General features: G+C 67.4%; 189 protein-coding genes, 2 tRNA genes, 1 other RNA gene and 2 pseudogenes (1 of these 194 cut by a window edge). 77 read left to right on the forward strand and 117 right to left on the reverse strand.

What is annotated here, in order from left to right; genetic code table 11:
* Positions 1 to 469: 469 nt before the first annotated feature.
* From ACYVII_RS08905 to ACYVII_RS08935, 7 genes are all read right to left on the reverse strand, one after another.
* Positions 470 to 1,027 carry a TetR/AcrR family transcriptional regulator gene (locus tag ACYVII_RS08905; protein WP_460534063.1) on the reverse strand — a complete coding sequence of 186 codons (558 nt, stop codon included), beginning with the start codon at positions 1,025 to 1,027 and terminating at the stop codon, positions 470 to 472.
* Positions 1,028 to 1,031: 4 nt separating this feature from the next.
* Entirely contained in the window at positions 1,032 to 1,667 is a 636-nt protein-coding gene (locus ACYVII_RS08910; protein ID WP_460534065.1) for a hypothetical protein, read from the reverse strand.
* Between the two features lie 156 nt (positions 1,668 to 1,823).
* Positions 1,824 to 3,347: an L-arabinose isomerase gene (gene araA / locus ACYVII_RS08915; protein WP_460534067.1), complete on the reverse strand. Its 1,524-nt coding sequence runs from the start codon at positions 3,345 to 3,347 to the stop codon at positions 1,824 to 1,826.
* Positions 3,348 to 3,505: 158 nt separating this feature from the next.
* Complete coding sequence (locus ACYVII_RS08920; RefSeq protein ID WP_460534414.1) at positions 3,506 to 5,098, reverse strand: xylulokinase; 1,593 nt, start codon at positions 5,096 to 5,098, stop codon at positions 3,506 to 3,508.
* Positions 5,099 to 5,139: 41 nt separating this feature from the next.
* A complete protein-coding gene (locus ACYVII_RS08925) occupies positions 5,140 to 5,856 on the reverse strand; it encodes an L-ribulose-5-phosphate 4-epimerase (RefSeq protein WP_460534069.1) in 717 nt (238 codons plus the stop codon).
* Between the two features lie 119 nt (positions 5,857 to 5,975).
* A complete protein-coding gene (locus ACYVII_RS08930) occupies positions 5,976 to 6,974 on the reverse strand; it encodes a LacI family DNA-binding transcriptional regulator (protein WP_460534071.1) in 999 nt (332 codons plus the stop codon).
* Between the two features lie 35 nt (positions 6,975 to 7,009).
* Complete coding sequence (locus tag ACYVII_RS08935) at positions 7,010 to 8,026, reverse strand: LacI family DNA-binding transcriptional regulator (RefSeq protein WP_460534073.1); 1,017 nt, start codon at positions 8,024 to 8,026, stop codon at positions 7,010 to 7,012.
* Between the two features lie 209 nt (positions 8,027 to 8,235).
* On the opposite strand from ACYVII_RS08935, the gene ACYVII_RS08940 reads away from it, so the two are divergent.
* The 7 genes from ACYVII_RS08940 (at position 8,236) to ACYVII_RS08970 (ending at position 19,971) form a co-directional block, all read left to right on the forward strand.
* Positions 8,236 to 10,107 (forward strand): glycoside hydrolase family 127 protein, encoded by a 1,872-nt coding sequence (locus ACYVII_RS08940; RefSeq protein ID WP_460534074.1) that lies wholly within the window; start codon positions 8,236 to 8,238, stop codon positions 10,105 to 10,107.
* Positions 10,108 to 10,580: 473 nt separating this feature from the next.
* A complete protein-coding gene (locus ACYVII_RS08945; protein WP_460534075.1) occupies positions 10,581 to 12,818 on the forward strand; it encodes a glycoside hydrolase family 36 protein in 2,238 nt (745 codons plus the stop codon).
* A 35-nt stretch (positions 12,819 to 12,853) separates the two neighbouring features.
* On the forward strand, positions 12,854 to 14,173 hold the full coding sequence (locus ACYVII_RS08950) for an ABC transporter substrate-binding protein (protein WP_460534076.1): 1,320 nt from the start codon (positions 12,854 to 12,856) through the stop codon (positions 14,171 to 14,173).
* A gap of 62 nt (positions 14,174 to 14,235) precedes the next feature.
* Positions 14,236 to 15,177: a carbohydrate ABC transporter permease gene (locus ACYVII_RS08955; RefSeq protein ID WP_460534077.1), complete on the forward strand. Its 942-nt coding sequence runs from the start codon at positions 14,236 to 14,238 to the stop codon at positions 15,175 to 15,177.
* A complete protein-coding gene (locus tag ACYVII_RS08960; RefSeq protein ID WP_460534078.1) occupies positions 15,174 to 16,010 on the forward strand; it encodes a carbohydrate ABC transporter permease in 837 nt (278 codons plus the stop codon). Before ACYVII_RS08955 ends, ACYVII_RS08960 begins: the two co-directional genes overlap by 4 nt.
* Before the next feature lie 19 nt (positions 16,011 to 16,029).
* On the forward strand, positions 16,030 to 17,061 hold the full coding sequence (locus ACYVII_RS08965) for a LacI family DNA-binding transcriptional regulator (RefSeq protein WP_460534079.1): 1,032 nt from the start codon (positions 16,030 to 16,032) through the stop codon (positions 17,059 to 17,061).
* A 246-nt stretch (positions 17,062 to 17,307) separates the two neighbouring features.
* Positions 17,308 to 19,971 carry a carbohydrate-binding protein gene (locus tag ACYVII_RS08970; protein WP_460534080.1) on the forward strand — a complete coding sequence of 888 codons (2,664 nt, stop codon included), beginning with the start codon at positions 17,308 to 17,310 and terminating at the stop codon, positions 19,969 to 19,971.
* A 136-nt stretch (positions 19,972 to 20,107) separates the two neighbouring features.
* On the opposite strand, the gene ACYVII_RS08975 is transcribed toward ACYVII_RS08970, so the two are convergent.
* The 5 genes from ACYVII_RS08975 to ACYVII_RS08995 all read right to left on the reverse strand — a co-directional run bounded on the left by ACYVII_RS08975 (position 20,108) and on the right by ACYVII_RS08995 (position 27,989).
* The gene (locus ACYVII_RS08975; protein WP_460534082.1) at positions 20,108 to 21,646 is read right to left on the reverse strand and encodes a carboxylesterase/lipase family protein; all 1,539 of its coding nucleotides are present in this window, start codon (positions 21,644 to 21,646) and stop codon (positions 20,108 to 20,110) included.
* Between the two features lie 20 nt (positions 21,647 to 21,666).
* Positions 21,667 to 23,031 (reverse strand): MFS transporter, encoded by a 1,365-nt coding sequence (locus tag ACYVII_RS08980; protein ID WP_460534084.1) that lies wholly within the window; start codon positions 23,029 to 23,031, stop codon positions 21,667 to 21,669.
* A gap of 142 nt (positions 23,032 to 23,173) precedes the next feature.
* The gene (locus ACYVII_RS08985) at positions 23,174 to 24,403 is read right to left on the reverse strand and encodes an ROK family protein (RefSeq protein WP_460534086.1); all 1,230 of its coding nucleotides are present in this window, start codon (positions 24,401 to 24,403) and stop codon (positions 23,174 to 23,176) included.
* A 31-nt stretch (positions 24,404 to 24,434) separates the two neighbouring features.
* Complete coding sequence (gene recR, locus ACYVII_RS08990) at positions 24,435 to 25,031, reverse strand: recombination mediator RecR (protein WP_460534088.1); 597 nt, start codon at positions 25,029 to 25,031, stop codon at positions 24,435 to 24,437.
* 3 nt (positions 25,032 to 25,034) lie between these two features.
* Complete coding sequence (locus ACYVII_RS08995) at positions 25,035 to 27,989, reverse strand: DNA polymerase III subunit gamma and tau (RefSeq protein WP_460534090.1); 2,955 nt, start codon at positions 27,987 to 27,989, stop codon at positions 25,035 to 25,037.
* A 582-nt stretch (positions 27,990 to 28,571) separates the two neighbouring features.
* On the opposite strand from ACYVII_RS08995, the gene ACYVII_RS09000 reads away from it, so the two are divergent.
* The 7 genes from ACYVII_RS09000 (at position 28,572) to wecB (ending at position 35,859) form a co-directional block, all read left to right on the forward strand.
* Entirely contained in the window at positions 28,572 to 29,873 is a 1,302-nt protein-coding gene (locus ACYVII_RS09000; protein ID WP_460534092.1) for a PVV-CTERM domain-containing choice-of-anchor G protein, read from the forward strand.
* Between the two features lie 14 nt (positions 29,874 to 29,887).
* On the forward strand, positions 29,888 to 30,073 hold the full coding sequence (locus ACYVII_RS09005) for a hypothetical protein (protein ID WP_460534094.1): 186 nt from the start codon (positions 29,888 to 29,890) through the stop codon (positions 30,071 to 30,073).
* A 153-nt stretch (positions 30,074 to 30,226) separates the two neighbouring features.
* The gene (locus ACYVII_RS09010) at positions 30,227 to 31,582 is read left to right on the forward strand and encodes a glycosyltransferase family 2 protein (RefSeq protein WP_460534096.1); all 1,356 of its coding nucleotides are present in this window, start codon (positions 30,227 to 30,229) and stop codon (positions 31,580 to 31,582) included.
* Positions 31,583 to 31,589: 7 nt separating this feature from the next.
* Positions 31,590 to 32,159, forward strand: a complete 570-nt coding sequence (xrtS, locus tag ACYVII_RS09015; protein WP_460534098.1) for an exosortase S — start codon at positions 31,590 to 31,592, stop codon at positions 32,157 to 32,159.
* Positions 32,156 to 32,998 (forward strand): septum formation family protein, encoded by an 843-nt coding sequence (locus ACYVII_RS09020; RefSeq protein WP_460534100.1) that lies wholly within the window; start codon positions 32,156 to 32,158, stop codon positions 32,996 to 32,998. The genes xrtS and ACYVII_RS09020 overlap by 4 nt, the downstream gene beginning before the upstream one ends.
* Complete coding sequence (gene wsfD, locus ACYVII_RS09025) at positions 32,964 to 34,700, forward strand: glycan biosynthesis hexose transferase WsfD (RefSeq protein WP_460534102.1); 1,737 nt, start codon at positions 32,964 to 32,966, stop codon at positions 34,698 to 34,700. Before ACYVII_RS09020 ends, wsfD begins: the two co-directional genes overlap by 35 nt.
* On the forward strand, positions 34,690 to 35,859 hold the full coding sequence (gene wecB, locus ACYVII_RS09030) for a UDP-N-acetyl glucosamine 2-epimerase (RefSeq protein WP_460534104.1): 1,170 nt from the start codon (positions 34,690 to 34,692) through the stop codon (positions 35,857 to 35,859). The genes wsfD and wecB overlap by 11 nt, the downstream gene beginning before the upstream one ends.
* Positions 35,860 to 35,874: 15 nt before the next feature.
* On the opposite strand, the gene ACYVII_RS09035 is transcribed toward wecB, so the two are convergent.
* From ACYVII_RS09035 to ffs, 4 genes are all read right to left on the reverse strand, one after another.
* A complete protein-coding gene (locus ACYVII_RS09035) occupies positions 35,875 to 37,062 on the reverse strand; it encodes an acetate/propionate family kinase (protein WP_460534106.1) in 1,188 nt (395 codons plus the stop codon).
* Positions 37,063 to 37,069: 7 nt separating this feature from the next.
* Complete coding sequence (gene pta, locus ACYVII_RS09040) at positions 37,070 to 39,241, reverse strand: phosphate acetyltransferase (protein WP_460534108.1); 2,172 nt, start codon at positions 39,239 to 39,241, stop codon at positions 37,070 to 37,072.
* Positions 39,184 to 41,829 carry a phosphoketolase family protein gene (locus ACYVII_RS09045; protein WP_460534110.1) on the reverse strand — a complete coding sequence of 882 codons (2,646 nt, stop codon included), beginning with the start codon at positions 41,827 to 41,829 and terminating at the stop codon, positions 39,184 to 39,186. Before ACYVII_RS09045 ends, pta begins: the two co-directional genes overlap by 58 nt.
* Before the next feature lie 99 nt (positions 41,830 to 41,928).
* Positions 41,929 to 42,025, reverse strand: an RNA gene (ffs, locus tag ACYVII_RS09050) — signal recognition particle sRNA small type.
* A 234-nt stretch (positions 42,026 to 42,259) separates the two neighbouring features.
* On the opposite strand from ffs, the gene ACYVII_RS09055 reads away from it, so the two are divergent.
* From ACYVII_RS09055 to ACYVII_RS09065, 3 genes are all read left to right on the forward strand, one after another.
* Positions 42,260 to 42,709, forward strand: coding sequence for a hotdog family protein (locus tag ACYVII_RS09055; protein ID WP_460534112.1), 450 nt, complete (start codon positions 42,260 to 42,262; stop codon positions 42,707 to 42,709).
* Between the two features lie 86 nt (positions 42,710 to 42,795).
* Positions 42,796 to 42,883, forward strand: a tRNA-Ser gene (locus tag ACYVII_RS09060).
* Positions 42,884 to 43,030: 147 nt separating this feature from the next.
* Positions 43,031 to 44,545, forward strand: coding sequence for a plasmid pRiA4b ORF-3 family protein (locus ACYVII_RS09065; protein WP_460534114.1), 1,515 nt, complete (start codon positions 43,031 to 43,033; stop codon positions 44,543 to 44,545).
* 16 nt (positions 44,546 to 44,561) lie between these two features.
* On the opposite strand, the gene ACYVII_RS09070 is transcribed toward ACYVII_RS09065, so the two are convergent.
* The gene (locus ACYVII_RS09070) at positions 44,562 to 44,885 is read right to left on the reverse strand and encodes an ArsR/SmtB family transcription factor (RefSeq protein ID WP_460534116.1); all 324 of its coding nucleotides are present in this window, start codon (positions 44,883 to 44,885) and stop codon (positions 44,562 to 44,564) included.
* 16 nt (positions 44,886 to 44,901) lie between these two features.
* Here ACYVII_RS09070 and ACYVII_RS09075 point away from each other — a divergent pair, with 16 nt between their 5' ends.
* Positions 44,902 to 45,378, forward strand: coding sequence for an SRPBCC family protein (locus ACYVII_RS09075; RefSeq protein ID WP_460534118.1), 477 nt, complete (start codon positions 44,902 to 44,904; stop codon positions 45,376 to 45,378).
* A 15-nt stretch (positions 45,379 to 45,393) separates the two neighbouring features.
* Here the strand turns inward: ACYVII_RS09075 and ACYVII_RS09080 are convergent, their stop codons facing one another.
* The 8 genes from ACYVII_RS09080 to ACYVII_RS09115 form a co-directional block, all read right to left on the reverse strand.
* The gene (locus tag ACYVII_RS09080) at positions 45,394 to 46,719 is read right to left on the reverse strand and encodes a serine/threonine-protein kinase (RefSeq protein WP_460534120.1); all 1,326 of its coding nucleotides are present in this window, start codon (positions 46,717 to 46,719) and stop codon (positions 45,394 to 45,396) included.
* 171 nt (positions 46,720 to 46,890) lie between these two features.
* Positions 46,891 to 47,805 (reverse strand): hypothetical protein, encoded by a 915-nt coding sequence (locus tag ACYVII_RS09085; protein ID WP_460534122.1) that lies wholly within the window; start codon positions 47,803 to 47,805, stop codon positions 46,891 to 46,893.
* On the reverse strand, positions 47,802 to 50,828 hold the full coding sequence (locus ACYVII_RS09090; protein ID WP_460534124.1) for a DUF5107 domain-containing protein: 3,027 nt from the start codon (positions 50,826 to 50,828) through the stop codon (positions 47,802 to 47,804). The genes ACYVII_RS09085 and ACYVII_RS09090 overlap by 4 nt, the downstream gene beginning before the upstream one ends.
* Before the next feature lie 131 nt (positions 50,829 to 50,959).
* Positions 50,960 to 53,128 (reverse strand): alpha-galactosidase, encoded by a 2,169-nt coding sequence (locus ACYVII_RS09095; RefSeq protein ID WP_460534125.1) that lies wholly within the window; start codon positions 53,126 to 53,128, stop codon positions 50,960 to 50,962.
* 32 nt (positions 53,129 to 53,160) lie between these two features.
* Positions 53,161 to 54,027 carry a carbohydrate ABC transporter permease gene (locus ACYVII_RS09100; RefSeq protein ID WP_460534127.1) on the reverse strand — a complete coding sequence of 289 codons (867 nt, stop codon included), beginning with the start codon at positions 54,025 to 54,027 and terminating at the stop codon, positions 53,161 to 53,163.
* A 1-nt stretch (position 54,028) separates the two neighbouring features.
* Positions 54,029 to 54,964: a carbohydrate ABC transporter permease gene (locus ACYVII_RS09105; RefSeq protein ID WP_460534129.1), complete on the reverse strand. Its 936-nt coding sequence runs from the start codon at positions 54,962 to 54,964 to the stop codon at positions 54,029 to 54,031.
* Positions 54,961 to 56,262, reverse strand: a complete 1,302-nt coding sequence (locus ACYVII_RS09110) for an ABC transporter substrate-binding protein (RefSeq protein ID WP_460534131.1) — start codon at positions 56,260 to 56,262, stop codon at positions 54,961 to 54,963. The genes ACYVII_RS09105 and ACYVII_RS09110 overlap by 4 nt, the downstream gene beginning before the upstream one ends.
* 33 nt (positions 56,263 to 56,295) lie before the next feature.
* Positions 56,296 to 57,669 carry a cellulase-like family protein gene (locus ACYVII_RS09115; protein WP_460534133.1) on the reverse strand — a complete coding sequence of 458 codons (1,374 nt, stop codon included), beginning with the start codon at positions 57,667 to 57,669 and terminating at the stop codon, positions 56,296 to 56,298.
* Positions 57,670 to 57,759: 90 nt separating this feature from the next.
* Between ACYVII_RS09115 and ACYVII_RS09120 the strand changes: the two genes are divergently transcribed.
* A complete protein-coding gene (locus ACYVII_RS09120) occupies positions 57,760 to 58,638 on the forward strand; it encodes an AraC family transcriptional regulator (RefSeq protein WP_460534135.1) in 879 nt (292 codons plus the stop codon).
* A gap of 42 nt (positions 58,639 to 58,680) precedes the next feature.
* Here the strand turns inward: ACYVII_RS09120 and ACYVII_RS09125 are convergent, their stop codons facing one another.
* The 6 genes from ACYVII_RS09125 to ACYVII_RS09150 are packed head-to-tail and all read right to left on the reverse strand — an operon-like array spanning position 58,681 to position 65,417.
* A complete protein-coding gene (locus tag ACYVII_RS09125; RefSeq protein WP_460534137.1) occupies positions 58,681 to 60,222 on the reverse strand; it encodes an inositol monophosphatase family protein in 1,542 nt (513 codons plus the stop codon).
* Entirely contained in the window at positions 60,219 to 61,391 is a 1,173-nt protein-coding gene (locus ACYVII_RS09130; RefSeq protein ID WP_460534139.1) for an ABC transporter ATP-binding protein, read from the reverse strand. The genes ACYVII_RS09125 and ACYVII_RS09130 overlap by 4 nt, the downstream gene beginning before the upstream one ends.
* A gap of 12 nt (positions 61,392 to 61,403) precedes the next feature.
* The gene (locus tag ACYVII_RS09135) at positions 61,404 to 62,297 is read right to left on the reverse strand and encodes an ABC transporter permease (RefSeq protein WP_460534141.1); all 894 of its coding nucleotides are present in this window, start codon (positions 62,295 to 62,297) and stop codon (positions 61,404 to 61,406) included.
* Positions 62,297 to 63,247 carry an ABC transporter permease gene (locus ACYVII_RS09140; protein WP_460534143.1) on the reverse strand — a complete coding sequence of 317 codons (951 nt, stop codon included), beginning with the start codon at positions 63,245 to 63,247 and terminating at the stop codon, positions 62,297 to 62,299. Before ACYVII_RS09140 ends, ACYVII_RS09135 begins: the two co-directional genes overlap by 1 nt.
* Positions 63,244 to 64,401: an extracellular solute-binding protein gene (locus ACYVII_RS09145; RefSeq protein WP_460534145.1), complete on the reverse strand. Its 1,158-nt coding sequence runs from the start codon at positions 64,399 to 64,401 to the stop codon at positions 63,244 to 63,246. The genes ACYVII_RS09140 and ACYVII_RS09145 overlap by 4 nt, the downstream gene beginning before the upstream one ends.
* On the reverse strand, positions 64,398 to 65,417 hold the full coding sequence (locus ACYVII_RS09150; protein ID WP_460534147.1) for a carbohydrate kinase family protein: 1,020 nt from the start codon (positions 65,415 to 65,417) through the stop codon (positions 64,398 to 64,400). Before ACYVII_RS09150 ends, ACYVII_RS09145 begins: the two co-directional genes overlap by 4 nt.
* Before the next feature lie 253 nt (positions 65,418 to 65,670).
* Here ACYVII_RS09150 and ACYVII_RS09155 point away from each other — a divergent pair, with 253 nt between their 5' ends.
* Both ACYVII_RS09155 and ACYVII_RS09160 read left to right on the forward strand, forming a co-directional pair.
* Complete coding sequence (locus ACYVII_RS09155; protein ID WP_460534149.1) at positions 65,671 to 66,456, forward strand: DeoR/GlpR family DNA-binding transcription regulator; 786 nt, start codon at positions 65,671 to 65,673, stop codon at positions 66,454 to 66,456.
* Positions 66,453 to 67,826 (forward strand): 6-phospho-beta-glucosidase, encoded by a 1,374-nt coding sequence (locus ACYVII_RS09160; RefSeq protein WP_460534151.1) that lies wholly within the window; start codon positions 66,453 to 66,455, stop codon positions 67,824 to 67,826. The genes ACYVII_RS09155 and ACYVII_RS09160 overlap by 4 nt, the downstream gene beginning before the upstream one ends.
* 27 nt (positions 67,827 to 67,853) lie before the next feature.
* Here the strand turns inward: ACYVII_RS09160 and ACYVII_RS09165 are convergent, their stop codons facing one another.
* On the reverse strand, positions 67,854 to 68,207 hold the full coding sequence (locus tag ACYVII_RS09165; RefSeq protein ID WP_460534152.1) for a YciI family protein: 354 nt from the start codon (positions 68,205 to 68,207) through the stop codon (positions 67,854 to 67,856).
* A gap of 128 nt (positions 68,208 to 68,335) precedes the next feature.
* Complete coding sequence (locus ACYVII_RS09170; protein ID WP_460534154.1) at positions 68,336 to 68,506, reverse strand: hypothetical protein; 171 nt, start codon at positions 68,504 to 68,506, stop codon at positions 68,336 to 68,338.
* Positions 68,507 to 68,863: 357 nt separating this feature from the next.
* Between ACYVII_RS09170 and ACYVII_RS09175 the strand changes: the two genes are divergently transcribed.
* A complete protein-coding gene (locus ACYVII_RS09175) occupies positions 68,864 to 69,421 on the forward strand; it encodes a YdbT family protein (RefSeq protein WP_460534156.1) in 558 nt (185 codons plus the stop codon).
* Between the two features lie 39 nt (positions 69,422 to 69,460).
* On the opposite strand, the gene ACYVII_RS09180 is transcribed toward ACYVII_RS09175, so the two are convergent.
* The 9 genes from ACYVII_RS09180 to ACYVII_RS09220 all read right to left on the reverse strand — a co-directional run bounded on the left by ACYVII_RS09180 (position 69,461) and on the right by ACYVII_RS09220 (position 80,100).
* On the reverse strand, positions 69,461 to 70,063 hold the full coding sequence (locus tag ACYVII_RS09180; protein ID WP_460534158.1) for a GNAT family N-acetyltransferase: 603 nt from the start codon (positions 70,061 to 70,063) through the stop codon (positions 69,461 to 69,463).
* A gap of 65 nt (positions 70,064 to 70,128) precedes the next feature.
* On the reverse strand, positions 70,129 to 71,364 hold the full coding sequence (locus ACYVII_RS09185; protein WP_460534416.1) for a multidrug effflux MFS transporter: 1,236 nt from the start codon (positions 71,362 to 71,364) through the stop codon (positions 70,129 to 70,131).
* A 373-nt stretch (positions 71,365 to 71,737) separates the two neighbouring features.
* A complete protein-coding gene (locus tag ACYVII_RS09190; protein WP_460534160.1) occupies positions 71,738 to 72,634 on the reverse strand; it encodes a 1-phosphofructokinase family hexose kinase in 897 nt (298 codons plus the stop codon).
* Positions 72,635 to 72,765: 131 nt separating this feature from the next.
* Positions 72,766 to 73,974, reverse strand: coding sequence for an ROK family transcriptional regulator (locus ACYVII_RS09195; RefSeq protein ID WP_460534162.1), 1,209 nt, complete (start codon positions 73,972 to 73,974; stop codon positions 72,766 to 72,768).
* 177 nt (positions 73,975 to 74,151) lie between these two features.
* Positions 74,152 to 75,588 carry a glycoside hydrolase family 1 protein gene (locus ACYVII_RS09200; RefSeq protein WP_460534164.1) on the reverse strand — a complete coding sequence of 479 codons (1,437 nt, stop codon included), beginning with the start codon at positions 75,586 to 75,588 and terminating at the stop codon, positions 74,152 to 74,154.
* 316 nt (positions 75,589 to 75,904) lie between these two features.
* Positions 75,905 to 77,011, reverse strand: coding sequence for a Gfo/Idh/MocA family protein (locus ACYVII_RS09205; protein ID WP_460534166.1), 1,107 nt, complete (start codon positions 77,009 to 77,011; stop codon positions 75,905 to 75,907).
* Positions 77,004 to 77,798: a ThuA domain-containing protein gene (locus ACYVII_RS09210; RefSeq protein WP_460534168.1), complete on the reverse strand. Its 795-nt coding sequence runs from the start codon at positions 77,796 to 77,798 to the stop codon at positions 77,004 to 77,006. The genes ACYVII_RS09205 and ACYVII_RS09210 overlap by 8 nt, the downstream gene beginning before the upstream one ends.
* 20 nt (positions 77,799 to 77,818) lie before the next feature.
* Entirely contained in the window at positions 77,819 to 78,826 is a 1,008-nt protein-coding gene (locus ACYVII_RS09215) for a sugar phosphate isomerase/epimerase family protein (protein ID WP_460534170.1), read from the reverse strand.
* 95 nt (positions 78,827 to 78,921) lie between these two features.
* Entirely contained in the window at positions 78,922 to 80,100 is a 1,179-nt protein-coding gene (locus ACYVII_RS09220) for a Gfo/Idh/MocA family protein (RefSeq protein WP_460534172.1), read from the reverse strand.
* A gap of 203 nt (positions 80,101 to 80,303) precedes the next feature.
* Here ACYVII_RS09220 and ACYVII_RS09225 point away from each other — a divergent pair, with 203 nt between their 5' ends.
* The 7 genes and pseudogenes from ACYVII_RS09225 (at position 80,304) to ACYVII_RS09255 (ending at position 89,596) form a co-directional block, all read left to right on the forward strand.
* A complete protein-coding gene (locus tag ACYVII_RS09225) occupies positions 80,304 to 81,392 on the forward strand; it encodes a LacI family DNA-binding transcriptional regulator (RefSeq protein ID WP_460534174.1) in 1,089 nt (362 codons plus the stop codon).
* A 255-nt stretch (positions 81,393 to 81,647) separates the two neighbouring features.
* Positions 81,648 to 82,973: an ABC transporter substrate-binding protein gene (locus ACYVII_RS09230; protein ID WP_460534176.1), complete on the forward strand. Its 1,326-nt coding sequence runs from the start codon at positions 81,648 to 81,650 to the stop codon at positions 82,971 to 82,973.
* 82 nt (positions 82,974 to 83,055) lie between these two features.
* Positions 83,056 to 84,018 carry a carbohydrate ABC transporter permease gene (locus ACYVII_RS09235; RefSeq protein ID WP_460534178.1) on the forward strand — a complete coding sequence of 321 codons (963 nt, stop codon included), beginning with the start codon at positions 83,056 to 83,058 and terminating at the stop codon, positions 84,016 to 84,018.
* Positions 84,015 to 84,902 (forward strand): carbohydrate ABC transporter permease, encoded by an 888-nt coding sequence (locus ACYVII_RS09240; RefSeq protein ID WP_460534180.1) that lies wholly within the window; start codon positions 84,015 to 84,017, stop codon positions 84,900 to 84,902. Before ACYVII_RS09235 ends, ACYVII_RS09240 begins: the two co-directional genes overlap by 4 nt.
* Positions 84,889 to 86,343, forward strand: a pseudogene (locus ACYVII_RS09245) (GMC family oxidoreductase N-terminal domain-containing protein); the annotation flags it as partial. The gene ACYVII_RS09240 and the pseudogene ACYVII_RS09245, both read left to right, overlap by 14 nt.
* A 288-nt stretch (positions 86,344 to 86,631) precedes the next feature.
* A pseudogene (locus ACYVII_RS09250) lies at positions 86,632 to 87,024 on the forward strand (GMC oxidoreductase); the annotation flags it as partial.
* A 181-nt stretch (positions 87,025 to 87,205) separates the two neighbouring features.
* The gene (locus ACYVII_RS09255; RefSeq protein ID WP_460534182.1) at positions 87,206 to 89,596 is read left to right on the forward strand and encodes a glycoside hydrolase family 3 protein; all 2,391 of its coding nucleotides are present in this window, start codon (positions 87,206 to 87,208) and stop codon (positions 89,594 to 89,596) included.
* Between the two features lie 9 nt (positions 89,597 to 89,605).
* Here the strand turns inward: ACYVII_RS09255 and ACYVII_RS09260 are convergent, their stop codons facing one another.
* The 4 genes from ACYVII_RS09260 to ACYVII_RS09275 form a co-directional block, all read right to left on the reverse strand.
* Positions 89,606 to 90,988, reverse strand: a complete 1,383-nt coding sequence (locus tag ACYVII_RS09260) for an MFS transporter (protein ID WP_460534184.1) — start codon at positions 90,986 to 90,988, stop codon at positions 89,606 to 89,608.
* A 75-nt stretch (positions 90,989 to 91,063) separates the two neighbouring features.
* Positions 91,064 to 93,577: a glycoside hydrolase family 3 C-terminal domain-containing protein gene (locus tag ACYVII_RS09265; RefSeq protein ID WP_460534186.1), complete on the reverse strand. Its 2,514-nt coding sequence runs from the start codon at positions 93,575 to 93,577 to the stop codon at positions 91,064 to 91,066.
* Positions 93,574 to 95,901: an alpha-xylosidase gene (gene yicI, locus ACYVII_RS09270; RefSeq protein WP_460534188.1), complete on the reverse strand. Its 2,328-nt coding sequence runs from the start codon at positions 95,899 to 95,901 to the stop codon at positions 93,574 to 93,576. Before yicI ends, ACYVII_RS09265 begins: the two co-directional genes overlap by 4 nt.
* Positions 95,898 to 98,003 (reverse strand): beta-galactosidase, encoded by a 2,106-nt coding sequence (locus ACYVII_RS09275; protein WP_460534190.1) that lies wholly within the window; start codon positions 98,001 to 98,003, stop codon positions 95,898 to 95,900. The genes yicI and ACYVII_RS09275 overlap by 4 nt, the downstream gene beginning before the upstream one ends.
* Positions 98,004 to 98,105: 102 nt before the next feature.
* Here ACYVII_RS09275 and ACYVII_RS09280 point away from each other — a divergent pair, with 102 nt between their 5' ends.
* Positions 98,106 to 99,128: a LacI family DNA-binding transcriptional regulator gene (locus tag ACYVII_RS09280; protein WP_460534192.1), complete on the forward strand. Its 1,023-nt coding sequence runs from the start codon at positions 98,106 to 98,108 to the stop codon at positions 99,126 to 99,128.
* Positions 99,125 to 99,736 carry a YesL family protein gene (locus ACYVII_RS09285; protein WP_460534194.1) on the forward strand — a complete coding sequence of 204 codons (612 nt, stop codon included), beginning with the start codon at positions 99,125 to 99,127 and terminating at the stop codon, positions 99,734 to 99,736. Before ACYVII_RS09280 ends, ACYVII_RS09285 begins: the two co-directional genes overlap by 4 nt.
* A gap of 52 nt (positions 99,737 to 99,788) precedes the next feature.
* Here the strand turns inward: ACYVII_RS09285 and ACYVII_RS09290 are convergent, their stop codons facing one another.
* The 8 genes from ACYVII_RS09290 to ACYVII_RS09325 all read right to left on the reverse strand — a co-directional run bounded on the left by ACYVII_RS09290 (position 99,789) and on the right by ACYVII_RS09325 (position 109,027).
* The gene (locus tag ACYVII_RS09290) at positions 99,789 to 101,552 is read right to left on the reverse strand and encodes a type 2 periplasmic-binding domain-containing protein (RefSeq protein WP_460534196.1); all 1,764 of its coding nucleotides are present in this window, start codon (positions 101,550 to 101,552) and stop codon (positions 99,789 to 99,791) included.
* Positions 101,553 to 101,587: 35 nt separating this feature from the next.
* Entirely contained in the window at positions 101,588 to 102,562 is a 975-nt protein-coding gene (locus ACYVII_RS09295; RefSeq protein ID WP_460534198.1) for a carbohydrate ABC transporter permease, read from the reverse strand.
* 10 nt (positions 102,563 to 102,572) lie between these two features.
* Positions 102,573 to 103,565: an ABC transporter permease gene (locus tag ACYVII_RS09300; RefSeq protein WP_460534200.1), complete on the reverse strand. Its 993-nt coding sequence runs from the start codon at positions 103,563 to 103,565 to the stop codon at positions 102,573 to 102,575.
* Positions 103,566 to 103,906: 341 nt separating this feature from the next.
* Positions 103,907 to 105,016 carry a Gfo/Idh/MocA family protein gene (locus tag ACYVII_RS09305; protein WP_460534202.1) on the reverse strand — a complete coding sequence of 370 codons (1,110 nt, stop codon included), beginning with the start codon at positions 105,014 to 105,016 and terminating at the stop codon, positions 103,907 to 103,909.
* Complete coding sequence (locus ACYVII_RS09310; protein ID WP_460534204.1) at positions 105,013 to 105,816, reverse strand: ThuA domain-containing protein; 804 nt, start codon at positions 105,814 to 105,816, stop codon at positions 105,013 to 105,015. Before ACYVII_RS09310 ends, ACYVII_RS09305 begins: the two co-directional genes overlap by 4 nt.
* 103 nt (positions 105,817 to 105,919) lie before the next feature.
* Positions 105,920 to 106,780, reverse strand: a complete 861-nt coding sequence (locus ACYVII_RS09315; RefSeq protein WP_460534206.1) for a carbohydrate ABC transporter permease — start codon at positions 106,778 to 106,780, stop codon at positions 105,920 to 105,922.
* Positions 106,777 to 107,730, reverse strand: coding sequence for a carbohydrate ABC transporter permease (locus tag ACYVII_RS09320; protein WP_460534208.1), 954 nt, complete (start codon positions 107,728 to 107,730; stop codon positions 106,777 to 106,779). Before ACYVII_RS09320 ends, ACYVII_RS09315 begins: the two co-directional genes overlap by 4 nt.
* A 67-nt stretch (positions 107,731 to 107,797) precedes the next feature.
* Positions 107,798 to 109,027: a sugar ABC transporter substrate-binding protein gene (locus ACYVII_RS09325; RefSeq protein ID WP_460534210.1), complete on the reverse strand. Its 1,230-nt coding sequence runs from the start codon at positions 109,025 to 109,027 to the stop codon at positions 107,798 to 107,800.
* 240 nt (positions 109,028 to 109,267) lie between these two features.
* On the opposite strand from ACYVII_RS09325, the gene ACYVII_RS09330 reads away from it, so the two are divergent.
* The 3 genes from ACYVII_RS09330 to ACYVII_RS09340 all read left to right on the forward strand — a co-directional run bounded on the left by ACYVII_RS09330 (position 109,268) and on the right by ACYVII_RS09340 (position 113,297).
* Positions 109,268 to 110,320 carry a LacI family DNA-binding transcriptional regulator gene (locus ACYVII_RS09330; protein WP_460534212.1) on the forward strand — a complete coding sequence of 351 codons (1,053 nt, stop codon included), beginning with the start codon at positions 109,268 to 109,270 and terminating at the stop codon, positions 110,318 to 110,320.
* A 49-nt stretch (positions 110,321 to 110,369) separates the two neighbouring features.
* A complete protein-coding gene (xylA, locus tag ACYVII_RS09335; protein WP_460534214.1) occupies positions 110,370 to 111,560 on the forward strand; it encodes an apurinic/apyrimidinic endonuclease family protein in 1,191 nt (396 codons plus the stop codon).
* A gap of 186 nt (positions 111,561 to 111,746) precedes the next feature.
* Positions 111,747 to 113,297, forward strand: coding sequence for a xylulokinase (locus ACYVII_RS09340; protein WP_460534216.1), 1,551 nt, complete (start codon positions 111,747 to 111,749; stop codon positions 113,295 to 113,297).
* Here the strand turns inward: ACYVII_RS09340 and ACYVII_RS09345 are convergent.
* The 7 genes from ACYVII_RS09345 to ACYVII_RS09375 all read right to left on the reverse strand — a co-directional run bounded on the left by ACYVII_RS09345 (position 113,294) and on the right by ACYVII_RS09375 (position 126,273).
* Complete coding sequence (locus ACYVII_RS09345) at positions 113,294 to 116,947, reverse strand: ABC transporter ATP-binding protein (protein ID WP_460534218.1); 3,654 nt, start codon at positions 116,945 to 116,947, stop codon at positions 113,294 to 113,296. The two genes, ACYVII_RS09340 and ACYVII_RS09345, sit on opposite strands and share 4 nt — an antisense overlap.
* 508 nt (positions 116,948 to 117,455) lie before the next feature.
* Positions 117,456 to 118,607: a glycerate kinase gene (locus ACYVII_RS09350; protein WP_460534220.1), complete on the reverse strand. Its 1,152-nt coding sequence runs from the start codon at positions 118,605 to 118,607 to the stop codon at positions 117,456 to 117,458.
* 45 nt (positions 118,608 to 118,652) lie between these two features.
* Entirely contained in the window at positions 118,653 to 119,522 is an 870-nt protein-coding gene (locus ACYVII_RS09355) for a sugar phosphate isomerase/epimerase family protein (RefSeq protein WP_460534221.1), read from the reverse strand.
* The gene (locus tag ACYVII_RS09360; protein WP_460534223.1) at positions 119,519 to 120,850 is read right to left on the reverse strand and encodes a dihydrodipicolinate synthase family protein; all 1,332 of its coding nucleotides are present in this window, start codon (positions 120,848 to 120,850) and stop codon (positions 119,519 to 119,521) included. Before ACYVII_RS09360 ends, ACYVII_RS09355 begins: the two co-directional genes overlap by 4 nt.
* Complete coding sequence (locus tag ACYVII_RS09365; protein WP_460534418.1) at positions 120,847 to 122,004, reverse strand: Gfo/Idh/MocA family protein; 1,158 nt, start codon at positions 122,002 to 122,004, stop codon at positions 120,847 to 120,849. The genes ACYVII_RS09360 and ACYVII_RS09365 overlap by 4 nt, the downstream gene beginning before the upstream one ends.
* Before the next feature lie 360 nt (positions 122,005 to 122,364).
* Positions 122,365 to 124,863: an ATP-binding cassette domain-containing protein gene (locus ACYVII_RS09370; RefSeq protein WP_460534225.1), complete on the reverse strand. Its 2,499-nt coding sequence runs from the start codon at positions 124,861 to 124,863 to the stop codon at positions 122,365 to 122,367.
* Between the two features lie 114 nt (positions 124,864 to 124,977).
* Entirely contained in the window at positions 124,978 to 126,273 is a 1,296-nt protein-coding gene (locus tag ACYVII_RS09375) for an MFS transporter (protein ID WP_460534227.1), read from the reverse strand.
* 317 nt (positions 126,274 to 126,590) lie between these two features.
* Between ACYVII_RS09375 and ACYVII_RS09380 the strand changes: the two genes are divergently transcribed.
* Positions 126,591 to 127,304: a ThuA domain-containing protein gene (locus ACYVII_RS09380; RefSeq protein WP_460534229.1), complete on the forward strand. Its 714-nt coding sequence runs from the start codon at positions 126,591 to 126,593 to the stop codon at positions 127,302 to 127,304.
* A gap of 128 nt (positions 127,305 to 127,432) precedes the next feature.
* Here ACYVII_RS09380 and ACYVII_RS09385 read toward each other — a convergent pair whose 3' ends face one another.
* Positions 127,433 to 128,302 carry an SDR family oxidoreductase gene (locus ACYVII_RS09385; RefSeq protein WP_460534231.1) on the reverse strand — a complete coding sequence of 290 codons (870 nt, stop codon included), beginning with the start codon at positions 128,300 to 128,302 and terminating at the stop codon, positions 127,433 to 127,435.
* Between the two features lie 83 nt (positions 128,303 to 128,385).
* On the opposite strand from ACYVII_RS09385, the gene ACYVII_RS09390 reads away from it, so the two are divergent.
* Positions 128,386 to 129,114, forward strand: a complete 729-nt coding sequence (locus ACYVII_RS09390; protein ID WP_460534233.1) for a TetR/AcrR family transcriptional regulator — start codon at positions 128,386 to 128,388, stop codon at positions 129,112 to 129,114.
* Between the two features lie 181 nt (positions 129,115 to 129,295).
* Here ACYVII_RS09390 and ACYVII_RS09395 read toward each other — a convergent pair whose 3' ends face one another.
* The 5 genes from ACYVII_RS09395 to ACYVII_RS09415 all read right to left on the reverse strand — a co-directional run bounded on the left by ACYVII_RS09395 (position 129,296) and on the right by ACYVII_RS09415 (position 134,362).
* Positions 129,296 to 130,024: a hypothetical protein gene (locus tag ACYVII_RS09395; protein ID WP_460534235.1), complete on the reverse strand. Its 729-nt coding sequence runs from the start codon at positions 130,022 to 130,024 to the stop codon at positions 129,296 to 129,298.
* Positions 130,021 to 130,932, reverse strand: coding sequence for a carbohydrate ABC transporter permease (locus tag ACYVII_RS09400; protein ID WP_460534237.1), 912 nt, complete (start codon positions 130,930 to 130,932; stop codon positions 130,021 to 130,023). Before ACYVII_RS09400 ends, ACYVII_RS09395 begins: the two co-directional genes overlap by 4 nt.
* On the reverse strand, positions 130,932 to 131,882 hold the full coding sequence (locus ACYVII_RS09405) for a carbohydrate ABC transporter permease (protein ID WP_460534238.1): 951 nt from the start codon (positions 131,880 to 131,882) through the stop codon (positions 130,932 to 130,934). Before ACYVII_RS09405 ends, ACYVII_RS09400 begins: the two co-directional genes overlap by 1 nt.
* A gap of 112 nt (positions 131,883 to 131,994) precedes the next feature.
* On the reverse strand, positions 131,995 to 133,281 hold the full coding sequence (locus ACYVII_RS09410) for an ABC transporter substrate-binding protein (protein ID WP_460534240.1): 1,287 nt from the start codon (positions 133,279 to 133,281) through the stop codon (positions 131,995 to 131,997).
* Positions 133,282 to 133,342: 61 nt separating this feature from the next.
* Positions 133,343 to 134,362: a hydroxyacid dehydrogenase gene (locus ACYVII_RS09415; protein WP_460534242.1), complete on the reverse strand. Its 1,020-nt coding sequence runs from the start codon at positions 134,360 to 134,362 to the stop codon at positions 133,343 to 133,345.
* Between the two features lie 178 nt (positions 134,363 to 134,540).
* On the opposite strand from ACYVII_RS09415, the gene ACYVII_RS09420 reads away from it, so the two are divergent.
* From ACYVII_RS09420 to ACYVII_RS09430, 3 genes are read left to right on the forward strand one after another with little or no spacing between them, the layout of a single operon-like run.
* Positions 134,541 to 136,565 carry a heparinase II/III family protein gene (locus tag ACYVII_RS09420; protein WP_460534244.1) on the forward strand — a complete coding sequence of 675 codons (2,025 nt, stop codon included), beginning with the start codon at positions 134,541 to 134,543 and terminating at the stop codon, positions 136,563 to 136,565.
* Entirely contained in the window at positions 136,562 to 137,755 is a 1,194-nt protein-coding gene (locus ACYVII_RS09425) for a LacI family DNA-binding transcriptional regulator (protein ID WP_460534246.1), read from the forward strand. The genes ACYVII_RS09420 and ACYVII_RS09425 overlap by 4 nt, the downstream gene beginning before the upstream one ends.
* Positions 137,752 to 139,836 (forward strand): DUF2264 domain-containing protein, encoded by a 2,085-nt coding sequence (locus ACYVII_RS09430; RefSeq protein ID WP_460534248.1) that lies wholly within the window; start codon positions 137,752 to 137,754, stop codon positions 139,834 to 139,836. Before ACYVII_RS09425 ends, ACYVII_RS09430 begins: the two co-directional genes overlap by 4 nt.
* 210 nt (positions 139,837 to 140,046) lie before the next feature.
* Here the strand turns inward: ACYVII_RS09430 and ACYVII_RS09435 are convergent, their stop codons facing one another.
* The 8 genes from ACYVII_RS09435 to ACYVII_RS09470 all read right to left on the reverse strand — a co-directional run bounded on the left by ACYVII_RS09435 (position 140,047) and on the right by ACYVII_RS09470 (position 148,835).
* Positions 140,047 to 141,102 carry a LacI family DNA-binding transcriptional regulator gene (locus ACYVII_RS09435; RefSeq protein WP_460534250.1) on the reverse strand — a complete coding sequence of 352 codons (1,056 nt, stop codon included), beginning with the start codon at positions 141,100 to 141,102 and terminating at the stop codon, positions 140,047 to 140,049.
* A 58-nt stretch (positions 141,103 to 141,160) separates the two neighbouring features.
* Complete coding sequence (locus tag ACYVII_RS09440) at positions 141,161 to 142,063, reverse strand: carbohydrate ABC transporter permease (RefSeq protein ID WP_460534252.1); 903 nt, start codon at positions 142,061 to 142,063, stop codon at positions 141,161 to 141,163.
* Positions 142,053 to 142,976, reverse strand: a complete 924-nt coding sequence (locus ACYVII_RS09445) for a carbohydrate ABC transporter permease (RefSeq protein WP_460534254.1) — start codon at positions 142,974 to 142,976, stop codon at positions 142,053 to 142,055. Before ACYVII_RS09445 ends, ACYVII_RS09440 begins: the two co-directional genes overlap by 11 nt.
* A 247-nt stretch (positions 142,977 to 143,223) precedes the next feature.
* Entirely contained in the window at positions 143,224 to 143,985 is a 762-nt protein-coding gene (locus ACYVII_RS09450; RefSeq protein WP_460534256.1) for a cupin domain-containing protein, read from the reverse strand.
* A complete protein-coding gene (locus ACYVII_RS09455; protein ID WP_460534258.1) occupies positions 143,982 to 145,163 on the reverse strand; it encodes a Gfo/Idh/MocA family protein in 1,182 nt (393 codons plus the stop codon). The genes ACYVII_RS09450 and ACYVII_RS09455 overlap by 4 nt, the downstream gene beginning before the upstream one ends.
* Entirely contained in the window at positions 145,160 to 146,164 is a 1,005-nt protein-coding gene (locus ACYVII_RS09460; RefSeq protein ID WP_460534260.1) for a DUF6807 domain-containing protein, read from the reverse strand. Before ACYVII_RS09460 ends, ACYVII_RS09455 begins: the two co-directional genes overlap by 4 nt.
* On the reverse strand, positions 146,161 to 147,483 hold the full coding sequence (locus ACYVII_RS09465) for a BNR-4 repeat-containing protein (protein ID WP_460534262.1): 1,323 nt from the start codon (positions 147,481 to 147,483) through the stop codon (positions 146,161 to 146,163). Before ACYVII_RS09465 ends, ACYVII_RS09460 begins: the two co-directional genes overlap by 4 nt.
* An 11-nt stretch (positions 147,484 to 147,494) precedes the next feature.
* Positions 147,495 to 148,835: an ABC transporter substrate-binding protein gene (locus ACYVII_RS09470; RefSeq protein ID WP_460534264.1), complete on the reverse strand. Its 1,341-nt coding sequence runs from the start codon at positions 148,833 to 148,835 to the stop codon at positions 147,495 to 147,497.
* A gap of 142 nt (positions 148,836 to 148,977) precedes the next feature.
* On the opposite strand from ACYVII_RS09470, the gene ACYVII_RS09475 reads away from it, so the two are divergent.
* The 4 genes from ACYVII_RS09475 (at position 148,978) to ACYVII_RS09490 (ending at position 156,251) form a co-directional block, all read left to right on the forward strand.
* Positions 148,978 to 150,006 (forward strand): LacI family DNA-binding transcriptional regulator, encoded by a 1,029-nt coding sequence (locus tag ACYVII_RS09475; protein WP_460534266.1) that lies wholly within the window; start codon positions 148,978 to 148,980, stop codon positions 150,004 to 150,006.
* A 59-nt stretch (positions 150,007 to 150,065) separates the two neighbouring features.
* Complete coding sequence (locus ACYVII_RS09480; RefSeq protein ID WP_460534268.1) at positions 150,066 to 153,449, forward strand: carboxypeptidase regulatory-like domain-containing protein; 3,384 nt, start codon at positions 150,066 to 150,068, stop codon at positions 153,447 to 153,449.
* 251 nt (positions 153,450 to 153,700) lie between these two features.
* Entirely contained in the window at positions 153,701 to 155,044 is a 1,344-nt protein-coding gene (locus ACYVII_RS09485) for an ABC transporter substrate-binding protein (protein WP_460534270.1), read from the forward strand.
* A gap of 94 nt (positions 155,045 to 155,138) precedes the next feature.
* Positions 155,139 to 156,251, forward strand: coding sequence for a dienelactone hydrolase family protein (locus ACYVII_RS09490; RefSeq protein ID WP_460534272.1), 1,113 nt, complete (start codon positions 155,139 to 155,141; stop codon positions 156,249 to 156,251).
* A 4-nt stretch (positions 156,252 to 156,255) separates the two neighbouring features.
* On the opposite strand, the gene ACYVII_RS09495 is transcribed toward ACYVII_RS09490, so the two are convergent.
* From ACYVII_RS09495 to ACYVII_RS09505, 3 genes are all read right to left on the reverse strand, one after another.
* A complete protein-coding gene (locus ACYVII_RS09495) occupies positions 156,256 to 156,765 on the reverse strand; it encodes a DinB family protein (protein WP_460534273.1) in 510 nt (169 codons plus the stop codon).
* A 109-nt stretch (positions 156,766 to 156,874) separates the two neighbouring features.
* Positions 156,875 to 158,041 (reverse strand): cystathionine gamma-synthase, encoded by a 1,167-nt coding sequence (locus tag ACYVII_RS09500; RefSeq protein WP_460534275.1) that lies wholly within the window; start codon positions 158,039 to 158,041, stop codon positions 156,875 to 156,877.
* A 186-nt stretch (positions 158,042 to 158,227) separates the two neighbouring features.
* Positions 158,228 to 159,592, reverse strand: coding sequence for a cystathionine beta-synthase (locus ACYVII_RS09505; protein ID WP_460534420.1), 1,365 nt, complete (start codon positions 159,590 to 159,592; stop codon positions 158,228 to 158,230).
* A gap of 193 nt (positions 159,593 to 159,785) precedes the next feature.
* Between ACYVII_RS09505 and ACYVII_RS09510 the strand changes: the two genes are divergently transcribed.
* Positions 159,786 to 160,457 carry a metal-dependent transcriptional regulator gene (locus ACYVII_RS09510; protein WP_460534277.1) on the forward strand — a complete coding sequence of 224 codons (672 nt, stop codon included), beginning with the start codon at positions 159,786 to 159,788 and terminating at the stop codon, positions 160,455 to 160,457.
* Between the two features lie 103 nt (positions 160,458 to 160,560).
* Here the strand turns inward: ACYVII_RS09510 and ACYVII_RS09515 are convergent, their stop codons facing one another.
* A complete protein-coding gene (locus tag ACYVII_RS09515; protein WP_460534279.1) occupies positions 160,561 to 161,799 on the reverse strand; it encodes an MFS transporter in 1,239 nt (412 codons plus the stop codon).
* Positions 161,800 to 161,971: 172 nt separating this feature from the next.
* Between ACYVII_RS09515 and ACYVII_RS09520 the strand changes: the two genes are divergently transcribed.
* Both ACYVII_RS09520 and ACYVII_RS09525 read left to right on the forward strand, forming a co-directional pair.
* Positions 161,972 to 162,649, forward strand: a complete 678-nt coding sequence (locus ACYVII_RS09520; protein WP_460534281.1) for a GntR family transcriptional regulator — start codon at positions 161,972 to 161,974, stop codon at positions 162,647 to 162,649.
* Positions 162,650 to 162,674: 25 nt separating this feature from the next.
* The gene (locus ACYVII_RS09525; protein WP_460534283.1) at positions 162,675 to 163,556 is read left to right on the forward strand and encodes a LysR family transcriptional regulator; all 882 of its coding nucleotides are present in this window, start codon (positions 162,675 to 162,677) and stop codon (positions 163,554 to 163,556) included.
* A 34-nt stretch (positions 163,557 to 163,590) separates the two neighbouring features.
* On the opposite strand, the gene ACYVII_RS09530 is transcribed toward ACYVII_RS09525, so the two are convergent.
* Positions 163,591 to 164,565 carry an aldo/keto reductase gene (locus ACYVII_RS09530; protein ID WP_460534285.1) on the reverse strand — a complete coding sequence of 325 codons (975 nt, stop codon included), beginning with the start codon at positions 164,563 to 164,565 and terminating at the stop codon, positions 163,591 to 163,593.
* Positions 164,566 to 164,808: 243 nt separating this feature from the next.
* Between ACYVII_RS09530 and ACYVII_RS09535 the strand changes: the two genes are divergently transcribed.
* The 5 genes from ACYVII_RS09535 to ACYVII_RS09555 are packed head-to-tail and all read left to right on the forward strand — an operon-like array spanning position 164,809 to position 169,345.
* A complete protein-coding gene (locus ACYVII_RS09535) occupies positions 164,809 to 166,107 on the forward strand; it encodes an ABC transporter substrate-binding protein (protein WP_460534287.1) in 1,299 nt (432 codons plus the stop codon).
* A gap of 2 nt (positions 166,108 to 166,109) precedes the next feature.
* Positions 166,110 to 167,120, forward strand: coding sequence for a carbohydrate ABC transporter permease (locus ACYVII_RS09540; RefSeq protein ID WP_460534289.1), 1,011 nt, complete (start codon positions 166,110 to 166,112; stop codon positions 167,118 to 167,120).
* Positions 167,117 to 168,040 (forward strand): carbohydrate ABC transporter permease, encoded by a 924-nt coding sequence (locus ACYVII_RS09545; RefSeq protein WP_460534291.1) that lies wholly within the window; start codon positions 167,117 to 167,119, stop codon positions 168,038 to 168,040. The genes ACYVII_RS09540 and ACYVII_RS09545 overlap by 4 nt, the downstream gene beginning before the upstream one ends.
* 4 nt (positions 168,041 to 168,044) lie before the next feature.
* Positions 168,045 to 168,317: a hypothetical protein gene (locus ACYVII_RS09550; RefSeq protein ID WP_460534293.1), complete on the forward strand. Its 273-nt coding sequence runs from the start codon at positions 168,045 to 168,047 to the stop codon at positions 168,315 to 168,317.
* An 8-nt stretch (positions 168,318 to 168,325) separates the two neighbouring features.
* Positions 168,326 to 169,345 carry a LacI family DNA-binding transcriptional regulator gene (locus ACYVII_RS09555; protein WP_460534295.1) on the forward strand — a complete coding sequence of 340 codons (1,020 nt, stop codon included), beginning with the start codon at positions 168,326 to 168,328 and terminating at the stop codon, positions 169,343 to 169,345.
* 125 nt (positions 169,346 to 169,470) lie between these two features.
* Here ACYVII_RS09555 and ACYVII_RS09560 read toward each other — a convergent pair whose 3' ends face one another.
* Positions 169,471 to 170,253: an SDR family NAD(P)-dependent oxidoreductase gene (locus ACYVII_RS09560; protein ID WP_460534297.1), complete on the reverse strand. Its 783-nt coding sequence runs from the start codon at positions 170,251 to 170,253 to the stop codon at positions 169,471 to 169,473.
* Positions 170,254 to 170,679: 426 nt separating this feature from the next.
* On the opposite strand from ACYVII_RS09560, the gene ACYVII_RS09565 reads away from it, so the two are divergent.
* From ACYVII_RS09565 to ACYVII_RS09580, 4 genes are all read left to right on the forward strand, one after another.
* A complete protein-coding gene (locus tag ACYVII_RS09565) occupies positions 170,680 to 172,029 on the forward strand; it encodes an ABC transporter substrate-binding protein (protein WP_460534299.1) in 1,350 nt (449 codons plus the stop codon).
* 96 nt (positions 172,030 to 172,125) lie between these two features.
* Positions 172,126 to 173,082 (forward strand): carbohydrate ABC transporter permease, encoded by a 957-nt coding sequence (locus ACYVII_RS09570; protein WP_460534301.1) that lies wholly within the window; start codon positions 172,126 to 172,128, stop codon positions 173,080 to 173,082.
* Between the two features lies 1 nt (position 173,083).
* Entirely contained in the window at positions 173,084 to 173,917 is an 834-nt protein-coding gene (locus ACYVII_RS09575; protein WP_460534303.1) for a carbohydrate ABC transporter permease, read from the forward strand.
* A gap of 4 nt (positions 173,918 to 173,921) precedes the next feature.
* A complete protein-coding gene (locus tag ACYVII_RS09580) occupies positions 173,922 to 175,037 on the forward strand; it encodes a LacI family DNA-binding transcriptional regulator (protein ID WP_460534305.1) in 1,116 nt (371 codons plus the stop codon).
* 137 nt (positions 175,038 to 175,174) lie between these two features.
* Here the strand turns inward: ACYVII_RS09580 and ACYVII_RS09585 are convergent, their stop codons facing one another.
* The 4 genes from ACYVII_RS09585 to rplJ form a co-directional block, all read right to left on the reverse strand.
* Positions 175,175 to 176,377, reverse strand: coding sequence for an MFS transporter (locus tag ACYVII_RS09585; RefSeq protein WP_460534422.1), 1,203 nt, complete (start codon positions 176,375 to 176,377; stop codon positions 175,175 to 175,177).
* Positions 176,378 to 176,499: 122 nt separating this feature from the next.
* On the reverse strand, positions 176,500 to 177,009 hold the full coding sequence (locus ACYVII_RS09590) for a MarR family winged helix-turn-helix transcriptional regulator (protein WP_460534307.1): 510 nt from the start codon (positions 177,007 to 177,009) through the stop codon (positions 176,500 to 176,502).
* A gap of 216 nt (positions 177,010 to 177,225) precedes the next feature.
* Positions 177,226 to 177,618, reverse strand: a complete 393-nt coding sequence (rplL, locus tag ACYVII_RS09595) for a 50S ribosomal protein L7/L12 (RefSeq protein WP_440294071.1) — start codon at positions 177,616 to 177,618, stop codon at positions 177,226 to 177,228.
* A 71-nt stretch (positions 177,619 to 177,689) separates the two neighbouring features.
* On the reverse strand, positions 177,690 to 178,205 hold the full coding sequence (gene rplJ, locus ACYVII_RS09600; protein ID WP_460534309.1) for a 50S ribosomal protein L10: 516 nt from the start codon (positions 178,203 to 178,205) through the stop codon (positions 177,690 to 177,692).
* 343 nt (positions 178,206 to 178,548) lie between these two features.
* Between rplJ and ACYVII_RS09605 the strand changes: the two genes are divergently transcribed.
* Together ACYVII_RS09605 and ACYVII_RS09610 are read left to right on the forward strand one after the other, a co-directional pair.
* On the forward strand, positions 178,549 to 180,330 hold the full coding sequence (locus tag ACYVII_RS09605; protein ID WP_460534311.1) for an MDR family MFS transporter: 1,782 nt from the start codon (positions 178,549 to 178,551) through the stop codon (positions 180,328 to 180,330).
* 29 nt (positions 180,331 to 180,359) lie between these two features.
* Positions 180,360 to 180,842, forward strand: a complete 483-nt coding sequence (locus ACYVII_RS09610) for a MarR family winged helix-turn-helix transcriptional regulator (RefSeq protein WP_460534313.1) — start codon at positions 180,360 to 180,362, stop codon at positions 180,840 to 180,842.
* A 99-nt stretch (positions 180,843 to 180,941) separates the two neighbouring features.
* On the opposite strand, the gene ACYVII_RS09615 is transcribed toward ACYVII_RS09610, so the two are convergent.
* Genes ACYVII_RS09615 through pdhA form a run of 3 tightly spaced genes read right to left on the reverse strand, consistent with a single transcriptional unit; the run spans position 180,942 to position 184,559 of the window.
* Positions 180,942 to 182,372 carry a dihydrolipoamide acetyltransferase family protein gene (locus ACYVII_RS09615; protein ID WP_460534315.1) on the reverse strand — a complete coding sequence of 477 codons (1,431 nt, stop codon included), beginning with the start codon at positions 182,370 to 182,372 and terminating at the stop codon, positions 180,942 to 180,944.
* Between the two features lie 25 nt (positions 182,373 to 182,397).
* Positions 182,398 to 183,393: an alpha-ketoacid dehydrogenase subunit beta gene (locus ACYVII_RS09620; protein ID WP_460534317.1), complete on the reverse strand. Its 996-nt coding sequence runs from the start codon at positions 183,391 to 183,393 to the stop codon at positions 182,398 to 182,400.
* Complete coding sequence (pdhA, locus tag ACYVII_RS09625) at positions 183,390 to 184,559, reverse strand: thiamine pyrophosphate-dependent enzyme (RefSeq protein WP_460534319.1); 1,170 nt, start codon at positions 184,557 to 184,559, stop codon at positions 183,390 to 183,392. Before pdhA ends, ACYVII_RS09620 begins: the two co-directional genes overlap by 4 nt.
* Positions 184,560 to 184,664: 105 nt before the next feature.
* Here pdhA and ACYVII_RS09630 point away from each other — a divergent pair, with 105 nt between their 5' ends.
* Both ACYVII_RS09630 and ACYVII_RS09635 read left to right on the forward strand, forming a co-directional pair.
* Positions 184,665 to 185,282 carry a TetR/AcrR family transcriptional regulator gene (locus ACYVII_RS09630; RefSeq protein WP_460534321.1) on the forward strand — a complete coding sequence of 206 codons (618 nt, stop codon included), beginning with the start codon at positions 184,665 to 184,667 and terminating at the stop codon, positions 185,280 to 185,282.
* Between the two features lie 92 nt (positions 185,283 to 185,374).
* Entirely contained in the window at positions 185,375 to 185,578 is a 204-nt protein-coding gene (locus ACYVII_RS09635) for a hypothetical protein (RefSeq protein WP_460534323.1), read from the forward strand.
* Here the strand turns inward: ACYVII_RS09635 and ACYVII_RS09640 are convergent.
* The 4 genes from ACYVII_RS09640 to ACYVII_RS09655 form a co-directional block, all read right to left on the reverse strand.
* Entirely contained in the window at positions 185,575 to 185,802 is a 228-nt protein-coding gene (locus tag ACYVII_RS09640) for a response regulator transcription factor (RefSeq protein ID WP_460534325.1), read from the reverse strand. The two genes, ACYVII_RS09635 and ACYVII_RS09640, sit on opposite strands and share 4 nt — an antisense overlap.
* Before the next feature lie 80 nt (positions 185,803 to 185,882).
* Positions 185,883 to 186,125, reverse strand: coding sequence for a hypothetical protein (locus ACYVII_RS09645; RefSeq protein ID WP_460534327.1), 243 nt, complete (start codon positions 186,123 to 186,125; stop codon positions 185,883 to 185,885).
* Positions 186,126 to 186,410: 285 nt separating this feature from the next.
* On the reverse strand, positions 186,411 to 186,740 hold the full coding sequence (locus ACYVII_RS09650; protein ID WP_460534329.1) for a metal-sulfur cluster assembly factor: 330 nt from the start codon (positions 186,738 to 186,740) through the stop codon (positions 186,411 to 186,413).
* Positions 186,737 to 187,063, reverse strand: a complete 327-nt coding sequence (locus ACYVII_RS09655; protein ID WP_460534331.1) for a non-heme iron oxygenase ferredoxin subunit — start codon at positions 187,061 to 187,063, stop codon at positions 186,737 to 186,739. Before ACYVII_RS09655 ends, ACYVII_RS09650 begins: the two co-directional genes overlap by 4 nt.
* A 71-nt stretch (positions 187,064 to 187,134) precedes the next feature.
* Here ACYVII_RS09655 and fdxA point away from each other — a divergent pair, with 71 nt between their 5' ends.
* The 3 genes from fdxA (at position 187,135) to ACYVII_RS09670 (ending at position 189,211) form a co-directional block, all read left to right on the forward strand.
* Entirely contained in the window at positions 187,135 to 187,518 is a 384-nt protein-coding gene (fdxA, locus tag ACYVII_RS09660; protein ID WP_460534333.1) for a 4Fe-4S dicluster domain-containing protein, read from the forward strand.
* On the forward strand, positions 187,515 to 188,003 hold the full coding sequence (locus ACYVII_RS09665; RefSeq protein ID WP_460534335.1) for a hemerythrin domain-containing protein: 489 nt from the start codon (positions 187,515 to 187,517) through the stop codon (positions 188,001 to 188,003). Before fdxA ends, ACYVII_RS09665 begins: the two co-directional genes overlap by 4 nt.
* 110 nt (positions 188,004 to 188,113) lie before the next feature.
* Positions 188,114 to 189,211 (forward strand): tellurite resistance/C4-dicarboxylate transporter family protein, encoded by a 1,098-nt coding sequence (locus ACYVII_RS09670; protein ID WP_460534337.1) that lies wholly within the window; start codon positions 188,114 to 188,116, stop codon positions 189,209 to 189,211.
* A 4-nt stretch (positions 189,212 to 189,215) separates the two neighbouring features.
* Here the strand turns inward: ACYVII_RS09670 and narI are convergent, their stop codons facing one another.
* The 4 genes from narI to ACYVII_RS09690 are packed head-to-tail and all read right to left on the reverse strand — an operon-like array spanning position 189,216 to position 196,110.
* Positions 189,216 to 189,986, reverse strand: a complete 771-nt coding sequence (narI, locus tag ACYVII_RS09675; protein WP_460534339.1) for a respiratory nitrate reductase subunit gamma — start codon at positions 189,984 to 189,986, stop codon at positions 189,216 to 189,218.
* A gap of 6 nt (positions 189,987 to 189,992) precedes the next feature.
* Positions 189,993 to 190,688, reverse strand: a complete 696-nt coding sequence (gene narJ, locus ACYVII_RS09680) for a nitrate reductase molybdenum cofactor assembly chaperone (RefSeq protein ID WP_460534341.1) — start codon at positions 190,686 to 190,688, stop codon at positions 189,993 to 189,995.
* On the reverse strand, positions 190,685 to 192,394 hold the full coding sequence (gene narH / locus ACYVII_RS09685; RefSeq protein WP_460534343.1) for a nitrate reductase subunit beta: 1,710 nt from the start codon (positions 192,392 to 192,394) through the stop codon (positions 190,685 to 190,687). The genes narJ and narH overlap by 4 nt, the downstream gene beginning before the upstream one ends.
* Positions 192,394 to 196,110 (reverse strand): nitrate reductase subunit alpha, encoded by a 3,717-nt coding sequence (locus ACYVII_RS09690; RefSeq protein WP_460534344.1) that lies wholly within the window; start codon positions 196,108 to 196,110, stop codon positions 192,394 to 192,396. The genes narH and ACYVII_RS09690 overlap by 1 nt, the downstream gene beginning before the upstream one ends.
* A gap of 150 nt (positions 196,111 to 196,260) precedes the next feature.
* Between ACYVII_RS09690 and ACYVII_RS09695 the strand changes: the two genes are divergently transcribed.
* Positions 196,261 to 196,638 (forward strand): SANT/Myb-like DNA-binding domain-containing protein, encoded by a 378-nt coding sequence (locus tag ACYVII_RS09695; RefSeq protein WP_460534346.1) that lies wholly within the window; start codon positions 196,261 to 196,263, stop codon positions 196,636 to 196,638.
* Positions 196,639 to 196,644: 6 nt separating this feature from the next.
* Here the strand turns inward: ACYVII_RS09695 and ACYVII_RS09700 are convergent, their stop codons facing one another.
* The gene (locus ACYVII_RS09700) at positions 196,645 to 197,496 is read right to left on the reverse strand and encodes an NAD-dependent epimerase/dehydratase family protein (RefSeq protein ID WP_460534348.1); all 852 of its coding nucleotides are present in this window, start codon (positions 197,494 to 197,496) and stop codon (positions 196,645 to 196,647) included.
* Between the two features lie 252 nt (positions 197,497 to 197,748).
* Between ACYVII_RS09700 and ACYVII_RS09705 the strand changes: the two genes are divergently transcribed.
* Positions 197,749 to 199,407, forward strand: coding sequence for an HNH endonuclease signature motif containing protein (locus ACYVII_RS09705; RefSeq protein ID WP_460534350.1), 1,659 nt, complete (start codon positions 197,749 to 197,751; stop codon positions 199,405 to 199,407).
* Positions 199,408 to 199,460: 53 nt separating this feature from the next.
* Here the strand turns inward: ACYVII_RS09705 and ACYVII_RS09710 are convergent, their stop codons facing one another.
* Both ACYVII_RS09710 and ACYVII_RS09715 read right to left on the reverse strand, forming a co-directional pair.
* On the reverse strand, positions 199,461 to 201,263 hold the full coding sequence (locus tag ACYVII_RS09710; protein ID WP_460534352.1) for a sensor histidine kinase: 1,803 nt from the start codon (positions 201,261 to 201,263) through the stop codon (positions 199,461 to 199,463).
* Positions 201,264 to 201,298: 35 nt separating this feature from the next.
* Positions 201,299 to 202,063: a response regulator transcription factor gene (locus ACYVII_RS09715; RefSeq protein ID WP_460534354.1), complete on the reverse strand. Its 765-nt coding sequence runs from the start codon at positions 202,061 to 202,063 to the stop codon at positions 201,299 to 201,301.
* Between the two features lie 228 nt (positions 202,064 to 202,291).
* Between ACYVII_RS09715 and ACYVII_RS09720 the strand changes: the two genes are divergently transcribed.
* The 3 genes from ACYVII_RS09720 to ACYVII_RS09730 are packed head-to-tail and all read left to right on the forward strand — an operon-like array spanning position 202,292 to position 204,891.
* The gene (locus tag ACYVII_RS09720) at positions 202,292 to 203,851 is read left to right on the forward strand and encodes an ABC transporter permease (protein ID WP_460534356.1); all 1,560 of its coding nucleotides are present in this window, start codon (positions 202,292 to 202,294) and stop codon (positions 203,849 to 203,851) included.
* Between the two features lie 58 nt (positions 203,852 to 203,909).
* Complete coding sequence (locus tag ACYVII_RS09725) at positions 203,910 to 204,581, forward strand: ABC transporter ATP-binding protein (protein ID WP_460534358.1); 672 nt, start codon at positions 203,910 to 203,912, stop codon at positions 204,579 to 204,581.
* A 55-nt stretch (positions 204,582 to 204,636) separates the two neighbouring features.
* Positions 204,637 to 204,891 (forward strand): Smr/MutS family protein, encoded by a 255-nt coding sequence (locus ACYVII_RS09730; RefSeq protein WP_460534360.1) that lies wholly within the window; start codon positions 204,637 to 204,639, stop codon positions 204,889 to 204,891.
* Positions 204,892 to 204,894: 3 nt separating this feature from the next.
* On the opposite strand, the gene ACYVII_RS09735 is transcribed toward ACYVII_RS09730, so the two are convergent.
* From ACYVII_RS09735 to ACYVII_RS09750, 4 genes are all read right to left on the reverse strand, one after another.
* Entirely contained in the window at positions 204,895 to 205,707 is an 813-nt protein-coding gene (locus ACYVII_RS09735) for a polysaccharide deacetylase family protein (RefSeq protein ID WP_460534362.1), read from the reverse strand.
* Positions 205,708 to 205,808: 101 nt separating this feature from the next.
* The gene (locus ACYVII_RS09740; RefSeq protein WP_460534364.1) at positions 205,809 to 206,915 is read right to left on the reverse strand and encodes a Gfo/Idh/MocA family protein; all 1,107 of its coding nucleotides are present in this window, start codon (positions 206,913 to 206,915) and stop codon (positions 205,809 to 205,811) included.
* Positions 206,915 to 208,054, reverse strand: coding sequence for a Gfo/Idh/MocA family protein (locus tag ACYVII_RS09745; protein WP_460534366.1), 1,140 nt, complete (start codon positions 208,052 to 208,054; stop codon positions 206,915 to 206,917). Before ACYVII_RS09745 ends, ACYVII_RS09740 begins: the two co-directional genes overlap by 1 nt.
* The gene (locus tag ACYVII_RS09750; protein ID WP_460534368.1) at positions 208,051 to 208,800 is read right to left on the reverse strand and encodes a sugar phosphate isomerase/epimerase family protein; all 750 of its coding nucleotides are present in this window, start codon (positions 208,798 to 208,800) and stop codon (positions 208,051 to 208,053) included. The genes ACYVII_RS09745 and ACYVII_RS09750 overlap by 4 nt, the downstream gene beginning before the upstream one ends.
* Positions 208,801 to 208,961: 161 nt before the next feature.
* Between ACYVII_RS09750 and ACYVII_RS09755 the strand changes: the two genes are divergently transcribed.
* Positions 208,962 to 210,149: an ROK family protein gene (locus ACYVII_RS09755; protein ID WP_460534370.1), complete on the forward strand. Its 1,188-nt coding sequence runs from the start codon at positions 208,962 to 208,964 to the stop codon at positions 210,147 to 210,149.
* Between the two features lie 116 nt (positions 210,150 to 210,265).
* Positions 210,266 to 210,937 carry a YqaJ viral recombinase family protein gene (locus ACYVII_RS09760; protein WP_460534372.1) on the forward strand — a complete coding sequence of 224 codons (672 nt, stop codon included), beginning with the start codon at positions 210,266 to 210,268 and terminating at the stop codon, positions 210,935 to 210,937.
* A gap of 25 nt (positions 210,938 to 210,962) precedes the next feature.
* Here ACYVII_RS09760 and ACYVII_RS09765 read toward each other — a convergent pair whose 3' ends face one another.
* The gene (locus ACYVII_RS09765) at positions 210,963 to 211,844 is read right to left on the reverse strand and encodes an alpha/beta fold hydrolase (RefSeq protein WP_460534374.1); all 882 of its coding nucleotides are present in this window, start codon (positions 211,842 to 211,844) and stop codon (positions 210,963 to 210,965) included.
* Positions 211,845 to 211,960: 116 nt separating this feature from the next.
* Between ACYVII_RS09765 and ACYVII_RS09770 the strand changes: the two genes are divergently transcribed.
* Positions 211,961 to 212,416 carry a MarR family winged helix-turn-helix transcriptional regulator gene (locus ACYVII_RS09770; RefSeq protein ID WP_460534376.1) on the forward strand — a complete coding sequence of 152 codons (456 nt, stop codon included), beginning with the start codon at positions 211,961 to 211,963 and terminating at the stop codon, positions 212,414 to 212,416.
* A gap of 28 nt (positions 212,417 to 212,444) precedes the next feature.
* Here the strand turns inward: ACYVII_RS09770 and ACYVII_RS09775 are convergent, their stop codons facing one another.
* The 3 genes from ACYVII_RS09775 to aceA all read right to left on the reverse strand — a co-directional run bounded on the left by ACYVII_RS09775 (position 212,445) and on the right by aceA (position 216,219).
* Positions 212,445 to 212,996, reverse strand: coding sequence for a GNAT family N-acetyltransferase (locus ACYVII_RS09775; RefSeq protein ID WP_460534378.1), 552 nt, complete (start codon positions 212,994 to 212,996; stop codon positions 212,445 to 212,447).
* A gap of 162 nt (positions 212,997 to 213,158) precedes the next feature.
* A complete protein-coding gene (aceB, locus tag ACYVII_RS09780) occupies positions 213,159 to 214,832 on the reverse strand; it encodes a malate synthase (protein ID WP_460534380.1) in 1,674 nt (557 codons plus the stop codon).
* A gap of 19 nt (positions 214,833 to 214,851) precedes the next feature.
* On the reverse strand, positions 214,852 to 216,219 hold the full coding sequence (gene aceA, locus ACYVII_RS09785; RefSeq protein WP_460534382.1) for an isocitrate lyase family protein: 1,368 nt from the start codon (positions 216,217 to 216,219) through the stop codon (positions 214,852 to 214,854).
* A 235-nt stretch (positions 216,220 to 216,454) separates the two neighbouring features.
* Between aceA and ACYVII_RS09790 the strand changes: the two genes are divergently transcribed.
* Positions 216,455 to 217,984 carry a helix-turn-helix domain-containing protein gene (locus ACYVII_RS09790; protein WP_460534384.1) on the forward strand — a complete coding sequence of 510 codons (1,530 nt, stop codon included), beginning with the start codon at positions 216,455 to 216,457 and terminating at the stop codon, positions 217,982 to 217,984.
* A 120-nt stretch (positions 217,985 to 218,104) separates the two neighbouring features.
* Positions 218,105 to 219,472 (forward strand): NAD-dependent succinate-semialdehyde dehydrogenase, encoded by a 1,368-nt coding sequence (locus tag ACYVII_RS09795; protein WP_460534386.1) that lies wholly within the window; start codon positions 218,105 to 218,107, stop codon positions 219,470 to 219,472.
* 48 nt (positions 219,473 to 219,520) lie between these two features.
* Here ACYVII_RS09795 and ACYVII_RS09800 read toward each other — a convergent pair whose 3' ends face one another.
* Positions 219,521 to 220,267: a class I SAM-dependent methyltransferase gene (locus tag ACYVII_RS09800; RefSeq protein WP_460534424.1), complete on the reverse strand. Its 747-nt coding sequence runs from the start codon at positions 220,265 to 220,267 to the stop codon at positions 219,521 to 219,523.
* 134 nt (positions 220,268 to 220,401) lie between these two features.
* Between ACYVII_RS09800 and ACYVII_RS09805 the strand changes: the two genes are divergently transcribed.
* Genes ACYVII_RS09805 through ACYVII_RS09815 form a run of 3 tightly spaced genes read left to right on the forward strand, consistent with a single transcriptional unit; the run spans position 220,402 to position 221,371 of the window.
* Positions 220,402 to 220,668 carry a type II toxin-antitoxin system Phd/YefM family antitoxin gene (locus ACYVII_RS09805; protein WP_460534388.1) on the forward strand — a complete coding sequence of 89 codons (267 nt, stop codon included), beginning with the start codon at positions 220,402 to 220,404 and terminating at the stop codon, positions 220,666 to 220,668.
* Complete coding sequence (locus ACYVII_RS09810; protein WP_460534390.1) at positions 220,665 to 221,051, forward strand: type II toxin-antitoxin system VapC family toxin; 387 nt, start codon at positions 220,665 to 220,667, stop codon at positions 221,049 to 221,051. Before ACYVII_RS09805 ends, ACYVII_RS09810 begins: the two co-directional genes overlap by 4 nt.
* Before the next feature lie 23 nt (positions 221,052 to 221,074).
* Positions 221,075 to 221,371 carry a DUF503 domain-containing protein gene (locus ACYVII_RS09815; RefSeq protein ID WP_460534392.1) on the forward strand — a complete coding sequence of 99 codons (297 nt, stop codon included), beginning with the start codon at positions 221,075 to 221,077 and terminating at the stop codon, positions 221,369 to 221,371.
* Positions 221,372 to 221,373: 2 nt separating this feature from the next.
* On the opposite strand, the gene ACYVII_RS09820 is transcribed toward ACYVII_RS09815, so the two are convergent.
* Complete coding sequence (locus ACYVII_RS09820; RefSeq protein WP_460534394.1) at positions 221,374 to 221,811, reverse strand: MarR family winged helix-turn-helix transcriptional regulator; 438 nt, start codon at positions 221,809 to 221,811, stop codon at positions 221,374 to 221,376.
* A gap of 49 nt (positions 221,812 to 221,860) precedes the next feature.
* Here ACYVII_RS09820 and ACYVII_RS09825 point away from each other — a divergent pair, with 49 nt between their 5' ends.
* Entirely contained in the window at positions 221,861 to 222,664 is an 804-nt protein-coding gene (locus ACYVII_RS09825; protein WP_460534396.1) for an alpha/beta fold hydrolase, read from the forward strand.
* A 79-nt stretch (positions 222,665 to 222,743) separates the two neighbouring features.
* Here ACYVII_RS09825 and ACYVII_RS09830 read toward each other — a convergent pair whose 3' ends face one another.
* The 8 genes from ACYVII_RS09830 to ACYVII_RS09865 form a co-directional block, all read right to left on the reverse strand.
* On the reverse strand, positions 222,744 to 224,750 hold the full coding sequence (locus tag ACYVII_RS09830; RefSeq protein WP_460534398.1) for a S53 family peptidase: 2,007 nt from the start codon (positions 224,748 to 224,750) through the stop codon (positions 222,744 to 222,746).
* A gap of 138 nt (positions 224,751 to 224,888) precedes the next feature.
* Positions 224,889 to 225,578 carry a 50S ribosomal protein L1 gene (gene rplA / locus ACYVII_RS09835; protein WP_460534400.1) on the reverse strand — a complete coding sequence of 230 codons (690 nt, stop codon included), beginning with the start codon at positions 225,576 to 225,578 and terminating at the stop codon, positions 224,889 to 224,891.
* Positions 225,579 to 225,596: 18 nt separating this feature from the next.
* Positions 225,597 to 226,025 (reverse strand): 50S ribosomal protein L11, encoded by a 429-nt coding sequence (gene rplK / locus ACYVII_RS09840; RefSeq protein WP_440296397.1) that lies wholly within the window; start codon positions 226,023 to 226,025, stop codon positions 225,597 to 225,599.
* 140 nt (positions 226,026 to 226,165) lie between these two features.
* Entirely contained in the window at positions 226,166 to 227,179 is a 1,014-nt protein-coding gene (gene nusG, locus ACYVII_RS09845) for a transcription termination/antitermination protein NusG (RefSeq protein WP_460534402.1), read from the reverse strand.
* 93 nt (positions 227,180 to 227,272) lie between these two features.
* On the reverse strand, positions 227,273 to 227,548 hold the full coding sequence (secE, locus tag ACYVII_RS09850) for a preprotein translocase subunit SecE (protein ID WP_440294999.1): 276 nt from the start codon (positions 227,546 to 227,548) through the stop codon (positions 227,273 to 227,275).
* 39 nt (positions 227,549 to 227,587) lie between these two features.
* A tRNA-Trp gene (locus ACYVII_RS09855) sits at positions 227,588 to 227,660 on the reverse strand.
* Positions 227,661 to 227,785: 125 nt separating this feature from the next.
* Positions 227,786 to 228,469 (reverse strand): transcriptional regulator, encoded by a 684-nt coding sequence (locus tag ACYVII_RS09860; protein WP_460534404.1) that lies wholly within the window; start codon positions 228,467 to 228,469, stop codon positions 227,786 to 227,788.
* Positions 228,466 to 229,689 carry a PspC domain-containing protein gene (locus ACYVII_RS09865; protein ID WP_460534406.1) on the reverse strand — a complete coding sequence of 408 codons (1,224 nt, stop codon included), beginning with the start codon at positions 229,687 to 229,689 and terminating at the stop codon, positions 228,466 to 228,468. The genes ACYVII_RS09860 and ACYVII_RS09865 overlap by 4 nt, the downstream gene beginning before the upstream one ends.
* A 114-nt stretch (positions 229,690 to 229,803) precedes the next feature.
* Here ACYVII_RS09865 and ACYVII_RS09870 point away from each other — a divergent pair, with 114 nt between their 5' ends.
* Positions 229,804 to 230,686, forward strand: partial view of a PspC domain-containing protein gene (locus ACYVII_RS09870; protein ID WP_460534408.1) — the 5' portion only. 830 nt of this gene lie beyond the right edge of the window; only the first 883 of its 1,713 coding nucleotides appear in the window; the start codon lies at positions 229,804 to 229,806; its stop codon lies beyond the right edge, outside the window.

Consider the following 230,686-nt stretch of genomic DNA (forward strand, 5'->3'; position numbering starts at 1 on the left):
ACATTCAAAAATATCTAATCCAAAGGAATCCCAACACCAACACCAACCAAAAAGGCCGATGCCAGTGACGAGGTTAATTGGCATATGACATTGTGCACGCTGTTGAGTTCTCAAGGATCGGACACTCCTGACCATCGGTCTCGCGACCTACTTGTCAGGGTTGACTTCACCGATCATCCACGGGTCACTGCTCGAGACGAACTCGAGTACGCGCCGATGGAAGTTGTTCGTTCCGTCCAGCCAGTGGTTCTCTCCTGCAACAGGAGTAGCTCTTCGGCTGAGGATCGGTCCCGCTTGAGGCCGGAAGCTCTGCGAGCTTTCCGCACCTTTGGGGCGACAAGTGAATACTTTACGTGGCCTGACGCACGTGTGCAATTCGGGACTGCAGCCCGGGCGTGGCGCGCTCCAGGCATGCGATCACGGATGGGTCGGCGCCGGCGCCACCGGCCGCATGGCCACCCGACCCGCGCTACCGGCGCAGCGAGCGGTCCAGCGCGTCGATGAGCCGCCGGTAGGTCTCGTCGAGTGACTCGTCCATGCCGAATCCTCCGGCACGTTCGAGTACGGCGAATCCGTGCATGATCACCCGCATTTCGCGCACGGCGTGCACCAAGTCGGGCTCGGCCAGGTCGTAGGCGGCGAACACCTGACGCATCACGTCGAGCGCGGCGATTGCTGCATTTTCGTGCTCCCCGTCACCGGGATCGGGCGCCCTGAGAACGACGTTCACCATGCCCGGGCGTCGCTCCGCATAGGCCCGGTATGACTCAGCGGCCGCCAGCAGCGCATCTCGTCCGGATCGGCCGACCGTCGCCGACCGCATCTGCGCAGTGAGCTCGGTGAGCCCCAGCACGGTAAGGTCCCGCCTCAGCCCACTCAATCCGTCCACATGCTTGTACAGCGCAGGAGCCGAGATTCCGAGCCGCTTCGCCAGTCCGGCGAACGTCACCTCCTCGAGTCCCGCCTCGTCGGCGAGCGCCGCCGCCTCGTCCACGACGCGCGCACGTGTCAGACCCTGTCTCGGCATGGCGTCAACGTACCCGAAGCCCGAGCAGGACGCCCCAGCCTGTCATCCAGACGAGCAACAGCGGCAGGGAGGCGTAGGCCGCTGCCGCAAGCGGAGTGAGCGCGAACAGGTATCCGAGCCCCGAGATGACGATCGCGACGGCCAGCAGCGCACTCGTGACGCTCAGCCAGATCGGCCGCGCCCGCTGCGCGATGATCAGGTAGACCACCGTGGCGACGGCCATGCCACCGAAGAAGAACATCTTCACTCCATCAAGGCGAGTGACGGCATCCGAAAGCCCGGCCGACGCCGTTGCGTCGTTCGAAGGCACTGCTCCGATCACCAACGTGACACCCAAGACGAATTGTGCGAACGAGATGATGCAGGCGGCCAGGGCCATGATCCAGGTGGCTCGAGCCAGACGCGAATGACCGGAAGTACGCATCGAGCGGCAGAGCGCCCTCACCACGACCAGAATCGCGATCGGCGGGAGGCCCTCCGTGAACAGGAACTGGGCGAGAGCCGCGAGCGCCTGACCGCGGTAGGAAGCGATGACTTCTGCGCCGGTTGAGACGACCGTCGTCGAATCCGCGAAGACGCAGAGGCCGATGATCCACGACAGGCTGAACCCGAGCCCGGCGAGGGTAGTGCTGCGCCCCATCCACCGCACGGAATGTGGAAGGCGCGAAATCTGTGACGAATCGGCGGACATGGTCGCCCCCTTCTTGTTAATGCTCATAACTTTATGGTTATGAGCATTAACAAGTCAAGAGGCCGTCGCGGTTCCGTTTAGATGTCGAGCCCGGATGCCGTGCGATCAGATGCCGCGCTGGAGGCGCCAGTAGGCGGCGCTCCACCGCAGCTGCTGCTCGAACTCACGCGGCCTCGTGTCGTTGTCGATGATGACGAGCTCGGTGGCGGACATCCGCGCGAAGTCCTCCCATGCCTCGATGCCCACGGCGTTCGTCATGACCGTGTGGTGTGCGGCGCCGGCCTGCAGCCAGGCCCAGGCCGAGGTGCGGAAGTCCGGCTGCGGAACCCACACGGCACGACCGACGGGAAGCTTCGGCAGCTGCTCGGTGGGCGGAACAACCTCGACCACGTTCGCCGTGAGGCGGAAGCGGTCGCGCATGTCCGAGAGCGCCACGACCACCGCGGGGCCGGCATCCGCGTTGAAGACCAGACGCACCGGGTCGTCCTTGCCGCCGATGCCCAGCGGGTGGATCTCCAGCGTCGGCTTGGCCGTGGTCAGCGACGGGCTCACCTCGAGCATGTGCGCGCCGAGAATGCGCTCCTGCCCAGGCGTGAGGTCATAGGTGTAGTCCTCCATGAGGGATGCTCCGCCCGGCAGACCCGCGCCCATCACGTTGGCGATGCGCACGAGCACGGCCGTCTTCCAGTCGCCCTCGGCGCCGAAGCCGTATCCCTCGGCCATCAGACGCTGCACCGCGAGGCCGGGCAGCTGCTTGAGCGCGCCGAGGTCCTCGAAGTTCGTCGTGAACGCGCCGAATCCGCCCTCCTCGAGGAACGAGCGCAACCCCAGCTCGATGGCCGCCCCGTCGCGCAGCGATTGGTGCCGCTCGCCGCCACGCCGCAGCTCGGGCACCACGTCGTACAGGTCTTCGTACTCGGCCACGAGCGCGTCGATGTCCGTCTCGGATGCCTGGCTCACGGCATCCGCGAGCTCATTCACGCCCCAGGTGTTGACCTGCACGCCGAAGACGTGCTCGGCCTCGGTCTTGTCGCCCTCGGTGACGGCGACGAAGCGCATGTTGTCGCCGAACCGGGCGAGTTTGAGGGAGCGGGATGCCGCGTAGCCGGCTGCGGCGCGGGTCCAGGTGCCGATGCGGCCGCTCACCGAGCGATCGCTGACGTGTCCGACGACGGTGGTGCGTGCCACGCCGAGCCGGGACTGGATGTAGCCGAACTCGCGGTCGCCGTGCGCCGCCTGGTTGAGGTTCATGAAGTCGAAGTCGATCTCGCTCCAGGGCAGCTCGACGTTGGCCTGCGTGTGCAGGTGCAGCAGAGGCTTCTGCAGCGCGTCGAGACCGGCGATCCACATCTTCGCGGGGCTGAAGGTGTGCATCCAGGCGATCACGCCGATCACCGTGTCGGCGGCGTTGGCCTCGAGCATGACGCGCCGGATCTCGTCCGATCCGGTGAGCACGGGCTTCCACACGACGCGTACCGGCACGTCGGCGGATGCCCCGAGCTGCTCCGCGATCGCGCGAGATTGGTCGGCGACCTGCGCCAGCGTCTCTGGGCCGTAGAGGTGCTGGCTGCCGGTGAGGAACCAGACCTCGTATCCGTCGAGCGAGGTGGTGAGCGGGGTGCGGGTCATCGGACTGTCCTATCTGTGGTCATTCGTGCAGTGAAGCGATGGGGCGAACGGTGTCGCACCCTCGAGCGGAGTAATACGCACCCTCCGGGAGACGAACGTGCACCCTCGGGGGGAGGGACTCGCACTCTCGGGGGAAGGAGGGGCACGGGCGGCATGGTCTACAGGGCGGCGATCGCGGCGCGCTCGACGGCGAGGCCGGCGCTGTAGCGCTCGAGGTAGGCGGCGAAGCCGGCGACGTCGGCCGGGTCTGGGTCGGTGACCTGCGTTGCGGCATCGGCGAACACGGTGTCGTTCAGATATTCGGCGAGCGACAGCCCGGTGGATGCCTCGCGCAGGTACGCGGCGAGCACCGCGGCGCCCCACGCACCGCCCTCCGCCGCGGTCTCGCCCACGGCCACCGGAGCGTTCAGCGCCGCCGCGAGGAAGCGCTGCGCGACACCGGCGGTGCGGAAGATGCCGCCGTGGGCGAGCATCCGCTCGAGCGCGACTCCTTCGGCGGAGAGCACGCGCATGCCCAGGCTCAGCGTGCCGAAAACCCCATAGAGCTGGGCGCGCGCGACGTTCGCGAGCGTGAAGCGACTGTCGGGCGTGCGCACGAACAGCGGACGCCCCTCGGCGGTGCCGGTGACCGGCTCGCCAGCGAGGTAGTTGTACGCGAGCAGGCCGCCGGCATCCGCATCGCCGTTCAGCGCCTCGCGGAACAGCAGCTCGAACACGGCATCCGCATCGACGGATGCGCCCGCCAACTCGCCGAATCGACGGAACAGGCCCGCCCACTCGGCCAGCTCGCTGGCGCCGTTGTTGCAGTGCACCATCGCGACCGGGTCGCCCGCCGGGGTGGTGACGAGGTCGAGCTCCTCGTGTGACTCGGCGAGCGGGTGCTCGAGCACCACCATCGCGAAGATGCTCGTGCCCGCGCTGACGTTGCCGGTGCGCGGGGCGACCGCGTTCGTCGCGACCATGCCCGTACCTGCATCCCCCTCCGGCGGGCACAGCGGGATGCCCGGCTGCAGCGCGCCGGTCGGGTCGAGGAGCGCGGCGCCCTCGGGAGTCAACTCGCCCGCCGGCGCGCCGGCGGAGAGAACCGCCGGGAGAATCCTCCGCAGATCCGGCTGCGTGACGATGGTCTCAAACCGTGAGAGCAGGTCGGCGTCATAGTCTCCGGTGGCGGAGTCGATCGGGAACATGCCAGAGGCATCTCCGACGCCCAGGACTTTGCGGCCGGTCAGCTTCCAGTGCACGTAGCCGGCGAGCGTGGTGAGGAACGCCACGCTCGGCACGTGCGGCTCCTCGTCGAGCACGGCCTGGTACAGGTGGGCAACGGACCAGCGCAGCGGGATGTTCACTCCGAACAGCTCGCTGAGCTCGGCCGCAGCAGGCCCGGTCGTCGTGTTGCGCCAGGTGCGGAACGGCACGAGCAACTCGCCCTCCGCATCGAACGGCAGATAGCCGTGCATCATGGCCGAGATGCCGATCGCACCGAGCGAGGCGAGCTGCACGCCGTATCGGCGCTGCACGTCGGCGACGAGGTCGGCGTACGCGCTCTGGATGCCTGCCCAGACATCCTCGAGCGAGTACGTCCACCTGCGGGCGACGAATTGGTTCTCCCAGGCGTGGCTGCCAGCGGCGATGGCCACGGAGGGGTCGTCGCCGATCAGGCACGCCTTGATGCGTGTGGAGCCGAGCTCGATGCCGAGCACGGCACGCCCGGAGCGGATGGCGTCGGCGGCGACGGTCTCGGCCGCGTCGATCGCGCTTTCGGTCGGGGATGCGGCCCCTTCGCCGGCGGCGCTCACGACTGGCTCCTGCGGGCATCCGTCGCCTGACCGTACACATTCTGGTAACGGTCGTAGAGGCGGTCGATCGCCTCCTGCGGAATCGGGATGAGATCGCCGCCCTGGCGTGCGATGTGCACGGTGCGGGCGACGTCTTCGACCATGACGGCGGCCTTGACGGCATCTTTCGCGCTCACGCCGATCGTGAACGGGCCGTGGTTCTGCATCAGCACCGCACGGCTGCGGTGCTCGCGCAACGTCTCGACGACGCCGCGGCCGATGGAGTCGTCGCCGATGATCGCGAACGGGCCGACCGGAATAGGGCCCCCGAACTCGTCGGCCATCGCCGTGATCACGCACGGGATCTCCTCGCCGCGCGCCGCCCACGCGACCGCGTACGTCGAGTGCGTGTGCACCACGCCGCCCACCTCGGGCATATGCCGGTACACGTAGGCGTGCGCCGCCGTGTCGCTCGACGGGGCGCGCTCGCTGCCCGACGTGCCAGGGACGACCTGCCCCTCGAGGTCGCAGAGGATCATGTTCTCGGGCGCCAGGTCGTCGTATGACACTCCGGACGGTTTGATCACGAACAGGTCGGTGCCGGGCACGCGCCCGGAAACGTTGCCGCCGGTCCACACCACCAGTCCGTAGCGCACCAGCTCGGCGTGCAGTGCGGCGACCTCCTCGCGCGTGCGCGCTACGGCTGCCTCCTGCGTCGCATCCAGAATCGTCACTGACTCCTCCATCGTCTTCGTCTCGTCCGCTCCGGCGTCGCATCCGCCCCTCTGGATCGAACAGGCGGCGCTTCGGCCATGTTACCGGTCACATGCGGGCAGAGCCAGTCGGATACCCGCTATCCAACAGGAGCCGTCGACTCGCGTGCAATCAGGCGCGGCGACTTCACGGATGCCTGCACGTCGAGACCCAGCACCTCCGACACGCACCGCCGCGCGTCGCCCTCCAGGTCGACGCGCACCGTGGTGAGAGCGGGCCGATAGAACGCGGAATCCGTGTTGTCGTCGAAGCCGACGATCGAGACGTCGCGCGGAATCGACAAACCGACCGAGACCAGCCCGGACATGAGGCCGAGGGCCATCTGGTCGTTCGTCACCATGACCGCCGTGGCCGTGCCCGACCGCACAACCTCGGCGACCTGGGGCGCAAGTGCTGCCCCCGATGCCGCTGACCAGTCCCCCGACCATCGTGCGACCGCGTCGAGCCCGGCGCGTCGCATCGTCTCGTCGAAACCGCGCACCCTAGCGGCTTCCTCGAGCCAATCGCCTGGACCGCCCAGCCGGGCTATGCGGCGGTGTCCGAGATCGAGCAGGTGCGTCACCGCGAGACCCGCGGCCTCGGCCTGGTCGTCGATGCCTCGATCAGAAGGCAGCGCAGCGATGCGCAAACCGGCATCCTGTTTGCGCAGCACCGAAACGGTCGACACGCGCGGAGCGACCACCACGATGCCGTCGACGCCCTGCGAGAGCAGATGCTCGAGGGATGTCAGTGTCGATGACCCGTCTGAGGCGTCGGCATACGCCGTGGTCACCCAGCGCCCTTCCGTACGGGCCGCCGCTTCCAGCGCCACGACCGCGGACGATGGTCCGAACAGCGCCGCGTTCGACGCGATCACTCCGAGAGTGCGCGTGCGCCGGGTGCCGAGGGTTCGCGCCGCGTTGTTGACGCGGTAGCCGAGCTGGAGCATGGCATCCTGCACGCGGCGTCGCGTCTCATCCCGCACGCTCGGGTGCTCGTTGATCACGCGCGACACGGTCTGCGTCGATACTCCGGCGAGCGCGGCCACGTCGCGCACGCCGGCGCGGCGCACATCACGCGCGGAGTCGACGGTTTCCATGAGCCTTCACGATAGCCGCGGGCATCCGTCACGGCTCAGAGCACGCCGAGGGTGGACCCGCGCGCGATCAGCTCGGGCTGCACGCGTTCGATACCCGGCAGGCGGGTGCCTCCAATGGCGTCGAGCAGAAGCTCCGCGGCACGGCGTCCGATCTCTCCGAGCCTGCGGTTGACCGTCGTGAGCGGCGGACGTGCGCCCTCGACGATCACGTCCCAGTCGTCGAACCCCGTGATCGCGATGCCGTCGGGGATGCCCACCCCACGTTCGCGAAGGCGCTCACACGCCCCGCGCGCGATCTGGTCGTTGCCGCAGGTGATCGCATCCGGTGCACCGTCACCGTGGTCGAGCAGGATGTCGACGGCCGCACGGCCCCATGCTTCGCTCCACGCTCCGTAAAGGGGCTCGTGCATGAGGGACAGCCCGCTCTCGCCCGCCCGCGCGAGCATCGCCTCGGCGCGCACCTGAGCACTTCGCTGGTCGACGGGTCCCGTGATGTGCGCGAGCCGGCGTCGGCCCAGGTTCACGAGGTGGTCGACGACGAGCGCCACGCCCGCCGCGTCATCGGACACCACGGACGTGTCGTTCGGATCGCTCGATGGCGTGTGCGCGTACACGATGGGAATGTCGGCGCGAAGCGGCCGGCGCGGGTCGGTGAATCCGCCGGTCACGATGACGCCGTCCACGCGCTGTTCGCGCAGGCGCTCGAGGTAGTACTGCTCACGAACCGGGTCGTCGCGTGTGTCGCAGAGCAGCACCATGATCTGCCCGAGACTCAGCGCGTTCTCCGCGCCGAGCAGGATCGGCAGGCTGAAGCGACCGACCGAGTCGCCGGTCAGCAGCGCGACAGTGACGGTGCGAGACGAGTCCCGCTCACGCTCACGCTCGGTGAACCCTAGTCGCTGCGCGGCTTCGCGCACTCGGCGCCGGGTGCGTTCGCTCAGCTGTCCCGTGTTGTTCAGCGCCTTGGATGCCGTTGCCGGTGAAACGCCGGCGGCCGCGGCGACGTCGACCACGCGCACCGACGAGCCCGAAGGCGCCGACTTCATTGCCATACGAGCCTGCCTCTGCGATTCGAGCGACACGTGGCGCCCGTGCGACGGAAATGTTCCGTGACGCTCACGATATCAAGAGCAGTGGTATTGACGAGGTCGGTCAGCGCGGTTACGGTCGACGTAGTTCGGAAATTTCCGGAACGTTCTGGCGCCGGCGGCCTTTCGGCTGCTTCCTGAACCAACCACTCTTCGAGAAGGACCTCTACGTCGTGACCGTCTCCTCTCCCGCCGCCGCACGCCCGGTTGCCTCTGGGCACGTCTCGGGCCCCGCCAGCCCTCGCGCCGACACGGTGCTGCGTCCGCTTGCGCTCTCCGACGTGGTCGTTCGCGAGGGATTCTGGCTCGATCGGCAGCTCGCCAACCGCGACGTGTCCATCCCGGATGGCCTTCGCCAACTGCGCGATGCCGGCAACCTGGGCAACTTCGAGATCGCAGCGGGCCGCGCCGAGGGTGAGGCGGTCGGCCCGATCTTCGCCGATTCGGATGTCTACAAATGGCTCGAGGCCGCCGCCTGGGAATACGCGCGCGAGGCCGACGAAGAGCTTCTGGCCGACCAGCTGAAGATCACCGAGCTTGTCGCGGCAGCGCAGGAACCGGATGGATACCTCAACACGGTGGTGCGGCTGCGCGAGGGCGAGCGATACGCGCATCCGGAGCGCAACCACGAGCACTACTGCGCCGGCCACCTCATCCAAGCGGCGGTCGCGCAGAAACGGGCGACCGGACGCGACGACCTGCTGAACGTCGCGGTGCGGGTCGCGGACCACCTGGTGCGCGAGTTCGGTCCACGCTCCGCAACCGGGTCCGCAGGCGACGTGGACGGTCATCCGGTTATCGAGACCGCTCTCGTGGAGCTCTACCGCGAGACCGGCGAGCACGCCTACCTCGACCTGGCCGAGTGGTTCGTGGACGCACGCGGGCACGCCACGTTGGAGCGGTTCGGCGGCAACTCCACCTACCTCTCGGACCGCGTCCCGGTGCGCGAGGCGACGACCGTCGAGGGGCACGCGGTGCGCGCCGTGTACCTCACGACGGGAGCCGCGGACGTGGCGATCGAGACATCCGACGCCGAACTGCTCGCCGCACTCGGCCGGCAGTACGACCAGATGGCGGCGACCAAGCAGTACGTCACCGGTGGACTGGGATCGCGCTGGGAGGGCGAGGCATTCGGCGACCCGTACGAGCTGCCGTCCGACCGGGCGTACGCCGAGACGTGCGCCGCGATCGGTGCGGTGCAGTGGGCGTGGCGGATGCTGCTGGCGACGGGCGAGGCGTTCTACGCGGACCAGATCGAGCGACTTCTCTTCAACGGGTTCCTGGCGGGTGTCTCACTGCGCGGCGGCGACTACTTCTACGTGAACCCGCTGCACGTGCGGCACGATGCGCACGCGGACGACGAGCGCACGCCCAAGAACGGCCGACTGCGCTGGTTCGGCTGCGCGTGCTGCCCGCCGAACATCATGCGCACGCTGTCGAGCCTGGGCGGCTACCTCGCGACCTCGACGACCGACGGCGTGCAGCTGCACCAATACGTCGCAGGCGATGTCGCCGCGACGACGGATGCCGGTGACGTCGCGCTCGCCGTCGACACGGCGTATCCGTGGGACGGCCGCGTCAGCGTCACCGTGACGGCGGCACCCGAGAGGCCCATCTCGCTGAGCCTGCGTGTGCCTTCCTGGGCCCACGGCGCCATACTCGACGGAGCGAATGCCGTACCCGGCAGCTACGCCACCGTGACGCGGTCGTTCACGGCAGGCGACACGATCGAGCTCCTGCTCCCCGTGCAGCCGCGGGTCACCCGCCCGCACCCGCGAGTGGATGCCGTACGCGGCTCGATCGCGATCGAGCGTGGACCGCTCGTCTACGTCTTCGAACGCACTGACCAGCCCGGCGGCGTCGTGCTCGACGATGTTGCCGTGCAGCCCGAGTCGGTCGCCGAGGCAGACGGCCCGGGCCTCGTACCAGGGCTCGTCGGGGTCTCGGTTCAGACGCGAGATGGCCAGACGCTGACCGGCATCCCCTACTTCGCGTGGGCGAACCGCGGCGCCGACGACATGCGGGTCTGGCTGCCCGAGGGCTGAGCGCTCCTGGTTCGTTGGCGGACCACTGACCGCCCCTGGTTCGTTAGCGGAACGCTGGCCGCCCCGCTTCGTTGGCGGACCGCTGGCCGCCCCGCTACGTTGCTGACCGCCCTGGTTCGCTGCGGTACCGGGTCGCGGGTTCCCTCTGCCGCCGATGCTCGGGTCTGCTCTGGCTGCCCTGCTCCTGAACTCTGATCGACGGCTGAACGTCGGCAACACCACGGGCCGGCGCACGGCGCGGAGCGCGGCAGGCGCGCACATCGCTGTGCCTCGTACGCGGGCAGGAGCTTTGATAGCGGTTTCAGAAATCTCGGTGTATATTGCTGAAAGCGCTATCAAAGTACGCGCCGCCAACCAAGGCGCCATCACCCACGGCGCTTCCAGCACAGCACCCGACGCCAGTCCCTCGAGCCGTTATCGCCACCCGTTCCGGGGTTCGCGCGGCTCGAGGCATCCCGAACCTGAGGACGACGATGACCGAGACCACCCTGCGACTCGACGACCCGGCTGCACCGGTTCGCCACAGCTCGACGGAGCAGGGCTCACCGGAACAGGAATCGCCCGATCAGGACCTCGCTCCTCGCGACTCGGCACCGGGCGTCACCGTCCTGCGCTGGGGCGACGAGCAGCTGTCGCTCGAGATCGGCTGGTCGGATGCCAGTGCACCCGCACTCGTCGGTGTGCACTCCGCGGGCGTCGACGTCGAGCTTCCCCGCTCGGTTCCGCTCATGGAGATCGTCACGGCCTCGCAAGGCCACCTGCCTGCAGGTGACCGGCTCGCGCGCACCCTCATCGGCGCGGAGGCGAGGTACGGCTCCCACTCCTCACGCGAGACCGAGACGGCATCCGTGCTCACGATCACGGTGCGGCACAATTTCATCGGCATAGAAGCCGAGCTGTCGCTTGAGCGCCCGCACGGGGTCGCGGCAGTGCAGGCGTCCGTCGTGGTGAAGAACCGAGGCTCGAAGCCCGTCACCCTGAGGTCGGTGCCGTCGCTGACCATCCCGCTGGGCGCGAACGACGACGGGAACCCCTGGCTGCTCCGGCAGGGACGCAGCGACTGGCTCGGCGAAGGACGGTGGTCGATACGCGAGCTGAACTCCGTGCTTCCGGATGTCGGCGAGGAGTTCGCCGGACGCCTCCAGCGCGGCGAGCTGTCAGTCGTATCCACCGGCACGTGGTCGACGGGCAAGCACCTGCCCGCCGGCGTCGCCGAGCGCGACGGCCTCGCATGGATGTGGCAGATCGAGCACAACGGATCGTGGCGCTGGGAGCTCGGCAGGGACTCCACCGGGCCGTACCTCTCGCTGTCCGGGCCGACGCACCCCGACCACAACTGGCTCAAACGCCTCCAACCCGGCGAGGAGTTCGGCTCGGTGCCGGTGTCGCTCGCTGTCGGCCGGGACTTCGAGAGCGCCGTCTCGGCCATGACCGCCTATCGCAGGGCAACCAGGCGCCGTCACCCGGACGCCGAGGCGCTGCCCATCCTGTTCAACGACTACATGAACACCCTCGCTGGCGACCCGACGGAGGAGAAGCTGCTTCCGCTCATCGAGGCCGCCGCCTCGGTCGGTGCCGAGGTGTTCTGCATCGATGCCGGCTGGTACGACGACTCCGGCGCCTGGTGGGACAGCGTCGGTGCCTGGCAGCCGTCGCACACCCGCTTCCCGCACGGGCTGGGCAACGTTATCGACCACATCAGGCGGCACGGGATGACCCCCGGTCTGTGGCTGGAGCCCGAGGTCATCGGGGTCAACAGCCCGCTCGCCGCGGAACTCCCCGACGAGGCGTTCTTCACCCTGGGCGGAGAGCGCATCGTCGAACACAGCAGGTATCACCTCGACCTGAGGAACGGTGCCGCGCGAGCCCACGTCGACTCGGTCATCGACCGGCTCATCGCCGACTACGGCATCGGCTACTTCAAGCTCGACTACAACATCGACCCGGGAACGGGCAGCGACCGGGCGGCCGACAGTGCGGGTGCCGCGCTCCTCGACCACAACCGCGCGCATCTGGCGTGGCTCGACTCCGTGCTCGACAGACATCCGCAGCTCGTGCTGGAGAACTGCGGATCGGGCGCGATGCGTTCGGACTGGAGCATGCTGTCCCGGCTGCAGCTGCAGTCGACATCCGACCAGCAGGATGCCGTGATGTATGCGCCGATCGCGGCCGCGGCACCCATGCTCATGCTGCCGGAGCAGGCGGCCAACTGGGCGTACCCGCAGCCGACGATGACCGACGAGGAGATCGCCTTCACCCTCACCACAGGTCTGGCCGGGCGCTTCTTCCTCTCCGGGCACCTCGACCAAATGCCGGCCGAACAGCGTGCCATCGTCACGGATGCCGTCGACACGGCTCGCTCTCTCGGGCCGCACCTGAGCGCGGCACGCCCGTTCTGGCCGCTAGGCCTTCCCGGCTGGGAGGACGCCTGGGTGTGTCTCGGCCTGGCCTCGCCGCACGACACCACGCTGCTGCTCTGGAACCGCGACCCCTCGGTCGCGACGGTCACCGTGCCGACAGAACGTTGGGCGACCTCGGCGGGCGTCGCATCCCTCCACACAGTCTTCCCCCGCGCATTGGCCGCATGGCCGGCTGACCACGCGGGGGAAAGCGGAACGATCCGGATCCACAACCCCACCGGCTCAGTCGGCGCCCGATTGTTCCGCCTCTCCGCCGAAGGCGGATCCCCGCAACCCACCCAGCACATGTGACGACGCCGTTCGCCACCTCACCAAGGAGCAATTCAATGAAGAAGACTCTCGTCGGGCTCGCCGCCGTGGCGGCGGCCGCAGCCCTCGCCCTGAGCGGATGCAGTGATCCCGGCTCGGGCGGGAACTCCGGCGGCAGCGCCGAGTGGCCCGCACAGAACACCAGCCTCAAGGGCACCACACTGACGATCTGGGCGGCTCAGAACTCGAACAAGACCGCCGATTCGGTCATCAAGGGATTCGAGAAACTCACCGGCGCCGACGTGAAAGTCGTGACGATTCCCGACCCCTACGAGCAAGGCGTGGAGACCAAGGTCGCGACCGGAGACAAGCCGGACCTGGCGTTCTGGCAGCCCACGGCATCCATGCTCACCACCATCAACGCCAAGACGAACCTGCAGTCGCTCGAGGGCGCGCCCTGGGCGAAGGACTACACGGGCAACCTCGGCAAGATGACAGGCATCCTCGACGGCACGCGCTACGCAGCCCTCGTCACGACGCCCGCCGTGATCGGCGTCTACTACAACAAGGACGTCTTTGCGAAGGCCGGTCTCTCGAGCACGCCGAAGAACTGGAAGGAACTCATCTCCGACGCCCAGACGCTGAAGGGCAAGGGAGTCGACCCGTTCTACGACTTCGGCGGAGGCGGAAGCCCGTGGGCCACGCAGTGGTGGGTGCAGGCTCAACTGGCGGATGCCGCCAAGAACGGCCTCTGGGACCGCGTGAACCAGAACAAGGAGAAGTTCACCGACCCCACGATCCTGAACGCCATCAAGGAGTACAAGTCGCTCATCGACGACGGCTACTTCAACTCCGACATCAAGACCGCCACGTTCCAAGACCAGGGAACCGCCCTGTTGGACGGCAAGGCCGCCATGGCGCTCCAGGTGAACTCGTTCTTCGGTGAGCTGCAGGCGACCGCGTCCACGAAGGAGCTGGATGCCAAGATCGGCTTCTTCCCCATCTCGCCCTCCGGCAACATCGGCACGTACATTCCCGATCAGAGCAATGCGCTCGTCGCGTTCAAGACCGGTGACAGCAAGCGAGAGGCCGCAGCACGCCAGTTCCTGTCGTACTGGCTGGGTCAGGGTTACGGCACGTTCGTGAAGGCGCAGAGCACGGTCTCCCTGCTCAAGGGCACGCAGACCCCGTCCAGCGTTCCCACCGCGCTGAAGGATGTCGCCGCCTCGCTCGACGACTCCGTGGGATCGATGCAGGCTCTCGCCGTGGCCAACCCGGATCTGTACCTCAACCTCGGTGACATGATCCAGGGCACGAAGACGCCGGAGCAGGTGGCGCAGACCACCCAGAACCAGTTCGCGCAGTTGGCGAAGGCGCAAGGCGCCAAGGGCTTCTGATCCCTACTTGACAGTCGGGTGCCGGCGGCTCGCCCGCCGGCACCCGAACGAAAGGCCAGAGCATGTCCATTCTCGACATCACGAAGCCGGCGGCCAAGACCGCCGAGCCTGCGGGATACCCGACCGCTGGCAGGCGAGGACGTCGCAGTGACCACCCGTACTGGTTTCTGGTTCCGGCGATCGTCGTGCTCTTCGTTTTCTTCTTCCTGCCCACTCTGTACAACTTCATCTACGCCTTCACTGACTGGTCGAGCTTCAAGTCGGCCATCAATGTCGTGGGGCTCGCCAACTTCGGACAACTTCTGAGTAACGGCAGCCTGCTTGCCGATCTCCGCATCACCCTCGTGTACGCGGTGCTCGTGGCGCTGTTCCAGAACCTGTTCGGGCTTCTGCTCGCTCTTCTGCTCGAGCGGGACACGAGGATCAACCGCTTCCTGCGCGCTGCGTTCTTCGTGCCCGTCGTGATGTCCGCGCTCGCGGTCGGCTACATCTTCCAGGCCATGCTGAAGCCGAACGGGGTGATCAACGGCCTCCTCGGCTTCCTCACGGGGCAGCACATCAGCATTCCCTGGCTCGGTTCGACCGTCTGGACCATCGTCGTCGTGGCCGTCATCCACGCGTGGAAGTGGATGGGACTGTCGATGCTCATCTACCTGGCCGGCCTGAAGACGATCAACGAAGACCTGGTCGAGGCGTCCCGCATCGATGGGGCGGGCCGGTGGCGCGCGTTCTGGTCCATCAGATGGCCGCTGCTCGCGCCCGCCATCACGTTCAACGTGGCCACCGCCCTGCTCGGGTCCATGAACGGATTCGACATCGTGCAGGCGACGACGGCGGGCGGCCCCGGCGGTACGACCGAGCTTCTGAACATCTTCGTGTTCCGCACCTTCGGTCAGGGTCTCTTCGCCCAGGCGACCACCATGAGCCTGATGCTGTTCCTCATGGTCGCCATCCTGGCCTTCCCCGTCATCTGGTTCCTCCGCAAGAGAGAGGAAGTGCTGTGACCACAGCAAGCGTGCGTCGCCGCCGCTTCCCGCTTCAGCCCACGATCGCCGTGCTCGTCGCCGCGCTGCTGTTGGGTATCCCGTTCACAGTCGTCGTGCTCCCCGCAGGAAAGGACCAGGCCCAGGCTCTGAATCCGAACCTCTCACTGCCGACCCATTGGCAACTACTGCAGAACCTCGGCACGGTGCTCGATGAGGGGCGCATGATCCCCGCGTTCTTCGGCAGCCTTCTGATCATGGTGCCTTCGGTTGTGCTCGTGCTCGCACTGGGGGCGATGGCATCGTGGGTGCTCGCCAGGCGCAAGTCCCGTCTGGCGGCGCTCTTTTATGCGCTTGCGATCAGCGGCATCGTGCTTCCGCCCGCGGTCGTGACGATCGTGCTCTTGCTGCGCCAGCTCGGCCTGGCCGGCACCGCGATCGGCATGATCTGCGTCTACACCGGCATGTACTTGTCGACCGTGGTGTTCTTCGTCACGGGCTTCATCCGCACGATCCCGCCCGAACTGGAGGAGGCCGCGCGCATGGACGGCGCCTCGCCGTTCGTGGTGTTCGCGCGCGTCATCCTGCCCTTGCTGACGCCGACACTGGCCACCGCGACGATCCTGATCTGCCTCTACATCTGGAACGACGTGTTCTATGCGCTCTTCGTCGTCGGCGGACGCCTCGACACGCTCCCCCTGAACCTGTACCAAGTCGCGAGCTCCGGGCTCTATCTTCAGAACTGGCACTTGATATTCGCGTACATCATCCTGATGAGCCTTCCGCTGCTGATCACGTTCGTCGCTCTGCAGCGCAAGATCATCGCGGGCATCACGAGCGGAGCAGTCAAGTGACATCCGTGAAGGCAGGTACATGAGCACAGCGGGCGCGGCGCGCACTCCGACCATGGCGGACGTGGCGAAGCTGGCCGACGTATCCGTTCCCACCGTCTCGCGCGTCCTCACAGGTGCCGCTAACGTGCGTCAGGACAAGCGCGAGCGTGTCGAGGCAGCCATCGCGCGCTTGGGCTTCCGGCCGAGTGCTGCCGCGCGAGCGCTGGCATCCGGCAAATCCGACGTGATCGCCGTCATAGCGGGCAACACGTCCAATTACGGGTATGCCGAAGCGATCAGGGGCGTCGAGGAAGCGGCCCGCGCCGAGGGCTACACCGTGATGATCACGGTCGTCGAAAGCGCCGGCGACGCAGACGTCGAGCACGCCGTGACCATGGCGCTCAACCAGGCGATAGCCGGCGTTGTCGTGCTCAAGTTCGACAAACCGGGTGTAGCAGCCCTGCATCGGATGCCTGAGGGCCTGCCCGTCGTCGCGCTGTCCGGTCTACGGGAGCGCGGAGTCGCTCAGGCCGTCATCGACGAGACGCGCGGCGCACAGGAGCTGACCGAGTACCTGCTCGAGCTGGGACACGCGACGGTGCACCACGTACGCGTGCCTCCCTCGCGTCGCGAGGACGGCCGCACCACGGGCTGGAAGCGGGCGCTGCGGAAAGCGGGCGCAGCCATCCCTCCCCCGCTGGACGCGACGTGGGAACCGCGCAGCGGCCGCGAAGTGGGCCACATGCTCGCGAACGACCCCGACGTCACCGCGGTGTTCTGCGGCAACGACGAGATCGCGATGGGTGTGATCAGGGGGCTGTCCGACCGGGGCGTGCGTGTGCCCGATGACATCAGCGTCGTGGGATTCGACGACCACCCACTGGCCGAGCTGTGGGCGCCCGCTCTCACGACCGTGAATCAGGACTTCGCCGGGCTCGGGCGCAGGGGCTTCGCATTGCTGCAGAACACGATCACCGGGTCGAGCGGCGTGCGCTTCTCGTCGGAACGCCCGCTCGTCGTGCGCAGGGACAGCGCGGCTCCGCCGAGTCCGGCGCCCCGGTCGCGCGTCTGACTGCGACAGAGCGCAGGTCCGCGCCGCGCTCGAGCCGTGCGCGCCTCGTCCGATTTTCGCGGCGCACGCCGGCCTCACGCTTTGCGCTCTTCGGTGCCCTTGCGCGCCGGCAGCGCGTGCGTGGTCGGCGATTGCAGAAGAACCTGCTCGCCTCTTGAAACCGCTATCAAAACCGGTCTACAGTCTCTGATAGCGCTTTCAACAGTCGAGAGCGCATCGCATCCTTACGAGTACGAAGGAGTACGCATGCCTATGACACGATGGCGAACCGCTGTCGGATGTGCGATGGCGGCAGCCCTGGCGGTCGGTGCAGCACTCGCCGGCGCGATGCCGGCGACAGCCGCATCCGGCCAGACCCTGTCGGTGGACTTCGGCAAGACCACCGGCGACTTCCGCGGAGGTGCCTCGGGCAGCCTCTACGGTCTCGGCGATCCGGGCGTGCCCAGCCAGCCGGTGATCGACGGCGCACACGTGACCAACATCTCGCAGAAGCCGCCGTCCGGCGCACAGCATCCCAGCGGCGATGCTCTGCAGGTCGAGAAGGGCTTCTTCGCGGGAGCCGGTAAGGACCTGTACGTGTACGTGCAGGACATGTACCCCGACTGGCCGTACAACGGCGGCAAGCGCCCGGGCGACGCGAACGGCGACGGGGTATGGGACTACCTGCCCATTCTCAAGAAGGTCGTCGAGGATATAGCGACGAAGTCGGCGCATCCGAAGAACTACGTCTTCATACCGTTCAACGAGCCCGACGGCATCAACTGGTACCCGGACTGGACGAACCAGAAGGATCAGTTCCTGGCCGACTGGTCTGCCGCGTACGACGTCATCGAGGGCGTCTATGCCGAGCACGGGCTCGGACACGCGCGCATCGGCGGCGACGGCGAAGCCGTGTGGCGCGCCGGCCGCGAGAGCGACTTCCTCAGCTATGCGAAGGCGCACGACGAGCTGCCCGACATCATGATCTGGCATGAGCTCGGAACGCAGAATCTGGCGACCTTCCGCTCCCACATGGACGAGTACCGATCGGTGCTCGAGCAGGTAGGACTTCCCTCGATCCCGGTTGACATCACCGAATACGGAATGCCGCGCGACATGGGCGTTCCCGGGCAGATGGTGCAGTGGCTGGCCATGTTCGAAGACGAGAAGGTCGACGCGCAGGCGGCGTTCTGGAACTACGCGGGCAACCTCTCCGACAACTCGTCGCGCGTGAACGGCGCGAACGGGGGGTGGTGGATGCTGAAGTGGTACGGCGATCTCACGGGCTCCAAGACCGTCACAGTCACTCCCCCGCAGCTCAACGCCGTCGACACGCTGCAGGGCATCGGGGCCATCGATGCCGCCAAGCGCAAGGCCACCGTGCTGCTCGGCGGCGGCAGCAGTGACGTCACCCTCAACCTGAGCGGTCTGGACACCAAGATATTCGGCAGCAGCGTCGACGTGGTGGTGCGGCGCGACAGGCTCAACGGTGTGGAGGGCGACTCGCTTCAGCCGTCAGTGGTGCTCGCAACCCAGGCGACCGTCAGCGGAGGGAAGGCGACCGTCACCATCCCGAACGACGACCGCTACTCCGGCTATCAGGTGGAGATCACGCCTCATCTGGCACTCCAGCAGACCGTGAGCACCGATCTCGTCGACTCGACCGAAGCCGAGAACTCGACGGTTGTGGACGCGTGCGTCGCATACCAGGACCCGAGCGCCGAATGGTCGCATATGGCATCCGGCAGCAAAGACGTCGGCTGCATGACCAAGCCCGACTCGTCGCTCACCTGGCAGGTGGATGCCCCGCGCGACGGCACCTACCGGCTCGAGATCCTGGGCGGGGCCAATCAGACGCCCGGCAAGCAGGCGCTCTTCGTCGACGGCAAGCTCAACCAGCTCGTCTCCAAGTCGGCGGACCTCGGCTGGAACTACCGCGGGACGGCTACGGCCATAGTGAAGCTCGGCAAGGGTTCGCACACCTTCTCGCTGCGCTCCAGCGCCGACGGCACCACCGTGCTTCCCGGGTCGGACATCACCGCTGATCGGTTCGACCTGTACGACGTGACCGACGGCGAGCGCGCCACCTACCCGGCGATCGATGCTCGGCTGTCGGGCGGGGCATCCGTCGACTACTCCAGGGCGTCCACCGCGGGCGACGTGAGTCTGAACGGCAACGCCACTGCGACGGTGTTCACCGCCGTCGCCGACACGGGGTACTACGACGTCTCGGTCGCGTATCGCGCGGTCGGCAGCACTACGGTGCAGCTGTCGGTGAACGGCCGGAGTGTTGCACTGCCCGCCTCGCACGGCACCGGGTACTGGAACGCGACAGCGCAGGTGTTCCTGCCGGAGGGCGTGAACGAGTTGACGCTGTCGTCGCCGCGCGGAGCGGACGTGTCTGCCGTCACCACCCTGCGCGGCGCCGACCAGATCGCCAGCGACCACGACTCGAGGTATGCCAAGACGTACGCGCCGCAGGACCTCACGCTTGCGGGAACGGCATCGTTGCAGGCGCTGCCCGCGAGTTCGAACGGAGTGGACGGGCAGGATGTCGAGCACCTGGGCAACGGAGCGGGCAACACGGCGACGCTGAGTCGGCCGGCGGGCTTCGGCCCGGGCGACTATCAGCTGGTGCTCGCCGCGGCCAATGCCGACAGGTCTTCGGCCATCAACTACAACCCGCAGGTGATCAGTCGCTTCGTGGATGTGTCGGAGGCCGGCGGGGCGACCGTGCAGGCGACGATGCGCAACAACTACGCCTGGCAGAGCTTCTGGAACCTGACCAGTCCGCTCACGCTGCAGACGGCCGGTGGCGCGATCACCCTGGGCAACCCGAACGGCTGGGCGCCGAACATCAACACGGTGACCCTGGCGAAGTTCGTCGCCGGGACGCCCGTTGTGGAGCGGTCGTCGAAGGCTCCATGGTGAGGCCCATCGGATCCTGACCGCGGACGATGATGGCCGGCATCGCAATGGACGCGGTGCCGGCCATCGCTGCTGCCGGCGATACGACTCGGCGGTCGAGCTTGTCGAAACCGTGCTCGCCGGATGGCTTCCGGCGAGCTCAACCGGCGGAGTCGGAGGACGGCCCGGGAACGGCCATCGCGTCGCCGAAGCCGTCCTGCACGACGCGGGACGGGGTGCAGTACGCCATCACGGCACGCTCCGGCAGCCGGTACTCGGCCCAACCGGGGTCACCGGTGGCGATGAACGAAACGGCCGCCGCGTGCACCTCGTCGGCGAGCGCCTGTGGCGGAGTCGTCCCGGCGATGACGTCGACGCGCTCGGCGCCGAGGCAGTCGAAGAAGAACGGAACGTCGAGACAGTGCACGGCGCCGGCCATCGTGGGCGACTGCCACGAGAAGCGGAACAGCCAGGTCGGGGCATCCGCCCGCGCTCGCGCGTCGCCGACACGACGCGTCGGCGCCCGGAACAATGCGTCGGTGACGAACTGGCCGAGCACGGCGACCGCCGGTTCGCCCGGATGCGCGGAGGCGTAGGCATCCGCTTCGTCTCCGCTCAGGCCCGCCCGCTGCAGCGCCTCCCGTGCATCGACGCCGGCCAGCAGCTCGCCGAGCGACGCGACGCCCATGTTGAACTCCTGGTCGGTCGTGCCCAGCAGCAGCGGCTTGCCGGCGGCGGCTCTGGATGCGATCCCCTGCGCCACATGGGTGGGCAGCAGGTCTCCGTCGACGACCGGGCACCACGGCATGGCCCGCGTGGCGAGCCGGCCGACGCCGGCGAGCGGGTCGGCTGACGTCCCGCCCGAGCCCGCGATCGGGTCGGCCTCGTTCTGCAGCTGCAGCACGCGAGTCTCGTCCAGCGACGAGAACCCCGCTACTGTCGGCTCCACCCCGGCCGCTTTGGCGAGCCGGCGGGCGTTCGCCTCGGCCGCTTCGAGCGAGCTGTCGGCGACCGGCCCGGAGAGCGAGATCGCGGAGCGGAACAGGTGCGCCGCCTTCGGGCTGGCCAGCAGGGCGAACACCGACGCACCACCCGCGGACTGCCCGGCGATCGTCACCTTGCCAGGATCCCCGCCGAAGGACCGGATGTTGTCGCGCACCCATTCGAGTGCGAGCATCCAATCGAGCATGCCGCGGTTGAGCGGAGCGTCTTCAACCCAGCCGAAGCCCTCGAACCCGAGCCGGTACGACACGCTCACCGTGACGACGCCGTCGCGGTTGAACGCCGCGCCGTCGTACCACGGGCTCGCCGGGGACCCCGCGACGAAGCCGCCGCCGTGGATGTACACAAGCACAGGCAACGCCGCCTCGGTGTCGCCTGGAGCCGGCGTGAAGACGTTCACGTTCAGCGTCGAGTCGCCTGGGATCGACGGCTCAGGGATGAGCGTGATCTCCGCAAGCGCCTTGCGCTGCGGGGTGGCGCCGTACTGAGTCGCATCGCGGATGCCATCCCACCCCTCGTGCGGAACGGGCGCGGCGAATCGCAGCTCCCCCACCGGAGGCTTGGCGAACGGGATGCCCAAGAATGCCGCCGACCCTCCTCGCCGCACGCCGCGCACGGCGCCCGCTCGAGTCTGCACGACCGGGCCCGCGGAACCGTCGGCTCCCGCTTTCGCCATATCCGTCAGCTGATCGGTCATCGATGATCTCCTTCGTCTCTCTAACGTACGGACTTGATCGGGAACACGAGCAACGACGACAGCACGAGCGCGACGATCGCGTAGATGAAGATCGCGACGTAGCTTCCCGCGAACAGACCGAGGAGTAGCGCGGCGATCGGGGGCGTGAGTGCCTGAGGCACATTCGCAGCGACGTTGAGCACGCCGAGGTCTTTGCCGACGTCGCCCTGCGACGGGAGCACATCGATCATGAGCGCGAGATCCACCGCCATGTACGCGCCGTAGCCGAAGCCGGCGATCGCGGTGAAAACGAACATGGCACCGACGGTCGGCGACACCATCGGCGCGAGCACGCCCGCCGCGATCACGATCGTTGCGACGAAGACGAACATCTTGCGCCGGCCGGTCTTGTCGGAGATGCGCCCGAACACGAGTGTGCTGACGATCATGCACGCCATCGAGACCACGGACAGCATGCCCGCCGTGGAGCCCGCCTGCACCGGGGTGAGGTGGATGTAGTCCTCCAGGATGTACAGCTGGTAGGCCGCGATCGCCTGGTAGCCGAGGATCATGAAGAACCGGCCGCCGAACGCCCACGCGTAGTCCGGATGCTTGCGGGGCGACACCCAGAACGACTTCGCGAACGCCAGCCAGCTGAATGTCGTGCGCTCCAGCTGCTTCGAGCTGCGGTCAGGGTTGATCACCACGAACAGCACCGAGACGACGATCACGCCGAGGCCGAAGATGAGGTAGGCGAGGCCGAGGTGCATCAGCAGCTGACCGGCGAGGATGACACCGGCCGCGGCTCCGACGGACATCCCGACACCCGCGAACGCGGACGACGTGGCCCGGCCGCTGACCTCGATGCGGTCGGCGATGATCGACGACATCGGGCCCTGCCACGCGTTGAGCAGCACCTGCGCGAGCACCCAGATCACGGTCAGCGCGAAGATGCCCGGCGAGAACTGCAGCGCGATCACGCAGAGGCCACCGCCGATGCCGCCGAAGACGATCCACGGCGACCGCCGGCCGAGGCGAGACCTGGTGCGATCGGAGAGCGCGCCCACGATCGGCTGCACGAAGATGGTGACGATCGAGCTGAGCGCTGTCACGATCGCGAAGTTGCCGACCTTGTTCTCCGGCGTGAGGTCGGCGACCTGCTGCGGCAGCAGGATCGCAATGACGCCGGCGTAAGTGGCGAAGAGCATGAGGTTGCCGACGAGGAGCGATCCCATCAGGGTGCGCCGGCGTGCCGGCGACAGGGTCTGCGCGACCGCGCTCGGGTCGTCCGAGCGGACCGGCGGATTCACCAGGGCAGGCTGCCCGATGAGCACGGGCTGCGCGGGAACGGCCGGAGCGACGGGCTCGGATGTGTCGAGTCCGTCGCGCTGAGGCGTAGTGGTCATGAATGTCTCCTCATCGTCGAGTAGGCACAGCTGTGGGGGTAAGACGCGTCGGAGCGAGTATGCGCTTGTTCCCAGTTTATTTCAAGCGTTGAACTAAAGATCTTTAGGGCTCCCCTCGACAAACACCAGCGGCAGCTGGCATTCAGTCGGCCAGCAGCGGCTGCAGCGCGAGCGGGTCCTCGAGAAGGCGCTCGCGAGCATCCCGAAGCGCACCGAGGACGGCGGCGTCATCACCGAGTCCGCTCGGCACGACAGCCGGCAACACGGACCCGGCGCCCATCAGGAGGTCGCCCTCCGCGAATGCATCCGCGATCGTCTCGGTCAGCTGCGGTTCTGCCCAGAAGCCGCCAATCACGACGAGCTGCGGGTCGAGCGCCATCGTGACAATGCGCACGGTGCGCGCGATCCAGGGAACGGCATCCGTCCATGCCGCGGCCGCCTCGAGGTCACGGGCTTTCAACCGGGAGACGAACTCGGCCAGCGCGGCCGTGAGGCCCTGCTCGGCGAGCACGTGCTGCAGGCGGGCACGCTCGAGGAGCAGGTCAGGGCCGGCGACCGTGACCAGGCATCCGCGCTGGCCGCACACGCACAGTGCGCCGTCGTGGTCGATGGCGACGTGCCCGAGTGCTCCGGCATAGCCGTGCGAGCCGACGATCACTGCACCGTCGACGACGAGCGCACCGCCGATTCCCGAGTTGCTCTTGAGATACACGAGATCGCGGATGCCCGGATGAGCGGCCAGTTCTTCGCGGGCGGCCGCCGTGGTGTCGCCCACGAGCCGCGCTTCGGGCAGGCGTGGCGCGCGGCTGCGGAGTCCCTCCACAAGGTCGACCGGCCCCCACAGCAGGTCGGTGTCGGCGAGCACGATCGCCGGTTCACCGCCGACCGGTGCGAAGGCGATCACGGTGACGTCAGCAACGGTTCTGCCGAGCTGAGCTGCTGCATCCAGTGCCTCGTTCGTGACGCTCGCGAGCACATCGAGCACGGCATCCGGATCGCCGAGCGGGCGACCGTGGTGCCTGGATGCCCGTGCGAGCGTCTCCCCCGCGAGGGTCGCGAGCAGCGCGGTTGCCGTGTCGGCATCCAGTTGCACAACGAGCAACGCGAGATGGTCGGCGGAGAGAGACAAACGGGTCTTCGGACGACCGCGGCGGGTCGGTTCGGACTCCGCACTCTCGGCGATGACGCCCGCGTCGAGGAGACTGCTGGTCAGGAGCGTCACTGCACCGGCGGTGAGCCCCGTAGCGGCCGCGATCTCGCTGCGGGAGAGCGGCCCCCGCTCGGCGAGCGCCGTCGCGACGATCGAGAGGTTGCGCCTGCGCACATCGCTGCTGACCAGCGTGCCGCGGGCATCCAGTGCCTGCTCACTCACCGTTCGGACCCGCCTCTTCGTCGCGCGCTCGTCACCCGACGAGCCGGCGCCCCTCGAAGGCTCGCCCGAGTGTCACCTCGTCGGCGTACTCGAGGTCGCCGCCGACGGGCAGACCGGATGCCAGCCGGGTCACCCGCATCTCCATCGCCTGGAGCATGCGGCTGAGGTAGGCGGCAGTCGCCTCGCCCTCCACGTTGGGGTTCGTGGCGATGATGACCTCGCGCACCGAGGCGTCAGCGAGCCGCGACATCAGCTGGCGGATGCGCAGCTGGTCGGGGCCCACTCCCTGGATCGGGCTGATCGCGCCTCCGAGCACGTGGTACAGGCCACGGAACTCGCGGGTGCGCTCGATCGCGACCACATCTTTCGCCTCTTCGACGACGCAGATCAGGCTCTGGTCACGCCGTGGGTCACGACAGATCGAGCAGGTCGTCTGCTCGCTGACGTTGCCGCAGATCTCGCAGAACCGCACCTTGTCGCGCACCGTGGTGAGCACGTCCGCCAGTCGCGACGGGTCGTAGGTCTCCGTCTGCAGGATGTAGAACGCGATGCGCTGCGCAGACTTCGGCCCGACTCCGGGCAGCCGGCCGAGCTCGTCGATCAGGTCTTGGACGACGCCTTCGTACACGGCTTACCTCTGCCATCCGGCGGGGCCACCGGTGCCGCCAGAGCTGGAGGGCGGCGTGATCTGCTGCTCCTCGATGAACTTGGCGCCGAGCAGCTCGCGCACGACGGCCTCGCCGTAGCGCACGGGCGCACCGAAACCGACGGATGCTTTCGGCCGGGCGGATGCGCTCCGCGCGTCGTTCCTGCGGTTCGGGTTCTGGCTGGTCGGGGACGGCCCGTCCTGTTCCGTGCGAATGCCCTGCGAGGGCGAACCGGCCGTCGTGCCGGCGGCCGGCATGGGCGTCGCGGCGCCGGGCGCCGGGGCGCCGTCGGTCACGGATCCGTCGTCAGGAAACGGCGGCTCCATGTCGTCGGGGGCTGCGGCGTCGTCGGGGACTGCGTCGTCGGGGACTGCGGCATCGTCCGGGCCCACGTACCAGCCTTCGTCGTCGGACGCGGATGTCGCGGATCGAGAACCCGCGGCGGAGTCGATCTGCGTCGTCGCCGCCTCGTTGCGCGCGGGCTCGTTGCGCTGTGCGGCTCCACCGCGCGCGTCCTCGGCAGATGCGGTTCGCTCCGCCGAGCGGGGGACGTCAGCTGCTTCGTCCGGCGCTGGATGGTCGAGCGGTCGCTCGAGCACCGCGGTCGTCGAACCGGGAATGGCGACCGTCTCCCAGCCGACGGAGGAACTCGAACCGGCGGAGGAACTCGAACCGGCGGACGAACTCGGGCCGGAAGATGCGCTCGGCCCGGCGGCCGCGCTCGGCCTGACGGAGGCGGTGGACGCACGGACTCCGGCGCTGGAGGGCCGGCTCTCCCGGTTCTGCTCCACTGGTGCCGACGCGATGCTGCCGTTCCCGGAGGGCTGCGCACTCTGGCTTGATCCTGCTCGTCCTGGTCCGGGTGGTACCGGTTGTCCGGGGCCTGACCCAGCGCTGCCCGGTCCACCGTTGCCCGGGCCGCCGCGTTCCGGCCCGCCGGGTGCGCCCCCGTCGAGCCCGGCGGCCTTCGCGACGAACTTCACCCGGATGCCGAGCAGGTCGACGATCGACTGCCTCAGCACCTCGCTCGCGGCATCGTTGGCGCCCGGCGTACCGCGGAAGCTCTCCACGTCGTTCGCGCTCGGGAACGACAACGACAGCACATCCCCGTCGAGCGCGCGCACGGTCGCCGTGTAGATGACGGCCCAGGCGTTGCGGCTCGCCTCGGCGACGGATTCGAGGATCTCAGGCCAGGCATCCCTGACCTGCTGCGTCGTCACCGCACCGACTTGCACCGTAGGTGCATCGTCGGTCACACCGGGCGTTGCCCATGCGGATGCCGCATCGCCACCGCTTGCCGCACCATCGGCGGACGCCCCGAGCGCACCGCCGGCGTTGCTGCCCTTCTTCGCTGCGGCGGCCGCAGCGAACGCCGCGGCCTGCGCGACCGCTGGATCGACGACTGCCGGTTCGTTCGGTTCCGGCTTCCCCGTAGCGGTTTCGTCCGGTTCTGGCGTAGTAGCAGACTCGGCCGGAGTACCCGGGGACTCCGCCTCACCCACTACCCCGGCACCGCTCTCGGAGGCATGCGCTTGCGCCGACTCGGCAGGTCGCGACCGCGCAGAGCCTGCGACGCGCCCTGGCGTGGTCTCGGCCGCAGCCGTGCTCGTGGACCAGGCGGATGTCGCGGACTTCGCGGCCGCTCCCGGTTCGGCATCCTGTGCGGCCGCCTGCTGCACCGACGGTGCGACCGGCATGCGCGAGCCCACAGCTGTCCGAGCCGCCGCCGGTTGACCCGGTGGCGCAGCTCCGCCGGCCCCCCCCGCAGTGTTCTGTACACCGACGCGGCGTTCGAGCCGCTCGACCCGGGCGAGCGCACCACGATCCGTCGAGTCGGAGGCGGGCACGAGCATCCGGGCGATCATCAGCTCGAGGTGCAGCCGCGGCGAGGTGGCACCGGTCATCTCGGTGAGCGCGCTGTTCACGATGTCGGCGCACCGCGAGAGCTCTGCGGTACCGAAGACGGATGCCTGCACCGACATACGGTCCAGCTCCTCTTGCGGGGTGCCGCGCAGCACTGCGGCGGCGGCATCCGGAGACGTGGCGGCGACGATGATGAGGTCGCGCAGGCGCTCCAGCAGGTCTTCGACGAATCGCCGCGGGTCCTGCCCGGTCTGGATCACCCGGTCGACGGCAGCGAAGGCGGATGCGGCATCCACAGCACCGATCGCATCCACGACCTCGTCGAGCAACGCGGCGTGCGTGTAGCCGAGCAGGGCGACCGCACGCTCGTACTCGATGGTCGCGCCCTCGGAGCCGGCGATGAGCTGGTCGAGGAGGGAGAGCGTGTCACGTGGCGAGCCTCCGCCGGCGCGGACGACGAGCGGCAGAACGCCGGGGGCCACGGACATCCCCTCGCTCTCGCACATGTGCTGCACGTAGTCGAGCATCTGGGCGGGAGGCACCAGCCGGAACGGATAGTGATGCGTGCGCGAGCGTATGGTGCCGATCACCTTGTCGGGCTCGGTCGTCGCGAAGATGAACTTCACGTGCTCCGGCGGTTCCTCCACGATCTTCAGCAGTGCGTTGAAGCCCTGCGGCGTGACCATGTGCGCCTCGTCGAGGATGAAGATCTTGTACCGGTCGCGAGCGGGAGCGAAGATGGCGCGCTCACGAATGTCGCGGGCGTCGTCGACGCCGTTGTGGCTCGCCGCGTCGATCTCGACGACGTCGAGCGAACCCTGCCCTCCCCTGCCGAGCTCGATGCAGCTCTGGCACTGGCCGCACGGGGTGTCGGTGGGGCCCTCCGCACAGTTCAGGCAACGGGCGAGGATGCGCGCACTCGTGGTCTTGCCGCACCCCCTCGGCCCGCTGAAGAGATAGGCGTGATTCACGCGATTCGTGCGCAGCGCCGTCATCAGCGGCTCGGTCACCTGAGACTGGCCGATCATCTCGGCGAACGTCTCTGGCCGGTAGCGGCGATACAGGGCGGTGACCACGCGTCAATGGTAGTCGGGACCCCCGACACACGATTGAGGTCGCAAACGGTGCCCGTGAACTCCGGAAGTCGGGTCGACCTGTGGCCGGAAAGCCCCCAGTGGCGCGGAGCCGTCCACCCCCTGGACGGTCCCCTCCGCGCCCTCGAGGTCGTGCCCCGACACGACCTCGAACCGCCTGTAACCGTAGCGGCTCTGTGGCGGCTGAGGTCAAGCGCCCGAAGGAGGTTCACCCCCTAACAGGGGCGAGCAACGTGGACCGTGGTGCACCGAAGCCCCCGTGTTGAGGAAGCCTTCCACGTCATATTCAGACGTCTGAATATCGCACAACCTGGTTGTCCCGCCAGCCCCTCAAGGGGGGGTACGTGAGGTCTCCCCACACCGTGATGTGGCCGCTAACGTGAGCACGGGCCCCTCGGGGGCCGTATCGGGATTTTCGGGAATTGCGGCATCGGTCCGCGGTCGCACTGTCTCTGAGAGAGTGCTGCGGCGATCGCTGTCGCCTACGGATGGTTCAGCGCTGCTGTCTCGAGTGCTGCCTGTCTGGCTATGCGTCGGCGTGCCGCCGCAGTTTGGGGAAAGTTGATGTCACATCAAGTCGAGGCGTTCCGGCGGCGCCGCAAGCACAGGACGGTCGCGGGCGTCGCGGGTTCGGCTGTCGCACTGGGATTGGCCGTTGCCCTGGTCATCCCCGGCGTGGCGAACGCAGCAGGCGTCGTGTCGCAGTCGAACGGGCAATTCCTCAGTTCGACGTTGTTCACCCAGGCGAATCTGGCCGGCGTCGCCGGTCTTGCCGGTGTCACCGCCTCGAACACGACGGCCACCGGTGACGTGATCGTCGACAGCCCTGCGCTGGATGCGACGGCTCTTCAGGCATTGAACGTGACCGTCGGCGGCACGGACCTGCTCGCCGGCAACGGCATCATCCAGCTCGGGGCCGTCGGGCAGTTCGCCCGGGCGAACGACGACGGGTCATCCTTCGCCTTCTCGGGCGCGGTCAGCCAGGCGCCGAGCCTCGTGGGCGTCTCGACGGCGATCCCCGAGTCCAACCCGATCGGCACGCCGACCGGTACGGCGCAGATCGCCGTCGGCTCCGCCACCTCACCGGTCGGACTGAACGTCTCGCTCGGTGCACTCGCGGCCGGGGCGAACGAAACCACGACGGGAACGCAGACCGGCAACTACACGCTGGGCTCAGCGGACATCACGGTCAACGGCACCGTGGTTACCCCGATCGTGCAGAGCCTGTACACGCCGCTGCAGACGCTGATCACAGCGCTGGGTGTCGCGGGTGTCACCGTGCCGAATCCGCTCAACGCGGACGGCAGCGTCAAGATCTCGCTCGCCGATCTGCTCGCCGCGGCTGGAGTGACCAGCGTCAACGACCTGCCGGAGGGCACGAACCTGCTCTCCTACGTGCCGGCCGCCGTCGCAACAGTGCTCACCAACGACGTCAACGGCATCCTTACGCAGGCGCAGAACCAGGTGACGTCACTTGGGGCGCTCAACCCTGTCGGCGTGATACTGAACACCGCACTCACCACGGCCAAGGGCCTACTCAACCCGATCCTCTCGGGCCTCAACAACAACCTCGTCACGCCGCTGGGAACCGCCATCAGCGGGCTTGCGGCGCTGAACGTCAACGTGCAGACGACGAGCAATGGCTCCTTCACCGAGACGGCCGCGCAGCTCGAACTGCTCGGCGGAACCGTCTCCACCATCAACCTCGCGAACGCGACGGTCGGGCCGAACGCCGGACCCAACGCTGTTCCGATCGTGAACCCGGCCAGCGCCGGACTCGCGGGAGGAATCGCGCTCCTCATCGGTGGCGCCTGGTTCATCGCCTACCGCGCACGCCGCCGCACCGCGGCCCTGCCGGTGGCCTGAAAGGAACTCGAACGATGTACGGAGGAAAGATCGGCGGCGGAATCGCCGGAGGCGCGGGCCTTGCGGGCCTCGCGAGCACCGGGTCATCGATTCCCGTCGGATTCATCATTCTCGCGAGCATCGCCATCGCCGTCGGAGCGCTGATCATCGTGCGCACCGTGTACCGCAACCGTCGGCACAACGTGGCGAACGGGCGCTAGCCGCACGTCATCCATCGGGGGAAGGCAGACGTCACCGAAAGGGTGTCTGCCTTTCCCCATTGGCGTCGTTCACGACGAAGCGATCCGCGCAATCACTCGTGAATGACAAGACGCGCCTGCAGGCGTCCGCCTCTCCAGGAAGCATCACTACCCATGACAGCGAGTGAATCGACCCAGGCTCTCGCCTTCGTCTTTCTCGTGATCTTTCTCGCCTACGTGCTGATGATCATGATCCCGTTCCTGCGCCGCAAACCGGACCCCGAGGGCGACCCGGAGTCGTTCTCGTGGCACGTCTTCGTTCCGTGCCGCGACGAGGAGGCCGTGATCGGACAGACCGTCGGTCGCCTTCGCGGACAGTTCCCGAACGCGCACGTGTGGGTCATCGACGATGACAGCGATGATGCGACAGCGTCGATCGTCGACGGCCTGATGGCCGGGGATCGCCTCGTACACCTCGTGCGACGTGCCCGGCCCGACGCCCGCCAGGGCAAAGGCGCTGCACTGAATGCCGCCTACCGCGCTCTCGGGGCATGGTTGCCACGCGAGGCCGACCGCGATCGCACCATTGTCGTCGTGGTCGATGCGGACGGGCGGCTCGCGTCGAACGCGCTACGCCAGGCATCCGGCACCCTCGCCTTCGGCGATCCGGCCACCGGTGCGGCCCAAGCTGCGGTGTGGATGTCGAACCGCGACGCCGATCAGCCTGCCAAGGGCGGAAAGGCCCGGCAGTGGTGGGGCCGCTACCTGGTGCGGATGCAAGACATCGAGTTCCGTACCACGATCGCCGCCATGCAGTGCCTGCGTGGGCGCACCCTGTCGGTCGGACTGGGCGGCAACGGCCAATTCACGCGATTCAACGTGCTCGAGCGCATCGCCGCTTCAGCGGGAGCGCCCTGGCACGGTTCGCTGCTGGAGGACTACGAGCTCGGGATCCACGTCATGCTCGCCGGCTATCACAACGTGTACATGCACGACACGCACGTCGAGCAGGAGGGGCTGCCCTCCCTGCGCCGGCTTCTGACCCAGCGCACCCGCTGGTGCCAAGGCGGCATGCAGTGCGCCCGCTATCTGCCGGGAATCTTCGGATCGCAGTACATCACGAATTCCGGGGCTCTCGAGGCCGGTTACTTCCTGATCATGCCGTACGTGCAACTCATCGGAACGGTGCTCTGGCCGACCGTGTTCATCACGATGATCGCCGAAGGCGCCCTGAGCGCCGACGGGCTCGCAGCATGGCTCGCAGCGTCATGGTGGCTCGTGCCCCTCATCGTGCTCACAGGCATCCTTCCCTTCGCCATCTGGCCGCTGCTATACCGCCGTGCCGGTGCCGCGCCGGGGCGTTCCATCGGCACCGCGCTGGCCTGGGGGTTCGGCTACTGGCTGTACATGTACCAGAGCTACGTCTGCGTGCTGCGCGCCTTCGCACGGCTGATCACCGGACGCAATGGCTGGGCGAAGACCCGGCGGAACGACGAAAGCGACGGGCAGCTGCTCGCGCGAGAGGCATGAGGCGACGATGACCACCACCCCACCGCCTTTGGCGCTGCGCACCCGCGCCGGTGGCGCGAGCCCCCTCAGCGTCGTCCTCGGAATCCTGCTGATCCTGCTCGCGGCCTTCTTGATGATCCAGCAGGCCGCCTTCCGCACGATCGAGGCCACGGTGACGGCCGGGGTCGTCGGGCTGTTCACGCACGGCCACGTGCAGAGTGCAGGCGACGTGGTGTACTTCGGTCTGGGCACGGGCAACGTGCACGGCATCCTGATCACGACGCTCTGCTCGAGCGTGATCCTCGTCACGCCGCTCCTCGCCCTGGCAGGCATACTCCTTTTCCTGCCCGGTTTCAGGATGCTCCGCATCGCCTCCGGCCTGCTTCTCGCGTTGGCCATCGCGGTCACGTGCAACATGCTCAGGTACGCCGGATCGGCATTCGCGTTGCAGACGTGGGGCACGAGCGGATTCGACGTGGTACACGAGTACGCGGGATCGCTGCTGGTCATCTTCGGCTTCGCCGGGTCTTTCATTCTGCTGATCCGCATCGCCTCACGCTCGCGTCGTCGCCATCGCCATGCCAGGCACGGCGGATGAACGGCACAGGCAAACGGACTTTCATCCGGGCCCTCACTCTCATCGCCGTAGCGCTCGTGGTCGGCACATCGTTGACCGCGTGCGATAGCGCACTGCCCGGTGTCTCCACTTCGCACCCCGTGGTGGGCAGGTGCACCGACCTGACACTGTCACCCGAGATCGATTCGACGAGCAACGCCAACCCTTCGGTGCTCTGCTCGAAACCGCACACCATGCAGACGTTCGGAGTCAACACCATCGGGACGCCGCTTTCGACGTGGAAGGCGAGGCCGGGTCAGCAGCAGCTTCAGAGGCTGCAGTCGTCACTGTGCTCGCTGTCGGCGCTGCGCATCTTCGTCGGTGCCGTGGCGGGCGACTCGTTGACGAACGTCTCGATACACGGCTATTTCCCCACCAGGGCCGATTGGGCCGACGGCGCACGGGCGGTGAGTTGCGACGTCTCCGTGAACGACCCGGACGGCGGCCCACGCAGCATCACGCACAGCCTTGCCCAGGTGATGTCGAAGCCGGAATCCTCCGCCATCCGCACGTGCTACCGGCAGAAGGCGGAGCCCGGCGGCGGGTGGAGCCTCACCGGAGCGGTGACCACCTGCGACAAGAAGCACAGCAGCCAGGACATCGATTACTGGGTCACCATCGATACCGCTACGCCCACTCCAGCCGCGATCTCGGCGATCTGCGGGCCGCCGGCGCAAGGGTACGTCGGCCCTTCACGCATTCGATCGATCCTAGTGTCCGGAGTCGTCGTACTCCAGGCCAATAAGACCGCCCAGCTTCGATGCACGATCGGAGGTGAGAGCGCACATGGCTACGTCACCGGAGCAATCCTCGCGGGCTGAGGAACAGCTCCGATCAGGGTCCGAAGTACTGACCGAGGAGCGGCCCGGCGATGGCGGGGACGGCCGGCCGTCGACCACCGTCGGCGACTCACCCCAGCCTCCGGTCTGGCGTAACGCGTGGTGGCGGCACCCGTTGCTGGTGCGCATCGTCGGCTGGGGCAGCGCGCACCTGATGCCCGGCCCTGCGTCGCGCCGACATCGGCATTTCTGGCTCGTCGCCGCGCTCTGCGGCGTGGTCGCAGCCGCCGTGCTGCTCCTTCGCCTCTTCGTGCCGACCGTGGTCGGAATGGGCGATCAAGGCGACGGGAACAGGCTGCTCTGCGAGCTCGGCGTCGGCAATGACGAGCCGTACGACTATGTGAAGCAGACCCAGTACGTGTTCCCGCACTGGAGCCCACATCAGTGGTACGGCGAGTCCTGCGGGGCTGACGGCTCCGGCGAACCGTATTACTCCACGCAGTCGCTCTTGCTCTGGCCGGCCAAGTTGCTCACGCCGATGTTCGGCTGGGGAAACGGGCTCGACACCCGCGTGGTCGGGATTCTGTGCGCGATCGCCTTCGGTCTGCTCGTTATGCTCTTCGTCACCCAGCTGCCCGGTCGGCCCGGCTTCCGCATCCTCATCGCGGCCGGTGTGACCGCGGTGATGGCCGATGGTGTGTTCGCCGATTTCTTCATCTCGCCCTACAGCGAAGCGGCGTGCTTTCTCGGTGTCTTCGGAACGATGATCGCGCTGATGTTCCTGTGGCGCAGGGAGAGCACCGATCTGCTCGGCCTCCTGCTCGTCGCCGTCGCCTGCGCGTTCACCATAGGCGCCAAGACGCAGATGGTCTCGATGCTTCCTGTGGTGGCGGTCGCACTTCTCTGGCGGCCCTACCGAAGCCGTCACGCGAATCTCGACCACGGAGGCGCCTCGGCACGACGGGGTTTCGTACGCAAGCTGGCACTTCGCATCCCCGCCCTGCTCATCGTGCTCGTGCTGGCCGGAGGGACCGCGGCTTACCTGGCCGGCCAGCCGAAGCGATTCACCGAGCTGAACACCTACAACGCGATTTTCGTCGAACTGCTCCCGCACAGTCCGAATCCCGTGAAAGACCTCGAGTGGTTCGGACTCGACAGCAGCTTCGCAACGAGCACGGGAACCACGGTCGCATCAGCCGATTCCGCGGTGTACAACCCGCACTACGCGGAGTTCCTTCACAACGTGACGGAGACGAAGATCGTTCTCTTCTACCTGGAGCACCCCGAACGCCTCATCTCCATGGCCGACCGCGGCCTCGACGCGATCGCGCATCCCGAGCTCGGATACATCGGCTCGTACATGGCGAACAGCGGCGAACCGCCGTGGGCGAAGGAACACCGCTTTTCGCCGATCCTCGGCATCTCGGCCTTCTATTCGACGGTGCCGCTTCTGATCGTCGTCGTGCAGTTGCTCACGGTCGTGCTCGCCACAGCGGTCGCCGCACGGCGTCGACTCGGCGCGCGTGCACGCGCGTTCGGGCTCGCGGTCGTCTTCGTCGTCTTCGCGCTGTGGACGCAGTTCTGGGCGGTGATGCTCAGCGAGGGCGCGTCCGAGATCTACAAGCACATGATCGTCGCGACCTTCATGACAGGTCTCTGCCTTCCCGCGATCGCGGCCCTGATCATGCTGCTTCGCCGCAATACCCGTACGCGAGACAGAACGGAAACGACGGATGCCGTTTGACCCGTCGGTGACGTTCGTCTACGGCACTCGGCCGGAGGCCGTCAAGATGGCGCCGCTGATCCGGGAACTCCGCGCGCGCGGCACGGTGCGAACGCGCATCCTCGTGACGGGACAGCACCGCGGGATGGTGCACGAGGTGAACGATCTGTTCAGGATCGCCCCGGACGCCGATCTCGACATCGCGCGCCCCGGCCAGTCCCTCACCGGAATCGCTGCCGCGGTTCTCACCGGCGTCGCCGCGGACCTCGAGGCGCACCGCACGGATGCCGTCGTGGTGCACGGTGACACCTCGACATCGTCCGCGGCGGCGCTTGCCTCCTATTACTCGAAGGTGCCGGTCGTGCACCTCGAGGCGGGGCTGCGTTCCGGCGACATGCTCTCGCCGTTCCCGGAGGAGGGCAATCGGCGTATCACCGGCCAGCTGGCGTCGCTCCACCTGGCACCGACGCCTGATGCGAGAAACAACCTGCTCGCCGAGAACGTCGCGGCGGATGCGATCGCGGTCACCGGGAACACGGTGATCGACGCGCTGCTGCACACTGCCGCTCGCTCGGTGCCCCTCGAGGAGCCGCGCATCGAGAATGCCGTGCGAGCCGGCCAACGCATCGTTCTGGTCACCGGGCATCGCAGGGAATCGTGGGATGGCGGACTCCGACGAACGGCCATCGCGCTCGAACGCGTCATCGTCGGCCACCCGGATGTCACCGTTGTGCTGCCACTGCACCCGAATCCGATCGTCCGGAGTGAAATCGAGCCGGTGCTTCGCCACCACGACCGGGCCATCATCACCGAGCCATTCGGGTACTCGCGATTCTGCACGCTGCTCGCCGCCAGCCACTGCGTGGTGACGGACTCCGGCGGGATTCAAGAGGAAGCGCCGAGCCTGGGCAAGCCGGTGCTCGTCACCCGCGACGTCACGGAACGGGCGGAGGCCGTGCGAGCGGGAGTGGCGCGGGTCATCGGCACCCGTACCGACGACATTGAGCGCGAGCTGAGCCTGCTGCTCGACGACCCTGGCCTCTACGCCCGGATGAGCCGCGCCGTCAACCCGTATGGAGACGGGATGGCCGCTCCCCGGGCGGCGAGCGCGATCGAGAGCTTCCTCGGCTTCGGAGAGCGCATGCCCGATTTCGCTGTTGAGCGGCCGGTGGGAATCTAGCTGCTCGACGGCCTTCTACCCGGCCGCCTGCAGCGTCTGCCGTGCGATCTCGAGCTCCTCATTCGTCGGCACGACGAGCACCGTGACGCGCGAGGCATCCGTGGAGATCACGCGCGGCCCCGTATTCGGCGCCTCGTTGCGGTCCGCGTCGACCTCGATGCCGATGCTCTCCAGCCCCGACAGGGACCGTGAACGCACGACCGCGGAGTTCTCCCCCACGCCGGCGGTGAACGAGATGACATCGACCCCGCCGAGCTCCGCGAGATACGCCCCGACGTAGCGCTTGATGCGCCGCACGTAGACGCCGAGGGCGAGGCGCGCCGTCTCGTCGCCGGCATCCGCCGCCCTGGTCAGATCGCGCATGTCTCTGTGGCCCGACAACCCGAGCACCCCGGACTTCCTGTTCACGAGCTCGTCGAGCTTGTCGGCGTCCATTCGGGTCTTGCGCTGCAGATAGAGCAGTACGGCTGGGTCCATGTCGCCGGTACGGGTGCCCATGACGAGCCCCTCGAGCGGCGTGAAGCCCATGCTCGTATCGACCGAGCGTCCGCGGTCGACGGCGCACTCGGATGCCCCGTTCCCCAGGTGCAGCACGATCTGTTTCAGTTCCGTAAGGGGCCGCTGCAAGAACTCTGCTGCGGCCTCCGACACGTACTTGTGGCTCGTGCCGTGGAATCCGTACCGACGGATGCGCAGGCGCTCGGCGAGGGATGCCTCAAGCGCGTAGGTGTAGGCATCCGGCGGCATCGTCTGGTGGAAGGCGGTGTCGAAAACGGCCACCTGCGGCAGGTCGGGGAACGCGTGCTGCGCCGCCTTGATGCCCTCGACGTTCGCCGGGTTGTGCAGCGGGGCGAGGTCGGAGAGATCCTCGATGTTGATCAGCACGAGCGGCGTGATGAGCGTGGGCTCGAAGAACCTCGCCCCGCCGTGCACGACCCGGTGGCCGACGGCGACCGGTGGATGCTCGTCGAGGCTCGGCCCGTGCTCCCGGAAGCCGGCGAGCATCACGTCGAAGCCGGCCGTGTGATCGGGGATCTCCACCGAGCGCTCCCAGTGGCCCTCCGGCGTGTCGTGGCTCACGTGACCGGTGGCCTCGCCGATCCGCTCCACCAGGCCGGACGCCAAGCGCTCCTCGGACTCCGCGTCGATCAGCTGGTATTTGAACGACGACGACCCGCTGTTGATGACCAGTACCGATGCCATAGCCCCTCTAGCTCTGCGCCTGGATCGCGGTGATCGCGATCGTGTTCACGATGTCGTCGACGAGCGCCCCGCGCGAGAGATCGTTGATCGGCTTGCGCAGTCCTTGCAGCACCGGTCCGATCGCGACAGCACCCGCGGAGCGCTGCACCGCCTTGTACGTGTTGTTGCCCGTGTTCAGGTCGGGGAAGATGAACACGGTCGCCCGGCCGGCCACGCTGGAACCGGGCAGTTTCGCGGCGGCGACGGCGGCATCCGCTGCCGCGTCGTACTGGATCGGGCCCTCCACGAGCAGCTCAGGCGCCCTGGAACGAACGAGGGATGTCGCCTCCCGCACCTTCTCCACATCGGCGCCGCTGCCCGACTCCCCGGTCGAGTACGAGAGCATCGCCACACGTGGTTCGATGCCGAACTGCTCGGCAGTGGCCGACGAGGAGATCGCGATGTCGGCCAGCTGGTCGGCCGTCGGGTCCGGGATGACCGCGCAGTCCCCGTACACCAGCACCCGGTCGGCGAGCGCCATCAGGAAGACGCTGGAGACGACCGAGACGCCCGGTTTCGTCTTGATGATCTCGAACGCCGGACGGATGGTGTGAGCGGTCGTATGCTTCGCGCCTGAGACCATGCCGTCGGCGAGGCCCAGCTGCACCATGAGGGTGCCGAAGTACGAGACGTCGGTGACGACATCCGCCGCCTGCACCCGCGTGATGCCCTTGTGCGAGCGCAGCCTGAAGTACTCGTCGGTGAAGCTCTCGTGCAGCTCGGGATCGAAGGGCGACAGGATGCTCGCCTCACCGAGCTCCACGCCGAGTTCCCGCGCCCGTCCGAGCACCGTCGCCTCATCGCCGAGGATCGTCAGGTCGGCGATCCCGCGCGAGAGCACCACACCCGCCGCCTTGAGAATGCGATCGTCGTCACCCTCAGGGAGCACGATGCGCTTGCGGTCAGCACGCGCCCGCTCGATCAGCCGGTACGCGAACGCGAGCGGCGTGACCACCGGGGCGCGCTCGACGTCGAGCATGCGCAGCATCACGTCGGGAGCGATGCTGCGGTAGAACAACGCGAGAGCTCGCTCACGCTTGCGCTCGGAGTCCGCGGCCAGCCGGCCCCTGGTGTGCGTGACGCGCACCGTCGTCTCGTAACTGCCGTACCCGGTCGCGATGAGCGGCACCTTGGTGTGGATGCCGTCCAGCAGCCGCTCGATCGGCTCACTGAGCTCGAATCCTCCGTTGAGCACGACGCCGGCGATCGACGGGAAGGTGCCCGACGCGTTCGCCATCAGCACGGCCAGAAGCACCTCGGTGCGGTCGGCCGGCAGCACCACGACGGATCCCTCGATCAGCCGGGTGAGCACGTTCTCCATCGACATCGCCGCGACCACGACCCCGAGCGCCTCGCGCTCCAGGAGCTGCGGGTCGCCGGAGACGAGCTCGCCGTCGACGGATGCCATGATCGACGCGACCGACGGCGCCACCAGCACCGGATCCTCCGGAATGGCCCATACCCCGGGCTGCGATTCCGCGGTCCCATCCGGCATGGCCGATGTCACGGCCCGCACGATGTCGTCGAGACAGTCGGGGTCCGCGCGATTCACCACGACCGCGATCAGCTCGGCGTGCTCAGCGTGCAGCGACGCCACGGCCACCTCGGTGAGCTGGCGGACGTCGGAGGGAGTGCGGGCATCCGCTTGTCCGAGGCGTTCGTCGGCACCTCGGGCGACGCGTCCGCCCAGCACGAGCAGCACAGGCGAGCCGAGGTTCGCAGCGATACGCGCGTTGTAACCCAGCTCGGTCGGGGTGCCGACGTCGGTGTAGTCGCTGCCGACGATGACGACGACGTCGCTGGATGCCTCCACCGCTTTGTATCTGTCGATGATGCGGGAGAGCGCCGCGTCCGGATCGGCGTGCACGTCGTCGTACGTGACACCGAGCGCCTGCTCGTAGCCGGTCTGCACACCGTCGAGCTTCAGCAGCAGATCGAGCACGTAGTCGCGCTCCGTCGTCGACCTCGCGATCGGGCGGAAGACACCGACCCGGCGTCCCTGCCGCAGCAGCAGGTCGACCACGCCGAGCGCGACCGTCGACTTGCCACTGTGCCCTTCCGCCGAGGTGATGTAGACGGAGCTCACGCGTTGTCCCCTCCGGTGTCGGTCGAGCGATTCACGGCGTCCGAGTGCCCCCATGCCCAGTTCGCGACTTCGGGGATGTCCTCACCGTACTCGCGGGTGTACTGACGGGCGGCGAGGCGGGCATCCTGCATGCGCTGCCGCAGCTGAGCGTAGCGTTCGGCCAGTCCCGGCACCCGGTCGATCACGTCGATCACCAGGTGATACCTGTCGAGGTCGTTCAGCATCACCATGTCGAACGGCGTCGTGGTGGTGCCGTTCTCCTTGTACCCACGGGCGTGGATGTTGTCGTGCCCGTGCCTGCGATACGTGAGCCGGTGAATCAGCCACGGATACCCGTGATACGCGAAGATGATCGGCCGGTCGCTGGTGAAGATCGCGTCGAACTCCCGGTCGGAGAGTCCGTGCGGATGCTCCGACTCCGATTGCAGGCGCATCAGGTCGACGACGTTGACGACGCGCACCTTCAGATCGGGGATCTCTTCGCGCAGCAGGTGCGCCGCCGCGAGCACCTCGAGGGTCGGGATGTCTCCCGCCGCAGCGAGCACGACATCCGGGGCCTCTCCCTCGACCTCGGTGCCCGCCCAGTCGAAGATGCCGAGGCCGCGCGTGCAGTGGGCGATCGCGCGGTCCATGCTGAGCCAGTTCGCGGCCGGCTGCTTTCCGGCGACGACGACGTTCACGTAGTCGACGGAGCGCAGGCAGTGATCGTACGTAGACAGCAGCGTGTTGGCGTCGAACGGCAGGTACACCCGCACGACGTCGGCGCTCTTGTTGACGACGTGGTCGATGAACCCCGGATCCTGGTGGCTGAACCCGTTGTGATCCTGCCGCCAGACGTGGCTGGAGAGCAGGTAGTTCAGGCTCGAGATGGGCCTGCGCCACGGGATCTCGCGGGTCACCTTCAGCCACTTGGCGTGCTGGTTGAACATGGAGTCGATGATGTGGATGAACGCCTCGTAGCAGTTGAACAGCCCGTGCCGTCCGGTGAGCAGGTAGCCCTCCAGCCAGCCCTCGCACTGGTGCTCGCTGAGCATCTCCATCACGCGGCCAGCCCTGGCGAGATGGTCGTCGGTCTCCCAGAGCTCGGCGTTCCACTGCTTCTCGGTGTGCGCGTACACGGCGGGGGCGAGGCGGTTGGATGCCGTCTCATCGGGCCCGAAGATGCGGAACGTCGTCGGGTTGTCCTCGATCACCGTGGCCAGCCACTGCCCGAGCACCTTGGTGGCTTCGTCGACCGTGGCGCCCGGCTCGGGAACGTCGACCGCGAAGTCACGGAAGTCGCGCAGCGTCAGCTCCTTGCGCAGCAGACCGCCGTTGGCGATCGGGTTGGCGCTCATCCTCCGGTCGCCCTCCGGCGCCAGCTCCGTGGCGAGCGGGACCGGCGCACCTGCTTCGTCGAAGAGCTCGTCTGGACGGTACTTCTTCAGCCAGTCTTCGAGGATCTTCGTGTGCTCCTCGCTGTCGCGCGCGTTCGCCAGCGGCACCTGGTGAGCCCGGTAGGTGCCCTCGATCTGCACACCGTCTACAGCGTGCGGACAGGTCCAGCCCTTCGGTGTGCGCAGGATGATCATCGGCCAGGCGGGAACGGCGCCGTCCTCCTCGTCACCGGGAGATGCGTCGTAGCGGCCGGCGCGGGCATCCGCCTTGATCGTCGCGATGTCGTTCAGCACCTCGTCCAACGAGGCCGCGAATCGCTTGTGCACCTCGATCGGATCTTCGTCGTCGAACCCGCCGCTGACGAGGTAGGGCTTGTACCCGTAGCCACGAAACAGCTCGAACAGCTCGTCTTCCGGGATGCGGGCGAGCACCGAGGGATTCGCGATCTTGTAGCCGTTGAGGTGCAGGATCGGCAGCACGACGCCGTCCTGCTTCGGGTCGAGGAACTTGTTCGAGTGCCAGCTCGTGGCCAACGGCCCGGTCTCCGCCTCGCCGTCGCCGATGACGCACGCGACGAGCAGGTTCGGGTTGTCGAACGCGGCGCCGTACGCGTGGCTCAGCGAGTAGCCGAGCTCGCCGCCCTCGTGGATGGAGCCCGGCGTCTCAGGCGCGACGTGGCTCGGGATGCCGCCGGGGAAGGAGAACTGGCGGAACAGTTTGCGCAGTCCCTCCTCGTCTTGCTTGATGTGCGCGTACACCTCGGAGTACGTGCCGTCGAGGTATGCGTTCGCGACCATGCCGGGGCCACCGTGCCCCGGGCCGGTGATGTAGATCGCGTCGAGGTCGCGCTCCCGGATGGCTCGGTTCAGGTGCGCGTAGACGAGGTTGAGGCCGGGCACAGTGCCGAAGTGGCCGAGGAGCCGGGGCTTGATGTCGTCGCGCGTGAGCGGCCGTCGCAGCAGCGGGTTGTCGAGCAGGTAGATCTGCCCGACGCTGAGGTAGTTGGCGGCGCGCCACCAGGCATCCAGTGCCGCGAGCGTCTCCGGGGCGAGTTCGCGGAGGGGGCGATGCGGGAAAGCGGGATCGTAGTCGGCCGCGGTGCGTCTGCCCTCGTGGGTCAGGCGGGTCGCTGTGGTGGATGCCACGACCTGCGGCGGCTGCGCGGGCCTCCCCCGCCTGGTGGTCCCGTTCGTCTCGGTGGTTTTCGCTGCGCCTTTGGCAGAGCTCTTCGCGCTGCGTTTCGTCGATGCCGACACGGGAGCCACGAGGATTCCTCCAGACCGGTCGCGATCGCGGCCGTCCGTTCCATCCTTGTCAGGCGGCCACGTGCCGCGCCACCCCTTCGTGGCATCCCGCGACAAATGAAAAAGGACCCCCCGCGCACCCGCCAGAGCCCGGTTACCCTTGCTGCGTTTCCGCCCTGGGGGAGTTGGCCTGGATGGCGCCACGCGAGGAGCCGTCACCAAGTGTACCGGGTAGCGGATGCGGCTTGCTCCGTCCGTCTGCACGAGACGAGCGAGCACGAAACCGACGAGCCACCACGCTACGGACATCCATTGCGTGCTCGCTCGTCAACACCGTGCTCGCTCGTCCGCACGGTGCTCGTCCGCCCACGCCGTGCTCGCTCGCCAGGAACTGGTGGTCCCGCGCGGCGAGATACGCTCGTGGAGCATCCGTCGACCGAAGGGAATGGGCATGACGCTGTACCTGGATGATCTGCACGCCGGACAGGTGTTCGTCACGCCCGGGCGCACGATCACCGAAGCGGATGTCATGTCCTTCGCCTCCTGGACGAACGACAACAACCAGGTGCACACCGATGCCGAGTTCGCCAAGCACACCCGCTTCGGCCAGCGGATCGTGCACGGCATGCTCGGGGCATCCCTCTGTCTCGGGCTGATCGCGCGCACCGGCGTGTTCGAGGGCAGCGCCGTCGCGCTGCTCGGCATCGACGAGTGGAAGTTCGCCGCACCGATCTTCATCGGCGACACCGTGACGTGCACGGTCGAGATCCTCTCGGCGCGTCCGACCAGTTCCGGCCGGTACGGCATCGTCGAGCGGATGCTCACCCTGCGCAATCAGCGCGACGAGGTCGTGCAGAGCGGGCGCATGGACGTCATGGTGGCAACGGCGCCGGTCGCCTGAACGCGTGCAGCTGCCGGTGCTTTCGGCGTGACCGAGCGGCTCCGGGCGTCGGGTAGGATTCTCTGAGGTCGTTCCGGCGGCCGCCCGGAGGATTCGCCTAGTGGCCTATGGCGCACGCTTGGAAAGCGTGTTGGGTGCAAGCCCTCGGGGGTTCGAATCCCCCATCCTCCGCCATGTGATGAGTCGCGTTGCGGTCGGAGCGTCGACGCGCCCGTTGAGCCGGCTCCGACTCGTCCCTCACAGGCAGAAGGTCGAGCGCGTCACTCACATTCGGTCGCCGCCGAGCATTCTCGAGCGGTCGTTCCCCCTACCGTCCAGGGCATGAAACGACTCCCCGATGACAACGCACTCCTGCTCAACGTAACGCTCCGAGGTACCGCCCCTCGGGCCGAGCGCACCCTCGCCATGGGCTCGGGACTCACGCTGGCGGATCTGCATGCCGCCATCCAGCTCGTCTTCGAGGGCGACCGAGCGGCCCGACACATCTTCTGCGATCAGGATCCCTTCCCCCAGGGATTCCCCGAGACCGTGGCGGAGATCTACGACGACTGCTCCTGGTACTCCCGTCGCGACCACTACGGTTGGCAGCCACGAAGACGCTGGGGCGATATCTGGACGACGATCGACTGGCGGGACCCAGGGGTCATCGACGAGCGCAGCACTTCGTTGACCTCGGTCTTCGGCCAGGAGCGCGACTTGCATTATCGGTGCGACGATCCTTCGATAACGGCCGAATCGGCGTGGTTCGAAATCCAATGCATAGGCAACGAGCCAACCGTGTCACCGAGCGGATCGGTACGAGTCATCGACGGACGACAACGCGGACCGTTCATGCTGTTCGCCGCCGCGGAACACGCCGCGCAACTGGCTGCCTTCCTGGATGCGGACAGCGCTGACCACATTGCGGCAGCCATGACGCTCGACCGCGCATGCGGTCCGTGGGCGAGCTTCGACCCGTCGGAGGTGCCTCTTCAGCACCTTCAGGCAGTGCTCGATGAGCGCTGGCGCATCGAGCAGAATCGCCGAGGCCCGCACAAGGCCTCGCGGACCGCGCTCGATGATCTCGTCCGTGCGCTGCCGTCGTCCAACGCGATCGGCCTACAGCGCCACATTGACAACCTGGGTCTGCGCTCCGCGCCTGAGGTCGCCGAGGATGATGCAGCGCGATTCGCGCGGCCGTTCGTCTGGCTCGTGGACCGCTGCCGTGAAGGCGCTCCGTTCCCCGATAGGCAGCTGCCCGCCGACATCGGGCAGGAGTGGGCGGAGGCCGTTCAGTGCGACGAATCCCACATTCCGGAGCTGCTCACAGCTGCTCGCACCTTTCGTCTTGTGCGTCCTCTGCAAGGTCGTCTTCTCTCCCTGAAGGGTCCGCTGCGCCTGATCGATGACCCGCTCGGTCTGTGGGAGCATCTCGCGCGGTCACTCGTGGGCGGCAACGGCCGGGCGCGGGCCTGGTCCAACGTATTGTTCGTGCTCGCTATGGCAGACGGCTCGATCGGCGAGGGAGGACCCGATGGTGGTATCAGCCGCCTCGCGTTCGCTCACACCGTTCTCGAAGACGCGATGGCGACTCAATACTGGACCCCATGTCCGCGGCGATGGCAAGACGGGCCGACACCCATCTCGATCGAGGCCACGCGCCAACTCATCGCTCCCTTAGCCGCGCAACTCGCTCCGCTCGGACTGGCACGAACTTCGGACGAGACGTGGCAGGTCGATCCCCTTCTGCGCTCGTTCGCCCGGTGGGCGCTGACGGTACCGACATCTGTTTACACGCCGCCGCTTGCCGCGACGAGCCCCGTTGATCGGTTCACGCTCTCCACCGCAGCGGGATAGCGCGAACCGGCCTCCATTATTCGTCGAGCGCGTCGAGCAGCTCGACGGCGGCACGGGCGTACTCGCTGATCCAGCGGTCGTATATCCGCTTGATCGGCAACGGGGCGAGAGTCAGCAGTCGCTCTCGCCCCCTGCTGCGACCGACAACCAGTTGCGCACGCTCGAGCACGCGCAGGTGCTGCAACACGGTCGTGCGATCGACGCTCGGAAACGAGCTGCACAGCTCTCCCGTCGTGCACGTGCCCGCCCTGAGCACGTCGAGCATCTGCCGCCGCATAGGGGATGCCAGCGCCTTGAAGACGAGGTCGTCATCCGGCACGCTTTCGCCCTCTCGCGACATGTGATAAAACTATCACATGAATGAGACCGACTCGCTGTCCGAACTGCGCTTCACCGTCTCCGGCCGTGTCTCGCGACCGTGTGCCGAGGTCTATGAGGCTGTCGCCGACCCGGAGCAGCTCTCGCACTACTTCACCACCGGAGGAGCGCGAGGGCGCCTCGAGCCCGGCGAGGACGTGACGTGGGACTTCCACGACTTTCCAGGTCGTTTTCCGGTGACCGTTCTCGAAGCCGACCCGCCGCGTCGAATCGTCATCGAGTGGGATGCTCGGTCCGCGGCCCGCGATGATGGCAAGACCCGGACGACCTTCGAGTTCGAACCGCTCGACGACGATACGCGAACGCTCGTCACCATCACCGAAGAGACCTGGCGGGCCACGCCGGACGGGGCGAAAGCAGCGTTCGGGAACTGCGAAGGCTGGACCGGGATGCTCGCCGCGCTCAAGGCGTGGGTGGAGCACGGCATCAACCTGCGCGAGGGGCTTTACCGCTGAGAAGAGCGGCGTATCTCAGCCGCCGTTGCCCTTCTTGCCGCCGTTGCCATGGCCGCCGCCATTTCCGTGGCCGTTCCCTTGACCAGTCCCGTGTCCGTTGCTGTTCCCGCTCGCCGGCGGATTGGTGACCGACCCGGGACCTTGGCTGCTGCCCGGCTGGGGCGTGGGAGTCGCCGTTCGTACAGTTGTGACGACAATGGTCGGAACAGGTGTGTGCGCACCGTGATGCGGTTGGCTGCTCAAGGATGTCCACGCCACCGCGGCGCCCGTTATGCAGAGTGCGACGAGCCCTGCGGCGAGCGCGACCGCAAAGCTGCGCTTGCGCGACGGTGCCTCCGCGCGAGGTGCGGGCGCGTCGCGCGACTCAGTCGGCTCGGGGGCCACCGCGTTCGCTGTGGGGCTCTCTCCCGATCCGTCGCCGTCGACCGGCATTGACCCAGCGAGCATCGGCACCGTAGAGACCGCGCACAGAACGGCCGTGGCCTGATCGTCAACGGTGGGCAACTCGCCGCGCTCGACCAGCGAGCCGACGGAATCACCGACCAGCGCTGCAGCTGGGCGAGCGGAGGCATCCCGCTCCGTCATGGCGATGAGCAGTGCGCGCCACGCCTCTGACAGCCCGGCGGGTATCACTGGACTTCGCGCAAGACGAGCTACTGCGGCTTCCGGGGCAGATCCCGGGTATTCGCGTCGCCCCGTCAGACACTCCAGAACCACAAGGCCGAGCGAGTAGATATCGCTGGGCGCACCGACCTCGCCGCCTGAGACCTGTTCCGGACTGAGGTACGCGGCGGTGCCGAGCACCATGCCGGCGACGGTGATACGCTCGGATCCGCCAAGCCGCGCGATGCCGAAATCGACGAGCTTGACCGAGCCGTCGGCAGCATCGATGAGGATGTTCTCCGGCTTGACGTCGCGATGCACGATGCCGCGGTCGTGCAGGTGAGCCAATGCACCGGCGAGATCGCCGCAGACCCGCGCCGCAAGATCGGGATCCGCGCCGTCACGATCGATCCGGCGCCGCAGTGACTCTCCCTCGACGAGCTCCATGACGAGGAACGCCGGCTGGCCGACGTCCGGCGAGGACGGCCACTCCGCATCGAACAGGGTGACGAGGTTCGGATGACTCGCGGACGCCAGCACGTGCGCCTCACGCAGCCTCCGCTCCCGGTCGGCGGCGATGGGCTCGTCCGAGGCGAACACCTTCACCGCCACCGCACGCTCGAGCTTCTCGTCCCACGCACGGTAAACGGTCGACATCCCGCCGCGACCCACGACTTCGCCCAGACGGTACCGCGCCGCGAGCACCGCGGCCGGCGGAATATCGCCGCCTTCGCGCATGCGTCACCTCCGGGTCAGCAACCCACGGTACGAGGCGGCACAAGAGAATCCCACGGGTTGACGTGGGCCGCCGACGCGTCCATGGAAGTACGCGGTCACGGCCACCTACACCGAAGGAACTAACGAGACCGGTCAGCTCGGACTCCCAACTGGTCGTTCTCCTCTGGACAGTCAGGCGCTAGGCAACACTGTCCAGTCGCAGTCCAGGGCTACGCTCGCACCCGGCTCCAGCCGCCGCAGGGGCGAAGTCGCCTCTATTTCGACAACTGCTGCCGTGGACGTGAACCCTCGGAGCGCCTCCAGTGGCTCGTCGAGCGGAGTCTGCATCCACACCTGAGCTGGACTGTCGTCCGGGTAGGCCTCGTACCGATTCACGTGAAAGGTCATGCGAAGTCCTGGTGCCTCAGCACGACGGACCTCAATCTCCCCACAGGCGCTCGGAAAGCCGAGTTTCCCGATGGCCCGGGCGAAAGGCATCCGCATGACTCCGTCGTCGGCGTACGCCTTGAGCGTTCCGTGCAGGCTGAAGAGCGGAATCGCGCCGCTGCCCTGATGACACCTCACGTAAACGCCCGCGTGCGGCGACGCGAGATCGGCCTCGTGCACGGGCAGTTGGGCGACCTCCCACGCCGCCCAGCGCCGCGCGCGCTCCGACTCGTTGCGGAGCGACGTCTTCACATGCATGCCGAGCGACGTGACCGTCACAGTCCGTGTCATCCGAAGACCCGTCCGCGGGTCGAACGCGCTGCGCATTCCGATGCCGTTCCCCGAGCGTGCGATCACGTCGAATGCACCGGCGTCGAAGACCCGATCTGGAGGCCCGTGCCACTCGTCATCACCGTCCCAGCCCTGCGGTGCGACCCATGATTTGTCGCCGCCCCAGTTCTGCCAACTGGAGAAGTCGCCGAGAGACAGCGGGTCCGCCTGCTCCACGAGCAGGTTCAGGTTTCCGTCGATCAGGTCGGGATTGCGCCAGAACAGGTTGACGCCGCGATGGGAGAACGAGAGCACTCTGCCGCCAAGCGCCGGCACGACAACCGCCCGCACTTCACCCGCCCCGAGCGCTATCGCCTCCACCGTCGTCACGATGGACCGGCACCTTGACGGCGCCCGGCATCGCTCGCGCGTCCGGGTTCGCCTGGCGCGCCAACACCGTCCTCCGGATCCGGCTTGTTGAAGAGCAGGAGTTCGGGAAGGCTGGTGGCGAAGTAGTCCGTGCTACCGTCCGCACGAACTGCCCTCGGCGGCATCACTTCCGGCCGTCCTTCGCCGAGGTTCTCAGGCGGTACACCAGGCGGCAAGCCGAGTGCCGAGCGCGCTGCATCCCAGGCCGCGAGCGTCTTGCCCTCTCCGCCCTCCCACGGCTGGAAGCTCCTCGACTCGAGCAGATGCAATGCTTCGGATGCTCTTCCTTGCCGCGTCAGCAGCTCGGCGAACTGCACGACCAGGTCATCTCGCTGGATGACGAGCTCCCGCTCGCCTTCCAGTCGTTCGAGCCGTTCGGAATCCGAATGGCCGAGTCGAGCGGCGAGCTGGTCCTGTTCGAACAAGAGCCGCGCGTCGTTCCGGTCGAGCTCCCGTGCGCGCTCGTAGTGCGCCCAGGCTGCGTCACCGTCGCCGAGCACGTTGAAGGATGCGAGGCCGGCGTTCCGGCGAACGCGCGCTCGATCCCCGCCCGACTGGATGGCGCGCAACCAGAGTTCCAGCGCCTCCTCACGACGACCGGCGTCGTACAGCAGCATCCCGAGCAATTCCGCCGCGACGTCGTCAGTCGGGTCGTCGTCCAACGCCGCGACGAGTGCGTCGTGCATGTCCAATCCGCAGGGGAAGCACCAGGTCGTATCGGTCGCGCGCGCCGATTCGCGGGCTGCGGTCGCCCCCCGGATGTCGCCAACGCCTTCCAGAAGCCGCGCGCGCACATAATGCGCCATGGGTGCGAGGTTGCCCGCAGGGGTCGGCTCGAAGTCGGCAGTCAGCTCTAGCGCGGCGATGGCGTCATCGAGGTCGCCGAGTCGCTCTAGCTCCAGTGCGAGGTCGAAGACGAGACCGGCGTCCTCAGGCAGAGAGCGGTCCGCTAAATATCGGAAGAGGTCATCCAATGGGCTGCTCGCCATGGCCGCGGCCAGCACGGTTGCCGCCTCCGCGTCGCGGCCCAGGCGGCGCAGCGCGACGACCCGAACCACCTGCAATCGTGAGTCCTCGGCGCCGGATTCAATCAAACGCGCGGCATCGCGCTCGGCGAGTTCGGCGTCGCCGTCGAGCAGCGCGTTCCGAACGGCGAGTACTCCGGCCGGGACCACCCAGTTGCGATCCCAGGACGACTTGGCGAACCAGCGCACCGCCTCGTCGCGGCGGCCCAGCCGCTGCAGGATCAGCCCCAGCAGATAGTAGGGCTCGGCGTCTTGCGGGTTCTCATTCCGGACTGTCACCCGTGCGACCGCTGCTTCCGCACATCGAAGCGCCGTCTCGTAGTCGCCCATGCGGTACGCGCGGTCCGCCAATGCGAGATTCGTGCGCGAGTGGCCCGCATCTCGCCGCAGCGCTTCGCGCCAGTACGGCATCGGAGACCGCGTCGGATGCCTGTACTGCTGCAGGTGCAGCCCGGTCAGGTAAAGCTCCTCCACACTCCCCACGTCTTCCGGCTGCGGCGGTTCCGTCGCGACCCACGGCTCGACGTCGTCGACGTCGTCGAGCCTCCAGGTGAGGATGCGCTCGTCGCCGTCGAGGAGTTCGACCCGGATGTTCGCCAGGGGCACCGCTCGTGCGGTCCTGGCCTCCAGACTGAGCACGGATCCGGGCACGGCGGATTCGCTGTGTTCGGCGATCACGATGTGCTCAGCAGTCACTCGAATGGTTGTATTCATGGGACGCGTGACGGCGCCAGCCACGGCGATCCGCAGGCCACCCTCGAGCGCCTCTGGATCAGCTTTCAGGTCGACGTGCAGAGCCGCATCCCGGTTCGCTGCGTGCGCCACGCCGATCGCAGGGATCGGATACCAGAGCTGCGAGAACCTGCGCACCTCACCGGACATGAGCCATGAGAAGTCGGGCTGGTTGTCGGTGAAAACCCCGGCCATGAGCTCGACATACGGGCCGTCCGAGTCGGTGAGTTGCCTGTCCCAGGCGTGACCGAACGGGGAGTTGCCCCAGGTCCATTGCTTCTTGCCGGGCGAGATACGACGGTCGGCCCAGTGCACCACTCCGGCTCCGGCCTCGTGGTCGTAGCCCCCGAAGAATGCCTCATCCGAGTCGACGACCATGTACGAGGTGGGAACCGGGATATTCCGGTAGAAGTCGATGCGATCGGCGCCCGGGTGCATCCGAGCGCGTGCCGGGTAGTCGACCTCGTAGTAGGGACGGTCGGCGGCGGGAAAGGCTGTGATGGCGCGTCGCGCGTGGTCCGCGACGTATCGCACGTCCTGCGGAAAGAAGGATTGATAGTGATCGTGCACCCGCACCGCGGCGTTCGCCCACCACAGGAACGTCTGCCGCTGATCGGTGCGATTGTGCAGGCGAACAACGACCTCGACATAAGCCCGATCCGGATACAGCCGGATGCCGTGGGTCTCGGCCATACGGGTGAAGGGATCATGGTCGGAGCACCACACGGTCACGCTTCCGTCGTCTCCGTGCTCAATCTCCGCTTCCATCGGCAGGTAGGTCGCCGGCCGATGATGCTGCGGCCAGTTGAACTCCACGCCCCCGCTGATCCAGGGTCCGGTCAGGCCAACGAGCGCCGGCTTGATCACGTCGTTGCGGTAGAAGAAGTCGTAGCCCGTCGTCTTGTCGCGCCCGGTGTGGATGCGTCCCCCGAGTTCCGGAAGCACCGTGAGCCGGAGGTAGCGGTTCTCGAGGTGGATTGCGTGCCACGATCGTTCGACCGCCTGCTGATCGACGCTTTCGATGAACGGCAGCGGATACACCCGTCCGCTCGAGCCCTGGTACACCCGATGGTCGAGATACATCGGCAAACGAGACGGCGCGCGCGGCTCGTACGTAGGGATGACGACATCTTCAGCCCATGCAATGGCATCGCCGGCGGCGAGCCTGTCGAGCAGGTCGAGCGGAGGCGTCTGGCTGCGGGAATCCGTGTTGAGCTGGGACGTCATGGTCTCACCATAGAAACGACCACCAGGGGCCCTGAATGGTCGAACGGATGAACCTTCATGGACTTTTCTCTGATCCTGGTTGCGACCAAGGTCCCAGAAAGACTGGCTATCCACCGCATCTACCTGGACGTCTAGTACTCGTCGAGCGGAGTCAGGACGAGCACTTCGGCGTCTTGCGCCCACGAGAACCGAACGGGTAGGCCGACGGTGGAGACAGACTCCGCCGTCACTACGTCCCCGCCGAATCGGCCGAACCCGTCCCGCACTTCATATCGACAGCCCAGCCTGAGAGCGGTGGGAAAGACCCGCGAAAGCTCACGATCACGCGTCCGATCGCGGTCACTGTCATACACGAGGATGACGACCCGCGGGTCGTCAGGTGGCCCCGCGAACTCGATCGCGTACAGATTCTCCCCCGGCAGACCATGCGTGCGTACGTCTCCGTGGTGTACGACCTTACGGATCTCCTTGTATGCCTGCACCATCGACGTGGCGTCAGTCTTCTCCACCTCGGACCACGAAGACAGATCGCTACCGATCCCGAGCACGCCTGCCATCGCGACGGCGAACCGGTACCCGAGCGAGACCGGCTGCCGGTCGCGGTGCCCAGCGTCATCGGACACCCAGGAACTCATCGTCCATGCGGGATACGCACTGAGAAAGCCGTGCTGGATGACCAGGCGGTCCCGCGCGCCGACCTGGTCACTTGGCCACACGACATCCGCACGTGCCAGAACGGCGTTGTCGATGCGTGCGCCGCCGGACGCGCACGCTTCGACCACCAGATCAGGATGCTCCGATCGCAGCATCTCGAGCACGCGGTAGAAATTGCGCGTGTGCTGCACGCTCCACTCCCGGCCGTGCAGGCTACCCGGTCTGCCTCCGTCCGTGATCGGCCTGTTCATGTCCCACTTCAGGTAGCCGATCGACGCGGATGACAGCAGTGTGCGGAGCATATCCATCACCCACTCGACGACATCGTTTCTGCCGAGATCGAGCACGTACTGGTTGCGTATGGTCTCCAGCGGTCGGCCGTCCGCACGATAGACCCAGTCGGGGTGCAGTCGATACAACTCGGAGTCGGGATTCACGCACTCGGGCTCTACCCAGATGCCGAACCGCATTCCCAGCCCTTCGACCACCGTCGCGAGTTCGGCGAGGCCATTCGGGAACTTCACCGGGTCCGGTTGCCAATCTCCAAGGCCGGCCCTGTCCGAGGTGCGACCGGCGAACCAGCCGTCGTCGAGCACGAACGTCTCGACGCCGAGAGCGGCAGCCTCGCGAGCAAGAGTCTTCTGCTGCTCGACGGCGACGTCGAACGCGGTCGCCATCCACGAGTTGTAGACGATCGGACGGGCGCGCGGCGAGAGGTCTCTGGCGAGCTCGGCTCTCTGGAACTCATGCCATCCGCGGCTGACGCCAGCGGCCGACTCGGCGGAGAAGATGCCGAGGCTGTCAGGCGTGCTGAATTCCTCCCCCGGTGCAAGCACGACCGTCGTTACGTCCTCGTGCACTCCGCACGACACCCTGGCGTGCTGGCCTACCGCCGCCGTCTCCACCTGCAGCCGCCATGACCCGCTCCACTCGAGCGCGACGCCGTAGGCGTTCCCGTGCTGGCGTTGGAAGGATTCCGCATCGTTGAGGGCGGACACAGTCACGACGGGGCTGAACGAGAGACTGGTCACGCCTTGTCTGCTGCCGAGGGAGAAGGTGCCCCAGTGCAGGTCGATCGACCGGCGCTGGAACTCGTGTGCCCAGCTGCCGCCCAGGTAGTCGACGTGCACGTCCTGGCCGAGCGGCAGGTTCCACGCCGCGGAGAACATTCTGGGCAGCTCGATCCGGTCCGCACCGCGGTTGACCAGGCGCGCACTCCGACGGATCACGTCGTGCTCCCGGGAGGTGCGCGCTCGCAACTCGAGTCTCAGCGTTCCCGTCTCTTCGTCGAACGGCACGACGAGCTCGTCGCCGCCATCGCTTCGACGACTCAGCACCTCGTCGCGTACGACCGACCATCGTGCTCCGGTACGGCCGCTTCCTCGATCGATGAGCAGTTCACTGAAGGATGCATGCCGCTGGCCGTCGCTTGCATACTCGAGCGGCTGCACGTCGGCCGCAGATGAGAACGACACGAACCGCTCTGGTTCATTCCACTGCGGGATGTCGTCGAGGGCATCCTCGGAAATGCTTGGTCCCCAGTAGTCGAGCACGAGCCCGGATCCGTCCGGCGTCACGCTGACGATGTACGACGTGCCTCTCGTTCTCAGATGCCAGCGAAGGCGCGCTGAATCGTTGGCGGACATCCGACGGTTCGATTCTTCCGTTGTCGCTTCTGTCACTTGCCGGCGCCGAGCGTGAGGCCGGAGACGAATTGCTTCTGGAAGATGAAGAAGACGATCGCGGTAGGAATCGCAGCAATGATCGCGCCGGATGCGACAACATTCCACTGGCTGACATAGCCGCCCTGAATGTTGAGCAGTTCCGCGTTGATCGGGAACTTCGACTCCGTGCGGAGCACGGTGAGCGCCCAGAGCAGGTCGTTCCAGACCCATGTCGTCGCGAGTGCCGCGAGTGCTGCCAGGGACGGTCTGGTCAGCGGGAGCACCAGCCTGAGATAGACGCGGAGTTCACCGGCGCCGTCCACGCGGGCCGCTTCGAAGATCTCCGCCGGAATGGAGCGCATGAAGCCGTGCAGCACGAATGTATAGAAGCCGAGGCCGAACGCGACCTGCACCAGGATGAGCGCGAACAGGGTGTCGGGAATACCGAGGCTGTCGGTGATGCGCGCCACCGGGATGAGCAGGATCTGCGCCGGCAGGAGGTTGCCGGCAAGCATGAGCAGGAGGATCGCATGCCGGAACGGGATCTCGTAGCGGCTCAAGGCGAACGCCGCCCAAGACGCGAGCAGGAGCGAGAAGAACACGGTGAAGGCCGTGACGATGGCGCTGTTCGCCAGCGCGTGGTTCACGAGCCCGCTCGTGAACACGGTCGCAAAGCCCTCCCACGAGAACGAGTGCGGAAGCGCGCCGAGGCCGTTCTGCGTGATGTCAGTGAATGATCGGAACGCGACGACGACCACGAACACCATTGGAGCGATCCAGATGAGCGAGATCGGTGCCATGTAGAGATGGAAGAGCCAGGAGCGCTTCTTACGCGGCTTCGCGGGGAGCTCGGCCGGGTAGGGCAGCGGAGTGGTCGTCATGTCAGTCCTCCGACTTCGACGCGCGCGTCAGGTATCCGATGATGAACACGATCGCGAGCAGGAAGATCACGACGGCGATCGCTGAGCCATAGCCGAGGTTCACGGTGGTGAAGGCGGTCTGGTACATGTACGTCGAAAGCAGTTGGGTGGAGTTGTAGGGTCCGCCCTGCGTCATCGCCCAGACGATGTCGAAGGTGCGCAGCGAATCGATCACGGTCACGGCGAACACCACGGCGTTCACACCGCGCAGCTGCGGCATGACGATGCGCCAGAACCGCTGCCACTTATTCGCGCCGTCGACCGCGGCTGCTTCTTCGAGTGTCGGGTCCACGCCCTTGAGACCCGCCAGATAGAGCACCATGATGTAGCCGCACTGGCGCCAGACGGCGGCCACCAGCACCGCGGTGAGAGCCGTGGCCGGATCAGCGAGCCACTGCTTCTCCCAGGAATGCAGACCGATCATGCCGAGCAGTGCGTTCACGGATCCACCCGGGGCGTACAGCAGACGCCAGAACAGCCCCGTCACCGTGAGCGAGAACACCATCGGCAGATAGATCGCGCTGCGGTAGAAGCCCACGCCGCGCCTCGGCTTGTTCAGCGCGAGCGCCAGCAGAAGGCCGATGACGACGGATGCTCCACCGAACCCGATCACCCAGTACACGTTGTTGACGAGGGCCTGCAAGAAGATCGGATCGGTGGCCAGGTTCTGGAAGTTCTTCAGGCCGACGAACTCGGGTGCTCCGACACCGTTCCACCTCGTGAGGGAGATGTAGAAGCTGTTGATCGCGGGCCAGAACACGAGCGCTAGCTCTATCGCCAGCGGAACGAGCAAGAACGCCCAGATGAGCGGTGGAACGCGCCGCACGGATCCCCGACGGGAGCGCTTGCGCTGAGGTGCCCCGTCGAGATGCGCGGCAACGTCCACCGTCGCCGTCACGAGTTCCACACCTTCTTCGCTGCCGTCTGCCAATCGGCGAGGATCTGGTCTACGTCCTTGGGCGTGGCCAGGAACTTCACGAGCGCCGTGTCGGCCGTCGTCTGCAGCGCATCGGAGGAGTCGCGATTGAAGAACTGCGTGATCTCCTTCGTCTCATTGAGCATTTTGAGGCCCTTCTGCACCAGGGGCGAGAAGTTCGATGTGCTCACGGCCGGTGACGTCGGAAGGTTCGACGACTTGGACTTCTGAATGAACTCCTCCTGCTGTTTGGGGCCGGCCATGTAGGTCAGGAAGTCCATGACGGACTGCTTGTTCTTGGAGTTCGCGCTGGCGAAGAAGCCGTCGGTCGGGGCTTCCTCCGCCGACGGGACGGACTTGTCGATGACGGGGACTCTGAAGAAGTCGAGATCGTCGGGATTCTGCGTGACGTTCTCACTGATGAAGGCGCCGGCGAGATACATCGCGTCCTTGCCCTGTACGAGCGGGGTGACGGCATCCTGCCAGGCATACGAGCCCATGTTGGGGTCGAAGTACGGCACGAGCTGCGCGTAGTACTTCATGACCTTCTTGACCTCGGCGCTGTCGAACGAGTGCTTTCCCGCAAGCAGCTCGCGGTGGAACTGCGCCCCATTCACCCGTAGGTCGAGGATGTCGAACCATCCGGATGCCATCCACGGCGTCGTGCTGAGACCTTGCGCCAGCGGGTTGATCCCCTGCGCCTTGAGCTTGTCGCACAGCGAGATGAATTCGTCCCACGTGGTCGGAACCTCGACCCCCCACTTCTTGAAGTTGGACTTGAAGTAGAAGATCCCCCACCAGTAGTAGTCGGTGGGCATGAAGATCTGGCGTCCCTTGTCGTCGCTCGAAAGCTGTTTGAGCGCCGGGCTGAACTTGGACGCGACTCCCTTGCCCTCCCACAGCTCGGAGAGATCGAGCAGAAGCCCTTTGCTCGCGTAGTCCCTGGCGACCGATCCCGCGTACCACGACAGCACATCGGGGGGATTGCTCGAGGTGAGATAGGTGGAGAGCTGGGCGCGGAACTGCTCCGTGGCGACCGTGTTCATCGTCACTTTCCCGCCGACCGGATGAGCGTTGTACTCCTTCACGAGGGCGGTAAGCGCACCTTTCGGCGCGGGATCCGACTCTGAGTTCTGAAACACGATCGCGCCCGTGCCCGAGCCGCTGCTGGACCCGCCTGATGGACCGCCTGTGACGCAGCCGGCAAGGGCCGCGACCCCGCCTATGGCGACCGCACCCGCGAGGAACGTGCGACGTGTGACCTCTGTCTTCGTAGCCATGTTGTGTCCTCCTTGACTGCCTGTGCGCTTCGGCTACAGGCCCTGTGATTGCATTGACGTGAACAGCCGGTTGCATTCGACCTGGAGCCGGACGTCGCTCCACATCGGGTGGTGGGGCGCGGCGTTGGAGCACACGATGGTGCCCCATGCACCGACACGTGCTGATTCGCTCACCGCTCGCCGACAGAACTCCGCCCCGACCGGGCCCTCCTCGAAGTTGCCGTGAAGCGGGGTATAACCGATCCATCCCTCGCCGAAGACCAGGGGGATGCCGCGCTCGCTCGCGCGATCCGCTGCGACATCGAGCCAGATGCGCAGCACCCTGTCCATCTCCACGCGGTGCACCTGGTAGCGCTCGTACAGGAACCGGTCGAAGGCTTGCGCATCTGCCCAGTCGTGCAGGAAGATTTCCGGTTTTCCCACGATCGTGGCGTCCATCTTCCATGCGGAGGCGTCCGGAAGCACCCAGGTTGTCGCATCGGGAGCGTCCGGACGCAGGATGCCGGCAGCATCCACCGCAGCCCGTGGGAAGTCGGCGAGGTCCCCCCGGAGGTCGAACGCCGCCGTCGTCTCATTGAGAACGCCGTAGATGTACGGGTGCACGACCAGAACATCGATCTCGACGGGTACGGCGCGCATCGCCGCGACGGGCACGTGCGCGTAGTTCACCGTGACCGGGCGATCGGGCTGCAGCTCGTGGAAGCGCGCGAGTCCGCGCGACAATCGCGGTTCGAGCTCGATGAGACAACGCACCTCGTCCGCGCGTCCCGAGGTGATCCCGTCGGTGAGATGTCCGCCCTGAACCTCGTTATGGAGCTCGGTGAAGGCGATTCGATCGTCGAGGCCGTGCTCGGCGAGAAAGTCGATGAGCGCTGACTGCGACTCTGCGAGCGCGACCACCCGGTCATCGGGGTCGATCGCCCGAAGCGAATCCCACCACGACGAGTCGGCACCGAACGAGGATGATTGCTGGTACTCCCAGGAGGAGAGGATGACGAAGAGGTCATGCCTTTTGCAGACCTCGAACAGTTCGAGCAGCTTGGCGCGGCCGTCAATCCGCGTCGGCGTCTTGACGTCATACCAGCGCACGTTCTGGGCGTAGTCCCCGCCAAGGCGGTCGAGCTCGATCGCGCTCGTGTCGAGCCCTGAGCCAAACAGGAGAAACGGCATCGCGCAGATGCGAATGGTGTTGTAGCCGCGCTCGACAGCTTCGGCAGCTGCGCGGTCCAGATCTTCGAACGGCTCCCCGTCGCCGCTGCGGACGTACCAGGAGAAGTCCCACAGCGTGATCGTCAGGCGCTTGGGCAGGTGTACCGGGACCTGGACGGGAATGTAGTTGCTGCGGTAAGTCGCGCCGCGGTGTTCGGCGACGACGTCAGGGGGATTTCCGTTCTCACCGTTGAGCATGTGGTCAGCCTAGGAAAGCTCTCGACCGGCCCGGAATGATGGTTCCTACGGGATTCCTGGATGATTCTCTGATTTGCTACGCTCTTCGCCATGCTGCTTCGAGATGGATTCCCCGGTCAGCGGTTACGCGTGCTCCCAGCGCCGTTGGTCCGCGGTGCATTGGAAGAACCCGTCACGAGACGCCTCCTGGTAACCGATGCAGGGTACTTCCCGCACGCGGCGGCCCATGGACGGATACGTACCGACGGTGCACGCGAGGCGATAGTCATGGTGTGTACTGGCGGGTGCGGCGTCCTTACACTCGACGGCCGGGACCACAGAATCGAGACAGGCGACGCCGCCGTCATTCCGCCCGGATCGCCACACAGGTATATCGCAGATCAGCTCGACCCATGGAGCATCTGGTGGCTCCATGCCACAGGGTCGGATGTCGACGAGTTAGTCGCGGGCATCCTCGGCACTGACGCCGATCCGGTTCTCCATCTCCGGGATGTCTACACGGCGGTCGCCCTCGTGGAGCAGGTCGTCTCGTTGCTCGAGAACGACGAGACGATGGCGACGCTGTACAAGGCAGCGGGGTCGGCCTGGAACCTGTTCGGACTGCTCTGCGCGGATCGCTTGCGCGGGGAGCCGCAGACCAGCGACCGCATCCATGTCGTGCAGGAGTATCTGCGCGCGAACCTCGCATCATCGGTGTCGGTCTCCGACCTGGCTCGGCTCGCCGGCCTCAGCACGTCCCACTTCTCGGCCCTGTTCAAGGCGTCTACCGGATCAGGTGTCGTCGAGTACGTGAAACGCCTACGCAGCGCGCGGGCGCGCGAATTGCTCTTGACGACGGCCCTGTCGATCAGTGAGATCGCGGCCCAGACCGGATGCACGGATGCGTTCTACTTCTCACGGCAGTTCCGTGCGGTCAATGGAACCTCGCCGAGCGCTTTCCGTGCAGCGGCCGCGAGCACATACGTTTAGGTGCGAACGCGTCTCTCCCCGCACGTCGCATTCGGCAGCTGTTCAGCCGGCGAGATACTCCTCCTCCCCGATCGCCGCCTTCCACTCCGCGTAGAGCGCGTCTGCGGCCCACGGTGCGGCCGCGAGCACGCCTCCGGATGTCGGGAACGACGTCGGCGACCCATCCTCACCGAGCACCAGGCCGCCGGCCTCCTGCACGATCAGGATCGCAGCGAGGTGATCGACCGCGCCGAACGAGCCGATCACGGCACCGACACCGCGGCCGGCCGCGACCCCGGTCAGCGTCAGCGTTCCCGATCCCATGATGCGCATCGTGCAGTAGCGGTCGCCCAGCCGGCGGAGCAAGGAGACCATTCCGGGCCACGGATGCTGGTTCGCCAGCTCCGTGCTCACGATGCGGCCGCGGAGCGGGTCACCATCGAAGGGTGCGGCATCCGTCAACCGGAGCGGATGCCCGTTCAACCGCGCCCCAGCACCTCGCCTCCCATCGAAGACATCACCGCGCCACGGGTCGGCGACCACGGAGACGACCGGCTCGTGGTCCACCACGAGTGCGAGCGAGAACGCGTTCCAGGGCACGCCGTTCGCGAGATTGGCCGTGCCGTCGACCGGGTCGAGGTACCAGCAAGGCACCCCCGCGCGCTCCGATCCGCCGAATTCCTCGCCAACGAAGTCGTGATCGGGGAACTGTGCTCCGATGACCTCGCGCACCTGCCGTTCGACCGCGGTGTCCACCTCGGTGACGAGGTCGGCGGCATCGCGCTTCGTCGAGATCGTTCCGAGGTCAGCGGCGCTCGTGAACTCCACCGCCCATTCGGCCAAGGAACGAGCGACCAGGTGCGCGCGGTCCAGCTCCTCCGCAGGATCAGCTCCAGACCCCTCCTCCGCATCCGTCGCGATGCTCTGGAATCGGCCCAGCCGGTTGGTCGTCACGGTGTCCACTCCTGTTCTGATCGCCCAGCGCATGACCGCATCGTCATCGACGGTCCACACCGTGACGTCGAGTCCGAGCCGATGGATGTCATCGACGAGCCCAGGAGACATCACGGCGAACGGCGTGTTGATGCACTCCGGCCGCAGGTCGCCGAGGTCGTCGTCGGTCGGCGGCGTCGTTCGGCTCCACGGCATCCAGATGCGTGCGTCGGGGTCGAGAGCCCTGATCGTGCGCATGCCATCCAGGTCGCCGCACCAGGCAATGGATGCGCCGGCACTCTCCGGCGCGATGACGGCGTGGGCGGGAGCCGCGAACGACGCGTCGTCCATGTCGATGAGCAACGTCGAGTGGACGCCGTCGAAGAGCTCGAGCACCTCGCCGAGCGACGGCGGACGGTGATCGGCGTCACCGAGTGCGAGCACCTCGTCCCAAGTCGTCTCGGCCACCGGTTGCGGAAGGTTCCACAACCGTTCGAACGTCGGGTCGTGCACGACGACCACCTGCCCGTCACGGGTGACGCGCACGTCGATCTCCACGAAACCGGCACCGGACGCGATCGCCGAGCGGATCGCGGGCAGCGTGTTCTCCCGGTACCGGCTGGAGTCGCCGCGGTGCGCGCACGCACGAACGCGCAGCCCGGTCGCCGTCATCGGGCGGATGCCCCGTCGTCCGACGTCACTCCGACTCGCGGCCGATCGGCGGACCCGGCCATCGGCCCGGCGGCGGCACCCGCGACCGTCACGCGCTCGCGGGCTCGCTCGGTGGTGCTGCCCTGCAGCACGCCGTCCTCGTACCGCAGCGCGCGCACGATGCGCGCGAAGCCGCTGTCCCCGATCACGGGCGCCTCGCCGGAGACGTACGCGCGCAACGTGGCATCCGTTCGGCGCAGCACGAGCTCGTTGAAGTGCCCACGCGGGATGACCCGCTCGACCACGGCCTCGACGGCACCGGGCGCCGGCTCGCGGTGGAACGCGACATCCTCGGGCCGAACGGCGGTCGTCTCCTCGCCCGGCACGATCACGCCGTCGCGCAGCGATCCCTCCAGCATGTTGATCGCGCCGATGAACGTAGCGACGAACGTGGTGCGCGGCTGCGCGTAGAGCTCAGCCGGGGTGCTGTACTGCTCGATGCGGCCGGCGTTCATCACGGCGATCCGGTCGGAGACCGACATCGCCTCATCCTGGTCGTGCGTCACGATCACAGTTGTGATGCCGAGCCGCTGCTGCAGCTCGCGGATGTCTTCCCGCACCTTCACCCTCAGCTTGGCGTCGAGGTTGCTGAGCGGCTCGTCGAGCAGGAGCAGCTGCGGCTCCTGCACCAGCGCCCTGGCCAAGGCGACGCGCTGCTGCTCCCCACCGGAGATGCGTCCTGGCCGTGAGTCCCTGTGGTGCAGGAGGTTCACGAGCTCCAGCGCGTGCTCGACCCGGCTGGTGACCTCCGCGCGCGGGAGCTTGCGCAGGCGCAGGGGGAACGCCACGTTCTTGAACACCGTCATGTGCGGCCAGAGCGCGTAGTTCTGGAACACCATCGCGCTCGGCCGGCGCTCCGGCCCCAGCCGTGTCACGTCGCGACCCGCGACCCTGATCGATCCGCTGTCCGGATTCAGGAACCCGGCGATCATGCGCAACGTCGTGGTCTTGCCGCATCCGGACGGGCCGAGAAGCGACACCAGCTCTCCCTGTCGGACGGAGAGGTTGAGGTCGTCGATGATCGTGCGCCCGCCGAGCACCTTGTTCAGGCCCTCGATGGTCAGGCCCTGCTCGTCACGTGCGGTCTCGCGGTTCTGTTCTGCGGTGGCGCCGTGGTCACGCTCGCCCATGGTGCACCCCTTCTATCTGATCTGGAAGCCCTCGGCCAGCTGTCCACCCATGATGTGCTTACGGGCGACGAGCAGGAGGACGACGGACGGAATGGACAGCAGAATCGAGAACACGGCCGCGACCTGCTTCGGGTAGTTCAAAACGAGCGTGTACATCTCGGTCGGCATCGTGAAGTAGTCGGGTGCGCCGACGAGGTACGTGCCCTGCGCCTCGTCGAACGAGGCCAGGAACGACATGACGATGGCGACGAGGATGCCCGGCAGCGCCATGGGCAGCGTGATGCGGAAGAAGACCCGCAGCTTCGATGCGCCCGCGTCGCGCGCCGCCTCCTCGAGGCTCCGCGGAACCGCCGAGAATGCCGCGGCCGGGATCCACGTCATGAACACGATCGTGCCCAGCAGCTGCACGATCACGATGCCGACCACGGTGTTCATCAGGTTCAGTGCGTAGAACAACGACGCGAGCGTGGCGAACAGGCCCATCTTCGGGAATGCGTTCGTCGCGAAGAGCCCCACGAGGAACGTGCGCCTTGCGAAGAACTCGTGCCGGGCGAACGCGTACGCGGCCGGCAGGCAGATCACGGCGGAGCACAGCACCACGATCGGCGAGATCACGAGCGAGTTCTGCACGGCCGCGCCGAGACCGGGGTCGCTGAAGACGGTGCCGAACCAGTGCAGCGTCCAGCCGTTGGGCCAGAGGTTCGGGAACGTCCAGCTGGTGGCGAAGGCGTGCACGGCAAGCCACGCCAGAGGCCCGAGGATGAACAGGATCATGAACGCCGAGAACAGCACGATGAGCGCCCTGCCGGCGATCCGGCTCACGAGCGGGCTGCGCTCCTCAAGCCGCGGCTCCGGCCGGTCGCGTTCGACTGCCGGCGGCGGCGTGCGATCGGTGACCGCGCTCATCACGCCCTCCCCTGTTCCTTGGCGCTCCGAAAGTTCGCCCATACATAGAACGCGCCGATCGCGGCCGCGACGATGAAGATCGTGAACGCCATCACGATCGACTGCTGGGGCCGGTTGAATGCCGTGAAGTAGCTCGTCAGCATCACGCCGAGCATGGTCGGCGCGTTCGGACCGGTGAAGTACGGAACCGTGAACGACCCGATCACGCCGATCGCGGTGAACGTGGAGGCGATCACGATCGGCACAGACGACATCGGGATCAGGATGCTGAACGCTATGCGCGCGCGGGACGCGCCGGCATCCTGCGCGGCCTCGATCATGGCATCCGGGATGGACTGGAACCCGGACGAGATCATCAACACCGCGAACGGCAGCGACGTCCACACCGAGCCGATGACGATCGCAACCACGGTGTAGCCCCAGGTCGGACCGACGAGGCCGACGGAGGCGAAGACGCTGCGGATGAATCCGTCGCCGGCATAGAACGTGAGGATCGCCCACGACGCGATGACCACGGGGATGAACAGCGGGACGACGGCGAGTCCGGACAGGAGCGTGGCGAACCAGCCGCCGCGCATGCGCAGATAGAGGCCGATGCCGATCGACATGCCGAGCACGACCACGGCGCTCACGACGGTGACGACGACCGTGACGGCGAGGTTCGTGAGGAACTGGGTGTCGCCGAAGACGTCCACCCAGGCCGCCAACGTTCCCCACCAGTCCGTCGCCTTGTGCACCTGCTGTCCCACCAACGAGACCACGGTGTTGAGCCCGCCGGTGAAGCCGAGGCTGAACCCGAGCGCGAGGATGACGGGCAGACCGACGAAGAGCAGCACGAGCACGATCGGCGGCAGGGCCATGAGGAACCCGGCCACCGAGAGCCTCGGGGTGCGCTTGACCCCGAGGCTCTTCGTGCCGCTTCTCGAGCGACGCGCGGTGGAGACCGTCACTTGCCGGGCACCTGCTGAGACCACTGCTGGTTCATGTCGTTGTTCATCTGCGCCTGGTACGTCGGGCGCAGCTTGTCGATCTGCGCGTTGGCGAACTCGGTCTGGATCGACTGCGGCAGCTCCTTCAGCGGGATCACCGGGTAGCCGGCGACCGACTGGGAGATGGATGCCTGCGCCGACGGCGTCAGCAGCCAGTTCAGCAGCTTGTAGGCATCCTTCGCCCGCGGCGACGCCTTGAGAACGCCAAGGTACGAGGCACCACCGGTCAGAGACGGCGTGGTCTGCGTCGCCTTGATGTTCTTCGGGATCTGTCCGCTCTGCACACCGGAGGTGAACTGGTCGGACCAGACCGGCGCCATCAGGATCTGGCCACTGGAGAGCAGGTCGAGCACCTGGTTGTTGCCGTTCGGGTACACGCCCTGCTGGTACACGTAGGGGTTCAGGCTGCGCAGCGTCGCCCAGCCGGCGTTCCAATCGGTCTCGAGGTTCGGCTCGTACTCGGTGACCATCTTGGCGCGATCGGCCGACGGAATCGTCTTGTCGAGCACCGTGGTCACGAACGCACCGCCGCTACCGCCGGATGCCGGTGAGCAGTACGTGAACTTGCCCGGGTTCGCCTTGATCCAGGCGAGCAGGTCGTCGACGGTCTTCGGCGGCGAGCTGATCTTGTCGCTGTTGTAGGCGAGCAGCACGGATGACGCCCGGTACGGCACCGAGTTCGCCCCGCCCGGCTTGCGGATCGCCTCCGCCACCTTGGAGAGGTTGGGGATCTGCTTCGGCGTCGCGGTCGCGAGCAGTCCACTGGTGGAGAGCTGCTGCACGAATCCGGCGTCGACGATGTCGTAGCCCGGGTCGCGCTTCTGCACGGTGGCGGCGGTGATCTTCGCCACCGTCTGCTGGTCGTGCACACCATGCAGGTCGAAGTCGACCTTGACGGAGTACGACGGGTTCGCCTTCTCGAAGGCGGGGATCAGAGTCTTCTGCCACAGGTCCTGGATGTTCGTGTCTGCGCTGACGAAGACCGTGAGCGAGTGCTTGCCTCCCGAAGTGCTGCCGCCCTGCGACTGATTCGCGCTCTGCACGCATCCCGCGAGAGCGAGCGCGACGGCGGTCGCCAAAGCACCCGCCATCACTCTCCGTCGTGTTGTTCTCATCGTTGTCCTCCTGTCGTTATCCGTTTTCTCGCCCATTCGGCGATCGGTTCCCAGTGCTCGTCCGGAAGTTCCTCGGGCAATGCGGCCGCCAGCTGTTCGCGTCGGGGTGCGCTGGATGCCCCGCCGAGCGACTGTACGGATGCCGACGCCGCGAGCGTGGCGAACCGCAGCGCGGTCTGCAGCGGCCAGGCCTCGCGCTCGGCGGTCATGAAGGCCGCCGTGAACACATCGCCGGCGCCCGTGGGGTCGACGGCCCTGACGCGCGGCGCGTAGACGCGCTCCACCTGGCCACGCGCGGAGTCGACGGCGAGCGCTCCGGCCGCGCCCAGGGTCACGACCACGAGGCCGGCCCGCTCCGCCAGCACCCGTGCGGCACCCTCGACGTTGTCGCTGCGCGTGTACGCGAGCGCCTCGTCCTCGTTCAGGATGAACGCATCCACATTCGTCAGCCGCTCCAGGTCGCTGCCGTCCCACGCGCCCGTCACGTCCCAGCCGACTCCGCCGTAGACGCGAGTGCCGCCGGCACGCATGCGCACGACCCAGTCGGCCTCCGCATCGGCCAGGTCGGTCTGGCAGTACCCGGCGTCCGGCGTCCCCCCGGCAGGCAGCGTCGAGGGCATCGCGGACGCCTCGTCCTCGTACGTGACGAAGCTCCGGTCGCTCCCCTCGGTCATGACGGCCGTCACGGCGACACGGGCAGACGGATGCTCGGCGATCCAGTGGGCGCGCAACCGCGGTTCGTCCTCGAGGAGCGAGCGCACCAGACGGCTGACCGGGTCTGTGCCGAGCACCGCGACGATGCCGGAATCCATTCCCAATCGTGCCGCGGCGATCGCCCGGGTGGCGACGCCACCGGCGGTGAGAACGAAGTCCGAGGCGTGCACCTCCTGCCCCGGACCGGGCACGGGAACGTCGGCGAAGACCAGATCGCAGTAGAGCCGGCCGCCGAAGACCGCATCGATCCCCGCCGGGGAGGCCTCGATGCCTGCGCTCGGTGCGAACCTCTGCTCTTCCACCTGGTGCTTCTCCACTCGCGGTGCGTGATCACGGGAACTCGGGCTACGACGGGCGCGTCGCCATTGATCGCGCGAATTGTGACATTGTTTGACTGGCTTTGAGCATAGGCGCGCGACGTGCCCCCCGGTCAAGGGATGTCAGGACATTTTCTCAAACCGTTACCGCTCGTTCAGCCGGGTTCGGCGTCGCCTTCCTCCTTCCTTCTTGCGCGATTCACGCAAACTCCGTCACCCGACGGATAAACTCGTGCCCATGATTTCGAAGGCCCGGCGCACCCGGATCCTCGACGCCCTGGCCGTCGACGGATCGGCTTCGGTGCGAGAACTGGCCGAACGCCTCGAGGTGAGCGAGTCCACGATCCGCCGTGACCTCCAGCGGCTCGACGAGAACGGCGAGCTCGTGCGCACGTACGGCGGCGCCGTCGTCCAGCCGCGGGCCACGTCGGGTCAGCCGGGTGACCCGGAGCGCCTCGAAGACCCGTGGACGGTCGGCGACGACCTGGAGGCATCCCTCAAGGCGGCGATGGGCAAGGCGGCGGCCGATCTCGTCACCGACGGTCAGGTCGTGCTGCTCGACATCGGCACCACGACCTCGTTCGTCGCCCGTGCGCTGCGCGGACGCCCGGTCACGGTCATCACCGGAAACGTCGCAGCGTTCGACGAGCTGCGCGACGACGAGGCCGTGCGGCTCGTTCTCCTCGGCGGCGTCTTCCGCCGCAATTACCGCAGCCTCGTGGGATCGCTGGCGCAGAGTTCACTCGACCAGGTGAGCGCCGACATCGCGTTCCTCAGTTGCACCGGCGTTCGTGAGAACGGCTCGGTGGTCGACGACATGGCCGTCGAGGCTCCAATCAAACAGCGGATGCTCGCGGTCGCCGATCGCAGTGTGCTGATGGCATCCGATCGCAAGTTTCCCGGCACGGGTTCGTTGCGGCTGTGCTCGCTGGCCGACGTGGACACGCTCGTGACCACCGAGGGAGCGAATCCGAACACGACAAGGCTCTGCACCGAGGCAGGCGGAACGGTGATCGTCGCATGAAGCTCGCCATCCTCGGCGGCGGAGGATTCCGCACGCCGTTCGTGTATCAAGCGCTGCTCGGCGACATCGGCCCACGACGGGTCACCGAGGTGGCCCTCCTCGACAGCGATCGGAGCAAGCTCGACGGTATCCGTCGCATCCTCGACGAACTCGCCCAGGGACAAACGGCACAGGGGCGCACGGATGCTCCGCGCGTCGTCACGACGACCCACGAGCGCGAGGCGATCGAGGACGCGGACTTCGTGTTCGCCGCCATCCGGGTCGGCGGGATCGCCGGTCGCCGGCACGACGAGCACGTTGCACTCGACCTCGGAGTGCTAGGGCAGGAGACCACGGGGCCGGGCGGTCTGTCGTACGCGTTGCGCACCATCCCGGTAATGCGTCACTACGCCGAAGTGATCCGCGAGCACGCCCCGGGCGCCTACCTTCTGAACTTCACGAATCCGGCGGGCATCATCACCGAGTCACTGCAGCCCATTCTCGGTGACCGCGTGCTGGGCATCTGCGACACCCCGTCCGGTCTCATTCGCCGGGCGGCGACGCTGCTCGGGCTCGAGTTCGACCGCCTGCAACCCGACTACATCGGCCTCAATCACCTCGGCTGGATGCGCCGGCTGCTCTACGACGGGGTCGACGTGCTGCCCGCGCTGCTCGCCGACGACGAGCGGCTGGCAGCGCTCGAAGAGGGCGAGGTGTTCGGCACGCAGTGGATCAGGGCACTGAGGACGATCCCCAACGAGTACCTGTACTACTACTACTTCAATCGCGACGCGGTTCGGAACGTGCTCTCATCGGGCCTCACCAGGGGCGACTTCCTCGCGCAGACCCAGGACGAGTTCTTCCACGGGCTGGCCACCGAGGCAGGGTCGGCCGTCGAGCGCTGGCGCGCCGCCGTGGCGCGCCGAGATGCGAGCTACATGGCGGAGGCGAAGGGCGGCACGCAGGATGCCCCGGCTCGCGCACCGCTCTCGGACCTCGACCCGGTGATGCAGGGCTACGCCGGCGTCGCGCTCGAGGTGATGCACGCGATCAGCCGCAACGAGCGCTCCACGATGATCCTCAACGTGCGCAATCGGGGCGCGATCCCCGGCATGCCCGACGACGCCGTCGTCGAGGTGCCGTCGCTCGTGGATGCCGGCGGCACGCATCCGCTGGTGACCGCAGCCCCGGATGCGCACCAGCTTGGCCTCATGCTGCAGCTCAAGGACGTCGAGCGGCACATCATCCGCGCGGCCACCACAGGCGACCGCAACGAAGCGCTGCTCGCGTTCGCACTGCATCCGCTCGTCGACTCGGTGACGACCGCGGAACGACTTCTCGACGGATACATCGCCGCCATCCCGGAGGTCGCGGCGGTCTTCCGCGGTTGACCCCTGCCTCCCCTGACGAGGCCTCCGCTAACGAACAACGAGCGGGATGACCTCGACGGCGCTGTGGTCGGCCCGCGTCTCCGCGAGCAGGCTTGCCAGTGCGACGGCATCCGCCTTCTCCGGCACGTCGATGAGGTAGAAGCCGCCGAGCATCTCCTTGGTCTCGGCGAAGGGCCCGTCTGCTGCGGTGGGCTCGCCGGCGCTGGAGGCACGCACTGTCGTCCAGACGCTGCGACCCTCGAGTTGCCCAGAGGCCAGGATCGCCGTGGCCGCCTGCTCGCGGAAGCGGCGGTGTCCCTCGTCGATGGCTGCCCAGTCGTCGGCGGTCATCGCATCCCACCGCTGCTCGTTCCCGCTGATCGCGATGAAGTACTCGGCCATGTGTCGTCCCTCTGTGCGTCGGTGACGAGCGTTCACGCATCGTCACGGAGACGTCGAACAGCCGGCGCCGGATTCGACACGACCGGCTCACGCGATGGTGAAATCGGCAGAGTGCCGAACGACGACGGTCAGTCGAACTTCGGCAGCACGTACATCGGGAGCGCGAACGAGAGCGCCATGGCGATGATGCCGCCGAAGAACGTGAGGCCTTCCCAGTTGGCGACTTCGGGCGCATAACCCATCAGCGCCATACCGCCGAGGAACAGCACTCCCGAGACGACCAACGCGACCACTTTCATGCGGAACACTCCCACTCTGCCGGCACCCCGAGCGGTCGGTGCCTCGCCTTCAAACCTAGCCGGTCGGGTGCGCGGGCGTCAGCGGGGAGCATCCATTTCTGGATGTTCGGGCGCCGGGTTCACGGATGTTCGCGCTCAGGCGCGCACTGGGGCGGAATGGGGGTTCTATCTGTGAGGGATTCTCGCTAGTGTGGCCCTGGGAGACGCTCTTCCGTTGTTGTCGGTTCGAGCGGCGATGACGCGATCGGGCACCGGAGCGATGCCTAGGGCCGCGGGCGAGAGAGCCGCGGTCAGGGCCGCCCGAAGGACGGCCCCTCCAATCTGAATGCAAATCCCCAGAGAGGCTTCAGGAGCTCTGTGCTTTCCGAGCAGATGATGACGACCGAGACGCACGTGTTGCGTCCGCATCGTCACCTGCTTGCCAGCGGGATGATCGCCGCGCTCGCCCTCACCACTCCCCTGTTCGCCGTGGCGTACTGGCTGACCATCAGCAGCGGAGGATGGCAGATCACGCTCGCGGTGCACGTGTTCGTGGCCTTGATCGCGATTCTCGCCGTACTGCAGTACCGCCGCACGAAAGTGCTGGTCTCGCCCGAGGGGGTGCTGGAGCGTGGCTTCCTTGGCCGCGTCTCCGAGATGTCGAAGCAGGAGATAGGCATGCTGTGTCTCATCGAGATCTACAGCGACAACGCGCTCGACACGCAGCCGAATCTCTTCATTCTCGACAAGGGCGGTGCGCCGCGCATCCGGCTGCGCGGGCAGTACTGGTCGCGCGCCGACATGGAAGACCTCGCGGACGTGCTCGACCGTCCGCTCGTCAGCCCGCAGGAGTCTGTGACGCTGTCGGAGATGCGGTCCACGCAACCAGGATGGTTGTACTGGTTCGAACGGATCCCGCTGCTCACCTGGTTGTAAACGCTCGCCGACGAGAACTCGCTCGGCGGGAGCGACGGGTCAGACTTCCGCGTCCGTGCGCAGGCCCACCCGTGTGCCTGCTGCGCTGGACGGAAGCGGCGTGAAGCCGAGGCGACGGTAGAACGCGCCGGCGTTCACGTTGTCGGCTCCATACTCCAGCCACACGCCGGGAACACCGCGCGACCGCAGCTCCGTCGTCAGCGTGCGCACGAGCATCCGCCCGAAGCCCTGTCCTTGGAGGTCGGGCAGCAGGTCGATGTGCAGGTGAGCCGGGTAGTCGTCGAGCTCGGGGATGAGCATCCGTTCCGGGCGACGAGCGTCGCGAACGAAGCGCTGGGTCGGAGTGTCGTCGCCGGTCAGCGGATACTTGGCCTCGAATCCGGGCAGCCACTGCGTGCGCAGGCGTTCGACGAACGCGGCGGTGTCGGCGACGCCGAGAATGTAGCCGTGCGCGCGCCCGTCGACGTCGACGACGAATGCCGTCTCGGGTGCAAGGTCCACGTACGGCAGCGCGTAGATGTCGGGAAGCACGTCGTCGTTATCGAGCCAACCGGTGGCATCTTCGCCCGACTTGCCGGTCTTGAGGCAGATCTCGTAGACCGCGTCGCGGTCGCCTGAACGGTACGGACGGATGTCTGTCACAGTTCTCTCTTTCGTCGAACCTCGAGCGTCGGCCCGGCCGCGCTAGCCCGCCGTGTCGCCGCGCGTCAGCGTGCGAGCGGCGGCACGGTGCGCGGCCGCACCACGAACCACAGTGAACCGACCGACACGAGCGAACAGGCGAGCATCACGATACCCATCGGCGCGGCGCTGGCCACGCCGAGCAGACCGACGAGCGGGGAGATGAGTCCCGCGATCGCGAAGTTGGACGCGCCCTGCAGCGACGCCGCCGTACCGGCCTCTGCGCCGTGTCCGTTGAGGGCCAGCACCTGCACGCAGGGAAAGCCGAAGCCGCACGAGGCGATGAAGAACCACAGCGGAACGATGACACCCCAGATGCCGCCGGTGCCCGTGCTGCCGAGAACGACGATCAGCGCAGCGGCGATCGTCATGGTCGCCGTCGACACGGAGAGCACCCACTGCGGGCCGAACCGCTTGGCCAGCCGCGCGGCCGTCTGCACGCCGATGATGATGCCGACGGAGTTCGCGGCGAACAGTGCGCCGTATTGCTGCGCGTCGAACGAGTAGACCATCTGGAAGACGAACGAGCTCGACGACAGGTAGGCGAACAGACCGGAGAAGTTCATCGCGCTGACGATGACGATGCCGACGTAGATGCGGTCGCTGAGCACGGACTTGAACCGCTGCCCCACACTGGAATGGCCCGAGGCGATGCGCGCTTCCTTGGGCCGGGTCTCCACGATCCACAGCACGAGGCAGGCGAGCATCACGGCGCTGTATGACGCGATCACCCAGAAGATGCCGCGCCACGGCATGATCAGCAGCAACTGCGAGCCGAGCACTGGCGCGATCACGGGCGCGAGGCCGTTCACGAGCGCGAGACGCGAGAGCATCGTGACCAGACGATGCCCGCTGAAGAGGTCGCGCACCATGGCCATTGCGACCACACTGCTGGCGGCGGCGCCGAGGCCCTGCAGCAGACGGAACAGGCTGAGCAGCTCGACGTTCGGTGCGAGCGCCACCCCGAGCGACGCCAGGATGTGCACGGCCGTCGCGAGGATGAGCGGCATCCGCCGTCCCACCTTGTCGCTCCATGGGCCGACGATGAGCTGACCGAGCCCGAAGCCGACGGTCGTCGCAGTGAGCGTGAGCTGGATGATCGCGGTCGAGACGTGGAAGTCGCTCTCGAGCTTCGGCATCGACGGCAGGTAGGTGTCCATCGTGAACGGGCCGAGCGCGGTGAGCGCACCGAGGATCAGGATGTAGGTGACCCGCTTGCGCGTCGGCAGCGCGTCGCCGGGGTGCACGACTGATGCCGGCATGGTGATCGGCGAACGGCGCCCCCGGCCGCGCGTGCCCGGCTCGATCGTCGGGATGCCGCCGGTGGGCATACCCGCCGTGATGCCCACGACCGGGATGCCCGACGTCTGCGTCTGGACGAAGTCGGCGTCTTCGGCGACCGACGGGCACGCGACATCGCCGCGACGGGGAGGACGCGGGGTGGCTCCGGCTGTGGCGGGAACGACGGGGATCGGTTTGGTGGCGGTAGACATAGTTCTTCTGCAGGAATTCGCTTACGAGTTGCGTCAGAGGTCGAGACGCGAATCGACGCCGCTCAGTGCTGATGAGGAGCGGCGTCGAATCGATTCGAGACAACTCTATCGGATGTCGGCTGGGGATCGCCAGAGTGCGGTTCTAGCCCGCGGCGAGGCGGCCCTGCCCGGCGACGAGTGCGTTGCGCTCCCCCGCGCTCGCTGCGGCGGCGAGCGCTTCCGCCGCCGAATCACCGCGCTCGAACGCCGCGAGCAGTCCGCCGAGGAACGAGTCGCCGCTTCCTGCCGGAAACCGGCCGCGCCGGGTCGACGCCGGAACCGAGGTCTGGATGTCGCCCAGCAGCGCAGCTGACCCCGCGACGCCGTCGGTGACCACGGCGTCGCATCCGTACTGTGCACGCAACCGATGGCAGGCATCCGTCGCGGTCTCCAGCTCCGTGTCGAGCAGCTCGGATGCCTCGCGCCGGTTGACCTTGATGAGCTCGGCTGCCGGCGCGGTCGCGCGCAGTCCGTCTCCCGACCCGTCGACGACGATGCGACACCCGTTCCTGCGCAGTTCGGCCAGGAGCGATCCGAGCTCGTCGAGCGGTACGCCCGGCGGGACGGATCCACTCAGCGCGACCCATGGCATTGGACCAGAAGTGCTTGCTGTGGCGACTGCGCCGCGGGTGGCGGCGGCGTAGGCATCCCACTCGTCGGCGTCGAGCTCGGTGGCCGGTTCGTACAGGTCGGTGCTCGTCGCAGACCCCGCTCGCTCGACCACAGCGATGCAGGTGCGCGTCACGCGTCGCAGCGGCACGACCGTGGCCGCAACGCCGTCTTCCGCGAGCATGTATGCGACCCACTCTCCCGTCGCGCCGCCCAGCGCGGCCAGCGTGCTCACCTCGGCGCCGAGCGCGGATGCCGCCCTCGCCACGTTCAGTGCCTTGCCACCCGCGACCCTGGTGACGGCGAACGGCCGCGTGATGTCGCCGACGTTCAGCTCGTCGACCTCATACGTCACGTCGAGGCTGGCCGAGAGCGCGAGCGTGATGATCATGTGCGGCAGCCTATGGGCGCTCTCTCGGCTCGGCCACTCGGGGACCGCTTCGATCACGGCAGTGAGTGAAGCGGTCCCGTCAGGCTGGGTTGCGATACGCGGCTTCGCCGCTGCTCAAGCGGCGATGAATATCAGCGACGCAGCGCCGTCGGGTCGGCCATCAGTCTCGTGAACGCGAGCTCCGCGGCACCCACCGTGAGCACCTCGGTGCCGAGCTCGGCACGCACGATGTCGACCTGCTCCGCGGATGCCGTCAGCGACTGCTCGCGCACGGCGGCGTCGAGCACGTGCGGCGCGGCATCCAGAAGCACGCCGAGGAATCCGCCGAGCACCACCCGCCTCGGGTTGAGGATGTTCACGGCGTTGCGGATCGCCACCGCGAGGTAGCGCAACTGGCGCTCCACCTCGTCGCGCCCCTTCTCGTCGAGGCTCTGCATCGCCTCGTCGAGTCCATCCGCGTCGTCGAGACCGAGCGCGTCGAGAAGGCGAGCCTGCGAGACCTCCGTCTCCAGGCATCCGATGGCGCCGCAGTGGCAGCGGGATCCCTCGGAGTTCACCAGGGTGTGCCCGAGCTCTCCGGCGTAGCCGGAGCTTCCGGCGAGCGGCAGCGCGCGTGTGATGACTCCGCCGCCGACGCCGCCGGGGCCGCCGTTCAGATAGATGAGGTCGCCGATGCCGCGCCCTGCCCCGAACAGGTGCTCGGCGTTCGCGCCGAGGCTGGCGTCGTTGGCCACCAGCGCGGGGAGCCCGGTTGCCTCTTCGAGCAGCGCGGCGAACGGCTCGTCGACCCACTCGAGGTGCGGTGCCATGCGCACGACGCCGTCCGCCTCCCGCACGCTGCCGGGCACGGCGGCGCCGATGCCGGTGGCCCGCAGACCGGTGTCGAACAGGGCCTTGAAACCCTCCAGCACGTTCGCGACGATGCGCGCGGCCTCCTCTGCGGTCGGCGGCTCGGCGGTGGCGTGCCGCACGCGACGGTGCACCGTGCCGTCCAGCCCGACCAGCCCGACATTGACGCCGTCGACCTCCGGATTCACCGTGACGACGACCACCTTCGGGTTCGCGACCACCACCGGACTCGGCCGGCCGACGCCCGTCGACTCCCGCGGCTCCTGCTCCGAGACGAGACCGAGCGCGGCGAGTTCGGCGACCAGTGCGCCGATCGTGGAGCGACTGAGCCCGGTCGCCCTGGTGAGCTCCGACCTCGAACGCCCGGAGATGCCGTGCACGAGCCGCAGCACCGCACCGAGGTTGTGCTGCCGCACTCCGTCGAGATTGCTCCCGAGCGAGGGGCGCACTGGCGTGGTATCCGGCGTCGGCGCCGACAAGGCTTCGGTCACTTGAGGCAGCCTACTGGTATTCACGTTCGGCAACCGAACTTATCGGCCACCGGTCCACCCGGCCGGGCCTGGGCAGCCCGGTGAGACTAGGCCTATGGGATGACACTAGGTGCACGGCAGCTAGTGGCATCGCAAGCAGCTAGTCTCGCTGCATCTGCTGACCGGCCGGGCCCAGGACTACTGCGGGATCGTCCGCGTCGCCGCCAACTCGGCGTACCAGGCGGAGCTCTCCTTGGGCAGACGCTCCAGGGTGTCGTAGTCGACGCGCACTATGCCGAACCGCTTGGAGTAGCCGAAGCCCCACTCGAAGTTGTCCATCAGAGACCACACGAAGTAGCCGCGCAGGTCGACGCCGTCCTGCAGGGCACGGTGCGCGGCCGTGAGGTGGCGCCGCAGGTAGTCGATGCGGTCCGCGTCATGCACCGCGGGTCCGCTCTCTTCGTGCGAGACGACATCCGGGAAGGCTGCGCCGTTCTCGGTGATCATGAGCGGCTGCTGCGGGAACTCGTCGCGCAGCGAGGTGAGCAGGTCGTAGAGGCCGGCCGGCTCGATGTTCCAGCCCATCTCGGTGTAGGGGCCGGGCTGCTCCAGGAACTCCACCCGGTCGGCGCCCGGCCACGGCGATGCGCCGACATCCTTGTGGCCGTCGGCGTGCTGTCGCTCGCTCCTGCCATCCCACAACCGCACGCGGTTCGTCGAGTAGTAGTTGACGCCCAGGATGTCGATTCCCTGGTTGATCGTCTCCAGGTCGCCCGGCTGCACGAACGACCAGTCGGTCAGCGCCTTAGTGTCCTCGAGCAGGTCGGCCGGATACTCGCCCTTCAGCATCGGATGCGTGAACGCCCGGTTGCCGAGCGCGTCGATCTGGCGCGCAGCCTCGGCTCCCGTGTCGCCTTCCGGCCGGATCACGTGCAGGTTCAGCGTCACCGAGTACTGCGCGTCGTCGTTCGCGACGGTCGCGCGCAGAGCCTGCAAGCCCAGGCCGTGCGCGAGGTTCAGGTGATGCACCGCTCGCAGGGCAGCCGCTCCGTTCGTGCGACCCGGCGCGTGCGCACCGGATGCGTAGCCCAGGTAGGCGGAGCACCAGGGCTCGTTGAGCGTTGTCCACACCGCGACGCGGTCGCCGAGTCGCTCGCCGATGGCGGCCGCGTAGTCCGCGAACGCGTACGCGGTCTCGCGGTTCGGCCAGCCGCCCTCGTCTTCGAGCACCTGCGGCAGGTCCCAGTGGTAGAGCGTGGCCACGGGCGTGATGTCGCGTTCCAGCAGGCCGTCGACGAGTCGCGAGTAGAAGTCGACACCCTTCGGGTTCACCTGGCCACGGCCGGTCGGGATGATCCTCGGCCATGCGATCGAGAACCGGTAGGCGTGCAGCCCGAGACGCTTCATCAGGTCGAGGTCGGCCTCGAGGCGGTGGTAGTGATCGTCCGCGACGTCGCCGTTGTCGCCGTTCCACACCTTGCCCGGCGTGTGGCTGAACGTGTCCCAGATCGACGGCAGCCGGCCGTCATCCTTCACGGCGCCCTCGACCTGGTACGACGCCGTCGCTGAGCCGAACACGAACGAGTCGGGGAACCGCAGACCGCTGTCGCGGAAGTCGTCACTGCCTTGAGCCATGTCATTCCTGCCTGTGTGCACGGGGTGCGCGAGGTGCGCATGACGCGCGGATGCCGCGCCGAACGGATGTCGGGTGTCACGCTCTCGAGAGAGCGCTCTTCCCGACACGATAGCGTGCATCCATTGCGACCCGTCGCGCCGGTCGAAACGATTCGGCCGACTGACCGGGCCTTCGTGTTCGTAACTCCTGCTCGGATGGCCGTCGCCTGGCGGCTGCCCGTGTGTTTCCGCACTCGCGCCGGTCGGCGGTTGCGTCCTGCAGGAGTTATGAACGTCGGGGGTCGGACCAACGAGACGTCGACAGGACGCGGGTCGCCTACCAGGTCGCCGGAGTGGATCCCAGCGGCACGGGTGCCGGGCGCTCGACGGTGCTCGCGATCTCGACCACGCTGTGGTCGGCGGCGGCGCGCAGGATGCCGTCCATCACCTCGAGCACGTGGAACGCGAGCTCCCCGCTCGCCCGGTGCGGCCGGTCGGTCTCGATCGCACGGGCCATGTCGGCCAGTCCGAAGCCGCGACCGGAGTCGGCCCAGCCTGCAGAGACCGGCACCGTCTCCCACTCGCGGGTCGCGGCGGGAGCGATCTCCGTGTCGCCATCGAACCGGTTGGGGTCGGGCACGGCCATAGTGCCCTCTGTGCCGAACACCTCGAACAGCGGTGCACGCGACTTCCACACGTCGAAGCTCACCGTGATGGTCGTGGTGAGACCGTTCTCGTGCTCGAGCAGCGCGCTCACGTGCGTGGCGACATCCACCGGGATCGCAGTGCTTGCGAGCGGCCCGGCGGCGACCGAGCGCTGCCGCGACGACGTCGTGGCGACGCCGGAGACCCGGGCGATGGGGCCGAACAGGGTCACGATGCTCGTCAGGTAATAGGGACCCATGTCGAACAGCGGACCGCCGCCGGGCTGGTAATAGAACGCCGGGGCGGGATGCCACAGCTCGTGACCCGGCGCGCTCCAGTGGATGGCTGCGGCGATCGGCTCCCCGATCGCGCCATCGTCGAGGGTCTTCCGCGCAGTCTGGATGCCCGTGCCGAGCACCGTGTCGGGCGCGCTTCCCACTCGCAGCCCCTTCTCTGCGGCGAGCGCGAGCAACGGCTCCGCCTCCGCCGGCGTCAGTGCAAGCGGCTTCTCGCCGTACACGTGCTTGCCGGACTCGACCGCACGGATGCCGATGGCTGCGTGCGCCTGCGGAATGGTCAGGTTGAGCACAGCGTCGACACCGGCATCCGCGAGCAGTCCGTCGACGCTGAGCGCGCGTACGCCCTGTTCGGCCGCGACCTCGCGCGCCCGCTCTTCGTTCACGTCGGCGACGGCGACGAGCTGGAGATTCGGCAGGTTCGGGATGTGCGCGAAGTACTGCGAGCTGATGTTGCCGACGCCGATGACGCCGAGCCGTAGAATCCCGGATGCCTCACTCATCGCCCGCGCCCGTTCCCTGAGCGTTCGCCGGCGTGAACGCCCCGGACTCGACGTCGGCAGCACTCGGCGCCGGCTGGCCGGAGCCGCGTGCGGCCCACAGCAGTCCGCGCTCGATGATGCCGCGCACGTTCGGATCGTTCACGACCTCGAGCTTGTGCCCGGGGGCCGAGACGAAGATGCGCCCCTCTCCCCACAGCCGCGTCCAGATGGCGGGCGCCGTGACCGGCCGGTGCCAGGCATCCCATGGGCGCACGGCCTGCGTCGTCGTGGCCAGAACGTCGTTCAGCTCGTCGCTGAGCACCCAGTACTGCTCGGTGACGAGGTCGAAGTCCTCGACGCCGGCCGTGATCGGGTGCACCTTGCCGAGCTCCGTCAGGTGGACCGTGTACGGAATGTAGTTGTCGTCCTGCTCGCCGGACAGCTGCTCCTTCGGCGCCCGGTTCGCGTGGTGCGCGAACTGGCCGCCGATCATGTGCAGGTAGTCGGCCGTGTTGCGGTAGGAGTCCGCGATGCCGCCGTGCCAGCCGGCCATGCCCATGCCGCCCCGCACAGCACGGTCGAGGCCGGCCATCTCCTCGTTCTCGATGGAGTTCATCGTGTTGATCTGCACCAGCAGGTCGACGGTGTCCATATAGGCCTCGTCGGTGTAGATCGCCGGCGACTCCTCCACGCGCACCTCGAAGCCGTTCTCTTCGAGGAACGGGATGAACGAGTCGGTGGTCTGAACGGGCTCGTGCCCGTCCCAGCCGCCGCGCACGATGAGGGCGCGACGTGTTGCGTCAGTCATGTTCTGCTTTCGGTTGTGTATCAGCGACTTTGTGAGAATGCTGCGTCGAACGCTGCTTCAGGCGGGGTGATCGTGGCGAGCTTGCGCACGAACTGCAGCGCCTCGGGGCCGCCGACCAGGCGGTCCATGCCCGCGTCTTCCCACTCCACGCTGGTCGGACCCTCGTAGCCAATCCAGTTCAGCGTGCGGAAGATCGGCTCCCACGGAACCTCGCCGTGCCCGGTCGAGACGAAGTCCCAGCCACGCCGCGGGTCGCCCCACGGCAGGTGGGATGCCAGACGCCCGTTGCGGCCGTTGAGCTGCGTCACCGACTCCTTGCAGTGCACGTGGTAGATCTTGTCGGCGAAGTCCTGCAGGAACGTGACAGGGTCGATCTGCTGCCAGACGAAGTGCGATGGGTCGAAGTTGAAGCCGAAGGCATCCCGGTTGCCGATCGCCTCCAGCGTGCGCTTGCTCGACCAGTAGTCGAACGCGACCTCGCTCGGGTGCGGCTCCAGCGCGAAGCGCACGCCGACCTCGTCGAAGACGTCGAGGATCGGGTTCCATCGATCCGCGAAGTCCTGGTAGCCGTCATCGATCATCGACTCGGGCACCGGCGGGAACCCGGCGATGGTCTTCCAGATCTTCGATCCGGTGAAGCCCGTCACGGTCTTCACGCCGAGCGCTGCCGCGGCTCGCGCGGTGGTCTTCAGCTCCTCGGCCGCGCGCTGCCGCACGCCTTCCGGATCGCCGTCACCCCACACGTGCGGCGGCACGATGTCCTGATGCCGCTGGTCGATCGGGTCGTCGCAGACCGCCTGGCCCACGAGGTGGTTGGAGATCGTGAAGACCTTCAGCCCGTTGCGCTCCAGGATGTCCAGCCGGTTCTGCACGTATGCGGGGTCGTTCGCCGCCTTGTTCACGTCGAGGTGGTCGCCCCAGCTGGCGATCTCCAGCCCGTCGTATCCCCACTCTCCGGCGAGCCGTGCGACCTCCTCGAAGGGCAGGTCGGCCCACTGACCGGTGAACAGTGTGATCGGACGCGTCATCGTCCGTCCTCCTTCTCTCGTTCTCCTCATTCAGGTCGCAGTTTTCGTCGCAATGCCGTGGTTATGCCGACGAAAACTGCGACCTGAACGATGGACTACTGAATCGTCTGCCAGGCGGAACGGGCATCCGCCGATTGCTCCACAGCGGCCAGAACGCGCTGCACCTGGAGCGCGTCGTCGAACGACGGCCGGGGTTGCACGCCGGCCCCGATGTCGCGCACGAGATCGACGACCTGGTGCGTGAACCCGTGCTCGTAGCCGAGGCCATGACCCGCCGGCCACCAGTTGGCCACGTACGGATGCACCGGATCGGTCACGATGATGCGCCGGAAACCCTGCGTCTCCGCGTCGTCGGTGCCGTCGTAGTACTCGAGCTCGTTCATGTCTTCGAAGTCGAACGCGATCGACCCCTTCGAGCCGTTCACCTCGAGGCGGATCGTGTTCTTGCGTCCTAACGCAAACCTCGTCGCCTCGAACACGCCGATCGATCCGTTGTCGAAGCGTGCAGTGAACGCCGCGGCATCGTCGACCGTGACCGGCCCCTTCTCGGCATCGCTCGAGCCGGTGCCGCCGAGGCCGACCATGTCGCCGCCGACCGGTCGCTCGGTGACGAACGTGTTCACGATCGCGGAAAGCCCCACGATGTCGGATCCGGTGACCCACTGCGCGAGATCGATGACATGAGCGCCGATGTCGCCGAGGGCGCCGCTGCCGGCCTTCGACTTGTCCAGGCGCCAGGTGAGCGGTGCGTTCTCGTCGCTCAGCCAGTCCTGCAGGTACTGCGCACGCACGTGCCGGATCTCGCCCAGCCTGCCCTCCTCGACGAAGCGGCGCGCCAGAGACAGCGCGGGCACGCGGCGGTACGTGAAACCGCACATCGCGAACACACCGTTCGCCGCCGAGCGAGCGGCATCCGCCATCCGCTCCGCCTCGGCCACCGAGTTCGCCAGAGGCTTCTCGCACAGCACGTGCTTACCGGCCTCGAGGGCGGCGATCGCGATCTGAGGATGCGTGTCGCCGGGCGTGCAGATGTCGATCAGATCGATGTCATCGCGTTCCAGCAGCCGGCGCCAGTCCGTCTCGACGCTGTGCCAGCCGAGGCGCTCGGCCGCTGCGGACACCGCGGCCTCGTTGCGGCCGGCGACTGCCGTGAGCTCGGGCGTCAACGGAAGATCGAAGAACCGGTGCGCATTGCGCCAGGCGTGAGAGTGGGCCGCGCCCATGAAGGCGTAGCCCACCATGCCGACACGCAGCCGGGGTGTGCCGTCTGCCATCGCGACTCCTTTGTGGGATGTGGACCGTGTGATGAGGGCTGTGAACGTACGAGCGAAACGCGCAACCGGGCCTGTGACAGCCTACTTGCGCAAGTCGCGCCGACACTTCGGCGCGCCCGCTCCGATCTTTGCATCGCGAACCCCGGAGAATCAAGCGCAGCGGGGCCTTCATAAGTTGCGCAACTCGGGCCTACCATGACCCCATGAGCGAACAGGGCGGTGACGGGCGCGCGGCGAGCACGGGATCCGCCGGCACGGCCGCGGCCGGTAGCCGTCCTCGGGATCCGGTCACGATGGCCGAACTCGCGCAGCTGGCCGGAACGACGGTCCCGACGGTGTCCAAGGTGCTCAACGGCCGATCGGATGTCTCGGCCGCCACCCGGGAACGCGTGATGCGACTGGTGGAGCAGACGGGGTACCGGCGCCGGCGACGCGCGGCGGGCATCCGCGACCGCGAGACGGGCGGTCTCGTCGACCTGGTCATCAGCAAGGTGAGTGGCTCGTGGGCGAACCTTGTGCTGAGCGGCGCCGAGCGTGCGGCCGCCGACGCGGGACTCGATGTCGTGGTCACGGTCGCGCGCCAGCAGCAGGGTGCCGGTGAGGACTGGGTCGCGCGGCTCCTGGCCCGCAGGTCCCTCGGCGCGACGGTCGCCCTTCTCACGCCGAACCGGGCACAGGTGGAGATGCTCGCCGCCGCGGGCATCCCGCTCGTGCTGCTCGACCCGTCTTCGGATTCCGCGTCGGGCATCCCGAGCATCGGCACGACCGACTGGGCCGGCGGATACGCGGCCGCGGCGCACCTGGCCGCACTCGGCCATCGCGACATCGCCGTGCTCACCGGCGCCGGCGACTATCGGTACGGCCGCGCCAGAGTCGACGGGTTCCGCGCGGGCCTCGAGCAGGCGGGCATCCCTCTGCCGGAGCGCCACGTGCAGCAGGCCGACTGGAATCGCGACGCCGCTGCGGCGGTTGCGGAGCGGATGCTCCGCTCGGGCGCGCCGCCCACCGCAGTGTTCGCGTGTGCCGACGAGCTGGCACTCGGCGTCTATCGAGCCGCTGCGGAGATGGGAATCGCGATCCCTGGCGACCTCAGCGTCGTGGGCTTCGACGACCTGCCCGAGTCGGCCTGGGTGACGCCGGCGCTCACCACCGTGCGCCAGCCGATCGAGGAGATGGCGGCCGCCGCGATGCGCATGCTCCTGCGTCTGCGTGGCGGCGCAACAGCCGGTTCCGCCCGCGAGGAGCTGGCCACGGAGCTCGTCGTCCGCGGCTCGACGACAACGGCTCGGTAACGTTTTGGCCGCGTGAGGATCTGTCGTATAGCCTCTCCGTGAGAGCGCTCCCACGACTTTCATCACAGGTTGATTTCAGTTCGCGACGACACGCGTGGGAGGCTCCCGGTAAATGTTGACACGTCCAACAAAAGACTGAATGATGACAGGACGGCCGTGGAAGACGTGGCCGCGACCGCCGCACCAAACCTGACATTCAACGACGAATCTCCGCATCGATGCGCGGCATCCATGCGGACCGGAAGGGATCTGACGATGGCATCGGAATCCACAGGCGCAGCATTCACCCGACGGGGCTTCCTCGGCCTCGCCGGTGGTGTCGCGGCCACGACCCTCCTCGCAGCCTGCTCCAGCGGCGGAGGAGGAAGCACAGGCGGAAGCGGCAAGCCGCTGAAGTTCTGGAACATGCCCTGGGGTGGAACGGCGTTCAACCCGCTCGACAAGAAGATCACCCTGGCGTACAAGCCGGCGAGCGGTCTTCCCTCGGCTACGTACCAGGAGATCCAGTGGGCGAACTTCACGCAGACGTTCTCGTCTGCGGTCGCTTCGAACACCGGACCCGCGGTCAGTTCGGGCGGCGGTACCCAGGCGTTCCAGTTCGCACACCAGGGCAAGATCGCCTATGCGGACAACCTGCTCGACAGCTGGAAGAGCAACGGTCTGTACGACGACTTCCTGCCGGGCCTGCTCGACACGATGAAGACCGACCAGGGCTACGCAGCTGTTCCGTACAACCTCGACGTGCGCTGCTCCTGGTACAACAAGACGCTGCTCTCGCAGGCGGGCGTCGACGTTCCCACCACGTGGGACGAGTACAAGCAGGTGTGCGCCGCCCTCAAGAAGAACGGCGTCTACGGCTTTGGACTCGGCTCGGGCGCAGGCAATTTCACCGGCGGCCACATCCTCACCGCATTCATGATCAACAACGGCGGCGGACTCTTCAACGCGAAGAAGGAGCCTGACTGCGTCACCTCTGAGAACGAGGAGGCGATGGAATACGTGCTCGAGCTCGTGCAGAACGGCTACTCCGACCCGGCAGCCGCGACGTACACGAGCGCCAACGTGCAGTCGCAGTGGAACGCCAAGAAGTTCGGCTTCGGCTGGGACGGCGCCGGGCTGGCTGCTTCACTGAACGCGGCCACGGCGGCGGACATGGTGGTCGGTGACCCGTTGACGAGCCCGTCGGGCAAGAAGGGCGGCCTGTACTTCCCGAACAACATCATGATGTACAAGAACACCCCCAGCCAGAAGGGCTCGGAGGGTTTCCTCACGTACTACTACAAGAACATGTCCAAGCTGTGGACGGAGAAGACCGGCATCGGCCTTCCGCCGCTGAAGTCGATCGCCGACACGTCGGTGCTCAAGGCCGACCCGGTGACGGTGAAGATCTTGAAGGACTGGAACCCGATCTACGGCACGTGGGCCGCGCCCGGCGGAAAGGGCCTGTTCTACAACATCGCCAACACCGTCGACGGCACCCAGCCGATGATCACCTTCGCGCAGTCGATCCTTGGTGGTAAGACGGATGCCAAGACCGCGTTGACGACGCTGCAGAACGCCATCGAAGGCCTGATGAAGTAAGGACGCATGGCGGGTGGGCCTCACGCGGTGAGCGTCGGGCCCACCCGTTTTCATTCTGGTAGCTGTCGAAGGAGAGGCTGACATGTCGACCGAGTCCGTGGCCGGCGCGTTGAAGAAGGCGCGTAACGGTGTGGGTGTGGCGGGTCCGGGGCGTGCCCCGAGCAAGGGCAAACGGGGTCGTGCGATCTCGCACGTGTGGACGTTCTTGCTGTTCGCGATCCCGTCCCTGTTGTTCCTGCTGCTGTTGAACCTGTACCCGGTGATCTATGCGGGCTGGCAGTCGCTGCGCAACGGTGATCTGATCGATTCCGGCGCGTTCGTCGGGTTCACGAACTACATCAGCGTGGTACAGCAGCCCGGGTTCTGGCATGCCGCACTGTTCACCTTGGTGTTCACGATCGTGGGTGTGTTCGGGTCGTGGGCGGCAGGGCTGGGGTTGGCGTTGCTGCTGCGCACCCGGATCCCGTTGGCCGGTCTGTGGAAGGTGCTGCTGCTGCTGCCCTGGGTGGTTCCCGTGGTCGTCTCCGCGACGTCGTGGAACTGGCTGGTCGCCACCCCGCAGTCCCCGTTCCCGTTACTGGCTCACGCGCTCGGGCTGGGGAACGTGCTCTTCCTGGCTGACCCGCTGCTGGCTCAGATCACGGTGTGCGTGTTCAAGGTGTGGATCAGCTTCCCGTTCATGATGATGATGATGTCCTCGGCGCTCGCGTCGGTGGACACCACCGTGTACGAGGCATCCAAGGTCGACGGTGCCAGCACGTGGCAGACGTTCACGCAGATCACGCTGCCGATGATCTCCCGCACCACCTACGTGTCGTGGATCCTGATGACGATCTTCTGCGTCAACGACTTCCCGACGATCTTCCTGCTCACCGGCGGCGGCCCGGTCAACGCCACCCAGTCCCTGGTCGTGCTCGCGTACCAGACCGTGTTCCAGAACTACCAGGTCGGTCCCGGTGTCGCCATCGCGTTCCTGATGACCATCGTTCTCGTGATCATCTCCGTGCTGCTGTACCGCCAGATCAGAAAGGCGAACGTCGCATGAGCACCGAAGCATCCGCCGACCTCATCGGCCAGCTCCAGGTCGGAGTCACCGGCGGCAAACGCCGCACCCTGGGCGAACTGGGCGAACGTGGCAAATGGTGGCGCCTACTGGGCATCGTGATCATCACCGCGATCGTGCTCGTCCCGATCGTGGCCGTGGTCATCCTCTCCCTCACCCCGTCTCTGGGGTCCACCGCGACCGGGCTCACGTTCGAGAACTACGGCGCCGTGTTCGCCCAGACCTCTGTCGGCACCTGGCTGGGCAACAGCCTCCTGGTCGCCGCGGTCACCGTCGTCGCCGCGGTCGTGATCGCCGCCCCGGCCGGATACGTCCTCTCCCGCGGACGCAACCGGCTCGTGTCCTCTTACGCGCTGATCCTGTTCATCGTGCAGTCGCTGCCGGTGGTGACCGCCGTCATCCCGTTGTTCTTCCTGTTCTCCAAGCTCGGACTGGTCGACAACCTGATCGGCGTCATGATCATCTACACCGGCTCCACCATGAGCGTCGCGTGCTGGATGATGGCCGCCTACTTCGACTCCATCCCGATCACCCTGGAAGAAGCAGCATGGATCGACGGGGCATCCGTGTTCGGATCCTTCACCCGCGTGGTGCTCCGCAACTCGCTGCCCGGCATTCTCTCCACCGCGATCTTCTCGTTCCTGCTGGCCTGGAACGACTACCTCATCGCACTGGTCTTCCTGCGCAGCGACCAGAACTACACCCTCCCCATCGGCCTGAACACGTTCTTCCAGCAGAACCAGACCAACTGGGGACTCGTCATGGCCGTCGCTGTGATCATGATGCTCCCGCCCATCATCGTGTTCGCCGTGCTCAACCGGTTCTTCTCCGTCGGAGGCATCGGAGGCTCACTTGCCGGCCGATGAGTCGAACGGCCTTACCGCGAAGGGCGGGCGCACCGACCGTGCGGCCGCCCTTCCGGCTCTTCGGGCTGCTGCCGACCGGATCATCCCCGCGGATGCCTGGCCCGCCGGCTGGGAGGGCGGCGTCGCGGAGTACCTGACCGTCGACCCGATCTCCGCCGACCGCGACCTCGCCTGGGCGTGGCCCGCGTTGGTCTCGCTCGCGGCACGACTCGACGACGAAGCGCGCCGCATCCTCGGTACCGCACCGTCGAGTGACGGCCCCACGGCCCGCGCCTCAGCGGGCTTCGCCGATCTCGACCCGGCTGCGCAAGACGCGATCCTGGCCGCGGTGGCGGCCGGCTCCGGAGCGCGTTCGTTCGACGCGCTGCGCCGGGTGTGCTGGGAGGGGTACTACGCGTCGTCGGATGGCAGGCATCCGGCCGGCCTCGACATGGTCGGGTTCCGAGGCGTGCCGGAGGGCGTGACACCCATCGAGCCGGAACCGCTGAAGACGATCGCCCCCGCTGCAGTGCAAGCGCACTACGACGCGGTCATCGTGGGGTCGGGTCCGGGCGGCGGAGTCGCCGCCCAGGTGCTCACGGCCGCCGGCAAGCACGTGCTGCTCGTGGAGCGTGCGCCTTATCTGCGGAACGACCAGATCCGGGGCGACCATCTGCACGGCAAGCGCAATGCCGTGTATTGGCCGACGGTGGGGCCGGGCCCCGGACATCCGCGGGTCGCACAGCTTCCAGAGGGCGACCGGGTTCTCGACGGGATCGACGACGCGTCCATCTACGGTCTCAACGCCGACGCTGTGGGCGGAGGCACGCGCATCTGGCAGGGCATGGCGTGGCGATTCATGCCGGAGGACTTCCGCATGCGCACGCTCTACGGCAACCCGCACGGCGCGAGCCTCGCGGACTGGCCGGTGTCGTACGAGGAGATGGAGCCGTACTACACGAAGGCCGAGTGGCAGCTCGGCGTCGCCGGCGAAGAGGGCGGGCTCACGCGGCGGATGCCTCGCTCGGCCGGATACCCGATGCCGGCGATGGGCACGGAGCCGTCGCGCGAACTGCTCGGCGCAGCGGCCGAACGGCTCGGCTGGGGCTGGGGCCCCATTCCGCTCGCGATCAACTCGGTTCCGTGGGACGGCCGCGCCGCGTGCGTGCGCTGCGCGCAGTGCATCGGCAATACCTGCCCGGTGAATGCGAAGAACGGCTCGCAGGCCACATTCATCCCGCGTGCGATCGCGACCGGGTTGTGCGATCTTCTGCCCGACGCCGAGGTGATCGAGGTACGCGACGGGGCCGGAAGCGCGGGCGTGACGATCATGGCGGATGCGTCCACCTTCCCCGTCGAGCTCACCGTGAGTGCCGACGTCGTGGTGGTCTCCGCCGGTGCGGTCGAGACCGCTCGCCTGCTGCTGGCGAGTGGCCTGGGCAACGACCACGTGGGGCGCTACCTGCACGATCACCGCACGGCGACGGTGCTGGGCGAGTCCGCGCATCCGGTCAAGCCATACATCGGCCCTGGGCACTCGGTCGCGACGCTCGACCACGTGCACGCCGACACGATTCCGTGGGGCGGCGGCGTGATCGTCGACCTCATGGGACTGCTGCCGCTGACCTCCGCCGGGGAGCCGGCGCCCGGTGTTCCTGGCTGGGGTGCAGGACACAAGGAGTGGATGCGCACCGGGCGCGCCAACCTGTTCGGCGTGTTCGCGATGGGCCAGGAGATACCGTTGCCGACGTCCAGGGTCACGTTGGCGGCGGTGAAGGACCGCTGGGGCCGGCCGGGCGCCGCACTGCGCAAAGACGTGCACTGGACGAGCGAGCAGGTCGAGGACGGCATGGCCGTGCAGGGCGCGCGGTGGCTGGAGGCCGCCGGAATCACGAACATCAGGCGGCACGGCGGCCCGGCGACGGCGTCGGCAGCCGGCGAGCACTCGTGCGGCACCGCGCGCATGGGCACGTCGCCGGAGAACTCCGCCACCGACCCGTTCGGCAGGGTGTGGGGCACGAGCCGCGTCGTGGCGTGCGACTCTTCGCTGCACCCGACGAACGGCTCGGTGAACCCGACCCTGACGATCGTGGCGAACGCTTTCCGCGTCGCGGAGAACCTCGTAGCCGAGTGGCCTCGGTGATGCTGGTGAGGCTCGTTCGGACCCATTCGTCACGCTGCGCCGTTCGTAACTCCTGCGATTCGGTCCGTACTCACGCTTGGGGCACGGAAAGCCGCGCCCCTGCGGCAGGTGCGGCAGGTGCGGCACCATTCTGCAGGAGTTATGAACGGGCGTGGGCGAGCCACGATCTGAAGGGACGACGATGACTGAGACGAAAGCGCCCGGCGCGCGATGGCGCGACACCCGGCTTTCCGCCGCGGAGCGCGTCGATGCACTGATCGGCGAGATGACGCTGCGTGAGAAGGTGGCGCAGCTCTATGGGGTGTGGGTCGCCTCGTCACCTGTCGGCGACGACGTCGCGCCGTTCCAGCACGACATGAGCGAGGATGCCGTCGAGCTCGACGCGCTTCTCCCCCACGGCCTGGGCCAGCTGACGAGGTCGTTCGGCTCGGCGCCCGTCGACCCGGCCGTCGGTCTCGTCTCGCTGGCGCGCAGCCAGAAGCGCATCGTGGCGGCGAACCGGTTCGGCATACCGGCCATCGCGCACGAGGAGTGCCTCGCCGGGTTCACCGCGTGGGGCGCGACCAATTACCCCGTTCCGCTCTCCTGGGGCGCCACGTTCGACCCCGCGCTGATCGAGCGGGTCGCACAGCGCATCGGAACCGGCATGCGCTCCGTCGGGGTGCACCAGGGCCTGGCGCCGGTACTCGATGTCACCCGTGACCCGCGCTGGGGTCGCACCGAGGAGACCATCGGGGAGGACCCGTACCTGGTCGGCACGATCGCGCTCGGCTACGTGCGCGGGCTGGAGTCGACGGGCATCGTCGCCACGCTCAAGCACTTCATCGGGTACTCGGCATCCAAGGCGGCCCGCAACCTGGCGCCCGTCTCCATGGGACGCCGCGAGTTCAACGACGTGATGGTGCCGCCGTTCGAGCTGGTCGTGCGCGACGGCGGGGTGCGCAGCGTGATGCACGCGTACACGGATGTCGACGGCATCCCGTCGGCATCCGACGAGTCGTTGCTGACGGGGCTTCTCCGCGACACCTGGGGATTCACCGGCACCGTGGTCGCCGACTACTTCGGCATCGCGTTCCTGAAGACGCTGCACGGCGTCGCGGGCTCCTGGGAGGATGCGGCGGCATCCGCTCTCAAGGCCGGCGTCGACGTCGAGCTGCCCACCGTGAAGGCGTACGGCGATCCTCTCGTAGCAGCCGTGGAGAGCGGCGACCTCGACGAGGCATTCGTCGAACGAGCGCTGCGACGCGTTCTGCTTCAGAAGGCCGAGTTCGGCATGCTCGACGCCGACTGGTCGCCGCTTCCCGAGGGCTGGACCGACGAAGATCTCGACGACATCGACACCGCCCGCGGACGCGTGCAGCTGGACACCGCCGAAGATCGCGCACTCGCCCGCGAGGTGGCCGAGCGTGCGGTCGTTCTGGTGCGCAATGACGGAACGCTGCCTCTGGCGGCGGACACGGGCATCCGGATCGCGGTCGTCGGTCCGCTCGCCGACGACCCGTTCGCGATGCTCGGCTGCTACTCGTTCCCGAGCCACGTCGGCACCCTGCATCCCGAGGTGCCGATCGGAATCGAACTCCCCACCGTGCTGCAGAGCCTGCGGGCGGAGTTCACGAACGCGACGTTCGTCGTCGAGCCTGGCGTGAGCGTCGACGGCAAGGGCAGCGACGGTGACGCGGACTCCGCGGGCATCGAGCGCGCAGTGGCCGCCGCCAGGGACGCCGACCTGGTGATCGCTGTGCTCGGCGACCATGCCGGACTGTTCGGTCGCGGCACCTCCGGCGAGGGATGCGACGCCGCAACGATGCGGCTCCCCGGCAGGCAGCAGGACCTCCTGGATGCACTGATCGCATCGGGCACGCCGGTGGTCGCGACCCTGGTGGAGGGGCGTCCGTATGCGCTGGGGTCGGCGGCGGAGCAGGCATCCGCCATCGTCACCGCGTTCTTCCCCGGCGAGGAGGGCGGGCCCGCGATCGCGGGCGTGCTCAGCGGACGGGTGAACCCGAGCGGACGGCTGCCGGTGAGCATCCCTTCGCACGAGGGGGCTCAGCCGGCCACCTATCTGGCGCCGCCGCTCGGCGGTCCGACCGGTGTGTCGAACATCGACCCGACGCCGCGGTTCCCGTTCGGGCACGGCCTTTCGTACACGACGTTCGAGTGGTCGGATGCCGGCACCGACGTCGAGCAGATCGCCACGTCGGGCACCGTGACGGTCTCTCTCACAGTGACGAACACGGGCGATCGCGCCGGCATCGAGACCGTGCAGCTCTACCTGCACGACCCCGTGGCCTCGGTCGTACGCCCGGTCAACCGGCTCATCGGGTACGCGTCCGTTCCGCTCCAGGCAGGCGCACAGTCGCGGGTGTCGTTCGAGGTGAGCGCGGACCTGTCGGCGTTCACGGGGCGCGACTACTCGCGCATCGTGGAGCCGGGGGAACTCGAGTTGCGGCTCGGGGCATCCAGCGGCGACATCCGCTTCGAGCTGCCGGTCACGCTGAGCGGCCCTGCGCGCACAGTCGACCACACCCGCACGCTGCGCAGCCGCGTGACGGTGGACGCCACCGCCGGGTGAGTATCGCGGCTACTCGACCGGCCGGGAGTGCGGCGGTTCAGGCGAGGCTGCAGCCCACGGTACGCGGCGGCGGAGTGCGGCCAGCAGCACACCGGCGACTGCCACGGGTATGACGACCGCGTACGCGGTTCCGGTCGCGATGCCCGGTGTCGTGCCGAACCCGTGCAGTGCGGAGTACAGGCCGCCGCAGATCATCGCGATCCACGCCGTGCTCGCCGTCTCGGCGAACGACACCAGCGGTCCGACCCGCATCGCGGGATCCGGTCCCTCGAACGCCTCCGACATGGCGAGCGGATACGCGATACCCATGCCGAGCCCCGCCACTCCGGCCGTGACGACCACCGCGATGATCGCTCCCGTGCCCGCGCCGGTCAGGCTGATCACCACGAGGGAAACAGCGGCGAGCACCATGAGCACGAGCCCCGACGTCACGCGGTCCGGCCGTGCAGACGGACGCGGGCGCAGTCCGGCGAGCGTCCACATGATCAGGGCGGCGGTGATGGCGACGGATGCCCACAGCAGTCCGCCGCCGAACGCCTCGATCACCGTGACGGATAGCAACGACTCGATGCCGAAGAAGGCAGCGCACAGCGCACCGAACGACGCCAGCGTGCTCAGAAGGCGGCCGCCGGGCGCACCCGCACGCAGGAACGCCACGATGCCCACCCCGCCGCCGACGGCCGCAGCGACGAACAGCGCGGCCGGCCAGACGCCCGTGGAAGCGGACGCCGCCGCCCCCACTCCGAGCGCCGCGGCCACGACCACACCGGCCACCGCACGCACCGGCTCCTTGCGCTTCTCCCACGGGATGGCCGAGGCGTACGCACCCATCAGCACCCTGGCTGCGAGCACGAGGATCGCTGGCCACGCGAACGCCCAGCGCCAGCCCACCGTCTGCGCGATGGCGGCATTCAACGCGGGGCCTGCTATCGACGGGATCAGCCACACGAACGCGTAGAGCCCGAGCACGCGCGGGCGTTCCCGGTCGTCGAAAAGCCCGCCGATGGCGGACGAGCCGAATCCGGTGATGAGCCCGAGGCCGATGCCGCGCACGATCATCCCCACGAGGACCCACTCCATGGTCGGCGCGAAGACCGAGGCCGCGACGCCGGCCAGGAAGATCACTGTGGCCCACGCGATCACGGCGGCCGGACGCATCCTGGCCAGGACCGGCGCGCTGAACGACAACATCAGCACCGCGGCGATGTTGCCGGCGGCGAGAGTCGCTCCGAACAGCGCGAAGCCGTGCAGCTCCTGCGCCACGACGGGTAGCATCGTCGAGATCGCCAGCCCCTGCATGCCGCCGCCGAATTCGGCCAGCAGCATGCTGAAGAGGAACACGCCGCGCCGGCCATGGAAGACCTGCCGGATCCGCACCCGGTCGCTGCTCACCCGGCCACGCTATCGGGCGCCGCCGACCCGCAAAGAGTGGCAGTCCCAGGGCCGGCTCCGTGCCGTGACTGTCGGCTACTCGGCGACGCCGAGGATCGCGGAGGCGAGCAGTCGGTCGGCGGAAGGGCCGGCGGCGATGCGGTACCGGCCGGGCTGCACCCGGAGCGCGCCGGCGTGCAGCCAGTCCGTCGGAGCTCCTGGCAGCCGGAGCGCGTCATCCCACACGGCGAGGCGTTCCAGCGAGAACTCGAGCTCGATGGAACGACGCTCGCCCGGCGCCAGCCGAACCCGCTTGTACGCGACGAGGATGCGCAGCGGCGCCGCGATCGGCAGCCCTGCCGGAGGCAGCGCGTAGAGCTGCACGAGCTCCTCCGCGTCGCGTTCCCCCGTGTTGCGCACGGCGACCACGGCCCGAACGAGCGTCGCGTCGTCCGCCGGTTCGAACGCCGCATGGCGCTGCGTGGGTGCCGGTGCCGCCGCCGAGGGAGTGATCAGGCCGACCGCCTCGTATCCGACGCTCGAGTACGTGCATCCGTGCCCGAACGCGAAGGCGTACGGCTCCGGCTGGTGCCGGTACGTCGCCTGCTGCCGTGCGGTGTCGTAGTCGAAGAGGTCGCCCGCCTGCTCCGGATGCGCCGGCCACGACTGGGCGAGGCGGCCGCGCGGCTCTCGGTCGCCGGAGAGCACGTCGGCGAGGCCGCGCCCGAGCTCCTGGCCGCCGTGGCTCGACCACACCACGGTGGCGGCACCCGCAACCCCGCGCGGCAGCACGTACGGGTAGCTGGAGATCACGGTGAGCACGGCGCGCTCGTTCGCGGCTCGCGCCACCCGGTAGAGCTCGGCCTGCGACTCGGGCAGCCAGAGGTGCGGTCGGTCCTGCGTCTCGCGTCCCGAGAGGTGCGGCTCGTTGCCGACCGCGACGAAGACGACGTCGGCGGATGCCGCGGCGCGCGCGACGGCATCCTGCCCCGCCACGAGGGTGCGGGCGGTGAACCGCTCGGCGTCGTCCACGGTCACGCCCTCGGCGACCAGCAGCCCCGAGTCGCGGAGCAGCCGCACCCAGCGGCCGGTCCCGAGGTTGAGCAGCGACCAGGATCCGTCGGCGTGCACGTGGCGACGGAAGCTCTCGTGCACCACCCACTCGCCGACCTTCTCGGCGTCGGCCCGCATCGGCCACTGGGCGCCCGTGAGCAGCCTGCCGCTCGTCGCCGAGCGGAGCGTGAGGATGCCGTCACCCCAGTCGGTCACGTCGAACCGGGCGTCCTCGCCCGCCTGCTCGGCGCTCGCGACGACCAACGCCCCGTCGGCGGATGCGACAACATACCGCCCGGTGGACGCGGACCGGAATGCGACCGTGTCCGCCCCGGTCACCACCTCGACGTGCGCGTTCGGGTATCGCTCTGCGAGGCCGCCCGCCAGTCCGAACTCGTATGGCGGCGTTCCGGAGTACCAGTCCATCAGCACCGCGTCGGCGAGCGGCCCGACGACCGCGATCGAGGTCGGCTCGGCGAGCGGCAGGATGCCTGCGTCGTTCCGCAGCACGACCACGGCGGCGCCGGCGATCTCCCGCGCCAGCTCCCGGGCGGACGGCAGGTCGAGCTGGTCGGCCGCGATCGCCCCGTAAGGGTCTGCGTCGCCGTCGAACTCGCCGGTGCGCAGCCGCAGCTCGAGCAGCCGCAGCACCGCGGCATCCACGTCGTCCATGCTGAGCCGCCCGGCCTCGAGCGCCTCGTTCACGTAGCCGATGGTCGGCGCCGCGTTCTGCTCGTTGTCGGTGAAGGAGTCCATTCCCGAGCGAAGCAGGGCGACGGTGGCCGCCACGTGCTCCGGCTGCTCGCGCTGAGCGGTGACGAGCAGGCTGGGCGCACCGGCGTCTGAAACCACGGCGATCGACTCGCGGGCCCAGTCGCGCGCCTCCGCCACGAGTTCGGGCTGCGTGTGCGCTGCGACGCCGTTCACCCGGTTGTAGGAGAGCATGATCGCACCCGCCGCTCCCGACTCGATGGGTGCGCGGAACGCCGGCAGCTCCTCCTCGTGCAGGGTGCGCAGCGACAGGTTCGACGAGGTCGTCGACCGGTCGGTCTCGTTGTTGTAGGCGAGGAAGTGCTTGAGCGTGGGCACGGTGCGCCACACCCGGTCGTGGTCGCCGCGCAGGCCCCGGGAGTAGGCCGCCCCGAAGTGCGCGGTGAGCTGCGGGTCTTCGGAGTAGCCCTCCTCGTTGCGTCCCCAGCCCGGGTGGCGCAGTGTGTTGACGACCGGCGCCCACACGTTGAGCCCCACAGACGCGTTCTCCGCGCGCTTGGCACGCACCTCGATCGAGGTGACCTCGCCCGCCTTCCTCAAGAGCTCGGTGTCCCAGGTTGCGGCCAGCCCGACCGCCTGCGGGAACGTCGTCGCGGTGCCGAGCCATGCCACGCCGTGCAACGCCTCGCATCCGGTGTGGAACGAGCGGATGCCCAGTCTCTCGATCGCCGGTGCCGCCTGGTGCAGCATGGCGATGCGTTCGTCCCGGGTGAGCCGGTTGAGAAGGTCGCGTGCGCGCTCCGCAAGGGGTGCATTCACGCAGCGGAACAGCTCGGGATCGGTCATCGGGCTTCGCCTTTCTCGGAATGACCCTGCGGCGGCGTCTGCTCGTCCAGGGTGATGGTCACTTCGCCCGCCCCGGCGGCGTGCACGGTGACTCCGCCCGCCTCCAGCGACCACGGCCGGCGGGCATCCGTGCTCGATGCTGTGATCGTGGAGCCGATCCGCTTGACGTGGAACTCGGTGCTCGGCGCACCATCGCGACCGGGCACCGTGGTGACGCCGTCGTATCCCTCGGGCAGCTCGAAGCAGCGCAGCGTCACCCCGTCGGCCCAGTCGTAGTCGGGGCGGTCATCCGTCGCCCCGAACGGCAGGACCGTACCCGGGCGCACCAGAAGCGGCAGGGAGTCGTACCCATGCTCCTCCGTGTGCCAGCGGAAGCCGTCACGCGTGGAGCCGTCGAGCAGCGAGGTCCAGGAACCCTCCGGCAGGTAGTACTCGACGGAACCGTTCGGCGTGAAGACCGGAGCCACCAGCAGTGCGTCGCCGAGCATGTACTGGCAGTCCGCGTCGTAGCCGCCGCGGTCATCCGGGAACTCGAGCACCATCGGCCGCATCATCGGCGTGCCGTCGGTGTGCGCCTGGCTCGCCGCGTGCGCGAGGTAGGGCATGAGACGCATCTTGAGCTTCGTGAACTCGCGGGCGATGTCGACCGACTCGTCGTCGAACGCCCACGGAACACGCACCGAGTCCGAGCCGTGCAGGCGCGAGTGCGAGCTGAGCAGGCCGAAGGCGAGCCACCGCTTGAACAGCCCGGGATCCGGGGTGCCCTCGAACCCGCCGATGTCGTGACTCCAGTAGCCGAAGCCCGACATCGCCAGCGATAACCCGCCGCGCAGCGACTCCGCCATCGAGGCGTACGACGAGTCCGAGTCGCCACCCCAGTGCACCGGGAACTGCTGGCATCCTGCCGTTGCGGATCGCGCGAAGACGATCGCGTCGCCTTTGCCGCGCCGTCGCTCCAACGCGCGGAAGACGGCCCCGTTGTAGAGCTTCGCGTAGTAGTTGTGCATGCGCCGAGGGTTCGACCCGTCGTGCCACACCACGTCATGTGCAGGGATGCGCTCGCCGAAGTCGGTCTTGAACGCGTCGATGCCCTGGTCCATCAGCCGTTCGAGCTTGCCGATGTACCAGTCGCTTGCGTCGGGGTTGGTGAAGTCGACCAGTCCCATTCCGGCCTGCCACAGATCCCACTGCCAGACGCTGCCGTCCGTGCGCTTGAGCAGGTAGCCGGCCTCGGCCGCCTCGGCGAAGAGCGCCGATCGCTGCGCGATGTACGGGTTGATCCACGCCGAGATGTGCAGGCCCTTCTCGTGCAGCCGCTTCAGCTGACCCTCCGGGTCGGGGAAGTAGCGCGCATCCCACTCGAAGTCGGTCCACTGGAACTCGCGCATCCAGAAGCAGTCGTAGTGGAAGACGCTCAGCGGGATGTCCCGCTCGGCCATCCCGTCCACGAACGCATTGACCGACTGCTCGTCGTAGCTGGCCGTGAACGATGTGGTGAGCCACAGCCCGAACGACCAGGCGGGCACCTCCGCGGGCCGACCGGTCAGCGCCGTGTAGCGACGCAGGACATCCTTCGGCGTTGGGCCGGCGATCACGTAGTAGTCGAGCGACTCGCCGCCCACCGAGAACTGCACTCGCGAGTTGACCTCGCTGCCCACCTCGAACGACACGTTGCCCGGGTCGTCGACGAACACCCCGTAACCCCGGCTCGTGAGATAGAACGGGATGTTCTTGTACGCCTGCTCGCTCGCGGTACCGCCGTCGGCGTTCCAGGTGTCGACGACCTGCCCGTTCTTGATGAACGCGCCGAACCGCTCTCCCAGACCGTAGACGCGCTCGCCCGGCTCGATGGACAGCTGCTGGTGCACCCAGGTGCCGGCGGCATCCCCGTCGGCACTGATGTGGCCGACCGACCGGGGCAGCGAGCTCGTGATCCGCTCCCCCGCATGCTCGAAGTCGAACCGCCACGGCCCGCTCAGTGGCACACGAACGCTGAGATCGCCGGAGACCAGCACGCCGCCATCGTCGTCGATCGAAACCGAGGGGCTGAAGGATGCATCCGCAAACGTCTCGAAGTCCGGCCCGTGATGCACGGCGCCCGCGTGCCGCTCGACGCGCACTTTGATGACCCCGGCCATCGGCGACGAGAAGGTGAGCGTCAGCATTGCGAGGTTGAGCGTGTCCCCGCGCTGGCGGATCGGCTTCGTGGGCGCGTAGACGGTCATCGTTCCCGCGTCGGGATCGGCGCGGATATCGTCGACCTCGACGGCGTACAACGGCTTGAGTCCCGGCCTGGTGAGCCAGAATCCATCGGTGAATTTCACGTAGTGCGCCCTTCGATCAGCACCAGGGCCGTTCCTGGCGCGAGCGCCGCGGCATGGTCTATTCGTTCGTTCGTCATCAGGTCGAGCAGGGTCGCGGGCAGCTCCAGTTCGGCGGTGTCGCGACCGTGGTTGAGCAGGAAGAGGGCGGGCCCGCGGCGCACGGCCTCGAGCCCCTCTGGCAGCTGCCGGCCGGGCGTCAGTCGCTCGCCGAGCGCGTTCTCGATGCCGGCCGCGTGCAACGCCGTCTCCAGCAGCGCGGCGAGCAATCCGTCGGACACGACCGCGCCGAGGTACCAGACGACCCCGTCGCCGTATCGGTTGCGCGTCACCGCTGGATGCCCCGCAAGCGGTCCGTCGCCGAACGTCGCCAGCACGTCGGCGCCGTCGGATCGAAGCCGTTCACCGAGAACGCTCGCCGAGTGCTCCCCGGCTGGTGCGGCATCCCATCCTGGATCGACGACGAGTGGTGTCGGCTCGTCGGGCAGTGCCATCCATTCCTCACCGCTCACGCCCACAAGGTCGCGCAGCAGCACGGGGAACCGGCCCTGCAGGATGCCCGCGTTCGCGTCGGCCACACCGCTGAACGGTCCGACGACGACGTGCGCGCCGCGTGATGCGGCGTCGCTTAGGCCGGCAGCGGCATCCGGTTCGAGCAGGTAGCTGTGCGGGACGAGAATCACGTCGTATCCGTGCAGGTCGCTGCCCGGGCGCACGACGTCGGCCGCCACACCCTGACGCCACAGCATCCGGTGCCAGCGTCGCAGCTGCTCGAGCGTGCTGTACCGCTCGGTCGGCCGTGCCGGCTCCTCCGCAGCCCACCACGACGGCCAGTCGAAGAGGATGCCGACGCGGGCATCCACCCGCTCGCCGGCGATCGAGCCGAGCCGCCCGAGATCCGCGCCCAGCCTTTCGGCACCGCGGAACACCTCGGTCTCGGCACCGGCGTGCGGCAGCAGCGCCGAGTGGAACCGCTCTGGCCCGGTGCGCGCCTGCCGCCACTGGAAGAAGCACACGCCGTCGGCGCCGCGCGCGACGGCCTGCAGGGAGTTCAGCCGCGCCTCGGCAGCAGACCTCGGCAGGTTGTGCTCGCGCCACGAGACAGCGCCGATCGCCTGCTCCATGAGCAGCCATTGCCTGCCGCCTCCGAGCGAGCGCATCAGGTTCTGCGTGAGAGCGATGTCGCTTGCCGCGTGCGGCGAGCCGGGCTCGGGATACTGGTCGTCCGCGATCACGTCGACCTCGCCCGCCCAGGACCAGTAGTCCACGTGCGGGAAGAAGCCCATGAAGTTCGTCGTGATCGGCTGCGTCGCCCCCGCCTCGCGGATCGCGTCGCGCTGCTCGCGGAAGCACGCCAGCAACTGGTCGGAGGAGTACCGCCGGAAGTCGAGCGACTGTGCCGGGTTGATCAGGTACGGCGCCGCGCGAGGTGGAAGCACCTCGTCGAACGACCCGTACCCCTGTGACCACACGGAGGTGCCCCACGCCGCGTTCAGCTCCTCGATCGAGCCGTATCTGCGCTCCAGCCAGGCGCGGAACTCGCGCGCAGCCTCGTCGCCGTGGTCGAGCTCCCCATACTCGTTGCCCACGTGCCACAGCCGAACGGCCGGGTGCTGCGCGTACCGGCGTGCGAGGTCACCGGCGATCGCGCGCGCGTGCTGGCGGTACACGACGGATGCCGGCGAGTAGTGGTTACGCGACCCCGCTCCGAGGCGCACCCCGTCTCGAGTCACGGGCAGCGTCTCCGGATACCGGATGCCCAGCCAGGGCGGCGGGGATGCGGTCGGCGTCGCGAGATCCACCGCGATCCCGCTGCCGTGCAACAGGTCGAGCACCTCGTCGAGCCACTCGAACCGGCGCTCGCCCGGTGCCGGTTCGATCGTCGACCAGCTGAACACCCCGACGGTGACCAGGTTGACCCCTGCCCTCACCATCAGCTCGACGTCTTCGGCCCACGTCTTGCGGGGCCACTGCTCGGGGTTGTAGTCGCCGCCGAACCAGATACGGCGTTCGCTTCCGAGGGTTGCACGATCGGCGCCGGGCAGCCGACTCGTCTCGGGAGTCCGTCCGGGCACACGTTCTGCCACATCGTCGAAGCGCTTCACCACTGCGACCTTATAAGATGCAGGCGAGCTGTGTCCACGCGCCGTCGAAACGCTGCGCACCCGTTTCGCAAGAGGGCACGATTCGGAAAGGCAGGAAGACCGATGGTCACGATCGCAGACGTCGCCGAGGAAGCCGGCGTCTCCATCTCGACCGTGTCGTACGTGATGAGCGGCAAGCGCACGATCTCGCCCGAGACGCGCCGACGTGTGGAACGCGCCATCGCGTCTCTCGGCTTCAGCCCGCATGCCGGCGCCCGCTCGCTGGCATCCCGCTCCACGAGCGTCATCGGCCTGCAGATTCCACTGCGCACCGGCGTCGACGTGCACGTGGTCATGGAGGTGGTGACCGGCGTGGTCGCACGTGCGCGCACGCACGGATACGACATCCTGCTGCTCACCAGCGACGACCCGAGGGGCATGGAGCGCGCCGCGAAGGGTTCGATGGTGGATGCCCTGCTCGTCATGGACATCGAGTCCGACGACCCGCGCATCGGCATCCTCTCGCACCTCGAACAGCCGAGCGTGCTCATCGGGCTCCCCGAGGGCCGGCGCACCATCCCGTGTGTCGACTTCGACTTCGAAGAGGCCGGATGGCTCGCCGTCGACCGCCTGAAGGCACAAGGACACCGCCGGGTGGCGCTGATCGGCTCGCCGGCCGAGGTCATGGCGAGGCACACCGCATACGCCGACCGGCTGGCCCGCGGGTTCCTTGCGGCCTGCGCCGCCTCGGGCATGACGGGAAGCATCCATCCGTGCCCGAGCAACGCAGAGGCAGCCGATGTCGTCGACGCGGTCATGGCCGAGGATCCGCAGATCACCGGATTCTTCGTGCACAACGAAGGTGCGCTCCCGCACGTGTATGCGCGGCTCGTCGAGACGGGCAAGCACGCGGCGAGCGCGCCTTCGCTCGTGGCGTTGTGCCCTGAGGACGTGGCACTCTCCGTGCCCGGACCGGTGGACAGCATCGCGATCCCTGCAGAAGCGATGGGGGCTGCGGCAGCAGACGTCATCTGCGAGCTGATCGACGGTGGCACGCCGCCCGGCGTGCGCCTGATCGCTCCCGCGCTCACGGTGCGCACGGCGCCCGACAAGCCCGCTAAGCCGAAGCGCCGCGCCGCCTCATGAGGATCGATCCCGACAGCAAGACGATGCAGGGCGCTTCGACGTTCGTGTCGTTCATCGTGCTGAACGTCTTGTTCATCATCACGTGCATCCCGATCGTCACGATCGGAATGGCCACGAGCGCGCTGTTCGAGGTCACGCTGCGCTACTCCGACGAGGAGAGCGGGCACCTCGTGCGCGACTACCTCCGAGCGTTGAAGACGGATGCCGTCCGCGGCACGATCGTGTTCGCGTGCTTCGCCCTGCCCATGCTGGTGCTCACGTTCAGCAGCCTGTTCTGGGCGTTCAGCGGCAGCGCGATCTCCATCGCGGCCGTCGTCGTCGCGCTCATCGGCGCGCTGTACTTCTTCGCGGCGTTCCTCTATGGCTCAGCACTCGTCGGCCGCTACGAGAGCGGCTTGCGTCAGACGCTGAAGAACGCGATGCTGTTTCCGGTCGCCGAGTCGTGGCGCACGTTCGTGCTCGTGATCATCCCGGCGACCGCCGCGAGCCTGTCGGCCGTCTTCCCTGCGTTCCTGATCGTCATCGCAACGATCGGCTTCTCGGTCGGCGCGTACGCTAGCGGCTTCCTGCTGCGCGGCATCTTCGCGCGGCACTCGCAGGCATCCTGAGAATGCGAAGCGGGGCCCGGCAATACCGGACCCCGCTTCGTGCCGAGTAGTGTCAGCCGAACTTCTTCGCGACGGCGAGACGCGCCGCATTCTGCGCCTTGGCGTGCTCCATGTCGAGCTTCAGCACCTTCGCGTAACCGAGCCCGTTCACTGTGTTCTGCATGTCCTTCAGCAGCGAATCGAACTGCGACGTGCTGGTGGCCATCGCCATCTTCCAGGAGTCCGCCACGATGATCGCTTTGATCTGATTGCGCAGTGTCTGCGTCTGAGTGTCGTCGGCAGGTGCGTTGTAGCCCGACCCGGGCGCGACGATGATCTTCTTGGTGTCGCGCAGATAGTCCATTGTGGTCGCCGCGCCGTCCATGTGCGACGACCAGCTCTTGGTGAGCGGGTTGGCGACGAGCTTCTGGTAGCTCGGCCACATCTGGTAGGCGAACGAGTATCCGGTGGATGGATCCTTGTCGACGGCCGTGACCAGCGTCACGTTCAGTGCGGAGACGCCCTTCGTGAAGGTACCGGTGCCCCAGTCGGACGGCACCTGCTTCGTCGATCCACCGAGGAAGGCATCCTGCCCGAAGGCACTCAAGGCCGGCTTCTTCGCCGAGTCCAGGTCCCAGGTGAGGCCCTTCGGGCCTGCGGCCGACCCCGTTTGAGCACCATTCGCGTACACACCGTCGGTGGAGTACAGCCAGTCGATGAACGCCGCAACGCGCTCCGGATCGCTCGCCTTCGTGCCGATACCGAGGGAATAGTTGCTGCTGCCGTACACTTCCGCGCCGTAGGAGAAGATCTTCATGTCCTTCAACGGCGCGATCTCGAAGCCGCGGCCGGCGTTCATGTTGTCCGTGGTGTTGTAGGCGGGCTGGGCGAGCCATGGCCAGAACGCGAAGAGCACCTGTCCCGCCTGGTACTTCGCGTACATGGTCGAGTAGTTCTGCGTCGGCGAGTCGGGGTCGACGAGGCCCGCCTGGCTCGCCTTGCTGAAGAACTTCAGCGAGCGCACGTAATGCGAGTCGGAGTCGATGATGCTCTCATAGGAGGATCCGTCGGCGGCTGCCAGTACGAAGCCCATCTCGTCGAAGCCGTAGTAGCACGCCGGCTGCTTGGCGTTGTTCATCATGTTGCCGTCCCAGTCCTTGAACAGGGACAAGCCGTAGGTCGGCTTGCCGTTCGGTGCCTTCGGCTCCGCCTTCTGCATGTCCTGCAGCACCGGGATCAGGTCTTCGAGCGTGTCGATCCGCGGGAATCCGGCCTTCTCGTACAGGTCCCAGCGAAGGTACGGACCGAAGGTGGGCTCCGTGCTCTCGGACGACTGGGTCGGCTTGAGCTTCGACACCGAGGTGGGGTACGCGAACGTTCCCTTGTTGCCGGTGTTCGCCTTCTTCACCGCGACGTCGTACCGGGCCGCGTTCGTCATGTTCTTGTAGTAGTTCGAGGAGTCGAGCAGAAGTCCGCCCTTCAGCGCCTCGGTGAGGTGCTGGTACGACCCGAGGACCACGAGGTCGCCGAGGTCTCCAGCCGCCGACCGGGTGTTGAAAAGCGTCTCTCCGCCGCCTGCCACGTTCGGCGCGATGACGTTGAGCTTCATGTTGAACTTGTCTTCCACGAGCTTCGCGAACCATCCGGACTGCATGCCCTGATAATTGGCGAGGTCGTCGAAGACATCGATCGTGATGGGCTTCTTCCACGTCTTCGGGAAGGCGCCCGACGAGCCGCCGGACGTCGTCGAGCTGCCCTCGATCAGCGAGCACGACGACAGGGTCATCGTGGCTATCGCCCCGATGCCCGCCAGTGCCAGGAACTCTCTCCGCTTCATTGCTGCATTCCTTTCTTGGTGCGCTGTGGCGGTCGTCAACCCTTGACGGCGCCGAGCATGATGCCCTTCACGAAGAAGCGCTGGAACAGGGGATAGATGAAGATGATGGGCAGAACGACGACGACGGCGACGGTCATCTGAATGGATGTCGGTGTCTGCGATGTCGCGGAATTCGCGATCGCGCTGAGGCTGCCGCCGGCAGCGTTCTGGGCTGCCTGAGCCAGGCTGTTCGCCTGGTTGATGAACATGTAGAGCAGGTACTGCAGCGTGTACAGGCTCTGGTCGGTGATGTAGATCAGGGTGTCCTGGAACATGTTCCACTGCGCCACGGCGGAGAAGATCGCGACGGTGGCGAGGATGGGCGTCATGTTGGGCAGGTAGACGCGGAAGAAGACCTGCAGGATGTTCGCGCCATCCATCTCCGCCGCCTCCTGCATCGAGCGCGGCATCGACTCCACGAACGTCTTGACGAGGATGACGTTGAACGGCTGCACGAGGTACGGGATGACGTAGACCCAGAAGTTGTTCGTGAGCCCGAGACCCTTGATGATCAGGAACACCGGAATGAGGCCGGCGCTGAAGTACATCGTGATGACGGTGAACCGGTACCAGAACGCTCTGCCCCACATGCGTTCCTGCGTGAACATGAAACCGAGGAACGCGGAGACGAGCACGGTGCCCGCCGTGCCCAGAACCGTGCGGGCGACGCTTACCGCGGTGGCCAGCGTCAGCCCCTGGAGCTGGAACACCTGCCCGTAGTTCGAGAGGTGGAAACCGATCGGCCAGAACCGCACGTCCCCGAGCGCTGAGAGGTTGTTCGCGCTGACCGAGTTGATGATCAGGTAGTAGAAGGGGTAAGCGCAGATCACCGCGAACAGTGTGAACACGAGGTAGTTCAGCGAGCTGAAGACCTTCTCGCCCGCGGTACGCCGCGTGCGGGTCGGGCGCCCCCCGCGAGAAGAGCGAGTGCGGGAATCCGTGCCGGTGACGGCATCCGTTGCCATGGCCATGACCGTTGTCCTAGATGATCGAGGTGCCGCGCGCACGCTTGGCGATGAGGTTGACGGAGATGAGCAGAATGACCGAGATCAGGCTCTTGAGCATGCCGATCGCCGTCGCCAGCGACAGGTTGTTGCCGGTCATGCCCACGTTGTAGACGTAGAGGTCGAGCACCTGGATGTGCTGCATGTTGAACGCGTTCTGGAACACGTAGTACTGGTCCATGCCGTTGTTGAGCAGGTTCGCGACCGACAGCATCAGCAGCACGACATAGGTCGGCATCAGCTGTGGGATCGTGATGTGCCGCATGAGCTGGAACCGGCCGGCACCGTCGATCTTCGCCGACTCGTACAGGCTGGGGTCGATGCCTGTGATGGCAGCGAGGTAGATGATGGCGCCCCAGCCGAGGCCCTTCCAGAGGCTCCAGAGCAGCATCGTGAGCCACACGTGCTGGCCGGAGTCGAGGAACTTGACCGGCGTCGTGATGATTCCGGAGTCCGTGAGCACGCTGTTCACGAGCCCCGAGCTGGAGAACAGCGAGAACGCGATCATGTAGACGAGCACCCAGGAGATGAAGTTGGGAAGCGTCGTCAGCGTCTGCACCACGTTGCGGAACCACGGCGCCTTGACCTCGTTGAGGAAGACGGCGAACACAATCGGCAGGAACGAGGTGAGGATGCCCAGAAAGCTCATCGCGAGCGTGTTGGCGAGCACCTGCACGATCTGCGCCATCTGGGTGGGTGAGCTGACCAGCATCTGGAACCACTGGAGCCCCACGAACGCGCTGCCCTTGAGGCCGAGCGCCGGCTGGTAGTCGTACAGCGAGAAGATCCAGCCGTAGAGCGGCAGGTAGGAGAACACGAAAACCAGCACGAGCAACGGCGCGATGCAGAGGAACATCGTGAACGACTTCTTGCCGCCCCGGCGACGCCGATCGACTCTGGAGGACTTGGGCTCCTTACGGTGCGCGAGCTCCGATGACGCCGCTTCCTGGAGAACCGCTTGCGTGGTCACCGTACGCCTGCCTTCACCGAGGCGATCAGCGCTTCGTAGCGCCCGGACGCTTGATCCCGCTGCATCTCACTCCTTCGTGGGGGCCGTTGGGTCGACACGGGCTCCCTCGTCTGATCGAGTACGAGCGCGCGAACCGGCTCGAATTAATCGAACCGCTTCGACGACCATAGAAGATGTTCGGCCGTTCCGTCAAGGTGCACCGCATGTCACCCGTACGGGGTCGGTGACGAGTGCCCGAGGGTGCGCGTTCCTCTCGCCGAACGAGCGCGTTCGTGCGCCCGAGGGTGCGGGTTCCTCGCGCGGAAGAACGCGCACCCTCGGGGTGGGTGTGGACGCTCGGGTTATCCGAGGCGCGCGGCGGAGCCCCAGGATTGGAGCGCTTCGCGCACGTCGGCGCGGCTCTCGTCGGCGAGCGCCTGCACGTACGCATCCTCGAGCACGTCGGCGAGCAGCACGGTTCGCACCTCGGCTGCCGAACGCACCGCGGCCTCCACCATCGCGAGGCTGTAGACGTTGGAGTGCACGTCACCAGACGGCGTCACACCCGTTCGGAGCGCTTCGACGAACTCGTCCAGGGCGCCCGCGATCTCCGGCCGCCCAGCACCGGCATCCGGGTCCGGCGAGGCGGTGCCGTCCGCGTACTCGACGCGCGGCTCGCCCTCGCCGTCCCACGTCGCGCTGCCTCGCGGCCCGCTGATCCGCCAGGAGCCGTTCCACGACGTCTCGAGGCCCGTGCTGCACCAGCTGCCCGTGTAGGCGAAGCGCGTGCCACCGTCGAACACGAAGGTGGCCGCAGCGGCGGCGTCTCCCCGGTACCAGCTCCACGCCGGATTGAACGTGCGGCAATCGACGGAGACCGGATCGGCGTCGAGCAGGTAACGGGCCACGTCGAAGGCGTGGATCGCCATGTCGACCAGCAACGGATGCTCCATCTCGTCACGGAAGCCGCCGAAATGCGGCCCCTTGAAGAACTCCGTCGTGACGAACCCGACCTCGCCGAGCGATGCGACGACGGCCTTCAATCGTGCCAGTTGCGGATAGTACCGTCGGGACTGACTCGTCATCAGTAACTGCCCAGACACCTCCTCCGCGGCGATCAGCGACAGCGTCTCGGCGACGGTCGGCGCAATCGGCTTCTCGCACAGCACCGGAAGCCCGAGGAAGAGCGCCTCCGTGTTCACCGCGTGGTGCGCGGGCGGCACAGTCACATCGATGACGGCCTGCGCGCCCGATGCGGCCGCCACCTCGGCCAGCGCCGCGCCGACGACCACGTCGAGCCCGTGCTCGGTCGCGGCACGATGGGCCAGGTCGACATCGAGGTCGACGAGGCCGACGAGCGCGACGTCCGGCGATTCGCCGAGCACGCGCATCCACGCCCGCCCCATGTTCCCCGCACCGACGAGCACCACCCGCAGTGGCCCCTCGCCCGTCACGCGCGCGAAGGCGTTCATGCCGCGTCGTCCGTGTCGTTGTTGTGCAGCGCGCCCTGGTAGCCGTGCCCGTTGAAGAAGTCGCCGGACTCGTAGCGCAACAGCGTCGGCAGAGCGCGGCTCGGACGATCGGATGCCGCCCATGCGACCCCGTTCGCGATCACGCGGCGAACATCCTTGTGGTGGTAGACGGGAAAGTCCTGGTCGCCGGGGCTGAAGTAGAAGATCTTGCCGTTGCCCCGGCGGTACGTGATGCCGCTGCGGAACACCTCGCCCCCGGTGAACGAGCTGATGAAGACGATCTCGTCGGGCCGCGGCACGTCGAACTGCTCGCCGTACATCTCTTGCTGCGGGATCTCGATCGGATGCGGCACACCCTGCGCGATCGGATGCGTCGGGTCGACCGTCCACACCAGCTCGCGATCGTTCTCGCTGCGCCACCGCAGGGTGCACGTCGTGCCCATCAGCTTCTGGAAGATCTTCGACCAGTGCCCGGAGTGCAGCACGACCAGGCCCATGCCCTCGAGCACGTGCCGGTGCACGCGCTCGACGACCTCGTCGGAGACCTCGCCGTGCGCCGCATGCCCCCACCAGGTGAGCACATCCGTCTGCGCCAGCCGCTCCTCGGTGAGTCCGTGCTCCGGGTCGTCGAGCAGAGCCGTCGTGACGGAGACGCGGTCTCCCAGGTTCTCCTCGATGCCCGCCTTGATGGCGTTGTGCATGCCGTCGGGGTAGAGCTCGGCGACATGCGCTTCGACCTGCTCGTGGCGGTTCTCTCCCCAGACGACGACCCGCAGGGGGGTCGATGCGGTGGTGTCCATGTGTTTCTCCTTCATCGAATTCTCTTCTCGAGATGCGGCGCCGGGCACACCGCTGCCGACCTCTCGCCGCATCTCGTGCGACAGCTGCTCTTTCGTGCGAGTGCTACTTGATGGCGCCGCCCAATGCGCCCGCCGCGATGTACTTCTGGGCCAGGATGAGCAGCACTCCGGCGGGAATGGATGCGATCACCGCGGTAGCCATGACGGGCCCCCACGCGGACACGTTCGCCCCGATGTAGTTGTAGATGCCGAGCGTGATCGGTCGCACTGCGGGCGTACTGGTCAGTGTCAGCGCGAACAGGAAGTCGCCCCACGCCCCCAGGAACGTGAACAGCGCGGCCGTGATGATCGCGTTCTTGCTGATCGGCACGACGATCGAGAGGAACGCCCTGAAGTTGTTCGCGCCGTCCACGAGCGCGGCCTCGACAAGGCTCTGCGGGATGGATGCCATGAACGCCCGCATCAGGATGATCGCGAACGGGATCTGCGCAGCACTGTCGGCCAGGATCAGGCCGAGATACGAGTTGAGCAGTCCCCAGTCGTTGAACAGCGTGTACAGCGCGTTGGCGATCACGATGGTGGGGATCATCTGCGTGATCAGCAGCACGAAGACGAAAGCGGTCATCCCCTTCATGCGGAATCGGGCGAGGCCGTAGGCGGCTGGGGTGGCGACGACAAGCGTCAGCACCACCGTGCTCACCGCGATGATGAGGCTCGTCACCAGGTTGCCGCCCTGCTGCTGGATCGCCTGAGCGTACCCGTCGAACGTCGGGTGGAGCGGGATCCAGTCGGTGTTCGCGGCACCGGAGTTCGCCTGCAGACTGCTGTTGATCATCCAATAGACCGGGAAGACCATGATGGCCAGGAAGATGATGCCGAGCACCGTCATCGGCCACTTCGGGCGGTGGTGTCTGTGCTCGGCGCGCGTGCTGGCCGGCAGCACCATTGCCTGCGTCGCGGTCATTCGTCGACCCCCTTGCGGTTCATGTACAGATAGACCATCGCGAAGAGCAGCGATACCACGATCAGCACGTTGCTGATCGCGGCGCCTTGGCCGAACGCGAACTTCACGAACGAGTTGTGATAGGCCCAGGTGGCGAGGGTTTCGGTAGAGTTCGCCGGTCCTCCGCCGGTGAGGCCCAGGATGATGTCGACGACCTTGAGTGTGTACACCACCCCCAGCACGATGACGACGCTGACCACGGAACGGATGCTCGGCCACGTGATGTGCCAGAACGCCCGCCACCCGACGGCTCCGTCGAGCGCCGCCGCCTCGTACAGCTCCTCCGGCACGGACTGCAGGCCCGTGTAAAGGATGGTCGTGTTGAACGGGATGCCCAGCCACACGTTGACGCCGATCACGGCGATCAGCGCCAGGTCAGGGCTTACCAGCCATGGCACCGCATGGATGCCGAAGACGCCCAGGAACTGGTTCAGCGCACCGCTGCCCTGATCGAGGATCCATTTCCAGACCGCAGCGGAGGCGATCAGCGGCAACAGCCACGGCAGCAGCAGAAGCGACCGCAGGAATCCGCTCAGCGGGAAGTGTCGTTTGAAGAAGAGTGCGAGGCCCAGTCCGATGCCGAACTGCAGCACGATCGAGCCGATCGTGAACAGCGCGGTGTTGATCACGGTGGTCAGGAAGATCGGGTTGCTGAACACGGCGGCGTAGTTGGCGATCCCGACCCACGGGGCTACGCCGGTGTAGAAGGTCGCTGTCGTGTAGTCCTGCAGCGACATCAGCACGTTCTGCACGATCGGATAGCCGAAGAACACCAGCACGAAGAGGATCGCCGGCGCCACGAACAGCCATCTGGTGAGATAGCGGCCGAGGTGGTGCCGCCGCCGGGGTGCGCCGCTCGGGCGGGCCGGGGACGCGGTGCGCCGGTCGATGCCGGCCTGCGCTGAGGTCATGTCACGCTCCTTTGCGGTTCATGCGGGCGGCGGCGGTACAGACTCCGCCGCCGCCCGCATCTGACACCTACTTGTTCTGCGCCTGCGCCTGCTGGAGCGCGGCCTGCGGGCTCGCCTTGCCGGTCAGCGCCAGCTGCACCGCGGTGTAGATGGCAGTCGCGGCGGTGGGCCACTTCGGTCCCAGCTCCGCTGTGCGGGCACGTGCCGTCTTCACCGTCTGGACGAACGACTCGACCTGCGGGTGCGACTTCGCCCACGTCGCCGCCGACGCCTCATCGGCGGGCACGTTGCCCGAGATCTTCGCGATCTTCAGCTGCGTGGCCGGCTTGTTCAGGCATGCGACGAACTTGGCGGCGAGGCCCATCTTGGTCTTGTCACCGGTCTGCGGCACGTTGTAGGTCTCACCGCCGAGCGGCGAAACGACCTTTTGAGAAGTGGTGCGCGTCGGGATCGGCACGCTCGCGAAGTTGAGCCCCTTCGTGGAGTTGAGCACCGGCAGCTGCCACGGACCGTTGATCATCATCGCCGCCTTGCCCGCGACGAACTGGTTGTTGACATCCTGCTGGCTCCAGTTCACCGAGCTCTTCGACATGGAGCCGTCGTTCTGGAGGTCGACGTCGAGCTGCAACGCCTGGGCTGCTTCCGGTGTGTTGATGTTCTTCTCGTTGCCGCCGTTGGTCCAGAAGAACGGCAGGAACTGCCAGGTGCCCTCGTAGGTGTTGATGTTGCTCATGGCGAACCCGTACTGGCCCTTGCTGGCATCCGTGAGCTTGAGCGCCGCAGCCTTGAGCTCGTCCCATGTCTTGGGCGGGGTGACGCCGGCGGCTTTCAGCAAGTCGACGTTGTAGTACAACGCGATGGAGTTGATCACCGGAGCGAGGCCGTAGACCTGGCCCTTGTAGGTGCCGGCCTTGACCACGGCGGGTACGTCACCGCTCGGCACGGTGACACCGAAGTTCTTCAGCGGCGCCAGGGCTCCCGTGGCGGCGATCTGCTGCACATCGGGGTTGTCGAGCATGAGCACGTCGGGCAGCGTCTTCGACGATGCCTGCTGCAGCACCTTCTGAATCAGGGATGCGCCGGCGACGTGCACCGGGTTCACCTTGACGCCGACCTCGGTGCCGCAGTCCTTGTAGATCGAGTTGTATCCGCTCATGCTCGGGTTCGCGGAGTAATAGTCCTCGACCGTGAGGGTCTGCTTGCCGCCCGAGCCACCGGATCCCGACGAACAGGCCGCCAGCGACAGCGAGACGACGGCCGCCCCGGCGATCGTCGCGATGATGCGTGACTTCTTCACGAGTGAGCTCCTTTGCTTCTTTGAGGAAAAGGTCTTGTGTTCTTCGAAGGTCTTCGCCATCGGGGGACGGCGAGGTCAAGCGCTTGACCGGGATGCCAAAAGAAAAACCGGACGGTCTGGGAGGAACTTCCGGCAAGTGCTTTCAGGCATTCTGCGCACGATCGGCCATCAGAGTCAAGCGCTTTACCAAAATCGCCTCGCCTCGGTGCGATACTTGCCCGGAGCGCAACCAGAAGGGCGGTGGCCGTGGTCACGATGCAGCAGGTGGCGGACCACGCCAAGGTCTCGATCTCGACCGTGTCGTTCGTGGTCAACAACACCAAGCCGGTCACGCCGCAGACTCGCGAGCGGGTGCTGAGCGCCATCGAGGAGCTCGGCTACCGCCGGAATTCGATGGCGAGAGCGCTTGCCAGTCGCAAGTCGCGCGTACTCGCCTTGATCTACCCCCTGCTCGACCACCGGCATCCGCACTCGTTCGTGGATGCCGCGGCCACTGCGGCCGAGGAACGCGGCTACAGCCTCGTGCTGTGGCCGATCCATAGTGACAACGTGTCGGCCGAGATCGCCTCGCTCATCCAGGCGGGCTTCGCAGACGGCGTCATCTTGATGGAGGTGCAGATGGAAGACGAGCGGGTCAGCCACCTGCAGCGGGCCGGCGCTCCGTTCGCACTGATCGGCCGCACGAGAGAGCTCGACGGCATCGATTACGTCGACATCGACTTCGAGCGCTCCATCGAACAGGCCGTCGACGATCTCGCGTCGCTCGATCACCGCGAGATCAGCCTGATCATCGAGGATCTCAGTGGCACGCCGCTGGCCGGATACAGTCCGCCCATCCGCGCCGAGCAGGCCTTCCGCGAGGCGACTGCCGAGCGGGGAATTACCGGCACGGTGTTCCGCGTCACGCACGATCGGGCATCCATCCTCTCGATCACCGACGAGATCACCCGGCGCGCTCCAGGAGCCACAGCCGTCATCGGCATGCACGACGAGGCGACGTACGCGCTGATGAACGGGCTCCGGCATCGGGGGGTGCGGGTGCCGGGCGACATCTCGGTGGTCGGCGTCGGGAATGCCACGGCGATGTCTGCCCTCGCCGACCCTCCCCTGAGCACCTACGAAGCACCGGGCGGCGAACTCGGGCGCCTGGCGACCGACGCGCTGATCGACCGGCTCGAGGGTCGCGATGGGCCGCCGACTCAGGTACGTCTGGCCTGCACGCTCGTACCCGGCGCCTCGGTAGGCCCCGCACCGGTCGGCAGACAACCTCTCGACCCCTCGCCCACGATCTGATATGTTTGGCCGCACAACAAATCATCGACGACGCTGAAGGATGTCCTCCATGACAGTCACGCCCACCCGCGAAGACAAGTTCTCGTTCGGTCTCTGGACCATCGGCTACAACGGCACCGATCCCTTCGGCGGCCCGACCCGGCCGCCCCTCGACGTCGTCGAAGCCGTCGAGAAGCTCAGCGAGCTGGGCGCATACGGCCTGACCTTCCACGACGACGACCTGTTCGCCTTCGGATCCAGCGATGCTGAGCGCCAGAAGCAGATCGACCGCCTCAAGCAGGCGCTGGCGGACACCGGCCTGATCATCCCGATGGTCACCACCAACCTGTTCTCCGCGCCTGTGTTCAAGGACGGCGGGTTCACCTCCAACGACCGCCAGGTGCGCCGGTTCGCGATCCGCAAGGTGCTGCGGCAGCTCGAACTCGGCGTCGAGCTCGGCGCGAAGACGTTCGTCATGTGGGGCGGCCGTGAGGGCGCGGAGTACGACTCGGCCAAGAACATCCAGGCGGCGCTCGCCCGCTACAAGGAGGCCGTCGACTTCCTCGGCGACCACGTGCTGTCGCAGGGCTGGGACATCCGGTTCGCGATCGAGCCGAAGCCGAACGAGCCGCGCGGCGACATCCTGCTGCCCACGGTCGGCCACGCACTCGCGTTCATCGACTCGCTGGAGCACCCGGAGCTCGTCGGCCTCAACCCCGAGGTGGGCCACGAGACGATGGCCGGCCTGAACTTCGCCGCCGGAGTCGCCCAGGCGCTGTACCACGGCAAGCTGTTCCACATCGACCTGAACGGGCAGCGCTCGATCAAGTACGACCAGGATCTCGTGTTCGGCCACGGTGACCTGCACAACGCCTTCGCCCTCGTCGACCTGCTCGAGAACGGCGGCCCCAATGGCGGCCCCGCGTACAACGGTCCCCGGCACTTCGACTACAAGCCGAGCCGCACCGAGGACTTCAGCGGCGTGTGGGACTCGGCCAAGGCGAACATGGCCACGTACCTGCTGCTCAAGGAGCGCGCAGCGGCCTTCCGCGCCGACCCCGAGGTGCAGGAGGCGCTCGCCGCGGCGAAGGTGGCCGAGCTCGAGCAGCCGACGCTGAACGACGGCGAGACCGTGGCCGCACTGACGGCCGACCGCAGCGCGTACGAGGACTTCGACACCGACGCGTACTTCGGCGGCAAGGGCTTCGGGTTCGTGCGCCTGCAGCAGCTGGCGACCGAGCACCTGCTCGGCGCGCGCTGAGCTGCACCGAAACCTCACTTCGCATCGGCGCATCCCGGCCACTCCGCGGGATGCGCCGACGGGCCAGACCGCGAGACTAGGTGTTCGCGATGAGACTAGGTGCACAGCGCCCGGTCTCGGCCTGAACACCTAGTCTCGCTTCAAGTCGGCGGGCCAAACCCGACCCTCAGCCGTAAGGATCAACCCATGACACTGATCGCGGGCGTCGACTCCTCGACGCAGAGCTGCAAGGTCGTGATCCGCGACCTCGAGACCGGGGCGCTCGTGCGCTCGGGCCGAGCGTCGCATCCGGACGGCACCGAGGTCGACCCGGCAGCGTGGTGGTCGGCGCTGGGCGCGGCGATCGCGGATGCCGGCGGACTCGACGACGTCGCCGCGATCTCGATCGGCGGCCAGCAGCACGGCATGGTGGTACTGGATGCCGAGGGTCGCGTCATCCGCAACGCACTGCTCTGGAACGACACCCGCAGCGCCGGTGCCGCGGCCGCGCTGACAGACGAAGTGGGCGCAGCGGAGTACGCGCGGCGCGCTGGATCGGTGCCGGTGGCATCCTTCACGGCGACGAAGCTGCGCTGGCTGCGCGATGCCGAGCCCGAGAACGCGGCGCGCGTCGCGGCGGTCGCGTTGCCGCACGACTGGCTCACCTGGCGTCTGCTCGGATACGGGCCGGCAGACGAGTCACCGCTCGGCCCGCAGCTCGACGCCCTCGTTACCGACCGGTCGGATGCGTCGGGAACCGCGTACTGGTCACCCTCCGCGGAGGACTACGACCTCGGCCTCTTCGAGACGGCACTGGGCCGACCGGGTCGGGCGGCCACCGGTGTCTCCTCCGACGGATTCGCAGGTACACCGGGCGCACCGTCGGGCAGCGAGATCTCGCCTGACGACTCGTCCGCCGGCGGCGCGGCGGGCGGGCCGGTCGTCTTGCCGCGCGTGCTCGGTCCCGGCGATTCGGCGGGCATGACCGCTGAGCAGCACGACGTTGTCGCCGTGCGCGCCGGTCTCGTGGTGGGTCCGGGCGCGGGGGACAACGCCGGGGCGGCGCTCGGACTGGGGGCTGCATCGGGTGATGTGGTCGTCTCGCTCGGCACGAGCGGCACGGTGTTTGCGGTGACCGATGTATCGACACCCGACCCGAGCGGGTCGGTCGCCGGGTTCGCGGATGCCTCCGGCCGCTTCCTGCCGCTCGTCGCCACTCTGAACGCTGCCCGCGTGCTCGGCACCGTCGCCGACCTGCTCGACGTGGACTTCGAGGAGTTCGCAGACCTCGCCCTTCGAGCACCGGCCGGTGCAGAGGGCGTCGTGCTCGTCCCGTACTTCGAAGGAGAGCGCACGCCGAACCTCCCAGATGCGAAGGCGAGCATTCACGGGCTGTCGATCGCTTCGAGCCGTCGGGAGAACCTGGCGCGTGCCGCCGTGGAGGGCATGCTCAGCGGGCTCGCCGCCGGGCTGGATGCCGTGCGCGCGGTCGGTGTGCGCGAGCAGCGTCTGCTGCTGGTCGGCGGCGCCGCCCTCAACCCCGCAGTGCAGGTCGTGGCGTCGCAGGTATTCGACGCACCGGTCGTCGTTCCCGCGCCCGGAGAATACGTGGCGAACGGAGCCGCCGTGCAGGCGGCGTGGGTGCTCACGGGCACGCGGCCGGAGTGGCCTCTCGAGGTGGTGGCCGAGCCGACGCCGGACTTCCGGCCGGTCATCCGGGAGCAGTACGAGCGCTACGCCGGCAACGTGCAGGCCTAGGCCTCCGCCAGCTCGAGCATCCGCTCCAAGTAGTCGTCGGGCGTGGTGTCGTCGATGATGCGGCCACCTGCTACCACCAGCACGCGTTGCACCCAGTGCAGCGACTGCGGCCGATGCGTGACCACGAGGGTGGTTCGGCCCTTCGCAATGAGTCGCATGGCCCGGTCGACACGGCGCTCGCTGGAGAGGTCGAGGTTGGACGTCGCCTCGTCGAGGATCAGGATCCTCGGGTCGACGATGAGCGCCCTGGCCAGGCAGATCAGCTGACGCTGACCGTTGGACAGCGAGCGCCCGCGTTCTGTCACGATCTCGTGATAGCCACCGGGCAGGCGTGAGATGAACTCGTGTGCGCCCACGATGCGGGCGGCGGCCTCGACTTCCGCATCGCTGGCATCGGGAACCGCGTAGGCGATGTTGTCGCGCACAGACCGCGTGAACAGGAACGGCTCCTGCGGCACATAGCCGAGCCGATGCCGGTAGGCGGCCGAGTCGAGGGTCTCGAGGTCGCGACCGTCGACGAGAATCCGCCCCTCCGTCGGGTCGTAGAACCGGGTAACCAGCTTGATGGTCGTCGACTTTCCGGCACCCGTCTGGCCGACGAACGCCACCCGCTGCCCGGCGGGGATGTGGAGGTCCACCCAGCTCAGGGCATCCGTCCTCGTTCCCGCGTACCGCAGCCGGACGCCTTCGAGGCGGATGTCGCCGAGGAGTCGGTCGACCGGCCGCGCATCCGCAGCCTCGGGCGTCGACGATGGCAGGGCGAGCAGCTCCCGGATGCGCACGAGTCCCGCCCTGGCGCGCTGATAGGCGTCGAACACCGTCGACATCTGCTGCACGGGCGCGAACACCTGGGCCAGATAGAGCAGGAACGCGAGCAGCGTGCCGATGCCCAGCCCGCCCATGGAGATGAGCAGGAACCCGACACCGAGCACGGCGACCGTCGCTGCGGTGGAGAGGAACTCGACGGATGCCACGTAAAGAGCGTTCGCGAACGCACTGCGCTGCGCCCACCAGATGAACTGGCGCCCAAGGGCGGCGAAGTCGGCGAGGTTGCGGCCCTCCCTGCGGTACGCCTGGGTGACCCGGATGCCCGCCATCGACTCTGCGAGGTTGGTGTTCAGCATCGATGCCCGCTCGCGCAGTTCGTCGTACGCGACCGACGCGATGCGCCGGTACCACCACGTGACCAGCGCGGCCAGCGGGATGACGCACAACACGACGAGCGCGAGCCGCCAGTCGAGCACCGTGACCACCACGGACATACCGGCGAAGGTGAGCACGGCCATGACCAGGTTGATCACGCCGGTCTGGAACAGCTGCCCGATCGAGTCGATGTCGGACGTCATCCTGGTCATGATGCGCCCGGTCTGGGTGCGGTCGTAGAAGTCGATGCCCAGCCGCTGCAACTGCCCGTACACGCGGGTGCGCATGGCGAGAAGCAGCCGCTCCGACGTGCGTTGCGTCCACAACTGCGCGTTCTTCTGGTCGAAGAACAGGGCGACGGTCAACAACACGGCGATGCCGAACACCACGAGCAGCGCGGGCACGGACCTGCCGAGCATGCCGGAGTCGACGCCCTGCCTGATGACCAGCGGGTTGACGAGTCCGATGAGCACCTGAATCACGACGAACACGAGGCCGATCGCGAACCCCTTGCTGTATGGCCGCAGGAATCGGGCAAGCCGGAACGGTTCCCGATTGTCCGCCTCGGCGGCCATGTCGACACCCGGCCTGTCGTCGAACTCCGGCAGCGCAGCGATGCGGGCCTGCACGGCCGGTGACGTGCTGAGATCCAGCAGACCGGGAGTGGACGGACGCGACGGATGCCACGCCGCCTCCGTCGCCTGGAACTCACCGGAGCGCGCCTGGCCGAGCAGCGCGCCCGCGTTCGGGTCGTCGTCAGAGGCGAGGTCGCCGAACAGTTCGCGGTAGAGCGGACTGCGTTCGAAGAGCTCGTCGTGGGTTCCGGTGTCGACCAGGCGGCCGGCATCCATCAGCACCACGCGATCGGCCATGAGCACCGTGGATTCCCGGTAGGCGATGATGATCGTCGTTCGCGTCTCGAGGAACGGGCCGAGGTTGGCGTGGATCTCGCGCTCGACGCTCACGTCGACCGAGCTGGTCGCATCGTCGAGCAGCAGGATCTCGGGATCGGTCAGGATGGCCCGCGCGAGCGCGACGCGTTGCCGCTGACCGCCGGAGAGTGTCATGCCCTGCTCGCCGATGACCGTGTCGTAGCCGTCGGGTGTCTCCATGATGAAGTCGTGCGCCATAGCGGCGCGGGCGGCACGACGGATGTCGTCGGGCGTGGCATCCGGAGCACCGTAGGAGATGTTCGCCGCGATCGTGTCGGAGAACAGGAAGCTGTTCTCGAACACCACGCCGACACGCGACCGCAGCTCGGCGATGGGCTGGTCGCGCACGTCAACGCCGCCCACACGCACGCTCCCGCCCTGCACGTCGTAGAACCGCGGGATGAGATGGATGAGCGTCGACTTGCCCGACCCGATCGTGCCGACCAGTGCCACGGACTCGCGCGGCCTCACGCGCATGCTGAAGCCGTCGAGCACTGCACGATCGTCATCGCCGTCATAGCGGAACTCGACGTCGTCGAAGACGATATCGCCGTCGGATCGCTCGGGTGAGATCGGCTCTTCGGCCTCTGGCATGGTCGGCCGCAGGTCGAGCACCTGCCCGATCCGCTCGATCGCAGCCTGACATTGCGGCAGGTTGCTGAGCACCATGCCCGCGGTCTGTGCAGATCCCGCGAGTCCCGTGAGATAACCGGTGAAGGCCAGGAACACGCCCACCTGGATGTCGCCCATCAGCACGAAGACGCCGCCGACCAGCAGGATCACGGCGATACCCAGTTGCGGGCCCGTCGCGAGGGAAGCCGAGAACGGGGCGCGCAGGCGCACCGCTCGAACCCGCGCGTGGAACATGTCCCGAAGCGCCGCGTGGAGGCGGCCGCTCTCCTGCGCCTCCTGCCCGAACCCACGCACCACCCGCACCCCCGTCATGGATTCCTCCACCTGGGTGGTCATGTCGGCCTCGAGCTGCTGCGCCTGCCATCCTGCGGCGTGGGCGTTGCGGCGCATGCGCTGCGTGACGACGAAGACGCCCGCGATGATCGCCACGACGATCACGGCGAGGACGGGCGAAAGACTGATCATCACGACAACGGAGACGAGCGCGCCGGACACCGTCGCAACCAGCTGCGGGATCCACCCGATGAGGATCTGCACCCACAGCAGGTCGGAACTGGCGCGCGATACCAGCTGGCCGCTCTGCAACTGCGAATGACCGGCGAAGTCGAGCTTCTGCAGGGCGTCGTACATGCTATTGCGCATGTCGTATTGCACGACGTATGACGCCTTCGCTCCGAGGTAGCGCCAGGAAAGCGACAGGCCGAGAACCACGATCCCGACGGCCGCCATCACGATGAGCCACGGCACGACGGGCACGTTGTGGCTCACTATCGCGTCGTCCACGATGACCTGCTGGATCCACGGCAGCATCGAGACGAGGACCGCGTACACCCCGGCGAGGCCCATCGCCGTCCCCACGATCCCCTTGTGCCTGAGGAGCAGCGGCAGGATGCGCCGGCGCCACTCCGCCCCCGCCGAACGGTCGCCGGCGCTGCGCCTCACCCCCGACGCTGGTCCGTCTGCGGCTCCGGAGCGGGGTGGCGTGGGCACCGGTCGGCCCGTGCCGGGCGACACCGATCGTCGTTCGTCGACGGCCCGACCGTCGTCGAGCGAGCGGTGGATGATGTCCGCCGTGCGTTTTGCAGTGCGGCGTCGCACTGAACGTCTCGGCGCGACGGTGGGGATCTCACGTGTGGACGGAGACAAGAGCACTCCCATGGCGAGTGGATCACGGGCGCGGCAAGGACAGCCGCGCAGAACAGAGGTGATGAGATATGAGCCGGGACGAGGCTCCGGCTCGGGACGAAGGATCAGCGGCGACGCAAAGGGTCGCCTATCGGCGATCCGTGCCGCATATCGGAAGATCGCCGACGCTGACGAATCAGGGCAGGATCACCTGGCAACACCGGCTTCGAATGATCGTGAACGGTCACGGACAGGTTCACCATTGAACCAGCCCAGCCCGGTGCGCAATGGCACAAAGCCCTCGTATTCACACATCCAATGACAGTCAGTGAGCAGAGCGATACTGGCCCGAACCGGGAATCTCCCGGCTCGCTGCTGCCAGCACGCTGCCGGCTCGGCGCATCCACGCGGCCGGCTGCGCCATCGCGTCAGCGACTCCGCCCGCCAGCTCGGCCAACGAACACGACGCCACGAAGGAGCCGGGGTGCGCCGCCAGAGACCCTGCGATCAGCGCCACCGGGACCCCGGCAGCTCTGGCTTTCGCGGCGACAATCGCCGGCGCCTTGCCAGAATCGGTCTGCGCGTCGTAGCGTCCCTCGCCCGTGATGACCAGGTCGCTGCCGACGAGAGCGGCATCGAGTCCGATCGCGTCGCCGATCGTCGAGGCACCGGAGACGAGCGTCGCGCCCCAGGCGAGCAGACCGAAGCCGGTCCCGCCGGCGGCACCGGCCCCGGGAGTCGAGGGATCGATCGAGACGCCCGCGTCGTGCAGCACACGCGACCAGCTCGCGAGGGCGACGTCGAGGATGGCGCGCTGGGCGGCATCCGCTCCCTTCTGCTCACCGAAGACATTCGCCGCACCGCTGGGGCCGAGCAAGGGATTCGTCACGTCACTGAGCACGAGCGCCCCGCCGGGCGGCAGAGCACGCAGCTTTCCGAGGTCGACCGCGGCCACCGCGGAGAGCGAGCCCCCGCCCAGCAGCACCGACAGCCCCTCGGCATCGAGCAGCCGGGCGCCGAGCGCTACGAGTACTCCGGCTCCGCCATCGGTGGATGCGCTCCCGCCGATACCGAGCAGCAGCCTCGACACGCCGTGGTCCAGGGCCGCGGCGATCGCCTGGCCGAAACCGAGCGTGTGGGCGTTCAACGCATCCAGACGCCCCATGAGCGGCAGACCGCTCGTCTCGGCGAGCTCGACCACCGCTGTTCCGCCCGGCAGCTCGGGCGTCGCCGGCAAGAGCACCCAGGATGCGTTCACCACGCGGCCGTCCGGCCCCGTGACACGCACGGGAACGCGGTGCGCGCCCGGTACAGCGACCAGGAACGCGTCGAGCGTTCCCTCTCCGCCGTCCGCCATCGGCAGTTCGATGAGCTCGTCGTCCGGCCGAATTTCGCGCCAGCCGGCCGCGACGGCCTGGCACACCTCGACAGCCGAGGCGGAGCCCTTGAACGAATCGGGGGCGATCACGACGCGCATGCGTCAACTCTCGCATCGCGGGTGGGGCGGCGCATTCCCCGCAATTCAGCCGACCGGATCGAGCTGTGCTGCCACCACACGGCTGAAGGCCGAGGAGACGTCAGCGGCGACCTCGGTGAAGGGCCGGCTCCAGATCTCCGCATTGAAGATCTCGCACTCGATGTCACCGACGTACCCGGCATCGTCGACCGCGCGAGTCAGCGGCGTGAAGTCGATATGACCGTCACCCGGAATGCCGCGGCCCAGCAGCACATCGGCGGGCAGCGGTGTCAGCCAGTCGCACACCTGGTACGACGCGATGCGGCCCAGGCGCCCGGCGCGCTCGATCTGCGCGATCACCTCCGGGTCCCACCACACGTGATACGTGTCCACGACGACACCGACCGACGGGCCGGCCTCGACCGCGAGGTCGACCGCCTGACCCAGCGTGGAGACCACGGCACGGTCGGCCGCGAACATCGGATGCAGCGGCTCGACGGCGAGCGTGACCCCAGCCGATGCCGCGAACGGCTCGAGCGCGCCCAGTGCATCGCGGACACGCTCGCGGGCTCCCGCGAGGTCGCGGGATCCGTGCGGCAGGCCGCCTGCAACGAGCACGAGCACGGCAGCGGAACCGACCGCTCCAGCCGCCGCGAGCGCGGCCGTCTCCTCGATCGCGCGGCGATTGTCATCCAGTGCCGCGCGACGTTCCGGACCCTCGAGGGCCGTGAAGAACCCGCCGCGGCACATGCTGGAGACGCGCAGGCCGGAGTCGGCGATGAGGCGGGTGGCGACATCCAGTCCGATGTCGGCGACAGGCTCCCGCCAGACTCCGATGCTCTGGATGCCAGCGCCCTGCGTCACTGCGATCGCTTCGGCGAGTGACGCATGCTTGATCGTCGCCTGGTTGAGCGAGAACCGGGAATGCGCGTTCATCGGCCGCTCCCGGCTTCCTGCTCGTTGAGGATCCCCTGCTCGTTCAGCGTCTCCTGCTCGTTCAGCGTCTCCCGCTCGTTGAGCCCGCCGAAACCCGCTCTCCCCCCGGCATCGGCTTCGCTCCCCAGCCGCACGGCCGGTTCGGCACGCGTCACGTCGCTGGCGACGATCCCGTTCAGCGCCAGCAGCCCGCCCCACCGCGCCGCGGCGAGCTCGGGCCGCTCGAGCACACCCGACCCGTTCGCCAGCCGCACGATCTCGGAGAGATGCGGAAGGCTGCGCGCCGAGTGAAGGCCGCCCACCATCGTGAACGACTCCTGGTGCCCGTTCAGCCAGCTGAGGAACGCGACACCGGTCTTGTAGTAGAACGTCGGAGCGGCGAACACCTGCCGGCTGAGCGCCTCGGTGGGGCGCAGGATGCGCTGATAGGCATCCGGGTCGCCGTCGTCGAGCGCGCGGATGGCCCTCGACGCAACAGGTGCGATCGCGGCGAAGGCTCCGAGCAGGGCGTTCGAGTAGTGGCCGGGACGCTCACTGCCGTCTCCGGCGATCAGGTCGACGTAGTTGAAGTCGTCGCCGGTGAACATCGTGGCGGTCTCGGGGAGGCGGGATCGCACGGAGATCTCGGCGTCGGCATCCAACAGGCTCATCTTCACGCCGGAGACCTTGTCGCCGTTCGCCTCGATGATGCGGATGAGCGTGTCGGCCGCCACCTCGAACGTGTCGCCGAAGTATCCCTTCAGCACCGGGTCGAACGCCTCCCCCAGCCAGTGCAGCACGACCGGGCCGCTCGCGCGCTGCAGCACGGCGTTGTAGACGCGCTCGTAGTCCGCCGGCGACTGCGCGGCACGCGCGAGGTGACGCGAGGCCATGAGCACGACGCCGGCACCGGCATCCTCGGTGGACTGCAGCTGCTGCAGGTAGGCATCGATCACGGCGTCGAGCGGGATCACCTCGTCGTCGACGTGGTCAGTGTTGACCCCGACGACGAGCGCACCGCCGACGGATGCCGCCTCCTTCGCACTGCGAGCGATCAGTTCCCGCGTCGCCGCGGCATCCAGCCCCATGTTGCGCTGCGCCGTGTCCATCGCGTCCGCCACGCCGAGGCCCTGCGACCACACGTGATGCCGGAACGCGAGCGTCGCATCCCAGTCGAGGTCGGCTGGCGCACCCGGCACGTTCTCGGCATACGGCTTCGGGATGACGTGGGCCGCGGCATACGCGACCCGCGACTTGAGCGGCGTAGCGGGCGGCAGCGTCGCCTCGTGCTCCACGAGCGGCTCGGTGCGCAGCGTCCCGTCGGATGCGACGAGCAGCAGGTCGGTCATCGCACGACTCCTGCCAGTTCGCGCAGGCTCTCCGGGGTGACGGCCGGAATGTCCACACGCGCACCGGTCGCGGAGCTCTCCAGTCCCTTCTCCGCCATGAGCACGCCGCGCGCTCCGGAGAGCAGGTCGTACGGGAACGGCGCGTCCTCGGCGATGTGGCGGATGAACTCCTCCCACTGCACCTTGAAGCCGTTCTCGAACACCTCGGTGTCCGGCACCTCGTGCCAGTCGCTCGCGTAGTCGTGGGTGTCGGGGATGTCCGGGTTCCACGTGGGCCGCGGCGTCGCGTTCCGCGGCTGGATCTTGCAGCCGAACAGCCCGACGACGGCGCTGCCCAGCGTGCCGTCCACCTGGAACTCGACCAGCTCGTCACGGTTCACGCGCGTCGTCCAGCTCGAGTTGAGCTGGGCCGTGATGCCGCCGGCGAGGTCGAAGACGGCGTAGGCCGCGTCATCCGCAGTCGCCTTGTACCGGTGCCCCTGCTCGTCGACGCGCTCCGGGATCTCCGTGACCGCCCGCGCGTACACGGACTCCACGCGGCCGAAAAGATACTCCAGCACGTAGTTCCAGTGCGGGAACATGTCGACGATGATGCCGCCGCCGTCTTCGGTGCGGTAGTTCCAGCTCGGCCGCTGGGCAGGCATCCAGTCGCCCTCGAAGACCCAGTAGCCGAACTCTCCGCGCACCGAGAGGATGCGTCCGAAGAAGCCGGAGTCGATCAGCCGGCGCAGCTTGCGCAGACCGGGCAGGTAGAGCTTGTCGTGCACGACGCCGTTCTTCACGCCGGCCTCGTCGGCCAGACGGGCGAGCTCGAGCGCCTCCTCGAACGTCTCGGCCGTGGGCTTCTCGGTGTAGATGGCCTTCCCAGCGGCGATCGCCTTACGCAGAGCGGATGCCCGTGCCTTCGTCACAAGGAAGTCCGAGTACACCTGCCACCGGTCATCCGCGAGTGCCGCATCGAGGTCGGTCGTGTAGTGCTCCAGCCCGTGGCGCTGGGCGAGCTCGGCGAGCTTCGCCTCGTTGCGGCCGACCAGCAGCGGCTCGACCTGCACGCGGCTCCCGTCGGACAGCTCGACGCCGCCCTGCTCGCGGATGGCGAGGATCGAGCGCACAAGGTGCTGCCGATAGCCCATGCGCCCGGAGACGCCGTTCATGATGATGCCGATTGTCGACTCTGACACCGTGGTTCTCTTTCGTCGTACCGTCTACGGATTTCGCCTTGGAAAGCGCTTACCGAGACGATACCAGCTTGCGCCGCGCACGACAACGTTGTTAGGGGTCACGGTTCTTGGCGGTCACGCCGGACGAACCGGCGCGTCGGGCCGATATCGTCGAGCGAGCACGCAACGGACGCCCGCAACGTGCTCGCTCGACGGCCGCGTGCCCGCTCGTCGACTTCGTGCCCGCTCGTCGACTTCGTGCTCGCTCGTCGACTTCGTGCCCGCTCGTCAACTTCGTGCCCGCTCGTCGACTTCGTGCCCGCCCGTCGGCGGAGGGATGCGCCCTACATCGACTCAGCCGGCTGCATATTCCGCGAGGTACTCGCCGGTCAGCGTGGAGCGGCTGTCGACGAGGTCCGCCGGCGAACCCTCGAACACGATGCGGCCGCCGTCGTGGCCGGCGCCCGGTCCGAGGTCGATGATCCAGTCTGCATGGGCCATCACGGCCTGGTGATGCTCGACGACGATCACCGACTTGCCGCTGTCGACGAGCCGGTCGAGCAGGGCGAGGAGCTGTTCGACATCCGCGAGGTGCAGTCCGGTCGTGGGCTCGTCGAGGATGAGCACGCCGCCCTTCTCCCCCATGTGCGTGGCGAGCTTGAGCCGCTGCCGCTCTCCGCCGGAGAGGGTCGTGAGCGGCTGGCCGATCGTGAGGTAGCCGAGGCCGACATCCGCGAGCCGGTCGAGGATGGCCGCTGCCGCCGGCGTTCGCCCGGGCCCGGCGGAGAAGAACTCGCGCGCCTCGAGCACCGACATGCCGAGCACCTCACTGATGTTCTTGCCACCCAGCGTGTACTCGAGCACCTCAGCACTGAAGCGCTTGCCGCCGCACTCCTCGCACGTGGTCTGCACCGTCGCCATGATGCCGAGGTCGGTGTAGATCACGCCAGCGCCGTTGCAGACCGGGCACGCGCCCTCCGAGTTCGAGCTGAACAGCGCCGGCTTCACGCCATTCGCCTTCGCGAATGCCTTGCGGATGGGATCGAGCAGCCCGGTGTACGTCGCCGGATTGCTGCGCCGCGACCCCTTGATCGGCGTCTGATCCACCGTCACGACGCCCTCGCGCGGCGACACGGATCCCGTGATGAGCGAGCTCTTTCCCGAACCGGCCACGCCCGTGACGACCACGAGCACGCCGAGCGGGATGTCGACGTCGACGTTCTGCAGGTTGTGCGTGTTCGCTCCGCGCACCTCGAGGGCACCGGATGCCCGCCTCACCGACTCCTTGAGCCGCGCCCGGTCGCCGAGATGGCGGCCGGTGACCGTGTCGCTGACTCTCAGGCCGTCGACGGTTCCCTCGAAGCAGATGGATCCGCCCGCCGCCCCGGCTCCGGGACCGAGGTCGACCGCGTGGTCGGCGATCTCGATCAGCTCCGGCTTGTGCTCGACGACGAGCACCGTGTTGCCCTTGTCGCGCAGCCGCAAGAGCAGCCGGTTCATGCGCTGCACGTCGTGCGGGTGCAGGCCGATGCTCGGCTCGTCGAACACGTAGGTCACGTCCGTGAGCGCAGAGCCGAGGTGGCGGATCATCTTGGTGCGCTGGGCCTCACCGCCGGAGAGCGTGCCGGACGAGCGGTCGAGCGACAGGTACCCGAGTCCGATCTCGACGAACGACTCGAGCAGGTGCAGGAGGGATTTGAGCAGAGGTGCGAGCGGTCGGAACCGGGCGTCGTCCTCCGGATCGGCCGGGGCTGCTGCGGCGGCGTCACCAGCGCCGGAGCCGGTGGATCCGGTCGCGCGGGTGACGAAGCCGCGCACCCACTCCGTGAGGTCCGTGATCTGCATGCCGCAGGCATCCGCGATGCTGACCCCGTCGATCTTGGACGACCGAGCGCCCTCGTTCAGGCGCGTCCCACCGCACTCCGGGCACGTGCCGAACGTGATCGCGCGCTCGACGAACGCGCGGATGTGCGGCTGCATCGCATCGAGATCCTTGGAGAGGAACGACTGCTGGATGCGCTGGATCAGCCCCATGTACCAGACGTTGATGCCGTTGACCTTGATACGCGTCGGATCCCTGTAGAGCAGGTCGTTCAGCTCGCGCTTGCTGTATTTCGCGATCGGCTTGGCCGGGTCGAGAAAGCCGGATTCGCGGTAGATGCGCACGTACCAGCTGTCCCGCGTGTGGTTCGGCACGAGCAGCGCGCCCTCGTCGAGCGACTTGCCGGCGTCGTACAGCCGGGTGAGGTCGAAGTCCTGCACGGTGCCGCGTCCCTCGCACCGCGGGCACATGCCGCCGGTGATGCTGAAGCTGCGGCGCTCCTTGGTCTGACCGCCCTGTGCGCGGTCGATCGTGACGGCGCCGCTGCCGCTCACGGAGGCCACGTTGAACGAGTACGCCTGTGGCGATCCGATGTGCGGCTCCCCGAGCCGGCTGAACAGGATGCGCAGCATCGCGTTCGCGTCTGTCGCGGTGCCGACCGTGGAGCGCGGGTCCGATCCGATGCGCTCCTGGTCGACGGTGATGGCGGTGGTGAGCCCCTCGAGCACGTCGACGTCGGGGCGCGCGAGCGACGGCATGAAGCCCTGCACGAACGCGCTGTAGGTCTCGTTGATGAGCCGCTGCGACTCCGCCGCGATCGTCGCGAACACCAGGGAGCTCTTGCCGGATCCCGACACCCCTGTGAACACCGTGAGCTTGCGCTTGGGCAGTTCGACGTCGACGTTCTTCAGGTTGTTCTCACGTGCACCATGCACCCGGATGGTGTCGTGCGTGTCGGCGGTCACCGAGGGTTCGTGCGGCAGTGCAGAGTCGGATGCCTGCGCCGAGATCGTGGACGTGGTCGCGTTCATGGTGCCCAGGCTATGCGTGCCCTCCACCCGATGCTTCTCCGATCGTGCTCAGGCTGTCGACGAGCGCGGCTCAGGCTGTGGACGAGCGCGACTCAGGCTGTCGGCGAGCGCGGCTCAGGCTTCGGCGGGGCGTACCGCAGCGCCCGCGGCCACGGCATCCGGTTCCTCGGCGTTGAAGTCGACACCCTTCGCGTGCGTGCCGAACGCCGTGAGCAGGATGACCGCGATCGCCGCGCCGGCCACCGTGATGGTCATCGCCCACGGGTAGCCGATGTGCGCGGCCAGCGACTGTTGGATGGGCAGATTGAACGCCGCGATCACATTGCCGAGCTGATACGTCACGCCCGGGTAGAACCCGCGGATCGCGTTCGGCGACATCTCGTTCAGGTGCGCCGGAATGGCGCCCCATGCGCCCTGCGTCGTGAACTGGATGAGTGCGGATCCCAGGCACAGCAGCCCGGCGGTGTGCGAGAACGCGAAGATCGGGATGATCGGCAGGGTGAGTGCCGCGCCGAGGATGATCGTGGCCTTGCGTCCCCAGCGGTCCGAGAGCGAGCCGAGCGCGATGCATCCGACGATGGCGCCGATGTTGTAGACGACGGCGATCCAGCCCGCCGTCGCCGCGTCGAGGCCCGCGCCGCCGTTCCCGGTGGACTTCAGGAACGTCGGGTAGATGTCTTGCGTGCCGTGCGACATCCAGTTGAAGGCCGCCATGAGCAGCACGAGGTACACGAAGCGGCGGACCACCTTGGCGTTGAAGAACACGGCCTTGATCGACGTGTTCTTCTTCTGCATGCGGTCGCGGGTCGTCTCCCACACCTCCGACTCCTTCACCCGCGTGCGGATGATCAGGCTGATCAGCGCGGGAACGATGCTGAGCACGAACAGCCAGCGCCAGTTCAGGCCGAGGGCCGAGTGCACCAGCAAGAAGGCGAGAGCGGCCAGCAGGTATCCGGCCGAGTATCCAGCCTGCAGGATGCCCGAGAAGAACCCGCGACGCTCGCGCGGCACCTTCTCCATCGTGAGCGCGGCGCCCAGGCCCCACTCGCCACCCATGCCGATGCCGTAGAGCAGCCGCAGGATGAACAGCACCGTGAAGTTCGGTGCGAACGCGCAGAGGAATCCGACGAGCGAGTAGAAGCACACGTCGACGATCAACGGGATGCGCCGCCCGACGCGGTCGGCCCAGAGCCCGAAGAGGTACGCGCCGACCGGACGCATGACGAGCGTGATCGTGGTGAGGAATGCGATCTGCTCCAGCGTCACGTGGAACTCGGCGGCGATGTCCGCGTACACGAGCACGACGATGAAGTAGTCGAAGGCATCCATCATCCAGCCGAGCAGCGACGCGGCGAACGCGCTGCGCTGGTCCGAGGTGAGTCGTCTGGTGGCTGCGGACGCCGTCGTCATGCTCTGTCCCTTCGTCGGATGCCGCTTCACGATTCCCGTCTCGCACCTGGCGCGTCAGGTCGCAGGGTGCGTCCGCGGCGCTCAGCCCCCGGCCGGTCTAACCCCGCATAGGGCACAGGAAAGCGGTTGCCGGTCTAGCATAGGCTGACTCGCGAGCCGCGCAAGCCGGTTGACGCCGACGGACGGGTTCGGGCAGCAGGTTGGACGCACCGGTACCGTTGGGCAGCGAGTGGGACGCAGACACCGGTGCCGTTCCGCAGCGACTCGTGTCGAGCAGCGGTCGGTGCAGAGCAGGTCGGTGCAGAGCAGGAGACTCCATGAGCGCGAACATTCTCGTCGTCTGCGGAAGCGATCGATACGCCGACCCGTGGCATCCGTTCGCCGAAACCTCGGCCCGAGTCGCGGACGTGTTCCGTGAAGCCGGCCACGCGGTGACTGTCGCCGAAGACGTGGATGTGCGACTCGCCTCGCTCGCCGAGCCTGCGAACGACGTCGACCTTCTCGTGCTCAACGTGGGCGCCGGCCGCACCGCGGAGGAGCGCGCGGTGGTGGAGGCCTCGGATGAGCGCGAGCCGCAACCGCCCTCGAATGCGGATGCCGCCACCCGCGACGGCCTGCTCGCGCACGTGGGCAGGGGTCGTCCGGTGCTCGCACTCCACGTGACAAGCACCAGTTTCGGTTATATGCCCGAGTGGGAATCCATTCTCGGCGGCATCTGGGTGCGCGGCACCAGCATGCATCCGCCCTACTCGCTCGCCCACATCGAGGTGGCGACGGATGCCCACCCGATCACCGCCGGCATCCGCGACTTCGACGTGAACGACGAGCGCTACTCGAAGCTGCGGATCTCACCGCGTTCGCAGCAACTCGCCTGGCACGAGTTCGAGGGCAGCAGGCATCCGGTGCTGTGGGCGCACCGCCATGGGGATGCGCGCGTCGTCTACGACGCGCTCGGGCACGACGCCGCATCGTACGACTTCCCCGAGCACCTAGCGATCCTGCGCAACGCCGCGGCCTGGCTGCTCGGCTAGCACTTCCCTTCTCGGCGAGCCACCCGCATCCTGCCGCAACTACGCGGGTGGCTCGGCACTATGCGGGTGGACCGGCGGCAGCGCGTACAGATCGGATGCCATGCCCACGGTCCCCGGTTTCGACGAGCTCAACCGGCAGTGAGCAGCGACCTCAGGTACGGTTCCAGGCGGTGTTCCCCGAACGGCTCGCCCACCGCGTCGACGGCGAGGGACTCGAGGAAGAACCGCGTGAGGTTCCCCAGTCGTGGGGAGCCGCGATCCGCCGCCCACTCGAGGCTGCGAGCCGCACCATCGCCCACCCGCAGGATGCGGGGCTTACGTCCCACGATGCGGAACACGAGCTCCTCGAGCTGGCGGTAGCTGAGGATGTCTGGACCACCGACATCCCACGTCCCGGCCTCGCCGGTCAGCTTCTCGACGATGAACGCGGCGAGATCTATGCCGTGGATCGGATTGATCTTCGCGGTGCCGGCGCCGAGGGTGAAGCCGATGCCGCGCTGGGCCATCCGGAGGAAGTCGGACACGTCGGAGAAGTATCCGGACGGGTTGACGATCTGCGGCGCGACCGCACTCCGAATCAGCGCCTGCGAGAACGCATACTTCGAGCGCATCGTGAGCGACGTGCCGGAGTCGCTGTGCAGCACGTTGACATAGGCGAACGACTTCAGCCCGTGCCGCTCGGCATCCTCCAGGAGGCGCAGATTGCCGAGGTAGTCGACATCCCACGGACTCGCCTTCTGCCTCGTGACTCCGAGTGCCGAGACGAGGCGATCCGCGCCGTCGGTCACATCGACGAGGCTCGACGGATGCCTGTAGTCGACGACACACCACTCGTCGACGTGCCCCGCCAGGGATGGCGCCCCGAACGCGCCCGGTTGCTCAGCTCGCTCCCGGGAGCGCACGAGCGCGCGCACCCGATGGCCGCGCGCCGCGAGCGCCTGCACCACGTGCCTCCCGACGTATCCAGTCGCTCCGGCCACCACCACGGTCTGGCCCATGCATCACCCGCGCTTCCGGCGCTTCACCAGCGCCTGCAGTATTCGTGTACCACGTGGTACACAAATACCTTAGGATGAAACGGATGCCTCGTCCACCCCGCCCACTCGACCCCGCCCGATCACAGCGGCTGCTCGTCGTCGCCGGCCAGGCGTTCGCCGCCGACGGCTTCGAGGGCGCCTCGCTCAACGACATCCTGAGCCGCGCAGGCATGGGGAAGAGCTCGTTCTACCACCGGTTCGCCGACAAGGCGGCGCTGCACGACTGGGTCACGCGCACGATGGCGGATGCCATTCTCACCGAGATCCACGTGCCCGCGCTCGGGACGTTGTCGGCGGCATCGTTCCGCCCTGAGCTGACCGCGCTGCTCAGCCGCTTCCAGGCGCTGGCAGCGGCTCGACCCGAGCTGATGAACCTCGGCCTGATGTTCCACAACTCGGTCGACGTGTCGCCTCAGCGCGCCATCGCCGAGGTGCGCTCCGGCGCGATGAAGTGGATCAGCGCGGCACTGGAAAGAGGCCGCGCGGTGGGCGTCGTCCGCTCCGATCTGCCGCCCGACCTGCTGTCCGAGTGGGCGATCGCATCCCTCACCACGATCGACCGCTGGGCCCTGACCGCGGCCGAGCCCATGCCCACGCGCGCCGCCACGTCCACTGCCGCTATCGACGCGCTGTGGTCGCTACTCGCCCCGCCGCAGGTCGTGGTCGCCCAGGTTGCCCAGCGTCCGCTCCCTCGCCCAGATCTGCCGAGCCACCCTCATATCACCGAGCCACCCGCATCCAGCCGCAACTATGGGGGTGGCTCGGCATTCTGAGGGTGGCTCGGTGAGAGAGCGGCCGTTGGGCAGACGATCCGGGCATTGCTGTTGTGCACAGGGCAGGGTCGTCCACAGATCGGGCAAGCAAGCTGATGCGCGCCCTGCGCGGGGCAAGCTCGAACGGCTCGACGGTTTGCGGGTGGCTCGCGCTTGAAGGCAGCACGGCACGGCGCGAGCCTCAGCCGCGCTCGGCCTCCACGGCGCGGTGGAAGGAGTACTGCGCGTTCGCGAACACGGCGTACAGCAGGATGCCCGGCACGAGTGCCGCCCCCAGCACCGGTTGCAGAAGCACCGCTGCGCCGATCAGCGCGACCATCACGAGCGCGACGACGCTGAAGTACCAGCGGCGCACCGCCAGGTACAGCGCGGCCTTCGCCAGCGCGCGAAGCGACGCCGACGGATAGACCACCAGTCCCGACAGTGCGAACAGCGCTACGGCGACCGACCCGATGCCGAGCACGGCCAGCAGCGGCCCGAGCAGCGGCGCCCACACGGTGCCGGCGAGCGCGGTCCCGTCGAACAGCGCGATCGCGACGACGACCGCAGTGCCGAGCCCGACGAAGAACGCCGCCCCACCGCGGCGCCGATACCCCTGCCAGAACGCGGCGAACGGGCGCGGACGCCCCTCGTCCTTCATCGCACGGAACACCTCGAACGCGCCGACGAGCGACGGTGCGAGCGACAGGGAGAGCAGCAGGAAGAACGGCCACGACTGCAGCGAGTCGACCGTGACGAACAGCATCCCTGCCAGCGGCAGGTTGAACACCACGAGCAGCACGTCGACCATGAGCAGCGCGTACGCATACCCGAAGATCGTCTCCATCGTCTCCTGACGGAGCTGGAAGAACCGACGGCGCGCACGCGAGGTGTCGCGGACACGGGAAGCACCGGGAGCCGTGGCGGTCATCCTTTCATTCCGCTCGTCGCGATGCCGCTGATGAAGTACCGCTGGCCGGCAAGGAAGATGACCAGGATCGGGATGATCGAGATCACCGATCCGGTCATGATCATGGCGTACTGCGCGGAGTACTGGCCGATGAACGATCTCAGCCCGATCTGCACCGTCCACAGCTGGTTGCTCGAGAGGTAGATGAACGGGCCCATGTAGTCGTTCCACGTGTTCACGAACGTGAGCAGCGCGAGCGACGCGAGTGCGGGCTTCGAGAGCGGAAGGATGATCCGCGCCCAGATTCCGTAGTCGTTGAGGCCGTCGATGCGCGCGGCCTCGTTCAGTTCCTCGGGGATCGTCGTGTAGTACTGCCGCATCAGGAACACACCGAACGCGCCGAACGCCTGCAGCAGGATGAGCGCCGTGAACGTGTTCGTGAGCCCCGCCTTCTGCATCATCACGTACTGCGGGATCATGTACGCCTGCCATGGCACGGCGATGGTTGCGATGTACGCGAGGAACAGGGCGTCACGGCCCGGGAAGCGGATGCGCGAGAACCCGTACGCGGCGAAGCTGCCGGTGAGCACCTGCAGGAACGTGATCACGACGGCGAGAATGGCCGAGTTCATCAGGTAGCCGGCCATCGGGATCTGCGTCCAGATGTGTGCGTAGTTGCTCCACACGAACGTCTCCGGAATCCAGCGGATCGGTACCGTGAGCACCTCGTTGTCGTGTTTGAACGACGAGGAGAGCATCCAGATGAACGGCAGCAGCACCACCGCGAGCAGCACGACCAGCAGCACGTACATGGCGGTCTTACCGAGACGGGAGCGGATGCGCCGCCTCCCGCCGCGCTGCGGTCGCGCCGACGGATGCGTGCGCCCGGTCTCGAGCTCCTGCGCGAGGTCTGAGGTGAGAGTGGACATCATCGCTCCCTGATCTGCTGGATGCGGAACTGGAATACGGTCACGATCAGCACGATGAGGAACAGCACGAGCGAGATCGCGGACGAGTATCCGAATTGACCGTTGATGATGCCGTCCTGGTAGATGAGCTGGGAGAGCACGAGGGTCGCGCGGCCCGGCCCGCCCTGCGTCATCACGAAGATCAGGTCGAACACCTTGAAGCTCGACACGCTGAGCAGCACGAGCACGAGGAACGTGGTGGGCCGCAGCGACGGAAGGGTGATGCTCCAGAACTTGCGCCACCGACCGGCGCCGTCCACCTCCGCGGCCTCGTAGTACTCGTTCGGAATGGCCTGGAGTCCGGCGAGGAACAGCACCATGTAGTAGCCCATGTCCCGCCAGACGCTGGTGATGATCACCGCGGGTAGCGCCCATGCGGTGCTCGACGTCCAGCCCGGCGCGTTCGCGATGCCGATCGCGTGCAGGAACTGGTTGATCGGGCCGCTCGTGGGGTCGAACAGCATGTTCCACACGATCGCGATCGCGACGAGCGAGGTGATGTAGGGGAAGAAGATCGCGACGCGGAAGAACGCGATGCCGCGCAGCTTCTGGTTCAGCAGGATGGCCAGCCCGAGCGAGATAGCCAGTGTCAGGGGCACATGCCCGAGCGCGTAGAGCAGCGTGTTGCCCAGCGCCACATGGAAACTGTCGTCGCCGAAGAGCCGCACGAAGTTGTGGAAGCCGGCGAAGGTCGGCGGGTTGTAGGCATCCCAGTTCATGAATGCCAGCACGAAGGCTGCGATCACGGGGATGAGGGTGAACAGCGCGAAGCCGACGAAGTTCGGCAGGATGAAGCTCCAGCCGATCAGGATGCTGCGGCGGCGCATCCTGCGGCTCGCCGTCTTCCGCGAGGCGCCGCCGCGCGGTGTGCGAGGCGTCGCTGCCTCGGGGCGTTCGGTGATGGTCGTCATGGTGTCGTTCGGCTCGTATAACGAACCGCTCCGTTCTGTCTGCGAGACCTGTGGTGCGGCCGCCGCGGGGAGGCATCCTGCCCGGCGGCGGCCGCACGAGGGGCCGTCGGCGCTACTGGTTCAGCACCTCGGACTTGACGCGGCTCTCCATCTCGGCAATGCCGTCGTCGACGGACTTGCTGCCGGTCATGATGAGCTGGTGCTCCTGGCCCAGGATGGTGCTGATCGCTGCGGTGTTCGCCGCGACCGGGGCGTCCAGCTTGATGACGTCGGGGTTGAACGCCTTCTTCGAGGTCGCGTCCTGCGGCATGCCTTCGAGGCTGAAGTACGCCTTGGTGATGTCGGCACTGTGGTACGCGGGAACGATTCCCACCGAGACGACGGCCTTCGCACCGGCCGGGCTCACGGCGAACTGCAGGAACTTCTTCGCGGCCGCGATGTTCTTCGAGTTCTTGTTGATGCCGAAGCCCGTTGGGCCGCCATCTGTGGTGATCTTGCCGTTCGCCTTGATCTGCGGCAGCGGCGCGATTCCCCAGTCGACGTTCGTCGTCCCGGCCTTCTTGTCAGCCAGCAGCGGGGCGATCAACCACGTCCCCATCGGAACCATGGCCGCCTGCTGCTTCTCGAAGACGTCCTTGTACTGCACCTGCTGGCTGTTCGCCGTGGCCCAGTTCATGATCGTGCCCGCGTTCTGCATGCCCAGCGTCAGGTTGTACTGGTCCTTCATCCAGCCGTAGCTCGGCTTGTTCGGGTTGTTGCCGGTCTGTGCGGCAGCGATGCCCTGCACCATGGAGTTCCAGGTGTGGATGTAGGCGCCGTAGACCTTCGATGCACCGTCGCCCTTGGTGAGCTTCTTGGCGTCGGCGGCGAACTGGTCCCAGGTGAGGTTCGAGGGGTCGGGCAGCCCGGCATCCTTGAACATCGTCTTGTTGTAGTAGAGAACGTTGAAGTCCTGCCGATACGGGATCGCATAGGTCTTCCCGTTGTAGTCATAGTTCGACAGCGCCGGGATCTTGTCTGCCGGAAGCGACTTCGCGATGCTGCTGACATCGACGAACTGCTGCTTCTGCGCGTAGCCCGAATAGTCGATCAGGTTCTTCACGGTGATGATGTCGGTGGTGTCGCCACCGGCGAGCATCGTGGTGATCTTGTCCTCGTAGTTCGCAGCGAGGATGTCGACCGGCTGGATCGTGATGTTCGGGTTCGCCTTCTCGAAGGCGTCGAACAGTGCCTTGAACTCCGGCGTCTGGGCGTAGTTCCAGACCGAGACGCGCAGCGTGGTCTTCGCGCCGCCTGTAGAACCTGCGGACGAAGCGGACGACGACGTGCCTGCGCATCCGGTGAGTCCGAGCGCGAGCGCGGCGGTGATCGCGCCCACCGCGATCAGAGAGCGTTTCATGAGATGAACTCCTTTGTCTATCGGGATTGCTGGTGTTGGGGTGAAGGGAACGTCTGGGGTGTCACGCGCTCAGCTGGAGGTCCTCGCTGGTGATCTCGTCGACGAGCGGATCGCCCGCTGCATAGCGCTCGAGCTCGTCGAGCGCGGCATCTGTCATGCGGTGCAGTTCGCTGCCGAGCGAGCCGGCGATATGCGGTGTAATCATGACGTTCGGCAGCGTGAACAGCACCGAATCCGCCGGCAGCGGCTCCGGCTCGGTGACGTCGATGATGGCGTTGATGCGGCCGCTCGCACAGGCCGCTTCGAGGGCGACCGTGTCGACGAGGCTGCCTCGAGCGGTGTTGACCAGCGTCGCGTGGTCGCGCAGGGCGGCCAGCTCCGCGGCTCCGATCATGTTCTGGGTCGAGGGCAGCGCGGGCGCGTGCAGCGAGAGCACGTCGACCCGCGGCAGCAGCTCGTCGAGGCTGACGAGTTCGGCGCCTGCGGCCTGCACCTCGAGCGGATCGGCGTAGGGATCGCTGACCAGGCAGGTGACGTCCTCGAGCTGCTGCAACAGATCGACGACACGGCGACCGACGCGACTGAAGCCGACGACGCCGATCGTGCGACCGAGGTTGCTGAGTTCGCCGTAGCGCTCGATGCGCAGGCCGTTGCCGCGGCGCGCATCGGCATCTGCCGCGATGAACGGTGCCTTCTTGCCCGCGAAGATCACGGCGGCGAGCGTGAACTCCGCGACCGGAACCGAGTTCGCCTCGGCGACAGTGGAGGCACGGATGCCCCGGCGCCAGAACTCGTCGCTGACCTGCGGGCGGATGGTGCCTGCGCAGTGCAGCATCGCTTTCAGGTTCGGCATGCGGTCGAGCCGCTCGGCGGTCAGCCGAGGAGCCCCCCACCCGGTGAGAAGGACTTCGACCTGAGCGAGCCGCTCGTTCAGCGCCGGGTCGTCGAGGTCGGCGGTGAAGACCGGATCGGGAACGTCGGCGAGCAGGTGGAGCCTGTTCAGGCGTTCGAGATCGAACTGGTTCTCGAACACGTCACGCGCCATCACCACGAGGGCTTCCGGCTTGCGGGTTGGGGTCATTCTCGTACGGGCTCCAGCGAATTCATCGGGATGTGAGGCGTGCGACGGATTCGCATTGCATCGTCGCGATCAACAGTAGATACTCAATCCCGATCGACAACAAACACGACGATCAGACTCGAACAGCAACATACAAACACGAACGAACAGCCTCGGAAGATAGCAGGGATCAGCGACGATGCTGGAACGACCGACGACGCTCCCCACCGACTCGACGACACCGGCCGCGCCAACGGCGAACGGCAAGGGCGGCGAGTCGACGTCGCGCGTCAATTCACATGCCGCTCCTCCCGAAGGGGTCGAGATCGAGTACCGCGAGTTCCGCGGTCCACTGTTCGCGCAGTGGGGCGCGGCCATGCAAACGACGGCGCTCACCGAAGCCTTCCGTCGTGCGGGTGCCGATGAGCTGCGCATGCGCCTGGGCATCCCCGCGGCGGCAGACCGGTCGGCGTGGACGGCGATGGACCGCGCGACGATCGGAGCGATCACCGAGCAGGCACGAGCGGAACAGGGGCTCCCCTGGCCGCAGGCACTGGCATCCGTCTTCGCCCGCTACGTGCGAGACGGCGATCGCCGCCAGTACGAGAAGGCGATCGACGAGCGGATGTACCGCCTCAGCAGGGCCGTCGTGACCGCGGCTGTCACGGATGATCCGGCCTGGCTCGACGAGGCGGCCGACGGCGTCGTGCTGATGTGCGAGCTCAGCACGTGGTCTCTTCCCGCGCACGACGACGCGCACGCGCGACGAGGGTTCGTGATCTCGGATGCCGCCTCGCCCTACGTCGACCTCTGGGCCGGCGAGGTGGTCGCCCAGCTCGCCGTCGCCGACCACGTGCTCGGCGAGCGGTGGGATGCGGCCTGGCCCGGCATCCGGGAACGCATCCGGCACGAGGCGGAGCACCGCGTGTTCAGGCCGTTCGAGACGCGGGACGATCTCTGGTGGCTCGGCTACTGGCGCGAGGTGAACAACTGGAACCCGTGGATTCTCGGCAACATCGTTCTCGCCGCAGTGCTCCTGATCGATGACGTGGAACGCCTCGCTCGTATCGTGGGCCGCGCCCTCGAGTCGCTCGACCGTTACGTGGCGAGCCTGCCCGAGGATGGCGCGATCGACGAGGGCGTCAGCTACTGGTGGCAGGGTGCCGCACGCATGCTCGAAGTGCTCGACGTCGTCGTGCGCATCACGGACGGCGCACTGGATGCCCTTGCCCTCCCCGTGATCGGCGAGTCGTTGCGGTTCCCGATGCGGATGCAGCTCGGCGGCGACTGGTACGTGAACGTCGCGGACGGACGAGCGCGCATCGGCGAGCACGAGCCGTGGCAGGTGCCGTTCCGCTGGGGGTCTCGGCTCGGCGACCAGCAGGTGGTCGCGTGGGCGAGCGGGGGACGAAGGCCGGGCCGGCCGGTCGCATACGCCGATCGCGGGCTGCCCCGCCTGATGCGAGCGCTGAGCGACAACGCGTGGCGCGACGCGGTTCCCGCCGCTCCGCCGCTGCCGGCCAGCGTGTGGCTGCCGTCGGTGCAGGTGTGGGTCTCCCGTGCAGTGGAAGGCGACACAACCGGCCTGACGCTTGCCGCGAAGGGCGGCACGAACGACGAGAACCACAACCACAAAGACGTGGGATCGTTCATCCTCGCCTGCAGTGGGCGGCCGCTGCTGATCGACATCGGCAAGCCGACGTACACCGCGCAGACGTTCAGCGCAGAGCGGTACGGCATCCGCGCGATGCAGAGCGGATGGCATAACGCACCCGCCCCTCACGGGCTCGAGCAGGGTGAGGGCCCGGCTTTCGGGGCCGTTGTCGTGCGCGCTCCTGAGGAAGGCCGGCCAGAGCTTGAGCTTGATCTCACTAGGGCGTATCCGCTGACGGACGGCGAGCGCTGGACGCGCTCGTTCCGGCTGGTCTCGGCCGACCGGACCGAGATCGTGGATGCGTGGCAGCTGAACGAAACGACGCCGGGCGATGTCCACCTCATAGCCGCCGGTTCGGTCGAGGTGCATGGCGCGGCGGCTCTGGTGACCGCCGACGGCCACAGCATCCGCGTCACCACGGCGGAGGGCATCGAGCCGACCGCGGAGGTGTGGGAGCTGGACGACCCTGAGCTGGTGGATGCGTGGGGCTCGCACCTGACACGGCTGACGTACCGACTCGACGCGTCCGCCGGGTCTCTGACCACCATCGTCGAGGAGGTGCGGCCATGAGCGGCGGGGACCAGCTGTTCGCGCTGCAGAGGCGCGAACGCATCATGGACGAGATCCGCGAGCACGGCTCGGTGAGCGTGAGCGACGTCGCCGTGCGGCTCGGCGTGAGCGAGCTGACGATCCGGCGCGACATCAACGCGCTGGCGCAGCAGGGACTCGTCACGAGAGTGCACGGCGGCGCGACGCTGCGCAGTTCGATCGAACCCGCGCTGGCGCCGGGGCTGGCAGGCCACGATCCGAGCGTCACGAAGTACACGATCGGCATGGTCGTCCCGTCGCTCGACTACTACTGGCCACCCATCGTGAACGGCGCGAGGGCGCAGGCGCTGCAGTTGCGTGCGCGGCTGATGCTGCGGGCATCCACCTACGACGTTCGGGACAACCGCAAGCAGGTCGAGGCTCTGCTGAACACGCCGGGCATGCACGGGCTCATCGTCGCCGCCGACCAGTCGGGCGACGAGGGCCTGGAGATGCTGCGCTGGCTCGACTCGCTGCCGGTGCCCGTGGTGCTCGCCGAGCGGCGCATCCGTTCCGCCGCCGGTGTGCACCGGCTCGAATCGGTCGTGACCGATCACGCCACGGGCGCGGCGGAGGCGGTGCGGCACCTGCACGAATCCGGGCACGAGCGCATCGGGTTGCTCACCCAGTCCGACTACCCCACCGGTCGTTATGTGCGTCGCGGTTGGCGTTCAGCGCTGAAGTCGCTGGGCCTGCCGACGGATGTCGTGCAGTTGAACGGCATCCGGTTCGACACGCCCGGACGCGAACGCGAGATGGACGACGTGCTCGACCGCTGCGAGAAGACCGGCACGACGGCGCTCATCGTGCTTCCGGATCCGCAGGCGCTGGCACTCGAACAGCACTGCCTGGACCACGGGATCCGGGTGCCTCACGACCTGGCCCTGGTCGCCTACGACGACGACGTCGCGCGGTACGGCGACCCGGCCATCACCGCGGTGCGGCCGCCCAAGCAGTTCGTCGGCCGCGAGGCGGTGAACCTGCTGATCGCGCGCCTCGAGGGCGGAGCCAGCCGGCCCGCGCACCGCGTGAAGCTCAGCGCGGAGTTGCACGTGCGCGACTCGTCGCAGCGATTCAGCGCCGACGACTCCGAACCGGACGCAACCGCTTCTGCGGCTCACGAACCGACCGAACCACCATCGACCCCTGTGCCCGAGGAGGCAACCGCGTGACATCCGACGCGCCCGCACTCTTGTCCACTGCGCTCGTCCTGCCACCAGATAACCGCAAGCTCTCTCCATACACCGGCTGGACGCGCGACCACTGGGCGGCGGTCGCCGATCATCTGCTGCTGGCGCTGCGACCGTACTTCTCGGCAACCGGCAGTCGGGTGGCGCTGCCGGGCCGGGCGAGCGCAAACGGCCCGGAAAGCGATGGCTTCGAAGGATTCGCACGGTCGCTTCTGCTCTACGCGTTCCGCGCCGCAGGCGAGAACGGCGCCGATCCGCTCGACTTCACGTCGTGGTTCCGGCGCGGGCTCCTCGCCGGAACCGACCCCGCGAATGCGGAACGCTGGCCGACTCCGCGGGAGAAGGACCAGGCGAAGGTGGAGGCGGCATCCGTCGCGCTCGCCCTGCAGCTGACGAGGCCATGGCTCTGGGACACGTTCTCACCCCCCGAGAAGCAGCAGCTGGTGGACTGGCTCGCGCAGGCGCCAGAGGGCTGGTACCCCGACAACAACTGGCTGTGGTTCCGCCTCACCGTCGAAACGTTCCTCGCATCCGTCGGCGGCCCCCATGACCTTGAGCGGGTCACCGACGACCTGGCAACGATCGAGTCGTACTATCGCGCCGACGGATGGTACGCGGACGGCCGCCTGCGTGCCTTCGACTACTACTGCGGCTGGGCCATGCACGTGTACCCGCTGCTGTGGGCGGCATCCGAGGGCTCCGCCGAGCTCGGCGCCCGTGTTCTCGAGCCGGTCTTCCGCGGCCGTCTCACCGAGTTCCTCGACGACTACGTGCACCTGATCGGCGCCGACGGGCTGCCCGTCTTCCAGGGCCGCAGCCTCATCTACCGGTTCGCGACCGCAGCCCCATTGTGGATGGGCGCCGTCACTGGGGCGACGAACTTGTCGCTCGGCACGATCCGGCGGGCGGCATCCGGCGTGCTCAAGGCCTTCATCGAGCGCGGCGCCGTCTCGGACGACGGACTGCTCACCATGGGCTACTTCGGCGAGTGGCCGGGAATGGCGCAGACCTACTCCGGCCCAGGGTCACCGTACTGGGCCTCCAAGGGGATGCTCGGGCTGCTGCTGCCTGCCGAGCATCCGGTCTGGCAGGCGGTCGAGGAGCCACTGCCGGTTGAGGGCTCCGACACGCGCCGCATCATCGGGCCGGCGGGCTGGATCGTCAGCGGGACGGCATCCGACGGACTCGTGCGCCTGTTCAACCATGGCGCTGACCACGCCGCGAAGAATGAACCGGTGGGCGACTCGCCGATTTACGCGCGGTACGGCTACTCGAACGCGACCGTGCCGCCGCTCACCGGCGCCACGATCGACGACCCGGTCGACAACTCGGCCGGCGCGCTCGACGAGCACGGGCGGTCAACACACCGCGCCGGCTTCGAGCGCGGCCTGATCGGAGACGACGGCGTCGCGTCGTACGCCACGTCTGTCACCCGCTCGCACTGGGTCGACTCCAGCGGCGACACAGCACCCGATCACGGGTCGGGTCGCGAGGGCGTGACCACCGACGGCCCGACACTGCAGACCGCCTCGGTGGTGCGCGGAGCGTGGGAGGTGCGCGCGGTACGGGTCGCGGATGACGCGGGTCAGGCATCCGCTCCGGTCGCGGATGCCGCGGGTCGAGCATCCGTTCCTGTCGCGGTGCGGATCAGCGGCTGGCCGATCAGCGGCGACGAACCGGCAGGAAGGACGGATGCAGGCGTGGCCGGCGGCGCGACCGATGGTGTCGTGGCGCAGCGCGGCGGAGACGGCGGCCCCTCAGCGGGCCGCGCTTCTGCCCGTGCCGAATCGGACGGGCTCGTGGCCGAACTCGTCGCGCTGACACCCGGCGCAAGGGCGAGCGTGCACGTCGAGGAGGGCACTTCTCCGATCGGCGCCCGCGTCGCCGTTCCTTGGCTGGTGTTCGACGCAGTGCGGCCCCGCGAGACAGTGATCGCGGCTTCCTACCTCGGGTGGGGCAGCGTCGGCGATGCGCCGACAGCGCGAGCAGTCCACACGGGCGAAGTCGTCGAGTTGCAGGTCACCTGGCCGGACGGCGCCCTGACCGCCGTCGCCCTTCCCTGACATCCGGCCGTGACGGGCGCGACGGCGCCGAGCGTCAGCGAAACGACCTGAGTTCGCGCTACACCAATCGGCATCCGCTATATCGCGCACACCAAGCGCTACACCAATCGGCATCCGCCACACGAAAAACGTGTGGCGGATGCCGATCTGTGTAGCGCAGAGGAAGGGCGCCGGGCCGTGGCGCGACGGTGTGCTGTCGCGCAAGGTGGCTCAGCGCGGCGGGGTGCTGTCGCGCAGCGTGACCTCGCCGCGGATCGGCTGCTGCTCGGGCGGCGCCTCCGCCAGCGCGAGTTCCAGCGACCGCTCACCGAGCTCCCGCAACGGAAGCGACACCGTGGTCAGCGACGGCACGACGTCTTGCAGCATCTCAATGTCGTCGAATCCGGCGACGGCGATGTCCACCCCGGGTGTCAGTCCTCGCTCGCGCATCGCGGTCATCGCGCCGACCGCCATCACGTCGGTGACGGCGAAGACGCACTGCGGGCGGATGCCGGCATCCAGCATCCGGAGCATGTCTCGGTACCCGCCCTGCCGGGAGAACCCACCGGTGAGCACGGATGCCTCATCCGGCTGGATGCCGTGCGCGGCCAGTCCGGCCAGGAAGCCGCGGGTGCGGTCGGCCGACGTGGTGAGGCTCGTCGGCCCCGCCAGCACGGCGAAGTCGCGGTATCCGTGCCCAACGAGAGCGTCCGCGAGCGCGGAAGCCCCGTCCGCGTTGAGCACGGGAACGGCGCGGAACCCGTTCGCCTGAGCGCCGATCATGGCGACGCGCCCGCCCTGGGCCTCCACGGCCCGGAGCTCGTCCGCGATCGCGGCCTCCGTCTCGTCGTCCACGTACCGGCTGCCCACCACGATCACGGCTCGCGGGCGCTGGCCTCGCAATGCGGCGATGGTCTCGACCACGGTCTCAGGCTCGGTCCCCGCCGTTGACATCGTCACGATGAGTCGCTGCCTCGCCGCGGCATGCGCGACCCCTGCCGCTATGGCGGAGAAGTACGGGTCGGCGATGTCGCCGAGCACGAGCGCGACGGTGCGGCTCGTGCCGCGTGCGACGGCCTGCGCCTGCACGTTCGCCGTGTAGTGCAGCTGTCGAGCGGATGCCTCCACCCTCGCTTTGAGCTGCGGGTTGACCGTGCGCGTGCTGCCGTTCAGTGCACGCGATGCCGTCGCGAGGGACACGCCCGCGTGCTTGGCGACGTCGGCGAGCGTGGGGACGGAGCCGTTCCCGCCCGGCTCATGCGATGCGCCACGGATGTCTGCTGCCACTCCTGCTCCCCTGCTGCCACTTCCGATTGTGCCGCACGGCCGAAGCGCCGCCGTGCAGTTACTTGATGCCGGTGGTGGCGATGCCTCGGATGAGGAAGCGCTGGCCGATGAGGAAGGCGACGAATACGGGTATCAGCGACACGACCGACATGGCGAACAGTTCTCCCCAGTTGCCGCCGGTCTGGTTGTCGATGAACTGGCCGAGGGCGACCTGCACCGTCCACGTGTGCGGCTGCGTCAGATAGACGATCGGGCCGAAGAACTCGTTCCACATCCAGATGAACGTGAAGATCGTCGTCGTAGCCAGCGCCGGGGTCATCAGCGGCAGGATGACGCGGAAGAAGATCCGCGGATGCCCGCACCCGTCGATCCGGGCCGCCTCGTCCAGCTCACGCGGAATGCCGCGGATGAACTGCACCATCAGGAAGATGAAGAACGAGTCGGTACCCAGGATCTTCGGCAGGATCAGCGGCCAGAACGTGTTCAGCATGTGCACGAACGAGAACATGATGTACTGCGGCACCAGTGTCACCTGGAACGGCAGCATGATCGTCAGCAGCATGATCGTGAACGCGACCCGCTTGAACCGGAACTCGAGCCGGGCGAACGCGTATGCCGCCAGCGAGCAGGCGAACAGGTTGCCGAGCACGGCGCCGAGCACGATGATCAGCGAGTTGCCGAGGTAGAGCCCGAACGGCGACGACAACGCGTTCCAGCCGGCCGTGTAGTTCTGCCAGTCGAAGTGGTTCGGGATGATGGACGGGTTCGTGAAGATCTCGTTGTTCGGGCGAAGCGAGCTGACGACCATCCACAAAAGCGGATAGATCATCAGGATCGCCGCCGCGATCATGATCACGTGCTTGATCGAGCTGCGCACGGTGGCACGCACGCCACGCGATCGCTCGCGGTCCTTGCGGCCCGACGGGACCAGCAGAGCCCTGGTTGCGGTCTCAGTTGTCATAGAACACCCAATACTTCGAGGTGACGAACGTCACGGCCGTGATGATGGCGATGATGATGAACAGCAGCCACGCCATCGCGGAGGCATAACCCATGTCGAACTGGTTGAAGCCCTGCTGGTACAGGTAGAGGGAATAGAACATCGTCGAGTCAGACGGACCACCGGTTCCACCGGAGACCACGAACGCCTGTGTGAACGACTGGAACGCGCCGATCAGCTGAAGAATGATGTTGAAGAAGATGATCGGCGACAGCATCGGAAGCGTGATGCTGAAGAACCGGCGCCACCTGCCCGCACCGTCGATCGACGCCGCCTCGTAGTACATGTCGGGGATCTGCCGCAGACCGGCCAGGAAGATGATCATCGGCGCACCGAACGTCCACACGTTCAGCAGGATGATCGTGCCCAGCGCCCACTGCGGATCCGAGATCCAGCCCGGCATGTTGTGCAGCCCGATCAGTCCGAGCACCTGGTTCACCAGGCCGCCCTGACCGAAGATCTGACGCCACAGGATGGCCACGGCCACCGAGCTGCCCAGCAGCGATGGCAGGTAGAACACCGACCGGTAGAACGGCAGCGCCCGCATTCCACGGTCGAGCAGCAACGCGAGGGCCAGCGCCAGGATCAGCTGGATCGGCACCGAGACGAACACGTACTCGAACGTGACCCGCAGCGAGTTCAGCAGCCGCGGATCCTGGAACATCCGGATGTAGTTCTGCGCGCCGACGAACGACGGCGCCTGGATCAGGTTGTAGTTCGTCACCGAGATCCACAGCGACGCGATCATCGGACCGGCGGTGATGAAGATGAAGCCGAGCAGCCACGGCAGCAGGAAGAAGAAGGCCGCCTTGTTATCGCGTTTGCCCGTCGTCTTGGACGATCTGACCGATCGCAGTTCTTCGAAGACGCTCACGCGAGCCCCCTGGTAGTCGACGCTGAGTACATGGTGTGGACCGCGGTGCGATCCTCTCGAGCAAACCATGCCCGAGATCGGGTTGAACAGTCTTGGAAAGCGCTTCCCCGGAACTGTTGGAGCAACGTTACCTGCGACCCACGCGATCCGTCAAGCCGAGTCAGAAAGCGATTTCTCAGCAAGGGTAGCATCCTCGTCCACGGGTTCACGATCCTCGTTCTCGGTCCCAGGAGCGTGGCTCGGCCCTTCACCGTTCGCTGCCCCACACCGTGAGCCTGCCGCACATGCCGAATCGTTCCGCGGTGTCAGACATGACACGGATGCCCGACTCGCCCATGATCCCTGCGCCCACGTTGGCGAGATGCTCGAGTTGCCGCAGCGTGGCCGAGAGCTGGGCCGAAGGGCCGGCCTCGACGATGGCTTCCCACCCCGGGATGCGATCGGCGACGAGCGCAGCCGCGGCATCGTGAAGCTCGCGCAGCGCGCGCTCGAGATCGGTCTCGGCCCGAGCACAGAGCCGGGCGAAACCGTCGAGTGCGAGATCTCGGCGCAGGCGGGCGGCATCCGCGAGGTCCTCCTCGGCGGCGGATCGCGGGAGAGCAGCGTGCCGCGCGTAGCTCCGCGCGTCGGCGAGGATTTCGGGCGGGAAGGTCAGCACTGCATCCCCGGCTTCGGGCAGCCCGGCGTTCGACATCAGCGTGAGGATGTCGAGGGCACCGTCATCGTTGATGAGGCGGTGCACCGTGCCCGGCGTGAACCACGCGATCGTTCCCGGTCGAAGCTCCGTGGTGGCGAAGCCGTGCGAGCTCAGGGTCTGCACTCTGCCGTGGCCGCCGAGCACAACGTACGCCTCGGACGACGCCGTGTGAAGGTGCGGCGAGCCGCCACTCAACCCGTCGGCGGTCGGCCAGTCGTACACCCGCAGACGTGAGACCGCGACACCGCCGGGCAGGCCGGCATCCAGGAGTTCACCGCCCGGCATCCTGCTCCGGGGAACCGCGTCGTTCATCGCTCACCGGCGGCCGGCGGGTCCCACGGGGCGCCGCTTCCGGCCATGCTGCGGTAGAACGGCGATCCGGCATCGATCTCACCGGAGTCGATGCGGCGTCCGGTGAAGGCGGACGCATAGATGCCCGCGATGAGTTCGAGCGTGGAACGGGCATCGGTCAGCGAGACGGGAAGCCGGTCACCGTTCTCGATGGCTCGCAGGATCGCGGCGAACTGCGCCGCGTGGCTGCTGGGCGTGCTCGCCGGGCCCTGGGCCCAGGCATCCGTCACCGATTCTTCGTGGCCGGGTGCCGGGGTGATCGTCCAGGATGCATCGGTGTATCCGTACAGGTGCTCGAGTTCGACCGTGGCGTACTCGAAGTCGAAACGCAGATAGCTCGTCTCTCGCGGTGACAGCAGACTGTTCACCACGCTCACCACCGCACCGTTCTCCAGCGTGACGATCGCGTGCGAGACGTCCTCGGTCACCACCGGCCGCGCTTGCCGTGCGGCAACGGCGACCACCTGCGCCCACGGACCGAGGATGGAGAGCATGGTGTCCATTTGATGGATGCCGTGACCCATCGTCGGACCGCCTCCCTCGGTGTCCCACCGTCCCCGCCAGGGCACGTCGAAGTAGGAGTTCGGCCGGTACCAGAGCGTGTTGCACACCGTCGTCAGCGGACGACCCAACGCATCGTCGGCGTCCCGGTCACGCAACCAGAGGGCACGCGACCCGAACCGGTGCTGCGATACCGTCGCGAACTGAGCGCCTCCGGTGCGTTCGGCCTCGGCTATCTCGTCGAGTTCGGCCAGCGACAACGCAGGCGGCTTCTCACTGAGCACATGGATGCCTCGCCGCAGCGCGGCCACCGCCTGCTGCTTGTGCAGACCCGGCGGCGAGCACAGGTGCACGATGTCGAGGTCGACCGCCTCCAGCAGCTCCTCGAGCGAGGTCGTGCCGACCGGCACATCCCACGAATGCTGGAACTCACGAACCCGGCCCGCATCGATGTCACACGCACCTACGATCCGGGCACGACCGTCCAGCCCTCCGATGGCCTTGGCGTGTGCGGAAGCGATGCCGCCCGTGCCCACGATGCCCACCCGCAGCGGCTTCTCCGCGGTGAAGACGCGGCGTCGCCCGTCCTGCGCGAATGCCGCGTCGCGCGGCATCGTTGTGGTCTCCCTGTTCGTCACGTCAGTGACCCTTCCTCTGCATTGCGTGAAACGCTGGCTTCTGCGCGCTCGACCGCGGAGCGCCCGGTGTCGGCGAGCACAGACATCCGATCGGCGTCCGCTGCGCCGTCGGCGACCGTGACGGCGTAGCGGAGTTCCACGGTCTCTCCCGCCTCGATGACGCGCACCCGGTCGAAGAACGGCGCTGGGTTGAGGCAGGCGAACGGTTCGGAGCGGGCGAACCACTTCGTGTCGAGATTCTGCGCCGGGGTCAGGTCGGCGAACACGACGGTCGATGAGCCGTCCTCGCCGTCGTGACGACCGCAGAAGCCGGCCCATTCGCCACGGGTTCCGCGGACATCCTCTCCGGTCGTCCCGTTCGAGGCGATGATCGCCCCGCCGGCGAACGAACGAGGCCCGCGCCAGAAGAGGCCGCCGTAACCGGCGTTCTCCCGGCCCTCCGTGGTGGGCGACCCCATAGCGATCGACGCTCCGGATGCGTTAGTGAGGCGGGTGCGCCAGCCGAGCACCCAGGCATCCTCATCGTCGGCGAGCGAGACCGTGAGACGCCGACTCTCTGAGAACACGATGTCGCCCGTGGCGCTGCCGTCGGCCGGCTCGCGGTGCCAGGTGAGGTCGTGCGCGAAGACGGCGACCTCGCCATACCGCCCGATCGTGGTGACCCGCTCGTGGTCCTGCGAGCCGTTGTTCGGCAGCGCGACGTAACCACCGGCATCCCGCGTGTACGTCGGTCCGCCCCAGAAGTTGTCGCGTCCGACGACGGGCAGCGCCAGGGTGATGCCCTTGTGCCACACGTGGTCCCATGGCCGGAAGACGGTCACGAGCCGGCCCGACAGTGTGCGAATCGGATGCACGTACGGTCGCGGTGACTCGTACTGAACCTCGTCCGGACGGTAGACGTACCGCATGAGCGTGACGTCGGCGCGGGCATCGGTTGACACCGCGACGTCGACGTTGCGGTCGATTTCGTGCCGAAGCACGAGCGCGGTTCGATCGGTCATCGCTGAGATCCCTCTCCAGGTCGGGGTGTATCGCGAAGCACGACCTGGCAGCGGTAATGCTGCGACGCGGTCATCTCACCGCGGAACCAGAGCAGCGCCACGCGCTCGGGGTCGCCGGGCGCCACGATCGGGCGCAGGTTGTCGACGTCCGAGTTCTCGGTGACAGGCGTCCACGACCAGCTCGCCCCGCCATCTTCCGTGCGGCCCGAGTAGATCTCGTGATGCGCCGTGGCGGCTCCGGAGCGCGGATCGAACGGCGTGGAGACATAGACGGAGTCGAGGTCGTACGGGTCGATCGTCGCGAGGCCCGTGTAGTCCTGTTCGTGCGGAAGAAGGCCGGCCCCGGCCTTGCCGAGCAGGTGCCGCGACCACTCCTGCCCCGGTTCCTTGCGCGCGTACACGAACCGGTGGTCGAGAACCGGGCGCAGACGAGCGAACTCCTCGTCGCGGCCGTCAGGGTCGTCGTCCCCGCGCGCCGTCAAGGTGGCAGCGATCGTGCCGTTCGCCGAGCGGCGGATGTCGGATGTCCAGGCGTGCGTCAGCCTCACCCCGTCGAGCTCCTCCCCCGCGGCAAGCACGGTCGTGATTTGCACCTGCGACGCGGCATCCACTGCCGGGTCGAACAGATGGTCATGCACCCGGGAGTCGTCGGAGCGGTGAAGGGCGCCGTCTTCGAAATAGCCGTGGTAGATCGAGTTGTCGTAGTCGCGTGGGTGGTGGTCGGTCGTGATCAGGTCGATCCGCTCGCCGTCGCCGGCGTATCTCGTGTAGCCGTTGACATAACCGATCTTCGGGCGGGTGAAGATCTTGCCCGCGTAGCGCCAGGTGTCGCCGTCGTCGTCCGAGACGAGCGCACACGGGTCGTCGTTCACCGCCCGGCTGAAGCAGTACAGCCGGCCGTCGAGCGAGCGCAGGTTCGCATACGTGACACCACGGCCGCCGGTGTACGACGCCCAGTCGAACACCTGCTCAGAACCCCAGCGAGTGGGGTCGCCGGGATCGCTGACTCGCCAGCGCAGCAGGTCATCGGTCTTGTGCTTCGTGTAGACCGCGAGCCAGCGGCCATCCGCTCGCCGCCATAACGCGGGCACGTCGTGGTCGTCCGCCTCGAACGCCTCGTGCAGAACGACCACCTGTGACGTGCCCGTGCGAAGGTCGACGACGGTCAGCTCGACGTTGCCCGCCCGGCCCTCGCCTCCCGGGCCTTCGGCGACCGCGATCGATCCGACGACGAGCGTCTGCGTCTCGGGGTCGACGAGAGCCCGCTCGTCCTGGAACCAGCACCAGGCACCGTTGTCGTTGACGACGTACTCGGTCATGGATCCCCGCGTCATGAATTGCTGGCCAGCAAGGACTGGACCTCGGTGCGGAATGCCGCGGCCGCGGCAGCGGGCGTCGCCCGCCCGAAGATCACGTCTTCGGTGTGGCGCTGCGAGACGGATGCCACCGTGCTCGTGCCCTTCGGCGGAACCGGGGGAACCCACTTGATCTCTTTCGTGACGTTCTCCAGGTAGTCGACCGCGTTCTGGTCGTACTGCGACAGGAGCGGCTTGATTGCGGCGACGACCGCGGCACCCACCGGCACGCCACGCTCGGTGAGCTGGATCTTGTTGGCCGAGATGTCGTTGAGAAAGTAGTTGATCAGACCTCCCGCCTGCGCCGGGTACTTCGTCTGCGACCCGATCGACCAGTACATGGACGGCTTGAGGTACAGGCCGTTCTTCGTGGCCGATCCCGCGACGCTCGGCGGACGCAGCAGAACGCAATCGCCGCCGTTGGCGGCCTGGTACGACGTGATCTGCGTGTTCCAGAGCCACCCCAGCGCGGCCTTGTTCGTGCCGAACAGGGTCTGCTGCGTCGAGGCGACGATGTCGTTCGTGTACTGATCCGGCGTGAGCGCACCGCCGGACGAGAAGAGCTTCTGCACCATCGTCAGCCAGCTCGTCACCGTGCCGGCGCTGAAGCCGAGCTTCCCCTTGTCGGTGTACAGCTGCTGACCGTGCTGGTGCAGCCAGATCTGCAGATCCTGATCGCCTCCGTACCAGTTCGTACCGGTGAACGCGCCACCCGAACCGGCCGCGAGCTTCTTGCAGGTGTCGAGATAGTCATCCCAGGTCCACGTCTTGTCATCCGGAACCTCGACGCCTGCCTTCTGGAACAGCGTCTTGTTCGCGCAGATGCTGTACGCGGTCTCACCGATCGGGATGCCGTAGAGCTTGCCGTTCAGGGTTCCGTCGGCGAGCGACGACTTGACGGGCTTCGTGTCGATCGAGGCGACGCCCGACAGGTCGAGCAGTGCACCCCGTCCGCCGTACTCGGCGATGTACGCCTGATCCATCTGGATGACGTCGGGCTCGGTCTGCCCCGCGACCTGCGTCGACAGCTTGGTCCAGTACGTCGCCCACTGACCCGGCTGCTGGTTCACGGTGATCGCCGGATGCGCCTTGGTGTACGCCTGCACCATCTTGTCGGTGTTCGCCGAGCGCACGGGGTTGGTCCACCACGAGAAGTTGAGCGTCGCCTTCTTGAACGCGTCGCCGGCTGCCGCGGTCGATGTGGCGCCGCCGCCGCTCGGCGTCGCCGATGTTCCGCATCCGGCGAGCAGAAGCGTGGTTCCGATCCCGGTCAGCGCGAGGGCGCCGAACTGACGCCGGGAGAGCTGCTGTGACATGTGTGGCCTCCTTGCCAGGGGTGGTGTCTCTCGATTCGGGCTGCACATCGGTGCTACGGCCGAGCGGGCAACCGCTTTCCCAATGTGCGGTCACGGTAGCACAAATAGTGATCGTTCACTACGTGTGTGCAAAACTTGCGACATGCAAGGTAAGGATGTGCCGCTCGGCAGTTCCCGGCGCAAACGCGTGACGATCATGCAGGTCGCCCAGCATGCCGGCGTGTCGCACCAGACGGTCTCGCGCTACCTCAGGTTCAACGGGGGCCTCAAGCCCGCCACCGTCGAGCGCGTCGAAAGGGCGATCCGCGACCTCGATTACCGGCCCGACCTGATCGCGAGGTCCATGCGAACTCGACGCACGAACCGCATCGCGATCATTCTGCCTGAGTTGACCTACTTCGTCCCTTCGCCGTTCCGCGGTGCCGCGGCCGCCGCGCACGAGGCCGGCTACCAGGTCGACGTCGTCAGCCTGGAAGGGGATGAGGTTCGCCGCCGCGAGCGGGTACTCACGTTGATGGACAGCGAACGCGCGGAAGGCATCCTCTCGTTCACGCCGCTCGGCGACGTGCTCGCGGCGAATGCCGAGCCATCCGCTCCCCTGCTGGTGATGGGCGAGTACGACGACAAGATGCGCTCAACGGGCGCATTCGCCGACGGCGCGTACACGGCGGAAGTCGTAGAGCATCTCGCGAACCTGGGGCATCGTCGCTTTCTGCACGTCGCCGGGAACCAGGACTGGGCGTCCGCCCGCAACCGTCGAGCCGTCTATCTGGAAACCGTCGAACGCCTGGGGCTGGAGTCCTACGGCGTGGTCGGTGGCGACTGGTCGGTGCAGTCCGGCTACGAAGCAGCACGCAACATCCCGGCCAACTCGGGCGTGACGGCGGTCGTCGCGGCCAACGACTTCGTCGCATTCGGCGTGGTCCGCGGGCTTCAGGACCGCGGCATCCGGGTTCCCGACGAGATCAGCGTCGTCGGCTGGGACAACGAGGAGATCGGGCGCTTCCTCTCGCCGACGCTCACAACAGTGGAGCTCAACTTGGAGCTCATCGGGCGGCAGGCCATGCAGGAGCTGATCGCCAGGGTCGAGGATCGCGAGCCGCCCCGCTTCGAACCGCAGGTGATGGGCAGGCTCATCGCGCGGGCATCCAGCGGGCCGGCACCGCGCTGATGCGAAGCTTCGTAGAAGATCGTTGACATCGAAAGTGAACGATCACTAATCTCAGCCCCATGCCCCGACTCGTCAGAACGATCACCCTTGCCGCCGCCACGTGCATCGCAGCACTGACCGGCGCAACGCTCTCTGTTGCAGGTGCACCGCCCGCGCACGCAGACACCACAGGTACGACGTACTACGTCGACTCCGCAATCGGAAGCGATGCGAACCCGGGAACGAGCGCCACGTCACCGTGGCAGTCGCTGACCAAAGTGGATGCGACGACGTTCCAGCCGGGCGATCGCATCCTGCTGGCGGACGGCTCCGAGTGGAGCGGCGTCACGCTGCGGCCCCAAGGCTCAGGCGACGCCACCGCCGGCATCACGATCAGCGACTACGGTTCGGGATCGCTTCCCCGCATCGATGGTGCCGGAAAGGTGCCGAACGCGGTCGAGCTCTTCAACCAGCAGTACTGGACGATCCAGAACATCGAGGTCACCAACCAGGCACCGTCGACAAGCACGCCAGGAGCGAACCTCGGCGACTTCCGGGGCATCTACATCGGCGGAGATGACGGGCAGACTCTCTCAGGGCTCACGGTCGACTCGGTCTACGTTCACGACGTCACCGGCGAAGTGCACTGGATGGGCGGCAGCACCGCGAACAACAAGCCCGGCATCACGTTCGCCACCGGCTGGGACGGCATGAAGAACACCGGCGGCATCGTCTTCGAGACGACCGTGGCCGACCCGGCGAACCCGGGCAATCCGACGATCCTGAACGACATGACGGTGGAGAACTCGAGAATCGAGAACACGTCGTTCGGCGGAATCATCACCAAGCAGTACGCGGGGACGAACGCAGGGGCGGTTGCGACCGGTTGGGGCATGCGCACTTCCGCAACCGATCCGAACTATCACCCGTTCACGAACCTCACGGTGCAGAACAACTACATCACCCAGGCCGGCACCGCTTACGGCGCCAACGGGATGCTCCTCAATAGCGTGCGCGGCGCGCTCGTGCAGAACAACGTCGTGGACCGGGTGGGTACGTGCGGTATCGAATACGACTACTCGGATGACGCCACCACCCAGCACAACGAGGTCATGGGCACGTCGGTCAAGGCAGGCGGCGGCGATTCGAACGCGATCGACACCGACATGGGCACGACGAACATGATCGTGCAGGACAACTACATGCACGACAACAACGTCGGCTTCCTGATCTTCCAGATCCACTTCGGCGACAGCATCTGGCGATACAACGTCATCGCGAACAACTCCGAATACTCGATGCAGCTCGGATCGGCATCCAGCGCGACCGCTCAGATCTACAACAACACCTTCTACAACGTCGCCTCTTCGATGGCGTGGCTCATGACGCAGAGCGACTACGCCTTCTCGAACAACGCGTTCTATTCGACGACCGGCTCGCCGGCCATGCCCTCCGGCTCGGGCGTCACCTACGAGAACAACTACTACGGCGGTCCTGCGCCGACGATTCCGAGTGCCGAGACGCATCCCGTCACCGGCGATGCCCGATTCACCGATCCGTCGGTGACCGGGCCATACGGCGGCACCTCAACCGGCCCGGCTCTGGCCACGGCGAGCGCCTACGCACCGCTCTCCGGATCCGCCCTCATCGATCAAGGCACGGCCATCTCCGGCAACGGCGGAGTGGACTTCGCCGGGAACGCCCTCTACAACAACGCCCCCGACGTCGGCGCCTTCGAGTACCGCACGGCCGCCGGAGCGCCGGGCGAAGCCATCGACGGATTGGTCACCTCCAGCGTCGGCGGACCGCTGAGCGGTGCGACGATCACCGCCACCGCCGACGGCCGAACCTTCACGGCAACGACAGACTCCACCGGCTTCTACGTGGTGCCAGGAGTTCCGTTCAGCACGGATGTCGCTGTCTCGGCATCCGCGAAGTACTACGCCACGGCGACGACGCATGCCGCCGTGGCCGACGGCGACAGCACACGGCTCGACCTGACGCTGACGCCGACCATCACCACGGGAACCCTCCAGGGCACCATCGACGACGACCACGCGCAGCCGCTGGCAGGCGCGACCGTGACCCTGAGCAAGGCGGGCACGACGGTCGGAGCGACGAAGACAGATGCAAAGGGCGGCTACTCCTTCCCGACCGTCACCGCGGGATCCGGCTACGTGCTCACGGCGACGAAGAGCGGCTACCGCAGCGCAGTCGAGTCCGGAGTGCAGGTGGTGATCGCCACCACCACGACAGCGCCAACCCTCCTGATGCCGACGACGGACGGCACGGCGATCCAGACGCACGACTTCGACTCACTACCCATCGGAACGCTGGCGACGGGAACGGATGACTGGACCACGTCCGCCTCCGGCGGAAGCGTCGGTGTCGTCGCAGACACACCGGGGACCAACCGGTCGCTGCAGGAGACCCGCTCCAGCAACAGCGGTATCACCGGGGCGGAACTGGACTTCGGGACGCCTCTCGAGGGCCTGATCACCGTCGAAGCCGACGTGCAGCGCACCGACTCCGCGGATGCCTACAAGAGCGACTACTTCAGCGCACCATACCTGTACGGCTCCAGCTCGACACCCGGTGTCGCCGTCGCCACGACAAAGGGAGAGATCGCGGCATACGAAGGCACCTCGCTGAAGAACCTGGTCCCGTACACGCCGGGCACCTGGTATCACCTCGCCCTCGTCGTCGACACGGTCAACCAGCGCTACGACTTCTACGTGGATGGCAAGGAGGTCGTCGCCGACGCGGCGTTCAGGGGATCGATGCCAGGCATCCAGCGCATCGTTTACCAGGCGACCAGTTCGAACTACGGAACGCAGACGATCGACAACGTGCGCATCGGATACGGGCTGCCCGTTCAGCAGTCCTCCGCGCCGGCGGCGGCTGCCCTTTCCACTACTCAGGGTTGGGCGGATGGCTTGCACGACGGCTACTTCGACGTGCACATGAACAACTGGTGGGGCAGCAACGCGACAAGCTACTCGCTCTACCAGAACGGCACCCTTATCTACACGGAGCCGCTCCTGGCAGACGGCGACGACGCACAGGCATCCACGGTCACCATCGACGGACTGCCGAACGGCACGTACGAATACACCGGTGTGCTGAGCAACAGCGCGGGCGACACTGCGACCAGCTCGGTGACGGTGAAGGTGACCGATGCCGACCCCGGCGTCCCCGTGCTCAGCGATGACGGGTATCACGGCGCGTCGAACACGACGGTGACGACGAACATGTGGTGGGGCACGAACGCTACGAGTTACACCCTCTACGTAGACGGAGCCGCCGTGGATCAACAGCAACTGACAGCTGCGACCCCGTCGGCGCAGAAGGTGACGACCGCCCTCACCGGTCTCTCGCCCGGCACCCACCAGGTGATCGCGGTCCTGACCAATCAATTCGGCTTCACCTCGAGCCGTCCGCTCACCCTCGACGTGACGAGCTGAGGTCGACTGAACAGGGCTGCGCCGCCACGGTCGGAACCGTGTCGCAGGCGGCACGGCCTCCCCGCCCCTTGTCGGAATCGTTACGCACGCGGAGGAATGAGGTCACCGGCGCCGATACACTGGGCGTCAGAAAGCGATTTCTGATAACTGCCCTGGATCGCTTGACACCATTCGAACGAGGTCACCATAATGTGGCAGACGACGCGGGAAAGCGTTTGCCCGTCGTGACCACAGCATGGCAAGGAGGCCACATGTCACAGCAGCAGATCTCCCGGCGCCAGTTCGGGGCACTCGCCCTGACCGGTATCGGAACGACGCTCCTGCTCGCCGGGTGCGGAACGTCCGCCACCCCCGCCGGTGGCGGCGCAACTTCGACCGCAGCGGCCGGAGACGCGTTCAAGAAGGCGACGCTCAACTTCGAGTGGTGGACCAACCCGGTGCGGTCCGCGTACACGGCAAAGATCATCCAGAACTACACCGCCGCGCATCCGAAGATCACCGTGAACCAGGCGCCCGGACAGTGGGCGACGTACTGGACGAAGCTGTCGACGCAGGTCGCGGGGCAGACGGAGCCCGACATCATCCAGATGGACCAGGCGTACATCGCCGAGTACGGCGGCCGTGGCGCCCTGCTGGACATGTCGAAGGTGGCGAGCATCGACTTCACCCCGCTGAAGGCATCCCTCTCCGCGGGCACTCTGAACGGCAAGCTGTACGGCATCCCCACCGGCAACAACGCGTACGGCATCGCCGCGAACAAGACGCTGTTCGAGAAGGCAGGCGTCAAGGTGCCCGACGACAAGACGTGGACGTGGGACGACTACCTCGACATCTGCAGCAAGCTCAAGCAGGGCTCTGGCGGTGCGTTCACCGGCACCACCTGGCAGAGCGGCGATCAGGACATCAAGATCTGGCTGCACCAGCACAACGAGCAGCTGTACACCGACAAAGGCAAGCTCGGCTTCAAGGTGAACACGCTCGCGGACTGGTTCACCATGATCAAGAAGCTGTTCGATGCGGGTGACGCCCCCACGCCCGACCAGTTCACGAACGACATCGCCGCGTCGCTGCAGCAGACCCTCTTCGGCACGAACAAGGCCGCGCTCGGTTGGACCTGGAGCAACCAGATCACTGCCTACCAGCAGTCGAGCGGCGGCGACATCGTGCTGCTTCGCCCGCCGAGCGTTGCCGGTTCAGCCAGCAAGAACGGCCTGTACTACAAGCCGTCGATGTACTGGTCGATCGGCTCGCAGACGAAGAACCCCGCCCAGGCCGGTGGACTGATCAACTACTTCTTGAACAGCACGGACGCAGCCAAGTTGCAGCTTGCTGAGCGCGGCGTTCCGGCGAACACCAAGGTGCTCGCCGTGGTCAAGCCGCTCCTCTCGAAGACCGACCAGCTCGCGGTGCAGTACCTCGAAGACATCAAGAGCGAGATCAAGTGGGTGCCGCCGGTGCCGCCGAAGGGCACGAGCACCGTCGCTGCGGTCGCACAGCGCCACACGCAAGACGTGATCTTCGGTCGCGCCACTCCGTCGGCAGCGGCACAGGCGTTCACGACCGAGGTGCAGGGGCTGATCAACTCCGCATCGTGATCCGGTTTCACCATCGTCGGTGCCCGTTCTGGCCGCACGGCCGGGGCGGGCACCGATCTGTCTGCGGCGCAGCCCGCACCAAGGAGCGTTCGGCATGAGTTCGTCGGCGATACCCGGCTATGCGGACTGGCCCCGTCACGCGGCCGCCACTCCGCCGTTCGCGGCAACGGATGCCCCGACACAGGCACTCGCGGGCGTCCTCGGCCTGCGCCGTAAGCCCGACCCGCCGGCCGTGCGCCGCGGCGAGTCGACCGTGCGCGACGGTGTCGCGATCACGCCCCTGCACTGGCGGATGCCGTATGGCCCGGAGACGCAGGCGTGGGAACTGCGGCCGACCGAGTCGGCCCCGCTCGGGAGCGAGGCGAGTGCGGCTGGGGGCGACAAGGACTCAGGGTTGCTGCCGGGCATCCTTGCGTTGCATCCCCACGGCGGACGACGGTCCACCGGCGCAGCTCAGCTCATCGACTTCGACGGCGAGAATCCGGATGCCGTCGCGAACCGGTTGGCGAAGGCCGGCTTCGTGGTGCTGGCGCACGACACGTTCTCGTGGGCGAGCAGGCGGTTCGACCTGTCCGCGCCGCCGCCCAAGCTCGCTCGAACACGGGATGCCCTGCTGGCGCTCTGGGCGGCCGAGGGATACCCACCGAGCGATGACGAGCTCTTCGATGCCGTCTCGTCGGCACACGAAGACCTCATCGCGAAGACAGCCGGCCTGCTCGGGCAGACGTTCGCCGGGATGGTCGTCGCGGACGACCTCGTCGCGGCCGACGTACTCGCCGGGCTGCCGGGAGTGGATTCCGATCGCCTCGGCGCGATCGGGTTCTCCGGTGGAGGCGGTCGCGCGCATCTGCTCGGCGCGCTGGACGACCGGATCGGCGCCGTGGTCGTCGCGTGCATGATGGCGACGTTCGGCTCGCTCGTCCCCGACTACGTCGAGACACACTCCTGGCTGCTGAACAGCCCCGGGCTTCCGCAGGTGTGCGATTGGCCGGAACTGGCATGGATCGGCAAGGCCCGCGAACTGCTCGTGCTCTACGGCGAGCGCGACCCGCTGTTCCCATTAGAGGGGATGCGCGCTGCGCACGATGCACTGGGCTCGTACCCGGGATACGACGGCCGGTTCTTCGACGTCGGACACGAGTTCACGGCCGAGATGCTCGAGAAGGCGACGGAGTTCTTCGTGGCGTGGCGGGCATCCGACCGATAGCACCTCACTTGGCGCGCTGCGCCAGACCCTTCACGTATTCCGCCTGGCCGAGGTGCTTCACGTCGTCGTCGATGATGCTGATCAGCCGCACGCCGAGCGTGACGGGCGGATTCCAGCGCGTGTCGACGACGCGATCGAGGTCGGCGTCGCTGGTCGCGGCGATTCGCGCGAGCGTGACACGCTGAGTCGAGTCGTAGTAGCCGAGCAGGAGCTCCGGCGAGACGCGGACCGCCGCCACCTCGTCGCTCGACTGTCCGTAGCCGCTCGCGTTGCGGGAGAACGGCAGAGCGAATCGGTCTACCCAGCCCTCGGATGTCCACACCTGATCCAGCCCGTAGACATCGGCGATCTGCGCATCCTGTCCACGGGTCAGATGCCAGACCAGCCACGCGATGGTGTTCGCGTCCGGGTCGGCACGGAACGTCAGCTCATGCTCTCCGACGCCCTCGAGCAGGCGATGCACGCCCTGGCCGACGCGCTCGACGGCATCCGACAGTAGCTCTCTGGTGTCCATTCGGCTGGCTCCCTTGGTCTTCGTGGCGAAACGGATGCCCGAGGCATCCGTTTCGCCACGTTACCCGCGGTGCAAGCTGCGCACCGAGCTTGGTGAGGTGCTCGTCGGCTTACGCGATCCGGTCGAGCGCCTGCTCCACGTCGGCCACGAGATCGTCCACCGACTCGATGCCCACCGACAGCCGCACGATGTTCTCCGGCACCTCCAGCGCCGTGCCGCGCACCGAGGCGTGCGTCATCTCGCTCGGGTACCCGATCAGCGACTCGACGCCGCCGAGCGACTCGGCCAGCTGGAACACGCGCGTGGACTCCGCGAGCCGGCGGGCGGCATCCGCTCCCCCGCGCACCGCGACCGAGAGCATGCCGCCGAAGCGCGACATCTGACGGGCGGCCAGGTCGTGACCCGGGTGCGACGGCAGACCCGGGTAGTAGACGTGCTCGATCGACGGATGCCCGGACATCCGCTCGGCGATCGCCTGCGCGTTCTCGGAGTGCCGCTGCATGCGCACGTCGAGCGTCTTGATGCCGCGCACGGTCAGCCACGCCTCCATCGGCGCCGCGATGGCGCCTGCGGCGAACTGCTGGAACGCCAGCTTCTCCGCGAGGTCGCCCTCGCGCAGGATGACGGCGCCGCCGATCACGTCGGAGTGACCGCCGAGGTACTTCGTCGTCGAGTGCACGACGACGTCGGCGCCGAGCGACAACGGCTGCTGCAGCGCGGGCGAGGCGAACGTGTTGTCGACGACGACCTGCGCACCCACCGCGTGGCCGAGCTCGGCGAGCGCGGCGATGTCGCTGATCTTCATCAGCGGGTTGCTCGGGGTCTCGATCCAGAGCAGCCGCGTGCGGTCGGCGGCGAGCGCGTTCCGCACCGCGTCGAGGTCGACGAGGTCGACGGCGGTGTGACGGATGTCCCACTCCCCGTGGATGCGATCGATCAGCCTGTGGGTACCGCCGTACACGTCGTTTCCGAGCACCACGTGGTCGCCGGGGCGAAGGGCGGAGCGCAGCAGGGCGTCCTCGGCGGCGAGTCCTGAGGCGAACGCGAGCGCGCGGTCGCCGCCCTCGAGCGCGGCGAGCACGACCTCGAGCGAGGTGCGCGTGGGGTTGGCGGAGCGGCCGTACTCATAGCCCCCGCGCAGTCCGCCGACGCCGTCCTGCACGAAGGTCGACGACTGGTAGATGGGCGGAACTACCGCCCCGGTCGTCGGGTCGAACTCCTGGCCGGCGTGGATGGCGCGGGTGGCGAATCCGGTCTCGGCGTGTGTCTCGGTCACAGTCGTCTCCTTCGTTCTCGGTTTGCGTGGATGCGTGTCGCGCCCGCCCCCGGGTTCGTAACTCCTGCAATCTGGCAGGCCTGGCGGGACGCCTCCGCGCGGTCCTGTACTGCGCGTCGGTTCATGCGAACAAGTTGCAGGAGTTACGAACGGGGAAGGGCGGTGAGCCGGACTTGCGGAGCACGATCAGCGGCTCAGGAACGCGAGCAGGTCGGCGCGGGTGATCACCGAGAGCGGCTTGCCCTCATCCGTCACGAGCAGCGCGTTCGCCTCGCCGAGAGCGGCACGCGCGGCGGCCACCGTCTCGTTCACTCCGATCAGCGGCAGCGGTGGCGCGACAACCGATCCGACGCTGTCTGCCATGCTCGCTTCGCCCGCGAACACGCGGTCGAGCAGCGTGCGCTCGTCGAGCGATCCGACGACCTCGCCGATCACGACGGGCGGCTCGGCGCTCAAGATGGGCAGCTGGCTCACGCCGTATTCCGTCATGATCGCGATCGCGTCGTGCACCGTGTCGGACGGATGCGCGTGCACCAGATCCGGCAGCGCTCCCGACTTCGAGGCGATCACCTCCCGCACCGTCGCCTCCCCGGAGTCGTCGCTGAAGCCGTATGAACGCATCCAGCCGTCGTTGAAGATCTTGCCGAGATACCCGCGGCCGCCGTCGGGCAGGAGCACGACGACGACGTCGTCGGGACCGAGATCGCGCGCAGCGCGCAGGGCGGCGACCACGGCCATCCCGCTGGAACCGCCGACGAGCAGACCCTCCTCCCGCGCGAGCCTGCGGGTCATGGCGAACGAGTCGGCGTCGGAGACCGCGATGATCTCGTCAGGCACAGACGGATCGTAGGCATCCGGCCAGAAGTCCTCGCCGACGCCCTCGACCAGATACGGGCGTCCGGTGCCGCCGGAGTACACCGAACCCTCGGGATCGGCGCCGACGATCCGCACACGGCCTTCGGAGATCTCCTTGAGATACCGGCCGGTTCCGGTGATGGTGCCGCCGGTGCCCACGCCCGCGACGAAGTGCGTCACCTGACCCTCGGTGTCGCGCCAGATCTCCGGGCCGGTGGTCTCGTAGTGGCTGCGCGGCCCGTTCGGGTTGGCGTACTGGTTCGGCTTGTACGCGCCGGGAATCTCTCGCACCAGCCGGTCCGAGACGCTGTAGTACGAGTCCGGATCGTCCGGCGCCACCGCGGTCGGGGTGACCACGATCTCCGCACCGTAGGCGGTGAGCACGTTGCGCTTGTCCTCGCCGACCTTGTCGGGCAGCACGAACACGCAACGGTAGCCGCGCTGCTGCGCCACAAGGGCGAGGCCGACGCCGGTGTTGCCGCTGGTGGGCTCGACGATGGTGCCGCCGGGCTTGAGGAGGCCGTCGCGCTCGGCCGCGTCGATGATCCGCTCGGCGATGCGGTCCTTGCTGGACCCGCCGGGGTTGAGGTACTCGACCTTGACGAGCACCGTGGCGCGGATGCCTTCCGTGACGCGATTAAGGCGCACGAGGGGCGTGTTGCCGATGAGGTCGGTGACGGATGCGGCGAACTTCATGCTGGTCCTGTCGTTGTTCTTCATGCTGAGTGGGTGGTCGACGGCGGATGCCTCGCGCACGCCCGCTGCGAAAGCACGGCTGGGGCGGCGCGCCTCAGCGGCTACAACAGTTCAGGAACACGCGCACCAGCCTACGACACGATCGCGCCCGGTCGCATTCGACCGGCAACCGGGCATCCCTAGACTGAACGCCATGTCGGTCTCGTCCCTCACGAACACGGCGCAGGACTACCTCAAGGTGATCTGGGCAGCGAACGAGTGGGAGCAGACTCCCGTGACCGTGACCGCGCTTGCGGCGCGCATCGGGGTGCGGGCCGCGACAGTGAGCGACGGCATCCGGCGCCTCACCGAGCAGGGGCTCGTGGTGCACGAGCCGTACGGGGCGGTCGCGCTGACCGAGGCCGGACGGATGCACGCACTCGCGATGGTGCGCAGGCACCGGCTGATCGAGACGTTCCTGGTGGAGACGCTCGGCTACCCCTGGGACGAGGTGCACGACGAGGCCGAGGTGCTCGAGCACGCCGTCTCGGACACGCTCATCGAGCGCATCGACGCCGCACTCGGGCATCCGGTGCGCGACCCGCACGGGGACCCGATCCCCACGGCCGACGGCGACCCGCGCACCCCGCACGCCCTGCCGCTGCTGGAGGCGGAGCCGAACGCGACGCTGTGCGTGGTGCGCATCTCGGACTCCGATCCGGCGGTGCTGCGCTACCTGGCCGAGCGAGGCATCCGGTTGGATGCTCGCGCCACCCTGCTCGAGACCCGCCCGTTCGCCGGCGACGTGGTCGTCTCGGTCGACGACGGCGGCCCGATCACGGTGGGGGACGTCGCCGCCCGCGCCATCTGGGTGGCGCCAGCCTGACGGCGGGAAGCACGATCTCCCACATTCGGGTCGCACTTTCTGTCGCTTCATCGGGCCGCAGGCGACAAAAAGTGCGACCTGAAGTCGGAGGATGCCGCATCAGCTAGCCGACGACCGCCTCAGCCGTCTCCACCTCGGCCGGCTCGCGCGGCACGAGCGGCACCGCGGCGACCGGCGCCAAGGCCACGAGTGCGAAGGCGAGCGGGTAGCCGACCAGTGTGATGAGGCCGCCGACCGCCGGGCCCACGATCGAGGCCGCCAGGAACTGCCCGGTGTTCTGGGTGCCGAGCGCACGCCCCGACCAGAACGGCCCGGCGAGTTCCGCCACGGACGTGTAGGCCAGACCATTGTCGGCGACGGTGACGGTGGCCGCCACGATGAGTGCCGCGACGCCCGCCCACCACGGCGCCAGTTCGCTCAGTGCCAGCACGATCATCGCCGCGGCCGCCGTCCACGCGACCCAGCGCAATGGACGCAACCGGCTGCCCACACGGTCGGACAGCACGCCGATCGCCACGCGCCCCAAGGCCCCGACGAACTGCGACACACCGACCACGATGCCGGCCGCAGTCGTACTCATCCCGCGATCCGCGGTGAGCCATACGAGCCCGAAGATCGACACCGTGAACTGCGGAATCACGAGCAGCGCCGACGCGAGATGGATGCGCACCAACGTCGCGGTCCCCCGATACGGGTTCTCCGGACGGGCACCGGCATCCGCTCCCGATCGATTCGGACGCGGCGGGTCGACGATCACCGCGGCGCTGAGCACGGCGAGCGCGGCCGTCAGCACGAGCGGCAGCATCATCGCCGCGGCAACGCCGCCGGATGCCGCCAATGGCGGCACCGCGATGGCGGCAACCGCGACGCCCAGCGGCTGACACATCTGGCGGATGCCCATCGCCAGCCCACGTCGCTCCTTGCGGAACCACCCGACGACGACGCGGCCGCTCGCCGCGTTCGTGCTGCCGGATGCCGCCCCGCCGAGCAACAGGAATCCGCCCAGTCCGAGATACCCCGAGGCGGTCACAGCACCGATCGCGGCCAGCGCCGTCAGCGCCATGCCACCTGCGATCACCCAGCGCTCTCCGACCCGATCGGTGAGCGCGCCCCACGCGACGAGCGTGATCACGAGGCCCAGCGTCGGCGCGGAGGCCAGCAGTCCGGCTTGCGCGAGCGGAACACCGCGCTCAGTGTGCAGCAACGGGATGAGGAAGGCCGGCGCCGACTGGAACACGGTGCCTGCGGCCTGAGCGAGCACGGCCGTTGCGAGCATGAGCCACGGCCGAAGCGATCCCGTTCGGGGCGTCGAAGCGGGGTGTGCTGGTCGTCTCGGCGCCATGAGGCTTTCTCCTTACCGTCCGGCCGCGCCCCCGGACACCATGCCGGTCTCCGGAAGGCGCGGCCTCGGGCTCGTTCGACCGTGACTCGTGCTCGTTACGGGATACCATAGTGGTATACCAATTCACTCGCAAGCGGTGCGGACTCTGTCTCGGTTTGCCCATACTGGAGGGATGCAAGGGGCCTCCCAGACCGATCAGGTCTACGACCAAGTCCGGCAGGCGATCCTGTCCCTCGACATCGTGCCGGGAGCGCGACTGAGCGAGCGGGGCCTCGAGGCGGAGTTCGGGGCATCCCGCACCCCCGTGCGCGCCGCCCTGATGCGACTGCAGAACGAGGGCCTCGTCGCACGCGACGGCCGCGCGTGGAATGCGACGCCCATCGATCTCGACGAGGTGACCGCGCTCTCCGAATACCGGGAGGCCGTCGAGTGCGCCGGTGCGCGCCTGGCGTGCGAGCGGGCATCCGACGCCGAACTCGCACGATTCGCCGAGTCGGTGACGGCGCAGAGCACGGAGCCAGACGACGAGCACGCGGGCATGCGGCGCGGATCGGACTTTCACGAGGGGCTCGCCGCACTCAGCGGGAACGCGTTCATCGCACAAGCGGTCGCGGACACCGTCACGCGCATGGCACGCGCGCGGTGGCTCGAGATGCGAACCGAGGAAGGGCGCGCCGCCGCGTGGGATGAGCACGCGGCCATCGTGGATGCCATCGCCCACCGTGACGCGGATGCCGCCGCCTCCGCGATCGCGCACCACACGCAGGCGAACCTCGACCGCCTGCTGGCATCCATCCGCTCCGATCGCCGTGCCTTCGGCGCCCGGGGCCTGCGCATCGTCGGCGAGTAACAGGCACGTGGCGTAGCGTCGCGGCGTGGAACTACGCCAGCTGGAACACTTCATCGCGGTCGCCGAAGCGAAGCACTTCACCAGGGCTGCCCGTTCGCTGAACATCTCGCAGTCCGGCCTGTCGGCATCCATCCGGTCGCTGGAGACCGAGCTCGGCACCGAGCTCTTCCTTCGCAGCACTCGCAGGGTCGAGCTCACCCAGGCGGGACACGCGCTGTTCGTCGAGTCGGTGCGCACCGTGGCCAGCGCTGCGGCGGCGAAGGAGGCGGTGGTCGCCGTGCGTGAAGTGCTCACCGGAACCCTGTCAGTGGGCTCAGAGCAGTGCCTCGGGCTGGGCGATCTCGCTGCGGAACTCGCGGAGTTCCGGTCGAATCACCCCGCGGTGGGCGTGCGACTAGGGTTCGCCGGTTCCGCGCGGCTTCTCGATGACGTGGCATCCGGTCGTCTCGACGTCGCGTTGATCGCCGAGTGCGGCCTGAACCCCCTCGGCGTGCGCGTTCGCCGGGTTTCCAGCGAGCCGTTCACCGTACTCTGCAGCACACGCCACAGGTGGGCGAATCGGAGCTCGGTGACGATGCAGGACATCGCGCGTGAGACCCTCGTCGGCTTTCAGAGCGACTGGGGCGCTCAGCTCCTGGTCGGGCGGGCGCTGGCGTCGATCGGTGCGCAGCGTTCGGCCGACCTGGAGACGAACGACGTGCACTCGCTGCTGGATCTCGTGCAGCATGATCTCGGGGTGGCCGTCGTGCCCGCGCATTTCGCGATGAAGCGGCCACACAGCCTCACCTCCGTGCCGTTGGATGCTCCCGGCCTGGAATGGTCGGTGGGAGTGGCCACCCCCGAGGTCGCGGGCCCCGCCGCACGTGCGTTCCTGGCGCAGTTGGAGGGATCCGCCCTGGCCGCCTAGTGCGTGCTGCGGCGGCCAGGGCTCCGGGAGACCTCTACCAGGCGTAGTCCTCCGGTGCCGGCTTGTGGCCGGGGAAGATCTCGTCGAGACGCGCCAGCGCAGCTGCGTCGAGCTTCACATCGACCGCACCGAGGATGCTCGTGAGCTGCCCGGGCGTGCGCGGTCCGGTGATCGGGCCGGTCACCGCAGGCTGGTGCAGCAGCCAGGCCAGGCCGAGTTGCGCAGGCTCGACGCCCAGTTCGTCGGCGAAGGATTCATACGCCTCGAGCTGCGCTCTATGCGTCTGGAACGACTCGGCCGAGCGTCCCTCGTTGCGGCGTGACGCATCCGCCTGCTTCTTGATGATGCCGCCGAGCAGGCCGCCCTGCAGCGGCGACCAGGGGATGACGCCGAGGCCGTAACGCTCGGCCGCGGGGATCACCTCCCGTTCGATGTCACGAACGATCAGGTTGTACAGCGACTGCTCGCTGACCAGCCCGAGGAAGTGGCGGGACGCCGCCGCTTCTTGCGCCTGCGCGATGTGCCAGCCCGCGAAGTTGCTGCTCCCGGCGTAGATCACCTTGCCCTGCTGCACGGCGACCTCGATGGCCTGCCAGATCTCGTCCCACGGGGTGTCGCGGTCCACGTGGTGGAACTGGATCAGTTCGACATGGTCGGTCTGAAGGCGGCGCAGGCTCGCGTCGATGGAGTTGCGGATGTTCAGCGCCGACAGCCGTCCGCTGTTCGGCCAGGAGTTTCCCATGTCGCCGTAGAGCTTGGTGGCCAGCACGGTCTTCTCGCGCCGCTCACCGCCCTTGGCGAACCAGTTGCCGATGATCTCCTCGGTGTGGCCAGGGTGGTCGGGACCGCCGTAGCCGTTGGCGGTGTCGAAGAAGTTGATGCCCTCGTCGAGGGCGGTGTCCATGATCTCGTGAGCCGTCTGCTCGTCGGTGCGGGGCCCGAAGTTCATCGTGCCGAGCACGATGCGGGAGACCGTGAGGCCTGTGCGGCCGAGGTGCGTGTATTCCATGGCATCCACTCTTCCGCTCGGGTCATTGTGCCGTCCAACGGGAGAATTCGATCGGTTCATTCGCCCCGCGTTCTCAATCCCGCTGAAGAGCGATCGCGTCTTACAGCGTGTAAGCGTTTGACGCAAACGCTTACATTTGCGTTCTCACAGGTCTAAGGTTCCTAAGACACGGTCACATCGCCATCGGCGCCGGCCGTCGCAGCACACACCACAGCACACCAGCTCGCTCGAAGAGGAGTGGACATGACAAGAGCGCGTAAAACGTCCCTGCGTCTGGCGGGGGTCGCCGGCGTCGCAGTACTCGGCATGGTCCTTGCCGGATGCTCGGGGGGAGGCGGCGGCAGCGGCTCGGGCCCCGCGCAGGAGAACCTCGACGGCAAGGGTCCTATCACGTACGTGCAGGGCAAGGACAACAGCAACGTCATCCGCCCTCTGCTCGACAAGTGGAACAAGGCGCACCCCGACGAGAAGGTCACCTTCAAGGAGCAGTCCGACAAGGCCGACCAGCAGCACGACGACCTCGTGCAGAACTTCCAGGCCAAGAATGCGAACTACGACGTCGTCGACGTCGACGTCGTCTGGACGGCCGAGTTCGCCGCCAAGGGATGGTTGCAGCCGCTGACCGGCAAGATGGCCATCGACACGTCGAAGCTCTTCAAGCCGACGGTCGCGACGGGCACCTACAACAACACCCTGTACGCGGCACCGCAGACCAGCGATGGCGGCCTGCTGTACTACCGCAGCGACCTGGTGAAGACTCCCCCCACCTCGTGGGACGACATGATGAAGGACTGCGACATCGCGAAGCAGGCCGGCATCGGATGCTACGCCGGCCAGTTCGCTCAGTACGAGGGCCTCACCGTGAACTCGGCCGAGGCCATCAACACCGCAGGCGGCACCATCGTCGGCAAGGACGGCAAGACGCCGACCGTTGATTCAGCGGAAGCCAAGAAGGGCCTGCAGCAGCTGGTCGACGCCTTCAAGAACGGGAACATCCCGGCAGAGGCGATCACGTACCAGGAGGAGCAGGGTCGGCAGGCATTCGAGTCCGGCAAGCTCCTGTTCCTGCGCAACTGGCCCTACGTCTACAACCTGGCCAAGACCGACGGATCCAGCGTGGTGAAGGACAAGTTCGCCGTCGCACCGCTGCCGGGCAACGGCGACGGCAAGCCCGGCGCATCCAGCCTCGGCGGTCACAACGCGGCGATCAGCGTGTACTCGAAGCACAAGCAGACGGCGCACGACTTCATCGAGTTCCTGCAGAGCGAGGAGACCCAGAAGTTCTTCATGACGCAGGGCTCGCTGGCACCGGTGCTCTCCTCGCTGTACGACAGCGACGAGCTGAACCAGCAGTTCCCCTACCTCAGCACGTTGAAGAAGTCGATCGAGAGCGCGGTCCCGCGCCCGGTGACGCCGTTCTATCCGGCCGTGACCAAGGCCATCCAGGACAACTCCTACGCGGCGTTGAAGGGTGACAAGTCGGTCGACCAGGCGGTGAGCGACATGTCAGCCGCCATCAAGACAGCCGGCTCCGGCAGCTAGCCATGTCGACCCAGACGGTCGCTGGGGGCGCGGTGCGCGCGCCGCGCCCCCAGCGCGAGCACAAACGCGGGCAGACCAGGTGGGCGATCTGGCTCCTGTTGCCCACCATGGTCCTGCTGGCGGTGGTGATCGGGTACCCGATCGTCAGCGCCGTCGTGATGTCGTTCCAGAAGGATGCCGGCCTGGACTCCGCCACCGGCATGTTCGTTCAAGGCGGCTTCGCGGGCTTCGCGAACTACACGCACTGGCTCCTGCAGCAGTGCTCATCGGCGACTGGGGCGATCGCGTGCCCTCCGGGCAGCCTGGGTGCTCAGTTCTGGAACGCGGTCGGCATCACGTTCTTCTTCACGGTCGTCACCGTGGTGCTCGAGACCCTGTTCGGGCTGTGGATGGCCATCATCATGAACCGCGCCTTCCACGGCCGCGGAATCGTGCGCGCCGCCATCCTGGTGCCGTGGGCCATCCCGACCGCCGTCACGGCGAAGCTCTGGTACTTCATCTTCTCGGCCGCGGGCATCGCCAACGTCCTGATCGGACAGCGCGTGCTCTGGGTGAGCGGCGAGTGGTCGGCGCGGTGGGCCATCATCATCGCCGACACGTGGAAGACCACGCCGTTCATGGCGCTGCTCATCCTCGCCGGGCTACAGCTGATCCCGGAGGAGCTGTACGAGGCGGCGAAGGTGGACGGCGCCACGACGCTTCAGCGGTTCTGGCGAGTGACGATGCCGCTGCTGAAGCCCGCGCTGATGGTGGCGGTGCTGTTCCGCATTCTGGATGCCCTGCGCATCTACGACCTGCCCGCCATCCTCACCGGAGGAGGCGGCGGAAGCGGCAACGCCACGACCACGCTCTCGATCCTCGTCGTCGATCAGATCAGGCAGGGCCCGAACAGCGCCTCTGCACTGTCGACCATCACGTTCATCATCATCTTCCTGGTCGCGTTCGTCTTCGTGCGGTTCCTCGGCGCGAACGTGGTGCGCACGCAGGAGTCCCAGCAGAAGGGCACGCTATGAGCGCTATCGCAGGTCCTGCTGCCGCCTCCACCGAGGGGCGCGAACTCCGCCGAGCGGGCGCGGCCACGGTCAACACCGCCGCCCGGCGCAGGCGCCGAGCCCAGAGCATCCGCACTGGACTCAGCGCCATCGTCATCGTCGTATGGTGCATCGCCCCGTTCTACTGGATGATCGTCACCTCGTTCCGCGACGTGGGCTACACCTTCGACAACACGCCATGGATCACGCACTTCACGTGGGAGAACTACGTCACGGCGCTGTCGACGAACCTCGGCAACCACCTCGGCCTCGCGCTGCTGAACAGCCTCATCATCGGCGGCATCACCACCATCGTCTGCCTACTGTTCGGAGTCTTCGCGGCGTATGCCCTCGCGCGGCTGGACTTCCGGTTCAAGGGCATCGTGATGGGCGTCATCCTCGGCGCGTCGATGTTCCCCGGTGTTGCGCTCCTGACACCGCTGTTCCAGCTGTTCACGTCGTGGGGCTGGATCGGCACGTACCAGGCGCTGATCCTGCCTGACATCTCGTTCGCGCTGCCGCTGACCGTGTACACGCTCACGTCGTTCTTCCGCGAGATGCCGTGGGACCTCGAAGAGGCGGCACGCATCGACGGTTGCACGTCGGCGCAGGCGTTCCGCAAGATCATCCTGCCGCTGGCCGCTCCCGCCGTGTTCACCACCGCGATCCTGGCGTTCATCGCCAGCTGGAACGAGTACCTCATCGCCAGCCAGCTGACGACGGATGCGACCCAGACGGTGACGGTCGCGATCGCGGGGTTCACGGGCAGCCAGCCGCACCAGGAGCCGTACACCGCGGTGATGGCCGCGGGGGTCGTGGTGACGATCCCGCTCATGATCCTGGTGCTGATCTTCCAGCGTCGCATCGTGGCCGGCCTCACGGCCGGCGGTGTGAAGGGGTAGCGCGATGCGCGGCATCCGGGTGATGAACAGCGGCTCGCGGCGTGACCCGCGCGAGACGCTCGACGTGTTCGTCGGCGTAGTCGGGTTCTTCACGGCCGCGTTCTTCGTCATCACGCTGGGGTGCGAGCTCACCGGTCAGGATGCCCTGGGCTGGGCGCTCGCACTGCTCGCGTTCGTCGTGCTGCTCGCCCTGCTCCTTCTCGGGCGGCGTCGCATGACGAGACGGATGCTCGCCGCCCGGCAGAGCCCCGCCTCCCAGAGCACCGTGCGCGGCTGACGAAGGTCATGACGGGCATCGACGACGTCGCGCGGGCGAGTGGCGTGTCCACGGCAACGGTGTCGCGGGCGTTGCGCGGGCTGCCGAACGTGGCCGCGGAGACCCGGGAGACGGTGCGGCGAGCCGCGGACGCGCTCGGATACGTGCCGTCGTCGAGCGCCGCGGGCCTGGCCACCGGGCGCACCATGGCGATGGGCGCCGTGGTGCCCTCGGTGAGCCGGTGGTTCTACACGGCCGTGCTGGAGGGCATCGACCGGGAGCTACGGAGCGCGAGCTACGACCTCATCCTGTTCAACCTGGGCGGTCGTGGTGGTGACCGGTCGCGGGTGTTCCACCGCTCGATCCTGCGCAAGCGCACGGATGCCCTGGTTGCACTGTGCCTCGATTTCAGCGCGGAGGAGCGCAGGCAGCTCGCCTCCACCGGGCATCCGGCGATCGTGGTGGGCGGGCCCGTGCGGGGCATCCGGCACATCGGCATCGACGATCTCGGTATCGCGTGCGCCGCCACCCAGCACCTCATCGAGCTCGGGCACCGCGAGATCGCGTTCCTCGGCGGTGACGACGAGGAGGGGCTGAACCACGTGGTGCCGCGGGCCAGGCGGGCGGGCTGGGAGCGGGCGATGGCCGCCGCGGGCCTGCCGGTGCGGCCTGATCTCGTGCTGCACGGCGGGTTCGACACGGCGGCCAGCCGCAGGGCGGTGGACGCGATGCTGCATGCCGGGCGCCGGCATCCGACAGCGATCTTCGCCGGCAGCGACGAGATGGCGCTCGGCGCACTGCTGTCGCTGTGGGCGCAGGGGCTGCGGGTGCCGCAGGATGTCTCGGTGATCGGAATCGACGGGCATCCGCTCTCCCGCGTGTTCTCGCTGAGCACGTTCGAACAGGACCCGGGCGAGCAGGGAGCCACCGCAGTAAGGATGCTGCTCGCCGAGCTTGCCGGAGACCCCGCGCGACCGCGTTCTGTACGGCATCCGGTGCGATTCGTCGACCGGGGAAGCACCGCGCCGCCTCCTTCGACGGCGCCATGAACCTGAGACAACACTCCGGGATTCGTTGCTGAAGCGCTCCCCGCGAGCGCTTGCAGTGGCCCGTTCGGCGGGCGTGGTTTCACGAATGTGGGACTGGCGATCGTGACGTGAAGCGACCGGCGGTGTCACGGTGCCACTGGATGCCGCCGGCGTTGTTCCGAGATCGCGCCGGAGAGGGCGCGTACGGCGCTGCGCGGCGAGTGACGAATCAGCCAGATGATCAGCCGATACCGCAGGGTAGGTATGGAGATCACCTTGCCTTTGTCCACGTCGCGTAAACACGCTTCGACAAGGTCTTCCGAGTTCAGCCACAGTCCATTGGGAATCGAACTCGACGGTATGCCAGCGCGCTCGTGAAGCTCGGTACGCACCCATCCGGGGCACAGTGCCGTCACTCGTACGCCGGTGCCCTTCAGTTCGACTGCGAGGCTCTCGGTGAAGGTGGTCACCCACGCTTTGATCGCGGAATAGCTCCCCATGGCGAGGAAGCCCGCGGTGCTCGAAACGTTGACGATGGTTCCCGCACCACGGAGGCGCATCGAACGTGCCGCCGCAGCGGAGAGCACCAGCACGCTACGGCACATGACCTCCAGCGCCTGGTCGTGGAGCGTCGAGTCCTGATCGGTGAGATCCGTGGATATGCCGAATCCGGCGTTGTTGATGAGGATCTCGATCGGTCGCGAGTCATCGGCCAGCCGAGCCACCACTCGGGCGACGTCGTCCCGCGAACCGAGGTCCGCTTGAATGATCTCCACGGTGCGTCCGGCCATTCCTAGTTCGGTGGCCATGGCCTCAAGTCGATCCCTCGAACGGGCGACGAGCACGATGTCGTTTCCACGATCCGCGAGAGTGCGCGCGAAGGCCGCACCTATGCCGGATGTGCCGCCTGTGATGAGAGCAGTAGCCATGGTCAGCACGATACGGCGCTGGCGACCCGAGCTCCGCAACAGGCGGTCCCCCGCGCTCGCCGTGTCAGCGGGGCCCGCCATTGAGCTGGTCGGGGAAACGACACTTCACGTGAACCTGAGAGAACACTCCGGGATTCGTTACTGAAGCGCTCCCCGCAAGCGCTTGCAGTGGTTCGGCAGCGGGCATAGTTTCGCAAATGTGCCGGGCGGCTCGTCCCGGCCGACACCGTTCAACCGGGGGCGACCCGCTGAACCCTACGCAATGCAGCGCCAGCAGCCGGCCGACGCCCCGCAGCGGCCCAGGCTCTTCGCCCCGCGGCTGATCGGTGTGCCATCCAAGTCGCGTCGGTGAACGCGCACTTCGGCGTGCCCGCACACCGGAGTGCCCGAGCCGCGCGACCACGTCGGTACGAAGACGAGGAGATCATGTCGAAGAACATCACGCGAGCCCTCGGGCACAGGCGCATCATGAAGGTCGCGGCCATAGCCACCGCGATCGCCACGGTGGGCGTGCTCAGCGCGTGCAGCTCGGGAGGAGGCGGGTCGACGTCGACGTCGACGAGCTCCGCTTCGGGCAACGCGACGAAGGGCTCCATCACCTGGTGGGCGAGTCCCATCACCACGAGCGGCACCGATCCGCGCACCGTGCTGATCAGTGCCTTCGAGAAGGCGTATCCGAACATCTCGGTCAAGCTTCAATCGGCGCCGAACAACACCGACACGAACCGCGCCACCCTGACCACCCAGATCTCGGGCGGCGGAGGACCCGACGTCTACATGGGCGACGTCATCTGGCCGGCACAGTTCGGCGCTCACCAGCTCGCCCTTCCACTGTCGAAGTACCTGCCGAAGAGCTACTGGAGCTCCTTCGCCAGCGGACTGGTCGACGGTGCTACCTACAAGGGACAGGTATACGGCGCACCGTTCTTCGAGGACCAGGGATTCCTCTACTACCGCAAAGACCTTCTGCAGGAGAACAACCTGAAGGTTCCGACCACGTGGGAGGAGCTGGTGCAGGACTCGAAGACCGTGCAGAGCAAGGGTGAGGTGAAGTACGGCTACGTCTTCCAGGGCGACAACTACGAGGGCGCGACCTGCAACTTCATGGAGTTCCTGTCGGATGCCGGCGGCACCGTGCTGAACAAGAACCAGACGAAGTCCACGCTCGACAGCCCGGCCGCGACGAAGGCGCTGACGTTCATGCAGAGCCTGGTGAAAGACGGCATCAGCCCGCAGGCCGAGTCGACGTTCCAGGAGACCCAGTCGATGAACTCGTTCGCAGCCGGCGACTCTCTCTTCCTGCGCAACTGGGACTACGCGTACTCGAACTCGCAGGCATCCGGTTCCGCGGTCGTCGGCAAGGTCGGCGTCGCCCCGATGCCGACCTTCCAGGGCCAGCCGACCCCGGGGTACTCCAACATCGGCGGCTGGAACCTGTACGTGAACCCGCACAGCAAGAACGTGGCGGCCGACCTGACGTTCATCAAGTGGATGACCGGCAAGGATGCGCAGACCACGCTCGCCACGCAGTTCAGCGAGATCCCGACGAACGCGGCGGTGCGCTCCTCCTCCGCGGTGAAGAACGCCAACCCGGTGCTGGCGATCGTGTCGAAGACCAAGCTGGTGCCGCGTCCGGCGCAGACGCCGAACTACCCGCAGGTCAGCAAGGCGATCTACACGGCGGTCAACGGCGTGCTGTCCGGTTCGGCGCAACCGGCGGACGCGATCAAGACGGCCAATACGTCTATCAACAGCGCACTGGGCGGCGGTCTCTAGGCGCGACGTGCGCACCTGTGGCCGCCGTGCTGAGCGCGGCGGCCACAGAGCACGAAGCCTGACGAGCGGCACCGGCGAGCCAAGGAGGACTCGACCATGTCAACCACGAGTACGGACGCACCGCTACGCACTGCGCTGCCGCCCGAGTTGCGCCACAAGGGCGCATACCGGCGCCTCATGGCGCGCATCGGCTGGGGCTTCTCCGCTCCGGCGCTGATCCTCATCGCCGCTGTCACGCTCTTCCCTGTCGTGTTCTCCGTCGTGATGAGCCTCGGCAATGTCAATGTTCTGGGCAGCGGCTTCCAGATCGACGGCTTCACGCTGTCGAACTACGGCATCGTCTTCACCAGCCCGTTGTGGCAGTACGCACTGCTCTTCACGGTCGGTTACACCATCGTCACCGTGATCGTGGAGCTCGTGCTCGGCACGCTCATCGCGCTCGTCCTCGAGAAGCTGGGCGCGGCGCGAGGCTGGATGATGGCCATGCTTCTGGTGCCCTGGTCGCTGATCACCGTCATCTCCGCGACGTTGTGGGACTACATCTACGACCCCACCTACGGTGCGGCGGATGCCATCTTCCAGGCTCTCGGGCTCGGCTCGCCCGTCATCCTCGGGTCGCCGGTCTCCGCGATCATCGCGATGATGATCGCCGATATCTGGAAGACCACCCCGTTCGTGGCGATCATCGTGCTCGCCGGCCTCGTGATGCTGCCGAAAGACGTGTTCGAGGCCGCCGAGATGGATGGCTCGAACGGGTGGAAGACGTTCTGGCGGGTGACGCTGCCGCTTCTGCGACCGACGATCGCGCTGGCGGTGCTGTTCCGCATCCTTCAGGCGTTCGGGGTGTTCGATCTTCCGTTCGTGCTCACCGGAGGCGGCCCGCAGAACTCGACGACCTCGCTGGCCATGCTCGGCTACCAGGTGATGTTCACCGACCTGAAGTTCGGTCCTGGCGCCGCCGTCGCCGTGACCACGGCGGCACTGGTGGTGATCGGCTGTCTCGTCTTCCTCAAGGTGTTCCGATCACAGGTCAGCGAGAACGAGGGAGACTGACATGCGCAAACGTTCGCTCGGCGCCCGCTGGGGCCTGGCCATCAGCTCCGCCATCATCGTCCTCTTCGTGATGGCGCCCATCTACTGGATGCTCGCCGCCAGCTTCAAGACGACGGCCGGCGTCTCGTCGCAGCCGCCGCAGTGGTTCCCGACGCCGCCCAGCGTCGAGAATTACGCGATCGCTTTCGTCGACCACGGATTCGCCCACTACATCCTCAACTCGGTTATCGTCTCGGTGATCGCGACCGTGATCGTGCTCGTGCTCGGCACTCTCGCCGGGTACGCCCTCGGCCGTCTGCCGATGCGCGGCAGGTTCCCGATCATGGTGTCGCTGCTGGTGCTCTCGGTCTTCCCGGCGATCGCGCTCATCGCGCCGTTGTATCTGCTGATGCGCGACATCGGCTGGCTCGACAGCTATCAGGCGCTGTTCGTTCCGTACGCGGCGATCAACCTGCCGTTCGCGATCTGGATCCTGCGCAACTACTTCATCGGCGTGCCGAAGAGCATGGAGGAGTCCGCCCGCATCGACGGGGCGTCACCGATCCGCACGGTCTGGTCGATCGTGCTGCCGATGGCGTTGCCTGGCCTGTTCACGGCGGGCATCTTCGCGTTCACCGCCTGCTGGACCGAGTTCCTGATGGCGCTGTCGTTCAACAGCGCCGATGCCTTCCGCACCATCCCGGTCGGCATCGCCCTGTTCGGCAACGCGCATGTGACGCCGTACGGGGCGATCTTCGCCGCGAGCGCCGTCGCCGTCGTGCCCATCGCCATCCTCGTGCTCGTGTTCCGCAAGTCCGTCGTGTCCGGCCTTACCTCCGGGGCCGTCAAGGGCTGATCGAATGGATGCCTCGCTCCCGCGTCCGCTGCCCGCGTCCAGCAGCATCAACGATGTGGCGAGAGCGACGGGCGTGTCGACGGCGACGGTCTCGCGCGCCCTGCGCGGGCTGCCGAACGTGTCAGAGACGACCCGCGCGCTCGTGCGGCAGGCTGCGGCCGACCTCGGATACGTACCGTCGTCGAGCGCCGCGGGTCTGGCGTCCGGCCGAACGATGGCGATGGGCGTCGTCGTTCCCACGCTCGACCTCTGGTTCTACTCGACCGTGCTCGAGGGTGTCGACGCCGTGCTGCGGCGCGCGGGCTACGACCTCATCCTGTTCAATCTCGGGGATCGCCACGGCGGGCGGGAGCGGGTCTTCGACCGCAGCATCCTGCGCAAGCGAACGGATGCCCTCATCGCGCTCTGCATTGACTTCAGTGCCGAGGAGCGCCGGCATCTGGCATCCACGGGGCATCCCACCATGATCGTGGGCGGTGCCGTGCGGGGTCTTCGACACGTCGCCATCGACCAGCTCGGCGCGGCCCGCATGGCGACCGAGCACCTCGTCGGCCTGGGTCACACCGACATCGCCCACGTCGCCGGCGACGTGATACCCGGATACACGAAGGATGCGCCGGAACAGCGCCGGCGCGGATTCCAGGAAGCCCTCGCCGCCCACGGGCTGCCGAACCGCCCGGACTGGACCGTGCACGGAGCATTCGACCTCGCAACCGCCAGGGGTGCCGTGGCTGAACTTCTCGAGCGCCCGGGCCCGCGGCCGACGGCGATCTTCGCCGACTCGGACGAGATGGCCATCGGAGCGATGGTGGCGGCCAGAAGCGCCGGGCTGCAGGTTCCCGGCGACCTCTCGATCATCGGCATCGACGACCACCGGCTGGCCGCGCCGTTCGAGCTCACCACGGTGGCGCAGAACCCGTTCGAGCAGGGCGCACTGGCCGCCAGGATGCTGCTCGAGGAGCTGCGAACGAACAGCGCACCCAAGCGTTCGGTGCGGATGCCCGTGCACCTGGTCGTGCGCGGCAGCACCGCTGCTCCCTCGGAGTCGACGCCGGCGGCGCCGGCTGTCACCTCGACGTCAGAGCCTCGACTCGCCCCGGCATCGCCACCCGCGGCATAGCTGCCGACCCGAGCGTACGGTGCGCCCGGAAATCACTCGATGCGCCGGACGTATCGAGTTGATAGGTCCGGCGCATCGTCGGGTTTCCGGTCGACCGTGTCACGCGGTTGGCGCGTCGCCACGAATCAGCAGGTGGCTCAGTCGGCGTCGCCGATACCAATCGCCTCCGCCTCCTGCTCAGCGCCTTCGACCGCGCCGTCCGCACGACGCAGCGCGCGGCGTCCGAACAGGATGATGAACGTCGAGATCACGAGCACGATCGCACCGAACAGGAACGGCACGGCGGCACCGAACGCGTTGCCGAGGGCAGCGGCCACCGGCGGGGCGATCGCACCGCCGATGAACCGAACCCCCGAGTAGGCCGACGACGCAACGGGCCTGGGCAGATCCGTCGCCTCCATCGAGCACTCCGTGAGCACCGTGTTCAGGATGCCCAGGAAGATGCCGCCGACGACGACGAGCACGATGATCGCGACGATCGACTTCACGAAGAGGGCGACGAGCAGCAGGTCGATCGCGAGCAGCGGGATGACGATGGTCAGCACGGTTGTGCGGCGCATCCGGTTCGTGAGTGCGGGTGCGAGCCACACCGACGCGATCGCCAGGCAGATGCCCCAGCCGGTGAAGATGAGCCCGAGCGGGATGGCGGCATCCAGTCCGAGGTCTGCAAGGGCGAACGGCGTGTAGGCCAGCAGCACGAAGAAGCCCATGTTGTAGAACAGCGCTGCGGCGGCCATAACGCCGAGGCCCGGCCTCGCCAGCCCGCGGAACGGCGCGGTGAGCTTGGTCGGCACCGGCTTCTTCTCGTCGCGGGCGCGCAGCATGGTGACGATGGCGAGGAAACCGACCGCCATCAGCGTGGCGGTGCCGAAGAACGGTCCGCGCCACGACACGTTTCCGAGCAGTCCACCCACGAGCGGGCCGAGCGCCATCCCCAGGCCGAGTGCCGCCTCGTACAGGATGATCGCCTGCGACGCTCCCCCGGACGCCGCGCCGACGATGGCCGCCAATGCGGTCGAGATGAAGAGAGCGTTCCCGAGGCCCCAGCCTGCACGGAATCCGATGATCTCCCACACCGACCCGCTGGCGCCGGCGAGGGCTGCGAACACGACGATGACGGCGAGCCCGATGAGCAGCGTCTTCTTCGTGCCGATACGCGTGGAGAGCCAACTCGTGAAGAACATGGCCGCACCGGTGATCAGCAGGTAGGTGGTGAAGAGCAGCTCCGTCTGCGCCGCGGTGGCCTTCAGGCTGGCCGCGATCGCCGGGAGGATCGGGTCGACCAGGCCGATGCCCATGAACGAGACGACGCACGCGAACGCGACAGCCCAGACGGCCATCGGCTGCTTCAGGATGCTCGCACCGCCCGAGTGCTCTGCGCCGCTGTGCCCCGTGCTGTGCTCGATGCGGGGCGTCGGGATGGAGTTGGTATCGGAAGGGATGTCGGTCTGCGTCATCTGGCTCAGTCGTTCGTCTTTCGTGAGGGTGATTCCGTCGATGTCGACACCTGCGCGATGCGCGGAAGCACGAGCTCCAGCGCGTGCTGCACAACGCGACGGTCGTCGTCGATGAGGTCTTGGAAGTACGGGAGCAGGGCGGTCGCCAGCGTGTTGCGCCACTCGGTCAGCTGGATGATGCCCTTCGCCGAGATGCCGATCTGCCAGGCTCTGGCGTCGTCGGCATCCGCGATGCGCTTCACCCACTCGCGCTCGACGAGGCCGGCGACGATCTTGGTCATCGTCGGCTGCGCGACCTGGCTGGCTGCGGCGAGTTCGCCGAGGCGCATCGGCCCGGACTGCTGAAGCACCGCGAGCGTGCGCCAGGTGGCCGGACCCTCCGGGCCACCGGAGAGTCGGTGGGCGAGGCGGGTCACACGGCCGGAGAGCTGCACGAAATCGCTGAGAAGGTATCGCAGTTCGGCTTCGCTGCCCGTCTCATCCCTGAGCTGAAGGGAGATCGGTTCGGTAAGCATGAAACAATCATATATAGCCAGGCTATGTATTTCAAGTCATGCCCCCCCCTCCCGGCGAGACTACGTGTATGCGCTGACGCTACGTGCACCACGGCTAGTGTCAGCGCATACGCCTAGTGTCGGTGCACCGAGCGAGCACAAGGAAGGGCGCCGTCCCGAACAGGGATGACGCCCTTCTGCGGTTCTGAGAACCTGCGGCCCCTAGCGGGGCAGGTACTACTTGAGCGTGACGGTCGCGCCGGCCTCTTCGAGAGCGGCCTTCGCCTTGTCAGCGGTCTCCTTGTTCGCGCCCTCGAGCACGGCCTTCGGAGCACCGTCGACGACGGCCTTCGCCTCGCCGAGACCGAGGGAGGTCAGCTCACGCACGACCTTGATGACCTGGATCTTCTTCTCACCGGCAGCCTCGAGGACGACGTCGAAGGAGTCCTTCTCCTCAACCTCTTCGGCAGCGGCACCGGCGCCACCGGCGGCCGGGGCAGCAACGGCGACGGGCGCAGCGGCGGTGACCTCGAAGGTCTCCTCGAACGCCTTGACGAACTCCGACAGCTCGATGAGCGTCAGACCCTTGAACTGCTCGAGCAGCTCCTCGGTGGACAGCTTTGCAGCCATTTTCTTCTCCTTGGTTTTTTCGTGTACTCACCGCGGCGAGCATCCTTCACCCCCGAAGGGCGAGCGGATGCCTACGCTGCGGACTCCTGCTTCTCGCGCAACGCGTCGACCGTGCGAACGGCCTTCGACAGCGGTGCGTTGAACAGATATGCGGCTCCGAACAGCGAGGCCTTGAAGGCACCGGCCAGCTTGGCCAGCAGCACCTCACGGGACTCGAGGTCGGCGAGCTTGCCTACCTCTTCGGCGGAAAGGGCACTGCCATCGAAATAGCCGCCCTTGACCACGAGAAGAGGGTTCGCCTTGGCGAAGTCACGCAGACCCTTGGCGACGTTCACGGGGTCACCGTGCACGAAGGCGATCGCGGACGGTCCGGCGAGCTCGTCGTCGAACGCCGAGATGCCGGCGTTGTTCGCCGCGATCTTGGTCAGCGTGTTCTTCACCACGGCGTAGGTCGCGTCTGCGCTGATGGACCTGCGAAGCTCACGAAGCTTCGCAACAGACAGACCGCGATACTCGGTCAGCAGAACGGCGGTCGAGCTCTTGAACTTCTCCTCGAGCTCGGCAACCGTGGCTTCCTTGTTCGCCATGGCCACTCCTCTTACCTACGAGACGCGCGGCGGATGCTGCGCGCCGCCTTCGGACCGGCCGGAGAAAGAAAAACGCTCCATGCGCAGGCACGGAGCGTGTCGGATGCCCGCACTGAAGCGGACTTCGTCTCGATCTCGCCTGCGCGGGCCGTCTCGATCCGATCTGCTGATCAGTTCGAGAACCTTCGATCGACGTGCGAGCACGCCGATGACCGGCGGTCTTGGGCTCCATCAAGCCTACGCGATGCGCCACGGATGCCCAAATCGCGGACGACGCGGAATAGTTGACAAAGCTCATTAGTTGACTAATGTGAACTAGTCCATTCCCATCGCAAGGAGTTCCATGACGCACGCCGCCACGAAGACGGAGCCGGAGTCGCAGGCATCCGGTCCCGCCAAGATGTCGCATCGGCAGGTACTCGAGGCGCTCTCCGGTCTGCTGCTCGGCATGTTCGTGTCGATCCTGGCCGGAACCGTCGTCTCGACCTCGCTGCCGAAGATCATCGCCGACCTGAAGGGCGACCAGACCGCCTACACCTGGGTCGTCGTCGCCACGCTGCTGGCCACGACCGTCACCACGCCCATCTGGGGCAAGCTGGCCGACCTGTTCAACCGCAAGCTGCTCATCCAGCTCTCGCTCGCCATCTTCGTGATCGGCTCAGCGCTCGCCGGGTTCTCGCAGGACACCAGCATGCTGATCGGATTCCGCGTGCTGCAGGGCGTCGGTGCAGGCGGTCTCACGGCGCTCAGCCAGGTGATCATGGCCGACATCATCAGCCCACGCGAGCGCGGAAAGTACATGGGCGTCTTCGGCGCCATCATGGCGGTCGGAACGGTAGGCGGCCCGCTGATCGGCGGCGTGCTCACCGACTCGGTCGGCTGGCGCTGGAACTTCTACATCGGAGTTCCGTTCGCGATCCTCGCGATCATCCTGCTGCAGACCACGCTGCACCTGCCGAAGAGGCCGAAGCAGAAGGTGTCGATCGACTACCTCGGTGCGGTGCTGATCGCCGCCGGCGTCTCGATCCTGCTGATCTGGGTCTCGCTGGCCGGGCAGAAGGGCCAGTTCGAGTGGGCATCCGCCACCAGTTTCTGGATGGTCGCCGCAGCGGCCGTCGCACTCATCGCCGCCGTGCTCGTGGAGCTCAAGGTGAAGGAGCCGGTCATCCCGCTGCGGCTTTTCAAGAACCGCACGTTCACGTTCTCGGCGATCGCCAGCATCTCGGTCGGTGTGGCCATGTTCGGCACCTCGGTGTTCCTCGGCCAGTACATGCAGCTGGCGCGCGGCGCCACGCCGACGCAGTCCGGCCTGCTCACGCTGCCGATGATCGTCGGCCTGCTCGTGTCGTCGGTCGTGATCGGCCAGATCATCAGCCGAACCGGCAAGTGGAAGTCGTACATGGTGGTCGGCAGCATCCTGCTCATCGCCGGGCTCGTGCTCATGGGCACCATCGACTACGACACCAACTACGTGGTGCTGTCCATCTACATGTTCGTGCTCGGTGCGGGCGTCGGCATGGTGATGCAGAATCTCGTGCTCATCGTGCAGAACGTGGTCGCGCCGGCCGAGATGGGAGCCGCGAGCGCTGCGGTCACGTTCTTCCGCAGCCTCGGCGGCACGGCGGGCGTCTCGGTGCTCGGATCGGTGCTCGGCACCCAGGTCGCGAACCACCTCGCCGACAAGTCGCAGGAGCTGACGTCGGCGATCATGAAGCTCGGTCCCGCGGGTGCCGCGCTCGCCAAGTCGCTGCAGAGCGGCACGATCCCGAACGTCTCCTCGCTACCGCAGAGCGTGCGGGTGATCGTGGAGTCGGCGTACGGCCAGTCCGTGGCGTTCGTGTTCCTGATCGCCGTACCCCTCGCCGTCATCACGCTCGTCGCGGTGTGCCTGCTGCCGAACAACAAGCTCGGCACGAAGACCACGATCGAGCGTCAGCACGACGAGGATGCCGCCACTTCCGTTCCGCGCGATGGTGCGTTCGCTACCGCCGCCGTCGAGTTGATCGACGACGCCGATGCCCTGATCGGCGGGCAGTCGCTGGAGGCGGTGGATGCGATCGCGCACGCCCCGCGCGCCGCGCACGACGGATCCGACGCGGCCTCAGGCATCCGCTCGGATCAGTAGCGAGAGATCGCCTGGATATGATGCCCACCATGACCGAGAGCGATCGCGCCGCCGGTGGCGGGACCGCAGGCAGCAGCCCCGGCGCCGGACTCGACGGCGCGATCGAGTCGGTCGAGCGGGAGTTCAGCACGCTCTTCGTGAAGCTGCGCAACCGCATGCGGGCGCAGGCGCTTCAGCTGCATCCGGAGATCCAGCCGGCCGGCTACCTCATGCTCACGACGCTCTCGCGATCCGGGCCGATGCACGCCGGCGCGCTGGCCGAGGTGCTCTACGCCGACAAGAGCCTCGTGAGCCGTCAGGCGTCGCAGCTGGAGCAGCTGGGACTGCTTCGCCGCGAGCAGGACCCCGCCGATCGGCGCGCCACCTATTTCGCGCTCACCGACGAGGCGCAGAAGCGGCTGAAGCAGCTCTTCGAGCGCAATCGCGAGGAGCTGCGCTCGGGCCTTTCGGGTTGGGATGTCGAGGAGCTGCGGCTGTTCGCGCGGCTGCTGCACCGGCTGAACGAATTCTGATCCCGTGCACTGCGGGACGCACCCGTCGGCGACGAATCGGCCCACAGCTCGGAGCCGGCACAGTCGACCGGCCCGGCTCCGAGCATCCGACGTGCTCCGTCAGGCGAGGATCGTCCAGGGATCCTCGATGAGCCGCGTGAAGGTCTGCAGCCACTGCGCGGCGAGGGCGCCGTCGATGATGCGGTGGTCGCTGTTCAGCGTGTAGCGCATGCGATGCCGGGGCACGATCTGCCCGTCGACCACGGCCGGCTCCACCTTCGTGCCGCCGACCGAGAGGATGGCGCCCTCCGGCGGGTTGATGATCGCGGTGAACTCCTCCACCCCGTACATGCCGAGGTTGCTGATGGTGAACGTTCCGCCGCTCATCTGCGCCGGCGTGAGCTTGCGGTCCTGTGCAAGCTTCACCAGCCGCTTCGACTCCTCTGCCAGTCGCCCGACCGACTTCGTGTCGGCGTCGTCGATGACGGGCACGACGAGCCCGTGATCGGAGGCGACGGCGATCCCGATGTTGATGCGGTGGTGCACCTGCATGGCGGTGGAGTCGTCGCCCGGGTAGCTCGCATTGACCAGTGGATGCTCGCGCAGCGCGAGCGCAGCGGCCCGCACGAGCAGGTCGTTGACGCTGATCTTCTGCCGGCCTGCTGCCACGAGGCGCTCGTTGAGCGTGGCGCGCATGGTCATCAGCTCTTCGGCATCCGCGACCGCCGTGACGGCGAAGTGCGGGATGCTCCGGGCGCTCTCCGCAAGGCGCCGCGCGATCACCCGGCGCACCGAGTCCATCGGCACCTGCTCGGTGCCGCGGCGCTCGTCCAGCGACGAAGGCGCACCCTGCGATGCCGGCACAGCCGGAGCGGTCACCGCGTCGGGCGGCGCCACCGGAGCGGTCGCTCCCTCAGCGGCAGGCAGACCCGGCGTCGGTGCGCCTATCAAGTTCTCGACATCGGCTCGGATGATCCGGCCGCCGGGCCCGGAGCCCGTCACCGTGCGAAGGTCGATGCCGTGCTCCCTGGCGATGGTGCGCACCACGGGCGAGGCGAGCAACCGCTCCCGCGAGTTCACGCCGGAGGCACCTGGGGTCGGGACCTCGGGAACGGACGACCCTGCGGGAGCCGGCGCGGCCGGCTCCGACACGGGAACGGCCTCGGTGAACGAGGTGCCCGCGGCCGTTGTCCCGGTAGCGGGCGGCTGCGTCGGCGTCTCCGCGTTCACCGGCTTCACGGCCACGGCGGTCGTCTCTTCCGGGGTTGTCGTCTGCGCCGCGCTCGGTGCGGCACCGGTGTCGCCCGAACCTCCGGGCGTTCCGTCGAGCTCGGCGATCGGCGTTCCGATCGTCACCGTCTCGCCCTCCGGCACCAGGATCGCAGTGAGCACGCCGGCCTCGTACGCCTCGAACTCCATCGTGGCCTTGTCGGTCTCGATCTCGGCCAGCACGTCACCGGCATCCACATGATCCCCGACGTTCTTGTGCCAGGTGGAGATGGCGCCCTCCTCCATCGTGTCGGAGAGGCGCGGCATTGTGATCTGTTTCATGTCGATTCCTTGATCTGGCCGACGGTCAGCGCCGGCGCCCGACCGCGTCGAGCGTCTCGCGGATGGCATTCACGACATCGTCGAACGACGGGAGGGCCGCGGTCTCCAGCGGCTTCGCGTACGGCATGGGAACCTCGGCCATCGCGACGCGGCGCACGGGGGCATCCAGGTAGTCGAAGGCTCCGTCGGAGATCGAGGCGGCGATCTCCGCGCCGATGCCATAGGTGAGCCAGTCGTCTTCGAGCATGACGGCGGCGTTGGTCTTCTTCACCGACTCGATGATGGTGTCACGGTCCAGGGGCCGAAGGCTGCGCAGGTCGATCACCTCGATGTCGAGGCCGTCAGTCTCCGCGAGGCGTTCCGCCGCCTGCTGCGCGACCACGGCCATCCGCGAGTACCCGATCAGAGTGAGGTCCTTGCCCTCCCTGGTGACCTTCGCCTTGCCGATCGTGGCCGGTTCGACATCGTCGGGCACATCGCCCTTCGTGTTGTACAGCGCGAGGTTCTCCAGGAACAGCACCGGGTCGTCGTCGCGGATGGATGCCAGCAGAAGCGCTTTCGCGTCGGCTGGCGTCGATGGGGCGACCACCTTCATGCCGGGCACGAACGCGTAGTAGAGCTCGATGTTCTGGGAGTGGGATGCACCGAGCTGCTGGCCACCACCGCCCGGGGTGCGGATGACCATGGGCACGCTGAGCTGCCCGCCGAACATTCCGTGGATCTTGGCGGCGTGGTTCACGATCTCGTCCAGCGCGAGGAGCGAGAAGTTGATGGTCATGATCTCCACGACCGGGCGCAGACCGAGCATGGCAGCGCCGATCGCCGCCCCGGTGAAACCGCCCTCGGAGATGGGGGTGTCGCGCACGCGCCGTTCCCCGAACTCCTTCAGCAGGCCGGCGGTGATCTTGTACGACCCGTCGAAGATGCCGATCTCCTCGCCCATCAGCATGACGTTCTCGTCGCGAAGAAGCTCGTCGCGCAGCGTGTCGTGCAGTGCCTGGCGGTAGGTCATCTCGGTCATGCGACGCCTCCGGTCGTGAGCGCCGGAACGGGAAGCGCCGGGTACAGCGCCTGCCCCGGGTACCGGCGGGAGTCGTTCGGCACTTCAGTGGCGTAGGTGTAGTCGAACAGGGTGGATGCATCGGGCTGCGGGCTCGAGGCGGCGAATGAGGCGGCGTCGTCGACGACGGCCATGACATCCGTCTCGATCTTCTTCATCGCCTCGTCGTCGAGCACGCCATTCTTCTTCAACTCCGCTGCGAACGTGTGCACCGGGTCATGCTCCTTCAGCGCCTCCACCTCTTCGGCGTTGCGGTACTTCGCGGGGTCGACAACGGAGTGGCCGCGCAACCGCTCCGTCATCACCTCGAGCAGGTAAGGACGGCCGCCGCGCGCGACCTCCACAGCGTGCTTCGCGGCCGCGGCCGTAGCGACGGGATCGAGGCCGTCCACACGCGCGGACTCGATGCGGTACGCGGCGCCGCGCTTGTACAGCTCCGGCTCCGCCGAGGAGTGCTCGACGTCGGTGCCCATGCCGAGGCCGTTGTTGATGATCACGTAGACGATGGGCAGATCCCACAGCCCGGCCAGGTTGACCGACTCGTGGAAGGCTCCGGTCGCCGTCGTGCCGTCACCCATGGTGCACATCACGATCTCTGGCCGCCCTTGGTACTGGAGCGCGAGCGCCGCGCCGGTGGCGATCGGCAACTGGCCGCCGACGATGCCGTAGCCGCCAAGCAGCCGGTGCGTCACGTCGAACATGTGCATCGAACCGCCCCACCCCTTGGAGACGCCGTCGACCCGGCCGTACAGCTCGGCCATCACCTTGCGCGGGTCGATGCCGCGGGTGATCGCGTAGCCGTGCTCCCGGTAGTTCGTGAACAGGTAGTCGCCGGAGCTCAGCTCGCCGAGCAGTCCGACGATCGCGGCCTCCTCCCCCAGGTTGAGGTGGCAGTAACCGCCGATCAGAGCCTCGGTGTAGGCGCGCTGCGCCCTCTCCTCGAACCGGCGGATCAGCAGCATGTCGCGGTAGTAGTCGGTGAGGCGCTTCCGGCGCGCATCATCCAGCTTGGGACGGCGTTGAGTGGTCTTCGCCGAGCCGGAATCGCTCGACCGGGACCGGGTGCTGCGTGTGGTGGTCTTGGTGCGTGCGGACGCGCTGCGTGTCGTCCGGGCCGGATCGGCCATCGATCGTTCTCCTCCCGGCGCTTTCGTGAACGCCTGTGGTAAATGACACCGGTGAGTATCATTACAGGCGATATCATACGCCGAAGTGCGACGCAGGGGGCGCGGATGACCATGGAGAGCACCGCCTCAGACGGCAGCGCGCAGCACCGCAGGGGGCGTCCCACCGCCGAGCAACGGGAGGAGCGACGCGAGCGGATGCTGCAGCGCTCCTTGCCCGTCTTCCTCGAGCGCGGATACCAGGGAGCGACACTCGATGAGCTGGCACGGGCATCCGGTGTCACCAAGCGCACCATCTACACGGACTACGGCGACAAAGAGGGCCTCTTCGCCGCGATGGTCGACGCGCTCGCCGGAGGCATCAGCCAGGGCTCGGACACGGTCGGCGAGACCCTGCTGTCACTGGCGACGAGGATCGTGTTCCGCATCCACTCCGATGAGCTCGTCGCATTGCACCGGCTGGTGATCGCCGAGGCACCCCGGCTTCCCCAGCTCGCGCGAGCGTTCTACGAGCACACCGACGCGCGTCACATCGCTGCGTTGCGCGCGCACATCGTGGGAGATGGCCACGCGAATGCCGGCGGGCTCGCGTCTGCGCTGTTCTCCCTGCTGCTCGGCGAGCGTCATCGCCAGAGGCTGCTCGGCGTGCGCGGAGCGGCGAGCGAAGCGGAGGCGGCTCGGATCGCCCGCCAGGCTCTGCACCGGCTGGGGTTGGAGTCGAAGTGACCGACCATCGTCGAGGGTCCTGATGCGGTGGCCGAATGTATCGTGGATTCACGTCATCCGCATGATGATGTCGAGACGTCCAAAGGCGACACATGACGGAGAGTGACGAGACGCTTCGGTTTCCGGATGCTCCACGCGCTGCCTTGGACCGCGCACTGAAAGATCTTGTCGAACAGGCCCAGAAGGTGCTGGACACGCAGGGCTGGCTGCGGGCCCTGCTTCGGGCCGATCAAGCCATGCTCACGGAACCCGACCTGCCGGTGATGCTTCACCGGATCGTGGATGCCGCCGTCTAACTCATCGGCGCCGATACGTCGATGCCGTTTCCGTCCGGAAGCCGAACGTCGAGAAGAACGACGTCCGGCTTCGTCGCCAAGACCCGCCCGAGCGTGTGCCTGACGGAGTCGGATTCGCCCACGACCTCCATGTCGGGCTCTCGCTCGATCAGATCGACCACGCCGCGACGAACGAGCTCGTGATCGTCGACCACGAACACTCTGATCGCACGCTTCGTTTCCATTCGCGCAGCACCGTAACGCGTATTCCGCGCGTCCGCCTGCCGTGGGGCCGCGCAGCCGGGCTCGACTTGGACTATCGCGGTCAACGTGAAGACTCTGCTTGCCTTGCACTGCGCACGAGGTCTGCTGCGGCGCGATCCCACAGCAGGGACTGCCCGCACTCCTCGGCGCGGTCCAGGCGCTCTCCGACCAGCGCAACGAACACATGGCCCGCTTGCTGGATGTACCCCAGGATGTGCCGCTCGAGGTCGATCTCGTCGAGTTCATCATCCCTGGGCACGACGGTCAGCCTCACGGTCTCGATCCGGTCGTCATCGGTGTCCATCCGCACCCTCACGTCGTGAGGACCCGTTCGTTCGAGGATGCTCTGCGGCATCGCCTGGGTGTCACATGGCGCCCGTCGTACGTCGGCCGAGAGTTGAGGCGACGAGCCGCGCCGGCGTCTCGTCACTGTTGTCGGGCACATTCGTGAACCTCCCTGCGATCCGTGGAACGTTCGGCGACCTGCTCGGGATGCCTGCAAAACAAGATGCTCGTCGAACCCTTCGGTATCAGTCTTCGTCGAGGCGTGGAACGGCAGCAGAGCCGAAGGTCCCGGGTTGGCCTCGCCTCAGAAGCTGAACCCGAGGGCGCGCATCATGTCGCGGCCATCCTCGGTGATGCGTTCCGGAGTCCAGGCGGGCATCCATACCCAGGAGATCGCGTGGCGCTCCACGACTCCGTTCAGCGCCCACCGGGTCTGCTCGGCGAGGTCGTCTTGCAACGGACACTCGGCCGTCGTCAAGGTCATGTAGATCATCAGAGCGTCTTCGCCGTCGTCCCAGCCGAGCCCGTAGACCAGGCCGAGGTCGACGACGTTCACACCGAGTTCGGGGTCGATGACGTCCTTGAGCGATTCCTCGATCTGCTCACGCACGTCCTGCTCGAGCTCGCAGATCATCGCTGTCCCTCGCCCGTATCGACGGTGACCAGCACGTCGCCGTCGACCACGTCAACGCCGAAGACGGGTATCGGGTCGGTCGCGGGAAGCGAAAGGGGACGCCCCGTGGCCAGATCGAACGTGGCGCCATGCGCCCAGCATTCGATGTGCCCGCCTTCGACGAATCCCTCGGAGAGCGAGATCTCGGCATGCGAGCACGTGTCTGAAAGAGCGTGCAGCCGGCCTTCGGCGTCTTTGACGATGACGACAGGCACCCCGTCGACGATCGACTTGAAGGGACGTCCTGAACTCAACTCTGCCTCTCGGCACACCTTGGCTGGCATGGTTCCATGGTAGATAATAAAACGGAGAATATTCCTGTTAATTCTCCGAAGCTACGAACCAGGAGGTCGCCATGACCTACGTGATCGGCGCGGCGTGCATCGACGTGATGGACCGCGCGTGCGTCGACGAATGTCCCGTCGACTGCATCTACGAGGGCGGCAGAACGCTGTACATCCATCCGGACGAGTGCGTCGACTGCGGCGCGTGCGAGCCGGTGTGCCCCGTGAAGGCGATCGCCTACGAGGAAGACGTGCCCGACAGGTGGAGCGAGTTCGTGGACGACAACGCCCGATTCTTCTCCGAGCCGCTGCCGGGCATCCTCGCGCCCATCGGATCGCCGGGAGGAGCCGCGAAACTGGGTCCATTCGATGTGGACACCCCGCTGGTCACCGGCTATCCGCCGCTGGCCGAACGCGACGACACATGCGACAACCGAGCGGGGTTCCGGGCATGAGCGCGGGTGGCGTACCGCGGATCACCCTGGGTGCGGCTTTGGAGGCCGAGCATCGCGAGATCGACGGCGGAATCGAGCGCTTTCTCGACACACTGCGGCAAGGTATCCCCGACACGGAGGCGCTGGTGCGGGCCATGGAGGGCCTCCGCAGACACATCTACCTGGAAGAGGCGTTCCTCTTCCCGCCCTTGAATGACGCCGGCATGACCATGCCCATCTTCGTCATGCTGCGAGAGCACGGTGAGCTGTGGCGTGCGATGAACGGCATCGATGCGCTGCTGGGCGACGACCTCGACGAGGATGCCGTCGGCCGATCCGCCGTCGACCTACTCGCCCTGCTCGACAAGCACAACTCCAAGGAGGAGCCGGTCATCTACACGAAGGCGGACGAGGTGCTCGACGCCGACGCGAGCGCCGAACTGCGCATCTTCTTGACGGATGGCGAGCTTCCCGACGGGTGGGTGTGCTCGGGCGCAGTCGCGTAACGAAGTCACGGGCTGCGGGTCCGGTTGTGAGGTCACTCGCTGGCACCGGGCGCGTCGGCGTCGCCTGACGGCCGCGGCGCCAGTACCGTGACACGCATGGGGCGCCGACGATGACGGACGCGGACACCGACACCCTCGAACCGGTCCCGGATTCACGTCTGGGAGCGTGGCTCGCGACGTTCGATCCCGGCTACTTCGCCGCCGTGATGGCGACGGGAATCGTCTCGGTCGGCGCAGACCTGCTCGGCTTTCCCGTCGTCTCCCTTGTTCTGCTGATCTGTGCGATCGTCGCCTTCCTCGTGCTCGGCGCCGCCTATGTCGTGAGGGCGATTCGCTTTCCGCGCCGATTCGTGCAGTCGCTCATGGGCCCGAGCTCCGCGGTCACCTACTTCACGCTCGTTGCAGGGACCAATGTGCTGGGGGTCGGTCTGCTGTCGCTCGGCCTCTGGGTCGTCGCGCTGGTGCTCGGCCTGATCGCGTTCGCGATCTGGCTGGTGCTCACCTACGGCCTGTTCTGCTCGATCGTGCTCGCGGGCCATCAGCCGCATCTTCGTGAGATCAACGGGGTCTGGCTGGTCTGGGTCGTCGGCACTCAGTCGGTCGCGGTGCTCGCCACTGCACTCGCCCCGTTCCTTGCCTGGCCGCTGGGACGGCAGCTGCTCGAGGCGACCGGGGTGTTGTTCTGGGGCGTCGGGATCGTGCTCTACCTGATGCTGGTGATCATCATCTTCCTGCGCCTGCTCACCATCGAGACGACGCCGGTCGAGATGGGCCCGGCGTACTGGATTCTCATGGGCGCGACCGCGATCAGCGTGCGCGCCGCCGCCGGCATCCTCGACGCGAGCGCGCGCATCCCGATGCCACCGTTCACTGAGATGCGCCCGTTCATCGTCGGCATCTCCGTCGTGCTGTGGGCGTTCGGAAGCTGGTTCATCCCGATGCTCGTGCTCTTCGGACTCTGGCGCTACTTCGTGCGAGGCTACCCGTGGAGCTACGAGCCGAAGCTCTGGAGCGTCGTCTTTCCGCTCGGCATGTACACGGTCGCATCCGTCACTCTGGGCCGCGCCACCGGATACGGCTTCATGACCGGCCTCGCTGCGGTCTGGGTGTGGATCGGCATAGGAGCCTGGTGCCTGGTCGTGCTCTTGATGCTCGTCACCATGTTCGGCTCGTTGCGCAAGACCACCGCACCTGATGCCCGCAGCTGACGGCTCAGCGCCGCCGCCTGTGCTCCCTGTCCGGCGTGCCGACGGGCACCCAGGCTCTGCTACTGGCGGAGCGCGTGGAACCGGATGCCACCTTGTCGCGTGAGCGGTAGACGATGTACGGCCGGAACAGATAGTGGATCGGCGCGGTGAACGCGTGCACCAGTCGGGTGAACGGCCAGATGGCGAACAGAAGCATGCCGACCAGCGTGTGCAGGTGGTACGAGAACGGCGCCGCCGCCATCGACGCGATGTCGGGCTGGAAGATGAAGAGGGAACGGAACCACGGCGAGACGGTCTCGCGGTAGTTCTGGTCCGCCCCGCCGAATGCCGCGCTCGCGAGCGTGGTCCACAGGCCCGCCAGTAGGGCGGCGACGAGCACGACGTACATCATCTTGTCGTTCTTCGTGGTGGCCATGAAGACCGGACCTGTCGCACGGCGCCGATAGATGAGCAGTGCGATGCCGCCGAGCGTGCAGACGCCGGCGATGCCGCCGACGAGCAGCGCGTTGAAGTGGTACAGGCTCTCGCTCATGCCGAACGCTTGCGTCCACGACTCAGGGATGACGAGCCCGAAGAAGTGGCCGGCGACCACGGCGAGGATGCCGAAGTGGAAGACCGGAGACGCTATGCGAAGGATCCTCGACTCGTAGAGCTGCGACGACCTCGTCGTCCAGCCGAACTGATCGTAGCGGTAGCGCCAGATGAGCCCGCCGACGAGGATCACCACCATGACGTACGGCAGCACGCCCCAGAGCAGCACGTTGACCGCAAGCACCTTCAATCACACCCCTCTCAACGGCAGCAGCCGCGGGTCGTACGGCTCCAACCCGACCGACTCGGTCGGAGGCCCGTATCCGGCGAGCTTCATCACCGCGTTGCGGTCCGCGGGCGATTCGCCGGGCAGCGTGTCGCAGACCGCCGCGACCGCTCCGGCATGCGGCAGTGCGGCATCCACGAGCGCCAGTCGCAGCAGCTCGAGGCTAGGGCGAAACCGGATCAGAAGCTCCCGCCCGTCGTCGAGGTCTACGGTGGCCGCGAACTCGAGCACCATGGGCAGGTAGTCCGGCAGCTCGCCGTGCGTGTCGACGAGCACGTCGTGCTGCCGGTACGTCTGCTTGAAGTCGGCCAGAACGTCGCCCCGGCGCCGGGTGTCGCCATCCGTCCAATAGGAGAGGTGCAGTGCGTGCCTTCGGCTGAGATCGAACTCCTGAACGTACTGCGACTGCATCTCGGCCAGTGACGCGTTCTCCAGCGCATCCAGTACGAGCGCGAACGGCGTTTCGGCCCCGGGGAACTCGGTCAGCGCCGCACGGATCAGCGGGACACGCTCGCGCAGCTCCTCCGTCGGGTACGACAAGCACCATGCCGCGGCCAGATACACGACGCGGACGCGCTTATCGTTGTGCTCGTCGGGCCCCCGTCGCCGTCCGAGGCGACCGCGCTCCGTGCGGGTCCGCTCGCTCCGGGCGACGGTCATCCGCGGCCCCCTCCCTCGTCGGCCGGCGAGGGCGGAGCCTCGTGGGGTGTGGCCGTTGGCCGATCCGGGAACATGCCGCGCGGGACCCCGTTTCCGTCCCAGTTCAGCAGGTTGACCCGTCCTCGCAGACTCCCGCCGCCGGCCATGGTGTCCGTCGTCTGGCGCTGCTGCAGCGCTTGGAACGTCTCCACGGCCACCGGCGTGGGTGCGCCGCTGGCCTCACCGAACGGTGAGTCCTGCATGCCCGGGCCGCCGTCGAAGTCGAGCGAGCATCCCATCTCCTCCAGATCGTGCGCCTGCTCGACGTGAGCTGTCGGGATGACATACCGCTCGCTGTACTTCGCGATCGCCATCAGGCGGTACATGGCGTAGATCGACGACTCGTCCATGCCGACGGCCGCCGGGATGTCCGGGTTCGGCGTCTCGCCCATGCTGATGTCGCGCATGTACGAACGCATCGCAGCGAGCTTCTTGAGCACGTTAGCCACCCGCTCCGTGTCCCCGGCGGTGAACAGCTCGGCCAGGTACTCGACGGGGATGCGCAACTCGTCGATGGCCCCGAAGAGGTTGCCGTGGTCCTCCGCGTCGTGGCCCTGCTCCTTCAGCAGATCGACAACGGGCGACAGCGGCGGCACGTACCAGACCATCGGCATGGTGCGATATTCCGGATGCAGCGGGAGCGCCACCTTGTACACCTTCGCCAGCGCGTACACCGGCGAACGCTGGGCCGCATCGATCCACTCCTCGGGGATGTCCTGCTCACGGGCCGCTGCGATCACCGCGGGGTCGTTCGGGTCGAGCAGGAGGTCGAGCTGCGACTCGTACAGGTCCTTCTCGTCACGAGCCGATGCCGCCTCGGTGACGCGGTCCGCGTCGTACAGGAAGAGTCCGAGGTAGCGCAGCCGGCCGACGCAGGTCTCCGAGCAGACGGTGGGCAGGCCCACCTCGACGCGCGGGTAGCAGAACGTGCACTTCTCGGCCTTGCCGGTCTTGTGGTTGAAGTACATCTTCTTGTACGGGCATCCCGTGATGCACTGCCGCCAGCCCCTGCACCGGTCCTGGTCGACGAGCACGATCCCGTCTTCCACACGCTTGTAGATGGCGCCAGAGGGGCACGACGCCATGCACGACGGGTTGAGGCAGTGCTCGCAGATGCGTGGCAGGTAGAACATGAACGTCTGCTCGAACTCGAACTTGATCCGGTCCTCGGACTCCTTGCGCACCTTCGCGACGATCGGATCGAGGTGCCCGTTCTCCGTCGTGCCGCCGAGATCGTCATCCCAGTTCGCCGACCACGTCACCTTGGTGTTCTCGCCGGTGATGAGTGACTTCGGCCTCGCTACGGGGAAGTCGTCGCCCAGCGGCGCGTCGAACAGGTTGTTGTACTCGTACGTCCACGGCTCGTAGTAGTCGGCCAGTTCCGGTTGCACGGGGCTCGCGAAGATTCCGAGCATCCTCCTGGCCCTGCTGCCAGTCCTCAACTGCAGCCGGCCTCGCCGGTTCAGCTGCCAGCCGCCACGCCATCGTTCCTGGTCTTCGTATCGTCTCGGGTAGCCCTGACCCGGCCGGGTCTCGACGTTGTTGAACCACACATACTCGGTGCCGGCCCGGTTCGTCCACGCCTGTTTGCACGTCACGGAGCAGGTATGGCACCCGATGCACTTGTCGAGGTTCATCACCATGCTCATCTGAGCCATGACACGCATCAGTACTGCACCTCCTGACAGCGGCGACGGATTCTCGTGACGTTGTCACGCTGGTTGCCTGTCGGACCGAGGTAGTTGAACGCATAGGCGAGCTGCCCGTATGCACCGATCAGGTGCGTCGGCTTGACCAGGAGCCTCGTCGGGGAGTTGTGAATGCCACCGCGCCGGCCGGTCGCCTCCGATTTGGGCACGTCGATCGTGCGTTCCTGCGCGTGGTACACGTAGACCACTCCGTCGGGCATGCGGTGGCTGACTATCGCCCGGCAGACGAACACGCCATTGTTGTTCACGCACTCGACCCAGTCGTTGTCGGCGACGTCGATCGATGCCGCGTCCCCTGGGCTCATCCACACGGTCGGCCCTCCGCGGGAGAGCGAGAGCATCAGCAGGTTGTCCTGGTATTCGGAGTGGATGGACCACTTCGAGTGCGGCGTCAGATAGCGCACCACGATCCCCTTCGACCCGTCGGGTCCGAGCTCGGGCTCGCCGTAGAGGCGTTGCATGTCCAGAGGCGGGCGGTACGTCGGCAGCGACTCGCCGACATCCCGCATCCAGTCGTGATCGAGGAAGAAGTGCATGCGCCCGGTGAGCGTGTGCCACGGCTTCAGCCGTTCGACGTTGACGGTGAACGGCGCGTAGCGACGGCCGCCGGTCTCCGATCCCGACCATTCGGGGGAGGTGATCACCGGTTTGGGGCCCTCCTGCGTCTCCTTGAACGTGATGCGCTTCTCCTCCGACCCCTCGGCGAGATCCGCCAGCGGCCGCCCCGTGCGCTTCTCGAGCTGGCGAAATCCCTGCAGTGCCAAGCGCCCGTTGGTGGTGCCGGAGAAGCTGAGGACGGCTTCGGCGAACTTCTCGTCGGTGTCGATGGCGGGCCGGCCCGCACCGGCCCCGTGCGACATCACGCCGTTCATACGCGCAAGCCGTTCGACGTCGCGTTGCACGTCATACGTGACGTTCTTCACCGTGAACCCGAGCCGGTCGGCGAGCGGCCCGATGGTGGCGAGCTTCTCCGCGATCGCGGTGTAGTCGCGCTCCACGATGCTCACCAGCGGCATGTTCTCGCCCGGAACACCGCGGATGCCCTTCTGCCGCCAATCGCGCACCACGCCTCCCGGCTGCGCGAGCTGACCCGGCGTGTCGTGCTGCATCGCCCCGGTGACGAGATCGCGCCGCACGCCGAGATGCGTCTTCGCCTGCCGTGAGATCTCCGCCGCCAGCAGGTGGAACATCTCGAAGTCCGACTTGGTCTGCCAGGGCGGGTCGATCGCCGGGGTGAACGCGTGCACGAACGGATGCATGTCGGTCGACGAGAGATCGTGCTTCTCATACCAGGTCGCCGCCGGGAACACGATGTCCGACAGCAGCGTGCTTGAGGTCATGCGGAAGTCGGCGGTGACCAGCAGATCGAGCTTGCCCTCCGGCGCATCCTCGTGCCACTTCACGTCGCTCGGCCGGATGCCGCCTTCCGGGTCGTCTGCCATGACGTTGTTGTGAGTGCCCAGCAGGTTGCGCAGGAAGTACTCGTTGCCCTTCGCGGAGGAACCGAAGAGGTTCGAGCGCCAGAGGATGAGCGTGCGCGGCCAGTTCTCAGGGGCATCCACGTCTTCGATCGCCGAGCCCAGGCGCCCGCTCTGCAGCTCTTCGGCAACGTAGGCGGCCGCATCCGTCGCCTCTCCGGCCGCCACCGCGCGCTCCGCATCGTCGGCGACATCGAGCGGATTGCGGTCGAACTGCGGGTAGAACGGCATCCATCCCAGTCGCACCGCCTGCGCCACCGCGTCGGCGGTATGCATGCCGTCGAGGTTGCCCGTAGAGAGCGGCGAGGTGAGGGCGTCGGCGGAGTAAGCATCCTGCCGCCACTGATCGGTGTGCATGTACCAGAACGTCGTACCCGGAGTCGTGCGCGGTGGACGGCTCCAGTCGAGTGCGTTCGCCAGGCCGTTCCACCCGGTCAGCGGGCGGATCTTCTCCTGACCGACGTAGTGCGCCCAGCCGCCGCCGTTGCGGCCCATGCACCCGGTGAGCATGAGCATCGCGAGCACAGCCCGATACGTGGCGTCGCCGTGGATCCACTGGCAGATGCCCGAGCCCATGATGATCATCGAGCGACCGCCGGAGCGTTCGGCGTTCTCCGCGAACTCCCGGGCGATGCGGGTGCACGCCTCTGCCGGCACGCTCGTGATCTCCTCCTGCCAGGCCGGCGTGTACGCGGTTCCGGCGTCGTCGTACCCAGCGGCCCAATCGCCCGGCAGCCCCGGCCGGCCGACGCCGTACTGCGCGAGCATGAGATCGAACACGGTCGTGACGAGATGACCCTCGATGCTTCGCGCGGGCACGCCGCGACGCAGCACCCGACCCTTGCCCGCCGGGTCGTCGAAACACGGCAGCAGCACTTCCGCGACTTCGTGGCCGCTTGCGTCAGCCATGCTGAGGGTCGCGTCGATGCCCGCCAGGTCGAGGTTCCACTTGCCCGCGCCGCTCTCGTTGTAGCGGAACCCCATCGATCCGTTCGGCACCACCGGTCGCGCCGTTGCACGGTCGAACAGCACGGTCTTGAAGGCGGCGTCTTCGGCGCCGGCCTCCGCCGGCAGGTCGGCGGCGGTGAGGAACTTGCCGGGCACAAGGGAGCCGTCGACGCGCTGCTCGAGGGTCACCAGGAACGGCAGATCCGTGTACTGCCGCACGTAGTCCGTGAAGAACGGCACGCTGCGGTCGACGAAGAACTCCTTGAGGATGACGTGCGCCATCGCCATCGCGAGCGCCGCATCCGTGCCCGCTTGGGCCGGAAGCCACTCGTCGGCGAATTTCGTGTTGTCGGCGTAGTCCGGGCTGACCGAGACCACCTTCGTGCCCTTGTAACGCACCTCGGTCATCCAGTGCGCATCCGGGGTTCGAGTGACGGGAACGTTCGAACCCCACATCATCAGGTAGGTCGAGTCCCACCAGTCCCCTGACTCCGGCACGTCGGTCTGGTCGCCGAACACCTGCGGGCTGGCGACCGGCAGGTCGGCGTACCAGTCGTAGAACGATGTCATCACGCCGCCGAGGAGCTGGATGAACCGGGTGCCGATGGCGTGCGACACGATCGACATCGCGGGAATCGGCGAGAAGCCGGCCACCCGATCGGGACCGTACGTCTTGATCGTGTGCACGTGCGCGGCGGCGGCGATCTCGACCGCCTCCTGCCACGTCATGCGCACGAGCCCGCCGGAACCGCGGGCTCGCTGATAGCGGCGGCGCTTCTCCGGATCGCCCACCACGTCGGCCCAGGCGAGCACCGGATCGCCCAGCCGCGTCTTCGCCTCGCGGTACATCTCGATCAGCACGCCGCGTCCGTAGGGAAAGCGCACCCGCGTCGGCGAGTAGGTATACCAGGAGAACGCGGCGCCGCGCGGGCATCCGCGAGGCTCGTACTCCGGGCTGTCCGGACCGACGGAGGGGTAGTCGGTCTGCTGCGACTCCCACGTGATGATGCCGTCTTTGACGTAGATCTTCCATGAGCAGGAGCCCGTACAGTTCACGCCGTGCGTGGAGCGGACCACCTTGTCGTGGCTCCACCTGTCGCGGTAGAACACGTCGCCACTGCGACCGCCCTCGCGGAAGACCGCTCGCCCGTCGTCCGTCTCATCCCACTTGGTGAAGAACTGGCCGAGCTTGAGCATCGCGTCCGACGCCGGCCCATCCAGCCCCACCCGCGCTGGTGAAGCTTTCATGTCGCCACACTATGACCGGACGCCACGCTCCTCCAGAGGCCGCGCCCCGGTTCACCCTGAGTGCGCTGTCTGTTCTTCCGACTGACGTCGTGAGCGCTCGGACCGTGCGCGGGTCAAAATAGATGCCCGACAGATTCGAAAGGGATGCCTATGGTCCGCGTGCTCCTCCGAGGCGGGGGATCCATCGTGGTCGCCGCTGATCTCCTCACATTCGACGGTCCCGACGTCGTGTTCTACCACGGCGAATCCGAGCTGGAACGGCGTCCCGTCGCGGCCGTCGGCAGCATTGAGTTCGACGTCGCCCGGCACACGAGAGGCAATGGCGACGCAGCGAACGAAAAGGCGTACTCCGTTGCGGAGATCCGGCAGACACATCCGTCTGCCTACGCACGCTGGACACCCGCCGAAGACGACCGCCTGCTACAGCTCCACGACAGCGGCATTCCGGACTCGGAGATCGCGGCGACCCTGGGACGTCAAGCCAGCGCCGTTCGTTCGCGTATTGGAAAGCTGCGACCGATCGACTAGGACAGGTCACACGTGGGCGCGCCAGGAGTGCTGAGGATCGTAGCCGAGCAGGCGCCGCGCCTTGTCGATCGAGAGCAGGGTGTCATGGTCGCCGAGATCCCGGGCGACCGGAACGCTACCGAATTCCGCGGCGGCCAGCTCCGCGTTGGGTCGGTTCGACACGGTGTCGGCCGCGGCGATGATGAAGACGTCGAAGCCTTGTGTCTCCGATTCCAGTGCCTTCAGGATGGCCTGCGAGCCGTCGCGCGCGTCTATGTAGCCCCACGCGTTCCAGCGCCTGTTCTTCGGGTCGGCGTCGTACTCGGGGAAGGCAGCGTAGTCCTCCGGGTCCATCACGTTGGAGAACCGCAGGGCGATGATCTTCAGCGTCGGATCCCACCGGGTGAACTGCCGCGCCATCGTCTCTTCGAGGTGCTTGACCAGCGAGTACGTGGACTCCGGACGTCCCGGATACTCCTCGTCGATCGGCAGGTAGGGCGGATCCTCGTCGAACGGAAGGCCCAGGACGGTCTCGCTCGACGCGTAGACGACGTTGCGGATGCCCAGCGTGCGTGCCGCCTGGAACACGTGATACGTGCTCAGGATGTTGTTCTCGAACGTGGCGACGTCGCTGCGGATGCCGGGGGCCGGGATCGCGCCCAGGTGCACGATCGCGTCGTATCCGGGCTGCCTCGCACCCTCGTGCACGCCGGCGAGCGCGTCCACCACCTGGCCGTAGTCGGTCAGATCCACCTGCAGAAAGCCGGGGCCGCGAATGCCCGTCACATCGAACGACGTGACGTCGTGGCCGGCGTCGCGAAGCACGCGCACCGCCGTTCGTCCGAGCTTGCCTGATCCACCAGTGAGAGCGATACGCATGAGCGACATTCTGGCACCGTGGTCCCACGCGCAGTGCCGCTGATTGAATTCGCCGGTGCCAGAGCGAACCCGTACGTTGCCGCACGGGCAATCACACCATCTCTATCGCGAGTGTCGCTCTAGTTTCGGATATAGCTTCGGTTCATTCTTCGGTTAACGCCCTTATTGCGTCACTTTCCGTCCACAGTTCATCCTGGCCGATCGTTGTCCACACTCGTTGTTCTGTTCGATCTTGTTCTGTAGGATGGACGCATGTCCTCAACGGTGGAGCGTCTGGAAGAAGCCACGCAGCGTGCGTGTTCCGTTCTTCTGCGCTCGGCCGCGGACGGGCGTCGAACGTCAGAGTCCGGCGGGGAAGAGAACGATGCAAATCGGCCTTCGCTGGTGCAGCAGGTCACGGCGCTGGATGACGACTCACTCGCGCAGCTGATGTCGGATGCCGCGCATGGTCGCGCGGAGTTCGACACGATCATCACGGTCGCCGCCGGGGTCGCCGCGAAGCGATCCGAGTGGTCGCAAGGACAGGCAGGACTCGCGCAGCGGAACGGGCATCGAAACGCGGTGCGCTTCGTCCAGTCGGTAACCGGCGCCAGCCGAGGCGAAGCCGCACGCCAGGTTCGGCTCGGCGCGGCGATGGGCGAGGCGGACGCGGCAGAGCAGCTCCTTCGCCTCGCACCCGCCGGCCCAGGCGACGACGGCTCGCTGGCCGATCCCCCGACAGTGAACGACTCCGGCCGTGCAGCAGGCACGGGCATGGACGACCCCGATGCCACGGACGCACCGAACGTTGTCGTGCTGCCCTGGAGCCATCCTGTGACCTCCGCCGTCGAAACGGGCGCCATCACGCCTGCTGCCGGCGATGCGATCGTGCGCGGCCTCGGCGAACCGAGCCCGACCTGCGAGGCCGAAACACTCCGGGCGGCGGCCTCCGAACTCGTGAACGACGCACGAACGACGCACGTCGATGAACTGTTCCGTGCAGCGCGCCGGATGCGCGACGAGGTCGATCCGGCCGGCGTGCAGGAGCGCTGGCAACGGCGTTACGACAACCGTTCGTGGATCATGCGTCGCAATAACGACGGCCAGCTGACCGCCCATGTGATCTTCGACGATGAGTCGGGTGTGTTCGTGACGCAGTTGCTGGACATTGCGCTGAGCCCGCGCCGCGGTGGTCCACGATTCGTCTCCGAAGCCGAGCGAGCCTGGGCGAACACTGTGGTCAGCGACCCGCGCACGAACGAGCAACTCGCGTTCGACACCATGCTCGACATCCTGCGATGCGGGGCCGAGTGCGATGACTCGACGACGTTCCGCACACATCGGCCCGCGGTGCGCGTCCTCGTCGCCGGGGACGAGGACTCACCATCGGGTATCGGCGGCATCGGCCACCTCGAAGGAAGCGACGACGCGATCCCCCTGGCCGTCGTTGAGAGTCGGCTCTGCGACGCCGGTTCCCAGCCGCTGATCATCGACAGCTGCGGAAACCCGCTCGATCTCGGCCGCGAACAACGACTCTTCACCTCCAAGCAACGCACCGTACTCCGCGCCCGCGACGGCGGATGCGTCTGGCCGGAATGCGACAGCCCGGCCTGGGCCTGCGAAGCCCACCACACCATCACCTGGCACAAAGACCACGGCCGCACCGACGTCGCAGACGGCGTGCTGCTCTGCCGCTTCCACCACCTCCTGCTCCACAACAAGGGCTGGAAGATCGAACGAGACACCCCACCGACCGGAACGAGATATCTGCTGATCCCACCGGCCTCAATCGACCCCGAACGCGTCCCGATCCAACTCCACTCGAAATCAGCCGGATGGATCCACCACCGACGCCGAAGCCTGCGACGGCGTCCTACAACCCCTGGCCAAACGACAACGCCACCACCCGTTGCTTTCGCCACCCGCACGTGAAGCCCGCGCCGGTGGATCGCTGGCCGAGCGTGGAGCGCACCATCCGGTTCAGCTCAACCAGCGGCGGAGCTCAACCCACGGCGCTCGTCGTCCGGTGCCGGCGACTCTTTGACGCACTGCTCGTCCGGTGCCGTCGACTCTTTGGCGCCCTGCTCGTCCGACGCCAGCGACTCTCCGGACTTCTGGTCATCCTCTGACGCAAGCAGCTTCTCGGGATCTGGACAATCACCTGATGCCAGTGGTTCCTCGAAGTCAGCCTCACCCGCAGAGGACGTCTCAGCCAGCGGCAACCGCACCGTGAACCGGGTCTCACCCGGCTCGCTCTCCACCTCTACGGTGCCACCCTGCGCCTCCACTACGGCGCGCACGATGGCAAGCCCGAGGCCGGTCGAGCCGGTGTGCCGCGATCGCGACGAGTCTCCGCGCGCGAACCGCTCGAACAGCGTGGACTGCAGGTCGTCCGGGATGCCCGGGCCGTCATCCGTGACCGTCACGACGGCGAACGAACGCTGCGCCCCGCGATCCACGGTCAGCGCTGTCGCGACGCTCGTTCCCTCCGGCGTGTGCACCCTGGCGTTGGTGAGCAGATTCGCGATCACCTCGTAGATGCGCGGGGCGTCGCCGAGCACCGTGACCGGTTCCGGCGGAAGGTCGACCGTCCAGCTGTGGTCACGGCCTGCGGCGTGTGCGTCGGAGACCGCGTCGATGACGACGCGTGAGAGGTCGACCGGATCGTGGTCGAGCTCACGGCCCTCGTCGAGGCGTGCGAGCAGCAGCAGGTCTTCGACGAGCGCGGTCATCCGCTCCGCCTCCGACTCGATGCGGCCGAGCGCGCGAACCGTGTCCGCGGGCAGCTGCTCCGGGGCCCGCCTCGTGAGCTCGGCATAACCACGGATCGAGGCGAGCGGCGTGCGCAACTCGTGCGAGGCATCCGCCACGAACTGCCGCACCTTGTTCTCACTCGCCTGGCGCGACGACAGAGCGGATGCCACGTGCCCGAGCATGTGATTGAATGCCGCTCCCACGCGCCCCACCTCGGTATGCGGGTCGGTGTCCTGCTCGGGCACACGCACGCCGAGCGCCACCTCGCCCCGGTCGAGCGGAAGCCGCGACACTGCGGTCGCGGTGGCGGCCACGCGGTCGAGCGGGCGCAGCGCGAGCACGACGATGAGCAGTCCCAATCCCCCGGCCACCGCGATGGCGACGGCGGTGACCAGCAAGAAGATCGTGAGGAGCTGGGCGGTCGTCGCGTTCACCTCAGACAACGGCAGCCCGATGACCAGCGTTCCGGACGGCAGTTGGACGGCCTCCATGCGGAACTGCCCGAGCGTGCCGCCCAGATCGACGTCTACGGGGTGGCTGCCGGGTGCGATCGCCGCGATGTTCGCATTCGCGTTGCCCGACGTCTTCTGCTGAGGTGCCGTGGGATCGCGCGGGCTCAGGTAGACGGCGCTGACGTCGCCCTGATCGCTGACAACGGCAACAACGGTTCCCGCGCTCAGGCCCGGCGTGCTCACCACGTCGCCGAGAAGCTGCTTCGCGGTCACTCCACCGGGTTCGCTGAGCGATCGCAGCGCGGCGAAGGATGCACGTTGCGCGGCGTACTCCACCTGATGATCGAGCTGTCCGACGAGGTAGCTGCGCAGGAACAGCGCACTCGCCAGGCTGACCACCACGCCGAGCACGGCGACGAGCGCGACCACGGAGAAGACGAGCTTGGTGCGCAGTGTCGTGCGGCGAAGCGGATGCAGCATCCTGCGCCACCACGATCCGCCCGCCCGAGGTTCCCGGCTCGGTCCCGCCGCAGCGCCGCCCGCATACGGGTTCGGCGTACCCGGTGAGGCCGTCGTACTCATGGTTCGCTCCTGCCGGGAACGGGTAGGCGGTGGACCTACTCCGCCGCCTTGATCATGTAGCCTGCCCCGCGCACCGTGTGGATCATCGGCGAACGGCCCGCGTCGATCTTCTTGCGCAGGTAGGAGATGTACAGCTCGACGACGCTGGAGGTTCCGCCGAAGTCGTAGCTCCACACCCGGTCGAGAATCTGCGCTTTGGACAGCACGCGGCGCGGGTTGCGCATCAGGTAGCGCAGCAGTTCGAACTCGGTCGCGGTGAGCGAGATGCCCTCGCCCGCCCTGGTGACCTCGTAGGAGTCCTCGTCGAGCACGAGGTCGCCGACGACGATGCGCGGGTCTTGTGTGTCCGCGATCAGGGCTCGTGAGCGGCGCAGCAGCGACCGGAGCCTTGCCACGAGCTCCTCGAGACTGAACGGCTTCGTCACGTAGTCGTCGCCGCCGGCGGTCAGCCCGGCGATGCGGTCGTCCAGCGAGTCCTTCGCCGTCAGGAACAGCACCGGCGTCTCTCCGCCGCTCTCGCGCATCCTCGCCATCACCTGCAGGCCGTCGATGTCGGGGAGCATGATGTCGAGCACCACCGCGTCGGGGTTGAACTCGCGGGCCACGGTGAGCGCCTGCTGGCCGCTGGCGGCCGACTTCACCTCCCAGCCCTCGTAGCGCAGGGCCATCTGCAGCAGGTCGGTGAGGGTGTGCTCGTCGTCGACGACGAGGATGCGGATCGGCGAGCCGTCCGCGTGGTGCAACGGTGCCGGCGCGGACCGAAGCTGGCCGCGCTCGGAGCTGGCGAGAGAGGTGGACATGCTTCCCATTATCGAGAGCACCGTCCGAGACGACTGTGCTGCACTTATGCGGAGTCTGAGAGTCAGCCATCCGGCTCTCAAGAACCGCTCAGCCCGGGAACGGACCAACCCGCCAGTACACGAGCCTTCGCAGCCTGGCCCGCAGTCGCAAGGTGAACGCACAACCTCGGCATAGCGACGCCACAATACGGATGCCTACGGTTCCTCCAGACCCCACGGAGGACAACCATGTTCGCAACCTACCTGCGCCGAGAGCTGCTCGGGCGCCGCAGACAGACCATCATCATCGCCATCGGGATGGCGCTGGCGATCGCGCTCGTCATCATCGTGAATTCGGTGGCCGCCGGCGTGAAGAACGCGCAGGCTCAGGTGCTGCAGTCGGTGTATGGCGTGGGGACGGATGTCACCATCACGAAGCCGGTCAGCGCCCCGACTGCTGGCAGCGGCCAGGCACAGGGACCGAGATTCGACTTCGGCGCGAACTCCGGTGCGCAGTCAAGCGACGGCAGTCGCACGGTGGACTCCTCGCGGCTGAGCGTCGGCTTCGGAACGAACACCATGAGCGACTCGGCGCTGGCGAAGGTGCAGAAGACGTCGGGCGTCGCCGGCGCATCCGCCGTGCTCTCGCTCCAGAACACGAGCTTCAAGGGCACGCTCCCCGACTTCGGCCAGCGTGGCGCGGAGGGTCGGCAGAGCGGGTCGACCGGCGGATCCGGAGCCACCGGCGGCTCAGACGGCAAGGGCGGCAGCTCGTTCCAGGTCAACTCGTTCAGCGTGATGGGGATCACGCCGGGCGCCAAGGCGGTCGGTCCGGTCGCCTCCACGGCGCTCGGCAAGGGTCGCACACTCACCTCGTCCGACAAGGGCAAGGATGTCGCGGTGCTCGACGCGAGCTACGCGAAGACGAAGAGCCTCTCCGTGGGTGACACGATCAGCATCGGCGGCAAGGACTTCAAGATCGTCGGCACGGTGAAGCCCACCGGCTCCGATTCGGCGACCGCCTCGAATGTCTACGTTCCGCTGGATGTCGCGCAGTCGCTCTCCAGTGAGTCCGGCAAGGTCTCGACGATCTACGTGACCGCGACGTCGGCCGCCGATGTGGACTCGCTGAAGACATCACTGCAGAAGGTGCTCCCCGGAACCACGGTGTCGACCCAGGCGGATCTCGCCTCGAACGTCTCCGGATCGCTCGGCAGCGCCAGCCAGCTGGTCTCCAACCTCGGAACCTGGCTCTCGGTCATCGTGCTCGCGGCGGCGTTCCTGATCGCGATCCTGTTCACGATCTCCGGCGTCACGCGACGCACCCGCGAGTTCGGCACCCTGAAGGCGATCGGATGGTCGAACCGCCGCATCGTGGGCCAGGTCGCAGGCGAGTCCGTGGTGCAGGGCGTGATCGGCGGGATCGCCGGAATCGCGATCGGGCTGATCGGTGTGCTCGTCGTCAACGTGATCTCCCCGACGCTCACCGGCGGCGTCTCGCGAGGCGGGTTCGGCGGTGCGCTCGCGGCGGGCGCCCGGCGCGCATTCGGCGGTACGGGCAGCGGATCCACCTCCACCGGCTCGACGAGCGGCGGATTCGGTGGACGCGGCTTCGGAGGCGGGTTCGGCGGCGCCGCGCGAGCCGCCGCCTCCTCGAGCACGCAGGTGGATCTGTCCGCACCCATCACCGTCTGGATCATCGTGATCGCGGTCGGCCTCGCCATTCTCGGCGGCCTGCTCGCCGGCGCGATCGGCGGATGGCGCGCCTCGCGCCTGCGTCCGGCCGAGGCTCTGCGGTCGGTGCAGTGAGCATGGTCAAGCAGCCACGAGCATCCGTCGAAGACGTCTGACAACCGAAGGAACGCACATGTACACGCTGAAGAACGTGACGAAGGAGTACCCCGGCAAGGGGCGCAAGGTGACGGCGCTGAACGACGTCACGCTGGACATTCCGGACGGGCAGCTCGTCGCGATCCAGGGCCCCACGGGAGGCGGCAAGTCCACGCTGCTGCAGATGCTCGGCGCACTCGACCGGCCGACGTCGGGAACCGTGGAGCTCGAGCAGTCGAGCCTGGGCAAGCTCGGAGATGGCAAGCTCACCGGCATCCGCGGCAAGGAGATCGGCTTCGTCTTCCAGGGGTTCAACCTCATCCCGACGCTGACGGCGCTGGAGAACGTGGAGACAGCTCTTGTGCCCCTCGGAGTTCCGGCAGCGGAGCGGCGGGATCGGGCGACCAAGGCGCTGGAGTCCGTCGGGCTCGGCGACCGGGGCGACCACCGGCCGGCCGAGCTCTCCGGCGGTCAGCAGCAGCGCGTCGCCATCGCGCGTGCGCTCGTGAAGGAGCCCGAGGTGCTGCTGGCCGACGAGCCCACCGGCAACCTCGATGAGGAGACGCGCGACGAGATCATGGACCTGCTCGAGGGCCTCTGGCGCGACCGCGGTCTCACCCTGGTGATCGTCACGCACGACTCGGCGGTGGCTCGACGCGCCCAGCGGCGCCTGCACATCAAGCAGGGCAAGGTGAAGGAGGTCGCGTAGCACCGCCCGCTCAGCGCAGGGCGTACCGTGACTGCATGTGGTGGAGGTGGCGCCCGTGAAGCTGAAGCTCGACCTGCACGACATCTACAACCGCGGCGGCGAGATCGATCGCGCGCTGCGGGGGATCATCGACGAGGCCATCGAGAAGAAGGCGACGCTCGTCGAGATCATCCCTGGCAAGGGGTCGGGTCAGCTGAAGAAGCGGGTGCTGCGCTTTCTGGATCAGAAGGAGATCAAGGCGCTCTACCACCGCGTGGAGAAGGATTCCGACAACTTCGGGCGCATCTTCGTGCACTTCCGGTTCAAGTGAGGGTCAGACCGCGAAGACGTCGCGCAGCGTCACAGTGCGCAGCCGGCGCTCTCGGAGGATGTCGAGCAGCTGGCCGTACACCTGCGTCACGGGATCGTAGTTCGCATGCCCGATGACGATGTGCTGCGGCAAGAACCATCGGTTCGCGTTCGCCACGATCTGCTGTGGGGTCAGGAGTCCGGAATCGGCCAGCGACCCGTACCACATCACCGGCGCGGCGTACCCGATCGACGAGGCGACGGAGGCGACGCGATGGTTGATGTACCCGTACGGCGGCCGGTAGAACGGCGCGGCCTCCACACCATACGTGTTGCGGATGAACTCCGCGTTGTGCTGAAGCTCCTGTGCGATGCCGGCATCCGACAGACCTGTGAGGTCCGCATGATCCCAGGTGTGGTTGGCCATCTGCACCTGCCCGCTCTCCACCAGGGGTCGCAGCGCCGGCGCGTTATCGGTCCACGAGGCATTGACCCCGTTCAGGAAGAAGGTCAGCCTGATGCCGCTGTCGTGGGCGAACTGGGCATAGGCGCCGACCACGTTCGATGAGACGCCGTCGTCCACGGTCCATGCCATCAGATTTCCGTCTCCGGGAAGACCTGTGATCGTCTTGCCGGGAGTGATCGGATACTTCCTCACGATGGGCACCGGCGCCGGCGAATCCGTCGGGGTCGGCCGTGGAGTGGGTGTCGTTGTCGGCGCGGGCCGGGACGAGGTCGGTGCGGGAGTGCCTGCGGCTTCGCTCTTCTGCAACGAGCATCCGCTCAGCGCAGTGACGGCTGTGGCAGCCAGCCCAACCAGGAACACGCGGCGATCCATCGTGACCAGGCTTAGCAGGCCGATGGCGCTTTTCGGCCGGATGAGACGGTGAGCGCGGCCGTTACCCTCCGAACTGGGGGCACGAGCCGCCGAGAAGGGCGCTACACCTCGACCCAGGCGCCGGTATCGGCGGAGTCCATGACCGCCTCGGCCACGATCGCGGCGCGCAGTCCGTCCGCGAAGAGCGGCAGTCCCTCTGGCGCCTCGCCGGCGATCGCAGCGTAACTGTCGGCGACGAACGCGTTGAAGGCATCCTGGTAGCCCTGCGGATGCCCGGCGGGAGTCGCCACCAGGCGCGCGGCATCGGGGGCGAGCTGGTCGGCGTCCCTGGGGATGAGCAACGAACCCTTACGGCGGCCCACCCACAACGTCTCCGGCTGTTCCTGATCGAACACGACGGACTCCGCGGATCCCGCCAATTCCACGTGCAGCCGGTTCTTGCGTCCGGGCGCCGCCTGCGACACGAGCAGGGTACCGATGGCGCCGCCGGTGGTCTGCACGGCGACGGCGACGGCATCCTCCGTCGTGATCGCCGTGTGCTCGGCGCGCGACTCGAAGAACGTGCGCTTCGTGGCCGCCACCCTCGAAACGCGGTCGCCGGTGACGAACTCGATCAGGTCGACGAGGTGCGACCCGATGTCCGCGAACGCGCGGGACCGGCCGCCTGCCGCGCGGTCGACGCGCCAGTTGTCGTCGCCGGTCTCCAGCAGCCAGTCCTGCAGGTACGAACCCGCGATCGTGAGCAGCCGGCCCGTCTCGCCCGAGGCGAAGCGGGCGCGCGCCTCCCGCACGAGCGGGTGGTAGCGGTACACGAACGGCACCGTGGCGGCGACGCCGGCGGAGGCCGCGGCCTGCGTCAGCGATCGGGCGTCGTCGACCGTCGTGGCCAGCGGCTTCTCGCAGACGACGTGCTTGCCGGCGGCGATCACGGCGAGTGCCTGCCGCGCGTGCACGGCGTTCGGGGTGGTGATGTGCACCACCCCGACGCGCTTGTCGGCGATCAGGTCGTCGAGCGACCCGAAGGCGTGCTCGATGCCCAGCTCCTCCGCGGCGCGCACCGCACGCTCAGCACGAGACGAGACCACACCCACCAGACGCCCCCTGGCGGCTCGCGCCGCCCTGGAGTGAACGGTCGCCATGAACCCGCCGCCGACGATGCCAACGCCCATCGGGCCGGCGCCCGCCCGGCTCTGCGCATTCACCGCCATCAGACGAGCGTGGCCTCGGCCGGGTCCCACCCTTCGGGCAGCGCAGGGGTGGGCGTGAACGTGCTCTCGACATCCACCCACTCGCCGCGCTCCGCAGCCTCGATCGTGGAGACCATCACATCCAGCGCGTGCAGCGCCTGCTCTCCGCTCGCTCGCTCGGGAACGCCGGCGCGGATGGCCCGCGCGAGCTCGACGACGCCGGTGCCCCGCGCCGACTTCTCGCCCTCGATCGTGATCGTCTCCGGCTCGCCGTCGGTGTGCAGCACGAGGTCGCCGACGAACATGTTCGGGTCGTTCAGTTCGAGTGCGCCGTCGACACCGGTGACCTCGAACAGCGTGCGCCCCAGCTTCGAGTCGAAGCTGAAGATGCTCTGCGACGTCTGGCCGCTCTCGAACTCGAACACGGCCGTGACGTGCGTCGGCACCGTCACCTCGAACGTCTGCCCGGCCAGCGGGCCCGAGCCGATGGTGCGCACCGGCTTCGCCTTCGAGGCCACCGCTGCCACGCGCTTCACCGGCCCGAACAGCTGGATGAGCGTTGTGACGTAGTACGGGCCGATGTCGAACAGGGGGCCGGCGCCCTCCTGGAACAGGAAGGCCGGGTTCGGGTGCCACGACTCCGGGCCGGGGTTCTGGATGATGGTGAGCGCGGTCTGCGGCTCGCCGATCGCTCCGGCCTCGAGCATTCGTCTCGCGGTCTGGATGCCCGCACCCAGGAAGGTGTCTGGCGCGCACGCCGCACGCAGTCCAGCCGCTCTCGCCGTGGCGAGCACGCGCTGGCCGCTCTCGCGGTCGAGTGCGATCGGCTTCTCACTCCATACGTGCTTGCCCGCGGCGAGCACCTGCAGATCGACCTCGGCGTGCACCCGAGGGAGGGTGAGGTTGACGACGATCTCGATCTCGGGGTCGGCCAGCAGCTCCTCGGTGGATCCGTGCGCCGGAATGCCGAACTTCTCCGCCTGAGCAGCTGCCGCCTCGGGGATGATGTCGGCGACGAAGCGCACGTCGACATCGGGGAACGACGTGAGGTTCGTGAGGTACTGCGTCGAGATGTTGCCCGCGCCGATGACGCCGACTCCGACGGGGCCGGTCTTCGCAGACCCGGCAGTGCTTTCTGCGGCGCTCGTGGACTCGCTCATGCAAGACCCTCCTTCGTGAGGAATGCGTAGCTGTCGGCGACAGCGGTGAAACGGTTGTCGCGCGAGTCGTCGAGTTCGATGACGCGAAGCGCGCCCGGTGCGGCTTCGATGATCTCGCGGATCGGCAGGGTGCCTGCGCCTACGGCGACCTGGTCTTTGGTCTCCTTCGTCGCGGGCCCGTCCTTGATGTGCAGAGCCACGACCCGATCACCGAGCCGGCCGAGCACCTCGACCGGGTTCTCACCGCCGACGGCGACCCAGTACGTGTCGAGCTCGAGCACGACCTCCGGGTCCAGCCTGGACGCGAGGTACTCCAGTGCGCTCTGCCCGCCGATCTTGTTCTCGAACTCGTGCGCATGGTTGTGGTAGCCGACGCGAAGTCCGCGCTCCGCCGCGAGCTTCGCCGCGTGGTTCAGCTGCGCCGCGATGCCCTCGACGCCTTCGGCCGTCTTCCACAGCTCGTCGGGGGCGTGCGGGTCGATGACGGTCTGGATGCCCAGCTCGTGGGCCGCGTCGAAGATCGCGCCGATCTCCTCGTCGCTCTCGCCGAGGAAGTGCACGTGCACGGTCGGCGCGCTCAGCCCGGCGGACGACAGCGCCTCGCCGAGGCCCGGGAAGTTCGTGAAGGCGAACGGCTCGACCTGCGTGAAGCCCACCTCGGCGAGCTTGTTCAGGGTGCCCTGGAGGTCGTCTTGCAGCGCTTCACGCACGGTGTAGAGCTGCACGGAAAGAGGTGAGGTGGTCACGTTTCTCCTCGTTGCGGTGAGGCCGCTGTGTCAGGGATGTCTCTCGTCGGCATCTCCGCGGTCGAATCGATTGAATCACACTTCTGTCGTCAGTCAAGCAAAAGTCGCGCCGTTGCCGCCGACTTCTGCCTTGTGCTCGCCGCGTGTGCTTCAATCGGTCTATGTCGGCGCCCTCTCCCCACACGGCTGCGGCGCGCTCGTCGCCGGGGAGCCTCGTGCCGAAGGATGCCGGCGACCTGCTCGCGATCCTGCGCGACGGCATTCCGCGCACCAGGGCTCAACTCGCTGAGAGCACCGGCCTCGCCCGCTCCACCGTGGCATCCCGCATCGATGCGCTCATGGATGCCCGTCTCATCGTGCCTGCGCCCGATGCAGCGTCTTCCGGCGGGCGTCCGCCCGCGCGGGTGGCGTTCAATGCGGGAGCGCGCTTCGTCCTCGCGATCGACCTCGGAGCCACGCACGGGGTGATCGCGATCGCAGACCTCGCCGGCACCGTGCTCGACTCGGAGTCAGCGCCGCTCACGATCGCCGATGGTCCCGGGCCGGTGCTGAACTGGGCGCTCGGCACCGCCAAGCGTCTCGTGAAGGCGAGCGGCAGGCCCCGTTCGGAACTCGCCGGAGTGGGCATCGGACTCCCCGGCCCGGTCGAGCACTCCACGGGTATGCCGATCAACCCGCCCATCATGCCCGGCTGGGATCGCTTCGATGTTCCGGAGTACGTGCGGCGCACGTTCGACGTTCCCGTGCTCGTCGACAACGACGTGAACGTGCTGGCACTCGGCGAGCACGCCGTGTCGTGGCCGCTCGAAAGCGACCTGCTCTTCGTCAAGGTGTCCACCGGCATCGGCCTCGGCATCATCGCGGGCGGGAGGTTGCAGCGAGGCGCGGCCGGTTCGGCAGGCGACCTCGGCCACGTGCGCGTCCCGTTCACCCGTGACACCCCGCGCCACGGCGACGAAGATGCCGACCTCGAGGCACTCGCGAGCGGCCCGGCGATCGCGCGGTACATCGCCGAACGGGGCACACCGGCTGGTTCCAGCGCCGACGTGCTGGCGCTGGCACGAGCGGGAAACGCGGATGCCGTCGCGGGCATCCGACAGGCCGGACGAGACCTGGGTGAGGTGCTCGCCACGTGCGTGAACCTGTTCAATCCGTCGGTGGTCGTCGTCGGCGGCTCGATCGCCCGGGCAGGTGAGCAGTTGCTGGCCGGGGTGCGCGAGGTCGTGTACCGGCAGTCCACACCGCTGGCGACCCAGCACCTGCAGATCGTGCCGGCCTCCGCCGGGGAGACGGGCGGCGTGCTGGGCGCGGCGATCATGGTCGCCCAGCACCTGCTCGACCCGGCGTGAGGGCTGATCGATCTCCTTCGCTCACGGCACCGGCTTGGTCTGAAGGAGACCGTCCGATCGCTCGACGCGCGTTCAGCGGGGCGCCGATGACAGAGGGCACGCGGCACAATGGAGCAGTGACCGACACCATGCTCTCTCTGTTCGACGAGGAGCTGGAGGCCACGCTGCGCCCGGGCGGCACCACGCCGGACGCCGCGCGGGTCACGCCGCCGCTTCTGCCCCATGAGCGTCGCATCCTCGCGCACGCATCCGACCGGGTCGCATGGTTGCGCGCCCGGGCCCGAGGCATCACGGCGACGGATGTCGCGAAGCTGTCGACGCAGGCATCCGTGCTGGCTGCAGCGCGGCAGAAGGTGCACGGGTCGGGCTTCAGCGGCAACGTCTTCACGGAGCACGGCAAGGCGAGAGAACCGAAGATCGCCGAATGGGTGCTGCGGGAGCACGGCATCTCGCCGAGTGATGCACTGTTTCATGCGGTACGCGATCGCCGGCATCTCGCCACACCGGACGGGCTGGCGGCGCGCGATACCGGACGCCTCGAGCTCGCAGAGATCAAGACGACGAACAAGCCGTGGCGGAGCATCCCTCGGCACTATCTTCGCCAGGTGTGGTGGCAGCAATACGTGCTCGGCGCCGAGCGCACCCTCTTCGTCTGGGAACGACACGACGGCTTCGTGCCGGTCGGCGACCCGCAGTGCCGTTGGGTCGACCGCGACGAGAACGAGATCGAGCTGCTGGTGCGGCTGGCCGGCCAGCTCATCGGCGTGCTCGCATCCGGCAGGGTCTAGGCGTTCGCTTTCCGGTTCAACCGGCTCACGACAGACGACGTCCGGCCCAGGCCTCCAGTAGCATCGCCGCGAGCACCCCGGGGGCTTCCTGGGCGACGTAATGGCCTACTCCATCCAGCCGGACCGCCTTCACGTCGACGGCCGCGACGGCCTGTAAAGCGGACGCGGTCGATTCACCTCCGCGGGATCCGACGGCGGTCACCGGCATGCGCAGCGGCGCATCCCGGGCGATGGTGCGCAATTCATCTCCCTCGGTGAGCATGCTGCGGTAGAGCCCCGCTGCACCCGAGAAGCCTCCGGGCCGACCGTAGCTACGGCCGAACTCGGCAGTGTCGGCTGCGCTCACGCTGGCGCCGGACACACCGTAGAGCGGGTAGAGATAGTCACCGATGAAGGCGGACGCCGCGTGCTCGAACAGCAGACCCGCGACGCCCGGTGAAGCCAGCGCGCCGAGGTACCAGACTCCGCCGTGTGTGACATCGGCGAGCCGCTCTGCTCCGAAACCGGCGAGCGCCGTCTCGACCCCGGTCAGGCTCCGTACGTCTTCGGGGTGGGTGGCGGCCAGTCGAAAGACCGCGCTCCCGCTCAGGTCCTGCCCGAGCACATGCATCGGGCCCTGCGCCACGTGCTCGATCAGAGCGTGCAGATCCTCGGCCGCGACGGCAGCCGTATAGGCCTCGTCGGCGACGTCGGAGTCCCCGAAGCCGCGCAAGTCCACCGCGTAGACCCGGTGATCCTCGGCGAGCAGCGGGATGAGTCCCCTGAAGGCCCACCACGTCTCCGGAAAGCCGTGAACGAGGAGGACCGGGGTTCCGTGGTCGCCGGCGCAGACGTAATGCAATCGGGTGCCGTTCACCAGCGCCGTCTCGTGTCGGATTCCGGCGATGCTCGCCTGTCGGATCGCCATGATGAGTGCCTCCTGCGTGTGAGTGCCGGGTGACCCGGGCAAGACAACCAGGTTGTCACGATGGGACCGGATAAGCAACCTGGTTGTCGATCTCTGAGGCGTCTTAGGATCGGAACATGTCTCGAAGCGGTGCCGACCTGGCATTACTGCTCCTCGGCGGGTTCCGGTTCATGGCCGAAGCTGCACACGACCGGCTCGCCGCACGGGGTTACCCCGGTGTGCGTCCCGGGCACGATTTCGCACTACGTGCCGTCGCCGAAGGGGCCGGCTCCTTGTCCGAAGTGGGGCGGCGCACCTCCACTTCCAAGCAGGCAGCGGCGAAGACGATCGCGTTTCTTCAGGAGGGCGGCTACGTGCTCCGCTCCCCGCACCCCAGGGATTCCCGGCGGGCACAACTCACCATCACCGACCGCGGCCGCTCCCTGATGAGCGAGGGGGAAGCGGTCTTCGACGAGCTCCGCACCGAGTGGGAGTCGCTCGTCGGCCGTGATCGCGTGAGCGACATGCAGGACGCTCTCGAACGACTCGTGGGCCCCGGCCGCGGTGCGTCAAGTCCCTGGTCGGGCGACTGAGCCGGAACGCGACTGACCGGAAGGCGACTCACACCGCGATCGCCGGCACCACTGGCTGTTCGAACACGTAGTCGTCTTCCCAGCGCTCACCCACCCGGAAGCGCTTGATGCCGACGCGACGGAAACCGCTCTTCGCGTAGAACCGCTGCGCGCGCTCGTTCTCCTGGTTCACCCCGAGCCAGATGCCAGCCATCCCGCGCTCGCGGGCCGCGTCTATGGATGCCTGCATCAAGCGAGCCGCGACACCGCGCCCGTGGTGCCCGGGCAGCACGTAGCACTTGCTGAGCTCGACCGTGGGGCGCAACGTGATCGCGGCGGCGACATCCTCATCGTGCGGCTCGCCCAGCACGAGCATCGTGTAGCCGACGGCATGGCCGTCCTCCTCCGCGATCAGCAGTATGCGATCGGGATCGGTCAGGTATCCGCGGAATGCGTCGGCGGCGAAGTGCTCGACGACGAAAGCCGCGGCATCCTCTCTCGTCGTGTGCGGAGGGCACGCCAAGGGGAAGGTCACGGCCGCGACGAACGCGAGCCGGTCGGCATCCGCTGACGTCGCTCGTCGGATCGTCGCTTCGCTCATGCAGAAACATTAAGGGCTCACGCGGTAGGCCGGAAATCGCACGATCGGCCGGAACGAAACGTCGCCGTCGTCCGGCGGATCGGATCATTTCCGGCCAACCGTGCGTAGCGACTGCACGCCTCCGCCGCTCACCCGGCCGATCGTACGATGCGATTAGGCCGCTCATGCAGCGGCGGCAACCTCCTGCGCCGGTTCCGGCATCGCCTGAGCTTCACCGTGCTCGTCGAGATATCGCGTGTATGCGACCACGGTGAGGAAGGTGGGGTACTCCGGCCGCAGCGCCACCCGTTCGAGCACCTCGGCGGCGTCGTCGAACCGGTCTTCGGGAGTGCGAGCAAACTCGTTGAGAATCTCGTCGCGCAGGCGGTGGATGAGAGGTACCTCGACAAGCACGCCCTCACGCGTGACCACTGCGTTCTCGATCCACTGCCACAGCTGTGACCGCGCGATCTCCGCCGTGGCGGCATCCTCCATGAGGTTGTCGATCGCGACGGCACCCGTGCCGCGCAGCCACGCCTCGACGTATCGCAGCGTCACCGAGACGTCGTCGCGCACGCCCGCCAGCGTCACCTCGGCGCCTGCTGCGCCGAAGCCGAGCAGATCGGATGCCTGCACCCGCACCTCATCGCGCGTGCGTTCCAGCTGGTGCGGCTTGTCGCCCAGCACAGCGTCGAACTCCGCTTGTGCCGTGGCGATCAGGTCCGGATGCGCCACCCACGTGCCGTCGAACCCGTCTCCCGCCTCGCGCCGCTTGTCCTCTGCGACCTTGGCCAACGCACGCTCGGTCACCTCAGGGTCGCGACGATTCGGGATGAAGGCGCTCATGCCGCCGATGGCATATGCGCCTCTCCGGTGGCAGGTGGAGACGAGCAGCTCGGTGTACGCGCGCATGAACGGCACCGTCATGGTCAGCTGCGAGCGGTCCGGGAGCACGTACGCGCGGCCGCGAGAGCGGAACGTCTTGATCACGCTGAACAGGTAGTCCCAGCGACCGGCGTTGAGTCCTGTGCAGTGCTCGCGCAGCTGGTAGAGGATCTCCTCCATCTGGAACGCGGCCTGCAGCGTCTCGATCAGCACGGTCGCACGCACGGTGCCGACGTGCATCCCGATGCGTTCCTGCGCGAAGCGGAAGACGTCATCCCACAGACGAGCCTCATCGTGGTGCTCGATCTTCGGCAGGTAGAAGTACGGGCCCTGACCCGCGTCGACCAGCCGCTGCGCGTTGTGCCAGAAGTAGAGGCCGAAGTCGACGAGGCTTCCGGATGCCGGCAGGCTGCGTCCCTGCCGGTCGACGAACGTCAGATGCTTCTCGCACAGGTGCCAGCCGCGCGGGCGCATCACGATGGTCGGCGTGCGCTCGGCGGTGACGCGGTACTCCCTGCCCTCTGGGCTCGTGTAGCCGATGGTGCCGCGCACCGTGTCGTACAGCGAGAGCTGTCCCTCGACCACGTTCGGCCAGGTCGGGCTGGTGGCGTCCTCCTGGTCGGCCAGCCACACCCTCGCGCCCGAGTTCAACGCGTTGATCGTCATTTTGCGATCCGTGGGACCGGTGATCTCGATGCGGCGGTCCTCCAGGCCAGGACCGGCCCCGGCGACACGCCAGCTCGGGTCATCGCGGATCCATGCCGTCTCGGGCATGAACTGCGGATCGCGACCGTTCGCGATCTCGACGCGGCGGCGCATCCGCTCGGCCAGCAGTTCATGACGGCGGCCGGCGAAGCGATCGTGCAGTTCAGTGAGGAAGCCGAGCGCTCCCGGCGAGAGGATCTCGTCGTAGCGGTCGCCGAGCGGCGCCGTCACCTCGATGCGGGGCTCGTGGGTCTCCGTGGTGTTCATGGTCGATTCCTTTGCGATGTCAGAACTGTGCTTGCTCGGTCGAACCGGCCAGCGCGAGCGTTGCGCTGGCCGGGTTCAGGGCCGTGGCGATCCGGTCGAAGTAGCCGGTGCCCACCTCCTGCTGGTGGCGGGTGGCGGTGTAGCCGTCGCGTTCGGATGCGAACTCGGCCTCCTGGAGCTCGATGTACGCGCTCATCTGCCGCTGCGAGTAGTCGCGCGCCAGTGTGAACATCGAGTGGTTGAGGGCGTGGAAACCGGCGAGCGTGATGAACTGGAACGCGTATCCCATCGCGGCCAGCTCACGCTGGAACCGTGCGATGGTGTCGTCGTCCAGGTGCCGCTTCCAGTTGAACGACGGCGAGCAGTTGTACGCCAGCCGCTTGTTCGGAAAGTCCTCGTGGATGCGCTCGGCGAATGTGCGGGCGAGTTGCAGGTCGGGCTTCGAGCTCTCCACCCACAACAGGTCGGCGTATGGTGCGTACGCGAGCCCTCGTGCGATGACCGGTTCGATGCCGTTCCGCACTTCGTAGAAGCCCTCAGGCGTGCGCGTGCCGGTGAGGAACTCCCGCTCGCGCTCGTCGTGGTCACTGGTGAGCAGTGTGGCGGCGAGGGCATCCGTTCGCGCGATCACGATGGTCGGCACCCCTGCCACGTCCGCCGCGAGACGGGCCGCGTTCAGAGTGCGGATGTGCTGCGAGGTGGGCACGAGCACCTTGCCTCCCATGTGCCCGCACTTCTTCTCGCTGGCCAGCTGGTCCTCCCAGTGCACGCCGGCCGCACCCGCCTCGATCATGGAGCGCATCAGCTCGTAGGCGTTCAGCGGCCCGCCGAAGCCGGCCTCGGCATCCGCCACGATCGGCGCCATCCAGTCGATCCCGGACGGCGATTCGCTCGTGGCGTCGATCTGGTCGGCACGCAGCAACGCATTGTTGATACGCCGAACGACCGCAGGCACCGAGTTCGCCGGGTACAGGCTCTGATCGGGATACGTGTGGCCCGACAGGTTCGCGTCTGCCGCGACCTGCCATCCGGAGAGATAGATCGCCTGCAGTCCCGCCCGCACCTGCTGCACCGCCTGGTTCCCGGTCAAGGCACCGAGCGCGGCAATCCAGTGCGGGTCACTGGCCCACGTACCGTCGGGAGCCGGTATCTCCGTGCGCTGCAGCTGTCCCCACAGCCGTTCGGCGCCCCGACGGGCGAGCGTGTGCTCCTCGCCGACGCGACCGCGCAACGCGACGACGTCGTCGGCCGTGTAGTCGCGGCGGATGCCGTCCCAGCGTGGGTCGGCGCTCCACTCCAGCTGCAGCTCCGCTGCCGTCTGCCGTTGATCGCCGGGGCGGATGCTCCGCCGCTCGTCTCGCGGTCCACTCGCGTTCTGCTCGGTCATCATGGTCTCCTTCGCGTCTGGTGGTCACGTGCTGGTCGCGTTCATTGCGACCAGCGGATGCGTTGCGACAAGACTGCGGCCAGCGACGGCCGGCGATCCCGGATTCGGAAGAAGAAGGTGTGCACGACTTCTGATCGCCGGAAAATCCACGGCTTCCTCTGGAATCGCAGAAGAACCGGCATTCTTCTGCCGACTCCAGACCGACGCGGACTCCGCGGAGTGACAGCATCGGCACATGATCACCGCCACGGACCACCGCAGCCGGAGCGCCGAAGCCCGGGCGGTCCGAGCCGGAGTCGTCGCTACTGCGCGCTCGACGGAACCGGACGAACTGGACGCTCTCACTCTCGGCCGCCGCATCCGGGAGCGCCGGCAGCAGCTCGGCATGACCCTCGACGACCTCGCGGCGGCGATCGGGCGGGCACCGTCGCAGGTGTCGATGATCGAGAACGGCAAGCGAGAACCGCGTCTCTCCATGCTGCGCGGCATCGCCGATGCGCTGAGCACCTCGGTGGACGAGCTCGTGCGCGCTGAGGCGCCGAACGAGCGTGCGGCGCTGGAGATCGCGGTCGAACGGGCGGTTCGCGGACCGGTGTTCGCCTCACTCGGGCTGCCGGGCATCCGTGCGGCGAAGTCGATGAGCGACGACGTGCTCAAGGCTCTGCTCGGGCTGCACGGCGAGATCGAGCGACTGCACAGGGAGCGCGCTTCGACGCCAGAGGAGGCGCGGCGGGCGAATGCCCAGTTGCGTGCAGAGATGCGTGCTCGCGACAACTACTACCCAGCGCTCGAGCGGCAGGCATCCGATCTGCTGGAGGCGGCCGGCCACACCGGCGGACCGGTCTCGCAGCAGACGGTGAGCGACATCGCGGCCCGGCTCGGCTACAGCCTGCACTACGTCAACGACCTGCCGTACGCCACGCGCTCGGTGACCGACCGGCGCCACCACCGGGTCTACCTTCCGGTGCAGCAGCAGCCGTCGCGGGATTCCCGCTCGCCGGTTCTGCAGGCGCTCGCGAGTCAGGTGCTCGGTCACGACGAGCCACGAAGCTACGCCGACTTCCTGCGGCAGCGCGTGGAGACGAACTACCTCACCGCCGCCGTGCTGCTGCCGGAGAAGGATGCCGTTCGCCAGCTCACCGAGGCGAAGAATCTGCACCGCATCTCCATGGAGGATCTGCGCGATGCCTTCGCCGTGTCGTACGAGACGGCGGCGCACCGCTTCACGAACCTCGCGACGATGCGGCTGGGCATCCCGGTGCACTTCATGAAGGTGCACGAGTCGGGAACGATCGTGAAGGCGTACGAGAACGACTCCGTGCGCTTTCCGTCGGATGCCACGGGCGCCATCGAGGGCACGACGGTGTGCCGCAACTGGACGGCGCGCACGGTGTTCGACGCATCCGACCGGTTCAGTCCCTGGTACCAGTACACCGACACTCCCGCCGGCACCTTCTGGTGCACGTCGCGCATCGAAAAGGCCAAGGAGGGCGAGTACTCCGTCAGCGTCGGTGTGCCGTTCGCGCACGTGAAGTGGTTCCGCGGTCGCGATACGGCGAATCGCGCAGAATCCCGCTGCCCCGACGAGAGTTGCTGCCACAAGGCTCCAGCGGAACTGGCGGATGCCTGGGCCGCCTACGCGTGGCCCGCCGCCCGTACTCCCACCTCGTTGCTGGCGGCGCTGCCGACGGGCAGCTTCCCGGGAGTGGATGAGACGGAGGTGTACGAGTTCCTGCAGGCGCACGCGCCGGCCGTCGCGAACTGAAGCAAGGCAACGGACGAATCGCCTGCCGCCGTCCGTCATTCCGGACGCCAGAGGCGGCCGGAGTCCCCACTCCGCTGCTTAGGCTGGAAGAAGTGTGCCGCAGACGGAGAAAGGACTCCCATGAGCGACTACGCCGTGGTCAACCCCGCGACGGGCGAGACCGTCAAGGAATACCCCACCATCACCGATGAGCAGCTACGCGACGCGATCGGACGAGCGGATGCCGCCTACCGCAGCTGGGGCCGCGGCACGACGCCGGCCGAGCACGCGGAGCTCATCCGCAAGGTCGGCGACCTGCACTCGGAACGCCGCGAGGAGCTCGCCGCCATCATCGTGCGCGAGATGGGCAAGCCCGTCGAGCAGGCGCTGGCCGAGGTCGACTTCGCCGCCGACATCTACCGCTACTACGCGGATGTCTCCCCCAAGGTGCTCGAGGACGAGCCCATCGAGCTGCTCGCGGGCGAGGGTTCGGCGATCATCCGCCGCACCCCGCTCGGCGTGCTGCTGGGGATCATGCCGTGGAATTTCCCCTACTACCAGGTGGCGCGGTTCGCCGGCCCCAACCTCATCATCGGCAATGCCATCCTTCTCAAACACGCACCGCAGTGCCCGGAATCGGCCCTTGCGATCGAGCGGATCTTCCACGATGCCGGCTTCCCGGACGGCGCGTATACGAACATCTTCGCCACGAACGGGCAGATCGAGTGGGTCATCGCCGACCGGCGCGTGCAGGGCGTCTCCCTGACCGGGTCCGAGCGCGCAGGCGCGGCTGTCGCCGAGATCGCCGGACGCAACCTCAAGAAGGTCGTGCTCGAGCTCGGCGGATCCGACCCCTTCATCGTGCTGTCGGCCGACGACCTCGACAAGGTCGCAGCGGATGCCGCCGCCGCACGTCTCGACAACAGCGGCCAGTCCTGCAACGCCGCCAAGCGGTTCATCGTGGTGGACGACCTCTACGAGCCGTTCGTGGAGAAGCTCACCGCCAAGCTCGCCGAGTCTCAGCCGAGCGATCCGACGAGCCCTGCCTCGCCGCTCGGGCCGGTTTCCTCGACGGCGGCGGCCGATCGGCTGCAGAGCCAGCTCGACCGTGCGGTCGAGAACGGAGCGAAGCTCCATGCCACCGGCGAGCGCCACGGCAACTTCTTCGCCCCGATCGTCCTCACCGACATCGCACCGGACAACCCGGTCCGTCAGGAGGAGTTCTTCGGTCCGGTCGCCTCCGTGTACCGGGTGGCGAACGAGGACGAGGCAGTCGAGGTGGCCAACGACATCCCGTTCGGTCTCGGCTCCTACGTGTACACGACAGACCCCGAACAGGCGCAACGCGTCGCCGACAAGATCGAGGCGGGCATGGTCTTCGTCAACGTCGTGCTCGCCGACGGCGTGGAACTGCCGTTCGGCGGTGTGAAGCGCTCCGGAACGGGACGCGAGATGGGCAGGCTGGGCGCCGACGAGTTCGTGAACAAGAAGCTGATCCGCATCGGCTGAGGTCGCTTCGGCCGAACGGGCGCGGATATCGGGCCGCGCTGCCGGCGCTCAGCGCTCGAGGACGAGTTGCCACGCAAACCCGATGCGGTTGAACGGTTCCTGGTCGAAGAGCTCCAACTCGAGGTCGAGCAGCTCGCTGAAGAATGCCGGCTCGTACTTCGCCGTGTTGTCGATCAGCAGGTCGTTGACGATCCGGTTGCCGTAGCGGCCGACCGGAGTCAGCCCGGCGGCAGCAGCGTCAGACTGGATCTGATCGACGTCGACCTTGCGGGCATCGGTCTTGAACGTCTTGACCTCGAGCCTCTCTGCGTGCAGTTCTGAGGCCGCGGCGGCGGGCCCGTCGTTGACCAGCGCCCGGAGCACGTGGCCTACAGGATTCACGTCCATCACCGACAGGCGGCCACCCGCGCGCACACGGCCGGCCAGTGCCGCGACATCCGGCGCCTCAGCGGGGCGGTAGCGCAGCACGAAGTGGCACAGCACGAGGTCCCACTCGCCGTGCGGCAGATCGTCGAGCCCGGCGAGAACCGTGCTGATGCCGACGCCCTCTTCGTCTGCCCGACGCCGGGCCTCAGCCAGCCAGGCCCGTGAGGGGTCGACGATGGTGACGTCGTGTCCGGCCTTGGCCAGGGGCAGGGCATCCATGCCGTCGCCGCCACCGACATCCAGCACCCGGATGCGGTCGCCGAGCGCGTCGCACTGCCGGCGCAGCACCTCGGCAACGGTCGCGTAGCGGATGCGCGCCCACGGAGTCTCGGTGTAGGCACGCCACTGCGAAAGCTTCTCGCTGAACATATCGGTCACGGTGTCATCCAAACACCCTGCACGGCGAAGCCCTCGAGGAGCTCACCGCCCACAGCCGAAGCGGTGCCCGCACCGTCCACAACTCTTTATCTACTACTTCTAGTAGCAGCGACTAGACTGGTGAAGTGGCTCGTGTGACGAAGACCGAACTGAACCAGCAGACCGCCCGGGTTCTGGCGCGTGTCGCAGCGGGGGAACGACTGACGATCACCGAGCGTGGTGTTCCGATAGCAGAGATCGTGCCCGCGAAGCCCATGTCCAGGTGGGAGGAACTCGTTGCGGCCGGCAAGGTGAGGCTTGCGACGAAGAGCGGCCCGCTGCCGTTCGCCCCGGTTCACAGCGACGTTTCGTCGCAGGAGATCCTTGACGACATCCGCAGGGATCATTCGTGATCTACCTCGACACGTCCGCAGCCGTGAAGACCCTGATCGATGAACGAGCGACCGAGGCAGTGCAGGATCTCTTCGCACGCCACGTCGAGTTCACGTCGTCCCGTCTTCTGGCGGTCGAACTTCACGCAGTCGCTGACCGGCGGAAGCTGACGCCCGCGGACGTCGACGAACTGCTCGCCCGAGTGGCTCTACTCCCCCTGGACGACGAGACTCTTGATTCGGCGGTCCAGTTGCACAGCGGGTTGCGAACGTTGGATGCTCTTCACCTCGCGACGGCCCACGGGATTGCGAAGACCATCACCGGGCTGCTCAGCTTCGACCGAGAACTGACGGGTGCCGCGCGCACGCTTGGGCTGCCGATCCACCCGTTGAGCGAGGGCTGACTCCACGTGCCAGACTCGAGCCGATGTGGATCGGATGGGTCGAATTCGACGTGCTCCTCGGGGACGTGCACTCGTTGAAGCAGAAGCGCGCCGTCGTTCGGCCGCTCATCGCGGAACTCAGTCGCCGCACGGAAGCGGCGGTCGCCGAAGTCGGCACGCTCGACCTCCATCGCCGGGCCACGATCGGCGTCGCCGTGATCGCCCGCGACGCGGGACACGTGCGCGACGTGCTCAGCCGAGCGGAACGGATGCTCGCCGACGAGCATCCGGAAGTCACGTTGCTGTCCGCGCACCACGGCCTGCACGCCAGCGACGACTGACCTCAACCGCCGAGCGCATCGAGCAGCTTCAGCAACCGCACACGTTCCGCGGCCGATAGCCCACCGAAGAGACCCTCCCAGACTCGGGACGCCACCTCGCGTCCATCTGCAAGTGCCGCGCGTCCCTCCGCCGTGAGTTCGAATCCGATCCTTCTGCCACGGCCGGGGCGCCTTTCGATCAGGCCTCGGCTCAGCAGGCGCGTGGCGAGCGTGCCGAACGCCTGATCGCTCTGGAACGTGGCCACGGCGAGGTCGTGACTCGATGCGCCGGGCATCCGATCGATCGCTCGCAGCGCATCCCACTGCACCAGTGACACGCCGACCTCACGCAACGCGGCATCCATCGCCCGGTGGTCGCGGTACTGCACCTGTTTGATGGCGCGCCCCAGCTGCTCGAGCTGATCCGCCTGTTCGTCCTGAGGTCCTGACCTCTCGTTCACGGTGCTATCGTATCAACACGCTTATATAAACGTATTGATTGGATCATGGATGGAATCACAACTCGTCATCGATGCCACCACCTCCACGCTCGGTCTCGGACCTGACGTACCCGACCATGCCGTACTCGTGCTCCACGGAGGAGGCGGCCCGGCGACCGTCGCGCCGATCGCCGGGCACTATGCCAGCAAGCATCCGGTGCTCGCACCCACCCTCCCGGGCTGGAACGGCACATCGCGCCCGGATGCGATCGACGGCATCCCGACGCTGGCTCGCGGCTACCTCGACGCGCTTCTCGTGCTCGGCCTGCACGAGACGATCGTGATCGGCTCGTCGCTGGGCGGCTGGATGGCTTTGGAGATGGCCGCGACGGCAGCGAGCGACCAGCGCTATGCAGGCGTACTCTCCGGCATCGCGGTCATCAACGGAACGGGCATCACCGTGGAGGGTGAACCGATTGCGGATGTCTCGGCGCTCGACGCCCGCGGACTCGCCGAGCTCGCGTGGTTCGATCCGAAGCGCGGATACCTCGATCCCGCGACTCTCACGACGGAACAGCAGGAGGGCCAGGCCGCCAACCAGGCGACGATCCGCGCCGTCGCCGGGGATCCCTACATGCACGATCCGACGTTGCTTGCGCGCTTGGCGGCGATCTCGGTTCCGGCCGCAGTTCTGTGGGGCGAGGCGGACCGGGTCGTCACACCCGCGTATGGACGTGCCCTTGCTGCGGCCATCCCGGGCGCAGAATTCGCGGTCATCGAGCGGGCGGGCCACCTGCCGCAACTCGAGAACGCAGGCGCGCTCTTCGGCAAGCTTGACCCGTTCGTCTCGAAGCTCACCAGCATCCCCGCCTGAACGACAGAAACAGCACAGACGGGCCGGCCCCGAAGGACCGTCCCGTCCGCCTTTCCGGAGAGATCGGCGTCCGCCCTGTCTAATGTCTGCCCTGGGCCAGCAGATGCGCCAGGTCGAACGACATGGCGCCCATGCCCGTCACGTCGTCGTATCCCTTGGTGACGCTCAGCGACGTGTCGTGGTTCAGCGTCATGAGGAACGAGCGCCCGCTCGTCTTGCTGGTGTAGGCGACGGCGACCTCCTGCGACGGAGGCTGCACATCACGGAATGCCGACGGCAGGATGCGGTTGAGCCCGTACAGGGTCGGGTTGGCGAACCCGATCGTCGAGTGCGTCAGCTGCTGCGCCAGCGCGATCTGCGCCGCGGTCAACGGAGACGCGAGCGAGGTTCCGCCGTAGGTCTCGTTGATGTAGTCGCCCGTGGCGAGCGTGCTGTCGTCGACGATCGGCGAGATGCCGATCTCGAACCCGGTGTACGGGTCGGCGAGCGCCGCCAGGTCGGGCGAGACGCGCTTGCCCTTCGACAGCGCGTCCGGCACGACGCCCTTCTGGTATGCGGGCTCCGCGTTCACCGCACTCACGCCACCGCCTGCGCCGCCCGCGAAGAGCGAGCCGGGAAGCGGATCGGTGTAGGAGAGGTTGCCGTCGGCATCCTTTTTGATGACATCGGCCTGAACGCCCCAGCCGACCTCCATGGCCAGCTTGCCCTTCTGGTCCACACCGATCGATGTGCCGCCTACGGACGTGACGTACGGAGAGGATGCCGGGAAGTCCGGCGACGGGTAACCGAGGTTCGCCGCCTCGTCTCCGTTGTCGCCGCTGGAGAAGTACAGCCCGATGCCCTCACCTGCCGCCTGGATGTGCAGGTTCTGCTGCCCCGCGATCACGTCGGCGGGAACATCCTCACCGACGTCGCCCCAGCTGTTGCTCACGATGTTCGCGAGCTTGTGGTCGAGGATCTTCGACATGGCGATGTCCAGCCCGCCCTCGCAGTCGAACCCGCCCACGTACAGCACGTTCGCCTTCGGGGCGATGGCGTGCACTGCCTCGACGTCGAGGGTCTGCTCACCCTGCCATCCGCTCGGTTCCTGGCAGAGAGCCGTGTCGACGAACTCGCTCGGATCCGGCACGATCTGCTGGTACTGACCGGGGGCGAGCTGCGGCTCGCCGTTCTGCGCCGAGTACTGGTTCACGTCCGACTGGATGCTCGGCGACGCATACGCGTCGATGATGGCGACGGTCTGCCCGGAGCCGTTCACTCCCCACCTCGACCAGGTGTCCAGGTTGTAGGCGGAGCGCAACTGCTTCGGCACGTATCCGCAGATGTTCGTCGGGTACTGCGTCTGGCCGTTGTACGCGGCGGGCACTGTCGCCGTGTTCTGACCCCAGTAGGTAGAGCACGGCGCATTCACCACGGGGGCAGTGCCGGCGAACATCCGCTGCTTCGGCGTGCTCGGTCCGCTTGTCGACGGGATGTCGCCCTGCTTGATCGAGTCGGGCCGGGTGAGGGTGCGCGACTGGTCGAGGCTCACCGCGCTCACGGATGCCCCGATCTGCGATGGCAGCGACGGCGCGGTGGACGGCGCGATGAGCTGCCGCCCGTCGTGTGAGTACGTGTGGAGGGTGGTGCCGAACGCGGCCTTCATCTCCTCCGGTGTTCCCCGGTAGACGATGTACTGCCTGCTGTCAGGGGTGCCCGTGATGGTGAGCCCCTTCGACGTGAGATACGCCAACGTCGCGTCGTAGGTTCTCTGCGTCGGAGAGAAACGCGCGATCCACGCCTGCGGGCTCAGCCAGTGCCGGTACTGCCTGGTGCCCGGCGTGGAGACCGCCATCGCCAGGTTCGCTGCGCCCTGCTGATCGCGGAGCTTGAGGTAGAGCTCGCCCTCCACGCTCGTGTCGGCCGCGGGAGTCCCGCTGTCGTTCGCACTCGTCGCCCAGTTCGGAACCGAGCCGGCGTAGTCGACGGTGGTTGCGGCGTCCGCCGCGGAAATGCCTGTCGCTGACAGCGCAATGATGCTTGCGCCAGCTGCGAGGATCGCCGTCGCACGCCTCGTGAGCATGCGGCGACTTGCTCGTGTTGTCATCCCATTCCTTCCGATCGCTGTGCGCATCCCCATCGGCGCGCACGAATCGGACACTATGCCCGCGCATATGTGCCTCACAAGGGGGACACGACAAAGGGCCCCGCAATGCGGAGCCCTTTGTACGAGTGCTTCAGCCGATCAGATCGCGTTCACGTCCAGCGGGATGCCCGGACCGAACGTGGTCGACACGGCGCCCTTCTGGATGTAGCGACCCTTGGCGGCCGACGGCTTGAGCCGCACGACCTCTTCGAGCGCGACCTTGATGTTGTCGGAGAGCTGTTCCGGGGTGAATCCGGCCTTGCCCACGACGAAGTGCACGTTGGCGTGCTTGTCGACGCGGAACTCGATCTTTCCGCCCTTGATGTCGGAGACGGCCTTGGCCACGTCGGGCGTGACGGTTCCCGTCTTCGGGTTCGGCATGAGGCCACGCGGGCCGAGCACCTTTCCGAGACGACCGACCTTGCCCATCAGTTCCGGCGTCGACACGGCGGAGTCGAAGTCGGTCCAGCCGCCGGCCACGCGCTCGATGAGCTCGTCGCCGCCGACCTCGTCGGCGCCGGCAGCGATGGCCGCCTCGGCAGCCGGGCCGGTCGCGAACACGATGACGCGAGCGGTCTTGCCGGTGCCGTGCGGCAGGATGACCGTGCCACGCACCATCTGGTCCGCCTTGCGGGGGTCGACGCCGAGCTTCAGCGCGACCTCGACCGTGGAGTTGAACTTGGCCGAACCGGTCTCGCGTGCGAGCGCGACGGCCTCGTCGGGGGTGTAGTACTTGCCGTCTTCGATCTTGGCGGCGGCGGCCCGGTAGGCCTTGGACTTCTGTGCCATGGTTCTGACCTACCTTTCTTACTCGACCGTGATGCCCATGGAACGGGCGGTGCCGGCGATGATCTTGGATGCCGCATCCAGGTCGTTCGCGTTCAGGTCGACGAGCTTCTGCTCGGCGATCTCACGAACCTGTGCGGCGGTGAGCTTGCCCACCTTGGTGGTGTGCGGAACACCGGAACCCTTGGCCACGCCCGCGGCCTTCTTGATGAGCTCGGCGGCCGGCGGGGTCTTGAGGATGAACGTGAACGAACGGTCCTCGTAGACGGTGATCTCCACCGGGATGACGTTGCCGCGCTGCGACTCGGTCGCCGCGTTGTACGCCTTGCAGAACTCCATGATGTTGACGCCGTGCTGACCCAGCGCCGGACCGATCGGCGGGGCGGGGTTGGCGGCGCCGGCCTTGATCTGAAGCTTGATCAGACCCGTGACCTTCTTCTTCGGTGCCATTGATTGTCCTTTCTACGAACGGATGCTTGTAGGCATCCGCTCTCCCACGCACCCGGACTGTCCGGATGGTGGTGTCGAATGCGCGCGAGCGCAAACCATGCAATCTTACTCGATGCGTGGCTGTGCTCTCGCCGCGGGTTCTACTGCTTCGTGACCTGATCGAAGCTGAGCTCGACGGGAGTCTCGCGCTCGAACAGGGAGACGAGCACGGTGAGCTTTCCGCTCTCCGGCTTGATCTCGCTGATGGAGCCCGGCAGACCCGCGAACGAGCCTTCCTTGATGGTGATGGTCTCGCCGATCTCGAAGTCGACCTCGATCGGGGCGACGCGCGTGGCGGCCTTGGTGCCCTTGCCCGCCGCGGCCTTGCCCGTGAAGACCGGCTCCACCTGCACGAGCGACTTCAGCATGTTGAAGGCCTCGTCGAAGCGCAGCGGCGTGGGGTTGTGCGCGTTGCCCACGAAGCCGGTGACACCGGGGGTGTGGCGCACGACGGACCAGCTGTCCTCGTTGAGATCCATGCGCACGAGCACATAACCCGGGATGCGCACGCGGTTGACCATCTTGCGCTGGCCGTTCTTGATCTCGACCACGTCTTCCATCGGCACCTCGGTCTGGAAGATGTAGTCCTCCATGCCCATGGATGCCGTGCGGTTGGCCAGGTTCTGCTTCACGCGGCGCTCGAAGCCGGCGTAGGAGTGGATGACGTACCACTTGCCGGGCAGGTAGCGCAGCTCGCGCTTGAACTCTTCGTATGGGTCGACCTCGGCCTCCTCGGCCTCCTCGACCTCCTCGGCCGAAGCGTCGTCGGACTCCTCGGACGCAGCGGCCTCGCCGGCATCGTCAGCGCCGTCCACCTCTTCTTCGTCCTCGATCGCCTCGAACGCGGCCTCTGCCTCGTCGGCGTCGTCGATCTCCAGCGCGTCGTCCACGAGGGCGTCGGCCTCGGGGTCGGCGGTCTCGGCGATCGCATCGAGCACGGCATCGAGGTCGATGTCGTTGCCGTCGGTGCCGGTCACGTGCAGTGCCCTCCGCTCGGCGGAATCCGACGAGTCCTCTGCGGACTTCAGCTGGTTGCCTTCCTGCGCCTCGTCGTCCTCGGCGGACTGCTCGGCAGTCGTCGCCCAATCGACGTCGTCGCGCTCTCGTTCAGACACTTCGCTCTTACCAATCCATTCCTGTTGTCGCGCAGGTCACGGCCCGCGCCGCCGATTCATCCAGGCCGTCCCGCCCAGCGGCCGTGTCGGCCGTCAGGACGATGAGCCGCCGAAGACGAGGATGACGAGCCACCCGAAGAGCTGGTCGAGACCGAACACGATGCCCATCATGATGATCACGAAGACCAGCACGACGCCTGTGTAGCTCAGCAGCTCTCCGCGCGTCGGTGTGACGACCTTGCGCAGCTCGCCGAAGACCTGCCGGATGAACAGTGCGATCCGAGAGAAGGGGTTGCGCTTGGCTTCCCGCTCCTTCTTGGCGTTCGCGACGACATCCTCGCTGGGCTCGTCGATGACTTTTCGGGCCACCTCATACCTTTCGTGGGCCGGTGCACGAGCACCGACTTGCAGGGCGGACAGGACTCGAACCTGCAACCTGCGGTTTTGGAGACCGCTGCTCTACCAATTGAGCCACCGCCCTTTACGTGCCGAAGTCGTGACCGCTTCCGAACGATTCGAAAATGGGCGCAGAAAAGCTTGGCTGACTTCAACAACCTCGGTCAAGTGTAGGCGAGCGGTGCACGGTAGCGCAAAGCGACGATCGCCTCACAGCAGACGCCTCGCGAGGGCCCACGCGGTCAGCTCATGACGCGACGACAACTGCAGCTTGCGCAACACGGCGGAGACGTGGGTCTCCACCGTTTTCACAGAAATGAACAGTTCACCGGCCACCTCTTTATACGCGTATCCGCGGGCGATGAGCCGCATCACCTCGCGTTCACGGGCCGTCAGGCGGTCCAGCTCGTCGACGCTCTCCGCCTGCTCTCCGGATGCCGTGCCGAACGCATCCAGCACGAACCCGGCCAGCCGTGGCGAGAAGACCGCGTCGCCGCAGGCGACGGCCTGCACGGCGCGCGTCACCTCGGCACCGGAGCTGCCCTTCGTGATGTATCCTCGGGCGCCCGCGCGGATGACGGCGACCACGTCTTCGGCGGAGTCCGACACGCTCAACGCCAGAAACCTCGTCGACTGCGCCCGAGGTGCGGCCCGTCGCGCTACCTCGGCCCCGCCTCCCGCCTCACCACCTGGCAGGTGCACGTCGAGCAGCACGACGTCGGGCCGCAGCGCGGCGACCGTCTCCACGGCGGAGTCCACGTCTCCCGCCTCGCCGATGACACGGATGCCCGCTCCAAGGTCGGCGCGCAGCCCCGACCGGAAGATGGAATGGTCGTCGACGATGACCACGGTGACATCATCCGACCCGCTCGATGGGCCGCTTGACTCGGTCACTGCTGCTCCTCTCCGGACTCGGCGCCCTGTTCCGCGCCGTACTCGAGATGGATGCGCACCTCGGTCCCCACACTCCCCGCGCCGGGACGCACGGATGCCTGCCCGCCTGCCCTGCGCATCCTGCCCACGATCGACTCCCGAACACCCATGCGGTCGGAAGGAACGTCACGGAGGTCGAAACCGTGACCCCGGTCGCGCACGAAGACGTCGACGGAGTGCGGCGTGCCCTCGACGTACACACTGACGTCGCCGCCGGCGTGACGGGCGGCGTTCAGCATGGCCTCCCGCGCCGCCGCGGCAACCTCGCCGCTGGAGCGTTCGGCGGTCTCGCCGACGGCCACCAGATCGAACCGCACCGGGTAGTCGAGTTCGAGTGCCGCCGCCGTGTCGCGCAGGTCGGTGACCAGATCGCTGTCGTCTCGCCGCTCGCCGGAGTACAACCACTCGCGCAGCTCGCGCTCCTGGGCCCGCGCGAGCCTGGCGACCTCGCTGGAAGCTCCCGCCCTTGTCTGGATGAGCGCCAACGTCTGCAGCACGGAGTCGTGCAGATGCGCTGCCATCTCGGCACGCTCCTCCTCGCGCACCCGCTTGGTGCGTTCGGCGATCAGCTCGCGCCAGAGTCGCAGAGCCCACGCTCCGGCCAGAACCGCGACACCGGCGAGAACGGCCGCAAGGAAAAGCATCCATGCCCAGCCGGGCGCTCCCCCACCCCAGATGAGCATGCCGAGGATACCGGCGGCCAGCAGCAGCACGCCGCTCGCGGTGCGCAGCCAGCGGGCGGTGGCCTCGTTACGGGGAGCGGAGGCATCCACGAGCTGGTCCCACGCCACCGCGCCCACGCCGCACCCGATGACGCCGATGATCATCGGGAACAGCACGGCCGGGTCCGTGAGCCCGGCACGGAACGAGCCGCCGAGACCGAACATGAGAAGGGTCAGCGCGGCCGCGATCGCGAACAGCACCCACGGCACCGAAACACGGCGATGCACGAGACCGTGCGCGTCCGGCTCGGCCGGCTCGAGCGGCGTCAGCGCCCACAGCCACGCATAGAGCAGGATGCCCGCACCTCCGCACAGTGCGAGCCCGACCGCGAGCCACCGGGTCGTCCGCACGCTCCACCGGAGATGCCGGGCGACGGCGACGCACACTCCACCCAGGGCGCACTCGCGCGGCCGGAGAAGCGGCGGCCGCAGGCCGGCTCCGCTCGAGGGGGTGGACATACTGGCATCCAACCATCCGAGCGGAATCGGGGGACGCCCTGGCGGCGGATCTCAGGGATCGATCAGGGGCATCCCCCATCGCGGAGCGAGCGGCGGCTCGGGCACGATCGAAGCATGTCTGAACATCCCCGTCAGCACGACGTCCACGCAGCCGGCGGAGCGCCGTACGGCGCCGCGTACTCACAACAGAACGGCGCCCAGGGCAGCGGGGGCGAGCGATTCTTCGGCTGGCTCCGATCCCTCGGGATCGTGCGCCAGAACGGATGGATCGGCGGGGTCTGCGGCGGAGTCGCCGCGCGACTCGGCATCGATCCGATCATCGTGCGCGGCATCGCCGTGGTGGTGGCCGTGCTCGGCGGCCCCGCGTTCCTGCTCTACGCAGCGGCGTGGCTGATGCTGCCGGATGCGCAGGGCGACATCCACCTGCAGCGCCTGATCAAGGGGCACTTCGACCCGCCGATCATCGCGATCATCGTCATCGCGCTGTTCTCGTTCCTGCCGTTCGCGCAGGGCTTCTGGTGGGCGGGCGCTCAGTTCTGGAGCGGGCTGAGCTGGTTCTCGTCGGTCGGCCGGCTGCTGTGGACGCTGCTCGTGATCGCCCTCATCGTTGGCGTGATCGTCTGGGCCGTGCGCAACGGCCGGATGCCGTCGGCGGCTCCTGATTCACGTCCTCCCTACTCTTCTGGCTCGTTTTCGACCTCACCGAGCTCACCCTCGACCTCACCGACGGATGCCGGTGCCGGCGCCGCACATTCGGCCTCTGCGAACGCTGCCCCGGCATGGGCTACCGCGCCGGGCTCTTCGACTGCGCCAGGCTCTTCGGCCGCGCCGGGCTCTCCCATCGCGCCGGGCTCTTCCACCGCGCCGGGCTCTCCCACCGCGCCGGGCTCTTCGACCGCGGCGGGCTCTTCCACCGCGCCGGGCTCTTCCACCGCGCCGGGCAGCACCGTGTATGGAACGCGCAGCACGGATGCGACAGCAGCGAGCACGGCCTCGG

This window comes from Humibacter ginsengiterrae (genome assembly GCF_054780115.1).

What these genes read in the sequence shown, in the direction of transcription:
- ACYVII_RS09420 (WP_460534244.1), top strand. Translation starts at nt 134,541, where the DNA reads ATGCTGGAACGACCGACGACGCTCCCCACCGACTCGACGACACCGGCC.
- ACYVII_RS09790 (WP_460534384.1), top strand. Translation starts at nt 216,455, where the DNA reads ATGATCACCGCCACGGACCACCGCAGCCGGAGCGCCGAAGCCCGGGCG.
- ACYVII_RS09605 (WP_460534311.1), top strand. Translation starts at nt 178,549, where the DNA reads ATGACGCACGCCGCCACGAAGACGGAGCCGGAGTCGCAGGCATCCGGT.
- ACYVII_RS09725 (WP_460534358.1), top strand. Translation starts at nt 203,910, where the DNA reads ATGTACACGCTGAAGAACGTGACGAAGGAGTACCCCGGCAAGGGGCGC.
- ACYVII_RS08980 (WP_460534084.1), bottom strand. Translation starts at nt 23,031, where the DNA reads ATGACCACTACGCCTCAGCGCGACGGACTCGACACATCCGAGCCCGTC.
- ACYVII_RS09110 (WP_460534131.1), bottom strand. Translation starts at nt 56,262, where the DNA reads ATGGCTACGAAGACAGAGGTCACACGTCGCACGTTCCTCGCGGGTGCG.
- ACYVII_RS09285 (WP_460534194.1), top strand. Translation starts at nt 99,125, where the DNA reads ATGAGGATCGATCCCGACAGCAAGACGATGCAGGGCGCTTCGACGTTC.
- ACYVII_RS09695 (WP_460534346.1), top strand. Translation starts at nt 196,261, where the DNA reads ATGGTCCGCGTGCTCCTCCGAGGCGGGGGATCCATCGTGGTCGCCGCT.
- ACYVII_RS09295 (WP_460534198.1), bottom strand. Translation starts at nt 102,562, where the DNA reads ATGGCCATGGCAACGGATGCCGTCACCGGCACGGATTCCCGCACTCGC.
- ACYVII_RS09570 (WP_460534301.1), top strand. Translation starts at nt 172,126, where the DNA reads ATGTCAACCACGAGTACGGACGCACCGCTACGCACTGCGCTGCCGCCC.
- ACYVII_RS09540 (WP_460534289.1), top strand. Translation starts at nt 166,110, where the DNA reads ATGTCGACCCAGACGGTCGCTGGGGGCGCGGTGCGCGCGCCGCGCCCC.
- ACYVII_RS09575 (WP_460534303.1), top strand. Translation starts at nt 173,084, where the DNA reads ATGCGCAAACGTTCGCTCGGCGCCCGCTGGGGCCTGGCCATCAGCTCC.
- ACYVII_RS09115 (WP_460534133.1), bottom strand. Translation starts at nt 57,669, where the DNA reads ATGCTCAACGGTGAGAACGGAAATCCCCCTGACGTCGTCGCCGAACAC.
- ACYVII_RS09615 (WP_460534315.1), bottom strand. Translation starts at nt 182,372, where the DNA reads ATGAAACAGATCACAATGCCGCGCCTCTCCGACACGATGGAGGAGGGC.
- wecB (WP_460534104.1), top strand. Translation starts at nt 34,690, where the DNA reads ATGCCGTTTGACCCGTCGGTGACGTTCGTCTACGGCACTCGGCCGGAG.
- ACYVII_RS09655 (WP_460534331.1), bottom strand. Translation starts at nt 187,063, where the DNA reads ATGCCAGCCAAGGTGTGCCGAGAGGCAGAGTTGAGTTCAGGACGTCCC.
- ACYVII_RS09005 (WP_460534094.1), top strand. Translation starts at nt 29,888, where the DNA reads ATGTACGGAGGAAAGATCGGCGGCGGAATCGCCGGAGGCGCGGGCCTT.
- ACYVII_RS09705 (WP_460534350.1), top strand. Translation starts at nt 197,749, where the DNA reads ATGTCCTCAACGGTGGAGCGTCTGGAAGAAGCCACGCAGCGTGCGTGT.
- ACYVII_RS09490 (WP_460534272.1), top strand. Translation starts at nt 155,139, where the DNA reads ATGAGTTCGTCGGCGATACCCGGCTATGCGGACTGGCCCCGTCACGCG.
- ACYVII_RS08955 (WP_460534077.1), top strand. Translation starts at nt 14,236, where the DNA reads ATGTCCATTCTCGACATCACGAAGCCGGCGGCCAAGACCGCCGAGCCT.
- ACYVII_RS09720 (WP_460534356.1), top strand. Translation starts at nt 202,292, where the DNA reads ATGTTCGCAACCTACCTGCGCCGAGAGCTGCTCGGGCGCCGCAGACAG.
- ACYVII_RS09710 (WP_460534352.1), bottom strand. Translation starts at nt 201,263, where the DNA reads ATGAGTACGACGGCCTCACCGGGTACGCCGAACCCGTATGCGGGCGGC.
- ACYVII_RS08910 (WP_460534065.1), bottom strand. Translation starts at nt 1,667, where the DNA reads ATGGGGCGCAGCACTACCCTCGCCGGGCTCGGGTTCAGCCTGTCGTGG.
- ACYVII_RS09090 (WP_460534124.1), bottom strand. Translation starts at nt 50,828, where the DNA reads ATGACGTCCCAGCTCAACACGGATTCCCGCAGCCAGACGCCTCCGCTC.
- ACYVII_RS09530 (WP_460534285.1), bottom strand. Translation starts at nt 164,565, where the DNA reads ATGGAATACACGCACCTCGGCCGCACAGGCCTCACGGTCTCCCGCATC.
- ACYVII_RS09075 (WP_460534118.1), top strand. Translation starts at nt 44,902, where the DNA reads ATGAATGAGACCGACTCGCTGTCCGAACTGCGCTTCACCGTCTCCGGC.
- rplJ (WP_460534309.1), bottom strand. Translation starts at nt 178,205, where the DNA reads ATGGCGAACAAGGAAGCCACGGTTGCCGAGCTCGAGGAGAAGTTCAAG.
- ACYVII_RS09775 (WP_460534378.1), bottom strand. Translation starts at nt 212,996, where the DNA reads ATGAGCGAAGCGACGATCCGACGAGCGACGTCAGCGGATGCCGACCGG.
- ACYVII_RS09065 (WP_460534114.1), top strand. Translation starts at nt 43,031, where the DNA reads ATGAAACGACTCCCCGATGACAACGCACTCCTGCTCAACGTAACGCTC.
- ACYVII_RS09315 (WP_460534206.1), bottom strand. Translation starts at nt 106,780, where the DNA reads ATGACCGCGACGCAGGCAATGGTGCTGCCGGCCAGCACGCGCGCCGAG.
- ACYVII_RS09240 (WP_460534180.1), top strand. Translation starts at nt 84,015, where the DNA reads ATGAGCACCGAAGCATCCGCCGACCTCATCGGCCAGCTCCAGGTCGGA.
- ACYVII_RS08930 (WP_460534071.1), bottom strand. Translation starts at nt 6,974, where the DNA reads ATGGAAACCGTCGACTCCGCGCGTGATGTGCGCCGCGCCGGCGTGCGC.
- araA (WP_460534067.1), bottom strand. Translation starts at nt 3,347, where the DNA reads ATGACCCGCACCCCGCTCACCACCTCGCTCGACGGATACGAGGTCTGG.
- ACYVII_RS09365 (WP_460534418.1), bottom strand. Translation starts at nt 122,004, where the DNA reads ATGAACGGCGTCTCCGGGCGCATGGGCTATCGGCAGCACCTTGTGCGC.
- ACYVII_RS09515 (WP_460534279.1), bottom strand. Translation starts at nt 161,799, where the DNA reads ATGGCGCCGAGACGACCAGCACACCCCGCTTCGACGCCCCGAACGGGA.
- ACYVII_RS09100 (WP_460534127.1), bottom strand. Translation starts at nt 54,027, where the DNA reads ATGACGACCACTCCGCTGCCCTACCCGGCCGAGCTCCCCGCGAAGCCG.
- ACYVII_RS09555 (WP_460534295.1), top strand. Translation starts at nt 168,326, where the DNA reads ATGACGGGCATCGACGACGTCGCGCGGGCGAGTGGCGTGTCCACGGCA.
- ACYVII_RS09635 (WP_460534323.1), top strand. Translation starts at nt 185,375, where the DNA reads ATGACGGAGAGTGACGAGACGCTTCGGTTTCCGGATGCTCCACGCGCT.
- ACYVII_RS09225 (WP_460534174.1), top strand. Translation starts at nt 80,304, where the DNA reads ATGAGCGAACAGGGCGGTGACGGGCGCGCGGCGAGCACGGGATCCGCC.
- ACYVII_RS09020 (WP_460534100.1), top strand. Translation starts at nt 32,156, where the DNA reads ATGAACGGCACAGGCAAACGGACTTTCATCCGGGCCCTCACTCTCATC.
- ACYVII_RS08965 (WP_460534079.1), top strand. Translation starts at nt 16,030, where the DNA reads ATGAGCACAGCGGGCGCGGCGCGCACTCCGACCATGGCGGACGTGGCG.
- ACYVII_RS09190 (WP_460534160.1), bottom strand. Translation starts at nt 72,634, where the DNA reads ATGATCATCACGCTCGCGCTCTCGGCCAGCCTCGACGTGACGTATGAG.
- ACYVII_RS09580 (WP_460534305.1), top strand. Translation starts at nt 173,922, where the DNA reads ATGGATGCCTCGCTCCCGCGTCCGCTGCCCGCGTCCAGCAGCATCAAC.
- ACYVII_RS09370 (WP_460534225.1), bottom strand. Translation starts at nt 124,863, where the DNA reads ATGAACGCGACCACGTCCACGATCTCGGCGCAGGCATCCGACTCTGCA.
- rplK (WP_440296397.1), bottom strand. Translation starts at nt 226,025, where the DNA reads ATGGCACCGAAGAAGAAGGTCACGGGTCTGATCAAGCTTCAGATCAAG.
- ACYVII_RS09465 (WP_460534262.1), bottom strand. Translation starts at nt 147,483, where the DNA reads ATGACCGAGTACGTCGTCAACGACAACGGTGCCTGGTGCTGGTTCCAG.
- ACYVII_RS09390 (WP_460534233.1), top strand. Translation starts at nt 128,386, where the DNA reads ATGCCTCGTCCACCCCGCCCACTCGACCCCGCCCGATCACAGCGGCTG.
- ACYVII_RS09650 (WP_460534329.1), bottom strand. Translation starts at nt 186,740, where the DNA reads ATGATCTGCGAGCTCGAGCAGGACGTGCGTGAGCAGATCGAGGAATCG.
- ACYVII_RS08950 (WP_460534076.1), top strand. Translation starts at nt 12,854, where the DNA reads ATGAAGAAGACTCTCGTCGGGCTCGCCGCCGTGGCGGCGGCCGCAGCC.
- ACYVII_RS09185 (WP_460534416.1), bottom strand. Translation starts at nt 71,364, where the DNA reads ATGCCGGCATCAGTCGTGCACCCCGGCGACGCGCTGCCGACGCGCAAG.
- ACYVII_RS09405 (WP_460534238.1), bottom strand. Translation starts at nt 131,882, where the DNA reads ATGACGACCATCACCGAACGCCCCGAGGCAGCGACGCCTCGCACACCG.
- ACYVII_RS09360 (WP_460534223.1), bottom strand. Translation starts at nt 120,850, where the DNA reads ATGACCGACCTGCTGCTCGTCGCATCCGACGGGACGCTGCGCACCGAG.
- ACYVII_RS08905 (WP_460534063.1), bottom strand. Translation starts at nt 1,027, where the DNA reads ATGCCGAGACAGGGTCTGACACGTGCGCGCGTCGTGGACGAGGCGGCG.
- ACYVII_RS09865 (WP_460534406.1), bottom strand. Translation starts at nt 229,689, where the DNA reads ATGTCCACCCCCTCGAGCGGAGCCGGCCTGCGGCCGCCGCTTCTCCGG.
- ACYVII_RS09565 (WP_460534299.1), top strand. Translation starts at nt 170,680, where the DNA reads ATGTCGAAGAACATCACGCGAGCCCTCGGGCACAGGCGCATCATGAAG.
- ACYVII_RS09220 (WP_460534172.1), bottom strand. Translation starts at nt 80,100, where the DNA reads ATGGCAGACGGCACACCCCGGCTGCGTGTCGGCATGGTGGGCTACGCC.
- ACYVII_RS09560 (WP_460534297.1), bottom strand. Translation starts at nt 170,253, where the DNA reads ATGGCTACTGCTCTCATCACAGGCGGCACATCCGGCATAGGTGCGGCC.
- ACYVII_RS09350 (WP_460534220.1), bottom strand. Translation starts at nt 118,607, where the DNA reads ATGCGCGTCGTGATCGCCCCCGATTCGTTCAAGGGCTCCGCCTCGGCT.
- ACYVII_RS09000 (WP_460534092.1), top strand. Translation starts at nt 28,572, where the DNA reads ATGTCACATCAAGTCGAGGCGTTCCGGCGGCGCCGCAAGCACAGGACG.
- ACYVII_RS09255 (WP_460534182.1), top strand. Translation starts at nt 87,206, where the DNA reads ATGACTGAGACGAAAGCGCCCGGCGCGCGATGGCGCGACACCCGGCTT.
- wsfD (WP_460534102.1), top strand. Translation starts at nt 32,964, where the DNA reads ATGGCTACGTCACCGGAGCAATCCTCGCGGGCTGAGGAACAGCTCCGA.
- ACYVII_RS08975 (WP_460534082.1), bottom strand. Translation starts at nt 21,646, where the DNA reads ATGACCGATCAGCTGACGGATATGGCGAAAGCGGGAGCCGACGGTTCC.
- pdhA (WP_460534319.1), bottom strand. Translation starts at nt 184,559, where the DNA reads ATGGCCGATCCGGCCCGGACGACACGCAGCGCGTCCGCACGCACCAAG.
- ACYVII_RS09440 (WP_460534252.1), bottom strand. Translation starts at nt 142,063, where the DNA reads ATGACAACTGAGACCGCAACCAGGGCTCTGCTGGTCCCGTCGGGCCGC.
- ACYVII_RS09665 (WP_460534335.1), top strand. Translation starts at nt 187,515, where the DNA reads ATGAGCGCGGGTGGCGTACCGCGGATCACCCTGGGTGCGGCTTTGGAG.
- ACYVII_RS09080 (WP_460534120.1), bottom strand. Translation starts at nt 46,719, where the DNA reads ATGCGCGAAGGCGGCGATATTCCGCCGGCCGCGGTGCTCGCGGCGCGG.
- ACYVII_RS09210 (WP_460534168.1), bottom strand. Translation starts at nt 77,798, where the DNA reads ATGACTGACGCAACACGTCGCGCCCTCATCGTGCGCGGCGGCTGGGAC.
- ACYVII_RS08935 (WP_460534073.1), bottom strand. Translation starts at nt 8,026, where the DNA reads ATGGCAATGAAGTCGGCGCCTTCGGGCTCGTCGGTGCGCGTGGTCGAC.
- ACYVII_RS09425 (WP_460534246.1), top strand. Translation starts at nt 136,562, where the DNA reads ATGAGCGGCGGGGACCAGCTGTTCGCGCTGCAGAGGCGCGAACGCATC.
- ACYVII_RS09715 (WP_460534354.1), bottom strand. Translation starts at nt 202,063, where the DNA reads ATGTCCACCTCTCTCGCCAGCTCCGAGCGCGGCCAGCTTCGGTCCGCG.
- ACYVII_RS09610 (WP_460534313.1), top strand. Translation starts at nt 180,360, where the DNA reads ATGACCGAGAGCGATCGCGCCGCCGGTGGCGGGACCGCAGGCAGCAGC.
- ACYVII_RS08970 (WP_460534080.1), top strand. Translation starts at nt 17,308, where the DNA reads ATGCCTATGACACGATGGCGAACCGCTGTCGGATGTGCGATGGCGGCA.
- xrtS (WP_460534098.1), top strand. Translation starts at nt 31,590, where the DNA reads ATGACCACCACCCCACCGCCTTTGGCGCTGCGCACCCGCGCCGGTGGC.
- ACYVII_RS09160 (WP_460534151.1), top strand. Translation starts at nt 66,453, where the DNA reads ATGAAGCTCGCCATCCTCGGCGGCGGAGGATTCCGCACGCCGTTCGTG.
- ACYVII_RS09125 (WP_460534137.1), bottom strand. Translation starts at nt 60,222, where the DNA reads ATGACGGCGACCGGGCTGCGCGTTCGTGCGTGCGCGCACCGCGGCGAC.
- ACYVII_RS09510 (WP_460534277.1), top strand. Translation starts at nt 159,786, where the DNA reads ATGTCGGTCTCGTCCCTCACGAACACGGCGCAGGACTACCTCAAGGTG.
- ACYVII_RS09145 (WP_460534145.1), bottom strand. Translation starts at nt 64,401, where the DNA reads ATGAGAACAACACGACGGAGAGTGATGGCGGGTGCTTTGGCGACCGCC.
- ACYVII_RS09205 (WP_460534166.1), bottom strand. Translation starts at nt 77,011, where the DNA reads ATGAGTGAGGCATCCGGGATTCTACGGCTCGGCGTCATCGGCGTCGGC.
- ACYVII_RS09755 (WP_460534370.1), top strand. Translation starts at nt 208,962, where the DNA reads ATGTCGGCGCCCTCTCCCCACACGGCTGCGGCGCGCTCGTCGCCGGGG.
- ACYVII_RS09280 (WP_460534192.1), top strand. Translation starts at nt 98,106, where the DNA reads ATGGTCACGATCGCAGACGTCGCCGAGGAAGCCGGCGTCTCCATCTCG.
- ACYVII_RS09770 (WP_460534376.1), top strand. Translation starts at nt 211,961, where the DNA reads ATGTCTCGAAGCGGTGCCGACCTGGCATTACTGCTCCTCGGCGGGTTC.
- ACYVII_RS09055 (WP_460534112.1), top strand. Translation starts at nt 42,260, where the DNA reads ATGACGCTGTACCTGGATGATCTGCACGCCGGACAGGTGTTCGTCACG.
- ACYVII_RS09305 (WP_460534202.1), bottom strand. Translation starts at nt 105,016, where the DNA reads ATGAACGCCTTCGCGCGCGTGACGGGCGAGGGGCCACTGCGGGTGGTG.
- ACYVII_RS09645 (WP_460534327.1), bottom strand. Translation starts at nt 186,125, where the DNA reads ATGGACACCGATGACGACCGGATCGAGACCGTGAGGCTGACCGTCGTG.
- narJ (WP_460534341.1), bottom strand. Translation starts at nt 190,688, where the DNA reads ATGACCGTCGCCCGGAGCGAGCGGACCCGCACGGAGCGCGGTCGCCTC.
- ACYVII_RS09585 (WP_460534422.1), bottom strand. Translation starts at nt 176,377, where the DNA reads ATGGCCGTCTGGGCTGTCGCGTTCGCGTGCGTCGTCTCGTTCATGGGC.
- rplL (WP_440294071.1), bottom strand. Translation starts at nt 177,618, where the DNA reads ATGGCTGCAAAGCTGTCCACCGAGGAGCTGCTCGAGCAGTTCAAGGGT.
- ACYVII_RS09385 (WP_460534231.1), bottom strand. Translation starts at nt 128,302, where the DNA reads ATGGGCCAGACCGTGGTGGTGGCCGGAGCGACTGGATACGTCGGGAGG.
- ACYVII_RS09640 (WP_460534325.1), bottom strand. Translation starts at nt 185,802, where the DNA reads ATGGAAACGAAGCGTGCGATCAGAGTGTTCGTGGTCGACGATCACGAG.
- ACYVII_RS09470 (WP_460534264.1), bottom strand. Translation starts at nt 148,835, where the DNA reads ATGTCACAGCAGCTCTCCCGGCGTCAGTTCGGCGCCCTCGCGCTGACC.
- narH (WP_460534343.1), bottom strand. Translation starts at nt 192,394, where the DNA reads ATGCGTGTCATGGCTCAGATGAGCATGGTGATGAACCTCGACAAGTGC.
- ACYVII_RS09035 (WP_460534106.1), bottom strand. Translation starts at nt 37,062, where the DNA reads ATGGCATCGGTACTGGTCATCAACAGCGGGTCGTCGTCGTTCAAATAC.
- ACYVII_RS09010 (WP_460534096.1), top strand. Translation starts at nt 30,227, where the DNA reads ATGACAGCGAGTGAATCGACCCAGGCTCTCGCCTTCGTCTTTCTCGTG.
- ACYVII_RS09450 (WP_460534256.1), bottom strand. Translation starts at nt 143,985, where the DNA reads ATGAACGACGCGGTTCCCCGGAGCAGGATGCCGGGCGGTGAACTCCTG.
- ACYVII_RS09340 (WP_460534216.1), top strand. Translation starts at nt 111,747, where the DNA reads ATGACACTGATCGCGGGCGTCGACTCCTCGACGCAGAGCTGCAAGGTC.
- ACYVII_RS09165 (WP_460534152.1), bottom strand. Translation starts at nt 68,207, where the DNA reads ATGGCCGAGTACTTCATCGCGATCAGCGGGAACGAGCAGCGGTGGGAT.
- ACYVII_RS09630 (WP_460534321.1), top strand. Translation starts at nt 184,665, where the DNA reads ATGACCATGGAGAGCACCGCCTCAGACGGCAGCGCGCAGCACCGCAGG.
- ACYVII_RS09590 (WP_460534307.1), bottom strand. Translation starts at nt 177,009, where the DNA reads ATGCTTACCGAACCGATCTCCCTTCAGCTCAGGGATGAGACGGGCAGC.
- ACYVII_RS09380 (WP_460534229.1), top strand. Translation starts at nt 126,591, where the DNA reads ATGAGCGCGAACATTCTCGTCGTCTGCGGAAGCGATCGATACGCCGAC.
- ACYVII_RS09485 (WP_460534270.1), top strand. Translation starts at nt 153,701, where the DNA reads ATGTCACAGCAGCAGATCTCCCGGCGCCAGTTCGGGGCACTCGCCCTG.
- rplA (WP_460534400.1), bottom strand. Translation starts at nt 225,578, where the DNA reads ATGGCACAGAAGTCCAAGGCCTACCGGGCCGCCGCCGCCAAGATCGAA.
- ACYVII_RS09130 (WP_460534139.1), bottom strand. Translation starts at nt 61,391, where the DNA reads ATGGGCGAGCGTGACCACGGCGCCACCGCAGAACAGAACCGCGAGACC.
- ACYVII_RS09375 (WP_460534227.1), bottom strand. Translation starts at nt 126,273, where the DNA reads ATGACGACGGCGTCCGCAGCCACCAGACGACTCACCTCGGACCAGCGC.
- ACYVII_RS09480 (WP_460534268.1), top strand. Translation starts at nt 150,066, where the DNA reads ATGCCCCGACTCGTCAGAACGATCACCCTTGCCGCCGCCACGTGCATC.
- ACYVII_RS09700 (WP_460534348.1), bottom strand. Translation starts at nt 197,496, where the DNA reads ATGCGTATCGCTCTCACTGGTGGATCAGGCAAGCTCGGACGAACGGCG.
- pta (WP_460534108.1), bottom strand. Translation starts at nt 39,241, where the DNA reads ATGGGGGCACTCGGACGCCGTGAATCGCTCGACCGACACCGGAGGGGA.
- ACYVII_RS09765 (WP_460534374.1), bottom strand. Translation starts at nt 211,844, where the DNA reads ATGGCGATCCGACAGGCGAGCATCGCCGGAATCCGACACGAGACGGCG.
- ACYVII_RS09400 (WP_460534237.1), bottom strand. Translation starts at nt 130,932, where the DNA reads ATGTCCACTCTCACCTCAGACCTCGCGCAGGAGCTCGAGACCGGGCGC.
- ACYVII_RS09135 (WP_460534141.1), bottom strand. Translation starts at nt 62,297, where the DNA reads ATGAGCGCGGTCACCGATCGCACGCCGCCGCCGGCAGTCGAACGCGAC.
- ACYVII_RS09535 (WP_460534287.1), top strand. Translation starts at nt 164,809, where the DNA reads ATGACAAGAGCGCGTAAAACGTCCCTGCGTCTGGCGGGGGTCGCCGGC.
- ACYVII_RS09800 (WP_460534424.1), bottom strand. Translation starts at nt 220,267, where the DNA reads ATGTTCAGCGAGAAGCTTTCGCAGTGGCGTGCCTACACCGAGACTCCG.
- ACYVII_RS09310 (WP_460534204.1), bottom strand. Translation starts at nt 105,816, where the DNA reads ATGGACACCACCGCATCGACCCCCCTGCGGGTCGTCGTCTGGGGAGAG.
- ACYVII_RS09410 (WP_460534240.1), bottom strand. Translation starts at nt 133,281, where the DNA reads ATGAAACGCTCTCTGATCGCGGTGGGCGCGATCACCGCCGCGCTCGCG.
- ACYVII_RS09320 (WP_460534208.1), bottom strand. Translation starts at nt 107,730, where the DNA reads ATGACCTCAGCGCAGGCCGGCATCGACCGGCGCACCGCGTCCCCGGCC.
- ACYVII_RS09215 (WP_460534170.1), bottom strand. Translation starts at nt 78,826, where the DNA reads ATGACGCGTCCGATCACACTGTTCACCGGTCAGTGGGCCGACCTGCCC.
- ACYVII_RS09545 (WP_460534291.1), top strand. Translation starts at nt 167,117, where the DNA reads ATGAGCGCTATCGCAGGTCCTGCTGCCGCCTCCACCGAGGGGCGCGAA.
- ACYVII_RS09830 (WP_460534398.1), bottom strand. Translation starts at nt 224,750, where the DNA reads ATGACAACACGAGCAAGTCGCCGCATGCTCACGAGGCGTGCGACGGCG.
- ACYVII_RS09120 (WP_460534135.1), top strand. Translation starts at nt 57,760, where the DNA reads ATGCTGCTTCGAGATGGATTCCCCGGTCAGCGGTTACGCGTGCTCCCA.
- ACYVII_RS09520 (WP_460534281.1), top strand. Translation starts at nt 161,972, where the DNA reads ATGCAAGGGGCCTCCCAGACCGATCAGGTCTACGACCAAGTCCGGCAG.
- ACYVII_RS09415 (WP_460534242.1), bottom strand. Translation starts at nt 134,362, where the DNA reads ATGACCCCAACCCGCAAGCCGGAAGCCCTCGTGGTGATGGCGCGTGAC.
- ACYVII_RS08945 (WP_460534075.1), top strand. Translation starts at nt 10,581, where the DNA reads ATGACCGAGACCACCCTGCGACTCGACGACCCGGCTGCACCGGTTCGC.
- ACYVII_RS09550 (WP_460534293.1), top strand. Translation starts at nt 168,045, where the DNA reads ATGCGCGGCATCCGGGTGATGAACAGCGGCTCGCGGCGTGACCCGCGC.
- aceB (WP_460534380.1), bottom strand. Translation starts at nt 214,832, where the DNA reads ATGAACACCACGGAGACCCACGAGCCCCGCATCGAGGTGACGGCGCCG.
- ACYVII_RS09505 (WP_460534420.1), bottom strand. Translation starts at nt 159,592, where the DNA reads ATGAAGTTCGCCGCATCCGTCACCGACCTCATCGGCAACACGCCCCTC.
- ACYVII_RS09815 (WP_460534392.1), top strand. Translation starts at nt 221,075, where the DNA reads ATGTGGATCGGATGGGTCGAATTCGACGTGCTCCTCGGGGACGTGCAC.
- ACYVII_RS09095 (WP_460534125.1), bottom strand. Translation starts at nt 53,128, where the DNA reads ATGTCCGCCAACGATTCAGCGCGCCTTCGCTGGCATCTGAGAACGAGA.
- ACYVII_RS09265 (WP_460534186.1), bottom strand. Translation starts at nt 93,577, where the DNA reads ATGACCGATCCCGAGCTGTTCCGCTGCGTGAATGCACCCCTTGCGGAG.
- xylA (WP_460534214.1), top strand. Translation starts at nt 110,370, where the DNA reads ATGACAGTCACGCCCACCCGCGAAGACAAGTTCTCGTTCGGTCTCTGG.
- ACYVII_RS09230 (WP_460534176.1), top strand. Translation starts at nt 81,648, where the DNA reads ATGGCATCGGAATCCACAGGCGCAGCATTCACCCGACGGGGCTTCCTC.
- ACYVII_RS09395 (WP_460534235.1), bottom strand. Translation starts at nt 130,024, where the DNA reads ATGACCGCCACGGCTCCCGGTGCTTCCCGTGTCCGCGACACCTCGCGT.
- ACYVII_RS09495 (WP_460534273.1), bottom strand. Translation starts at nt 156,765, where the DNA reads ATGGACACCAGAGAGCTACTGTCGGATGCCGTCGAGCGCGTCGGCCAG.
- ACYVII_RS09825 (WP_460534396.1), top strand. Translation starts at nt 221,861, where the DNA reads ATGGAATCACAACTCGTCATCGATGCCACCACCTCCACGCTCGGTCTC.
- ACYVII_RS09170 (WP_460534154.1), bottom strand. Translation starts at nt 68,506, where the DNA reads ATGAAAGTGGTCGCGTTGGTCGTCTCGGGAGTGCTGTTCCTCGGCGGT.
- ACYVII_RS09740 (WP_460534364.1), bottom strand. Translation starts at nt 206,915, where the DNA reads ATGGCGGTGAATGCGCAGAGCCGGGCGGGCGCCGGCCCGATGGGCGTT.
- ACYVII_RS09745 (WP_460534366.1), bottom strand. Translation starts at nt 208,054, where the DNA reads ATGAGCGAGTCCACGAGCGCCGCAGAAAGCACTGCCGGGTCTGCGAAG.
- ACYVII_RS09690 (WP_460534344.1), bottom strand. Translation starts at nt 196,110, where the DNA reads ATGAAAGCTTCACCAGCGCGGGTGGGGCTGGATGGGCCGGCGTCGGAC.
- fdxA (WP_460534333.1), top strand. Translation starts at nt 187,135, where the DNA reads ATGACCTACGTGATCGGCGCGGCGTGCATCGACGTGATGGACCGCGCG.
- ACYVII_RS09795 (WP_460534386.1), top strand. Translation starts at nt 218,105, where the DNA reads ATGAGCGACTACGCCGTGGTCAACCCCGCGACGGGCGAGACCGTCAAG.
- ACYVII_RS09200 (WP_460534164.1), bottom strand. Translation starts at nt 75,588, where the DNA reads ATGGCTCAAGGCAGTGACGACTTCCGCGACAGCGGTCTGCGGTTCCCC.
- ACYVII_RS09460 (WP_460534260.1), bottom strand. Translation starts at nt 146,164, where the DNA reads ATGACCGATCGAACCGCGCTCGTGCTTCGGCACGAAATCGACCGCAAC.
- ACYVII_RS09235 (WP_460534178.1), top strand. Translation starts at nt 83,056, where the DNA reads ATGTCGACCGAGTCCGTGGCCGGCGCGTTGAAGAAGGCGCGTAACGGT.
- ACYVII_RS09620 (WP_460534317.1), bottom strand. Translation starts at nt 183,393, where the DNA reads ATGACCGAGATGACCTACCGCCAGGCACTGCACGACACGCTGCGCGAC.
- ACYVII_RS09290 (WP_460534196.1), bottom strand. Translation starts at nt 101,552, where the DNA reads ATGAAGCGGAGAGAGTTCCTGGCACTGGCGGGCATCGGGGCGATAGCC.
- ACYVII_RS09475 (WP_460534266.1), top strand. Translation starts at nt 148,978, where the DNA reads ATGCAAGGTAAGGATGTGCCGCTCGGCAGTTCCCGGCGCAAACGCGTG.
- ACYVII_RS09155 (WP_460534149.1), top strand. Translation starts at nt 65,671, where the DNA reads ATGATTTCGAAGGCCCGGCGCACCCGGATCCTCGACGCCCTGGCCGTC.
- ACYVII_RS09670 (WP_460534337.1), top strand. Translation starts at nt 188,114, where the DNA reads ATGACGGACGCGGACACCGACACCCTCGAACCGGTCCCGGATTCACGT.
- ACYVII_RS09355 (WP_460534221.1), bottom strand. Translation starts at nt 119,522, where the DNA reads ATGAACGCGCATTCCCGGTTCTCGCTCAACCAGGCGACGATCAAGCAT.
- ACYVII_RS09070 (WP_460534116.1), bottom strand. Translation starts at nt 44,885, where the DNA reads ATGTCGCGAGAGGGCGAAAGCGTGCCGGATGACGACCTCGTCTTCAAG.
- ACYVII_RS09735 (WP_460534362.1), bottom strand. Translation starts at nt 205,707, where the DNA reads ATGGATCGCCGCGTGTTCCTGGTTGGGCTGGCTGCCACAGCCGTCACT.
- aceA (WP_460534382.1), bottom strand. Translation starts at nt 216,219, where the DNA reads ATGACCGAGCAGAACGCGAGTGGACCGCGAGACGAGCGGCGGAGCATC.